The sequence below is a fragment of the Tunturibacter gelidoferens genome (assembly GCF_040358255.1).
In the GTDB taxonomy this organism is placed as follows: Bacteria; Acidobacteriota; Terriglobia; order Terriglobales; family Acidobacteriaceae; genus Edaphobacter; species Edaphobacter gelidiferens.
This window is the reverse complement of record NZ_CP132938.1, coordinates 173,015-403,700: the sequence shown is the minus strand read 5'-3', so window position 1 is coordinate 403,700 and position 230,686 is coordinate 173,015. Positions and strand designations below refer to the sequence as shown.

202 protein-coding genes, 3 tRNA genes and 6 pseudogenes (2 of these 211 cut by a window edge) are annotated in these 230,686 nt (G+C 56.4%); 129 read left to right on the top strand and 82 right to left on the bottom strand.

What is annotated here, in order from left to right:
- The 3 genes from RBB81_RS02235 to RBB81_RS02225 form a co-directional block, all read right to left on the bottom strand.
- Window positions 1–738: the 5' portion of an SDR family NAD(P)-dependent oxidoreductase gene (locus tag RBB81_RS02235; protein WP_353072563.1), read on the bottom strand. The gene continues 87 nt to the left of window position 1, outside the view; only the first 738 of its 825 coding nucleotides appear in the window; it begins with the start codon at window positions 736–738; its stop codon lies beyond the left edge, outside the window.
- A gap of 129 nt (window positions 739–867) precedes the next feature.
- Window positions 868–2,508, bottom strand: a complete 1,641-nt coding sequence (locus RBB81_RS02230; protein ID WP_353072562.1) for a hypothetical protein — start codon at window positions 2,506–2,508, stop codon at window positions 868–870.
- Window positions 2,509–2,632: 124 nt separating this feature from the next.
- Window positions 2,633–3,223 carry a TetR/AcrR family transcriptional regulator gene (locus RBB81_RS02225; protein ID WP_353072561.1) on the bottom strand — a complete coding sequence of 197 codons (591 nt, stop codon included), beginning with the start codon at window positions 3,221–3,223 and terminating at the stop codon, window positions 2,633–2,635.
- 358 nt (window positions 3,224–3,581) lie between these two features.
- On the opposite strand from RBB81_RS02225, the gene RBB81_RS02220 reads away from it, so the two are divergent.
- A complete protein-coding gene (locus tag RBB81_RS02220; RefSeq protein WP_353072560.1) occupies window positions 3,582–5,090 on the top strand; it encodes a hypothetical protein in 1,509 nt (502 codons plus the stop codon).
- A 209-nt stretch (window positions 5,091–5,299) separates the two neighbouring features.
- Here RBB81_RS02220 and RBB81_RS02215 read toward each other — a convergent pair whose 3' ends face one another.
- Window positions 5,300–5,563 carry a hypothetical protein gene (locus RBB81_RS02215; protein ID WP_353072559.1) on the bottom strand — a complete coding sequence of 88 codons (264 nt, stop codon included), beginning with the start codon at window positions 5,561–5,563 and terminating at the stop codon, window positions 5,300–5,302.
- Window positions 5,564–5,930: 367 nt separating this feature from the next.
- The gene (locus tag RBB81_RS02210; RefSeq protein ID WP_353072558.1) at window positions 5,931–6,347 is read right to left on the bottom strand and encodes a hypothetical protein; all 417 of its coding nucleotides are present in this window, start codon (window positions 6,345–6,347) and stop codon (window positions 5,931–5,933) included.
- Window positions 6,348–6,721: 374 nt separating this feature from the next.
- On the opposite strand from RBB81_RS02210, the gene RBB81_RS02205 reads away from it, so the two are divergent.
- Window positions 6,722–8,332: a winged helix-turn-helix domain-containing protein gene (locus tag RBB81_RS02205; RefSeq protein ID WP_353072557.1), complete on the top strand. Its 1,611-nt coding sequence runs from the start codon at window positions 6,722–6,724 to the stop codon at window positions 8,330–8,332.
- A 627-nt stretch (window positions 8,333–8,959) separates the two neighbouring features.
- Window positions 8,960–10,018: a hypothetical protein gene (locus tag RBB81_RS02200; RefSeq protein WP_353072556.1), complete on the top strand. Its 1,059-nt coding sequence runs from the start codon at window positions 8,960–8,962 to the stop codon at window positions 10,016–10,018.
- Window positions 10,019–10,052: 34 nt separating this feature from the next.
- Here RBB81_RS02200 and RBB81_RS02195 read toward each other — a convergent pair whose 3' ends face one another.
- The 4 genes from RBB81_RS02195 to RBB81_RS02180 form a co-directional block, all read right to left on the bottom strand.
- Window positions 10,053–11,138, bottom strand: a complete 1,086-nt coding sequence (locus RBB81_RS02195; protein ID WP_179586249.1) for a GGDEF domain-containing protein — start codon at window positions 11,136–11,138, stop codon at window positions 10,053–10,055.
- A 157-nt stretch (window positions 11,139–11,295) separates the two neighbouring features.
- Window positions 11,296–12,378: a GTP 3',8-cyclase MoaA gene (moaA, locus tag RBB81_RS02190; RefSeq protein ID WP_183791409.1), complete on the bottom strand. Its 1,083-nt coding sequence runs from the start codon at window positions 12,376–12,378 to the stop codon at window positions 11,296–11,298.
- Between the two features lie 384 nt (window positions 12,379–12,762).
- Window positions 12,763–13,047 carry a hypothetical protein gene (locus RBB81_RS02185; protein WP_179586245.1) on the bottom strand — a complete coding sequence of 95 codons (285 nt, stop codon included), beginning with the start codon at window positions 13,045–13,047 and terminating at the stop codon, window positions 12,763–12,765.
- A 173-nt stretch (window positions 13,048–13,220) separates the two neighbouring features.
- Entirely contained in the window at window positions 13,221–13,493 is a 273-nt protein-coding gene (locus tag RBB81_RS02180) for a hypothetical protein (protein ID WP_179586243.1), read from the bottom strand.
- Window positions 13,494–13,635: 142 nt separating this feature from the next.
- Between RBB81_RS02180 and RBB81_RS02175 the strand changes: the two genes are divergently transcribed.
- From RBB81_RS02175 to RBB81_RS02150, 6 genes are all read left to right on the top strand, one after another.
- A complete protein-coding gene (locus RBB81_RS02175; protein ID WP_353072555.1) occupies window positions 13,636–13,818 on the top strand; it encodes a hypothetical protein in 183 nt (60 codons plus the stop codon).
- A complete protein-coding gene (locus RBB81_RS02170) occupies window positions 13,815–14,546 on the top strand; it encodes an SIMPL domain-containing protein (protein WP_353072554.1) in 732 nt (243 codons plus the stop codon). The genes RBB81_RS02175 and RBB81_RS02170 overlap by 4 nt, the downstream gene beginning before the upstream one ends.
- Window positions 14,547–14,598: 52 nt before the next feature.
- Window positions 14,599–15,411 (top strand): acyltransferase, encoded by an 813-nt coding sequence (locus tag RBB81_RS02165; RefSeq protein ID WP_353072553.1) that lies wholly within the window; start codon window positions 14,599–14,601, stop codon window positions 15,409–15,411.
- A 140-nt stretch (window positions 15,412–15,551) separates the two neighbouring features.
- A complete protein-coding gene (locus tag RBB81_RS02160; protein WP_353072552.1) occupies window positions 15,552–16,253 on the top strand; it encodes a site-2 protease family protein in 702 nt (233 codons plus the stop codon).
- Window positions 16,254–16,549: 296 nt separating this feature from the next.
- Window positions 16,550–17,659, top strand: a complete 1,110-nt coding sequence (gene trpS, locus RBB81_RS02155) for a tryptophan--tRNA ligase (protein WP_353072551.1) — start codon at window positions 16,550–16,552, stop codon at window positions 17,657–17,659.
- A gap of 5 nt (window positions 17,660–17,664) precedes the next feature.
- Window positions 17,665–18,735, top strand: a complete 1,071-nt coding sequence (locus tag RBB81_RS02150) for a segregation and condensation protein A (RefSeq protein WP_353072550.1) — start codon at window positions 17,665–17,667, stop codon at window positions 18,733–18,735.
- A 196-nt stretch (window positions 18,736–18,931) separates the two neighbouring features.
- Here the strand turns inward: RBB81_RS02150 and RBB81_RS02145 are convergent, their stop codons facing one another.
- A complete protein-coding gene (locus tag RBB81_RS02145; protein WP_179586228.1) occupies window positions 18,932–19,543 on the bottom strand; it encodes a PEP-CTERM sorting domain-containing protein in 612 nt (203 codons plus the stop codon).
- 382 nt (window positions 19,544–19,925) lie between these two features.
- Here RBB81_RS02145 and RBB81_RS02140 point away from each other — a divergent pair, with 382 nt between their 5' ends.
- The 6 genes from RBB81_RS02140 to msrA all read left to right on the top strand — a co-directional run bounded on the left by RBB81_RS02140 (window position 19,926) and on the right by msrA (window position 25,781).
- Entirely contained in the window at window positions 19,926–21,530 is a 1,605-nt protein-coding gene (locus RBB81_RS02140) for an inorganic phosphate transporter (RefSeq protein WP_183791419.1), read from the top strand.
- Window positions 21,531–21,723: 193 nt separating this feature from the next.
- Window positions 21,724–22,989, top strand: a complete 1,266-nt coding sequence (gene scpB / locus RBB81_RS02135; RefSeq protein WP_353072549.1) for an SMC-Scp complex subunit ScpB — start codon at window positions 21,724–21,726, stop codon at window positions 22,987–22,989.
- A complete protein-coding gene (locus RBB81_RS02130) occupies window positions 22,989–23,171 on the top strand; it encodes a hypothetical protein (RefSeq protein WP_353072548.1) in 183 nt (60 codons plus the stop codon). Before scpB ends, RBB81_RS02130 begins: the two co-directional genes overlap by 1 nt.
- Before the next feature lie 177 nt (window positions 23,172–23,348).
- On the top strand, window positions 23,349–23,954 hold the full coding sequence (locus RBB81_RS02125; protein WP_353072547.1) for a hypothetical protein: 606 nt from the start codon (window positions 23,349–23,351) through the stop codon (window positions 23,952–23,954).
- A gap of 173 nt (window positions 23,955–24,127) precedes the next feature.
- Window positions 24,128–25,081, top strand: coding sequence for a pseudouridine synthase (locus RBB81_RS02120; protein ID WP_353072546.1), 954 nt, complete (start codon window positions 24,128–24,130; stop codon window positions 25,079–25,081).
- 223 nt (window positions 25,082–25,304) lie between these two features.
- Window positions 25,305–25,781, top strand: a complete 477-nt coding sequence (gene msrA, locus RBB81_RS02115; RefSeq protein WP_179586218.1) for a peptide-methionine (S)-S-oxide reductase MsrA — start codon at window positions 25,305–25,307, stop codon at window positions 25,779–25,781.
- Between the two features lie 86 nt (window positions 25,782–25,867).
- Here the strand turns inward: msrA and RBB81_RS02110 are convergent, their stop codons facing one another.
- Together RBB81_RS02110 and RBB81_RS02105 are read right to left on the bottom strand one after the other, a co-directional pair.
- Entirely contained in the window at window positions 25,868–28,381 is a 2,514-nt protein-coding gene (locus RBB81_RS02110) for an ABC transporter permease (protein WP_353072545.1), read from the bottom strand.
- Window positions 28,382–28,684: 303 nt separating this feature from the next.
- Window positions 28,685–29,989 carry a hypothetical protein gene (locus RBB81_RS02105; RefSeq protein ID WP_353072544.1) on the bottom strand — a complete coding sequence of 435 codons (1,305 nt, stop codon included), beginning with the start codon at window positions 29,987–29,989 and terminating at the stop codon, window positions 28,685–28,687.
- Between the two features lie 226 nt (window positions 29,990–30,215).
- On the opposite strand from RBB81_RS02105, the gene RBB81_RS02100 reads away from it, so the two are divergent.
- The 8 genes from RBB81_RS02100 to RBB81_RS02065 all read left to right on the top strand — a co-directional run bounded on the left by RBB81_RS02100 (window position 30,216) and on the right by RBB81_RS02065 (window position 41,198).
- Complete coding sequence (locus RBB81_RS02100; RefSeq protein WP_183791436.1) at window positions 30,216–30,377, top strand: hypothetical protein; 162 nt, start codon at window positions 30,216–30,218, stop codon at window positions 30,375–30,377.
- A gap of 87 nt (window positions 30,378–30,464) precedes the next feature.
- Window positions 30,465–31,988, top strand: a complete 1,524-nt coding sequence (locus tag RBB81_RS02095; protein ID WP_353072543.1) for a DEAD/DEAH box helicase — start codon at window positions 30,465–30,467, stop codon at window positions 31,986–31,988.
- 106 nt (window positions 31,989–32,094) lie between these two features.
- Complete coding sequence (locus RBB81_RS02090) at window positions 32,095–32,610, top strand: VIT1/CCC1 transporter family protein (RefSeq protein WP_353072542.1); 516 nt, start codon at window positions 32,095–32,097, stop codon at window positions 32,608–32,610.
- Between the two features lie 125 nt (window positions 32,611–32,735).
- Entirely contained in the window at window positions 32,736–33,875 is a 1,140-nt protein-coding gene (locus RBB81_RS02085) for an acyltransferase family protein (protein ID WP_183791440.1), read from the top strand.
- Window positions 33,788–35,071 (top strand): acyltransferase family protein, encoded by a 1,284-nt coding sequence (locus RBB81_RS02080; RefSeq protein ID WP_353072541.1) that lies wholly within the window; start codon window positions 33,788–33,790, stop codon window positions 35,069–35,071. The genes RBB81_RS02085 and RBB81_RS02080 overlap by 88 nt, the downstream gene beginning before the upstream one ends.
- A gap of 188 nt (window positions 35,072–35,259) precedes the next feature.
- Entirely contained in the window at window positions 35,260–36,897 is a 1,638-nt protein-coding gene (locus RBB81_RS02075) for an ABC-F family ATP-binding cassette domain-containing protein (protein ID WP_353072540.1), read from the top strand.
- A 238-nt stretch (window positions 36,898–37,135) separates the two neighbouring features.
- Window positions 37,136–37,537, top strand: a complete 402-nt coding sequence (locus tag RBB81_RS02070; RefSeq protein ID WP_353072539.1) for a DUF2237 family protein — start codon at window positions 37,136–37,138, stop codon at window positions 37,535–37,537.
- Between the two features lie 274 nt (window positions 37,538–37,811).
- Entirely contained in the window at window positions 37,812–41,198 is a 3,387-nt protein-coding gene (locus RBB81_RS02065) for a TonB-dependent receptor (RefSeq protein ID WP_353072538.1), read from the top strand.
- Window positions 41,199–41,298: 100 nt separating this feature from the next.
- Here RBB81_RS02065 and RBB81_RS02060 read toward each other — a convergent pair whose 3' ends face one another.
- Together RBB81_RS02060 and RBB81_RS02055 are read right to left on the bottom strand one after the other, a co-directional pair.
- Window positions 41,299–41,622: a hypothetical protein gene (locus RBB81_RS02060; protein WP_257025749.1), complete on the bottom strand. Its 324-nt coding sequence runs from the start codon at window positions 41,620–41,622 to the stop codon at window positions 41,299–41,301.
- A 439-nt stretch (window positions 41,623–42,061) separates the two neighbouring features.
- Window positions 42,062–42,138 (bottom strand) — tRNA-Arg (locus RBB81_RS02055).
- 123 nt (window positions 42,139–42,261) lie between these two features.
- Here RBB81_RS02055 and RBB81_RS02050 point away from each other — a divergent pair.
- Complete coding sequence (locus RBB81_RS02050) at window positions 42,262–42,834, top strand: DUF2911 domain-containing protein (protein WP_179586195.1); 573 nt, start codon at window positions 42,262–42,264, stop codon at window positions 42,832–42,834.
- Window positions 42,835–42,889: 55 nt separating this feature from the next.
- Here the strand turns inward: RBB81_RS02050 and RBB81_RS02045 are convergent, their stop codons facing one another.
- The 11 genes from RBB81_RS02045 to RBB81_RS01995 form a co-directional block, all read right to left on the bottom strand.
- A complete protein-coding gene (locus RBB81_RS02045; RefSeq protein WP_179586193.1) occupies window positions 42,890–43,171 on the bottom strand; it encodes a hypothetical protein in 282 nt (93 codons plus the stop codon).
- 1 nt (window position 43,172) lies between these two features.
- Entirely contained in the window at window positions 43,173–44,717 is a 1,545-nt protein-coding gene (gcvPB, locus tag RBB81_RS02040; protein WP_353072537.1) for an aminomethyl-transferring glycine dehydrogenase subunit GcvPB, read from the bottom strand.
- Window positions 44,718–44,731: 14 nt separating this feature from the next.
- Window positions 44,732–45,067 (bottom strand): hypothetical protein, encoded by a 336-nt coding sequence (locus RBB81_RS02035; protein ID WP_218892508.1) that lies wholly within the window; start codon window positions 45,065–45,067, stop codon window positions 44,732–44,734.
- A gap of 3 nt (window positions 45,068–45,070) precedes the next feature.
- Window positions 45,071–45,415 carry a hypothetical protein gene (locus RBB81_RS02030; RefSeq protein WP_353072536.1) on the bottom strand — a complete coding sequence of 115 codons (345 nt, stop codon included), beginning with the start codon at window positions 45,413–45,415 and terminating at the stop codon, window positions 45,071–45,073.
- A gap of 2 nt (window positions 45,416–45,417) precedes the next feature.
- Window positions 45,418–46,761 (bottom strand): aminomethyl-transferring glycine dehydrogenase subunit GcvPA, encoded by a 1,344-nt coding sequence (gene gcvPA / locus RBB81_RS02025; protein ID WP_353072535.1) that lies wholly within the window; start codon window positions 46,759–46,761, stop codon window positions 45,418–45,420.
- 3 nt (window positions 46,762–46,764) lie between these two features.
- Entirely contained in the window at window positions 46,765–47,154 is a 390-nt protein-coding gene (gene gcvH / locus RBB81_RS02020; protein WP_179586185.1) for a glycine cleavage system protein GcvH, read from the bottom strand.
- Between the two features lie 49 nt (window positions 47,155–47,203).
- Window positions 47,204–48,340, bottom strand: a complete 1,137-nt coding sequence (gene gcvT / locus RBB81_RS02015; protein WP_353072534.1) for a glycine cleavage system aminomethyltransferase GcvT — start codon at window positions 48,338–48,340, stop codon at window positions 47,204–47,206.
- A 258-nt stretch (window positions 48,341–48,598) separates the two neighbouring features.
- Window positions 48,599–49,165, bottom strand: coding sequence for a hypothetical protein (locus RBB81_RS02010; RefSeq protein WP_353072533.1), 567 nt, complete (start codon window positions 49,163–49,165; stop codon window positions 48,599–48,601).
- A complete protein-coding gene (locus RBB81_RS02005) occupies window positions 49,165–49,614 on the bottom strand; it encodes a hypothetical protein (protein ID WP_353072532.1) in 450 nt (149 codons plus the stop codon). The genes RBB81_RS02010 and RBB81_RS02005 overlap by 1 nt, the downstream gene beginning before the upstream one ends.
- Window positions 49,615–49,685: 71 nt before the next feature.
- On the bottom strand, window positions 49,686–51,314 hold the full coding sequence (locus RBB81_RS02000; RefSeq protein ID WP_353072531.1) for an acyl-CoA mutase large subunit family protein: 1,629 nt from the start codon (window positions 51,312–51,314) through the stop codon (window positions 49,686–49,688).
- 71 nt (window positions 51,315–51,385) lie between these two features.
- Window positions 51,386–51,892: a hypothetical protein gene (locus RBB81_RS01995; RefSeq protein ID WP_353072530.1), complete on the bottom strand. Its 507-nt coding sequence runs from the start codon at window positions 51,890–51,892 to the stop codon at window positions 51,386–51,388.
- 461 nt (window positions 51,893–52,353) lie between these two features.
- Here RBB81_RS01995 and RBB81_RS01990 point away from each other — a divergent pair, with 461 nt between their 5' ends.
- On the top strand, window positions 52,354–52,674 hold the full coding sequence (locus RBB81_RS01990) for a hypothetical protein (RefSeq protein WP_423248047.1): 321 nt from the start codon (window positions 52,354–52,356) through the stop codon (window positions 52,672–52,674).
- A 207-nt stretch (window positions 52,675–52,881) separates the two neighbouring features.
- The gene (gene glgC / locus RBB81_RS01985) at window positions 52,882–54,168 is read left to right on the top strand and encodes a glucose-1-phosphate adenylyltransferase (protein ID WP_183791462.1); all 1,287 of its coding nucleotides are present in this window, start codon (window positions 52,882–52,884) and stop codon (window positions 54,166–54,168) included.
- A 182-nt stretch (window positions 54,169–54,350) separates the two neighbouring features.
- Here the strand turns inward: glgC and RBB81_RS01980 are convergent, their stop codons facing one another.
- Window positions 54,351–55,166, bottom strand: coding sequence for a hypothetical protein (locus RBB81_RS01980; protein ID WP_246373786.1), 816 nt, complete (start codon window positions 55,164–55,166; stop codon window positions 54,351–54,353).
- 147 nt (window positions 55,167–55,313) lie between these two features.
- Here RBB81_RS01980 and RBB81_RS01975 point away from each other — a divergent pair, with 147 nt between their 5' ends.
- Window positions 55,314–55,526, top strand: coding sequence for a Sec-independent protein translocase subunit TatA/TatB (locus RBB81_RS01975; protein ID WP_158945869.1), 213 nt, complete (start codon window positions 55,314–55,316; stop codon window positions 55,524–55,526).
- 262 nt (window positions 55,527–55,788) lie between these two features.
- The gene (locus RBB81_RS01970) at window positions 55,789–56,595 is read left to right on the top strand and encodes a polyphosphate kinase 2 family protein (RefSeq protein ID WP_353072528.1); all 807 of its coding nucleotides are present in this window, start codon (window positions 55,789–55,791) and stop codon (window positions 56,593–56,595) included.
- A 404-nt stretch (window positions 56,596–56,999) separates the two neighbouring features.
- Here the strand turns inward: RBB81_RS01970 and RBB81_RS01965 are convergent, their stop codons facing one another.
- The 3 genes from RBB81_RS01965 to RBB81_RS01955 form a co-directional block, all read right to left on the bottom strand.
- On the bottom strand, window positions 57,000–57,881 hold the full coding sequence (locus RBB81_RS01965; protein ID WP_353073884.1) for an EamA family transporter: 882 nt from the start codon (window positions 57,879–57,881) through the stop codon (window positions 57,000–57,002).
- 43 nt (window positions 57,882–57,924) lie between these two features.
- Window positions 57,925–59,235 (bottom strand): VWA domain-containing protein, encoded by a 1,311-nt coding sequence (locus RBB81_RS01960; RefSeq protein WP_353072527.1) that lies wholly within the window; start codon window positions 59,233–59,235, stop codon window positions 57,925–57,927.
- Between the two features lie 93 nt (window positions 59,236–59,328).
- Window positions 59,329–59,523: a hypothetical protein gene (locus RBB81_RS01955; protein WP_179586161.1), complete on the bottom strand. Its 195-nt coding sequence runs from the start codon at window positions 59,521–59,523 to the stop codon at window positions 59,329–59,331.
- Between the two features lie 187 nt (window positions 59,524–59,710).
- On the opposite strand from RBB81_RS01955, the gene RBB81_RS01950 reads away from it, so the two are divergent.
- Entirely contained in the window at window positions 59,711–60,748 is a 1,038-nt protein-coding gene (locus RBB81_RS01950) for a VWA domain-containing protein (RefSeq protein ID WP_179586159.1), read from the top strand.
- Window positions 60,749–60,883: 135 nt separating this feature from the next.
- Here RBB81_RS01950 and RBB81_RS01945 read toward each other — a convergent pair whose 3' ends face one another.
- On the bottom strand, window positions 60,884–61,018 hold the full coding sequence (locus RBB81_RS01945; RefSeq protein ID WP_353072526.1) for a hypothetical protein: 135 nt from the start codon (window positions 61,016–61,018) through the stop codon (window positions 60,884–60,886).
- The gene (locus tag RBB81_RS01940; protein ID WP_353072525.1) at window positions 61,015–61,587 is read right to left on the bottom strand and encodes a GNAT family N-acetyltransferase; all 573 of its coding nucleotides are present in this window, start codon (window positions 61,585–61,587) and stop codon (window positions 61,015–61,017) included. The genes RBB81_RS01945 and RBB81_RS01940 overlap by 4 nt, the downstream gene beginning before the upstream one ends.
- Before the next feature lie 481 nt (window positions 61,588–62,068).
- Between RBB81_RS01940 and RBB81_RS01935 the strand changes: the two genes are divergently transcribed.
- Window positions 62,069–63,067, top strand: a complete 999-nt coding sequence (locus tag RBB81_RS01935) for an aldo/keto reductase (RefSeq protein ID WP_353072524.1) — start codon at window positions 62,069–62,071, stop codon at window positions 63,065–63,067.
- A 96-nt stretch (window positions 63,068–63,163) separates the two neighbouring features.
- Here the strand turns inward: RBB81_RS01935 and RBB81_RS01930 are convergent, their stop codons facing one another.
- A complete protein-coding gene (locus RBB81_RS01930; RefSeq protein WP_353072523.1) occupies window positions 63,164–63,439 on the bottom strand; it encodes a hypothetical protein in 276 nt (91 codons plus the stop codon).
- Between the two features lie 101 nt (window positions 63,440–63,540).
- Here RBB81_RS01930 and RBB81_RS01925 point away from each other — a divergent pair, with 101 nt between their 5' ends.
- Window positions 63,541–64,242 (top strand): HisA/HisF-related TIM barrel protein, encoded by a 702-nt coding sequence (locus tag RBB81_RS01925; protein ID WP_353072522.1) that lies wholly within the window; start codon window positions 63,541–63,543, stop codon window positions 64,240–64,242.
- A gap of 585 nt (window positions 64,243–64,827) precedes the next feature.
- On the opposite strand, the gene RBB81_RS01920 is transcribed toward RBB81_RS01925, so the two are convergent.
- Window positions 64,828–65,598, bottom strand: coding sequence for an AAA family ATPase (locus RBB81_RS01920; protein WP_179586146.1), 771 nt, complete (start codon window positions 65,596–65,598; stop codon window positions 64,828–64,830).
- A gap of 151 nt (window positions 65,599–65,749) precedes the next feature.
- Here RBB81_RS01920 and RBB81_RS01915 point away from each other — a divergent pair, with 151 nt between their 5' ends.
- On the top strand, window positions 65,750–66,541 hold the full coding sequence (locus tag RBB81_RS01915; RefSeq protein ID WP_179586144.1) for a hypothetical protein: 792 nt from the start codon (window positions 65,750–65,752) through the stop codon (window positions 66,539–66,541).
- Between the two features lie 254 nt (window positions 66,542–66,795).
- Here the strand turns inward: RBB81_RS01915 and RBB81_RS01910 are convergent, their stop codons facing one another.
- On the bottom strand, window positions 66,796–67,509 hold the full coding sequence (locus RBB81_RS01910; RefSeq protein WP_353072521.1) for a hypothetical protein: 714 nt from the start codon (window positions 67,507–67,509) through the stop codon (window positions 66,796–66,798).
- A 440-nt stretch (window positions 67,510–67,949) separates the two neighbouring features.
- On the opposite strand from RBB81_RS01910, the gene RBB81_RS01905 reads away from it, so the two are divergent.
- A complete protein-coding gene (locus tag RBB81_RS01905; RefSeq protein ID WP_353072520.1) occupies window positions 67,950–68,615 on the top strand; it encodes an acyloxyacyl hydrolase in 666 nt (221 codons plus the stop codon).
- A gap of 44 nt (window positions 68,616–68,659) precedes the next feature.
- Here RBB81_RS01905 and RBB81_RS01900 read toward each other — a convergent pair whose 3' ends face one another.
- Both RBB81_RS01900 and trxB read right to left on the bottom strand, forming a co-directional pair.
- Window positions 68,660–69,220, bottom strand: coding sequence for a GNAT family N-acetyltransferase (locus tag RBB81_RS01900; protein WP_353072519.1), 561 nt, complete (start codon window positions 69,218–69,220; stop codon window positions 68,660–68,662).
- Between the two features lie 11 nt (window positions 69,221–69,231).
- On the bottom strand, window positions 69,232–70,185 hold the full coding sequence (trxB, locus tag RBB81_RS01895; protein WP_179586136.1) for a thioredoxin-disulfide reductase: 954 nt from the start codon (window positions 70,183–70,185) through the stop codon (window positions 69,232–69,234).
- Window positions 70,186–70,269: 84 nt separating this feature from the next.
- Between trxB and RBB81_RS01890 the strand changes: the two genes are divergently transcribed.
- The 5 genes from RBB81_RS01890 to RBB81_RS01870 all read left to right on the top strand — a co-directional run bounded on the left by RBB81_RS01890 (window position 70,270) and on the right by RBB81_RS01870 (window position 75,724).
- Window positions 70,270–70,470, top strand: coding sequence for an allantoinase (locus RBB81_RS01890; RefSeq protein ID WP_179586134.1), 201 nt, complete (start codon window positions 70,270–70,272; stop codon window positions 70,468–70,470).
- Between the two features lie 90 nt (window positions 70,471–70,560).
- Window positions 70,561–71,328 (top strand): hypothetical protein, encoded by a 768-nt coding sequence (locus tag RBB81_RS01885; protein ID WP_353072518.1) that lies wholly within the window; start codon window positions 70,561–70,563, stop codon window positions 71,326–71,328.
- Window positions 71,315–72,985 carry a hypothetical protein gene (locus RBB81_RS01880; protein ID WP_353072517.1) on the top strand — a complete coding sequence of 557 codons (1,671 nt, stop codon included), beginning with the start codon at window positions 71,315–71,317 and terminating at the stop codon, window positions 72,983–72,985. The genes RBB81_RS01885 and RBB81_RS01880 overlap by 14 nt, the downstream gene beginning before the upstream one ends.
- A gap of 11 nt (window positions 72,986–72,996) precedes the next feature.
- Entirely contained in the window at window positions 72,997–74,190 is a 1,194-nt protein-coding gene (locus RBB81_RS01875; protein WP_353072516.1) for an IPT/TIG domain-containing protein, read from the top strand.
- 151 nt (window positions 74,191–74,341) lie between these two features.
- Window positions 74,342–75,724: an NAD(P)/FAD-dependent oxidoreductase gene (locus RBB81_RS01870; RefSeq protein ID WP_179586128.1), complete on the top strand. Its 1,383-nt coding sequence runs from the start codon at window positions 74,342–74,344 to the stop codon at window positions 75,722–75,724.
- Window positions 75,725–75,822: 98 nt separating this feature from the next.
- On the opposite strand, the gene RBB81_RS01865 is transcribed toward RBB81_RS01870, so the two are convergent.
- Entirely contained in the window at window positions 75,823–76,692 is an 870-nt protein-coding gene (locus tag RBB81_RS01865) for an aldo/keto reductase (RefSeq protein WP_353072515.1), read from the bottom strand.
- Between the two features lie 3 nt (window positions 76,693–76,695).
- Window positions 76,696–77,571 carry an MBL fold metallo-hydrolase gene (locus tag RBB81_RS01860; RefSeq protein WP_353072514.1) on the bottom strand — a complete coding sequence of 292 codons (876 nt, stop codon included), beginning with the start codon at window positions 77,569–77,571 and terminating at the stop codon, window positions 76,696–76,698.
- Window positions 77,572–77,901: 330 nt separating this feature from the next.
- On the opposite strand from RBB81_RS01860, the gene RBB81_RS01855 reads away from it, so the two are divergent.
- Window positions 77,902–78,840 carry a YihY/virulence factor BrkB family protein gene (locus RBB81_RS01855; protein ID WP_353072513.1) on the top strand — a complete coding sequence of 313 codons (939 nt, stop codon included), beginning with the start codon at window positions 77,902–77,904 and terminating at the stop codon, window positions 78,838–78,840.
- Between the two features lie 2 nt (window positions 78,841–78,842).
- Here RBB81_RS01855 and RBB81_RS01850 read toward each other — a convergent pair whose 3' ends face one another.
- Window positions 78,843–80,726: a M61 family metallopeptidase gene (locus tag RBB81_RS01850; RefSeq protein ID WP_353072512.1), complete on the bottom strand. Its 1,884-nt coding sequence runs from the start codon at window positions 80,724–80,726 to the stop codon at window positions 78,843–78,845.
- 125 nt (window positions 80,727–80,851) lie between these two features.
- On the opposite strand from RBB81_RS01850, the gene RBB81_RS01845 reads away from it, so the two are divergent.
- The 3 genes from RBB81_RS01845 to RBB81_RS01835 all read left to right on the top strand — a co-directional run bounded on the left by RBB81_RS01845 (window position 80,852) and on the right by RBB81_RS01835 (window position 85,131).
- Window positions 80,852–82,903, top strand: coding sequence for a M13 family metallopeptidase (locus RBB81_RS01845; protein WP_353072511.1), 2,052 nt, complete (start codon window positions 80,852–80,854; stop codon window positions 82,901–82,903).
- A 94-nt stretch (window positions 82,904–82,997) separates the two neighbouring features.
- Window positions 82,998–84,446, top strand: a complete 1,449-nt coding sequence (locus RBB81_RS01840) for a sodium:solute symporter family protein (protein ID WP_353072510.1) — start codon at window positions 82,998–83,000, stop codon at window positions 84,444–84,446.
- Between the two features lie 328 nt (window positions 84,447–84,774).
- Window positions 84,775–85,131: a hypothetical protein gene (locus RBB81_RS01835; protein ID WP_179586116.1), complete on the top strand. Its 357-nt coding sequence runs from the start codon at window positions 84,775–84,777 to the stop codon at window positions 85,129–85,131.
- 185 nt (window positions 85,132–85,316) lie between these two features.
- Here RBB81_RS01835 and RBB81_RS01830 read toward each other — a convergent pair whose 3' ends face one another.
- Both RBB81_RS01830 and RBB81_RS01825 read right to left on the bottom strand, forming a co-directional pair.
- Window positions 85,317–85,853: an NAD(P)-dependent oxidoreductase gene (locus tag RBB81_RS01830; protein WP_353072509.1), complete on the bottom strand. Its 537-nt coding sequence runs from the start codon at window positions 85,851–85,853 to the stop codon at window positions 85,317–85,319.
- A 21-nt stretch (window positions 85,854–85,874) separates the two neighbouring features.
- Entirely contained in the window at window positions 85,875–86,258 is a 384-nt protein-coding gene (locus tag RBB81_RS01825) for a hypothetical protein (protein WP_353072508.1), read from the bottom strand.
- Window positions 86,259–86,525: 267 nt separating this feature from the next.
- Here RBB81_RS01825 and RBB81_RS01820 point away from each other — a divergent pair.
- The 17 genes and pseudogenes from RBB81_RS01820 to RBB81_RS01740 all read left to right on the top strand — a co-directional run.
- Window positions 86,526–87,086: pseudogene (locus tag RBB81_RS01820) on the top strand (carboxypeptidase-like regulatory domain-containing protein); the annotation flags it as partial.
- A 394-nt stretch (window positions 87,087–87,480) separates the two neighbouring features.
- Window positions 87,481–88,128 (top strand): hypothetical protein, encoded by a 648-nt coding sequence (locus tag RBB81_RS01815; protein WP_353073979.1) that lies wholly within the window; start codon window positions 87,481–87,483, stop codon window positions 88,126–88,128.
- Window positions 88,129–88,377: 249 nt separating this feature from the next.
- Entirely contained in the window at window positions 88,378–89,979 is a 1,602-nt protein-coding gene (locus RBB81_RS01810) for a TonB-dependent receptor (protein ID WP_353072507.1), read from the top strand.
- 24 nt (window positions 89,980–90,003) lie between these two features.
- Window positions 90,004–90,441 carry a metallophosphoesterase gene (locus tag RBB81_RS01805; RefSeq protein WP_353072506.1) on the top strand — a complete coding sequence of 146 codons (438 nt, stop codon included), beginning with the start codon at window positions 90,004–90,006 and terminating at the stop codon, window positions 90,439–90,441.
- Entirely contained in the window at window positions 90,438–90,944 is a 507-nt protein-coding gene (locus RBB81_RS01800) for a metallophosphoesterase family protein (RefSeq protein ID WP_353072505.1), read from the top strand. The genes RBB81_RS01805 and RBB81_RS01800 overlap by 4 nt, the downstream gene beginning before the upstream one ends.
- Before the next feature lie 59 nt (window positions 90,945–91,003).
- A complete protein-coding gene (locus RBB81_RS01795; RefSeq protein WP_353072504.1) occupies window positions 91,004–91,168 on the top strand; it encodes a hypothetical protein in 165 nt (54 codons plus the stop codon).
- Window positions 91,165–92,148: a phosphatidylinositol-specific phospholipase C1-like protein gene (locus tag RBB81_RS01790; protein WP_353072503.1), complete on the top strand. Its 984-nt coding sequence runs from the start codon at window positions 91,165–91,167 to the stop codon at window positions 92,146–92,148. Before RBB81_RS01795 ends, RBB81_RS01790 begins: the two co-directional genes overlap by 4 nt.
- Before the next feature lie 260 nt (window positions 92,149–92,408).
- Window positions 92,409–92,984 carry an elongation factor P gene (efp, locus tag RBB81_RS01785; protein ID WP_353072502.1) on the top strand — a complete coding sequence of 192 codons (576 nt, stop codon included), beginning with the start codon at window positions 92,409–92,411 and terminating at the stop codon, window positions 92,982–92,984.
- 92 nt (window positions 92,985–93,076) lie between these two features.
- Entirely contained in the window at window positions 93,077–94,144 is a 1,068-nt protein-coding gene (locus RBB81_RS01780) for a hydrogenase expression protein HypE (protein ID WP_353072501.1), read from the top strand.
- 31 nt (window positions 94,145–94,175) lie between these two features.
- Entirely contained in the window at window positions 94,176–95,768 is a 1,593-nt protein-coding gene (locus RBB81_RS01775) for a PAS domain-containing sensor histidine kinase (protein WP_353072500.1), read from the top strand.
- A gap of 3 nt (window positions 95,769–95,771) precedes the next feature.
- Window positions 95,772–96,461, top strand: a complete 690-nt coding sequence (locus tag RBB81_RS01770; RefSeq protein WP_353072499.1) for a response regulator transcription factor — start codon at window positions 95,772–95,774, stop codon at window positions 96,459–96,461.
- A 339-nt stretch (window positions 96,462–96,800) separates the two neighbouring features.
- Entirely contained in the window at window positions 96,801–97,865 is a 1,065-nt protein-coding gene (locus RBB81_RS01765; protein ID WP_183791507.1) for a hydrogenase expression protein HypE, read from the top strand.
- A 21-nt stretch (window positions 97,866–97,886) separates the two neighbouring features.
- Complete coding sequence (locus tag RBB81_RS01760; RefSeq protein ID WP_353072498.1) at window positions 97,887–99,683, top strand: nickel-dependent hydrogenase large subunit; 1,797 nt, start codon at window positions 97,887–97,889, stop codon at window positions 99,681–99,683.
- Between the two features lie 37 nt (window positions 99,684–99,720).
- Window positions 99,721–100,311, top strand: a complete 591-nt coding sequence (locus RBB81_RS01755) for a NifU family protein (protein WP_353072497.1) — start codon at window positions 99,721–99,723, stop codon at window positions 100,309–100,311.
- A gap of 34 nt (window positions 100,312–100,345) precedes the next feature.
- Window positions 100,346–101,017 (top strand): DUF5947 family protein, encoded by a 672-nt coding sequence (locus tag RBB81_RS01750; RefSeq protein WP_353072496.1) that lies wholly within the window; start codon window positions 100,346–100,348, stop codon window positions 101,015–101,017.
- Window positions 101,010–101,660, top strand: coding sequence for a DUF6084 family protein (locus RBB81_RS01745; RefSeq protein WP_353072495.1), 651 nt, complete (start codon window positions 101,010–101,012; stop codon window positions 101,658–101,660). The genes RBB81_RS01750 and RBB81_RS01745 overlap by 8 nt, the downstream gene beginning before the upstream one ends.
- Entirely contained in the window at window positions 101,657–102,712 is a 1,056-nt protein-coding gene (locus RBB81_RS01740; protein WP_353072494.1) for a hypothetical protein, read from the top strand. Before RBB81_RS01745 ends, RBB81_RS01740 begins: the two co-directional genes overlap by 4 nt.
- Here RBB81_RS01740 and RBB81_RS01735 read toward each other — a convergent pair.
- Window positions 102,664–102,966 carry a hypothetical protein gene (locus RBB81_RS01735; RefSeq protein ID WP_353072493.1) on the bottom strand — a complete coding sequence of 101 codons (303 nt, stop codon included), beginning with the start codon at window positions 102,964–102,966 and terminating at the stop codon, window positions 102,664–102,666. The genes RBB81_RS01740 and RBB81_RS01735 overlap by 49 nt on opposite strands.
- On the opposite strand from RBB81_RS01735, the gene RBB81_RS01730 reads away from it, so the two are divergent.
- The 13 genes from RBB81_RS01730 to RBB81_RS01675 all read left to right on the top strand — a co-directional run bounded on the left by RBB81_RS01730 (window position 102,946) and on the right by RBB81_RS01675 (window position 112,996).
- The gene (locus RBB81_RS01730) at window positions 102,946–103,530 is read left to right on the top strand and encodes a hydrogenase maturation protease (protein WP_353072492.1); all 585 of its coding nucleotides are present in this window, start codon (window positions 102,946–102,948) and stop codon (window positions 103,528–103,530) included. The two genes, RBB81_RS01735 and RBB81_RS01730, sit on opposite strands and share 21 nt — an antisense overlap.
- A 37-nt stretch (window positions 103,531–103,567) precedes the next feature.
- Window positions 103,568–103,783, top strand: coding sequence for a DUF6893 family small protein (locus RBB81_RS01725; RefSeq protein WP_183791514.1), 216 nt, complete (start codon window positions 103,568–103,570; stop codon window positions 103,781–103,783).
- Between the two features lie 50 nt (window positions 103,784–103,833).
- A complete protein-coding gene (locus tag RBB81_RS01720; RefSeq protein ID WP_353072491.1) occupies window positions 103,834–104,406 on the top strand; it encodes a YceI family protein in 573 nt (190 codons plus the stop codon).
- A 52-nt stretch (window positions 104,407–104,458) separates the two neighbouring features.
- Entirely contained in the window at window positions 104,459–104,779 is a 321-nt protein-coding gene (locus tag RBB81_RS01715; RefSeq protein WP_179586086.1) for a HypC/HybG/HupF family hydrogenase formation chaperone, read from the top strand.
- An 11-nt stretch (window positions 104,780–104,790) separates the two neighbouring features.
- On the top strand, window positions 104,791–105,918 hold the full coding sequence (hypD, locus tag RBB81_RS01710; RefSeq protein WP_179586084.1) for a hydrogenase formation protein HypD: 1,128 nt from the start codon (window positions 104,791–104,793) through the stop codon (window positions 105,916–105,918).
- Window positions 105,852–106,973, top strand: coding sequence for a hydrogenase expression/formation protein HypE (gene hypE / locus RBB81_RS01705; protein ID WP_353072490.1), 1,122 nt, complete (start codon window positions 105,852–105,854; stop codon window positions 106,971–106,973). The genes hypD and hypE overlap by 67 nt, the downstream gene beginning before the upstream one ends.
- 8 nt (window positions 106,974–106,981) lie before the next feature.
- Complete coding sequence (locus RBB81_RS01700; RefSeq protein ID WP_353072489.1) at window positions 106,982–108,166, top strand: SIS domain-containing protein; 1,185 nt, start codon at window positions 106,982–106,984, stop codon at window positions 108,164–108,166.
- Complete coding sequence (locus RBB81_RS01695; RefSeq protein ID WP_353072488.1) at window positions 108,153–108,389, top strand: Uxx-star family glutaredoxin-like (seleno)protein; 237 nt, start codon at window positions 108,153–108,155, stop codon at window positions 108,387–108,389. Before RBB81_RS01700 ends, RBB81_RS01695 begins: the two co-directional genes overlap by 14 nt.
- Before the next feature lie 2 nt (window positions 108,390–108,391).
- A complete protein-coding gene (hypF, locus tag RBB81_RS01690) occupies window positions 108,392–110,689 on the top strand; it encodes a carbamoyltransferase HypF (RefSeq protein ID WP_353072487.1) in 2,298 nt (765 codons plus the stop codon).
- The gene (locus tag RBB81_RS01685) at window positions 110,682–111,026 is read left to right on the top strand and encodes a hydrogenase maturation nickel metallochaperone HypA (protein WP_353072486.1); all 345 of its coding nucleotides are present in this window, start codon (window positions 110,682–110,684) and stop codon (window positions 111,024–111,026) included. Before hypF ends, RBB81_RS01685 begins: the two co-directional genes overlap by 8 nt.
- On the top strand, window positions 111,023–111,706 hold the full coding sequence (gene hypB, locus RBB81_RS01680) for a hydrogenase nickel incorporation protein HypB (protein WP_353072485.1): 684 nt from the start codon (window positions 111,023–111,025) through the stop codon (window positions 111,704–111,706). Before RBB81_RS01685 ends, hypB begins: the two co-directional genes overlap by 4 nt.
- 69 nt (window positions 111,707–111,775) lie before the next feature.
- Window positions 111,776–111,877, top strand: coding sequence for a DUF6893 family small protein (locus RBB81_RS23445; RefSeq protein ID WP_373563967.1), 102 nt, complete (start codon window positions 111,776–111,778; stop codon window positions 111,875–111,877).
- A gap of 201 nt (window positions 111,878–112,078) precedes the next feature.
- Window positions 112,079–112,996 (top strand): acyl-CoA desaturase, encoded by a 918-nt coding sequence (locus RBB81_RS01675; protein WP_353072484.1) that lies wholly within the window; start codon window positions 112,079–112,081, stop codon window positions 112,994–112,996.
- 103 nt (window positions 112,997–113,099) lie between these two features.
- On the opposite strand, the gene RBB81_RS01670 is transcribed toward RBB81_RS01675, so the two are convergent.
- The 4 genes from RBB81_RS01670 to RBB81_RS01655 form a co-directional block, all read right to left on the bottom strand.
- A complete protein-coding gene (locus RBB81_RS01670) occupies window positions 113,100–113,432 on the bottom strand; it encodes a hypothetical protein (RefSeq protein WP_179586068.1) in 333 nt (110 codons plus the stop codon).
- A gap of 28 nt (window positions 113,433–113,460) precedes the next feature.
- Complete coding sequence (locus RBB81_RS01665) at window positions 113,461–116,115, bottom strand: protein kinase domain-containing protein (protein WP_353072483.1); 2,655 nt, start codon at window positions 116,113–116,115, stop codon at window positions 113,461–113,463.
- A 158-nt stretch (window positions 116,116–116,273) separates the two neighbouring features.
- Window positions 116,274–119,636, bottom strand: a complete 3,363-nt coding sequence (locus RBB81_RS01660) for a TonB-dependent receptor (protein ID WP_353072482.1) — start codon at window positions 119,634–119,636, stop codon at window positions 116,274–116,276.
- An 80-nt stretch (window positions 119,637–119,716) separates the two neighbouring features.
- Window positions 119,717–120,946, bottom strand: a complete 1,230-nt coding sequence (locus RBB81_RS01655; RefSeq protein WP_353072481.1) for an alginate lyase family protein — start codon at window positions 120,944–120,946, stop codon at window positions 119,717–119,719.
- Between the two features lie 186 nt (window positions 120,947–121,132).
- Here RBB81_RS01655 and RBB81_RS01650 point away from each other — a divergent pair, with 186 nt between their 5' ends.
- The gene (locus tag RBB81_RS01650; protein ID WP_353072480.1) at window positions 121,133–122,368 is read left to right on the top strand and encodes a hypothetical protein; all 1,236 of its coding nucleotides are present in this window, start codon (window positions 121,133–121,135) and stop codon (window positions 122,366–122,368) included.
- Between the two features lie 113 nt (window positions 122,369–122,481).
- Here RBB81_RS01650 and RBB81_RS01645 read toward each other — a convergent pair whose 3' ends face one another.
- The 4 genes from RBB81_RS01645 to RBB81_RS01630 all read right to left on the bottom strand — a co-directional run bounded on the left by RBB81_RS01645 (window position 122,482) and on the right by RBB81_RS01630 (window position 128,088).
- On the bottom strand, window positions 122,482–123,402 hold the full coding sequence (locus tag RBB81_RS01645) for a DUF4105 domain-containing protein (RefSeq protein ID WP_353072479.1): 921 nt from the start codon (window positions 123,400–123,402) through the stop codon (window positions 122,482–122,484).
- Window positions 123,403–124,064: 662 nt separating this feature from the next.
- Window positions 124,065–125,471: a sigma-54-dependent transcriptional regulator gene (locus RBB81_RS01640; RefSeq protein ID WP_353072478.1), complete on the bottom strand. Its 1,407-nt coding sequence runs from the start codon at window positions 125,469–125,471 to the stop codon at window positions 124,065–124,067.
- Window positions 125,464–127,119 (bottom strand): sensor histidine kinase, encoded by a 1,656-nt coding sequence (locus RBB81_RS01635; RefSeq protein WP_353072477.1) that lies wholly within the window; start codon window positions 127,117–127,119, stop codon window positions 125,464–125,466. Before RBB81_RS01635 ends, RBB81_RS01640 begins: the two co-directional genes overlap by 8 nt.
- Window positions 127,120–127,788: 669 nt before the next feature.
- Window positions 127,789–128,088 carry a hypothetical protein gene (locus RBB81_RS01630; RefSeq protein ID WP_353072476.1) on the bottom strand — a complete coding sequence of 100 codons (300 nt, stop codon included), beginning with the start codon at window positions 128,086–128,088 and terminating at the stop codon, window positions 127,789–127,791.
- Window positions 128,089–128,238: 150 nt separating this feature from the next.
- Between RBB81_RS01630 and RBB81_RS01625 the strand changes: the two genes are divergently transcribed.
- The 6 genes from RBB81_RS01625 to RBB81_RS01600 are packed head-to-tail and all read left to right on the top strand — an operon-like array spanning window position 128,239 to window position 133,310.
- Window positions 128,239–128,814 (top strand): hypothetical protein, encoded by a 576-nt coding sequence (locus RBB81_RS01625; RefSeq protein ID WP_353072475.1) that lies wholly within the window; start codon window positions 128,239–128,241, stop codon window positions 128,812–128,814.
- Window positions 128,815–128,834: 20 nt separating this feature from the next.
- Window positions 128,835–130,118, top strand: coding sequence for an MFS transporter (locus tag RBB81_RS01620; protein ID WP_353072474.1), 1,284 nt, complete (start codon window positions 128,835–128,837; stop codon window positions 130,116–130,118).
- Window positions 130,115–131,257: a metallophosphoesterase family protein gene (locus RBB81_RS01615; RefSeq protein WP_353072473.1), complete on the top strand. Its 1,143-nt coding sequence runs from the start codon at window positions 130,115–130,117 to the stop codon at window positions 131,255–131,257. The genes RBB81_RS01620 and RBB81_RS01615 overlap by 4 nt, the downstream gene beginning before the upstream one ends.
- Window positions 131,257–132,522: an arsenic transporter gene (locus RBB81_RS01610; RefSeq protein WP_353072472.1), complete on the top strand. Its 1,266-nt coding sequence runs from the start codon at window positions 131,257–131,259 to the stop codon at window positions 132,520–132,522. The genes RBB81_RS01615 and RBB81_RS01610 overlap by 1 nt, the downstream gene beginning before the upstream one ends.
- Before the next feature lie 19 nt (window positions 132,523–132,541).
- Complete coding sequence (locus RBB81_RS01605) at window positions 132,542–132,988, top strand: DMT family transporter (protein ID WP_179586045.1); 447 nt, start codon at window positions 132,542–132,544, stop codon at window positions 132,986–132,988.
- Window positions 132,989–133,046: 58 nt separating this feature from the next.
- Window positions 133,047–133,310 carry a hypothetical protein gene (locus tag RBB81_RS01600; RefSeq protein WP_353072471.1) on the top strand — a complete coding sequence of 88 codons (264 nt, stop codon included), beginning with the start codon at window positions 133,047–133,049 and terminating at the stop codon, window positions 133,308–133,310.
- Between the two features lie 5 nt (window positions 133,311–133,315).
- On the opposite strand, the gene RBB81_RS01595 is transcribed toward RBB81_RS01600, so the two are convergent.
- Window positions 133,316–133,391, bottom strand: a tRNA-Ala gene (locus RBB81_RS01595).
- A gap of 209 nt (window positions 133,392–133,600) precedes the next feature.
- On the opposite strand from RBB81_RS01595, the gene RBB81_RS01590 reads away from it, so the two are divergent.
- From RBB81_RS01590 to lepB, 6 genes are all read left to right on the top strand, one after another.
- A complete protein-coding gene (locus RBB81_RS01590) occupies window positions 133,601–134,305 on the top strand; it encodes an RNA polymerase sigma factor (protein WP_179586011.1) in 705 nt (234 codons plus the stop codon).
- Window positions 134,302–134,985: a zf-HC2 domain-containing protein gene (locus RBB81_RS01585; protein WP_183791627.1), complete on the top strand. Its 684-nt coding sequence runs from the start codon at window positions 134,302–134,304 to the stop codon at window positions 134,983–134,985. Before RBB81_RS01590 ends, RBB81_RS01585 begins: the two co-directional genes overlap by 4 nt.
- A gap of 44 nt (window positions 134,986–135,029) precedes the next feature.
- Complete coding sequence (locus tag RBB81_RS01580; protein ID WP_179586007.1) at window positions 135,030–135,389, top strand: nuclear transport factor 2 family protein; 360 nt, start codon at window positions 135,030–135,032, stop codon at window positions 135,387–135,389.
- Between the two features lie 76 nt (window positions 135,390–135,465).
- Window positions 135,466–137,268 (top strand): tetratricopeptide repeat protein, encoded by a 1,803-nt coding sequence (locus tag RBB81_RS01575; protein WP_353072470.1) that lies wholly within the window; start codon window positions 135,466–135,468, stop codon window positions 137,266–137,268.
- A gap of 309 nt (window positions 137,269–137,577) precedes the next feature.
- Window positions 137,578–138,408, top strand: coding sequence for a ribonuclease III (rnc, locus tag RBB81_RS01570; RefSeq protein ID WP_353072469.1), 831 nt, complete (start codon window positions 137,578–137,580; stop codon window positions 138,406–138,408).
- Complete coding sequence (gene lepB / locus RBB81_RS01565) at window positions 138,405–139,274, top strand: signal peptidase I (protein ID WP_353072468.1); 870 nt, start codon at window positions 138,405–138,407, stop codon at window positions 139,272–139,274. The genes rnc and lepB overlap by 4 nt, the downstream gene beginning before the upstream one ends.
- A gap of 4 nt (window positions 139,275–139,278) precedes the next feature.
- On the opposite strand, the gene RBB81_RS01560 is transcribed toward lepB, so the two are convergent.
- Window positions 139,279–140,721: a trypsin-like peptidase domain-containing protein gene (locus tag RBB81_RS01560; RefSeq protein WP_353072467.1), complete on the bottom strand. Its 1,443-nt coding sequence runs from the start codon at window positions 140,719–140,721 to the stop codon at window positions 139,279–139,281.
- Window positions 140,722–141,063: 342 nt separating this feature from the next.
- Between RBB81_RS01560 and RBB81_RS01555 the strand changes: the two genes are divergently transcribed.
- Complete coding sequence (locus RBB81_RS01555; RefSeq protein WP_353072466.1) at window positions 141,064–141,741, top strand: GNAT family N-acetyltransferase; 678 nt, start codon at window positions 141,064–141,066, stop codon at window positions 141,739–141,741.
- Window positions 141,742–141,822: 81 nt separating this feature from the next.
- Here RBB81_RS01555 and RBB81_RS01550 read toward each other — a convergent pair whose 3' ends face one another.
- Together RBB81_RS01550 and RBB81_RS01545 are read right to left on the bottom strand one after the other, a co-directional pair.
- Window positions 141,823–142,410 carry a ferritin-like domain-containing protein gene (locus RBB81_RS01550; protein ID WP_179585997.1) on the bottom strand — a complete coding sequence of 196 codons (588 nt, stop codon included), beginning with the start codon at window positions 142,408–142,410 and terminating at the stop codon, window positions 141,823–141,825.
- A gap of 163 nt (window positions 142,411–142,573) precedes the next feature.
- Window positions 142,574–142,870, bottom strand: coding sequence for a hypothetical protein (locus tag RBB81_RS01545; RefSeq protein ID WP_257025741.1), 297 nt, complete (start codon window positions 142,868–142,870; stop codon window positions 142,574–142,576).
- A gap of 1,202 nt (window positions 142,871–144,072) precedes the next feature.
- Between RBB81_RS01545 and RBB81_RS01540 the strand changes: the two genes are divergently transcribed.
- The 8 genes from RBB81_RS01540 to RBB81_RS01505 all read left to right on the top strand — a co-directional run bounded on the left by RBB81_RS01540 (window position 144,073) and on the right by RBB81_RS01505 (window position 153,647).
- Window positions 144,073–144,699, top strand: a complete 627-nt coding sequence (locus tag RBB81_RS01540) for a hypothetical protein (RefSeq protein ID WP_353072465.1) — start codon at window positions 144,073–144,075, stop codon at window positions 144,697–144,699.
- A 198-nt stretch (window positions 144,700–144,897) separates the two neighbouring features.
- Window positions 144,898–146,916 (top strand): glycosyltransferase 87 family protein, encoded by a 2,019-nt coding sequence (locus RBB81_RS01535; RefSeq protein WP_179585991.1) that lies wholly within the window; start codon window positions 144,898–144,900, stop codon window positions 146,914–146,916.
- A 339-nt stretch (window positions 146,917–147,255) separates the two neighbouring features.
- Complete coding sequence (locus RBB81_RS01530; RefSeq protein WP_353072464.1) at window positions 147,256–148,212, top strand: phytanoyl-CoA dioxygenase family protein; 957 nt, start codon at window positions 147,256–147,258, stop codon at window positions 148,210–148,212.
- A 63-nt stretch (window positions 148,213–148,275) separates the two neighbouring features.
- On the top strand, window positions 148,276–150,162 hold the full coding sequence (locus RBB81_RS01525) for an ABC transporter ATP-binding protein (protein WP_353072463.1): 1,887 nt from the start codon (window positions 148,276–148,278) through the stop codon (window positions 150,160–150,162).
- A 228-nt stretch (window positions 150,163–150,390) separates the two neighbouring features.
- The gene (locus RBB81_RS01520; RefSeq protein ID WP_353072462.1) at window positions 150,391–151,368 is read left to right on the top strand and encodes a hypothetical protein; all 978 of its coding nucleotides are present in this window, start codon (window positions 150,391–150,393) and stop codon (window positions 151,366–151,368) included.
- On the top strand, window positions 151,365–151,664 hold the full coding sequence (locus tag RBB81_RS01515) for a c-type cytochrome (RefSeq protein ID WP_353072461.1): 300 nt from the start codon (window positions 151,365–151,367) through the stop codon (window positions 151,662–151,664). The genes RBB81_RS01520 and RBB81_RS01515 overlap by 4 nt, the downstream gene beginning before the upstream one ends.
- Before the next feature lie 35 nt (window positions 151,665–151,699).
- Window positions 151,700–152,917 (top strand): putative sugar O-methyltransferase, encoded by a 1,218-nt coding sequence (locus RBB81_RS01510; protein ID WP_179585985.1) that lies wholly within the window; start codon window positions 151,700–151,702, stop codon window positions 152,915–152,917.
- Window positions 152,918–153,005: 88 nt separating this feature from the next.
- Window positions 153,006–153,647 carry a DUF2306 domain-containing protein gene (locus tag RBB81_RS01505; RefSeq protein ID WP_179585983.1) on the top strand — a complete coding sequence of 214 codons (642 nt, stop codon included), beginning with the start codon at window positions 153,006–153,008 and terminating at the stop codon, window positions 153,645–153,647.
- 115 nt (window positions 153,648–153,762) lie between these two features.
- On the opposite strand, the gene RBB81_RS01500 is transcribed toward RBB81_RS01505, so the two are convergent.
- The gene (locus RBB81_RS01500) at window positions 153,763–155,229 is read right to left on the bottom strand and encodes a hypothetical protein (RefSeq protein ID WP_179585981.1); all 1,467 of its coding nucleotides are present in this window, start codon (window positions 155,227–155,229) and stop codon (window positions 153,763–153,765) included.
- Window positions 155,230–155,597: 368 nt separating this feature from the next.
- Between RBB81_RS01500 and RBB81_RS01495 the strand changes: the two genes are divergently transcribed.
- Window positions 155,598–155,687: transfer RNA gene (locus RBB81_RS01495), tRNA-Ser, on the top strand.
- A gap of 229 nt (window positions 155,688–155,916) precedes the next feature.
- On the opposite strand, the gene RBB81_RS01490 is transcribed toward RBB81_RS01495, so the two are convergent.
- Window positions 155,917–156,588, bottom strand: coding sequence for an HAD family hydrolase (locus tag RBB81_RS01490; protein ID WP_353072460.1), 672 nt, complete (start codon window positions 156,586–156,588; stop codon window positions 155,917–155,919).
- Window positions 156,589–156,983: 395 nt separating this feature from the next.
- On the opposite strand from RBB81_RS01490, the gene RBB81_RS01485 reads away from it, so the two are divergent.
- Together RBB81_RS01485 and RBB81_RS01480 are read left to right on the top strand one after the other, a co-directional pair.
- A complete protein-coding gene (locus RBB81_RS01485; protein WP_353072459.1) occupies window positions 156,984–157,658 on the top strand; it encodes a hypothetical protein in 675 nt (224 codons plus the stop codon).
- Between the two features lie 137 nt (window positions 157,659–157,795).
- On the top strand, window positions 157,796–159,355 hold the full coding sequence (locus tag RBB81_RS01480; protein ID WP_353072458.1) for a hypothetical protein: 1,560 nt from the start codon (window positions 157,796–157,798) through the stop codon (window positions 159,353–159,355).
- A 210-nt stretch (window positions 159,356–159,565) separates the two neighbouring features.
- Here RBB81_RS01480 and RBB81_RS01475 read toward each other — a convergent pair.
- Window positions 159,566–160,056 (bottom strand): annotated as a pseudogene (locus RBB81_RS01475) (SIS domain-containing protein); the annotation flags it as partial.
- A 271-nt stretch (window positions 160,057–160,327) separates the two neighbouring features.
- Between RBB81_RS01475 and RBB81_RS01470 the strand changes: the two are divergent.
- From RBB81_RS01470 to RBB81_RS01440, 7 genes and pseudogenes are all read left to right on the top strand, one after another.
- Complete coding sequence (locus RBB81_RS01470) at window positions 160,328–161,101, top strand: ATPase domain-containing protein (protein WP_353072457.1); 774 nt, start codon at window positions 160,328–160,330, stop codon at window positions 161,099–161,101.
- Window positions 161,098–161,352: pseudogene (locus RBB81_RS01465) on the top strand (hypothetical protein); the annotation flags it as partial. The gene RBB81_RS01470 and the pseudogene RBB81_RS01465, both read left to right, overlap by 4 nt.
- Before the next feature lie 77 nt (window positions 161,353–161,429).
- The gene (locus RBB81_RS01460; protein ID WP_353073978.1) at window positions 161,430–162,587 is read left to right on the top strand and encodes a DNA polymerase Y family protein; all 1,158 of its coding nucleotides are present in this window, start codon (window positions 161,430–161,432) and stop codon (window positions 162,585–162,587) included.
- A pseudogene (locus tag RBB81_RS01455) lies at window positions 162,493–164,214 on the top strand (PHP domain-containing protein); the annotation flags it as partial. The gene RBB81_RS01460 and the pseudogene RBB81_RS01455, both read left to right, overlap by 95 nt.
- Window positions 164,197–164,799, top strand: coding sequence for a hypothetical protein (locus RBB81_RS01450; RefSeq protein ID WP_423248061.1), 603 nt, complete (start codon window positions 164,197–164,199; stop codon window positions 164,797–164,799). The pseudogene RBB81_RS01455 and the gene RBB81_RS01450, both read left to right, overlap by 18 nt.
- A 134-nt stretch (window positions 164,800–164,933) precedes the next feature.
- Entirely contained in the window at window positions 164,934–166,451 is a 1,518-nt protein-coding gene (locus RBB81_RS01445; protein WP_353072456.1) for a tetratricopeptide repeat protein, read from the top strand.
- Window positions 166,438–166,863: a hypothetical protein gene (locus RBB81_RS01440; RefSeq protein WP_353072455.1), complete on the top strand. Its 426-nt coding sequence runs from the start codon at window positions 166,438–166,440 to the stop codon at window positions 166,861–166,863. Before RBB81_RS01445 ends, RBB81_RS01440 begins: the two co-directional genes overlap by 14 nt.
- Before the next feature lie 313 nt (window positions 166,864–167,176).
- On the opposite strand, the gene RBB81_RS01435 is transcribed toward RBB81_RS01440, so the two are convergent.
- The gene (locus tag RBB81_RS01435) at window positions 167,177–167,638 is read right to left on the bottom strand and encodes a DUF2127 domain-containing protein (protein WP_353072454.1); all 462 of its coding nucleotides are present in this window, start codon (window positions 167,636–167,638) and stop codon (window positions 167,177–167,179) included.
- Window positions 167,639–168,444: 806 nt separating this feature from the next.
- Here RBB81_RS01435 and RBB81_RS01430 point away from each other — a divergent pair.
- Entirely contained in the window at window positions 168,445–169,281 is an 837-nt protein-coding gene (locus RBB81_RS01430) for a hypothetical protein (protein ID WP_353072453.1), read from the top strand.
- A gap of 227 nt (window positions 169,282–169,508) precedes the next feature.
- Here the strand turns inward: RBB81_RS01430 and RBB81_RS01425 are convergent, their stop codons facing one another.
- The 4 genes from RBB81_RS01425 to RBB81_RS01410 all read right to left on the bottom strand — a co-directional run bounded on the left by RBB81_RS01425 (window position 169,509) and on the right by RBB81_RS01410 (window position 172,303).
- Window positions 169,509–170,009, bottom strand: a complete 501-nt coding sequence (locus tag RBB81_RS01425) for a lipocalin-like domain-containing protein (protein ID WP_353072452.1) — start codon at window positions 170,007–170,009, stop codon at window positions 169,509–169,511.
- Window positions 170,010–170,077: 68 nt separating this feature from the next.
- Window positions 170,078–170,980: a LysR substrate-binding domain-containing protein gene (locus tag RBB81_RS01420; RefSeq protein WP_353072451.1), complete on the bottom strand. Its 903-nt coding sequence runs from the start codon at window positions 170,978–170,980 to the stop codon at window positions 170,078–170,080.
- Window positions 170,981–171,258: 278 nt separating this feature from the next.
- Window positions 171,259–171,948: a glucoamylase family protein gene (locus RBB81_RS01415; protein ID WP_353072450.1), complete on the bottom strand. Its 690-nt coding sequence runs from the start codon at window positions 171,946–171,948 to the stop codon at window positions 171,259–171,261.
- Window positions 171,872–172,303, bottom strand: coding sequence for a hypothetical protein (locus RBB81_RS01410; RefSeq protein ID WP_353072449.1), 432 nt, complete (start codon window positions 172,301–172,303; stop codon window positions 171,872–171,874). Before RBB81_RS01410 ends, RBB81_RS01415 begins: the two co-directional genes overlap by 77 nt.
- Window positions 172,304–172,936: 633 nt before the next feature.
- On the opposite strand from RBB81_RS01410, the gene RBB81_RS01405 reads away from it, so the two are divergent.
- Window positions 172,937–173,725: a class I SAM-dependent methyltransferase gene (locus RBB81_RS01405; protein ID WP_353072448.1), complete on the top strand. Its 789-nt coding sequence runs from the start codon at window positions 172,937–172,939 to the stop codon at window positions 173,723–173,725.
- Window positions 173,726–174,003: 278 nt separating this feature from the next.
- Here the strand turns inward: RBB81_RS01405 and RBB81_RS01400 are convergent, their stop codons facing one another.
- The 3 genes from RBB81_RS01400 to RBB81_RS01390 form a co-directional block, all read right to left on the bottom strand.
- Window positions 174,004–175,674 (bottom strand): amidohydrolase, encoded by a 1,671-nt coding sequence (locus tag RBB81_RS01400; RefSeq protein WP_353072447.1) that lies wholly within the window; start codon window positions 175,672–175,674, stop codon window positions 174,004–174,006.
- A 530-nt stretch (window positions 175,675–176,204) separates the two neighbouring features.
- Window positions 176,205–177,431: a lactate 2-monooxygenase gene (locus RBB81_RS01395; protein ID WP_353072446.1), complete on the bottom strand. Its 1,227-nt coding sequence runs from the start codon at window positions 177,429–177,431 to the stop codon at window positions 176,205–176,207.
- A 2,695-nt stretch (window positions 177,432–180,126) separates the two neighbouring features.
- Window positions 180,127–180,615, bottom strand: coding sequence for a hypothetical protein (locus RBB81_RS01390; RefSeq protein ID WP_353072445.1), 489 nt, complete (start codon window positions 180,613–180,615; stop codon window positions 180,127–180,129).
- A gap of 439 nt (window positions 180,616–181,054) precedes the next feature.
- Between RBB81_RS01390 and RBB81_RS01385 the strand changes: the two genes are divergently transcribed.
- Both RBB81_RS01385 and RBB81_RS01380 read left to right on the top strand, forming a co-directional pair.
- Window positions 181,055–181,249: a hypothetical protein gene (locus RBB81_RS01385; RefSeq protein WP_353072444.1), complete on the top strand. Its 195-nt coding sequence runs from the start codon at window positions 181,055–181,057 to the stop codon at window positions 181,247–181,249.
- A 51-nt stretch (window positions 181,250–181,300) separates the two neighbouring features.
- A pseudogene (locus tag RBB81_RS01380) lies at window positions 181,301–181,705 on the top strand (IS3 family transposase); the annotation flags it as partial.
- 166 nt (window positions 181,706–181,871) lie between these two features.
- Here the strand turns inward: RBB81_RS01380 and RBB81_RS01375 are convergent.
- Window positions 181,872–183,131, bottom strand: a complete 1,260-nt coding sequence (locus RBB81_RS01375) for an IS110 family transposase (RefSeq protein WP_353072443.1) — start codon at window positions 183,129–183,131, stop codon at window positions 181,872–181,874.
- A 143-nt stretch (window positions 183,132–183,274) separates the two neighbouring features.
- Here RBB81_RS01375 and RBB81_RS01370 point away from each other — a divergent pair.
- A pseudogene (locus RBB81_RS01370) lies at window positions 183,275–183,685 on the top strand (integrase core domain-containing protein); the annotation flags it as partial.
- Here RBB81_RS01370 and RBB81_RS01365 read toward each other — a convergent pair.
- Window positions 183,645–183,992 (bottom strand): hypothetical protein, encoded by a 348-nt coding sequence (locus RBB81_RS01365; RefSeq protein ID WP_353072442.1) that lies wholly within the window; start codon window positions 183,990–183,992, stop codon window positions 183,645–183,647. The pseudogene RBB81_RS01370 and the gene RBB81_RS01365 sit on opposite strands and share 41 nt — an antisense overlap.
- A 385-nt stretch (window positions 183,993–184,377) precedes the next feature.
- On the opposite strand from RBB81_RS01365, the gene RBB81_RS01360 reads away from it, so the two are divergent.
- From RBB81_RS01360 to RBB81_RS01345, 4 genes are read left to right on the top strand one after another with little or no spacing between them, the layout of a single operon-like run.
- Window positions 184,378–185,829, top strand: coding sequence for a TolC family protein (locus RBB81_RS01360; RefSeq protein ID WP_179585971.1), 1,452 nt, complete (start codon window positions 184,378–184,380; stop codon window positions 185,827–185,829).
- Window positions 185,826–186,146, top strand: coding sequence for a YtcA family lipoprotein (locus RBB81_RS01355; protein ID WP_179585969.1), 321 nt, complete (start codon window positions 185,826–185,828; stop codon window positions 186,144–186,146). Before RBB81_RS01360 ends, RBB81_RS01355 begins: the two co-directional genes overlap by 4 nt.
- 11 nt (window positions 186,147–186,157) lie before the next feature.
- Window positions 186,158–187,384: a biotin/lipoyl-binding protein gene (locus RBB81_RS01350; protein WP_179585967.1), complete on the top strand. Its 1,227-nt coding sequence runs from the start codon at window positions 186,158–186,160 to the stop codon at window positions 187,382–187,384.
- A 58-nt stretch (window positions 187,385–187,442) separates the two neighbouring features.
- Complete coding sequence (locus RBB81_RS01345) at window positions 187,443–189,455, top strand: FUSC family protein (RefSeq protein ID WP_353072441.1); 2,013 nt, start codon at window positions 187,443–187,445, stop codon at window positions 189,453–189,455.
- 81 nt (window positions 189,456–189,536) lie between these two features.
- Here the strand turns inward: RBB81_RS01345 and RBB81_RS01340 are convergent, their stop codons facing one another.
- Together RBB81_RS01340 and RBB81_RS01335 are read right to left on the bottom strand one after the other, a co-directional pair.
- A complete protein-coding gene (locus tag RBB81_RS01340; protein ID WP_179585963.1) occupies window positions 189,537–189,770 on the bottom strand; it encodes a hypothetical protein in 234 nt (77 codons plus the stop codon).
- Between the two features lie 203 nt (window positions 189,771–189,973).
- Complete coding sequence (locus tag RBB81_RS01335) at window positions 189,974–190,231, bottom strand: hypothetical protein (RefSeq protein WP_353072440.1); 258 nt, start codon at window positions 190,229–190,231, stop codon at window positions 189,974–189,976.
- A 254-nt stretch (window positions 190,232–190,485) separates the two neighbouring features.
- Between RBB81_RS01335 and RBB81_RS01330 the strand changes: the two genes are divergently transcribed.
- The 4 genes from RBB81_RS01330 (at window position 190,486) to RBB81_RS01315 (ending at window position 194,479) form a co-directional block, all read left to right on the top strand.
- Window positions 190,486–190,920 carry a hypothetical protein gene (locus tag RBB81_RS01330; protein ID WP_353072439.1) on the top strand — a complete coding sequence of 145 codons (435 nt, stop codon included), beginning with the start codon at window positions 190,486–190,488 and terminating at the stop codon, window positions 190,918–190,920.
- Window positions 190,921–192,420: 1,500 nt separating this feature from the next.
- Window positions 192,421–192,588 carry a hypothetical protein gene (locus RBB81_RS01325; RefSeq protein ID WP_353072438.1) on the top strand — a complete coding sequence of 56 codons (168 nt, stop codon included), beginning with the start codon at window positions 192,421–192,423 and terminating at the stop codon, window positions 192,586–192,588.
- Between the two features lie 896 nt (window positions 192,589–193,484).
- The gene (locus RBB81_RS01320; protein WP_353072437.1) at window positions 193,485–194,144 is read left to right on the top strand and encodes a hypothetical protein; all 660 of its coding nucleotides are present in this window, start codon (window positions 193,485–193,487) and stop codon (window positions 194,142–194,144) included.
- Between the two features lie 11 nt (window positions 194,145–194,155).
- Complete coding sequence (locus RBB81_RS01315; RefSeq protein WP_353073977.1) at window positions 194,156–194,479, top strand: hypothetical protein; 324 nt, start codon at window positions 194,156–194,158, stop codon at window positions 194,477–194,479.
- A 208-nt stretch (window positions 194,480–194,687) separates the two neighbouring features.
- Here the strand turns inward: RBB81_RS01315 and RBB81_RS01305 are convergent, their stop codons facing one another.
- Window positions 194,688–195,320 (bottom strand): IS110 family transposase, encoded by a 633-nt coding sequence (locus RBB81_RS01305; RefSeq protein WP_353073882.1) that lies wholly within the window; start codon window positions 195,318–195,320, stop codon window positions 194,688–194,690.
- 374 nt (window positions 195,321–195,694) lie between these two features.
- Here RBB81_RS01305 and RBB81_RS01300 point away from each other — a divergent pair, with 374 nt between their 5' ends.
- The 4 genes from RBB81_RS01300 (at window position 195,695) to RBB81_RS01285 (ending at window position 200,451) form a co-directional block, all read left to right on the top strand.
- Window positions 195,695–197,377 carry a patatin-like phospholipase family protein gene (locus RBB81_RS01300; RefSeq protein WP_353072436.1) on the top strand — a complete coding sequence of 561 codons (1,683 nt, stop codon included), beginning with the start codon at window positions 195,695–195,697 and terminating at the stop codon, window positions 197,375–197,377.
- Window positions 197,378–197,620: 243 nt separating this feature from the next.
- Window positions 197,621–198,013, top strand: coding sequence for a hypothetical protein (locus RBB81_RS01295; RefSeq protein WP_353072435.1), 393 nt, complete (start codon window positions 197,621–197,623; stop codon window positions 198,011–198,013).
- A 2-nt stretch (window positions 198,014–198,015) separates the two neighbouring features.
- A complete protein-coding gene (locus RBB81_RS01290) occupies window positions 198,016–198,897 on the top strand; it encodes a glycoside hydrolase family 18 protein (protein WP_353072434.1) in 882 nt (293 codons plus the stop codon).
- A gap of 888 nt (window positions 198,898–199,785) precedes the next feature.
- Window positions 199,786–200,451, top strand: a complete 666-nt coding sequence (locus RBB81_RS01285; protein WP_353072433.1) for a hypothetical protein — start codon at window positions 199,786–199,788, stop codon at window positions 200,449–200,451.
- A 208-nt stretch (window positions 200,452–200,659) separates the two neighbouring features.
- Here the strand turns inward: RBB81_RS01285 and RBB81_RS01280 are convergent, their stop codons facing one another.
- Window positions 200,660–201,043: a DUF3738 domain-containing protein gene (locus RBB81_RS01280; RefSeq protein ID WP_423248046.1), complete on the bottom strand. Its 384-nt coding sequence runs from the start codon at window positions 201,041–201,043 to the stop codon at window positions 200,660–200,662.
- A gap of 90 nt (window positions 201,044–201,133) precedes the next feature.
- On the opposite strand from RBB81_RS01280, the gene RBB81_RS01275 reads away from it, so the two are divergent.
- Both RBB81_RS01275 and RBB81_RS01270 read left to right on the top strand, forming a co-directional pair.
- Window positions 201,134–201,541 (top strand): hypothetical protein, encoded by a 408-nt coding sequence (locus RBB81_RS01275; protein ID WP_353072432.1) that lies wholly within the window; start codon window positions 201,134–201,136, stop codon window positions 201,539–201,541.
- Between the two features lie 569 nt (window positions 201,542–202,110).
- Window positions 202,111–205,521, top strand: a complete 3,411-nt coding sequence (locus RBB81_RS01270) for a hypothetical protein (RefSeq protein WP_353072431.1) — start codon at window positions 202,111–202,113, stop codon at window positions 205,519–205,521.
- A 423-nt stretch (window positions 205,522–205,944) separates the two neighbouring features.
- On the opposite strand, the gene RBB81_RS01265 is transcribed toward RBB81_RS01270, so the two are convergent.
- Both RBB81_RS01265 and RBB81_RS01260 read right to left on the bottom strand, forming a co-directional pair.
- Window positions 205,945–206,508 carry a hypothetical protein gene (locus tag RBB81_RS01265; RefSeq protein WP_179585944.1) on the bottom strand — a complete coding sequence of 188 codons (564 nt, stop codon included), beginning with the start codon at window positions 206,506–206,508 and terminating at the stop codon, window positions 205,945–205,947.
- Window positions 206,509–206,909: 401 nt separating this feature from the next.
- The gene (locus RBB81_RS01260; RefSeq protein WP_423248060.1) at window positions 206,910–208,889 is read right to left on the bottom strand and encodes an ArnT family glycosyltransferase; all 1,980 of its coding nucleotides are present in this window, start codon (window positions 208,887–208,889) and stop codon (window positions 206,910–206,912) included.
- 1,048 nt (window positions 208,890–209,937) lie between these two features.
- Between RBB81_RS01260 and RBB81_RS01255 the strand changes: the two genes are divergently transcribed.
- Window positions 209,938–210,459 carry a GNAT family N-acetyltransferase gene (locus RBB81_RS01255; protein WP_353072429.1) on the top strand — a complete coding sequence of 174 codons (522 nt, stop codon included), beginning with the start codon at window positions 209,938–209,940 and terminating at the stop codon, window positions 210,457–210,459.
- Here the strand turns inward: RBB81_RS01255 and RBB81_RS01250 are convergent.
- The 3 genes from RBB81_RS01250 to RBB81_RS01240 form a co-directional block, all read right to left on the bottom strand.
- Entirely contained in the window at window positions 210,456–210,650 is a 195-nt protein-coding gene (locus RBB81_RS01250; protein WP_353072428.1) for a DUF4826 family protein, read from the bottom strand. The genes RBB81_RS01255 and RBB81_RS01250 overlap by 4 nt on opposite strands.
- Window positions 210,631–210,963 (bottom strand): ParB/Srx family N-terminal domain-containing protein, encoded by a 333-nt coding sequence (locus tag RBB81_RS01245; protein WP_353072427.1) that lies wholly within the window; start codon window positions 210,961–210,963, stop codon window positions 210,631–210,633. Before RBB81_RS01245 ends, RBB81_RS01250 begins: the two co-directional genes overlap by 20 nt.
- 469 nt (window positions 210,964–211,432) lie before the next feature.
- Complete coding sequence (locus RBB81_RS01240) at window positions 211,433–214,909, bottom strand: Ig-like domain repeat protein (protein WP_353072426.1); 3,477 nt, start codon at window positions 214,907–214,909, stop codon at window positions 211,433–211,435.
- Between the two features lie 526 nt (window positions 214,910–215,435).
- Here RBB81_RS01240 and RBB81_RS01235 point away from each other — a divergent pair.
- Window positions 215,436–216,488, top strand: coding sequence for an AraC family transcriptional regulator (locus RBB81_RS01235; protein WP_353072425.1), 1,053 nt, complete (start codon window positions 215,436–215,438; stop codon window positions 216,486–216,488).
- Between the two features lie 327 nt (window positions 216,489–216,815).
- Here the strand turns inward: RBB81_RS01235 and RBB81_RS01230 are convergent, their stop codons facing one another.
- The 3 genes from RBB81_RS01230 to RBB81_RS01220 form a co-directional block, all read right to left on the bottom strand.
- On the bottom strand, window positions 216,816–217,055 hold the full coding sequence (locus RBB81_RS01230; protein ID WP_353072424.1) for a hypothetical protein: 240 nt from the start codon (window positions 217,053–217,055) through the stop codon (window positions 216,816–216,818).
- Window positions 217,056–217,069: 14 nt separating this feature from the next.
- A complete protein-coding gene (locus tag RBB81_RS01225; RefSeq protein WP_353072423.1) occupies window positions 217,070–217,696 on the bottom strand; it encodes a hypothetical protein in 627 nt (208 codons plus the stop codon).
- A 1,734-nt stretch (window positions 217,697–219,430) separates the two neighbouring features.
- A complete protein-coding gene (locus tag RBB81_RS01220; RefSeq protein WP_353072422.1) occupies window positions 219,431–220,405 on the bottom strand; it encodes a VWA domain-containing protein in 975 nt (324 codons plus the stop codon).
- A gap of 415 nt (window positions 220,406–220,820) precedes the next feature.
- Here RBB81_RS01220 and RBB81_RS01215 point away from each other — a divergent pair, with 415 nt between their 5' ends.
- Together RBB81_RS01215 and RBB81_RS01210 are read left to right on the top strand one after the other, a co-directional pair.
- Entirely contained in the window at window positions 220,821–222,329 is a 1,509-nt protein-coding gene (locus tag RBB81_RS01215; RefSeq protein ID WP_353072421.1) for a hypothetical protein, read from the top strand.
- Between the two features lie 669 nt (window positions 222,330–222,998).
- Window positions 222,999–223,184, top strand: coding sequence for a hypothetical protein (locus RBB81_RS01210; RefSeq protein WP_353072420.1), 186 nt, complete (start codon window positions 222,999–223,001; stop codon window positions 223,182–223,184).
- On the opposite strand, the gene RBB81_RS01205 is transcribed toward RBB81_RS01210, so the two are convergent.
- Entirely contained in the window at window positions 223,181–223,540 is a 360-nt protein-coding gene (locus RBB81_RS01205) for a hypothetical protein (RefSeq protein WP_353072419.1), read from the bottom strand. The genes RBB81_RS01210 and RBB81_RS01205 overlap by 4 nt on opposite strands.
- Window positions 223,541–223,590: 50 nt before the next feature.
- Window positions 223,591–223,779 carry a ParB N-terminal domain-containing protein gene (locus RBB81_RS01200; protein WP_257025734.1) on the bottom strand — a complete coding sequence of 63 codons (189 nt, stop codon included), beginning with the start codon at window positions 223,777–223,779 and terminating at the stop codon, window positions 223,591–223,593.
- Between the two features lie 785 nt (window positions 223,780–224,564).
- On the opposite strand from RBB81_RS01200, the gene RBB81_RS01195 reads away from it, so the two are divergent.
- Together RBB81_RS01195 and RBB81_RS01190 are read left to right on the top strand one after the other, a co-directional pair.
- Window positions 224,565–228,101: a TonB-dependent receptor gene (locus RBB81_RS01195; protein WP_353072418.1), complete on the top strand. Its 3,537-nt coding sequence runs from the start codon at window positions 224,565–224,567 to the stop codon at window positions 228,099–228,101.
- A gap of 300 nt (window positions 228,102–228,401) precedes the next feature.
- On the top strand, window positions 228,402–228,833 hold the full coding sequence (locus RBB81_RS01190) for a hypothetical protein (protein WP_353072417.1): 432 nt from the start codon (window positions 228,402–228,404) through the stop codon (window positions 228,831–228,833).
- Here RBB81_RS01190 and RBB81_RS01185 read toward each other — a convergent pair.
- Window positions 228,830–230,686 carry the 3' portion of a tetratricopeptide repeat protein gene (locus RBB81_RS01185; RefSeq protein ID WP_353072416.1) on the bottom strand. Its footprint extends 51 nt past the window's final position, so the window shows 1,857 of its 1,908 coding nt (coding positions 52–1,908); its start codon lies off the right edge, out of view — the gene reads right to left on this strand; it ends in the stop codon at window positions 228,830–228,832. The genes RBB81_RS01190 and RBB81_RS01185 overlap by 4 nt on opposite strands.

The following is a 230,686-nucleotide window of genomic DNA, read 5'->3' as shown; positions in this document are numbered from 1 at the left end:
ATCCGCAACATCAGGCAGTGCCGGAATCGTAACCAGCTCGCCGCTATCAAACGCAGCCAGAGAAGCGTCCACCATCTCCTCCGAGCTCATCACGATCTCTGACGGCAGATTCTGATGCCCGCCAATCCCCGCGCGGTCCCAGAACTCCGACGCCGTAGCACCCGGCAGCACTGCCTGCACCTGAATACCTTTGCCTCCCACCTCTTTATGCAGCGACTGCGTAAGATTCAGCACATAAGCCTTCGTCCCGCTGTACACGCCATTCAGTAGCTCCGGAGCCACCGCCACAACCGAAGAGATGTTGATGATCGCGCCCTTGCCTCTCGCCAGAAACCCTGGCACCACCGCATAGGTCAGCCGAGTCAACGCCGTCACGTTCAACTCAATCATGTTCTCCAGCTCATCGATCTTCGAGTCCACCAGCGAAGTCGTCCCGCCAAATCCCGCATTGTTCACCAACGTCGTAATCGATTGATCCGAGCGTAGCCGCTCCTCGACTTTGCGCAAATCCGCCTTATTCGTAAGGTCTGCCGCGAGAACATCAACCGAACGGCGAGTCGCCGAAGTCAGCGAAGCCGCCAACTCCTTCAGCTTCTCGCCATTGCGAGCCACCAGGATCAGGTCATAGCCGCGGCGCGCCAGCCGATCCGCATAAACTGCACCGATTCCCGTTGATGCGCCGGTGATAAGAGCCTTGCCAAGAGTAGTGCCTTTAGAAGAAGTAGCTGAGGTAGTCATAAAGTCTCCGTCCCTGCGAAAGTGTGAACCAGAAACTGATTCGCTTACTTAGAGTAGACCGGTTGGTTAGTAGATTCAAAAAAAGACTCCCTCCTGCAAAGAAAGTCTTTCTTTCTCGTCCTAACTCTCCTAATCCTGTCCGGACACGCCACTGCGCGCTTCGACCAGCTCCCGACGTCCAGGTAGGTCGGCACGCTCGGCAACCTTGAGCAGCTCGTTGAAGTACCTCTTCGCCCCCTGTTGATCGCCGCTGCTCTTCGCCGCCTCAGCCGCCCCATACAGGGACCAGAAGCGATTCGGCTCCCTCTTGAGTGTCGATTCAAACTCCACAAGCGCTTCAACGGGTCGCTTCGACTCCAGCAGCAGCTCTGCCAGCAGCTCGCGTGCCGGAGCGAGTGGCCCTGGCGTAACCACACTCTTTTCGGTCGCGTCCTCCATCTCGGCAGCTCTGCGCATTCCGGCCAATGCGTCCTCGGATTGTCCCTGCGAAGACGCCAGCCATGCAACAACTTCCAATCGCTGAATCTCCACCTGATTCGCCCAGAAGCTCTCTTTCATCGTGTTCAGCCGGTCGCGACACTGCGCCAGAGCATCGATTGCAGCACGTGCAGCCGCAGTGTCCTTCAAATGCGCAGCCCCCAGGCCTCGGGCAAAGTAGGTCATGGCCTCGGTGTAAGGAAGCGGACTTGGCAGCGGCTGGAGCTTTGCAGCGTTCACCCAGTCCCGCCGTTCCAGATCGTATCGAGCAGGGATCGCCGCCCTCGCAAAGTAGGCCGCCGTTGCCCCGCCCGCTCCACCAATCTGCATCTTCGGATCGAAGCGCGAAAAAATCTGATCAGCCGACTCCACCACACGCCTCGATGCATTGTCCTGGGCCGTCTGCAGATAGGCGTACTCCAGATAATCGCTCGCATGCAACTCGTCCGCCGGCTGTCCTGCGTTGCGTGCAGCAGCCGCAGAGGCAACATTAGCGTCAATCGAAGCCTGCCAGTCTCCCACTCGCGTAAACGTATGCGAGGGCATATGCAGCGCGTGAGGAGTTGAAGGCGCAATCTCGCTATAGTGCTGCGCCGCTCCAGCCGCCCGTGCAGCCAGCGGTGGAACGTCATACGTGTGGATGATGTAGTGCGCCAGCCCAGGATGATCGGGATACTGAACGTACAGGCGATCCAGTATCTCGCCGGCCTTCAGTTGCCGGGCATAAGTCTTATCAGTCGGATCCGCGGCGGAGGATACAGCCAGCGCATAGAAGATGGCCGCCTCAATGTCCTCAGGATTAGCAGCGCTGACAGCAGCCATCGCGCTCTCATACGCCAGTTTGCGAGAGCGCTGATCGACAGTCGCTGTGTCGGTATAGAGACGCGCCACAGCCTCAAGATAGGCACGCTCACGTTCCGTCTTAGGATGCAATCCTCGCCCCTGTTCGACCGCCTTCAGACCCGCATCAAGCTGAGCCTGCGACTTGAGGCCCGTAGCGAAGGGATTGCCCCAGTCGCTCAATGCGATACCCCAGTAAGCCATCGAACACGACGGATCGCTACCAAGAATCGCATGGAACGCTTCAATCGCACTCGCAAACTGAAACGAATGCATCAGCGCCACCGCCCGATTGAACTGCGGCTGCACTGCGCTGCTGCATGACGTGCTGAAGATCACCGTCCCCAACTTCTCGGAGGTGCCGTAATGGCCTACCTGCGCGAAGTCCACCGCCGACAGCATGGCAAGAGCCACAATAAACAAGGTGAAGCGAGTTTGCATCCCAGTTCGCATCGTAGTCACTATCGCCGAAACATAGTCAGCGCGCGATCGACTCGATCATAGCCCACACTTACCGCGGAACGTTACCGTGGGCAGCCCAGGGCATCTTCCTCACCAGACTCAAGCGCAGGTCAGCCTACTTCTTCAGCAACACATCAAACGCAAAGTGAAGAAAGTTCTCAAGCGGCCTGTCGCTCTTCTCCGCCTTCATTCGTATCAACGACCCCTCATAGCTGTTCAACAGAAACCCCGCCAAAGCGTCCGGATCCGTAGCCTTCGCCAGATCTCCCCGCTCCGCCGCCTCACGCAGCACATCGGCAACGCTCTTCTGCCAGACCGCAAAGACCCCCTTCAGTTCTGACCGCAACCGCGGGCTGTGGTCCGCAACCTCGAGGCTGAGATTCCCCACCAGGCATCCACTGATCTCTCCGCGTTGTCCAAACACCGAGATCAGCTCTTCAAAGTACCGCCGCAGCCGCTTCAACGGAGCAACCTTGCGATCTCCAAGTACCCGCTCCCATCGCTCCGCCTCGCCCTTTGCGTAAAGGTGAAACACCTCCACGGCAAACTCCTCCTTGCTCGGAAAGTAGTGGTAGAACGAGCCCTTGGGAACCTTCGCCAGATCAAGAACCTCCTTCACCCCGGTCGCGGTATAGCCGGTCGAGCGAAGTCGCTCCAGCCCCACCGCAAGCAGATGATCGCGAGTTGAGGGCGGTGCAGTGCCCATAGCTAATCAATAATAGACTGGTCGTCTAGCAGAGTCAACGAATGTTCGCAATATCAATTCCCGTTTACTAACCTGATCCATAGACACTGTCTAGACTGTCTTTTTTTCATCCGTTTTTAGACGAATTGCCGTGCTGACCACTAGGGAAGGCGATCTCCTCAGCGTCAATCACACGTCAGACGAGTTCAGCGCTACAGCTTGGCTCGGCCCATCGTTCGGGGCCTCGCGAATTAATTTCTAACTAAGTGTTCCGCAGAATTGACGGTCGGTATCTACGGTGCTATACCAATTACCGACCTTGGGCCACCGGCTTCTTAATTCACAGAGCGGGGTGTTTGCCATGTCCGTAGTACGCAGAATGCTTCTCGTTAACGCGGCGCTGAGCTTGTTGATCTTCTCGTCAGCTTCATCAGCTCAGTCGTTCAAGCCCATCGGCGGCCTGGACTGTAATGGCCATAGCAAAATTCAAAAACCACTCAGACCACAGGATACTTGCACTGACTTTCACGATGAATACGGCAAACGGGGCTACGACAACGGTTATTACATCGGGCATGACGAGCCGAGTGTCGGTTTCATCTCCACGGTTCCTCACTCCGGTAACAATGTGCAATGGGAGTTCACGTTGCCGCGTGAACGCCCCGTGCCGGCTACTCAGTCCTTCGAGAACTTCATCACGTTCTGGCTCTCCATGGCGCTCTGCGATCCTAATTCAGGTTTTGTGCGCGGGCCTTGCATCCCGGATAGCGACAAGAACAATCCCACCTCTGCTGGGTCTGCATTCCTCGAGATGCAGTTCTATCCCCCCGGCAATCCCCCCTTTATCACCCAGATCAGTTGTGACCTGACCCACTGGTGTGCGTCGCTGCACATCAACAGCCTCGAAACGATGGATAACGGAGATCTCAATCCCAATTGCACTGAGACTACGAACTTTGCGTTCATCCAGACCGATGGAATTCCTATCGGGCCGCCCGGTCCCAACACTATGACCAACGCGAGCTACATTCCAAACAGTCGCACCTTGCTGATGAACCAGGGCGACCGGCTGCGGGTCACCATCCTGGACGTACCCGGAGATGTCCTGGGAGGCGTGATGACGATGATCCAGGATCTCACCACGGGTCAGTCCGGGTTCATGGTAGCCAGCGCCCACAACGGCTACCAGACCACGAATCCGAACACCTGCGTCGGGACCAACTTCAGCTTCCACCCTGAGTTCGACACTGCGAAGTTTGGCAACTTTACTTCCTGGGCCGCACTGCAAGCCAATGTCAATTTTTCCATGGAACTCGGTCACTTCACCCCCGGCGCCCATGGCGACAACGATTCCGACGACGCGCCGTGCTTTCCAGGACCCACGGTCGCTGGCTGCTTAAACTTCGCCACAGGAGGGGACATCGATTTTGACGGTAGCTCCTACCTGTTCGACTGGCCAGATGGCACGCGCAACAACGCCACTTCGGTTGCAATCCAGTCTGTCAAAGGTGGCGGCATCGGCCCACTCAGTCCGTCTGACGATACTGGCAAATACGACCAGCCCTTTCCAATCATTCAGATCGAGACCGATGTCGCAGCCTCAGAAAGCACCTGCAAACCGAACGGAGTCGGCTGCGTCGTCCCGCCAGTGGGCGCACAGTTCTATCCCTTCTACGCGATAACAAAGAACGGAGGCAACGACGACCGCTACGATGACCGAGAAAACTGCACCTTGGTCTTCGGGAACTTCACAAACCCGGACTTCAATACTTTTGGCGGCGATGCGCAGTATGGCACCTCCAACTTGTATTGGTTCTTCGGTCAGAACACCAGTGGCCCGCGAACCAATCCATGCATCCCGCATCCGAAGGGCCAGGACGAACGATGAACGACGAACGCTGATTCCTTTGCTTAGTGAATCCTCTCAGCATGGAGCTCCATTCGAGACGTTTCGTGCGAATCGGACGGGGCTCCAATTGACAAGGCTTTGCGTTGCTGAGCGCCTCTCCGCTCTCGGAGCGATCTTCCAGGCAGGGCTCGTCCGCTCCGAGCTTCTCAACGTGTTCTATGGGCCTTCGCTTGGCGGGACGGCCTACATCAGATAACTGCGCGAAGGGCAACCGTCATGCCTGCACGTGCGGTCTTGAGAGCATCAGCGACCGTCTCACCGGCGGCGATCGTGTGTGCGAGTGCCGATCTCCTTCGTTTTCCCGGATGCTCGAAAGCGACGGTCTCTATCCCACCACCGAAGAGTGTGTGGCTCGCTTCCAGCCCATCGAGTGCGGCGTTCAACTCCGCGACAACGGCCTCGGCCTCATCGGCAACGACGATCACTTCCACACTGATTTTCTTGTATAGCATCGGAATACCTCTGCCTCCAATCTTATGCCTCCCGGTTCCAGGCAGACCGCAAGCGATTAGCTGCAGGACGACTTCCGGATTGCCGACTACACACCCGGAACCCAGAAGAAGCAACCAATATCGGGCTTCAATGCGTGCTAGGTCTCCTGATATCGCCAATTGAGTTTCGGAATGGGCGCTTCGGTGAAGACTGGCCGACTTTCATGAATGCGCAGAATGTCGATAGCAATCAGGTAGCGGATGTCCGGACCGGTCTCATTCTCGTGTCCCGGAAGAACGAGGCACCACTCGGCTCACCTCCGACGCGCTAGAGGAGCCTGCCTGAGTCCGACAGGCTCCTGGTGATCGCAGAGGAGTTTTGTATCCCTCATCGCTCATGCGGCAGTTCAGGGAAGAGCTTTTTTGCGTTAGCAGTTAGCACCGCCGGCACGGTGGCGCCACTAGCGAGTACAAGCGACGTAACAATCGCACGACCCTCTCGCGCCTTGTCCACATAGACAATGGAGAAGGTGGCGGTGCGGACCAGGGTTCCCGATGCGTAGACGCCGACGGTGAGTGTGCCGGTGCAGTCAGCGTTCACTGTGCCGGTCCCCTTGAGCGTGACGTTTGCTAGGTTACCGTCCGAGCTGCTCGTCGCCGTTCCCGACAGATCTCCCTTGGCGTCGAGGGTGTATCTCGCGACGGCGGCAAAGGGAACCGCGCCTGTTGCAGGGATGACCGTCCCCGTTTCGGTGTATGCCCACTCTCCTGCTACATCGGCTTTTGAGCAAGTCGTGTCACGCAAAGAGTCTCCCCCAACATTTGCCTCAGTTTGCGCTTGCACAAGTTGAGTGGATCCCATCCATAGCATGCCCGCTGCGGCCATTATGGCTACGATGTTGCGAATACGATTCGATCCAGTCATTGAGTCCCTCATTGATCTCTCCTTTAGTCAGCCGGCAACGCCGAAAACCCGTCGGTCTTCAGTCGCGTCCCCAGCAATCTGTAGGAAACTCTAGCCTTTCCACGGAGCCGGTTCCATGCATGGCGGGTCATTGGAAGGTCAAAAGAAAGTCAATCGTTAAGTGCTTTAGCCGGAGTAATTTCCTCGCGCTTCGTCCGGGGGACTAGACTGATGCGATGCCGACACAGCCGGACCGAGGAGGAAGGGCGCGAACTGTGAACGATACCTCCCATCCCTCTCAGCGAGTCCGCTTTGGAATCTTCGAAGTTGACCTTCGAACGGGAGAGCTGTGGAAGTCGGGGCGAAAGCTGAAACTGACGGGTCAGCCATTTTCCGTTTTGGCCATTCTGCTGGAGCGGCCGGGCGAAGTGATCAGCCGAGAGGAGTTGCAACGGCGGCTTTGGCCGGACACGTTCGTCGATGTCGACCACAACCTGAACACTGCGATCAACAAGATCCGCGAGACACTGGCCGATTCCGCGGAGAGGCCGCGTTTTGTTGAAACGCTATCCCGCCGTGGGTACCGATTCATCGCTGTTGTAGGAAGCGCTGACTTGGAGACGAAGACACAATCTGCTGATGCCAGTGTGCACTCCAGGAGCCGGATGAAGAACACTTCGCGCTCTCGGCCCGACGATGGCTTCTGGATTGCTGTGCTGCCATTGAAACTGAGCGACGCCGATGCTGACCTCGCTGATCGTGCCACCGCGCTGATCGAGGAGATCGTTACCGGGCTATCTCGTTTTTCCTATCTTCGCGTCATTTCGGTCAGCTCCACTTTGCAATACGCCGGCAAGTCGGTCGATGTGCGAGCGGCTGGCAGGGAGCTTGGAGCACGCTACGTCATCGAAGGCAGCCTTCGTCACGCAGGCGCGAGAGTGCGCGTCGCAGCGCAGTTGATCGATTGCAATTCAGGAGTTCATCTCTGGGCCGAAACGTATGATCGGCCCTTTTCCTCACAGACTGCGTATGATTTATTTGATGACGTCGTTCCGCAGATTGTGTCGACCATCGCAGATACGCATGGCGTTCTGACGCGCAGCATGAGTGAGGCACTCCGTACCATGGATCCGTCCAGGCTGAGCCCGTACGAAGCGGTGCTTCGCAGCTTCGCACATTTTCAGCGCGTCAGTGCCAAGGAACATGGTCCAGCGAGAGCGGCACTGGAACGCGCGGTCCAACAAGCGCCGAACTATCCTGATGCCTGGGCGATGTTGTCGCTCCTCTACAAGGAAGAGTTCACGCATAGATTCAATCTTCTTGCGGATCCCCTCGGCAGGGCTCTCGCGGCCGCGCAGCGTGCGGTGGAAGGAGCGCCTTCGAATCATCTCGCTTATCATGCGCTGGCGTCCGTCGAGTTCTTTCGCAAGGAGCTGGATTCCTTCCGAATTGCGACGGCGCGGGCTGTTGCTCTCAATCCGATGGATGGATTCACGCTTGCATACCTCGGGTTTTTAATTGCTTACGCGGGCGATTGGGAGCGTGGCGGCGACTTGTCAGCAAAGGCCCGAAGCTTGAACCCTCACCATCCTGGTTGGTATTGGTTTGTACCGTGCTTCGAAGCATATCGCAAAGGCGAATACAAAACGTCACTGGATTTTGCCCACAAGGTAAATATGCCTGGCTTCTGGCGCACTCAACTCGCTATCGCTGCGAGCTCCGGGCAACTCGGCCGAAAGGCGGCAGCGAACGAGGCCCTGCAGACTCTTCTGATTCAGAGGCCCGACATTGCCAAATTTCCCCGCGAGGAGTTAGCGATCTGGTGGCAACCGGATATGGTCGAACACCTGATCGTCGGCCTCCGCAAAGCTGGCCTTGAGGTATAGGGGGCGACATCGGGTCACATTGCGACAGTTTTAAAACAGAAACAATCGAGGCGGCATAACGGTCAACAAGTAACTATCCAGCGACCTGGAAAGGAATGCTGATGATCGTGTGCCGCAGTTAGCGACAATTCGCCGATGCGCCTACCGAGCAGCACCGTCGGAGAAGCGTCCAAGATGTTGTGTTGTGGGCGGTTAACGGGCAAACAGGAAATTAATCCACTACTTAATTTCACTCAGACCAGAAACCACCTGTGCTAGAATCTCGCGAGATCGTCAGGTCGCATCGACGGCCTCGAGCGCCGAAAAACCTGTCAAGCCCCTGACTGCATAAAACCCGCTCCAGACGGGCCGATTCGTGTGGCGTATACACCCATCCCGCCCGCTATAATGGATCTAGACGGTCCGCCTCGGGTCTTGCCGAGGCTTCTTTGCGTAAGGCAGCCATAACTCTTTGATTTTGAATATTTTGCGAGTAAGTCCTTTGGGTGGAATATTTTACAGCCACTACCCTCCCGCAAGTTAGACAAAATAATAGACTTCGCCGCAAGATACCCCCACCCCCCGGGGGGAGGGGGATGGCCCCACTCCGACAAACTCGAGCCTGCGTCTAAACTGTGGAATCACAAGATGGATCATCCCCGCCGCACCACAAAATTCGCCGCAATTCTCCTCGCCGCCACCATCAGCGCGCCACAATCTCTCCACGCTTTGCAGCAACACACCACCGCGCTCGAGCCGGATAACTCGGCGCCACATCGCACCCGCCTCATCCTCAAGGATGGCAGCTACCAGATCATCATGAGCTACCGCATCGTCGGCAGCGTGGTCCACTACGTCAGCGCCGAGCGCGGCGGAGCCGAAGAGGAGATCCCTCTCAACCTCGTAGACCTCGATGCCACCAAGCGCTGGGACCGCCAGCACTCTCAGCCCACCGCAACCGCCGACAACCCCCAGCCACCCGCCATCGACCCCGAACTCCTCAAAGAAGAGGCCGACCGCGCCGCCCTCACTCCGGAGGTCGCCAAGGATCTCCGCCTCCCGGAAGAGGACAGCACCCTCGCCCTCGACACCTACCGCGGCACCCCGGAGCTGGTCCCCCTCGCCCAGACCGACAGCGACCTCAATCGAAACACCGGACACAACCTCCTCAAGGCTGCCGTCAACCCCCTCTCAGCCTCCCACCAGATCGTCGAGCTCAAAGGCGAGACCTCGCCCATCCAGCTCCATGTCAAAGACCCCGTCCTCTACCTCCGCATCGGCGACGAGAGCGTAGGCTCGACAGCCGGTACGCCCCTGACCGTCGACACCCACGGAGCCACCAGCCACGCCGCGAACGACCCCGCCGGTGGCTCCCCCACGAGCCGTTACGTCATCGTCCGCGCCGACGTCCGCAAGGGGGCCCGGGTCATCGCAAGCTTCCGCATCGGCCTCCTCGGCGGGGTACAGCACCAAGAAGACGTAGTCGAAACCGCCACAGAGCTGCTACCCGGAGGACACTGGCTAAAAATCACCCCGAAGGAACCGCTCGACTTCGGTGAATTTGCCCTCATGGAAGTCCTCTCAGACAAAGCCGTCAACCTGGGAGTCTGGGACTTCGGCGTGCACCCGGTCTCCCCCGAAAACCGCGACGTCCTAAAGCCCGAGCCCCGTCGGGGTGTCACGCTCGAACACCGCGGCCCCGGCTAGCCCCCGCAGAAAAAGAATATTAGTCAGGAATTGCCTAGTTGCGGGGAATGGAGTCGCGCTCGAGAAACATTCCCGAAACTTCCCGCCGTGAGCCGCTGACGGATCTGGCTGTCTCTGCGCGTCCGATCATACCCTTGCCTGCTACCGCAACATTGTCGCGCGTCACCTTGGCCTCATACATCATCGTGTCAGCAGCCCGCAGAATCGTCTGAACCGTATTTCCGTCCTCAGGATAGGTTGCCAGCCCAAAGCTTCCCGAGAGACTGAGCGAAAGCCCTGCTCCCTCCAGAAAGCGCGCCGACCGCAGATCTTCGCACAGTGCCATCGTGGTCCCGCTCGCCGCTGCCTTCCCCATCCCCGGCAGCAACGCGACAAACTCGTCCCCGCCATAGCGAAAAGCCGCATTGTTCGGACCAAGGCTGCGTCTCATCAACCCGCCAATCTCCGCCAGGAGCCGGCTTCCAATCAGATGGCCATGGGTATCATTTACCGACTTGAAGTGATCCAGATCGACAAACATCAGACTAAATACCTGCCCCCGAGCCACCTCTTCTTCGAGCATGGTGTACAGGTGCCTAGCATTGAAAAGTCCCGTCACGTCATCCGTGATGGTCAGCTCCTGAATCAAAGTCATGGACCGCGCGTTCTGAATCGCGATCGCAGCGTAATCGCACAGAATTCTTAGAAACGAGATCGAGTGCTCCGACAGCAAATCCAGCTTGCTGTTCAGCAGTTGAATTACGCCCAGTGTCTTATCCCCGGAGCGAACCGGCACGCAGGCGATCGACTGGATCTTCAGGTCAGGATGCTTATTGGCAAACGCTGACCAATGCGGATCAAGCGCCACATCAGGCACCACCAGAGGATTTCCCGTCGACGCCACCCAACCTGCAACTCCCTCGCCCAGCGGTACCCGCAATCCCTTCAAACTTTCGGCATTCTCTCCCACCGCGATCGCGTAATACAGTTCGCCCGACTTATCGTCCACCATCAACAGCGACCAGCGCTCAGGTCCGAAGAACTGGGCCATCTTATTCATGATGGCCCCCAGAATCTCTTCCAGTTCAAGGCTCGAAGTCAGCGCGCGCGCAACGTCATGGAACACTCGAAGGTGATCCATTTGACGACTTTCGATCACTTCAAACTGCCGCCTGTCCTTCAATCGCTGTCCCCGTACCGTATGTGCATTTTTTTGCACATATTACATATCAGCCTCTCATAGCTCCCGCAATAATTCAACAAAAGTTCGCGACAGAAACGCACAAAGACAGCGCTACTCACCCGCCGATATGAACCATACTGCGCGATGGCTTTTCAAAACCTGGTTCACCAATGTGATGACGTGCTTCCTTCCGCATCACGATCCTGCGGATATACGCTGCCAGCTCCTCATCTGTTCCGCCTCGCAGCATCTCGCCATATAAGTCGTGGTCGCTCTGCGAAAACAGACAAGTCCTAATCTTTCCGTCTGACGTCAACCTCACTCGGCTGCACTGCCCGCAGAAGGGGCGCGACACTGGTGCAATAATCCCTATCTCTCCCAAGCCATCGTCAAAGGTGAACCGCTTCGCCGTCTCGCTAGCCGCATGCGGAGCCAATTCCACCAGAGGACGGAACGCATTCAACCGCTCCACAATCTCGTCCATCGAAACGACGGACTCCCTCTTCCAGCTTCGATCTTCCTCAAGGGGCATCCACTCGATGAATCGGACGATGACTCCTTCTTGCCGCGAGAACTCCGCAAACTGTTCAATCTGTCCATCGTTGAACCCGCGCAGCAGCACGCAATTCACCTTGACCGGTCCCAGTCCCACGGCCTGCGCCTTACGAATCCCAGACAACACCTTTTCATAGCTCCGCGGAACCCGCGTAATCGCGCTAAATGTCTCTGCATCCACAGCATCCATGCTGACAGTTACGCGATTCAGCCCCGCATCCTTCAGAGGCTGAGCCAGTCCCTCCAGCAAATGCCCGTTCGTCGTCAGGGCGATATCCAACGGATCGCCGAGTTCGCCGGCAAAGCTCCCATCGGGGAAAAATGCCGTCCGCATGTCAGCCAGTTGGCGAACCATCTCCACCAGGCCCGACTGCAGCAGGGGTTCTCCCCCGGTCAGCCTTACCTTTTCCACTCCAAGTGAGACAAAGACACGAACCATTCTCAGGTAATCTTCAATCGAGAGTTCGGTGAACTGGGCTCCTTCGTTGCCCGTGCGGCAGTAGACGCACTTGTAGTTGCAGCGATCAGTTACCGAGACGCGCAAGTCTGTAATAGACCTGGCAAACTTATCTCGCAGCCTACCCGGAGCCTGAAAAGCCTGCTCCTCCAACTCCAGAATCGCGGTATTTCCATCGCCAATCATCAAGAGACGTACCTGGATGCCAACTACTTCATTTCGCTACAAACTTTAGATGCAATGGGTCAGAAAGCGAATCAGTATCATCGGAAACTCAGCAGTATCATTTGTTGACCCAGACGATTGCGCTTGAGCCACGCGCAACAGCGCACTAGTTTTGTAATTCATATTTTTGTCGTAGCACGTGTGGATCTTCCCGGAATGCGGCTTCTGCCGCTGCACAGCTCTGCAACCGGGGACACATCTGAATAGAAAAGGCAATCGCAGCTGGTGTCCCGCGTTGGCCAATTCTAACGCGCAGAATATCAGCATCTCGGTCGTTACAACAGCATTTGTGATGCTTAACTCTTAAATCGCGCAGAAAACACGAGAGTTGTGCACTTTGACGTTTTAGTAGCTGAGAAACTCGTTGCTGCCACGTTTCAAGCGAACTCCCACAATGCCGAAGACCAGCGCAGCGGCGAAGGTGATCGCATTCCAGTAAACGACGGGATGCGCCCAACCCGGCGACAAGGTCAGGTCTTGTCCGCTCCACAAGGTCAGCAGGGTAGCCACAATCAGGCTCTGCAAGCAGAGCACTAGAAAAAGCTGGCCACGACGGCGGCGTTTATCCAGCCGTTCTACGTCATCCGGCGTCAAATTGCGTTCTTCGATTGGAAGCAGTGTATTCGCCATCGCGTTCTTGGTCTCCCGGGTCTTTCCTGTTCAAATTCCAGCTCGAGCCAAGCAGGGCTCCTGGAGCGTGAGTCTAAGTTTGTATTAAATCACAGCCTGCGCGGATCATCCCAGCCCACGAAAAAAGTCTTTGCCGGTAGCCCAAATCAGTACTCAGGAGCCGCAGTGATCGGCTAAATGAAAGCCACCGACTGAATCCCCACGACGTCGAACCGCTTGCGGCACCGGACGTTCTTGCAGCCCATCGGGTCATCGCGGCGGACCATGTAGCTCTGAGCTTTCGCAAAACGCGCCCGGTCGCGATCATCGGCACCTCTCGGAAGCTGCGCTTTCTTCCTTCGCACCACCCACTCGATCTGGTACTCCCCCTGCTGTCCGCAGTGGGGACACGTCATCACATGGGTCCGCTGCTCTGCCCGCTCATCAAAAAAGTCCCGCTCTTCCATCCAACACCTCATCCGGTCTTCGATCCCAAACTGCGGTTCGATTCCCCTCTGCAATCCTGCCTGAGAAGCCCCCTTACAAGCAAGAGTCATGCATAATCACGCAGGGGCCATGAGCCCGGACCGACCCAGGGAAGGAAAACCGATGAGCAAGCCCAAAAAGCAGGTCTTCTCCAAAGTCAAGGCGGTAAAGGCCAACGCCCGAGAGCGTGTAGGCACTCCACCCTCTGAGCGTGTCCTGCCCGACCCCAAGCAAAAGCTGGCTGCCAGTCCCAAACACAAACCTACCCTGGCCGACCTACTCAACTCCTCAGGAGAAGATCAATGAGCATCCTCCGCCGCGCCTCCATCGCCCTGTCCGCAGCCTTCCTGGTCACAACAGCCTCAGCCCAGACCATCCAGGTCAACAAGGAGAATCGCACCATTGCGATCACAGCCACGGACAAGGTCATCGTTTTCGCCGACGTCGCCACCCTCCACATCGGCTTCATCGCCTACGGTCCCGACAGCGACTCTGCCTACGCCGCCGGCTCCCGCACCTCCAACGCCATCGTCAAAGCTTTAACCTCCGCCGGCGTTCCCAACGACTCCATCGAGAGCGAAAACCAAAACGTCTCCCCGGTGCAGGAGTACCAAATCGACAAGCTCACGCCAGCAGAGAAGGCCCAGCGCAAGTTCCAGGTCACGCAAAGCTGGACCGTTCGGACAAACGCCAACGAAGCCGCTAAAGTGCTTGATCTCGCCGTCAAAGCCGGAGCCAATCAATCCGGACAGATCGACTGGAGCCTCAAGGACGAGAACGCTCCCCAGTCCGAAGCCGCAGCCAAGGCACTCCAGCGCGCCCGCGTCGTAGCCGGTGAGATGGCTAAAGGCCTCAACGCCAGCCTTGGCGCTCTCCTTTACGCCAGCAACGAAACCCAGGCGGAGCCACCGCGTCCGCTCATGCGCGCCATGGCCGCTCCTGCCATGGCAAAGGCCGACGTGGCCCCTCTCGCCATCAACCCACGCCAGATCGAAAAAACCGCAACCGTCTATGCCGTCTTCGCCATAGAATAGGCGAACCAAAGATTCGCCAGTCCTCCACCGGACGAAAGACAGCGAGGGAACCATGCCAATCCACACGTACCGCGAACTCAAACCCACTCCCGAAGCTGAAGCCCTCTACCGTCGCTGGTTAGCCAAACTCAACGACGAGTTCACCCGGCAGCAGTCGCCGGACCGCCGCTCCGAGGTCGTCCGTGACGAGCTCTACCAGATCTACTTCGGCCGACCCCACGGCGGACACATCAAAGCCGTCCTCAATAGCGAACTCGCCATGTACTGCCTCTCCGAGAGCTTCGACCCCCGCAACATCACACTCGAACCCGAGTACTACGGCGACGTCGATGCCGAGCAATACGCCATCCGCAAGCCGCTCATCTGGTTCTGGCAGATGTTCGACCGCTCCCCTCTCGGCCTGAACCACTGGCTGGGATTCCGCTTCCGCTGCATGCTTGGCCGCCACATCTTCCGCCATCTCGGCAAGCACGTCAAAATCTTCCACAACGTCGAGTTCACCTACGGCTACAACCTCACCATCGAAGACTCCTGCACCATCCACAAGAACGTTCTGCTCGACGACCGCGGCGAGATCATCCTGCACGAGGGAACCAGCGTCTCCGACTACGCCAACGTCTACTCGCACACCCACGACATCAACAACCAATCGAACATCACCAACAAGGTGACCGAGCTCGGCCCCCGCGCCCGCATCACGTACCACGCCACCGTACTCGCCGGAGCCAACATCGGCGAAGACGCCATGCTCGGTGCGATGGCACTCGCCACCAAACCCGTCCCCCAGGAGACCGTCTCAGTCGGCATCCCGGCGAAGGCAAAGATCCGCAAGCAGGCCACTCAACTGGCCGCCGAAACGCTCTAGACGCACCGGCCGCCCACAGATTTGCCGCCTACAGAGCGCTTTCAGTCCTCTATTGCTGTCTTTTGCGAGAGAGGACTGCTTCAACGCAGTACTCCATCTTTACGGTCTTCTCACGCGATCTTCAGTAAACTTGAGCCTGTATGAATCAGGAAGTTGTCCTCATCGTCTTTCAGGTCGTCGTTCTGGTCCTGGCCTTCAGCATCCACGAGTCCGCCCACGCCTGGACCGCATGGCGTCTCGGCGACCCCACTGCCAAGATGCTCGGACGCGTCACCCTCAACCCTCTCAAGCATCTCGACCCGTTCGGCTCGGTCCTGATGCCGTTGCTGGCTCTGGTCTATCATTGGCCCCTCATAGGCTGGGCGAAGCCGACCCCCGTTACCGCCCGCAACTTCAAGAACTACAGGCGCGACGACATCCTCGTAACTCTCGCGGGCCCTGCCAGCAACCTGCTTTCAGCCACTGTCGCGCTCATCTTGCTCGTTCTCATCAAACACGTTGTCCCCGGCGGTGTTCTTGCGATCGGCACTGCGATGGCGCTCGCCTCACATATCCCCGGCATCGCCACCGACAATCTGCCAGCGCTCTTTCCCATCGCGCTCTTTCTCTACTTCGTCATCCTGATCAACCTTTTGCTCTTCGTCTTCAACTTGATTCCCATCCCACCGCTCGATGGCAGCCACGTTCTGCGGCACTTCCTTCCCTACAAAGTCCTCCAGGTCTACGACCGCATCGGCATGTTCGGCCTAATGATCCTCTTTCTGGTGGGCGGAAGCTTCATCTTCAGCGTCTTCTTCACACCGCTGCTGAACACCTTCAACCACATTCTTTTCACTTTGTAGAGCGGATCTCTGGGAAAAATATGGGGCCGCTACAAGGAGGGGTTTCTTTGGTTTCCGGGCATTTTTGTAGGGTGTTTTGGAAAAAGCCGATGGTTGAGCGTGGTTTTTTGCTGGTGTAATCGTGGTGGGATGCGTGGTAAACGTGGTGCTTTGACGGCTGTTTCCCGAATCTGAAAAATACGCCACGAATCTCAACTATTTTTCGCTGCCTGCTCTTTTGCGGAACAAGGTTGCCCCTGCCAGAGGGCGCTCCGCCATTGTCGGCCCGAATCATTTACCCTTAGCTCTTGATCGCAATGACTAAAAATACCAACGACTCCCTGACGTCTTCACGTCCCCGCGTCCTGAGCGGCATGCGACCCACCGGCCGTCTTCACCTCGGCAACTACATGGGCGCGCTCTACAACTGGGTCCAGCTCCAGCGGCAGTACGATTGCTACTTCTTCATCGCAGACCTCCACGCCCTCACCACCGACTACGCGGACCCCACAGCCCTCCGCCAGAGCATCCGGGACGTAGCCCTGGATTTTCTGGCCGCCGGTCTCGATCCCGAGGTCTGCACCGTCTTTATCCAGTCGCACGTTCCCCAGCACGCCGAGCTGTTCACCCTCTTCAGCATGTTCACGCCGCTACCCTGGCTCGAGCGCGTCCCCACCTACAAGGACCAACAGGAGCAGCTCCGCGAGAAGGACCTGAACACCTATGGCTTCCTCGGCTACCCCCTCCTGCAGGCCGCCGACATCCTCCTCTACCAACCTGACTACGTCCCCGTCGGACAGGATCAAGTTGCGCACGTCGAGCTGACCCGCGAGGTCGCTCGCCGCTTCAACGCCCTCTACTGCTCGCAGCCAACGCCCGCCATCGAGAAGGCCCGCGAAGACCACTCCGACAAGGAGATTCTCACCGCAGAGCTCTCCGCTAATGCCGTCGTAACCGGCATCCTGCCCGAGCCCAAGGTTCTCCTCACTCCGTCCCCCAAACTCCCCGGTCTTGACGGCCGCAAGATGTCCAAGAGCTACGGCAACACCCTGATGCTCTCTGAGCCTGAGGCGGACCTTCGCGCCAAGCTGAAGACCATGGTCACCGACCCGGCGCGCATCCGCCGTACCGACCCCGGCAATCCAGACATCTGCCCCGTCTTCGATCTGCACAAAGTCTTCTCCACTGAGGAGACCCAGCAGAAGGTTCGCGAAGGCTGCACCACTGCAGGCATCGGCTGCATCGAGTGCAAAGGCTGGGTCGCCGATGCGATCGTCCGCGAGATCGCTCCGATCCAGGAGCGCCGCCGCGCCCTCGAAGCTGACCCCGGCCAGGTCGACGCCATCCTATGGGACGGCTCTGCTCGCGCCCGCCACCGCGCCATCCAGACGCTCCAGCACGTCCGCCAGGCCATCGGCCTCGAATAACAACCATGCCAGACGAAACCCTACCTCCCCAAACCGCCGCCGAAGAGGCAAAGCCCGAAGAGCAGACCGTCGCCCCGTCGGCTGAAGTAGTCTCCGAAGACTCACGCTCAGAAGCTGCGGCCGATTCGGCGATAACCGTCGCCTCGCCTGAGGTGATCGATCCAGCGGCTTCCGAGGTCGGCGAGCCCTTCGCGCTTCAGCATCCGCCTGTCCCGCCCCCACCACCCGATCCGAAGCGTATCGCCAAAGATAAGGACAGGGAGAAGGAAGAAGCGTCGCAGTCGCCCTTCTCCGTCACGGTAGGGCAGGTCTACGACGGCCCGCTCGATCTTCTCCTCGACCTGATTCGCAAGCAGAACATCGACATCTACGACATTCCCATCGCCCGGATCACCAGCCAGTTCCTCGAGTACACGCATCACCTCAAGCAGGTCGACGTAGACGCGGCAGGCGAGTTCATCTACATGGCCTCGCTGCTGATCCACATCAAATCGAAGACGCTGCTTCCCCGCGATCCTTCGGACGTTCTCAGCGGCGACCCCGAAGACCCACGCCGCGAGCTGGTCGAGCGTCTCCTCGAGCACGAACGCTTCAAAGCCGCTGCGCAGATGCTCTTACAGAAACAGCAGATTGAAGAGGCCACCTGGACCAACTCCGGCCTGAGAAACTTCCGCCGCGACATCGGCGAAGCGGGCGCCCCCACGCTCGATGAGGACCGCGAGATTGCCGCCGACACCGTCGACCTGGTTCGCGTCTTTCAAGACATCCTCATCCGTCTTCGCGAACGCCCCATCCTCAACGTCGACGAGGAATCCGTCACCGTCGCCCAGATGATCGACTACGTCAAACGCCGTCTGTTGATGGAAGACAAGCCTGTCAGTCTGAAGCGCCTGCTCCACAACACGCACACCGAACGTGCGCTCATCTGCATGTTCCTGGCGATGTTGGAACTGGTGCGTCTGCAGGCGGTGTTACTTCACCAGCCGGACCCTCAGGGCGACATTCTCATCAAGAAGACTGAGAACTTCGACCAGGTCTTTACCGATCAGGCTCAGGCCCGCGACGACTGGCGTTAACGCTATCCGTCCTGCCGGACGGGCGCCCTGCGCGGGCGGCGGTCACTTCGTGACGTGTGTACCGGTCCTGGTGGAACGAACGCCGCAGGTCCTCCCGTTGGTCGGAAAGAAAGATGGCTCACGACCAACGGGAGCGCCAACCGAAGGGGTATACAAGTCACGAAGTGACCACCGCCCGCGCAGGGCGCACTCCCACCTAACGATTCGCTCTGCGGCGAACAGCGGCGGTGAACCATAGCAGACCTGTCCCCACCAGCAACAGGCTGCCCGGCTCGGGAATCGGCGATATGGAAGTATCGACAGCTTCGAAGATCTGTTCACTCTGCCCATCGGTCCAGGCGAAGTCACCGACCGAGTTGAGAAAGACCTGGTCGGCCGAACCGCCGTGAAGGAACTGGAAGTTATCTCCCGACCCGATGTAAGTCCCGTTCATGTCGCCATTAGGGTTGTACAAGGTTCCCAATCCAACGAGGCCGTGATTGCAGACCTTTTTTGAAGCGTTGAAGCCCACCGGGGTGGAACTGCACGGAGTCCCGTCGTCATAAACAAGGTCCGGAGGCGTGGCGCTAGGGGCTCCCGCCACGCCGTCGACATAGGTCACGTAACAGGTAAAGCTCCCAAGACCGCACGAGTTGTCCTGGAAGACCACCACAGCACCGGCGGTGTCCAGGCCATAGATACCCCGGCCATTGTCATCGCCCAGATCGAAGATCGTGTAGGAGTCGGCAGCTGCCGGTTTTGGACACACAAAAAGGGTGACTGCGAGGAGAGCGGCCGAGGCGCTGAGCCAGTGTGCAGGACGTTTCATGGGAATGACCCTCGAAAAGTTGAATTATAGTACTGATTTTTGACTGCGGTGACGAACGATAGTTGTAGCTCCGCGGAATCCTAAAAGGCGGTCTACCGCCGTTTCGAGGGAATGGTGCTAATCGCAGCGCTTCCGTTACAAGCCCCGGCAGTTAGGGCCCGCCGTCCGGGAAGGACTAGTTGCCAATCGACCAAAAGTCCCGGCACTGCAAACTCTTGCAAACAGTGAGCCATTACCCATCCCTCGACCGCTCGCCCCAACAGGGGTCTTAACGTTGAACGGGTCAAAAGAACTTATGTTTCACGTCTCTGTAACACTGCATTCGCAAACCGAGCCTATCGTCAGCCTCACGCACTCATCTTGAATCCTAGGCGAAACCATTATGGCCACTCCTGTAATCCAACCCACCGGCTCATTACTTGACCAGAAGATGGGAAAATCGTCGCCAGGAAAGATCGGCGCCATTATCTTTGGCGTCCTTCTGATCGGCGGTCTAGGCTACATTGCCAACCGTCTCTACTCCGATCTTCTACCTGTCCATGAAGGCTCAGCCTTCCCGTATATCCTGCTGGGTCTGGCGTTGTTCATCGCGCTCGGCTTTGAGTTCGTTAACGGCTTCCACGACACAGCCAATGCGGTCGCGACCGTCATCTACACCCACGCGCTCGAACCGCACGTAGCGGTGGTCTGGTCCGGCCTCTGGAACTTCATCGGCGTGCTGACCAGTTCGGGTGCCGTTGCCTTCGCCATCATCTCGTTGTTGCCCGTCGAGCTGATCCTGAAGGTGAGCAAAGGCTCCGGTTTTGCGATGGTCTTCGCGCTTCTGATCGCGGCCATCCTCTGGAACCTCGCCACCTGGTGGAAGGGTCTTCCAGCATCGAGCTCTCACACCATGATCGGTTCGATCATCGGCGTCGGTGTTGCGAACCAGTTGATGCACGGCACCAGCGGCGTCAGCGGCGTCGACTGGGAGCAGGTCACCAAAGTCTTCAAGGCGCTGCTCATCTCGCCCTTGGTTGGCTTCGGCTGCGCGGCTCTGGTCTTCCTCTTGTTGAAGGCTGTTCTGAAGGATCCACGTCTCTACGAAGCGCCCAAGGGTGCCGAGCCACCGCCGTTTTATATCCGCGCTCTGCTGGTGCTCACCTGCACCGGCGTCAGCTTTGCCCACGGCTCGAACGATGGCCAGAAGGGCATGGGTCTCATCATGCTGATCCTCGTCGGCACGGTGCCTACGGCTTACGCCCTCAACCACACCGTGGGCGTCAACCAGGTTCAGACCTTCGCAGCCGTATCCCAACAGGTGATCGGAGCAATCGGCAACTACGTTGATCCCAACACGACAGTCGCCGACAGTGCTCCCGAACTCGAATCCTTCGTCAGCACCCATAAGTTCAGCCCGCACACCATGCTTGCCTTGCAGGAGATGGTGGGCGACATCCGCAATGAAGCCACCCAGTACAAGTCTCTCGGTGCCGTGCCTTCAGGTATGCAGTCCAACGTTCGCAACCAGATGTATCTCACCAGCGAGACGCTCCGCCTGATGCCGAAGTACGGTCCCAAGGTCAGCGACGGCGACCAGAAGATCTTCAAGAACTACAAGGGGATGTTGGACAACTCGACGAAGTTCATTCCGCCGTGGGTCAAGGTCGCTGTCGCCCTCGCGCTTGGTCTCGGAACGATGATCGGCTGGAAGCGCATCGTGGTTACGGTCGGCGAAAAGATCGGCAAGACCCATCTGACCTACGCGCAGGGACTGTCGGCCGAACTCGTTGCCATGTTGACCATTCTTGCTGCAGACCAATATGGTCTGCCGGTAAGCACAACGCATGTACTCTCCTCAGGTGTGGCTGGCACCATGGCTGCAAATAAGAGTGGCCTGCAGGTGTCCACGCTGCGGGATATCGCCCTGGCATGGGTCTTCACTCTCCCGGTTGCGGCGCTGTTGTCAGGCTGCCTCTTCTGGGTCTTCAATCTGGTGGCGAAATAACTCTTCACGTAGCGCAACAGAAGAGAGGGCCCGCAAAGCAGCGGGCCTTCTCTTTTGATGACCGCTCGAACCCCGCTCGCGGCCACTTCGATACGCCTCCAACTCCGCCCACTCGGTCTTTTACAACGACTTATCCGCATCGTAGGGAGGATCACCCTGGCGTTGGTATGCTTAGAAGTACTCCAACGAGACTATGAGCCTTAAAGCAAAGATCGAAGCCGTCATCTACGCCTCAGAAGAACCAGTAACGCTGGCCCAGCTCGCCGGCCTCCTCGGCCACGAAGCCCAGGCCGAGCTCGACCACCTCGACTCCGCTCAGCACTCTCTAGCGCTCGACGCTGTTGGAGCCGACTCCTCTCTGACGTCGCGCGCCATTGACGAAGACGATCTCAACAGCGAGGTGCTCGCTGGTCCTGCTTCGGACGAATCCGGGTCTCAGGTCGAAGAGCAGACGCAGGAAGCGCTCGAGGCACGTCATGCCGAAGCGCTCGAGCATCATCTCCACGAAGCCGCCGTGCAGGAAGCTGCCCACGCCCGTGCGCTGCGCGAACACGCAGCAGCAGATGCCGCTGCCATGAGCTCGTCGGATGACCTTGAAGTTCCAGTCGAGTCCGACGGGCATGAGGTCCCACAGACATTCGAGGCATCGGCCGCAACAGAGCAGGGAAGCGAGCCCTCCGCCGAACCCGCGCCCGCTGACAAGGACGACAAGAAGCTAGCCCGCGATGCCAGAGAAAAAGAGCGCCGTCTCCGCGAATACTTCCGCACCATCCTCGATGAGCTCATCGCCGACTACGTTACCTCCGACCGTGGACTCGAGATTCGCGAGGTCGCCGGCGGCTACCGCCTCGCCACCAAGCCCGAGTACCACGACGCCGTCCGCGGCTTCGTCAAATCCCTCAAGCCGCCGCTGAAGCTCTCGCTCCAGGCCCTTGAGACCCTCGCCGTCGTCGCCTACAAACAGCCCGTGACCGCTCCCGAGGTCTCCGAGATCCGCGGCGTCGACTCCGGCGGCGTTCTCGGCTCTCTAATGACCCGCAAGCTCGTCGCCACCGCGGGTCGCAAACAGGTCATCGGCCGACCCATCCTCTACAAAACCACCAGGGACTTCCTCCTCCGCTTCGGCCTGAAAGACATTAACGAGCTTCCCAGCATCGAAGAGTTTGAGAAGATGGCCGGCGAGCTGTCCGAGCAGGAGGAGATCCCCATGGAGCATCACGCACCCGAATCCGCAAGCGACCTCGAACGAGAGAAGAACCAGACCGAACCCCAGGCCGACGGCGACAGCAACGAAGGCGAGAGCACCGGCGAGACTGTAGCCGATGAAGCCATCGTCGACGCGCGACTCTCCGGCCTGCCCCCCAACTACGACACCGACCAGGTCGTCGACGGCGAAGACTCTCCCGCCCTCGACGCTGAGATCCAAAGCGAGCAAGGGCACGACTCTGAGGAGGGTTAATGACCCATTCCAGCCTCGACCCTGACCCCGATCCGCTCGACTCTCCCGACAGTCCGGAAGACCACGAGCCAGACACCGTGGCCACCCCGGAGGGCGACGCCGAGGATCTGCCCGACGCGCCCCTCAAACCGGCCCCAAGGGGCATGCAGCGAACCCGCTTCATCGACACCAACAAGATCTAGCGGACGCAAGATCTAGCGGACGAAGAAAAGCCCAGCCTGACGCGCTGAAACGCGAACACCTCTGGTACGCTGTTGCTGTTATTGGGGGCAGCAGCTTCACGCAATACGATCGTTACGGCATCACCTTTCGTCTCCCGTAGTCTGCTACGTCGCTCGCCTCCGGCCCGCAGGTACTTCATGATTGCCTCGATGACCGCAACACCCACGCAACCCAATCCCGAACTCTATTCGCACGTCAAAGTCGTCATCTCGATCATCGTAGGCCTGGGTATTACAACCCTGCTCAAAGGCTTCGCGCAGTTTGTCCAGCATCCCAAGCGCGCCAAAGCATCCCTCCTTCATCTCGGCTGGGCCGCATCGCTTCTGCTTTGGATCATTCACTTCTGGTGGTGGGAGTTTCGTCTTGCCATGGTGCAGCAGTGGACCTTCGCGATCTACTTCTTTGTCATCCTCTACGCGATCCTCTTCTACTTCCTCAGCACCCTGCTTTTTCCATCCGACCTCGCGGACTACACCGGCTACGAAGACTACTTCCTCTCCCGGCGCAGGTGGTTCTTCGGCTTTCTCGCTGCCACCTTCCTCGCTGACATCATCGACACCAGCCTCAAAGGCGCAGCCTATCTCCACTCCTTCGGCCTCGAGTATCCGATTCGAATCGCCGCCTATCTCGTCGTCTGTGTCATCGCGATGATCACCAAAAATCGGCGAACGCAGCTAACGCTTCTTACCCTGTCCGTCCTCTATCAGATCTCCTACATCGTCCGCCTCTATGCCACAGAGTAGGGCAGAGACGATCACATCTTCGCGGTCAAGCCCGCGGCCTCCGACGCGGCCAGTCGCAGCAGCCCTGAAGCCCAGAGCCCATCGGCGCGCGGCCTCGTATGTTCCGCGCGATACAATCAAACCAGCAGCACAGACCGCGATGAGCAGCCCCGCAGTCAGAAAGACGGAAACACATGACGAAGTCCACCTCCGCCCCAAAACCCGACGCCAACGAAGAACCCAAAGGCGACCGCCTCCAGAAGATCCTTGCGCAGGCAGGTATCGCCAGCCGCCGCAAAGCCGAGGAGATCATCCTCGAAGGTCGCGTGCAGGTCAACGGCGTTATCGTCAACACCCTCGGCACCCGCCACGACGCACTCAAAGATCACATCCGCGTAGACGGCAAGCTCCTTCACGGCCCCGAGCAGCAACGCTACTACATGCTCAACAAGCCGCGCGGCTACGTCACCACGCTCGACGATCCCGAGAAGCGACCCACCGTCATGCAACTTATGGCGAAACAAAAGTCCGGCCCACATGGCGACAACGTTCGCCTCTACCCCGTAGGCCGCCTCGACTATCTCAGCGAAGGCCTCATCCTGATGACCAACGATGGCAACCTCGCCAACGCGCTCTCGAAGGCCGCAGCTGGAGTGGAAAAAACCTACCTCGTCAAGATCAGCGGAACCCCGCCTGCCTCAGGTCTCGACCAGATCCGCCGCGGCATCATGATCGACCGTGGTCGTCTCGACGAGGTCCGCAGCGGCCGTCGCGACCGCATCATCACCTCCCCCGCCAAAGTCGAACTCGTTCGTGGCGGCGACAACCCCTGGTACGAGCTCACCCTCATCGAAGGCCGCAATCGCCAGATCAGAAAGATGTTCGAAGAGATCGGCCACCACGTCGAAAAGATCCGCCGCATCGGTTACGGTGCACTTCGTCTCGACGTCCCGCCAGGCGAGTTCCGAGAGCTTACTCTCGGCGAAGTGACGGCACTCGACCGCGCAGCGAAGGGCAAAAAAGTCGTCCCCAAAAAGAAGACGCCCGAGTTCGCGCAGCTTAAATCTCCTGCAAAGAAAAGGTTCTCGAAGCCCCGCCGGCAACCCACCGGCACCAAGTCAGCAAGTCGTCCACGCCGTCCAAATTAGTCTGTTGTCCATCCGACATTCACTCCTTCGTAACCACATTCAGAGAACGTTTGTCTAACGAAGTACCTGCTTGGTACCCCTGTTTTTCTACGACCTTTGATCGCTTGACACACCTCTCTCGACACGCTCAGAATACTCGCGCTATTAACCTTTCGGGTGATGACAATCGCAACCCGAAAGCATCCAATCAAGAGCAGCAAGGATGTAGTCAAGGAGCAGCAGAGTGGCAATTGAAAAAGCAACATTTGGAGCAGGATGTTTTTGGGGAGTAGAGACCCGTTTTGGCGAAATCACAGGTGTTATCGACACAGCCGTAGGATACGAAGGCGGCAGCCTCGAACACCCAACCTATAAAGAAGTCTGTAGCGACCGCACCGGCCATGCGGAGGTCGTCCAAGTTACCTTCGATCCATCTCGCGTCTCCTACGAATCATTGTTGGACGCCTTCTTCGCTCTCCACGATCCCACCCAGGTCAATCGCCAGGGTCCGGACTGGGGCACACAGTATCGCAGCGTCATCTTCACCCATAGCAACGAGCAGTTCGCTCAGGCCCGCGCGAAGATCGCCGAGCTCAGCGCCGCAGGCTCTTACCGTAAACCCATCGCAACCCAGGTCGTTCCTTCCACCACTTTTTGGAAGGCCGAAGAGTATCACCAGAGGTATCTTGAAAAGCGTGGCATGGTGAGCTGCCACATCTAAACCTCATCCAACTTAAATCAAAAACGGCGTCAACGATTCCATGTTTTCGTTGCCGCCGTTTTCTATCTCTGGCCAGCCAGAGAAACCTACTCCGCACGCAGCGCTATCGTTGGGTCAACCGAAGACGCACGTCGCGCAGGCACAATCGCCGCAAGGACAGCGACCACGGCGATCAACAAAATCACACCGGCCAGAGTAAGCGGATCTGCCGACGAAACTCCAAACAGCTGACTCCGCAAAAGTCTGCCCAGCAATACCGAACAGGGTATCGCCACCATCACTCCAATTCCGGCCAGCCGCAACACATCCACTAACACCAGTCGGGACACCCCGAGCCGCGAAGACCCCAGCGCTATGCGTATCCCAATCTCCCGCGTACGCTGCGCCATCGAGTATGCCAGCACCCCGTACAGCCCAACCGCCGCGAGCATCGTCGCCAGCAGGCCAAACGAGATCGCCAACAGCTCGATCATCCGTTCATTCCCCAGCGTCGTATCAATCTGCTCCTCCATCGTGCGCAGCTCATCCACTGCGAGGCCTGGATCAATCTGTTTCATCGCCTGCCGAACCATCGCGAAGCTTTGTTCCGTAGGCGTAGCAGTCCGAACATAGATATAGAGCTGTTCCGCGAACTTTGACTGTTTCAGCGGAGAGTACAGTGTCGGCAAGGCCGCGTCGCGAAGATTAGCGTGCTTCGCGTCTCGCGTAACCCCGACGATCGTCATGTATTCTCCCTTTTTGCTGTCGCCACCCACAACGCGCTTCCCCACTGCAGCAGCAGGGTTGGTGAAGTAGTGCTTCGCGAAGCTCTCGTTCACAATCCCAACCATCGGATGCGTCGCATCATCGTCCTCGCTGAAGCTGCGTCCGGCCAGCACCGGCTCCTGCATCGTGTGAAAGAAGTTTGCGCTCACGTAAGGGATCTCAATCGGGAAGTCCTGATCCGGAGGAGCGGTGTAACCCTCTATCGTCACGTCTCCGGTATGCCCTGTTTCTGCTAGCTCCGCATCGTTGGTAGCGCCCACAGCCTGCACTCCAGGCAGCGCCGTCATGCTCTCCAGAATCTGTTGGTGCAACGCCGGGACCTTCTCCTTCGCATACCCGGACAGCAGAGGGTTGATGTGAAACGTAATCAGGTGCGATGTATTGATCCCCGTGTCGACGTGCCGCAGGTTCTGCATCGTGCGGACAAACAACCCGGAGCCCACCAGCAGCAACACGCTCAGCCCCACCTGCAGTGAAACAATCAGACCTCGAAAACTCAGCGTCCTCCCCGACGCCGTCGTCGTCTGCTGCTTCAGCGAGTTCACGATATCGGGCCTCAACAACTGCACCGCAGGCGCGAGGCTGAACAGAATACTGACAGCCACAGCGATCGCGAAGTTGAAGATCAGCAGCCGGCCATCCAGCGTTGTAGAAAACGCAGTCGGTCCATCCGTGCTTAGCCGCTGCACCAGCACACGCAGGCACAGAGGCGCGATCAGCAACCCAGCCACGCCTCCAGCAATACCAATCAGGACGCCTTCCAGTAAGAGTTGCTGCACAACACGCCGCGCATTCGCGCCCAGCGCGTAACGCAGCGAGAACTCCCGCACTCGTGCTGCCGAACGCACCAGCAGCAAGCTCGCCACATTCACCGCAGCGATCAGCAGCACAAGAAACGCCATCCCCATCACCGCGTACAACGGCTTTGCGAGCGACTCCCGGCTATACGACAACCCTCGCGCGCCGGGGGCAACCAGCAGCTGGCTCCGGGTCAGATACTCATCGACAAACCGCTGCGACTTCGTCCCAAGCGCCTTCAACTCCTCCGCGCGCAGCGCATGCCACAACGGCGCCAGTGCGACCTGCGCGTGCTGCGCCGTATCTCCCGGCTTCAAACGCCCAACGATATTCATCCATCGGTCCGTGTGGTCCTGCAGTCTCTTGCCCTTGCCCGGAATCACCACATCCAGCATCGACATCGGCACGAACACATCTGGAACCTGCCCCCAAACAGCGCTCTGAAATCCGGGAGCCGCTACACCAGTAATCTCAAACGGCGCTCCGTTGATTGAAATCGTCTCTCCGACGGCGTGCACGTCCGATCCCATGTGTGTCTGCCAGTAGTGGTAGCTCAGCACCGCAACTGGATTGCCTCCGGGCACCGTATCGTCGCTCGCCGTCAGCAACCGCCCTTGCGCCGCCTTCACCCCAAGTACGCTGAAGTAGTTCCCGCTGACAACCTCGCCATCCACCAGCTCCGAGACCTTGTTTCGCGTGACCCCTACTCCAGTCGGCGCGGTTGCAATCAGCCCATCGAACACGGATGTTCCCTTGTCGCGCAGATCACTGTACATCGGATACGAAAACGATTGCTCCACCCCCGCGCCATGATCGCTCGAGTGACCTGCCCACGCCTTGCCTGTGCCGCTCAAAACCACCAGCTGCTCCGGCGCACGCACCGGCAGCGAGCGCAGCAACGCCTGGTCCAGCAACGAGAAGATAGCTGTGTTCGCACCCACGCCCAGCGCGAGTGTCAGCACAGCAGTCACCATAAACCCCGGCGACCGGCGGATCTGGCGAAGCGAAAAACGAAGGTCTTGCGATAGTGAGCTCATCTCTGCCTTTTCCCCGAGAACGGGTGAGGTTCTGCGTGCAGAGAGGGATTGCAGTTTAACTGCCAATCTCATGCACGCCCAAACCCTTGCAAATAAAAGAGCGTCTGACTCCGCCCCGCTCCAAAGCTGTTCATCCGCGGAGACCCCTGTTCATTTGCGGACGAGCTTCATGGAAGCAAAAGGGACTCTAGTACCTTGGCGGGCCAGTTGAAATCCGGGGTAATCAGGTTGCCTATAACGCCGTTTTTTGAGAAGTTCGAAGCTGCTTTCCTTCCATCTGCACTGATTGGCATAGGCAGGGTTCTATTTCGGGAGAATTACGTTTACCGCGATGTCAGACTCGGTCTTTATGCGGATCGATTGGCCCTCCTTCGTTGGAGGTTCGAAGAGCCAAGTCATCATTTCGTCGTGGATTTTCTGCGTAAGCGCATCGCTCGGGGATTTTTCGACGTTGGCCATCTCGACCGTTCCGTCGGTGCCAACCTGAAGAACGACGTGGACAGTGATTCGGCCCTGTACCTTGTCGTCGATGAAGACCGGCTCCAGCGAACATGACACGCAGCGCAATCCACCTGTCGGGAGTTTCGTTCCCAGACGAGGCATTGTTTGTTCGTGGGGCAGAGGAACGCCGGGGGATGCCTCAATGTCGGATGCCTTGCCTATTGAAGCGCAGGCTACGTTCTGGTTTAGCGTGCAGATGTTTTCGCCAACAACGGCCCACTTCGCCGTCAGCGCACCCTTGGGAATCGCCGAGTAGGTCGTCGGTTGATGGAAAAAATTGACGAGCAACGTGCCCGACGCCAGACAACCCTGAGAGTTGCAGATAACGCAATACTCCCAGTGGCAGGGATGAATCTCAGTGGTTGTATGCGTCCAATGCATACCATCCTCGGAGTAGGTCGCCATCGGGACGCCATTTCCACCACCGGGTTTGTCTTTTCCTATAACCTCATGGCCGGTAGCCCAATATTTGCCGTCAACGCGCAGAAGATCTTTAATTCCAGTGCTTTGCGGATCGTAGAAACTCCAAGTCTTCCCGCCGTCGATTGTCGCAAGGAATCCGGCCTCAGCATACGGCCCTTCCGAGAGAAGGGCGGTCATCTTATCGGGTGAGAGCGCCACGAGAAAGGGAGTGAATGGAAAGCGCTGTAACGTATCGGCAGGCTGCGCAATCTGGTGTAGTGAATCGCTCCCGTCGAGATAAAAAAGAGACGGCGCGGTGCGCAACAACCCGTGGGTTGGATCAGCGAACGAAGCGAGCAGGATGGTGTCGGCACCAAAGTGCCGTGTCTCCCAAGAATCACCTCCGTCGTTCGTGAAGAGTACCGTCCCTCCTGTTCCGTAGGCGTATCCAAACTTTGCAGAAAAGAACTCGATGCCGAAGAGCATTGCACCGGCACCCGATGCGTGGTGATGGAGAGTCCAGCTCTTCCCGTCAGATGAGGATGCGATGGATTCGTTGGGGCCGCAGACCCACAACGCGTTCTTGTTCGAGACAATTCCAAGAGGGCGAAAGCCCGGGTTGTTTGTCTGCCATTCTGTTGCTTGGGCCTGGGACGCCAGACAAATCGAGAGACAAAGCGTAAGCACGGCTCTACGGATGTGCATGGCTGGCAATTCTATACGAGGAGAGACAAGAGTCCATTCCGAAAATGACGACAAGTTTCTCCGGTGGCGCCCGCAAAGTCTTCTTTTCTGCAACCTCATTCATTCACTCCAAAACTGATCCGTTACGGCCCAGCACAGCCTCAATCGTCAATCGCACTGCCACTGTGGTATGCTTATTTTGTACTCTGACTAGAAAGAGTGCGGGCACCGCAGGCAAAGACTCTTCATGGACTTCGGAGTTTGGCCAGAGACTGCGATTCGCCTCATCCCACCGCATACCTTCCGCACTTTGGAAGTCGCGCTGGTTGCTCTGGCTGGAAGACCCGTCAACGGACGGGTCTCGCCGTGCAGCAGCAGCGCTTCGATTCCCGACAGCAATGCTGACTAATTGAAATCCATGATGCCGCGCTGGCATCCCTGCACTCCTATGCCGTTTTACAACGCCCTCTATCCGGGCCACCAGACAGGAAAAACTTTGAATTCCGCAACTCTAGAACAGAACGAACAGATCGCTCCAAACCAGCAGCACTCCACCCCCGAAGCCAACGCAGCCGTCGCGAATCCCGCAGGCCTCCCTCTCGTTGAGGACGTTCGCTTCACAGACTTCAACATCTCGGACTCCCTCAAGAACCGCCTCACCAGCGCCGGCTTCACCATGCCGACCCCGGTTCAGGCCAAGGCCATTCCGCCCGCGCTCGAAGGCAACGACATCCTCGCCACCGCCTCCACCGGCACCGGCAAGACCCTCAGCTTTCTCATCCCGATGATCCAGCGCATGGACGCGAACTCCGTCCCCAGCACCAAGGGCAAGCGCGGTCCCATCCGTGCGCTCATCCTGCTGCCGACGCGCGAGCTCGCCATGCAGGTCCTCGAGGCCTACTGGAAGCTCGTTCCTGGCTCGAAGAACGACGCAGTGCTCGTCTGCGGCGGCCTCTCTGAGAACAACCAGCTCGATCAGCTCGACCGTGGTCCCCGTCTCGTCGTCGCCACTCCTGGCCGCCTCGAAGACTTCCTTCGCCGCCGTGAGATCAACATCAACGCCGTTGAGATGCTTGTCCTCGACGAAGTCGATCGCATGCTCGACATGGGCTTCCTTCCCGCCATCCGCCGCATCGTCGGCGCGCTGCCAAAGACTCGCCAGACCATGTGCTACTCCGCGACCCTCGACGCGAACATCCGCGAGATCGTTCGCGACTACGTCAACAAGCCAGTCCGCATCGAGATCGGCCAGACCTCCAAGCCGTCCGACCGTGTCGAGCTTCGCGTCTACACCGTCATGCAGGACCAGAAGCTCGGCCTGCTCGACCAGATGCTGAAGCAGGAAGAGGGAACCTTCCTCGTCTTCTCCCGCACCAAGCACGGCGCCGACCGCATCTCGAAGAAACTCGAGAAGCTGGGCCACGACGCGGACGTGATCCACGGCGACCGCAGCCAGTCGCAGCGCACCGCTGCTCTGAAGGGCTTTGCCAACGGCCGTCACCGCGTCCTCGTCGCCACCGACGTTGCCGCCCGTGGTATCGACGTGCAGGATATCGCCCATGTCGTCAACTACGACCTGCCCAATGCGTCTGACGACTTCGTTCACCGCATCGGCCGCACTGGCCGCGCCGGCAAGAAGGGCGTAGCCACAACGTTCGTTATGCCCCAGGAGCGTCACGACGCCCGCAAGCTCGAGCGCGAACTGAAGATAAAGTTCGAGTGGCGCGAAGCCGATAAGAACCTTGAGAAGGAGGTCCGCAACGCACCCCTCGACACAACAGCTCAGGGTCAGGACCTCATGCAGCTTGAAACCCGCTCCTGGAAGGGCAACGATCCTGTCACACCGATGACGACGCCCAACGCCAACTACGGCGGCAACAAGAGTGGATTCCGCAGCCGCAACGGCGGTGGAGGTTTCTCTGGTGGACGCAGCTCCGGCGGCCGTGGCCCCGGCGGTCGTCCCAGCAGCAACAGCCGCCCCGGCAGCAGCCGCTCCGGCCCAGCCCGCCGCGGTCAGTAACTCCCGGCACTCAGACAAAGACGCTCCGCTCTGCCAGCCAACCAGCCGCAGAGCGGAGCGTTCGTCTTTCCATCGCGGTATCCTGAAGCTCCACCGGATCAAACCAATGTCAGAGAATATTCCCAACCTCACCGAGTTCAGCGAAATCGTCGGCAACGACAAAAACTTTGTCCTGCGCATCGTCCAGCCAGGTCTAGCCGGTCTCATGGACGGCTCCGTCTCCACCCTCGCACCTATCTTCGCCACCGCCTTCGCCACTCACAACTCCCGCACCGTCTTCCTCATCGGCGCGGCATCGGCGGTCGGCGCGGGCATCTCCATGGCCTTCTCCGAGGGTCTCTCCGACGACGGCAAACTCACCGGCCGCGGCAACCCCATCTTCCGCGGCCTCGTCACTGGCCTTATGACCTTCATCGGCGGGTTCCTCCACACGCTCCCGTTTCTCATCGGCAACGTCCACACCGCACTCACCTGGGCCTACGCCGTCGTCGGTGTCGAACTGGTCGTTATCGCGCTCATCCGCCATCGTTACTTCAAGACCAGCTTCGCGCTCTCCTGCCTTCAGGTCATCGTAGGCGGTGGCCTGGTCTTCGCCGCCGGCGTTCTCATCGGCCAGTCCTGAACCACCGCCTTCACTAGGGACCGCCTCGAACTCTTGGTATCCTCAGATAGCAAAGCTGCACGCCGTTCCACGGAACTCCTTCTCCCGCCTCTCGAATCGGCTCCGCCCAACAGTTCGGGGATGTAATGAAACTTCGCCGCATCACGACGCACGGAAACTGGATTCCCGAAATTGACGGCCTCCGCTTCGTCGCCATCGCCGCCACCTTGTTCGTACATATCCTGGCCGAAATGGTGAACCGCAGCGGTCAAACCTTCTCCGCGTTCGCCCAGAGAAATGTTCCTGAACTTGTCGATCGCGGCGGTCGCGGCGTGCTTCTCTTCTTTGCTATCAGTGGCTTCATCCTCGCGCAGCCTTTTCTCCGCCAGCACCTCCTCCACGGCCAGCCCGTCTCCATCAAGGCCTTCTTCAAACGCCGCCTGACCCGGCTTGAGCCGCCCTACATCCTCTGCCTTGTCCTCTACGCCCTCGTCCTCGCCATCTACGAGCATCACCTCTTCCCGCTTCTCCTGCCCCTGATGGCTCACATCTTCTATCTGCACAACTTCACCAGCCTGCCCCCTATCAACTTCGTTACCTGGAGCCTCGAGGTAGAGGTGCAGTTCTACATCCTCGCCCCCGTCCTCGGACTTCTCTACGCAATCTCTTCCACCATCGTCCGTCGCAGCGCCATCGTCTCGCTTATCGCTGCGAGCACAGCCTTCCAATACCTCACCCACGGCACCGCCTCGTGGAATCTTCCCGGCCAGCTCCAGTTCTTCCTCGTCGGCTTTCTTCTGGCCGACCTCCGCGCCACCCGCACTGAATCCACTACCAGCCGCTGGTGGGACCTCGTCAGTGTGGTCGTCTGGGTCGCTATCTTCGCGCTGCCCACCTCCTACACCTCTCTCTGCCTTCCTCTGCTGATCCTTCTCGCCTACCTCGCCACCTTCAACGGCCCCGTCAGCCGCCAGATCTTCCGCACCCCATGGATCGCTCTCACCGGCGGCATGTGCTACTCCTTCTACCTCATGCATATGATGGTCATCTCCATCGCATTCCGGCTCACCCGCAGGCTTCTCATCCCATCGAGCCTCCCTCTCAGCTTTCTCATTCAGTCCATTCTTCTTGGCACCTGCATCTATCTCTTCTGTACGGCCTACTTCATCCTCATCGAGCGGCCCTGCATGGACCCTAAATGGCCCCACAAGCTCGCCTCAAAGCTCTCCAATCTAAGTCGTCCGCGCAGGGCCGTCGTCGTCGAAACCAGCGTCGAAAACCGCTAGTTGTCGGTCGCAATTCTCCAAAGCCGGCTGCAGCCAGCCGCTTCGCTATTGACGCAGACACTGAACTGCACTGTCGACGCCCTCCCTTCATGCAGTTCGCATCCCGTTACAATCCATTTATGTCCAGGCCGAGCAGGCTCCAACTTGACTTTATCGATGGACTTCGCGCTATCGCGGCCTTGTACATCCTCTTTCATCACGCTCTGCAGTCCACGGGATATTTTCCGCCGGCGCTCCATTTCATGGGACGTGGGCACGATGTGGTCGCGATCTTTATCACGATTTCAGGGTTTTGCCTCGCACTTCCCCTTGCTCAACGGGGGAACTGGAACCTCGAGGCCACTCGCTTCTACCGGAAACGAATGCGGCGCATCCTGCCGCCATACTTTGCGGCGATCGGTGTCGCTCTACTGGTAGCCGCGTTCTATAGCTACAAAAGCCATCCTCAAGACTATCTGGGCAATCCCTTGAGTTGGTCGATGATCGTATCGCATTTGTTGTTAGTGCAGAATTGGATTCCATCTCAGCTAACGACACTTGACGGACCCCTCTGGACGATCGCGGTGGAGTGCCAGATTTATGTACTCTTTCCGTTGTTAGTGTTGTTGTGGCGCTACGGAGGGAGATGGCTGACACTCGCAGTGGGTTTTGTCGTGGCTCACGGAGTTTTTTACGCGACCCACTACGGTGGCAACTCAAACTTTCTCTTCCTCTTTGTAGTCGGAATGTTGGGTGCAGAGCTCGCTTTCTCTCATCAACTCAGGAGATGGCTTGGACCCGCCACCCTGCTGACCGTGGTCGCTTATCTCTTGTTTATTCAAAGACCCGGCAGCTCCTTTGTCATAGCAGATATCCTGGTGGCCCTCAGCGCTGCGTTTCTCATGGCATATCTCACTCAGCACCGCGATCACTGGGGGAACAAGGTCCTGGGAGCAAAGCCGCTGGCCTGGATCGGCACCTTTTCGTACAGCCTGTATCTCGTGCACTCATTCCCCGAGGTGATCGTAGAAAGATGGATTCTCGCCTCGAAGGGCGGCATCTTCGCTGATTCCAATAGAAATGCAGCGATCCTAATGATTTTTGTTGTGTCTCCATTGGCTATTGCGGCAAGCTACGGATTTCATCTCGTCTTCGAGCGCCCGTTCCTGACCCAGAAGCGCAAGGAGACGGAACAGAGGCTGGCCGCTAGAGTATGAACCTTGAGCTGGCCGCCGCCTTCCTCGCTCAATAGCTGCTCAACGCGCGCACCCGAAAGCGACGTCTTTGCGGTTTCAACGGTAGAGGAATATTCGCCGCAGGGTGTGTCGAACTTCGCGTTTCTCGGCGTATTCACAATGTCTGCGCGGCAAACAGCGCAAAGAAACTGTAAAATGAAAGTAATACCATGATCTCAGTATCCAACGTCACTATGCGCTATGGCTCGAAGCTCCTCTTCGAGGATGTTTCAGTCACCTTCACCACCGGCCGACGCTACGGCCTCACCGGACCCAACGGCGCTGGCAAATCCACCTTCATGAAGTGCCTCACCGGCGAGATCGACCCGCAAAAGGGCACAGTCGTACGCCCAAAGAAGTTGGGCGTACTGAAACAAGATCAGTATGAATTCGACGCCTACCGCGTGGTCGACACCGTCATCATGGGCAACAAGGGCCTCTGGGCCGCTCTTGAAGAGCGCGAGATCATCTACGCCAAGCCCGAGATGACCGACGAAGACGGCTCCCGCCTCGGCGAACTCGAAGGCATCGTCGGCGACGAAGACGGCTACGAAGCCGAGTCCAACGCCGCCGTCCTCCTCCAGGGTCTCGACATCCCCGATGAGCTTCACGAGCGCAAGATGTCCGAGCTGCAGGGCGGCCAGAAGGTTCGCGTTCTTCTCGCCCAGGCCCTGTTCGGCAACCCACAGGCGCTCCTCCTCGACGAGCCCACTAACTACCTTGACCTCGAGTCCATCCACTGGCTCCAGGACTTCCTCACCCGTTATAACGGCACCGTCATCACGATCTCGCACGACCGCCACTTCCTCAACAACGTCTGCACCCACATCGCCGACATCGACTACGAGACCATCATCACCTACAACGGCGGCTACGACGACATGGTCCTCCAGAAGACCAGCATCCGCACCCGCATCGAGAGCCAGAACGAACAGCGCGAAAAGAAGATCGCCCAGCTCAATGACTTCATCGCCCGCTTCTCTGCCGGCACCCGCTCCAGCCAGGTGAACTCCCGCAAAAAAGAAGTAGAGCGCCTCGCAACATCAGAGCTGGCCCGCTCCAACATCGCGCGCCCGTTCATCAGCTTCAAAATGGAGCGCCCCTCCGGGAAAAACGTCCTCGAGTTCGAGCAGGTCAACAAGTCCTACGAGCAGAAGGACGGCAAGACAGAGCATGTCATCAAGAACTTCACCGCCTCCGTCACACGCGGCGACAAGGTCATCCTGATGGGCCGCAATGGGCAAGGCAAAACCACACTCCTCAAAGCCCTCCTAGCGAACGGCCCCGGTATTGAAGAGTCCGACGTCTCCATCGACTCCGGCACCGTCAAGTGGGGACACGAGGTCTCCATCGGCTACTTCGCACAGGATCACAAAGGCTCGATCCAACTCGGCATGACCGCCTCCGACTGGCTTCACCAGTTCGACCCCCAGGCCACCAAGGAAGACATCCGCGGCATCCTCGGCCAGATGCTCTTCAAGGGCGAAGAGGGACTCAAGAAGACCGACGCACTCTCCGGAGGAGAAGCCGCACGTCTGCTCTTCTGCAAAATCATGCTGCAGAAGCCGAACGTCCTCGTGCTCGACGAACCCACCAATCACCTTGATCTCGAAGCGATCAACGCGCTCAATCAGGCGATCCAGAAGTACGAAGGCACGGTCTTCCTCGTCACGCACGACCAGGATCTGATCGAAGAGGCCGGCACCCGCATCTGGCACTTCGAAGGCGGCCCCACCGACTTCCATATCACCGATCACAAGGGACCGTACGAGGAGTACCAGCAACAGCTCGCCATCGCTGCAAAATGACGTCCTGCCGGACGGGCCCGCTACGCGCGGGGCGGTCACTTCGTGACGTGTGTACCGGTCCCGGCAGGATGGACCTCGATGGTTCTCCCGTTGGTCGAAATCAATCTATTCCCCGACCAACGGGAGGACTACGCGAAGCTTTAAAAAGACGTGCGAACGCCCGCCCCGCGCGCAGCGGGCCCGTCCGGCAGGACGTATTCTTTCCAAAAGTGGGATACTAGACCCGTACAGGAGTCTCATGCCCACCGTAGAACCCATCAGAAACCGCGGCAAAAACGTCCTCGGCCAGCCCCTCGACATCTGCGGCTGCGAGCCCATGACCGGCTTCTACCGCACCGGCTGCTGCGAGACCGGCCCCGACGACCACGGCGTCCACACCATCTGCTGCGTCGTCGACGCGCCCTTCCTCGAAGCCTCCAAGGCTCTCGGCAATGACCTCAGCACCCCCATGCCGCAATTTGGCTTTGAAGGCCTCAAACCCGGCGACCGCTGGTGCGTCTGTGCCGCTCGCTGGCTCCAGGTCCAGCAAGCCGGAGCAGCCTGCCCCATCATCCTCGAAGCCACCCACGAGAACACCCTCAAAATCGTCCCCTTCGAGCTCTTAATCCAGTACGCGGTCATCCCCAGCCAACTCCACTAGCCACTTTTCTTCTCACACAAAAACACCACGGAATATCTCAACTTCCTCGTAAAGAGGCGGCTGGCGAGGGCGTTTTGTCGCCTGATGCCAATTCCGACGCTCAAAAGGTCACTTGACAGTCCCCACCCCAAAGCCTGAGTGTTTAAGTACTACAACAAAGTCATTTTAGGTTGCACGCGAACGTCTCCGGAAGACACGAAACCCGGATTCCAATAGCCGCTAACCCTTCACACACCGTTCCTTTTTTAATCGGTGTTTTCAGGAGCCAGTACATATGAAACGTCCCTCCGTCTCTAACGGTTTGCTCGCGTGTGTCGCAGCAGCCCTCCTCGCGTCCCTTAGCTATCCAGTCGTCGCTCAGACAGCCGCAGTTGGCAACATCGCCGGCACGGTCACCGACACCTCTGGAGCTGCCATCCCCGGCGCCGCTGTCGTCGTCACCAACGTCGACACTGGTGTCTCCCGCTCCATCACCACCGGCTCCGATGGCTCCTACAGCGCCACCTTCCTCCAGCCCGGCCACTACGAAGTCGTCCTCGGAGGCGGCGGCTTCGGCAAGATCGACCGCAAGAATCTCACCGTCACCGTTGGCCAGGTCCTCACCGTCGACGCCGCTCTGCCTACCGCCTCCGTCTCCACAGAGGTTCAGGTCTCGACTGAATCCCCAATCATCGACACCGACAAAAACCAGATCTCGCAGACCATCGACCAGCACCTCATCTCCAACTTGCCCGTCAACGGCCGCCGTTGGGATAACTTCGTGCTCGCTACCCCCAACGTTGCCCCCGACGGCAACACCGGCCTCATCAGCTATCGCGGCGTCTCCGGCCTCTACAACACCAACCTGGTCGACGGCGCCAACAACCAGCAGGCCTTCTTCTCCGAGGCACGCGGCCGCTCCATAGGTGCCCCCTACGTCTATCCGCTCGAGTCCATTCAGGAGTTCCAATCCAGCGTCAGCGGCTACTCGGCTGAGCTCGGCCAGGCTGCGGGCGGCATCGTCAACGCGATCACGAAATCAGGAACCAACCAGTTTCACGGCGACGTCTTCGAGTACTACCGCACTCCCGGCTGGAACGCCCTTGACCCCCTCAACAAGTACAACGGGAACCTCACCCACAATCCGTTCCTCCTCAATCAGCCCGTAAAGACACAGAACCAGTTCGGAGTCTCGATCGGCGGACCCATCCTCAAGGACAAGCTCTTCTTCCACTTCACCTACGATGGCTACCGCAAGGTCAACCCCATCACCTATCTCTCCACCTACAACTCCGCGACCACCAGTGTAGCTAACCTTACTCATCTCTGCGACGGCGGCACCACCTACGTCTCGGACGCAGGAAACATCTACCCCACCACCATCACCGGCGTTAGCCCGGCCCAGTGTTCGCAGGCGGTAGACTTCATCCAGACCAAGCTGCTCGGCTCCTTCGCGCGCAATACCAAGCAGGACATCTACTTCCCGCGTCTCGACTACCAGCTCAGCTCGAAGACCCACCTCTCGGCCAGTTTCCTCTTCGAAAACTTCAAGCAGCCCAACGGCTACAACACCTCCACCACCGTCAACAACGGCTCGGTCACGCAGAACGGCGGAGTCAACTTCCACCAGCGCTACGTCGTGGCTAACGCCGAGACCCAACTCACCTCCAACTCGGCCAACGTGGTCCACTTCCAGTGGTCGCGCGACCTTGAGACCGCCAGCACCAACTCCGGCGGCCCGGCTCTCAGCATCGGTAGCTCCACGGTTGGCGTCGCGGCCTATGGCGAGACCTCCGCCCTTCCCCGCGGAGCATTCCCTGACGAGCACCGCATTCAGATCACCGACATCTACTCCACCATCTTCGGCAAGCACTCCGTCAAGCTCGGCGTAGACGTCAATCTCATCCACGAGCAGATCGCCAACCTCTTCGGCGGCGACGGCAGCTTCTCCTACTCCACCGGCACCGTCGAAGCCGAATTCGCCAACTGGATCCAGGACGTCTATCAGGTCAACGGTGGCCGTCACTATAGCTCCTTCTCTCAGACCACCGACCCCATCACCGGCATCGGCGCAGACGACTTCTGGAACAAGAACCTCGATATCTTCGCCGAAGACGACTGGAAGGTCACACCCAAACTCCTCCTCTCGCTTGGTGCGCGATACGACGTCCAACTCGTCCCCCAGCCCGACCGTCCCAACACGACCAGCACTCCGGCCTTCAACGCCACCTCGGTCATCAACACTGACTACCACATGGTCGCGCCCCGCATCGGCTTCGCCTGGAGCCCGCACGAGGGAACCGTCGTCCGCGGCGGATACGGGCTCTTCTTCGGCCTGACCTCCAACTCCACCTGGTACACCCTGCGCCGCGAAAACGGCGTCTACCAGCAGCAGTTCAGCACTCGCACCTACAGCCCCAGCGGTACATACAGCGCAATCACCGGCGCTCCCGCCGGCGGCCCCAACCGTAAATTCAACGGAAACTCCGGCGCAGTTTACGATAGCTTCGCACCGCAGGGCGGCATACCAGCCTTCACGCCTCCCGGACCAGCTCCCATCAACCAGGTCACCGGAGCCCCAACGCCCGCCTTCAACCCAGGCCTCCCAGCGTCCACCCTAAACATCCGTGGCGCCGCACCCAACTTCCTCAACCCCTTCACCCACTCCTATGACCTGGCAGTCGAGCAACAGCTTCCGCTCCACTCCACCCTCTCCATCGGCTACGTCGGAACCCGCGGCATGCGTCTTCCCATCTTCGTCGACACCAACGTGGACCCCGTCAACGGCGTCATCTCGAACCGCCCCTACTACTCCTCCAGTGCATCCGGCATCACCCCTATCATCGTTCCCATCTACACCAAGCGTCTCTCCACTGCCACCGGCTCCATCCTCACCGGCCAATCGGACGTCAACAGCTGGTATCACTCCATGGCGGTCTCCGTTCGCAAGCCCCTCAGCTACGGCGTCGAGGTCCTCGCCAACTACACCTGGGCCAAGACCATGGACGGAGGACAGTCCGGCGCACCTAACGGTACCTTCAACGGCACCGACGCTCCTCTGATCCCCTTCGCCGAAGGTCACCGTCAGGGTCGCGGCGCAGAATATGCCCGCTCCGACATCGATCAACGCGGCCGCTTCGTCGGCTCCATCGTCGCTACGTCGAAGCTCCCCATCGCCAACCGCTACGCCGCCTACGCCGCCAACGGCTGGCAGCTCTCCGGAAGCTACACCGCACAGACTGGATTCCCCGTCACCGGCTTCATCAACGGGACCATCTCCTCCGCGCTCGGTGGGGGCGACGGCGGTGTTACCGGCGCAGTCCTCACCTCCGGCACCGGAACCCGTGTTCCCGATCAGATCGCTCGCCGCAACGCCTTCACCGGCCCCGGCGTTCACAACTTCGACTCCCGCGTCTCCCGCAGCTTCCCGGTCCACGAAGGCATGGCAATCGAAGTCGCAGCAGAGGCCTTCAACCTCCTCAACCACCGCAACATCCTCTCGGTCAACAACTCACTGGTCAACTACACGGCAGCCTCCACCGCTGCTTCACCAACCAGCTGCAACTTCCCAGGATCGTCAGGCTGCTTCGCTCCCAACCCATCCTTCGGAACCCCCACCAGCACCTCCAACATCCTCTACGGACCCCGCCAGATCCAGCTGCTAGGCAAGTTCGTCTTCTAACCAACTCAAACGTAACCAGCAACAGGCAAAAGGCGGCGGCCCCGGTGTAATCGGAGCCGCCGCCTTCCCCTTTTAACTAGCGAAAAATCGCTTGAAACAACTAGTGAACAGTCCGATTGCCCGGCGAGACTTCCTGAATCATCCAGAAGAGAAAAGCGGTGGACAATCCAAAGAGCAACCATCCATTGAGCGCCTCAATCGGTCCCAGCAGTCGCCAGCGATCTTCCAGAAACAGATTCTGATGTCCGTATGTTGTCATCGCGCCGAACGAATAGAGCATCGCAGCCTTCGGATCTGGGAGAGCACCAATGACGTAGTAGGCGACAGCCCAGATGCTGGTCTCTATCCCGTGCATAAGAGTTAAGACGAGAGTTGTAGCACCCATCACCACGGCAAATGCGGGCGTTCGGTGGCGGCGCTTCATAATATTCTGTGAAATCCGCAGCGACCTTTGGCTTATGAGCCCGAGGCCCAGCACATGAATAATCACTGTTATTACGATCAAAGGACAGCCCCATAACCAGTCTGCGCGCCAGGGCGCAGGAGATTCCATGAGAAAGCCGGAAGCTACGTGCGCCATGCTCATTCGGACCCTTCCTAAGTGGCTATCGGGGCAAGTTACCGCAGATGCCGTTGCTCTCTTCTTTGCCACGCACGCTTCTTCGAGCGAAATGGAATCGGCGCAACTGCATGCATTCCGTTCGCGACGAAGTAAGAAACAAAATAGTTAGAAAAGTTCGCCTGGGATATTGGTAAAACTCTCAGTCCCTGACGTTTCTGGTAGAGGGAGACTAGAGACACAAATCTCCTTCGTCCCGCAAAGTCAGCTTTGGGGGAACTGGCCATCTATATCGATGTGGGTGTGGTGCGCCCGAGAAGATTCGAACTTCTGACCTACAGCTTCGGAGGCTGCCGCTCTATCCAGCTGAGCTACGGGCGCATACCTCTAGCCTAGCACGATCGCCCCTGGTTGACAGCCCGAGCCCACCCAGTGGAGCATCAACTCCAGCACCGAAAAGCCTTCCTAACCGCAGCCCAGCGCATCACGAAAGAGAGACCAAGAATGCACCTCCGCTCCCTCGCCCTAGCCGCCTGTTGCACTCTCCTCACCACCGCAACCACGCTCCAGATCAACGCGCAGAGCGGAGGCGTAAAGATGGACAGCGCTCAACCGTCGGCAAAGCCCCTCGCCAGCCCCGCCGCCACCGCCGAGGTCAGCCTCAACGGCAAGCAGGTCACCATCAAATACAATTCGCCCCGCCTCAAAGGCCGCACCATCGGCACCACCATCGTCCCCTACGGCCAGGTCTGGCGCACCGGAGCCAACCCCGCCACCACCCTCATCACCGCCACCAACCTGAAGATCGGCACACTCGATGTCCCCGCCGGCACCTACACCGTCTACACCCTGCCCAACGCCAGCCAGTGGCTGCTCATCGTCAACAAGCAGACCGGCCAATGGGGCACCGAGTACTCCGAAGCGCAGGACCTCGGCCGCACGCCCATGACCAGCCAGACCCTCCCCGCCTCGCAGGAAAACATGTCCATCTCCTTCGAACACACCAACGGCGCCACCACCGAGCTCCACGTCAAATGGGCCACCACCGACGAATATGTAACCGTCAAAGCTCAGTAAGCGAACTCAGCGATTCAAGACCGACGGAATAAGTCGAAGCGGCGAGTAGAGATCCCTACTTCGCCGCCTCCTTCTCCAGTTCGAGCCGATCCAGCCTCAACCGTTCCATCACCGAGGCCACCAGCTCCTTCGCTCCGTTCAGATTCATCAACACTGCCTGCAGATCCAGCGCCGGAATCGCAGGATTTCGCGTACTCGCGCAATAAACCCCATGCTGCCCAATCAGGATCAGCGCATCGGTCAGCACATCCAGCGTCACCGCCAGCCGCCCACGCGCCTCTCCCATCATGAACTCGTACTTCTCAAGCTCGTCCTGCCGATCGTAGAAGACGGACACGCTACCACTCCTTCGCGGCCGTATCGACCAGCACAGGCTCCGCAGCCACAGGGGCCTTCCAGCGCAGAATCGGCTTCCTCGCCGCCGTCGTCTCATCCAGTCGCTGCAGCCGCGTCGTATGCGGCGCCGTCTGCACCAGCTCAGGATTCTCCTCCGCCTCACGCGCAATCTGTTTCAGTGCATCGATCAGCAGATCAAGCTCCTCGCGACTCTCGCTTTCGGTCGGCTCAATCATCATCGCGCCGTTGACCACCAACGGGAACGAAACCGTATACGCATGGAAGCCGTAGTCGATCAGGCGCTTGCCCATATCGCCTGTCTTCACGCCGTTCTTCGCCTGAATCTTGTCCGAGAACACAACCTCATGCAGCGACCGCGTCTTGTACGGCAACTCGAACGTGCCCTCAAGCTTCGCGCGAATGTAGTTCGCATTCAACACCGCATCTTCGGTCGTCTGCCGCAGCCCATCCGGCCCATTGGCCAGAATGTAAGCGAGCGCCCGCACAAACATTCCGAAGTTGCCATAGAACATCCGAACGCGCCCCACACTCTGCGGCCGGTTGTACTCCAGCCCCAGCGTCCCATCTGCCTTCGTCACCACCACAGGGGTAGGCAGAAACGGCTCCAGAATCTTCTTGCAAGCCACCGGCCCCGACCCCGGACCACCGCCACCATGCGGCGTAGAAAACGTCTTATGCAGATTCAAATGCATCACGTCTACGCCGAAATCACCCGGTCGCGTCTTGCCCACCAGCGCATTCATATTCGCGCCGTCCATGTAAAGCAGCGCGCCCTTCGCATGCAGAATGTCCGCAATCTTATGAATGTCGCTCTCGAACACACCAATCGTTGAAGGATTCGTCAGCATCAGCGCGGCAGTATCTTCATCGACCATCCGCTCCAGCTCAGCCACATCCACCATGCCCTGAGCATTCGACTTCAGGTTGGCAACCTCATACCCGCAGACCGCCGCCGTCGCCGGGTTGGTCCCATGCGCCGAATCCGGAATCAGGATCTTCTTCCGCGGATTGCCCTTCGACTCGTGATAAGCCCGCACCAGCAGAATCCCCGTAAACTCCCCATGCGCGCCCGCCGCCGGCTGCAGTGTAATCGCATCCATGCCTGTGATTTCGATCAGTGCATCGGACAGCGTCTTCATAATCCCCAGGCACCCCTGCGACAGCGACTCCGGCTGATAAGGATGCGCCTCCGCAATCCCCTCCAGTCGCGCCACCGCCTCATTCACACGCGGGTTGTACTTCATCGTGCAGCTTCCCAGCGGATACATCCCCAGATCAATCGCATAGTTCCACGTCGAAAGCCGCGTGAAGTGCCGAATGATCTCGATCTCGCTCAGCTCCGGCATCACGCCCAAGTCGGTACGCACTGCGTCGCCCAGCAGCGCAATCGAATCCACCGCAGGCACATCCAGCTCCGCCAGCCTATAAGCCTTCTTCCCAGGCGAAGACTTCTCAAACATCAAATCTTCGTTCTGATTCGTGTGCGTCGTAGCCTTCTTCGGCGTCCCTACGAACTTTTCAGACATAATCGCTCAGCTTTCTATGTGTGCGTCTGTTGCTTCAGCTCTGGTTTCTTTCGAATCTCAGTCCAGTACTCTTCGCGAACGTCCTCATCAATTTCAGTCGCAATATTCGTAGCGTACAGTGAATCTCCGCCCCTCTTCTTCGGTCCCGAGATCCAATAGGGTTCGGAGGTTGCAACATCGAAGTAGTTCGCCTTGAAACCATTTCCTTTCAAGCTTCGAAAGGCTTTACCTGCGTAATAGACTGTGTCGCCCGTTTTTGAGAAAGTGACACGTCCGATTCTTCCCGGCCCGGTCAATCCATCGCCTTTGTACTCGATGTACATGATCTTGGGCTTGATCGAATGAGCCATCGCCTAGAACTCCTGCGCATCCGCTGCGCCTCCGGTCTCCGAGTAGCTCCCCGACTCCGGTCCATCCAAATCTTCTTCCCGCAAAGAAAGCCCAAATACCGTGCCATTCTCAAACTCAATCGTCAGCGCATTGCCCTCTTCAAGCGATGCCTCCACGACCTTGTCATTAATCTGCGCGCACAAAGCATTCCGATACTCCGGCTCTCCATAAGCCACCGAAAACTCCGGAAACAAAACGTGCGGCCATGCATGCAACGTCAGCAGAGGAGCCTCAAACCGAAGCTGCAGAAAATCTTCAACGAACTCAACCGCCTTCAACTCCTCGCCAACAATCGCCGACACATCCATGGCTAAGCCTTCTTGCCTGCAAGCGCGGCAGCCGCAGCATCCATCTGCTTCCGCGTCGTCAGCTCTGTCGCGCACCACAGACTCGCATTCGACCCAAGCTCCGGATACCACTTCGCCAGCGGCAATCCCCCGATGATCTTCTCGCCAAGCAGAGCAGCGTTCGTCGCCTCAGCACTCTTAGGCAGCTCCAGCACAAATTCATGAAACCGCGGCGCCCCATCAAACAAAACCTTCGCGCCAACAGAAGCACCAAGCACACCCTGCAAATAAGCCGCCTTCGCCAAATTCTGCTCGGCCAACTCCTTCATCCCCTGCTTGCCATACACGCTCAGGAAGATCGTCGTCATCATCGCAACCAGCGCCTGATTCGTGCAGATGTTCGAAGTCGCCTTCTCCCGCCGAATATGCTGCTCGCGCGTCGACAGCGTCAGCACAAAACCGCGCTTGCCGTCTATATCCTTCGTCTCGCCGATCAGTCGTCCCGGCATCTGCCGCAGAAACTTCTCCTTGCAAGCAATCACGCCGCAGTAAGGCCCGCCGTATCCAACCGCCACGCCATACGACTGCGCCTCCAGCGAAACAATATCCGCCTCAGCCGGCGGCCTTACAATTCCCAGCGACACCGCCTCCGCAATCGAAACAATCAGCAGAGCGCCCTTCGCATGAGCAACCTCTGCAATCGCCGCAACATCTTCAATCGTCCCGAAGAAGTTCGGCGACTGAATCAACACGCAAGCCGTATCCTTCGTAATCGCTGCATCGAGCGCCGCAAGATCCGCGCGCCCATTCGCCGAGTATCCAACCTCAACGGTCGGAATCTCCTGGTGCTGCGCATACGTAGCAATCACCTCGCGGTACTCCGGATGCACCGTCCGCGCAATCACCGCGCCATCGCGGCCGGTCACGCGCACCGCCATCATGATCGCCTCTGCCGCGCCGGTCGAACCGTCATACATCGACGCGTTCGCAATCTCCATTCCCGTCAGCTCGCAGATCATCGTCTGGAACTCGAACATCGCCTGCAGCGTGCCCTGCGAGATCTCCGGCTGATACGGCGTATAGCTCGTCAAAAACTCACCGCGCTGCACCAGCGAGTCGATGATCACCGGCCGATAGTGCCGATAAACTCCCGCGCCCAGAAAGCTCGAATAACCAACCGCATTCTTCTCGGCAAACTCGCGAAAGCGATCGAGAATCTCCGACTCCCCATGCTGCCGTGGAATCTTCAGATCACGCTTCAGTTGAAACTCCGCTGGAATCGTAGAAAACAGATCGTCGATCGACGCCACGCCAATCTCGGCAAGCATCTCCTCGCGATCCACGGGGGACTTCGGCAAATAGCGCATCTTTTAGTGTCCGGTCTCTTCGCTGGTAAATTTCTCGTAGTCCGCCGCGGTCAAAAGTCCATCGACCTGCTTCGCATCCGCAAGCTCAACCTTCAACAGCCAGGTCGTATTCGCATCCGTGTTGATCTTCTCCGGAGCGTCTTTCAACTCTTCGTTGATCGCCGTCACCTTGCCCGACACCGGCGCAAAAAGATCCGACACAGCCTTCACCGACTCCACCGACCCGAAGCTCTTTGCAGCCTCAACCGTATCGCCCACCTTCGGCAGATCGACAAACACAATGTCGCCGAGCGAGTTCTGCGCGTAGTCCGTGATGCCGACGGTTCCAATGTTGCCGTCGACCTTGATCCACTCGTGTTCCTTCGTATAGCGGTAATCCGCAGGATAAGCCATTCGTCGTTCTCCAGAAAAAGTGTGTGTAACTCAATTGTAGATGCTGCGGCTATGCGGATTTCTTCGCCCGTTTATAGAAGGGAAGCGGAACAACCTTCGCCTTCACCATCTGGCCGCGAATCTCCACGGCAACCTCGGTATCAAGCGCGGTGTATTCCACAGGCACATAGGCCATGGCAATATTCTTTTTCAAAAACGGCGACGGCGAACCGCTGGTAATCTTGCCAAGCCGCATTCCTTCAACCGAAAACACGGTATATCCATCCCGCCCAATCCCGCGCTCGATCATCTCCAGCCCAACGAGCTTGCGGCCCGGCCCACCCGCCGCCTCTATCGCCAGCAACGCGGCGCGCCCAACAAACTCCGGCTTGTCGAGCTTCGCATACCGCCCCAGCCCCGCCTCAAACACATTGATCGTGTCCGAGATCTCATGCCCATACAGCGCCATTCCAGCCTCGAGCCGCAGCGTATTCCGCGCCCCAAGCCCACATGCCAGAATCCCGAACTCAGCGCCCGCCTCCAGCACCTCGCCCCACACCCGCGCGCTCGTCGGCTCATCCGATGGAATATAAATCTCAAATCCATCCTCGCCGGTATATCCCGTGCGAGCGATCATCACGTTGTGCAGCCCGCACACCTGCCCCCACGTGAACCAATAGTTCTTGATCGTGCTCAAATCCGTCGAGGTCAGCTTCTGCAGCGTCTGCGCGGCTCTCGGCCCCTGGATCGCAAGCTGCGTGTAATAGTCGCTGAAGTCGTTCACATGCACGCCCGGCATATGCCCTATCGTCTGCCGCACCCACTGCACATCCTTCTCCCGCGTCCCTGCATTAATCACAATCAAGTAATCATTCTCCGAAAGCTTGTGCACGATCACGTCATCAACAAAAGTCCCATTCGGGTACAGCATCGCCGAGTAGTGCGCCTGCCCAACCGCCAGCCTCGAAGCGTCGTTCATGCAAAGATGCTGCACCGCTGCCAGCGATCCCGGCCCACGCAGTTGAATATCCCCCATGTGCGACACATCGAACACGCCCACCGCCGTCCGCACCGCCATGTGTTCCGCAATCAATCCGCAGCAATCCACCGGCATATCCCATCCGCCGAAGTCGACCATCTTGGACTTAGCTGCCCGGTGCACCGCGTTCAGTGCTGTCTTGCGAAGTGGTGTCATTGTCTCTGCCATGGGCTACTTCCTTCTATCTCTCTCGTGAATGCTGACCACTAAAACGATAGCATCCGGCACCCGCATTCAACCACCCGTCCAGATTCGCGCTTTCACCCAATCAATGCATCCCGTTCCCCAAAAACTTCGTCAACTTCCCCTGAATCAAGCACAAGGCTCGCGCCGCTTCATCGAAGCATCGCTGGAGATGCAGACGCAAAGAGTGGTGGGATGTCTCACACTCTTTCGAAGCCTCCGTGCGCAGCAGCACGCTCCGGACTACTCTCTCGCAGACTGCGCCCGCACTGTCTCCACCCGCTGTTTCAAAGCCTCAAAACCAGTGTCCGTCACCTTACCCGAGGTCTGCCACCGCACGCCGCCCTGTCCATCAACAACGAGAACGTAGGCATCCTCTGCACTGGAGTATCGCGCAATCGTTCGCCACTCTGCCTCATGGGAAAAAACCGGCAAAAAATGCGGCTGTTCTGCTTCCGGCACGCCGGACTTGATCGACTTCACGACCATACCGCGAATTAGCTGCGGCACGGACTCTAGCACCGGCATCTGGAAGTACATTACGTCGTGCGAGTCGCGATAGCTCTGGGCTAGCCGCTGTCCCCAACCTTTGCAGACACCGCCTGAGCTCTTCGAAAAGCCGAGCACCAGCACGCCGACCCCACCTTTCAATTGCTGCGGCAGAGACACCGGTCGCCCGGCAAATGTAGTCCCTTGGAAACTCGGAATCCTCACCGTTGCAACCTGACCCGCAGGCGACGGCACGAACCATCCGGCTAGCAGAATCCCCAGTGTCAGCCTCCACACCGCTCCTCCAAACGTAGTCCGCATCAGCCCAGCACCTTCACCGTCCAGAACAGAAAAACCAGGGCATAGCCATTGATCAAGGCGGTCCGTAACCAATGGGTCCTCAAAATCTTTGCCAGGTATGGACTCTCCGGTCCGCATTCATCCCTTGCCAGCCGGCCCTGCCACCGTCCCCAGAACGCAGCCGTCAGAAGGATCGAAAGCGACTGAAACACCAGCGCCGCCCACCCACACCACCCCGGCGAACCGACCGGGTGGTACCAGAGCAGCGCGATGTTGCCCAGAAGGGCTAATCCCACCGGAGCAAATATCCAGTACGGAATCTTACGAAAGTGGACCATTTGCACATCGTGGAACTGTGCACGCCCGATCAGCCTCCACGTTCGGAAGATGTCGATCTCGTGGGCCCAGATCGTTCCAACGTTGTAGAACGCAAGGGCAAGATTCAACAGAAGGAATACGCTCGCGCTCATAATCCAATCCTCCAACCGATTCTAAAAACGAAGGCGGCCACATTCCACCCACCAGCCTTCTTGCCCTCGCTTCAGACCACAACACTCTCCCGATACTCTCCAAACACCCGCCGCAGTGCATCCGCCACCTCGCCCACGGTCGCCATCGCCTCTACCGCTTCCACAATCCTCGGCATCAGGTTCTCCCCGCTCCGGGCCGCATCTTCCACGCATGCCAGCGTCGCAGCATGAACCCCCGCATCCCGTCGTGCCCTTAGCGCACGAATACGCTCCACCTGCCGCCCCTCCAGCGCTTCATCAATCCGCTGAATTGGCACCGCAACTTCCTGCTCACTTGCAAACTCATTCACCCCAACAACAATCGCTTCCTTCGCATCCACGGCCTGCTGATACTCATAAGCCGCATTTTGTATCTCCCGCTGCACATATCCCCGCTCAATCGCCCGAAGCATCCCGTACTTGCCGCCCAGATCAAAACGAGCGATCGTAGCAAGATACTCCTCAGCACGCCGCTCAATCTCATTCGTCAGCGACTCCACATAGAACGATCCCGCCAGCGGATCAACCGTCTGTGCAACCCCACTCTCATGCGCCAGAATCTGCTGCGTCCGTAGAGCAATCCTCGCCGCATTCTCCGTCGGCAAAGACAGCGCCTCATCGAACCCATTCGTATGCAGACTCTGCGTTCCGCCCAACACCGCCGCCAGCGCCTGCAGCGTCGTTCTCACCACATTGTTCTCCGGCTGCTGCGCCGTCAGCGTAGACCCCGCCGTCTGTGTATGAAACCGCAGCATCCAGCTCCGCTCCTTCTTCGCGCCAAAGTGCTCCCGCATAATCTGCGCCCACATTCTCCGGGCCGCGCGAAACTTCGCCACCTCTTCCAGCAGGTTGTTATGCGAGTTGAAGAAGAAACTCAGTCGCGGAGCAAACGCATCCACATCCAACCCCGCATCGATGGCAGCCTGCACATACGTCATGCCATCGGCCAGCGTAAACGCCACCTCCTGAACCGCCGTACAACCAGCCTCGCGCATGTGGTAACCCGAGATCGAGATCGTATTCCACTCCGGCACCTCCTCCGCCGCCCACGCGAAGATGTCCGTCACCAGCCGCATCGCATGCGTCACCGGATAGATATACGTCCCGCGCGCAATGTACTCCTTCAAAATATCGTTCTGAATCGTCCCACTCAGCTCTTTGATCTTCGCCCCCGTCCGTTTCGCCACGGCGACATACAGCGCCAGCAGGATCGAAGCTGTCGCATTGATCGTCATCGACGTCGAGATCGTATCCAGCGCAATTCCATCGAACAACCGCTGCATATCCTCGAGCGAATCAATCGCCACCCCGACCTTCCCCACCTCACCCAGCGCCAGCGGCGAGTCCGAGTCATACCCAATCTGCGTCGGCAGATCGAAAGCCACACTCAAGCCCCCTCTGCTCTTTGCTCCAGCCCCATGCGCCAGCAGAAATTTGTACCTCTTATTCGACTCCTCCGCATCGCCCATCCCCGCATACTGCCGCATCGTCCATAGCCGCCCGCGATACATCGTCGGCTGAATCCCCCGCGTAAACGGATACTCCCCCGGCTCGCCCACCATCGCCGCAGCATTGAAGCCTTCAAGATCCTCAGCCCGATAGACCAGCTCCACCGGAATCCCGGAGCTCGTCTCCGGCTGCTTCAAGTCCGCCTGCTTCAAATTGTTTTTCCCGTCGTCAGACATGCCGAACAAGTGTACCCGTCCGCACACCTCCCCAGCGACGGCGAACGTTAGCTCCGCTTGCCCCTGCGACTCGCCTTCACAAAACTGCTGAAGCAAAAATATCCAAACACCACTGCCATCGCCACCGCCAGCAGCAAATGCATATGCGCGTCATGATTCCCCGCTGCCTCGTGCCACTCCCCACGCATCTTCCACGCATTGCTCACCGCAAACACCGCGAAGATCCCGAAGAAAACCCCGGTAAACTCCAGCCAAAGCTGATTCGAAGCCTTCACAAACGGGCCCCAGATGGCCTCGCCAAATCGCCTCCCGCCGCGCTTCAAGCCCCGTCCCGTCTCGACCGCCTGAGCCGTCGTCCGCGCGGCCTTCTCCCCCAGCCGGGCACCCGACGCCTCGGCCTTGCTCCGGTCGCCACTCCCCCCACCAACCTGGGCGCCCGCCGTCTTCGCCGCCGTGGGGTTAGGCGCCTTCGCCGCATCCACCGCCGTCGCCAGCGTCTTAGCCGCCAGCCGAGCCCCGATTCCAAGCGTACGACCGAACCGAACCGAATCCATACCTGAGTGTAGCCGTTCCTCACGCCTCAACGAAACCATTCCCATCCCGACCGCGCCACGGTTTTCATCAACATTTACCTTCGCCCGGCGCATCGTTTCTCCGAAGATCGGAATCAGACACAAATAGGGGGCAACACGATGAAGAGTACTCTTTGGATGATTGGCGGATTCTGTGCCGCAGCTGCTGGTTTTCTGGTCCTCGGATGCCGCCGCACCCCAACCGTAGAGCTTCTCTGCCACAGATTAGAAGACACTTGGGCCGACCATCACACTGTTGTTGAAACCACTTAGCTTCCTATACCACCTCCGTGCAAGAAATGCCGTTGCAGCGGAAACCGCCATGGGCGTATTCTTTAATCAGTGGTAGCGATTCAGACATACCCGCAATGCCGTTCCCGCCGGTCACCTTCGCTGGGAATACCCGATGCGTGGAGTAGTTCGAACGATAGGGCAGCCTGGAGGTGGCATTGAATCAGAAGGTCAAAAACCTGATACAGAAACTTGGCGAAGCAATCCACGAGTCCGTCTCGGAGTCGGAGGATATAGCAGGCGTCGTCAAAAACATCCGCGAACAGGGTTTTGATGTCCTCCTCATGCTTGAGGCCACCATCGGTCTCAACGAGGTTGAGGCAGAAGCCGATGAGGCCACCGATGCTGCCGACGAAGGCATCGAGGGGCCATTCACCTCAAACGACGTAACCTTTCTGAAGTCCTTGCGCATTAGTCTCACTGAAGACGAACCAACAGACACCACCGACTCTACCGGCATCACCGAAGTCTGACCACCGAAGTCGACGCAGTCCCTGATGCGACGAGGTCCAGGCTCGCATAAGTCGAGCTTCCTCGCCTCCGCTGCGCCCTCCACATTCCAAAGTCAATCTCTCCATGGTAGACTCGCGTTTCCCTGTAACACGTGGGTCGCTTTGTGCATCTGACTGACGTGCTACGAAGCTCAGCCGCCTAACGCAGAAGTCGGAGTCCGGAAGATTATGAGAGATACCCTTGGTGTTCTACTCGCTGGTGGTGCTGGCGAACGGCTCTTCCCCCTCACCCGCGATCGCGCAAAGCCCGCCGTCCCCTTCGCCGGCCAGTACCGCATCATCGACATCACCCTCTCCAATTGCATCAACTCCGACCTCCGCCACGTCTACATCCTCACCCAGTACAAGGCCCTCTCCCTAAACCGCCACATCCGCGAGGGCTGGGGTACCGTCGTCGCCAACGAGCTCGGCGAGTTCATCGAAATCCTGCCCCCCATGCAGCGCGTCTCCAAGTCCTGGTACCAGGGCACCGCCGACGCCGTCTACCAGAACATCTACTCCATCGGCTCCGAAGAGCCCAAATACGTCCTCATCCTCTCCGGCGACCACATCTACAAGATGAACTACGCCCTCATGATGCAGCAGCACGCCGACTCAGGAGCCGACGTCACCATCGCGACCCTGCCCATCAAGCCGGAAGAGGTCTCTTCCTTCGGCGTCGTCGAAGTCGCCCGCAACGGCGAGGTCACCGGCTTCGAGGAGAAGCCAAAGGAGACCAAGCTCCGCTCGCCCTTCAACCCCGACATGGTTGACGCCTCCATGGGCATCTACCTCTTCAACACCGATGTCCTCCTCCCCGAGCTCATCAAGGACGCCGAAGACCCCAACTCCAAACACGACTTCGGCCACAACATCCTGCCCAACATCCTCGGCCGCGTCAAAATGCAAGCCTACAACTTCGTCGACGAGAACAAGCAGAAGGCCCTCTACTGGCGCGATGTCGGCACCCTCGAGGCCTACTACGAAGCCAACATGGATGTCGCCGGCGTCACTCCCACCTTCAACCTCTACGACAAGTCCTGGCCCATGCGCACCCGCCCCTACCAGTACCCGCCCGCAAAGTTCGTCTTCGGCGAGCCCGGCCGCACCGGCATGGCTATCAACTCCATCGTCGCCGCCGGCTCCATCGTCTCCGGAGCTGTCGTCCGCAACTCCGTCGTCTCGCAGGACGTCCGCGTCAACTCCTACGCCGACGTCGACTCCAGCATCGTCTTCTCTCACGTCAACATCGGCCGTCACTGCCGCATCCGCCACGCCATCATCGATCGCGACGTTCACATCCCCGACGGCACCGTCATCGGCTACGACCCCAACGAGGACAAGAAGAACTACTTCGTCTCCCAAAGCGGCCTCACCGTCGTCACCCGCGACTACTCTGTCTACGAAAATCCAGTTTCCCCGGAGTTCCTCAACCGCGACACACCCGGCAAACCCGTAAACGTAGGGCAGGAATAAAGAGCAGCCATCTCTCCCCGACCAACGGGAGGACCAGGCATTCCATCCACCGAGACAAGGTATACAAGTCACGAAGTGACCGCCCCACGCGCAGTGGGCCCGTCCGGAAGGACCATCAGTGCGCAAAAAAAAGCCGCCATTCAGGCGGCTCTCTATTTGCTCGTTCAAGCTTCAGATATCCGTTACCGTTGTTTCCCCATCCGATAAACCACACCACCAGAGATCGCAAAGAACTCCCGCGTCTCAGTCCCGAAGTGCTCCAGAATCAAATCCGGCGAAAGCCGAATCGCCCAGTTCTTCGAGCGGTTGATATCGATGCTTCCGCCGAGCGCCGCGATCGGCTTGGTCCGGTTCGTATAGAGTCCGGTAATCTGCGAAAACGTCGGCTGCCCCGGCTGCCCTGGCCTCAGGTCATCGTCAAAGGTCCCATGCGCCACGCCGCCATAAGCGTGATAGTTGATCGCGACATACTGATTCTTCGGTCCACGATACTGCGCACCCAGCAGACCCATATTCATGTAAACCAGCGGGCGGCTCAGGTTGTACGGCAGCCCCTGCGCCTGGCCAAAGACCGGCGTCGTTCCCGCCTCGCCCCGGTATTCTGCGCCGACTCCAACGTGGTTGGTGAACCAGTGATCCCCCGGCAGCCAGTAGGTCGCCAGAAACTCGCCTCCGCCCATGTTCATCCGCTGCGGCAGCGACTGACCGGCCTGGAAGTTCATGAAGTTTATTCCGACATAGAACTCATACTTATTGTCGTAGGTCACCGGCGCCGCCAGGGCGATCTTCGTATTTGAGATCGGTACCGTGTTCTGCGTCGCTTGCGGCGTGGCCGAGGACGAAGTAGCCTGCGCCCGGCTCCATGTCGCGCCCGTCATCAGTAAACCCGTTGCCAACACTCCAAAGAATGCGCGTTGTCCCGTTCTCCGCGCCCCGGTCAACTTCCATGCACCACTCGTCTTCAATCGCAACATCCGTCTCCGCGTCTCTTCCAGCATCTGCTACTGCATTTCCTTCAGTTACCAAGATATAACGTTCAGCCAACATCTGCTTTGTCCCTTGCCGCGTATCTATCGACAGCGCGCACCTGTGCGACAATAGTGGGTGGCAGTCGGCGCACGCGCCAGGCTGCAGGGAGAAACAGTATGGGCGAACTATTTACACCAACACATCTCATCGTCATCGCCGTAGTCGTCCTTGTCCTCTTCGGCGGCAAAAAACTGCCTGAGCTCGGCAAAGGCCTGGGCGAAGGCCTCCGCGGCTTCAAGGACGGGATGAAGGGTGTCACCGACGAGGTCAACAAGCCGACCGAAACTACGCACGCGGTCACCCCTAAGCCCGAAGAGTCCGTCAAGTAATTCGACTTCCTCCCCGCGATCCAACCCCTCTTGATAGATGCCGATCACTGTGTCCTGCCGGACGGGCCCGCTGCGCGCGGGGCGGTCACTTCGTGACTTGTATACCGCTTCGCGTGGTGCTCCCGTTGGTCGCAAGCTGGATTCCGTGCCGACCAACGGGAGGCCCAATGCATCCTAACCACCAGGACCGGTAAACACGTCACGAAGTGACCGCCCCGCGCGCAGCGGGCCCGTCCGGCAGGACAAAACGAGGCTCACTCGCATGAAGATCAAATCCCCCTATCTCATCAAGCCGAACGCGCACGTCCGGCTCGCAAAAAAGTCAACCTCAGGTACCGGCAACTACAAATCCGAAGAAGCCGCCGCAGCCGTCCTGGTCAAGCACCGCACCCAGCTCGCAGACCTGCAGGATGTCTTCTACGCCAGCCAGAACAAGGCCCTGCTCATCGTCCTCCAGGGCATGGACACCGCCGGCAAAGACGGCACCATCAGCCACATCTTCTCTGGCATCAACCCCCAGGGCTGCGACGTCGCCTCCTTCAAAGTCCCCACCCCGCTCGAATCCCGCCACGACTTCCTCTGGCGAGCCCACGCCCAGGTCCCACCCCGCGGCATGATCAACATCTTCAATCGCTCTCACTACGAAGACGTCCTCTCCCCCCGCGTCCACAAGATCATCATTGACAAGGTCATGCGCCGACGCCTGGACGACATCAACGAGTTTGAGAGCATGCTCGCCGACAACGACGTCCTCATCTTGAAGTTCTACCTCCACATCTCCCGCGACGAACAGACCCGCCGCCTCCAGTCCCGCATCGACGACAAACAAAAACACTGGAAGCTCTCCGAGGCCGACCTTCACGAGCGCAAATTCTGGCCTCAATACATCGACGCCTACGACCGCATCCTCTCCACCACCAGCCCCAAACACGCCCCTTGGTTCGTCATCCCCGCCGACCACAAGTGGTACCGCAACATCGCCATCTCCACCATCCTCGTAGAAGCCCTGCAAAGCCTGAAACTCAAATTCCCAAACCCCACGGTAGACGCCTCAGCCATTAAGCTCTAGCCGCTATACCGCGCTCTCACCAGCAGCTGTTGTCGTTGTTCTCGCAGCTGCTCTTGCCGTTGTTGTTGCCTGTTCTTTTGGTTGTCATCCCCGCAGGGGATCTGCCGTTGCTGTTGTCGCTGCCGTTGCACTTGCCGTGGCCGTTGCACTTGCCGTTGTTGTACTTGCCGTTGTTCTTGCCGTGGCCGTTGCACTTGTCGTCGCCGTTGCACTTGTCGTCGCCATTGCACTTGCCGTTGTTCCTGCCGTTGCTGTTGCCCTTGCCTTGTGATAGAGCAGGGCTTCATCCCTGCGTCAAAAACCCGCCGTAGAGCGGCTTCCTCTCTGCCGAAGGCTGGAGCGAAGCCCAAAGGGCAAAGCGACAAAAACATTGCCGTTGTTTGTTCTCCTCTACAACTCCACCACTAGAGCGTAACCATCACCACCGCCGCCGCCGCCACGGCCATCCCCAGCCCTTGCCTCCGAGTAGGCCGCTCCCGCAGCATCCACGCTGCCAGCAGAATCGTCGAGGCCGGGTATAGCGAAGCCAGCACCGCCGCCACATCCAATCTTCCGGCCCTCGTCGCAGCCAGAAACAGCAGATTCCCCGAAGTATCCAGCAGCGCAGTTGAGAGCGCCCACAGCATCACCCTTCCGGTCACCACCACCTTCGCCCCACCCCTCTTGCTTGTGACAGACCTTGCCAGCAACATCAGCATACAAACCGAAAGGCTCCCCATCCTCGCCGTCGCGAGCGGCCAGATCACGCCAGTCGTTCCAGCTAGTTTCAAAGCAACGAAATAAACTCCAAAGCCGACACCGCCGGCGATTGCCAGCCAGAAAGTTCCGGTATCTGCAGGCTCAGCCTCGGCATTATCCCCCGCCGCGATCAGCCAGATCGCCATTCCCGCCACTAGAAATCCCGATATGTGCAGCAATCCCGGCGACCCCTCCATCGCCGCTGACACAGCTGCGGGTATCGCCGCTGCGAGCAACCCACTCAGCGCCGCCGAAGCCCCCATCGCCCCGCGCGACAGTGCGATGTAAAAGGCCGTCAGCGACGTGCCACCTGCAACTCCCGCCGTAAGTCCCCAAACTAGCGGCGCACCATGCGGAAACTGATCTCCCCGCAGAAGTGCCACGGTCAGCAGCACACTGAAGCTCATGGCATGGCTCAGCAGAATCACTCGCAGCGCGGCGACCATCGACCCGCCGGAATGTTTCACTCCCATGCCGCCCGAAAAGTCCCCACCACCCCACAGCACTGCGGCAGCCAGCGCCAGCAGCGCATTTCCATGCACCAGCATCTCCATCGGATTCCGATCAGGCCGCGCCGCCGGCCACGCGCTCTTACTTGACCGACACAATCCCTGGCGGCCGCGTGTCGCCCGCCGTCGGGTAGTAGCCCTTCTTCGCAATCACGGTCAGGTTCGGTCTCAGCACCTTAACCTCAAGCGTCCGGTACTTCCCATCGATAAACGGCTCATGCGTGTAGTAGCCGACCGTATACTGCGTCCGCACCTCTTCCGCAATCTTCGCAAAGCTCGTCTCGATTCCCTTCTGCCGGAACTCGCCATCGAAGTTCCCGCCCGTAGCATTCGCATACGCAGGCAGAATGTTATCCCGCATCTGCAGCGGCAGGTGAATCCGATCCAGGAACCCAATCACCGGCAGCGACGAATCCCCCACCAGCGTCCCATACACCGCAATCTTGTTCGTGTTCAGATACTTCACCACCTGCGAAAACTTCGCCGTGCTTCCATACTCGCGCCCGTCGCTGATCACATAAATAATCCGCCGCCGACCAGTCTTGGTCTTCGACAACGCCGTCGCCGCCGCCAGAATCGCATCGTTCAGCGTATGCACATCCCGCGGAACATTCTGAATCCCAAGGATGCTCGTTCCATGCGTAGCATTCGTGTTCGGGTCAGTGTGGCTATCCTGCCCACCGTTGATATTAATGTTCTGCCCCAGCGGCCCCGCGGTATCGTAGTAGATCGGCTCACGCCCCGTCACCTTCGACCGCTCCAGTACCGCCTGCAAACGCGCACTCTGCGCCCCGGTAAAGTCCGTCTGCATCTTCGGCCCGTTGTTATACGTAAACACCGAGACCTCGTCATACGGCGTAAACGCGCCCTGCAACGCAGCCAGCGAATTGTTCACCTTCGCCATGTTGTCGTACGTCATGCTCTGGTCGATCACCAGCGCCACCGACAACGGAAACGGATCGACCGTAAACAGATCCAGCTTCTGCCGCAGGTTATTCTCATACACGCGCACATCCCGCCACGTCAGTCCCGGCACCAGCCGCTGCTTATTGTCCTTCACCGTAAACGGCACTTCTACAAAGTTCGTCTGCACCCGCAGCGTAAACGCCTCAGGCCCCTGCCCACCCGTAGGAATCTCAGGCGGCGGCCCTTCATCCTGCTTTTGCGCCGCGCTCTCCGGCAGCCTGCTCGGCACCCCGCCATCCTGAGCAGGAGCCGAGTTGTCTCCAGCCGACTCCGGCGTAGTTCCCGCCCCCGGCGTCACCGGCCCAACCGGCAGAGCCTGCGGATTCGGAGCATCAGGAATCGTCTGTGGTTTTGGCCCATCGGGGATCGGCTGCTGCTGTGGTGCATCCTGCTGCGCCTGCGTCAGTGCCGGCTGTCCAGCCATCATGCACGCCAAAGCCCCTGCCAATATACTGTTCCTAACCACGCGAAAATCCCCCATACTCTCCAGCCGGGCCTTCACAACCCAAAGCTTCACGAACTACAAGACTATCAGCGCAACATCCCCGCCGCCATCCCCATCCCGCAGGAATCCAGCCGCCCCGCCATGCCCTTGGACGCCCAGCGGCCTCACAAAGTTACGCCCCAACGCCTTCTCCGCTCCTAATTCCCCACAACGACACAGTCCATCCACCACCACGCAGCCCATCCACCACCACCCTGAAAGAAGCGTCATCTCGACCGAAGTGGTTCACAGTCTCATCGTGAACCACGCAGTGGAGAGACCCCCGCATTTGCTTTTGTAGTTGCTCGTTCTTAGCCGTTGCCTGTCCAAAAATCAGTAAATCAGTGCCTCCGCGCCCATCTGCGTCAAGCCGCACATTTTCCTAAGACTCACCCCCAACTTCGTCGTCTAATAAGGTATGCGCTCCCCCTGCCTCGCCGCCGTCGCCCTCGCTCTCAGTCTCACCCCCGCCCTCCACGCGCAGGAGGCACCCTCCCCCGGCGGCCCACCCCCCGCCAGCGACGCCGCCGCCCAGCCCGTCGACATCGGCGACACCCAGACCCTCAAGGTTCAGGTCAACCTCGTCAACGTCTACTTCTCCGTCCGCGACAAGAGCGGCTTCATCACCAACCTCCACAAAGACGACTGCAGCATCCTCGAAGACAAAGCTCCGCAAAAAACCAAGAACTTCACCCAGGAAAAAAATCTCCCCCTCACCATCGGCATCCTCCTCGACACCAGCGGCAGCCAACGCAACGTCCTCCCCCTGGAACAGCAGTCCGGCGCCGAGTTCCTCAAAGACGTCCTCACCCCCAAAGACGAAGCCTTCCTCATCTCCTTCGACATTAACGTCAACCTCCTCGCCGACTACACCAACAGCCCCCGCGAGATAAAACGCTCCATCGACTCAGCCGAGATCAACACCGGTGCAGGCACCGGCTCGGTCACCGGCAACGGCACCGCCCGCGGCACCCTCCTCTTCGACGCCGTCTACCTCGCCGCCCACGACAAGCTCCGTCAGGAGGCCGGCCGCAAGATCCTCGTCCTGCTCACCGACGGAGGCGACCAGGGCTCCCAGGAAACCCTCAAGACTGCCACCGAAGCCGCCCAAAAGGCCAACGCCATCGTCTACGTCATCCTCCTCTCCGACCGAGGCTTCTACGGCGGAGGCTTCGGCATCAACCTCGCCGACACCGGCGAACGCGACATGCAGAAGCTGGCCACCGACACCGGCGGGCGCGTCATCAACGTAGGCAACAACGGCAAGAAGCTTCAGGAAGCCTTCGACCAGATCCAGGACGAACTCCGCACCCAGTACCTCGCCAGCTTCACTCCAACCAACGCCAAAATCGACGGTACCTTCCGCACCCTCAACATCACCTGCCAACCCGGCCAGAAGATCCAGGCCCGAAAAGGCTACTACGCCCTCGCCGACGCCCAAGGCAAAGACGACTAACTCAAGGTCGCACCCCGAGCGAGTTATCCAACCCATCCACGTCATCCTGAGCGAAGTGGCTCACGGTTTGTGAGCCACGCAGTCGAAGGATCCCCGTATTTCGTCTTTGCCTTGTTGTTGCCTGTTCTTTTGTTGTCATCCCCGAAGGGGATCTGCGGTTGCGGTTGCCGCTGTCGTTGCCGTCGTCGCAGCCCTTGCCGTTGCCATCGTCGCAGCCGTTGCCGTTGCCATCGTCGCAGCCGTTGCCGTTGCCTGTCCTTTTGTTGTCATCCCGCAGGGATCTGCTGTTCCGCTCGCAGCAACGGCCGAAGAGGCAGCCGATAACGCACCGTTCCCGCCTCTTCTCCATCTCCATCAAAGACCATCCCACACTTCTCCATCACCCGGATCGAAGCCGGTATCGAAGGAAACGTGTGTGCGATCACACTCTCAATCCGCTCGTCTTCTCTCAGATACTCAATCAGAGCCCTGGCCCCCTCGGTGGCAAACCCTCGGCCTTCAAACTGCGGCAGCATTCCATATCCAATCTCACACTCCGACGGACGATCCGCCTTGGTAAACGCGCCCAGCGAACCGATCAAAGTGCGAAACCCAGCCGGACAAACCAGGCCGACATACCGCTGCCAGCCAAGCTGATCCGGATGCTCCTTAAGCTGAGTCAGCATGAAATCGTAGACATGCGGCTCCCAGTTCTCATGGGGCCAGTTCGTCGGGACAACACATCGAATAAGTTCGCCAAGACGGCCTTCACCGGCCTGTTCCGCCCTCAGCATCTCGGGCGTAATGGAAATGAGCGATAGACGAGACGTAGCGATATCGTCAACAAATCGAAGCAACATGGGGGAATCTCCTGAACAGTGTGAGAAAAGCAGGTAGGCACAATCCGGCTCAACCACTCCGGAGTCACGACCGCTGCACGCACATCCGATTCAGGCAATCATAGGCAGGCCAGAATTCTAGCACCCATACGCTGCTCAATCTCAGACCCTCCCGGCCATAATCCTGTCAAGCCCCAAAACCATGCAACTCTCTCATTCGCAAGCACATCCACGTGGCGCATGAGTTATCCCCAACCGGCTATACTTAATCAGAAACTCGAGAAAGAGGGTAAAGCTCTCTCGCTCTTGCGCTTTGGCATCCGGCTAGGACCGTAAACCCAATGGTGTGACGAATTTGCACGTAACCCGTTTGAAATGAAATATTTGCAGCGATAACTTAGGCCTAAGTATCTGATAATAAGTGATTTACACGCTGGTAATTGGGGGGGGGTAACCCTCTCGGGATTGGCAGAATTAAACAGGACAAACCGAAGGAGACGGCATGGAATACGTGAATCTAGGTAAGACTGGCCTGAAGGTCTCGCGCTTCACCCTCGGTTGCATGTCCTACGGCGTCCCTCCCGCTGGCCCCCTTCGCCCCGGTAGCCACGCCTGGGCCCTCAACGAGGCCGACAGCCAGCCCTTCTTCAAACAAGCCCTCGACCTCGGCATCAACTTCTTCGACACCGCCAACATCTACACCGTAGGCTCCAGCGAAGAACTCCTCGGCCGCTTCCTCAAGGCCAACACCAGACGCGAGAACACCGTCATCGCCACCAAGCTCTTCTACGCCTTGCATGACGACCCCAACGCCAAGGGCCTCGGGCGCAAACAGATCTTCTTCGAACTCGACCAGAGCCTCAAGCGTCTCGGCACCGACTACGTCGACCTCTACCAGATCCACCGCTGGGACTATGAGACCCCCATCGAAGAGACCATGGAAGCCCTCCACGAGGTCGTCAAATCCGGCAAGGTCCGCTACATCGGAGCCTCCTCCATGTACTCCTGGCAGTTCGCCAAGGCCCTCTACGTCGCCGACCTCCACGGCTGGACCCGCTTCGTCTCCATGCAGAACCACTACAACCTCCTCTACCGCGAAGAGGAGCGCGAGATGATGGGACTCTGCCAGGCCGAAGGCATCGGCGTCATCCCCTGGAGCCCGCTCGCCCGAGGCCGCCTCGCCCGCGCCTGGAATGCCGAGACCACAAAACGCAACGACACCGACCAGTTCGCCAAAGCCATCTACACCCCAACCGAAGATGCCGACAGAAAGGTAATCGACCGCCTCGGAGAGCTGTCAGACAAGCGAGGCATTTCCCGCGCCACACTGGCCCTCGCCTGGATGCTCAGCAAACCCTACATCACCTCGCCCATCGTAGGAGCCACCAAACCCAACCACCTCACCGACGCCGCAGCCGCCCTCTCCGTCAAGCTCACACCGGAAGAGATAACGTCCCTGGAAGAACCCTACATCCCCCACCCCGTCGTAGGCTTCAGCTAAGGCCGCAGCGGTCTCTGCAGTTGTGGTTGCTCTTGCAGTTTGAGTTTCAGTTGCAGTTCAGTTGCAGTGTCGTTGTTGTCGCTTGCCCTTTTGTTGTCATTCCGCAGCGAAGCGGAGGAATCTGCGGTTGCTGTTGTCGTTGCTGTTGCTATTGTCGTTGTCGTTGTCGTTGTCGTTGCTGTTGTCGTTGTCGTTGTCGTTGCTGTTGTCGTTGTCGTTGTCGTTGCTGTTGTCGTTGCTGTTGTCGTTGCTGTTGCTGTTGTCGTTGCTGTTGCTGTTGTCGTTGCCGTTGCGGTTGCGTTGCTGTTGCCTGCCCCTTGTTGTCATTCCGCAGCGAAGCGGAGGAATCTGCTGTTCCTCCACCAACCCCATACCGTGTCATCCTGAGCGAAGCCTCTCACAGCCTCATCGTGAGAGGCGCAGTCGAAGGACCTGCATTTTGCTCGGAGCAGGAACCGAAAAGAAAGAAGAAAATGTTAATACCCTCAATCGACCTGATGGGCGGCCGTATCGTCCAGTTAGTCCAAGGCGAAAAGCTCAAGCTGGCCTTCGACGACTTCGAGTACTGGATCGAACGGTTCGCGAAGTACCCTCTAGTCCAGTTGATCGACCTCGACGCCGCCATGCGTCTAGGCAACAACCGCGCCCTCATCGAGATGATCGCGAAGCGTCTCCCCTGCCAGGTAGGCGGCGGCTTGAAAACCGCCGAAGACGGCAAACTCCTCCTCGAGGCGGGAGCCAAGCGAGTCATCTACGGCTCCAGCCTCTTCCGCCCGGCGGAGCCCGACCACATCCGCCGCCACAAGCTCATCTATCTCGAGTTCGCCGAAGGCCTCAAGTCCTCACTCGGCGAAGAGGCACTCGTCTTCAGTGTCGACACCAAGGCCGGAAGAGTCGCCATCAAAGGCTGGAAAGACTCCGTCGACCTCACCCCCGAAGAGGCCATCACCTGGCTCGAAGACTACTGCGCCGCCTTCCTCTACACCCACGTAGACACTGAAGGCACGATGCAGGGCTTCCCCCTCGACGTAGCCGCGATCCTCAGAGCCTGCACCGCCAAACAATTAATCGTAGCCGGAGGCATCAAAGAGCGCAGCGAAGTAGACGCACTAGACGCAATGGGAGTCGACGCCGTAGCAGGAATGGCCGTCTACTCCGGCGCCATGGAAGCATAGCAATCATCACCCGACCAACGGGAGGACCCACGCACTTCGCCCTACCAGGACCGGTCACAAGTCACGACTTGAAGATAGCTGCTTCCGCCCCCAATTTCTGCAAGTTCCTCATAAGCGAGATAAAGCCTTACCGTGGAGGTGATTTACCGTTTGGCCCCTGCACAAACTCGACATCAGAGACAAACACAGGATTCTCATTCCAGTCATTCACTACTCTTCTATTGGCGACATTGAGGTGGAAGATCAATATGGGGAGACCCATAGAGGAAGTACATGAAGAGCTGATTTTCTTCCATTTTTCCTGAAATTCGAACGGGGGCCTCCATATCAAAGATCCAGGAAGCGCGTCCTTCGAGGTAATGTTCGAGGAGGAGGATCTTGGAGGAGAGACGGGAGCGCTGGAGACGCTCCCTTTTTACCGAGAAGACGTCTTGAAGATCGTGGAACTCTTTGAGGAGTTCGTGGAATCGTGATTGACTTGACCACACCACTAGCTTATCCACGTTTTGTGGACTTGACATGGAGTTTTGCTGGTTTTTTGGTGGTGTGATGCGGCTGGAATTTTCGCCTCGGGAGGAGCGAGGACTATCGCTTGTCGGGTTCCTCGAACAGGGAAGGGGTCTCATGGAAGAGCTCCTGCAGGAAGCTTTCTCGGTCGCTGGTGAAGCGGCGGACGATTTGAAGCGGCGCGGTGTCTTCGTAGGAGATCTCGTGGAGGTGGCCGTCGTCGAAGGAGAAGATCTGCGCGCCGGGGTAGCCGAGCAGGACAGGAGAGTGGGTGGAGATGAGGAACTGGGCGTCCTTGTAGCGGCGGAGGGTGTCGTGGATGAGGATGAGGAAGGAGAGCTGGCGCTGCGGGGAGAGGGCGGCTTCGGGTTCGTCGAGGAGGAAGAGGCCGTTGCGGGTGAACTTGTGCTCGAGGAGGGTGAAGAAGGTTTCGCCGTGAGAGCGAGTGTGGAGGCTTTGTCCACCATACGATTGGAGGATCTGGCCTGATCCTCCGTCTAGTTCGTCCAGGGTTGAGGCAGTGTTGAAGAAGCTTTCGGCGCGGAGGAAGAAGCCTGCTCCGGTGCGCTTGTCGAAGGAGAGGCGCAGGGCTCGCACGAGAACGTCGGTGGAGTGGTTGTGTTCTGTCGTGTCATTGCGGATGTTGCGGTTGCCGCCTTCGGGGCCGAAGCCGTAGTGTGCGGCGATGGCTTCGAGGAGAGTCGATTTGCCGGTTCCGTTCTCTCCGGCGAAGAAGGCGATGCGGGAGTGGATCGATATCTCGGGCAGGGAGGCGATGGTGGGGACGGAGAAGGGGTAGGCGGTCCAGTCTTCCACTCGTTCGCGCAGGAGGGTGATCTTTTTCAGCATGGGATTGGTTCGGAACTCGACTCCTTCAGCATACCGGCGGGCGCGAGATCGTAGAGTTGTTTTCGCCCAAAGGCGCAACGACAGAACTCCATCCTGGGAATGCCGATTCTGATAAACTCCTCGCCCCGAAGTTTGGAGATGGAGGTTTGCGATGAAAAAGCTCTTGTTTGTTTTAGGACTCGCGGCCCTGTTAACACCTATGCTGGCGGCGCAGAGCGCCTTCGACGGCACCTGGAAGATCGACATGAACACGGCCGATTTCCCCAAGAAGCCGGATGTGTTCCTGCTGCAGAATGGCACGTACGAGTGCAAGACCTGTACTCCGCCGTATTCGATCAAAGCGGACGGTACAGACCAGCCCGTCACCGGGCATCCCTACTATGACAGCGTCGCCATTAAAGTGGTGAGTGACCACGAGATCGAAGAGACGGACAAGAAAGGCGGCAAGGTTGTCACCACTTCGACCGCGACCGTGTCGCCAGACGGCAACACCATGAGGTTCACCTTCAGTGACAGCAGCAACACCAACGGCGGTCCTCCGGTGACCGGCAAAGGCGAAGCGACACTGGTGGTAAAAGACCCGGCGGGATCGAATGCAATCTCCGGTTCGTGGCGAACCACCAAGATAGAAGGCCTGTCGGACAATGCTACGGTGTGGACTTACAAAGTAAGCGGTGACGAGATCACGATGACGACTTTGACCGGCCAGACTTACACCGCCAAGCTGAATGGCGCGGACGTGCCGATGAAGGGCGATCCGGGCGTAACCAGCGTGTCGGTGAAGATGTTGGGAAAGGACACGCTGGAAGAGACGGACAAGCGCGACGGCAAGGTGATTGGCGTCTTCAAGATGACGGTTGCAAACGATGGCAAGACCGCCAAGGCCATCTTCGACGACAAGCTGCAGAACAGGACGACCACCTCGGATGCGACGAAGCAGTAGGCTCGCGGTTTCTTGCGATGCACCGCCTGTCTTCAGGGGTTTTTGCGTTGATGTTGATGTAGAGCATAGCAGTCGCAGAGTCAAAGACGATATCAGGGATCTCTCCACTGCGTCGCGCGATAAGACTCGAGCGACTTCGGTCGAGATGACGAATAACAAGGCTAGCGATAATACAAATTCCCCTCGACATCCACAGGGGAACCGCTTTAGCGATAGGTTCGAGTTAGTCGTCTTCGTATCGACGGCGGCGATTCTTAGTCTGCGACCATCAGCTCTCCCGGAACGATGGGGCGAGTGCGTGGGAGCGCACCCCGATAGGCGGCGAGGCCCATGAGGAGGAGGGCACAGGCGAAGATGGCGAGCTTCGCGAGGCTTGCGGTGCGGGTCTCGGGGAGAGTCTTCCAAAATGCGAGGAGGAGTGCCTGCGAGATCGTGACGGCCCAGACGGAGCCGTAGAAGTAGCGGCGCTCTGTGCCTTCGCCTTTGGTCGAGAGCCTCACGCGTGGCAGTACGCCCACCGCTCCCAGCAGCAGGATCGTTCCGCATAGCGGGAAGTAGGCGTAGCGGTAGATCTGCTGCATGTACCAGTGGCCGGTCGCTGCGGCGATCAGAAGTCCGCTCAGGTTCAGGAGTGCAAAGCTGAGTACCGCGTTCCACGCGAAGGTATAGCAGACGCGGCGGTAGAGGGGATTTGGCTTGTCCTCGTCGAAGCGAAGGATGTAGGGCTGAGGCTCGGAGCCTGGCAGGCGTCCGAGTAGAGCGGCGATGCCGGTGCCGATCAGAACTGCAATTAACCATGCCAGGTTGCCCCGTCCGAAGCCGTGGGCGAAGAGGGAGAAGGTCAGCGGGCCGGGGGCGAGAAAGAACACCCAGATCCATATGGGCCAGTGGGCAAGGCGGTAGAGAGCGGTGTTGCGTTCCCTTATCTTTCGTCTCTGAGCATATTCGACCTTGCCGCTGTATTGCATAGGCGTGAGTCTCGCAGAGGTGCCGAGGGCACGTCAACGGGGAGAGTCATAGCGCTGGGCCGGTCTGCTTTCGGCGGATTTGTGGCGTGCCGGGGGACGTTTTCGATAGGGTTCGTGAGGAGTATGTCCACGAATGGAGGGTTTCAAGTGGGAGGGCAGAACAAGAGGGGTTACTGAGGACGGATGAAAAAAATTCTTTGTTGCACGGACTTGAACTTATAATTGCTGCTCGTTCGTATCATTCTGCGCTTTTCGGGCCCGATCTAATTGACTAATGGGGGGACCTATTGGCGAGCAGACGAGGTTGTGGGTCCGTATTTGTCCTGTGGGCGAGCGAGCGCAGCCTGGCCGGAAACCTACGCCTCTCTTGTCTCTCCGTGCTGGCTGCTGTTTGTCTCCTTGGGTCGCGACCGGCATGTTCCCAAGAGGCGGAGATCCCAGTGTTGACCAATGCTCCGCTGGCGACGAAGATCACCGCTATTACTGACACCGCGCTGGCGAAAGACATCGTAGTGGCCACGAAGACGCCCCGTGGCAAGCCGCCGGTGGAGAGTGAGATCTCGATTTCGGGAATGTTTCCGGATGGCGATTACAGGCTGTTTAGTGCCACGGTTCGCTGCAATGCGTGGACGGTGGGTGTGGAATACGACCGTCATAGCTGGGGTCACTTTATGGGGTCGCGGATGGACTACGTGGTGGAGGTTCTGCCATTTGTTCTTTTGAGTCAGCCTGCGGTCTCAGATTTCTGGGGAAATGCAAAGAGCCCGAATCAGGAGTTGGTGCATGGGTTGTCGATCTCTCCGTTTGGTTTTCGCTGGCTATGGCGAAACGACAAGGCGGTGAGGCCGTACATCGTTGGCAAACTGGGGACTGCGGTGTTCACGAAGAAGGCGTTTTCGCCGAACGCGAGCTATGCGAATTTCAATGTTCAGGCTGACTTCGGGGTTTTGATCAAGATGACGGAACGGGTCGATTTGCGCGTGGACCCGTTCGTGTTTTTTCATGTGTCGAATGGCTATCTGGCGGCGAGCAATCCTGGAATGGATGAACTGGCGACGAAGATCGGGGTGAGCTACCGTCTTGGAAAAAAGAATGAGGTGAGGTGACGGCGACGCTGTTCCAGGGGGTTGGCCGGTGGGATTGGTCAGGTTCAGCGTTGGGTTTTGGGATGCGTCTCGCGCCACATTTCGAGGGTCAACTCCCATTGCTCCGATGGCAGGCGGCCTGACACGTAATCATCATCGGTCTGGGCGATGCAGCGCATTCCCTGACGGAGGGAGATGGCTCGTGAGGCTGCGTTGTCTCGCGCTTTCTTTATTCGGAGGATGGGCTGTTGCAGATCTTTAAACCAGAAGCGGGTGACCTCTGCTGCGGCTTCGGTCATCAGGCCGAGGCCTTGCCACTCGCGTGCGATCCAGAAGCCGCGATTGTTGTCGCCGTCGCGCACGAGGCAGATGGAGCCGATGACTTTCTGGCGGGGATCATCTTTGAGTCGCAGCATCCAGTGCCACTCTTCACCGCGTTCGATGGCGGGGAGCGCGGTGTCGCGGTAAAAGGTGTGGACTCCGTCGTTGGGAAAGGGCCACGGGACCTTGGCGTTGAGCTGCCGGACGATCTCCCAATGGGGGAAGATTTTCTGGACCTCCGGGGCGTCGGAGAGCTGCAGAGGCTTTATGAGTAGACGGGGTGTCTGGAGGATCGGCGTCGGCACGCTCGTCCTCCTTACCTGCCGTGTTCTTCGAGGTACTTTTCGACCTCGAGGGCGGCCATGCAGCCAGATCCGGCTGCGGTGATGGCCTGGCGGTAGCGGCGGTCCTGGATGTCTCCGCAGGCGAAGACGCCGGGGATGATTTCGCCATTGAGGGTGGTGAAGACGTTGTTGCGGGTGAGGATGTAACCCTCGGAGTCGAGGTCGATCATGCCCCGGAAGGCTTCGGCGTTGGGGATGTGGCCGATGGCGAGGAACATGAAGGCGACGGGCAGGACGTATGCTTCGCCGGAGACCTTGTTTTTGACGCGGAGACCCTTGACATCCTTTTCTTCAACGCCGAGAACCTCTTCGACGACGGTGCTGGATAGGAAGCGGATGTTGGGGTGAGCCATGGCGCGATCGAGCATGATCTTGGAGGCGCGAAACTTTTCGCTGCGGTTGATGATGGTGACCTTGGAGGCGAAGCGGGTGAGGAAGAGAGCCTCTTCCATGGCGGTGTCGCCGCCACCGATGACCGCGATCTCCTTGCCTGAGGCGAAGAAGCCGTCGCAGGTGGCGCAGGAGGTGACGCCGTGGCCGATGAGGGCCTGTTCGGAGGGGAGGTTCAACCAGCGTGCGCTGGCTCCGGAGGCGATGATGAGGGTGCGGGTGTGGATGGTCTCCTTGCCGAGGTTGAGGGCGAAGGGACGCTTGGTGAGATCGATGGAGCTGAGGTGGGCCAGACGCAGCTCGGCTCCGAAGCGGATGGACTGCTTCTTCATGTTCTCGATGAGGTCGGGGCCCTGGACGCCCTCGGGCCAGCCGGGGAAGTTTTCAACGAGCGTGGTGATGGAGAGCTGGCCGCCGGGCTCGTGGCCTTCGAGGACGAGGGGCTTGAGGTTAGCGCGCGCTGTGTAAATGGCAGCGGTGAGTCCGGCGCACCCGGAACCGAGGATGACAGTGTCGTGCGTGATGTTTTCGGGCATATAAGCTCCACTAGTGTAAATGCGCTGCGGACGAAAAAGATGCAAACCGGCGCTTTAGGTGCGTTTGGTGAAACAATTGAGGTTATGGCAAACCTGACCTTGGTGTATGGAATGAGGCTGTTACCTGCGGATGAGATCGCATCGGTGGGCGAGGCGCCCGTAACGCTGAAGAACGGTAACGAGGCGCATGTGACGCTGCATGTGCTTGAAGGCAGCCGGGAGGAGATTGAGGCTCAGCTGCGAATGAGTATTGACGCGTTCTTCGACTTCTACCCGGAGATCTAACTACCGGAGTTGGCGCAGTGTCCGAAAACAGGACAACCGTTCGTAACGTGACTCTCCTGACGAAGAACAGGGAGAGGACGGAGGGACGGGATGGCCTGCATGGCTGGAATGGCCTGGATATTGCGAGTTTTCGCTGGGTTGCGCGCCGTTGTCGTGGTCTCGCTGCTGCTGACGACTGCGATAGCGTGGGGTCAGGCGACTTCAACTGCAGGGTCGCAGACGGTCACGGATGTCCTGCACGAGATGTCGAATCGTGCGGATGTCATCTTCATGGGTCAGGTGCTGGCGGTGCGTCTTCCCGGCGGTACCGGGCCGGCTTCGGGGATCGTCGAGGTCGATTTTCGTGTCGATCAGGCGATTCGGGGTTGCAGAGCCAGCGAACCGTATGTTTTGCGAGAGTGGGGTGGGCTTTGGGCAGGGAATAGCCAACGGTATCGCGTGGGGCAGCGGCTGCTTATGCTCCTGCGTGCTCCGAGCGCTGCAGGTCTGAGTTCGCCTGTTGGCGGACTTGATGGAGCGATTCCGATTCGCCAGAGCACAAGTGTGGCTGCGGTGGCGGATCGTGCGACAACGGCGCCGTCGTTGCCGTTTGTCGATCTTCGCTGGCTGGGTGCGAGACTGCCGCGGACCATCTCTTATCGCAGTGAGCCGGTGCGGCCAGCGAGTACATTCCCCCAGTCGGGGGTGGCTCAGCAACAGGTCGTTACAGCGGGTTCAGCTGTCAGCGATGTGTCGATGATCACGCCGCTCGGGTATCGGAGTTCGGCGGATGCGTCGACCCCCGCGCAGCAAGCGTCGGTGGATGTGGTGCTGGGGTTGTTGAGCTCGTGGCAGAAGGCGCAGCATGTTACGCCCTGACGCCTGCTCACGAACAAAGGTGCGACTGCAAACCCTCTGCAAGCTAATGATCTGGTGGTTTGCAAGCGCCGCGACCGTTTGGGCCGGGGGCCCGCGCTGGGTAACGGGGCCGCCGTACTTTACGACCTCGGGGGTTCCGGTGGTCTGGTACACGAATCAGCCGCTTTATTTTACGGACCCGGGCAATTTGAGTTCGACGGTGAACCACGCGGCTGCGGATGCTCTTGTGGCGGCTGCTGCGGCGGTGTGGAATGTTCCAACCGCGAGCCTGGTGCTGTCGCAGGGCGGCGCGTTGGATGAGCATGTCAGCGAAGCCAATACTTTTCTTGGAGTGAATGGGCTGATCTTTCCGGCCGATGTGCAGAGCAGCAACTACCTCGCCAAGCAGATTGCAGTGATCTACGACAGCGATGGGTCGGTCACCGATCTTCTGCTGGGCAATGGAGCGAGCGACCCTTCGGGATGTCTGCAGAATGGCGTGACCGAGAGCGTCGATTCGATTGTTCCGGCTGGTTTCATTCAGCATGCGATTCTCGTCCTCAACGGCCGGTGCACTGGGCCTTCTCCTCAGCAGCAGATGCAGTTGCAGTATCAGCTGATGAGGGCGTTTGGCCGCGTGCTTGGTCTGGGGTGGTCGCAGACGAACGACAACGTGTTTACGGATAGCCCGCAACCTACTTTCAACCAAGTCATGCACTGGCCGGTGATGCATCCGATCGATATTATCTGCGGCCCTTATAGCTACCAGTGCCTGCCGCAGCCGTTTACGTTGCGGCCGGATGACCTGTCGGCGCTGGCGCAACTCTACTTTATTGCGCAAGGGCAGTCGGGTCTGGGGAAGACGGACAGCCTGTTGAATGCGAATCTGGTGCAAGGACATCTGAACTTTGCCACTGGAGAAGGGATGCAGGGGGTTAATGTCGTTGTGCGCCGTTGGCCGCAGTACACTTTGCCGGCGCAGATTGAAGACTGGTATACCACTTCTTCTGTATCGGGCTCTCTGTTTCGCCGATCGAACGGTAACCCTGTGACAGGTTCCGACGCGTCGTTCGAAGGAAGCGAGGGGAGTCAAAGTGGCTTTTACGAGGGTTATTACATTGTTGAGCGGGTGCCGATGCTTCCTGGCGATTGGCAGATTTTGATCATGGAGACCGAGGCTATCAATCCTTTGTATACGGGGGAATTTGCCGTCGGACCATATGTTGCCAATACTGTTGAGCCCTCCGGGTTGGACCCTGTGCTTCCGGAAGGAATTCTGGGCAGCTATACGCAGGCGTATCTGGACTTCTTACCAACGAACTCGGCGAACTCCTGCGATTCTGGCGCGGACGGAACGGAGGCTGCTCCGGTGGCTGTGGCGTCGCAGGGATTGTGGTCGGGTTTGCTTTGCGGGTATGGACACTCCGCCTGGTCTTCGCTCTCGGTCAAAGCGAACCGATCGCTTACGTTTGAGGTGACGGCGGAGGATGAGCAGGGATTCTCGACAACCGCAAAGGCGATGCCGGTGATTGGAGTGTGGCATACGACCGATGCTCTGGGCTCTCTGCCAGGGGTTGCCGGCGCGGGAGAAGCTTTTAATGGCGCGGCTAACGGCATGACCATGCTGACGACCGCCTTTACGCAACCAAATCAGTTACGAATCGCGCGGATTCGCTGAGCCCTGCTACTGTGAGCGCTGCCGGGGGCACGATCACGATCAATGGAATGGGCTTTCGCACGGGAAATGCTGTGACGGTCAACGGTGTTTCCGCAACGGTTTCGAGCTGGACCGCGAACACGATTGTGGCTAAGGCGCCATCGATTCACGCTCTCGGCTCAAGCACTGCGCTGGTGGCTGATGTAGCGGTGACAGATCTTTCTACAGGTGGGACGACGGTGATGACCCAGTCGCTAAGCTACGCTGCGCCGATGCCTTCGCTCAGGCTGGTGAGTGCGCCATCGGGTCTGGTGCAGCTTGCGCAACCTGCGTCGACGCCATTTGCCGTTAAGGTGCTGAACGGCGATGGAGCGACTCCGGTTGTGGGCGAGGCTGTCACCTTTACCGCTAGTACCGGCATGGTTCAGTTCTCCGCTTGCGGAGCAGCAAGTTGCACCATCAACACGGACGCGAACGGCGTGGCATCGACGCTGGTGACTCCTTTGAGTGCGGGCCCGATTACGCTGAAGGCGGCCGGAGTCGATGGCATGGCCGTTGCTTCTTTCACTGCGGCGGTGCGTGTCCAGACCGTGACGGCGGTACAGGCGATGGAATACATTGTCGCGGGTGCGACCGTTGCGTGGACTCCAGAGGTCAGCGTGAACGATAACTTTGCCTCTACTGCAGGGGTGCCGGTTGGCTGGCAACCGACGTCGGGACAGGTCGCGGTGACGCCGGCGAGCTCTGCTGTGAACTCGCAGGGGATCGCGCAGACCCTCGCAACGGCTGGTCCGTTGGCTGCTGGGGCTCAGGCGGCTCTGTCTGGCTGTGCCTGGATGAACGTCTGTGCTTCGTTCACTACGGTGGGCGTCGATCTCGCGGACCTGCGCGTGATTGCGGTGAGCGGAGCCAATCAAATTGTTTCTGCGAACGGTACGATCACGCCGGTTGTCCTGCAGGTTACGGATACGGCGTCTCGTCCTGTTGCCGGGGCTGTGGTTCAGATCTTCCAGACTGTGGACGCCTGGCAACCGGCGTGTCCGGATAGAGGTCGTTGTCCGATCGCGCCTGTCCTCGCTTCGTCGCAGACGTCAGCTGTCTCCGATATGAACGGTCTCTTGACGATTATCCCGCAGCAGATTTCGGCTGTGGGCGAGACGACGAATCTCGCAGCGGCTACGGGTACACAGGGCTTTATTTCGCTCACGTTACAAAAACAGCCTTGATTTTTCGTCCCGATCCTTTCGTCCTGAGATGCGCTTTTCTGTAACTCCTTCGAGAGAAGACCGTCGAACTTAGGCAGCAAAGCAACGGACAACGCCGAACGGCTCAATTCGGCATCAGATAATGGACACAGCACACCGAGGAGCCTGAACGATGGCGATATCAGCGGCAGCAGCGAGCGGACCTGCACGAAAGCGAGTTGTGATTCTGGGGGGAGGCTTTGGCGGGGTCAATGCGGTGATGGCCCTAGGTAAACTTCCGGTCGACGTAACTCTGGTAGATCGTAGAAACTATCATCTGTTTCAGCCTCTGCTGTACCAGGTCGCGCTGGCGGTGCTCTCTCCGGCCGATATTGCGCAACCTATCCGCTCGCTGGTGCGTGATCACCCTAACGTCGATGTTCTGATGGATGAGGCTATCGGCTTTGATCTGGCGCTGCAGCGCGTTCATCTGAAGACCGGCGTGCAGCTCGAGTACGACTACCTGATCATCGCCACGGGTTCGACGCACTCTTACTTTGGCAGGGACGACTGGGCCAAGCTTGCTCCCGGTCTGAAGACCGTTGAGGACGCGACCGAGATTCGCCGACGGGTACTGCTGGCCTTTGAACTGGCGGAGCGGCAGATGATGGAGGCCGGAACGCATCCGGCGTTGAACTTCGTCATTATCGGCGGGGGGCCGACGGGGGTGGAACTTGCGGGCGCGATCAGCGACATTGCGCGGCTTTACATGGCACGGGATTTTCGTCATATCGATCCTTCGATGGCGCAGGTTCTCATTCTTGAGGGCGGGCCTAATATTCTGGCCGCCTATCCTGAAGATCTGCAACGGAAGGCGCTGGAACAACTCGCCGAACTTAAGGTGAAGGTGCGCACGGGCGCTCATGTCAGCGATGTGCAGCCCGGCTACGTGATGGTTGGCGAAGAACGCATCGACGCGGTCGTTACGCTGTGGGCGGCGGGTGTGCAGGCTTCGCCGCTTGGCAAGCTGCTTGGCGTGGAAACCGATAAGCGCGGTGCGGTGTTTGTCGATGGATATCTGAACCCACCGGGGCATCCGGAGATCTTTATCTGCGGCGATCTGGCTCACGTCGAACAGGACGGGAAACAGCTGCCAGGTGTGGCGCAGCCTGCGATGCAGATGGGCCGTTATGCCGCGAAACGTATCGGGAGACTGGTTGCCGCAGGACTGGGCAGCGATGGGAGCGGCAAGGACGAACAGTTTCGGTACTTTGATAAAGGAGACATGGCTACGATCGGGCGCAAGGCGGCGGTGGCCAACATCGAGTGGCCGTTCAAGGCCCATTGGAGCGGCTTTCCGGCCTGGATGACGTGGCTGCTCGTTCACATCTTTTTTCTCATCGGCTTTCGGAATCGGCTTGGTGTCTTCAGGCAGTGGGCGTGGACGTACCTGACCTTCAGCGATGGCGCGCGGCTGATTACCGGCTCGCAGGAGCTGCCGGGTTGGAATTCACAGGAGGACCACGTAGGTCCTCTTACTACCAAACCTCTGGATATCAATTCGCCTAAGACTTAGCGGGGCATGAGCGAGTTCGCTACCTGGCGGAGACGATCGAACGAAATGAAAAGAGCCGCGCGCTGGCGGCTCTTTTTTGGTAAGCGAAAGGTTGTTCGTTATTTTGCAGAGTCTTCGATCTCTTTCCATTCGGCCGCAGATAACTTGACATCGGCTGCGGCTACGTTTTCTTCCAGGTGCTGTAGGGACGTAGTACCTGGAATGGGTAGCATTACCGGGGAACGGTGGAGCAGCCATGCCAGTGAGAGTTGTGAGACAGTCGCATTGTGCTTCTTGGCGACGGAGTCGAGCTTGCCACCGGGTTGAGCGAGTTTACCTGCTGCTACCGGGAACCAGGGAATAAATCCAATATTGTGCTTGGCACAGTAGTCGACGACGTCTTCGTGCTGGCGGTCGCCGATGTTGTACTGGTTTTGCACGCTTACAATCTCGACCACCTTGCGGGCCTGGTCGATCTCGTGAGGTTTCACTTCGCTCAAGCCGATGTGGCGGATCTTGCCCTGCTGTTGGAGTTTTTTCATCGCGCCGAGCGAGTCTTCGACGGGCACCTTCGGGTCGATGCGGTGCAGCTGCCAGAGGTCGATCCGCTCAACTTTCAACCTACGCAGGCTCATTTCGACTTGTTGGGTAAGGTACTCCGGGCGTCCTACCGGGAACCACTTGTTTGGTCCCTGCCTAGTTAACCCGCCTTTGGTTGCGATGACGACGCCTTTCGCGTAGGGAGACAGCGCTTCCCCGATAAGCTCTTCGCTGACGTCCGGGCCGTAGGCGTCTGCTGTGTCGATGAAGTTGATGCCGAGTTCAACGACGTGCCGCAGTACTTTTTTTGCACCTTCGATGTCTTTGGGCGCACCCCAGATTCCGTCGCCGGTGATCCGCATCGCGCCGTATCCCATGCGGTTGACCGGGAGGTCCCCGCCGATCGAGAACGTTCCGCTTGCTTTCGCATTTACAGTTGAAGTAGCCATACGTTATCGGATGCTCGTTGCCGGACAAAGGTGCATCGTCTCGCCCTCCGCGAGAATTTTTAATTTCCCTTCAATACCTAGTCTTTCAGCTTCTAATTCGAGTCTTTGAAGGGGCTCTTCCATGGGCTCCCGGCCCAGACGGAAGGTACCGTAGTGCATCGGCACCATTTGCTGTGCACCCAGATCAACGAAACCGCGTAGAGCCTCTTCCGGACTGGTGTGAACAGAGCGGTAGCTGTCTGGAAAGTAAGCACCGATCGGAAGCAGGGCCACCTCTGGCCTGAGTCTGGCCCCGATCTCGCTGAATCCATCGAAGTAAGCCGTATCGCCAGAGTGATAGACCGACTGGCCGCCGCCTTCGACAACATATCCGCCGTAGCCTCGATGAGTATCGCGAAACATCCGCGCGCCCCAGTGCTTGCAGGGGGTCATCGTTACCTTGAGGCCTTGCACTTCAATCTGCTCCCACCAAGCCAGACCGTGGATTCTGGAGAAGCCTAGCCTTTCGACGAGATCCTCGACGCCGCGGGGCACGATGACCTCAGGGGTCTGTCCAGTGAGCTTCCGCGTTGCGCGAATGACGCGCCGGAGGGAGGCCATGTCGAGATGATCCATGTGCGCATGGGTTAGAAGGACTGTGTCGATGGCGGGCAGCGCGTCGACCACGACGCCGGGACGCCGCTGCCGGCGGAGTACGATCAACCGCTTTGAAAATACTGGGTCAACGAGCAGTTTTCGTCCGTACACCTGAAGGAGAAACGACGAGTGCCCAATGAAAGTGACTCCGAGTTCGTTGGGTCTTACCAACTCAACTGGCCGAGAGGTCCCGGTCATCGGCTGTTCGTGGCTCTCGCGGACCAGCCGCCAAAGCTGCTCCATCTTTCGTACTGCAAACGGTCTGGCTCGCCATGCTCTCTGCATTCATCTCACCAATAAATAGATGCTCGATCGTGATCTTATGCACCAGAGCCCGGTGGAAAACAGTCATGTTGCGGCTACCTTAGCGCGTGGCGCGGCATCTAGCTTGGCAGAACGCTCGTTTGAACGCCCTCGGTAAGTCATCGAGCGGGCTAGAGGGAGCGCCCTATCTCATCTGTCGACCCAAAACTCGATCCGGTTAGCGGTGCACGGATTCAGCGCCGAATCTGGGATCTTGTGTCTCGTTCTCCACTTCATTCCCTATGGAATCTTGAAGGGATCCCTGTCAGTGTGGTCGCTAAGCATACATGGAGATCTCTTCTCGACGATAACCTGGTAGGCCGGGCTGCTGAACTTGGCTTCTACTTTATCTTCGCCTTGTTTCCCAGTCTGTTTACTGCGACTGCTTTGTTAGGGTTGGCAGCGCGCTCCGCGTCGCATATTTATTACTCACTGCTGGGTTATCTTTCGATCGTTATTCCGCATGACGCTATGGGTATGGTGCTGGGCACCTTCAACGAGACGACGGCTGCAGCTACAAGCGGGAAGCTTACCTTTGGGCTGGTGGCGGCAGTTTGGAGCGCCTCGGTTGGTTTCTCCGCGATTCAGGACTCGCTCAATGTCGTCTACAAGGTCAAGGAGACTCGCTCTTACTTTGCCGCGAGATTCTCCGCCATCGGAGTGACCGTTCTTCTGATGGGGCTGGTTACGCTGATGCTTGCTTCGCTCCTGGGAGCAGACTTCTTAGCTCGCCTCTCGCACCTGCACATCTACGACCACTTTCTGGCTGCGCTTGTGGCGCTTGTAGCACGCAGTTTTGGCTGGCTGTTTGCTGTCGTTTTGCTGTCTCTATTTTTCGCAGTCATCTACTACTTTGCCCCGGATGTGAAACGGAGCCAGTGGCATTGGCTTACTCCTGGCGCCGCTATCGGAATTGTCGGGTGGCTGATCACTTCGACTGGTCTCCGGCTCTATGTTCACTTCTTCAACAACTATTCGGTGACGTATGGTTCTCTGGGTGCGGTCATCATTCTTCTTACGTGGTTCTATTTGACGGGACTCATGCTGTTGCTGGGGGCTGAGATCAACAGCGAAATAGAAGCCACCGCTGCGGCGAAGCGTCTGCTCCTTCTCGAGCAAAACGACCTCGCCGCAGCGGCGGCTTCGGTTACGCAAGCGTCAACTTCCACAACAGGATCTTCCGCTGCTGCTCCTAAACCTGCAGCGTGATCCTACTTCGCCGCTGGCTTCAGAATGTCATCCAGACGATCCGGTACAGAGGAGACGCGCTCCAGCATCGGATAACGCTCGCCTTCGTGATAGTCCAGCTTGACTACCTTGTAATAGCCCGTGTTCAAGACGATTAGCTCGACAGATAGACCGGAGTCCTTCGCATCGTGTATGGCCGCCTTGAGCACATCAGGGGTGTAGGCGCGACCGTTTACGGCGACGATCTTCATTCCCGGGCCGATGCCGCCCTTGTCGGCTTCTCCGCCCTTGAGAACATCAGAGATATTGCCGGCCTTGTTCGCGTGCAGGCCGATGGAGTACCAGAAGTCGAAGGACTCACTCTGCTGGTCTTCGAGCGCGCTCCAAGCGTTGGGCTTGTCACTGTAGGTGAGCTTGTAGCCGCCGTTCTCGAGACCACCCAGCGGCGCGTGGTAGGAGTTTGAGTCGAGTCGGGTGCGCAGGAAGGTGGCCCAGTCGTTCGCGACCACGCTGTTGAGGCCAGCGACGACATCTTCGAAGGTGTAGGGAACGACCTTAGGACCGGTGTCTCCGCCGAGACCATGGAACTTCGCGACGAAATCGTCGATGGTTTTTTTGCCGTTGGTCATCTTACGGATTGTGGTGTCGACATCGAGCCAGACGAGTTCGCCCTCGTCGTAGTAGTCCACACTGAGACGCCAGTTATCCCATCCGCCGCCTGCGGCGTAGAGGATCTGCGCGGCGGTTGCGGTGTCCTGAATATCTCGCCAGGTGCGGCCGGGACGGTTGTCGTACTCGGCCGCGATGGTGGAGAGTCTCTGCTTGTATTGGTCGGGCGTCCAGATGCCGCAGCGTGCGGCGAGCACGTCGCCGAGATACTCGGTCAATCCCTCGTATACCCAGAGGAGATCGCCCTCCATGGGCTTCTGATAGTTGCTGGTTGCGAGGCCAGCGGGCCGGCGGTATTTGCCATTCCAGCTGTGAGTGAACTCGTGCGGCAGCAGCAGGCCGGCCAAGACAAACTCGCGATCGTCAGTGAAGGTGGTTGCCATCACGCGGTCATCGCTGGACTGATGATGCTCGAGGCCGAAGTGCGCGACCTCGTCGCTGAGAGTTACGAGGAAGTGATAGGAGCCGTAGTGACGCGACTTATAGAGAGCGCCGGTCTCGCGCACCAGCTTGTCGAAGTCGGCGATGTGCTCCTTCGAGAGATTGAGCTGTTCGGGGCCGTCGGCTGCCATGTCGAGGTAGTGCTTCGGCGAGATCTCGGGAGCGAGGGGGATTTCGCGGAAGTATCGGCCTGCGAGGACGGGGGAGTCGATCAGTTGCTCGAGGCTTACGGTCTTGAAGGTTGATGTCTGACCGGAGCCGCCATCTTTGTCCAACGCGGTTCCGAGATTCCATCCGCTTGGCAGCTTTACCGATGGAGTGAACATGACCTGGCTTGCGTCGGTGTCGGCAGGGTAGACCAGCAATGTGTTCCAGCTGAGGAGAGCAAGGTTTTCGCTGGTCGATCCGCCTGCGGAGAATCCTGAAAGGGCCGACGATGCGAGGAAGTCGATCTTCATCTCAAGCTGCGTGACGCCCTGAGGTATGGTGAGGTGATAGGCGAACATATCGATCTTGTCGCGCTCCCACTTTACGGGTTGACCGTTGGCGGTGATGAAAAATCCGGCCATATTTTCAATGGGGCCGGTGGGTCCGTGCTCTCCGGGAATCCATTTGGGATAGACGACGGTCATGGGCCCGGCTGTCACCGGCATGACTTCTATTGCATGAAGGATCTTTCGTGGAGCATCTGTGAGATCGACACTTAGGGTGATTGGCGCGGTCTGCGCCCCAGCCATTGAAACGCTTACGGTTGCTGCCAGAGCCGCTCCGGCACACTTTTTCCAAAAACCAGCCATTGTTCCGCCTTCCGCTTCCTTTTTTGTAACAGGGATCAGTCTAACGCCGGTGCACGGCCCCAGGGACGAATCGAACGTGCTTTGCGAGGGTTTTTACGGTTAGGATGGTGCACACAGGAGAACTCATGCTCTCGAAAGTTCCGGTCGCCCTGGCGGCCACTGCGTTATTGCTCGCCGCGATCCAAGTTCCCGCGCAAGAGGCCGCTCAGCCTCTTCAATCGATGCCTTACTCGCCATCGCTTGATCTGTCGAGCCTAGACCGCGGGGCGGACCCTTGCGTCGACTTTTATAAGTTCTCCTGCGGTGGGTGGGAGAAGAAAAATCCGATTCCTCCGGACCAATCTGGCTGGAGTGTCTACGCGAAGCTTGGCAACGAGAATGAACAGTTTCTTTGGGGCATTCTCGAGGCGGATGCCAAGGCGGCGAATCGCGACGCAGTGCAGCAGAAGGTCGGCGACTATTTTGCCGGGTGCATGAACACCTCGGCGATCGATGCGCTGGGTGTGAAACCTGCACTGTCGGGTCTGGCGCGCATCGATGCCCTGAAGACGCGGCCCGAACTCGTTAGGGCGATCAGCTCACTGCACCATGACTACGCAGGTAGTTTCCTGTTCGAATCGGGCACAGATCAGGATGCGATCGACTCGTCGCTGGAGATCGTGGCGCTTGGGGCGGGCGGACTTGGTCTGCCTGATCGTGACTATTACCTGAAGACGGATGATAAGAGTGTAAAGCTGCGTGAGCAGTATCTTGCCTACATCCAGAAGCTGCTCACGCTGGGCGGGGAGTCTGCAGAGCAGGCGAAGTTGGATGCGGATGCAACGCTTCACATTGAGACGGCGCTCGCCAAAGCTTCGCTTACGAGAGTGGACCGACGCGATCCGCATAAGACGTATCACATGATGACGATTAGTGAACTGAGCAAGATCGCGCCCGCCTTCGATTGGCCAAGTTACTTTGAGATACAGGGAGCGCCGGGTGTCGCGAAGCTGAATGTGGCGCAGCCCGAGTTCATGAAGGCAGTGCAGGCGGAGGTTTCGACCGAGTCTGTTGAGGCACTTCGCGGTTATCTGCGATTTCACTTTCTGACGGCAGCGGCGCCATACCTGGCTCACCCGCTCGAACAGGCTGACTTCGACTTTTATTCGACGACGCTACGCGGTGTGCCTGCGATGCCGCCGCGCTGGAAGACCTGCACGCGTGGAGTGGATCGTGACCTGGGTGAAGCGCTGGGACAGGAGTTCGTCAAGCGCACATTTTCTGCCGATACAAAAGCGAAGACGCAGCTGATGACGGAGCAGATCGAGGCTGCGATGAAGCAGGAGATCGAGAATCTCGACTGGATGAGCCCCGCAACCAAACAGGAGGCTCTCCGCAAGCTGCATGTGATTCGCAATAAGATTGGATACCCGAACCAGTGGCGTGACTATACGACGCTAGAGATAAAGTCAGATGACTACATTGGCAATGTTGAGCGCTCTTATCGGTTCGAAGACGCGCGACAGTGGCACAAGCTGGGTAAGCCTGTGGACTTGAATGAATGGGGAATGACGCCACCTACCGTCAATGCCTATTTCAACCCACAGATGAACGATATCAATTTTCCTGCCGGCGTGCTGCAACCACCGCTGTACGACACGAAGCTGGATGACGCGCCAAACTACGGGAACACCGGAGCAACAATCGGCCATGAGCTTACGCACGCCTTCGACGACGAGGGGCGGCAGTTCGACGACAAAGGCAATCTCCGCGACTGGTGGACGCCTGCGGACGCCAAGGGTTTCGAGGACCGTATTAACTGCATTCGTGATCAGTACGCAGAGTACATCGTTGTGGACGATATTCACATCAACTCGAAGCTGACCAGTGGCGAAGACGTTGCCGACCTGGGCGGGACGTTACTCGCTTATATCGCATGGAAGAAGCAGACTGCCGGGCAGCAGTTGGTGAGCGCGGACGGATTCACTCCGGATCAGCGTTTCTTCGTTGGGATGGCGCAATGGGCTTGTGAGAATGAGCGTCCCGAGGTGCTGCGGGTTCGCGCTATCACGGACCCCCACTCGCCAGGGTATGCGCGCATCAATGGCGTGGTTTCGAATATGCCGGAGTTTCAGAAGGCCTTTAGCTGCAAAGCAGGTCAGCCGATGGTGCACGCGCCCACCTGCAGGGTGTGGTAATACGACAGAATTTTCCCGTGGCCGACGGCTCAATCTCCAACGCGAGGTCACGGGTGCGAGGATCGGCTGCCAGACAGTACACTGACCTAACCTAATGAATCTCTACGCGATCGTTCTATCGGTTATTGTCGTCACCCTGCTCACGGTTTCGCTCACACGTCTTGGTAAGGTGAAGACAAAGGCAGACTATCTTGTGGCAGGCCGCTCGCTGCCCGCCTTCGTCCTGGTCTTCACGCTGTTGTCGAGCTGGATCGGCTCAGGGTCGCTGCTCGGCGGGGCGGAAAACGCCTATAAGCATGGCTTCGCGGCGCTTTGGCAAGGAGGTGGTGGCTGGGCGGGCCTGCTGCTGATCTACTTCATCGCCCCGCGTGCACGAAAGTTCGCACAGTTTACCATTCCCGATCTGCTCGAGGCTCGTTACAACCAGGCGGCACGCGTGCTTGGCGTCATCGCGATTCTCTTCTGCTACACGGCTGTTACGAGCTACCAGTTTGTTGGTGGCGGCGATATTCTTCACTTGATCTTCCCGGACCTGATAACCGCCGACTTCGGCAAATACATTATTGCTGCGTTCGTCATCGTTTTTACTGCGATTGCCGGCATGGCATCTGTTGCCTACATGGATGTTGCGATCGGCCTTCTTGCCACTTTTACGATGCTTATAGCGCTGCCTATTCTTGTACATCACGCCGGGGGATGGTCTGCGGTCCATTCGAGCCTTCCCGCAACTCATTTCCAGGTGCTGGGCGATCTCAGATTCATCCAGGCTCTTGAGCTTTTTCTTCCGACTTGTCTTTTGCTGCTTGGAAATCAGTCGATGTATCAAAAGTTTTTCTCTGCCAAGTCGGAGAAGGATGCCACCCGTGCGGTTGTTGGGTGGATCGTCGGTACCGTCATCCTGGAGACTGTCATCGTCGCCCTTGCCGTCACTGGGTCTAGCTTCTTTCCTGGCGGAGAGGTACACGCACGCCCCCGCGAGATTCTCGCTTACCTTGGGTTGCATGGTTTCTCAGGGTCCGCACCGCTTCGTCTGCTGGGCGCGCTGCTGATGGGAGCCATCTTCGCGAAGATCATCTCCACAGCGAATAACTGGCTCTTCTCGCCGTCGACTAACCTCGTCAACGACATCTATCTTCGCTATATCAACCCGCAGGCTTCGAACACGAAGACTCTCGCCGTCTCTCGTCTGATGGTGGTCCTGCTTGGTCTATGGGCGCTCTACCAGTCGCTCCATATAGAGTCGGTGCTGAAGAAGTCGCTTTACGCCTATACGATTTATGGCGCTGCTCTGACGCCGGTCATCCTTGCAACCTTCTACTGGAGACGCGCGACTGCAGCGGGTGCCGTGGCCAGTATTGCGGTGGGCACGTTCGTTACGGTCTTCTGGGATACCGGCTTTGTCCACTCTCATCTGCCGGCGGTCATCAGCGAACGCGACGCTATTCTTCCAGCACTGCTTGTCTCTCTGCTGTGTCTGATCGCTGTCAGCCTATTGACCAGCCCACCGACGGAGAAGCAACTCCAACCATTCTCCGAAGCCTGACAGCAATTCTTTTTGCGGCCTGATGACGATATTGTTCGATACTTACGACATCGCTCCCCAGCTAGGGCGTAATTCTCTGAACGAGGCGACGCCATCGACAAGGTCGCACAAAAGATAGATGAACTACCGACTGGCTCCCGACCTCGCGGCAATGCCCCCTTCTCAGTGGGCGGCCGCGAAGCCTTTTTTCTGCCCGGGCCGGCGCCGTACTAAAACAAAAGCGCCAGAGTGCCCTAAGCTTCTAATTCAAGGAAAAGTGAATTTTCACACTCACTTTTTTCAGTCTGCTGCATCCTATTCCAGTACACATTTTCAACAGGAGATTTTTATGGCACTTGAGACCCTAACCTTCGACTTCAACGCAACCTTCTTCCCCCTGGGTCTGAATTTCCTTGCCGCCTTTGAAAACAGCTCCCTTGATATGGTCCTGCAGGGCTCCACGGCCGATTCCTTAAGCGCCGCAAAGAAAGCACTCGAAGATGAGGATGACGAGTTTGAGGACGATGACGACGAAGAGGAAGACGACGAGGATGAGGATGGTGAGTACGAGGATGACGACGAAGAAGTCGATGACGAAGAAGATGAGGATGAGTACGAAGACGATGACGAGGAAGATGAGGATGACGACGAAGAAGACGACGATGATGACGATGTCGACGAGCTTCAGGTTGGACGGAGAGGGTAACCCTGCCGATCGGAACTCGTTCTTTGGAACCGTACAACTGCTGGCCTGCCTACCTCAGACGCGCGTTAGGCCAGCGCCTCCCCTCATCCTTAAAACGGTGGTCTAAACGAAAACGGTGGTCTAAGCGGTCGGGAGCGAGGGCTAGTAACCTGCCTTGGTTACGATGTTTTTCAACTCTTCGCCAGTCAAAAAACGCCTCTCCTGTCTGCTCCGAAGCGGAATGCGCGGTGGATGAACTCAGGGGTCGAGCTACCCACGTGCGGCGTAATCATGCAGTTGGGCGCCGACCATAGAGCGTGGGCTGCCGGTAGCGGCTCTGGGTCCGTCACATCCAGAACCGCCCTGATTCGATGCTGTTCGAGCGCCTCAATTAAAGCCTCCGTTACAACTACGGGGCCTCGCGCCGCGTTGACGAGAAGGCCTCCATGCTTCATCAGACTAATCTCTGCTGCTCCAACCAATCCACGCGTCTCCGGAGTTAGAGGCACGATGAGAACGACGATGTCGGCCTGCGGCAGGAGGCGATGCAGATCGGTCACGGCGACGATCTCCGGCTCTTTGCGGGGGTTACGCGCCAGCCGCAGAATCTTCGCGCCGAAGGGTTTTAGACGGGTTTCGATCGCCGCACCGATCGACCCATAGCCGACGATCAGCACGGTCTTTCCTGCCAGATCCTCTCCCAGAATCTGGTACTGTCCGACCTGAACGCCGGCTTCGTTCAAAAAATCGTCCGATACGGAAGCTTAACCTTTCCATTCCTGACGTAGCTGCAGATCGCGATAGCGTGGAACTCTCTTCAAGGACGTGAGGATTGCGGTGAGGACCCACTCGGAGGCCGAGATGTCGTGGATGCCGCGCCCGTCGCAGAGTACTATCTCCTTCGGCAGCCAAGGCCTAATCCAGTCAACGCCCGCCATCATCGATTGCACCACCTTGACGCCGCGCAAACGGGCGAAGGTCTCCCGGGCATCTTTGCGTGCGAAGACCAGGATCCAGAAGTCAACTTCGAGAATCGCCGATGGTCTGCGGGGAATTCGGACGATTTCTGCTTCGCGAGGAAAATCTACCAGCAACTGCGGAGCAAGGTTCTCGTCGACACCGACACGCACCATTGCATGAGTGTGCATGAAATCTGGTCCGGAAACAAAGCGAGGACCGAGGAAATTCACGATTCTGTAGCGTTGGTGATATCTGATATACGCAAATCGCGCACTATAGTGGTTCATGTGCTCAGAGGGAGCAGTACACCCTCACTGAGTTATCACCCGTATCTCTTATTAAAACTTCTGGAGTGTCTGTGAAACGCTTTTTGCTGTTTGTTGTCGCGGTTTGTTTTTTCCCAATAGGATCTGTCTCGCTGCCCGCAGTTTGAGACCGCCTCCGTCCTTGGGTATGTGCGCGATTCCTCAGGGGCGACCCTCTCCGGCGCAACCGTTTCCCTCGTCAACCAGGAGACCAAGGCTCAGGTGACCGCGCAAACCAATGATCAGGGCGCTTATCAGTTTACGGATGTAAAGATTGGCCAGTATCTGGTGACTGCGCAGGCGAGTGGGTTTGATGTCAGCACGACACAGATATTTACCGTTACCGTCAACGCTCGACAGCGCGTCGATGTAGCTTTGAAGATCGGATCTAATAGCGAGACGGTGACCGTCGACTCCGCTGCGGCGTTGCTTGAAACAGACAGCAGCGAACGTGGGCAGGTTATTGGAACGCGCGAGGTTGAAAATCTTCCGCTGAATGGTCGCGCCTACGCTGATCTCGCCGCGCTGGTCCCGGGTGTGCGTCGGAATATCCTCGAGAATTCGACTGACAGCAGCCGCGACGCGAGTTTCAATGTTAACGGTCAGCGCAGCGAATTCAATAACTTCCTGCTTGATGGTTTGGACAACAACGCATACGGCACCTCAAACCAGGGATTTTCTAATCAGGCTATCCCTCCATCACCAGATGCCATCAACGAGTTCCGCGTCGAGACTGATAACTATAGCGCCGAGTACGGCCGGTCTGCCGGAGCCGTGATCAACGTCAGTATACGTAGCGGCTCAAATCAGTTCCACGGCAAGGCCTACGACTACATCCGTAACACCGTCTTCAACGCTATCGGGCCGTTTACTCCTCCGACCAATCCGTTGACGGGCAAAGCGCAAAAGCCAATTCTGATACGTAACCAGTTCGGTGGCACGTTCGGGGGGCCAATCTGGAGGGATCACACATTCTTCTTTGCAGACTACGAGGGAACGCGACAGGTCGTCCATGCATTCAATGTGGCCACTATCCCGACAGCGAACCAACTCGGAACCAGCCCGCTCGCGATTGCGAACGGCGGCTACACCTTTCTTAGCAGCCGTGAAGAACGCAAACGGATCCTTTGGCGGAGCCGAGAGCGGTACTCCGGTGCCGCTGCTCAACCCGCTTACAGGTCAGAAGTACACCAACGGTGTCATTCCGTTCAACGATCCCTCGGTTTCGTCTTTTGCAAAAGGCGTGCTGGCTGCGCTTCCTGCGCCGAATGTTCCCGGCAGTCCTTTCGCCAACAACTATGCCTCGCTGCCGTCAGACACCATCAACGACGACAAGGGGGACATTCGCGTCGATCAGACTTTCAGCCAGCACACCACTGCGTTTGTCCGCTATAGCCAGCATCAGGGCAAGATCGTTTCGCCACCCAACATTCAAGGGCCTGCCGGCGGTAATAGTAATGGCACAGTCAATATTTTCAACCAGCAGATCGCCGGCGGCGTGACTCACATCTTCAATCAAAACTCGATCCTGGATGCGCGCTTCGCCTTTACCCGAACGGATGGCGGCAAGAGCCCTTATGGTGCGAATCTACCTAATCTGATGGACGGCATTCCGGGGCTTCCGACAGATCCGCAGGTGGTTCGCAGCTTGAATGTGCAGAGCGTCAACACGTTCTCTCAGTTTGGAAACCAGGGAAGCAACCCTCAGTTTCAGAATCCCTATATCTACAATCCGAAGGTGAACTACACGTAGATCGGTGGACACAGTACCTATAAAGTTGGCTACGAGTACCAGTCGATCTTTACCACGATCGATGACTTCAACCCTGTCTTCGGTCAGGATACCTACAATGGTGGTTTCAGCTACACCGGCGCCTCGACGGCAACGCTCAGTGCGGCGGATACTGGCACCAAAGAGGCTGCTGCACTGGCTGACTTTATCTTCGGCGCACGCAGTGCCTACCAGCTCAACAACTTTGTTATCGTCCACCTGAATCAGAGGATGCATTACTTTTATCTGCAGGACGACATAAGACTCAGCTCTCGCCTGACCGTCGATGCTGGTTTACGTTACGAGTTGGTGACGCCGCAGTGGGAGTCACAGAATCTGCTGGCTAACTTCGATCCGACCACGGATTCCCTTATCCAGGCTTCGTCCGGTTCCCTCTACAACCGCGCGTTGGTGAATACGCCGAAGCTGGATTTCGCTCCTCGCCTGGGTCTTGCCTACTCCGTCGATCAGAAGACTGTTATACGGGCTGGATACGGTATCAACTTTGCGCAGTTCAATCGCGAAGGCGGCGAGAATCTGCTTGTCTACAACCTGCCTAACATCGTCAACACTAATGTGAATCAGATCCCCTCGTTTGCGAATCCGGGCATTGTCGGCACAGCTAAGACGGAGTCCGTCTGTACGGCGGCACAGTTGGGAGCCGCTTTCGATCCTGCCAATCCGACGCCTTGTTTCAGAACCACGATGCAAGGCTATCCCACGGACTTTACCAGTCCGTCGATTGTTACTGCGGCCAGCAACGCCAGTACGCAAGCTCGCTATATCCCCAAGAACCTGCCTACGGGTTACGTTCAGAGCTATCACCTGACGGTACAGCGTCAGCTTGGTCCTTCCACCACCTTCGAGGTCTCCTACGTCGGAGAGCATGGCGTGAAGCTTCAGGTTCTCGCAGACTACAACCAGGCGAATGCGAATCCCGTTACGGCAACCTGCAATGGGAACCTCGTGACCTCTGGCTGCGTCAATCTGCTGAACCAGAACCAGGGGCGCCCGCTGAAGACATTCACTACGATCGAAGAGACGCTTCCCGCCGGCTTCCTCGGCTATAACGCGCTGCAGACAAAACTGGAGCATCGCGCCGGACACGGTCTGTATCTGCTCAACTCGTTTACTTACTCGCGGGCGCAGGACAACGCCAGCGGCCACCTGGATACTCCGAACGGTGATAACTCGCGCATCAATCTCACCAACCCACTTGGGGAACGTGGACCGTCGGCCTACAATCAACCGCTGAACGAGATTCTCACCCTTGTCTATGATCTGCCCTACGGCAAGGGCCGCATGTTCGGAGGCAGCGCACCGCTGCTTCTGCAGGAGGCATTGGGCGGCTGGCAGATCACGGCTATCAACAGCGCCAGCAGCGGCCAGGCAGTCAATGTAACTTATTCACCCGATTCTAACCAGTCCGTCAGCACCATTCTTAATCAACGCCCGAATCAGATCAGCAGTGCGGCCGTGCTGCCCAAGTCGAAGCGAGTGCGTGTGAACAGTAACCAGGGCATCACAGCGCTCAATCTGAACGCCTTCAGTCTGCCGGACCAGAACCACCCCTACGGCAACGCCGGCCGAAACTCCATCCGGTTCGATCCCTTCTATCAACTCGACCTTGGTCTGCATAAGAGCTTCGCTCTCTATCCCGAAGGCACGTCGTTTGACTTTAGCGTCGAGGCATTCAATATCCTCAACCAGACGAACCTTGGCTTTCCGGGAAGCAGTACTTTTAGTCCCACCTCCACCAGCTTCGGTGTCGTCACCGCTGCTACTACCGGTCCGGCCCGCATCCTGCAGTTTGCCGGGAAGATCATTTTCTAAGCAGAACTCAGAGGATCTTTCGTCATGGATAGAAGAAGATTCGTCTCCCTCGCCGGTGCTTCGCTCGGTAGCCTGCTCACTCAGAGGCTATGGGCGGAGCAGGTCCGGATGGCTGTCTCGCTCGACAAGTTCTACTTCGCGCTTGTCGCCGATACGCATATCATCGACGACTATTACGTCAAAGGTAGCGAGAACGGAGCGGAGGACAACGAGAGCATTCTGCTGACGACACCTCGACTCACTTCGGCTCGCGATCTCATTAACTCCTTGAACCCGGCCATTGAGCAGGTTTTCCTGATCGGCGACTACTTTCACAACTATCCTTCGACGGATTATGACTTTTACTTCAAGAACAACACGCGGCTTGACAATGCGAAGACGATCACGGACGGGTTCAAGATGCCGGTGCATCTTGGCTTCGGAAACCACGATTACGACGTGCGGAGAGTTTCGCGGAGATGAGCCATCGTCTCTTCGAAGCCAAGTTCAACACGAAGCCGTACTCTGTGCTGGACTACAAAGGTTACAAATTTGTCCACCTGAATAACTTCCTTGGCGGCACGCAGGATCACACATCTTCAGAGTTCAACCCGGGGATCGGCTTGCTCGGCGAAGAACAGCTTCACTGGTTTGAAGCCCAGCTGCAGCAGCACAAGCCTACCTTCGTTTTTGTCCACTACCCGCTGATTCAAAATAAGGCCACAGAGTTCGCTGATTATGGGCTGCAGCCGCTACTGGTGAAGTACCAAGAGACGATTCAGCTAGTCGTCTCCGGCCACAGGCACAAGTGGATCGACTATGGCCGCATCTATGGCCCGCAGCACTACGTCATGGCCGCCACACGTTATGATCCCAATGCGTACATGCTCATGGAAGTCGACACGAAACGGGCCACCTGGCGCTTCTTGAATGAAAGCCTCGTCGACTGGTCTACGCACTCTAGCAAGTCCTACCGCGCTATCTAGCGGGAAGACGCTTCGATTGCGATAACTTGAAAAGCTCCACGGAAATCAAAGGATACAGATTGCGCTCTCTCTCCTTACGCGTCTTTTCGGCAATGGTTCTGTCCGCATCTCTGGGCAGCAGTAGTTATTTCAACGCGCAGACTGCGGCGGCCGATGGTGCTCTCAAACTCAACCAGATCCAGGTCATCGGCACGCACAACAGCTATCACGCGGGATTGCGTTGAGCGAGTCGAAACTTTGGCAGGCGAAGTACGCCGATGCGTACAAGGGACTCGACTATCAGCATCAGCCGCTGCAGCAGCAGTTTGATAGCGGTGTTCGACAGATTGAACTGGACGTTTATGCCGATACCGAAGGTGGGCGTTATGCTCATCCGTCTGGTCCCCTGACGGTCGCGGCCGCCAACCTCCCGCCTGACCCCGACTTCGATCCTAACGGGGTGATGTTGAAGTCGGGGTTTAAGGTTATGCACGTTCGAGACGTGGACTATCGCAGCACTTGTCAGCCATTTATTGCATGCCTCGAGCAGGTTCGCCAGTGGTCGCAGGCTCATCCGAAACACATTCCAATCTTCATCCTCGTTGAGACCAAACAGGGCTCTCCGGGGAAGCTCAAGCTTACTGAACCCGAACCATTTACCTCTGCCACTTTTGACGCACTCGATGCCGAGATCCGTTCCGTCTTTCCGGCCAGCGAACTGATCACTCCTGATGATGTGCGCGGCCACTACGATACGCTCAACGAAGCGGTTCTCGCGGGAAATTGGCCAAGCCTCGACAGCGCACGCGGCAAAGTTATCTTTCTGATGGACCAGCGTGCCGTAGGCCCTGTCTACGTTGCCGGTCATCCTGCTCTGCGTGGCCGCGTTCTCTTCACTAATTCCGAACCTGGCGAGCCCGATGCCGCGTTTATCGAGCGCAACGACGGTCCTGAAGCGGATATCGCATCGCTCGTTCGCAAGGGATATCTCATCCGCGCTCGCACCGACTCGGACACGAAGCAGGCTCGTGCCAACGACACTACGATACGCGACGCTATGATTGCAAGCGGAGCTCAACTGCTGAGCACCGACTATCCTGTCAACGAACCCGCTCGCTGGCCAGGGAATTATGTTGTCACGCTTCCTGGAAAGGCGGTCGCGCGATGCAATCCGATCAGTGCTCCGACCTGCAACAGTGGTTTGCAAGGGGACTCAGCTAATTAGCTCCGTTAGCCTGTTTGCCGAGCGATCTGTTGCGTTACGGTTTGATGGTAGGGCGTGAGAAACGATCCCGTTAAGTCAGTCCCATGGAGCCGGTAGTTCGTGGCTCGGTCGCGACGTTTTGCATGCCTCGAAGGATTGTAGCGTTGGCCAAACGAAACTAATGCTGTGCCTCCCTGCTATCCTATGGTCATTCGCAGTTTAGGCAATGAAAGAGCTAGGCCGCTGCAAAATCTGTACGTTAGTTTGTATTCGGGGAAATTATGGCTGCATTGATCGACGCCATCGATGTGAAACGCAAGATGTTCTTTGAGTTTGAAAACGTTCCGTTCTGCTGCCTGGAGGCGGAGATTTCTACTCCGACGGCTCGGGGCGGCCAGACGCTGGTCCGTTTGAGAATGCGTAACATGCTTACGCGCGCAGTCTTCGACAAGACGTTCAAGGCCAGCGACAAGTTCAAGGAGCCGGATCTGCAGACGGTTGGGGCATCCTATCTCTACAGCGACGGAGATGGCTCGTACTTTCTGGACCAGGAGAGCTTCGAAACTCTCTCCCTCAGCGATGAGATTGTAGGGGATGCACTGGACCTGCTGGTCGAGGGTGTTCTGATTCAGATCGACAAATATAACGGCAATCCAATCGGGCTGCAGCTGCCAGTTCAGGTGGAACTGTCTGTTGCGTACACCGAACCGGGCGTTCGCGGCGACACTTCGAGTGGCAGCGTGACCAAGCCAGCCAAACTGGAGACGGGTGTGGAGATTCGCGTACCGTTGTTCATCAAAGAAGGCGAAAAGATCAAGGTGAACACAGAGACGCGGGAGTTCGCCGGGCGGGCCTGATTCGTCGGAGCGCTGTTTGCGGAGTCCCGGGTCTCTCGAAGAGATTGATAGACGCCTGACTTGCCTAAGTTCTCTTTCGAGCACAAGATGTTATGGAACGTCTTGCCGGAACGCAATCCCAAGGGGGATTCGTGGAGAGCTGGGATCAGCATTCACCGCCGATCAAAGAAATCAATGTGCTTTGGATTGCTGCGGGGTTAGGTTGCGACGGAGACACAATCGCGATGACGGCCGCAACGCAGCCCAGCATTGAGGATGTTGTCCTAGGGGGAATTCCCTGGATCCCAAAGGTGAACTTCCATAACCCTTTTCTATCTATTGAAGTTGGCGAAGACTTTCTGCGCTGTTTCCATCTGGCTGCGGCGGGCAAGCTGGAACCCTTCATCCTTGTTGTTGAGGGCTCCATCCCGAATGAGAACAATAAACCGGAGGGATACTGGGCGTCGCTGGGCACAGATGCGACGACCGGGCAGCCAATTACAACGTGCGAGTGGATCGACCGGCTGGCCCCCCATGCCTGGGCGGTGATTGCCGTTGGAACCTGCGCGACGTACGGCGGAATTCACGCGATGGCGGGCAATCCAACCGGGTGCATGGGGCTTCCTGACTATCTCGGATGGCGGTGGAGATCCAAGGCTGCAGTCCCGATCGTTTGTGTTCCGGGCTGTCCTGTCCAGCCGGACAACTTTATGGAGACTCTGCTGTATCTGCTTTACATGGCTACCGGACATGCACCTATAATTCCCCTCGATGAGCAGTTGCGCCCCACCTGGCTCTTCGGAAGCACAGTGCATGAGGGTTGCGATCGTGGCGGTTACTATGAGCAGGCGCAATTTGCAGAGCAGTATGGATCGCCGTTATGCATCGTAAAACTCGGGTGCTGGGGACCGGTGGTCCAGTGCAATGTCGGCAAGCGTGGATGGATGGGCGGGATTGGCGGATGCCCGAACGTAGGCGGCATTTGTATTGGGTGCACGATGCCAGGATTTCCGGATAAATTTATGCCATTTATGGACCAACCACCCGGATCGCTTCTCTCGTCAGCAGCTGTTCAGACCTATGGACGAGCGATTCATGCACTACGCAAATTCACTCAGGCATCGCTCAATAAAGTGCCAAGCTGGCGGCAGCAAAGTATTTCCCCGGGCCAACAACGCTGACTAGGAAGCGCCAAGCCGAACGGAGCGAAGAATGGCTTCACTTGCTAAGGCCGAATGGAAAGACCGTGAGGTTGGCGTTGAAAACAGCGCGCTGCTGCCAGACCTGAACGAGGCGGAGGCGGTTCTGCTCGAGTTAGCAAGTCTGTTCGGGGGTAGAATACAGTCTTCACCCTCCGAGAGTGAGCAGCCAACTGGGGACCCATCCACGCAGACCCCTGACGCTCACACTTCGAGCCTCGAAGCCAAATACCGCGCGCTACTTGAACAAATTCCTGCCGTGGTTTTCATGGTCTATCTGGATCGCGGCATCAGCGAGGCATACGTCAGCCCTCAGATCGAGGAGGCACTCGGGTTCTCGCGAGAGGAGTGGCTGGAAGACCCTATTCGCTGGTATGAGCACATTCATCCGGACGACAAGCAGCGCTGGAGCCTGGAGGCCGCGGGCATGTTTCTCTCCGGCAAACCGCTGCGGTCGTCCTATCGGGTCATCGCACGCGACGGACATGTGATCTGGTTTCACTGCGATGCGAAGATGATGCGTCGGCCCGACGGCCAGCCCTGGTTCATACACGGTGTTGCCTTTGATATCTCTGACCTGAAGCACACAGAGGAGGCGCTCCACCAGGAGCGCAACGTCGTCTCCGCCATTCTCGACACTGTCGGCGCGCTGGTCGTTGTTCTCGATCCGGATGGACGCATCACGCGATTCAACCGAGCCTGTGAGCTGACGACCGGGTATTCGCTGGAGGAGGTCAGGGGCAAACGCATCTGGGATTTTTTTCTCGTGCCTGAAGAAGTGGAACGCTTCAAGTCGATCTTTTCGCAACTGAGCGCGGATCTGCTGCCGGAGGACTACCAAAGCTATTGGGTTACTCGGCATGGGACGAAGAGACTCATCGCCTGGTCAAGCACCATGTTGCCGGGTAACAACGGAACACCCAACTACATCATCGCAACCGGCATCGACATTACCGAGCGCGAGCAGTTGGAGAAAGCTCTCCTGAACATCAGCTCAAGAGAACAACGACGCATCGGTCAGGACCTGCATGACGGTCTGGGGCAACATCTGACGGGCATCGCCTTTATGGCGAAGGTTCATGAGGCTAAGTTGGCGGAGAAACGCCTGGCCGAGGCCAACGATGCAGCCAAGATCGTCCGATTGGTGAATGAGGCGATTTACAAGACGCGAGAGTTGGCCCGAGGTCTACTACCCGTTGTCTCCGATACCCATGGGCTGATGTCAGCGTTGCTGCTCTGGGCTGCGGAGGTAGAGGATATCTTCGGAATATCCTGTCGTTTCGAGTGCGAACCTGCCGTTTTGATCTATGACGACGCGATGGCCACCCACCTCTACCATATCGCTCAGGAGTCAGTGAACAATGCTCTGAAGCATGGCCGCGCACGTAAAATCCTTATTCGTCTGTCAGCTGAGAATGACCGCGGTACATTGTCGATTCGTGACGATGGAGCCGGCATCGAAGAACGTCGCGAAAACAGTCAAGGCATGGGACTTCACATCATGAACTATCGAGCGGCCATGATCGGCGGAACGCTAGAGGTTGCGCCCGAGCCACTCCATGGAACGACCGTGACCTGTATCTTCCCCCTGAAACCCGGTACGTAGACTATGGCTTCGACAAACATTCCGGGGCAGTCTTATGCGGGCAAGAGAACCGTCTTCGTAGTCGACGACCATCCACTTTTGCGTCAGGGACTGGCTCTATTGATTAACCAGCAGCGAGATCTTGAAGTCTGCGGCGAGGCCGAAGAGGCGCAGGCTGCGATGCAGGCGATCTCTCAGAAGAAACCAGACATCATGATCGTGGACATCTCTCTCAATGGTCCGGACGGGCTGGATCTGCTCAAAAACATTCGAGCCTCCCATCCAGATCTGCCTATATTAGTTCTCTCCATGCATGATGAGGCCATCTATGCGGAGCGTGCCCTGCGCGCTCGTGCGAACGGCTACATCATGAAGCAGGAGGCTACGGAGAAGGTGCTGATTGCCGTGCGCCGCATACTTGGCGGCGAGGTGTATCTGAGCGATCGCATGGCCAACAAGATGCTTCAACAGTATATTGGCGGCTCTCCGGCGGCGCTCCACTCTCGAATCTCCACGCTCTCTGATCGCGAGTTGGAGGTGTTCTGCCTGATCGGCGAGGGCCGCGGCACGCGTGAGATTGCCGAGGAGTTGCACCTCAGCATCAAGACGGTCGAGACCTATCAGGCACACATCAAAGAAAAGCTTCGCCTGCACAGCGGGCGTGAGCTGATCCAGCATGCAATTCAGTGGAAGATCGACGAGAAGACAGGTTGACTTCCTGTGAGCTGCCCAATTAGTTCCGTTGGGCTAGACGGCGCGACGTTTCGTTCAGTCATTTCTTCTCAATCTGAATCCAATGCGATTCGCATGGCAAAACGTTCTTGCAGATTCGCATCAGGTAATCCCCTAGCCCCCGCTAAGTAAGAAGTATGAGAAAGAAATAGGGTCAGTCCCGCTTGCGGGTTCTGCATGACAACCTCTCTACTGGCTACGCTTCGCCGATTGTCGGGGAGTTTCCCTTCAGGCGATTTGCACCTCAGGTTTCGCGTCTCAACGCGCGGCCTGCAATCTTCAGGCAAGACCAGCCCGTATCCGAAGAGGAGAACCCAGGTTATGGCTCAAGAAACAGTCCCTTACGGCCGAGTCACTCAAAAGAAACCTGCTGTGGCTGAGCTGCATATTCTGTGGATCACCGCTGGTCTTGGGTGTGACGGAGACACAGTGTCCATCACCGCAGCTACGCAGCCTAGTGTCGAGGATGTTGTTCTGGGCGCGATTCCCGGCCTGCCCAAAGTCCACCTGCACAATCCAGTTCTCGCCTACGAAAATGGCGATGACTTTATGAAGTACTTCTACATGGCGGAGCAGGGAAAGCTCGAGCCGTTCGTGTTGGTTATAGAAGGGTCTATCCCCAACGAAAAGATCAAGAAGGAGGGGTACTGGGCAGCTTTGGGCACCAATCCGAACACCGGACAGCCGATCACGACCAATGAGTGGATCGATCGACTGACGCCTAAGGCACTAGCTGTCGTGGCCTGCGGCACCTGCGCGACCTATGGCGGAATCCACGCTATGGAGGGCAATCCCACCGGCTGTATGGGACTGGCCGATTATCTGGGGTGGGACTGGAAGTCCAAAGCTGGTCTTCCGATCGTGAATGTTCCTGGTTGCCCGGTGCAGCCTGACAATTTTATGGAGACACTTCTATATCTCCTTTATCAGGTGGCCGGTCTGGCGCCGATGATTCCTCTCGACGATCAACTGCGGCCAACCTGGCTCTTCGGCAAGACAGTACACGAGGGTTGCGACCGAGCGGGGTACTACGAGCAAGGTGACTTCGCCACTTCTTATGGCTCGCCGAAGTGCATTGTGAAGTTGGGATGCTGGGGTCCTGTTGTGAATTGCAACGTACCCAAGCGTGGCTGGATGGCCGGGATCGGTGGTTGCCCGAATGTGGGCGGCATCTGCATTGGCTGCACCATGCCGGGCTTCCCGGACAAGTTCATGCCGTTTATGGACGAGCCGCCCGGAGGCAAGCTGTCGAGCGGCGCGATCGGCGTCTATGGTAAGGCGATTCGGGCTTTGCGCAAGATGACCAACGACACGGTGAATAAAGAGCCGAAGTGGCGTCATCCTCGCGCCGAACTAACCACTGGCTACCACCCCAATTCCTACTAACGAAGCCAAGGAGAGATTACGATGGGCACGATTACCGCTGTACGTACAGAGGCAGAGGCCGACAAAAGCCAATTGGTAGAGATGAATTGGGATCCAATCACCCGGATCGTCGGCAGTCTCGGCATCTTTACCAAGATTGATTTTGGCAAGCGCAAGGTGGCGGAGTGTCACAGTACCTCTTCCATATTTCGCGGCTATAGCATCTTCATGAAGGGCAAAGATCCGCGCGACGCTCACTTCATCACCAGCCGTATCTGCGGTATCTGTGGCGACAATCATGCTACGTGCGCGACGTATGCACAGAACATGGCCTTTGGTGTGCGGCCGCCTGCCATCGCAGAGTGGATCGTGAACCTCGGCGAGGCTGCCGAGTATATGTTCGACCACAATATCTTCCAGGACAATCTCGTCGGCGTGGACTTCTGCGAGAAGATGGTGAAAGAGACCAATCCGGGCGTCTGGGAAAAAGCGACGAAGACCGCCGCGCCGCACGCGGAGCTGCATGGCTTCCGCACCATCGCCGACATCATGACGGCCCTCAATCCGTTTACGGGATCATTCTATCGCGAGACTCTCCAGGTGAGTCGTTACACGCGTGAGATGTTCTGTCTGATGGAAGGCCGTCACGTTCATCCCTCCACTCTGTATCCTGGCGGCGTGGGTACGGTGCCTACTGTGCAACTGTTTACGGACTATATCGTCCGGCTGATGAAGTATGTGGAATTCATGAAGAAGGTTGTGCCACTCCATGACGATCTCTTCGACTTCTTCTACGAAGCTCTCCCCGGTTACGAGGAGGTGGGCCGCAGGCGGATTCTTCTCGGATGTTGGGGCTCGTTCAATAACCCAGATGTCTGCGACTACACCTATCAGAAGATGACAGACTGGGGCCGCGGCATGTTCGTCACGCCGGGCGTTGTGGTTGACGGCAAACTAGTGACGACGGATCTGGTGGATATTAACCTGAACATCCGCATTCTGCTTGGCAGTTCCTACTATGATGACTGGCAGAACTCCGAGACCTTCGTCCGGAAAGATCCCCTCGGAAATCCAGTCGATCAGCGTCACCCCTGGAACCAGAGCACGCTACCCAGGCCTCAGAAGCGCGACTTCAAAGACAAGTACACCTGGGTGATGTCGCCGCGTTGGTATGACGCGAGGACGAAAGACTATCTTGCACTTGATACGGGCGGCGGCCCGATCGCGCGTTTCTGGGCGACCGCGCTGGCCGGCATCGTGGATATTGGCTACGTGAAGGCAACTGGACATAGCGTCAAGATCTATCTGCCCAAGACCGTCTCGCTTCCAGAGGTAGAGCTCGAGTGGAAGATTCCCAAGTGGAGTAATGCCATTGAACGAGATCGGGCTCGAACTTACTTCCAGGCTTACGCTGCGGCAGCTGCACTACATTTCGCCGAGCAGGCGTTGGCGGAGTTGCATGCCGGCCGCACGAAGACGTGGAACGACTTCAAGGTGCCCGAGGAGGCCATCGGTTGCGGCTTCCACGAAGCGGTGCGCGGAGTCTTGTCGCACCATGTTGTGATCCGCAATCACAAGATCGCCAACTACCACCCCTATCCGCCGACTCCGTGGAACGCCAATCCCCGCGACATGTACGGAACGCCGGGGCCCTACGAGGATGCGGTGCAAAATACACCTATCTTCGAGGAAAACGGGCCGGATAAATTCAAGGGAATCGATATCATGCGCGCCGTGCGCAGCTTCGATCCATGTCTGCCCTGCGGCGTACACATGTACCTCGGAAATGGAAAGGTGCTGGAGACCTCTCACTCGCCGATGTTCGGTTTCCAGCCGTAGTTCGTACTCATGACCGATTGAAGGTTGAAGGAGGCGTGTGGCTAACGACGGTGAGTTTCAGGAACAGGTCCGGCACTTGGGCAAGTTGGTCACACAATTTGACGAGCTGCCGGATAGTGCCGCAAAGGTTGCGGGCAGGGAGTTAGTGCAACTTCTTATGGAAGTGCATGGTAGAGGCCTGGAACGGGCGATGGAGATCGTCTTCGATGCTGGAAATTTTGCTCCGGGGATCGTTGACAAGATGGGGCAAGATCCAATCGTCGGTAACTTATTGTTGCTTTACTCTCTGCATCCGGACGAGTTCAAAATTCGCGTACAAAAAGCGATAGAGCGTATGCGTCCTCGTCTACGCAAACTTTCCTGCACGGTCGAGCTTGAGGACTTACAGGAAGGTGCCGTTCGTGTTCGTCTATCGACTTCCGGTCATAGCTGCGGATCATCTACGAACGATCTGCGGTCGATTGTGGAAGACGGGATGTACGAGTTTGCGCCGGACGTGACATCGATAGAAGTTCTTGGGCTGGAAGAGCCAACGCCTGTGGGCTTTGTCACACTGGAAAGCTTATTGGGTCAGCGACTCGCAGGGGTAGGCACCGGCAATTCCCTGGAAAGAGATGGTGTCGATTGAGAGCGCCTTCGACCCATGACGAAAAGAGTTCGCTATGAATGAAGAGACCCTGCCACCATTCGAACAGGCCTTCGGAGCACTTCGTCAGTTCACGCGCACACGAAGCTCCGAATCGCGTCCGCTGGAGCAGTGCGAGTTATGCAGCGCCGGACTTGCGCAGGACCACCCGCATTTGGTGGAACTGATTTCACGGCAGATACTCTGTGCCTGCGATGCATGCGCGATGCTCTTCGACGGAATGGAGAAGTCAAAGTATAAGCGTGTCCCCCGACGTGCTCAGTATCTGACCGACTTCGAAATGACCGACGGGCAGTGGGAGAGTCTGCTCATTCCGATCAATATGGCGTTCTTCTTTCGTTCGAGCATTGAGGGCCGAGTCGTCGCGCTCTATCCAAGTCCGGCGGGCGCGGTCGAATCGCTGCTGCCGCTCGAGGCATGGAATGAGATCGCAGATGGGAATCGTGCGTTAAGTCGCCTCCTGCCCGATGTCGAGACCCTGCTGGTCAACCGGGTAGGCCATGCTCATGGGCTTACTCGGGCCGAGTACTATATCGCACCGATCGACGAATGTTACAAATTGGTGGGGTTGATCCGTACCAACTGGAGAGGACTCTCCGGAGGGGCCGATGTCTGGACAGAGATAGGCCGCTTCTTCTCCGATCTCCGATCGAAGGCAGATGTAGTTAGCGGAGAAGCCAATGCCTGACCTGAGCTTTCAGATCGAGGGAGCGAGCGTTGTTCCATTTGCAGCTGCGCCGACACTCGCTTTCAAACTTAAGATCATGAACGCCGCGGCTAACGAGTCGATCCACACCATCGCTCTGCGTTGTCAGATTCAGATTGAAGTCACCCGTCGACGCTATCCTCCAGAGGAGCAAGAGCGCATGCTTGACCTCTTCGGAACGCCCGACAGGTGGAGCCAAACGCTGCGCAACCTGCTTTGGACCAACCTCAATATGGTCATTCCTGCTTTCGCGGGCACAACTACGGTAGCCGATCTTCACGTCCCCTGCACCTTCGACTTTAATGTCGCTGCCACCAAATATTTTGAAGGGCTCACGGATGGTGATATTCCTCTCAATATCTTTTTTAGCGGGACAGTCTTCTATGCGCCGCCGGATAGCGGACTGCAGGTAGCGCCTATCTCCTGGGAGCAGGAGGCGAGATTCAAACTCCCGGTAAAGGTCTGGCGCGAGATGATGGACTCCTACTATCCCAATCATGTCTGGCTGAGTTTGCGTCGGGATGTCTTTGATCGGCTCTATCGCTACAAGATGCAGCACGGTATTCCCAGCTGGGAGCAGACGCTTGAAGAAGTTCTCCCCATGGAAGTGGCGGTGAAATCGTGAATCTGGATCGGGTGGAAAAGATCGCTGAGGCTGTGCTCTACGAGGGATACATGCTGTATCCGTATCGGCCGTCTTCGGTCAAAAATCAGCGACGTTGGAACTTCGGAGTGCTTTGCCCTCAGGCTTACAGCGAACTGCAGCAGGGATCTGATGCCTGGACGATGCAGACCGAGTGCCTGCTCAAGGCAACTCCATCCACAATGCTCAGCGTGAAGCTACGTTTCTTGCAAATAGTGCAGCGCTCAATCGGGAAGCTTCGCGCGTCAGGAAAGGAGGAGCCTGAGGGCGTTGAACCGGAGTTCGATATAGTCGATCGTCTCGAAGTAGATAGCCGTGTATTTCAACCATGGCAGGAGGCCGTTGAACGAGAACACACCTCTGCCGCGCTCGATCCTGCGTCGCTCTCGTCGCTTGCTCCTCGATATCTGGCGTTCCCTGCGGGGAAAATTTTTGAGTATCTGCATGATGAGCAGGGAAGGGCCGTCGGAGTGATTGTGCGCGAGTGGGAGAATCTAACTGCATCGATACAGTTCGGTTCAACACAGAGCTCAGACGGAGTCTTCAGGGTAACGGTCCGCGTCCGCAATGTCTCCCCCTTTGAATCTCTGGCAACTACGGACCGTGAAGACGCACTCGCGTTCTCGCTGGTGTCTGCCCATACTATTCTGGGCATCGATCAGGGAGAGTTCATCTCCTTGCTCGATCCTCCGGCGGAGTTCAAAGATGTTGCCGCCCTGTGCAACAACGTCGGGACATGGCCAGTGCTGGTTGGAGATCATGCGGAGACGATGCTCTCGTCGCCAATCATCCTCTATGACTATCCGCAGATCGCTCCGGAGAGCGCGGGTAATCTCTTTGACGCAACCGAGATCGACGAGATCCTCTCCCTGCGAATCCTTACACTGACGGACGATGAGAAGCGCGAGATGAGGCAATCCGACGACCGTGCACGAGAGATTCTGGAACGCACTGAGACGATGCCGGAAGAGCAGTTCATGAAACTTCATGGTGTGTTGCGCGGGTTGACTCCGCTCAAGGAGGAGGTGCGATGAATCAATGGGAGTGGAGCCTTCTCGAAGATAAGGAGCAGGTCGACCATGTGGTAATTGGAGGAGCTGAGGTAAGGACAGGCCATCGCGTTCGTCTGAATCCCCATGAGGGTGGGGACATACTTGACCTTGCGCTGCGCGGCCAGATCGCGACTGTCGAGAGCATTGAACAGGACTACGAAGGCCAGCAGCACATCTGTGTGGTTCTCGAGGACGATCCCGGCCGCGACCTGGGGATGCTGCGTCAGCCGGGGCATCGCTTCTTTTTCAAAGTGACCGAGGTTGAACCGCTCCCGGAAGAAGAACAGTGTGAGAAAAAAAATGTTTCGCAACCCCGTATTCTGATCGCCGGCATCGGCAACATCTTCCTTGGAGATGACGGCTTTGGAGTGGAGGTTGTACGTCGCCTCTCGGGCTGCGCTCTGCCCGAAGAGGTACGCGTCATTGATTTCGGTATCCGTGGCCTTGACCTTGTTTACGCCCTACAGGACCGTTATGAGACCACCATTCTTATCGACGCCTATCCTCACGGACAAGCGCCGGGGACAGTCTCCGTCGTCGAACTGGACCCAAACGAAGCTGCCGAACCGTCGGGCAACTTCGTTGAGCCGCATAGCATGCATCCGATGAACGTCCTGCGCATGGCGAGCGCAATGCATAGACCTCTAAAACGAATTCTATTGGTTGGCTGCGAACCGGCCACGCTGGGCGGGGACGAAGGGCATATGGGGCTTAGTCAACCTGTTGAGGTTGCTGTGGAGCGAGCGGTGAAGACGACCGAGACGTTGATAAAAAAAATCCTGGAAAGCGACCCCGTGTGAGGGCTGCCTGAAGAAACTGCGGCAAAGGAGAGTCGATATGTCGATGGAACTGGAAGGATCAACGACCAACGGAGTAGGCAACGATAAGGAAACTCTTTACATGCTGGGAGGTGTGGCCCTGGTGGTGTTTGGAGCTGGATTGATTCTTTCCAATCCGTCCATTCGCCGTTATATGTCCCAAATAGGAATCGGCAATCTCGCCCAGGTGGCGATGCCTGATGTTCAACGCTATCTAAAGATGCGGGCCATGTAGACAGACCCGGCGCGGCAGCAGGATGGAGCCTGCAGCATGTGACAAATTCAATGGAAACGACAAAAACCACGCTTGTTCATTACGTCGTCGATGCAAGGGCGAGTCGATTAACGGTGCATGCCTTTGCCACTGGACTGTTGTCAGCAGTGGGACACAATCCGACTATCGGCGTTCGCAACTTCAGCGGCGACGTGAACTTCAGTCCGGAAGCGATCCAGGGCAGCGAATTCAAAATGAGCATCCAGGCGAATTCGCTGAGCGTTCAGGACGACATCGCCGATAAAGATCGCCGTGAGATCGAAAGGCTGATGAACGAGCAAGTGTTGGAGACGGCAAAGTATCCCGAAATCGTTTACGAAGCACCTATGCTCTCAATCACCAGGATGGGAGAGTCTTTGTACACTACCGTTCTAGACGGCAGCCTGGCGCTCCACGGCGTCACACGTAGGCAGCCGGTTACTGCTCGTGTCGCTGTCTTCGGGACGATGCTGCGAGCCTCGGGTGATTTCATCCTGAAGCAGACCGACTACGAGATCAAACCGATCTCCGTGGCGGGAGGAGCGATCAAACTCAAGGATGAATTGAAGTTCTCCTTCGAGATGGTAGCGCGGGAAGAGGAGTGACAACTATGAGCTTCGTGTTAGAGAATCGTGCGTCCGGGAAGGGAGTCAGTCAATGTGCCTAGCCATACCAGGCAAGATTATCGAACTGGTTGCCGGTCCTAATCTTGTAGGCGTCGTGGAAGTAACTGGAGTGCGGCGCAAGGTCCAGTTGGGCCTTCTCGAAGATGACATGCCGAAGATCGGCGACTGGGTGTTGATCCATGTCGGATTTGCTATGTCCAAGATTAGCGAGCAAGATGCCGCAGAGCAGATGCGCCTTCTCACAGCTCTGGGCGAAGTCGAACAAGTCATGGAAGAAGTGCGGGGGTATGGTCTCGAAGACCGCGCCGACCGCGCCGGTCCGATCCCACTGAACGGGACGCGTTACTCCTAGGGAGATTGAGCATGCAATATGTGGACGAATTTCGTGACCCTGAACTGATCACCAAAGCCTCCGAAGAGATTCGCCGTCTCGCCGATCCCAGGAGGCATTACCGCATCATGGAAGTATGTGGTGGCCACACGCATGCCATCTATCGCTTCGGGCTCAAGGATATCCTGCCTTCCAATATCGACCTCATCCACGGCCCCGGCTGTCCGGTCTGCGTCTTGCCCATGGGAAGGATCGATGATGGATTGGCTATCGCCAAAGACCCAAACACCATCTTCGCGGCCTTCGGCGACATGATGCGAGTACCAGGAGCACACGGCAGCCCACTGGAGCACAAGGCTCGCGGAACCGATGTGCGGATTGTATATTCCCCCGCGGACGCGTTAGAACTGGCCAGAAAATTTCCAGAGAAGGAAGTCATCTTCTTCGCGATCGGATTTGAGACGACGGCTCCTTCCACTGCGCTCACGCTGATGAGCGCCAAGGCAGAGGGTATCCATAATTTTTCTGTCTTCTGTAATCACGTCACCATCGTGCCTGCAATCCGCGCCATTCTCGATTCTCCGGATATGCGTCTCGATGGGTTCATCGGACCAGGGCATGTCTCAACGGTGATCGGTTGCAGACCTTATGAATGGATAGCCAGGAATGAAGGCAAACCCGTAGTTACTTCCGGCTTTGAGCCACTGGATCTGCTGCAATCCATCATCATGCTTTTGAGGCAGCTACAAGCGGGCGAGGCCAAAGTCGAAAATCAATACAAGCGTGTGGTGCCATGGGAGGGTAATCGCGCAGCTCTCAAGGCAATGGCCGAAGTCTTCGAGCTGCGGCCTTACTTTGAATGGCGCGGACTTGGATTCATTTCCCAGTCAGCATTGCGGATTCGTGAAAAGTATGTCGCCTGGGACGCCGAGCAACGCTACTCTGTTCCGGAGACACGAGTGACGGACCCGAAGTCGGCGCAATGCGGAGAAGTTCTAAAAGGCGTTTTGAAACCAGCGCAGTGTAAGTTGTTCGGGAAGGAGTGCACTCCCGAACATCCAATCGGTGCGCTTATGGTTTCGTCAGAGGGCTCATGCGCAGCATATTACAACTACGAGTACCGCAAATCGCTGGTGACGAGGATCAGCTCCGTGGCCTGAAGATTGAAACTACGGCTGCGAGTTCGCCATCTGTGGTTCGATTTCGCGATCCTCAGATTGAAATGGCGCACGGAGCCGGTGGGAAGGCTAGCCGAAGACTGGTCGAGGGCCTGTTTGCGCCGCTTCTGTATCCCGCCTCTCGAAAGCCGCTAAGCGATGCCGCGCATCTCGAGGTGGGGGGTGCGCGAATCGCCTTCACGACCGACAGCTTTGTTGTCAAGCCTTTACATTTTCCCGGTGGCTCAATCGGCGAACTAGCCGTCAACGGTACTATGAACGATCTCGCAGTCTCCGGGGCCAAAGGCATTGCCATGACCGTGACCTTCGTTCTCGAAGAAGGCCTTCCTACGGCGGACCTCGAAGCCGAAGTCCGCGCGATGTCTGGAGCTCTTAAACGGGCGGGAGTCGTGATGGCTGGTGGAGATACTAAGGTGGTCGAACGCGGCAAAGCCGACGGGATGTATATCACGACCGCGGGGATCGGTACCCCGCTGCCTGGCGTCAAAGTCGATGCCCGTTCGGTGCGTCCAGGCGACAAGATCCTCTTATCCGGTCCGATTGGCGATCACGGAATCACCATTCTTCTGGCGCGCGGTGAGCTCGACTTCGAAGCAGATTTGTACTCCGACACGCGGTCCGTTCTGCCGTTGGTCGAAGCGCTGGCGGCAGAATGCGGCCCTGGAATTCACTGGATGCGCGATCCGACGCGCGGAGGCGTAGCTACCGCTCTCAATGAACTGGCGCGCGATAGTGGCCTGGGAATTGAATTGCTCGAGGAAGAGATCCCCATGCATGATGCGGTTCGTGGCGCCTGCGAGCTCCTCGGATTGGATCCTCTCCACATCGCGAACGAAGGCCAGTTTCTTGCTGTAGTTTCTCCGGAGTATGCTGCCATCGCGTTGAACTCGTTGCAGCAGACGGCGGGTGGTGAAGAAGCCCGGATTGTTGGGCAGGTTCGAGTCGAGCCAGCCAACGCAGTTCTGGTCATCACTCGCTACGGAGGCAGTCGGATCGTAGACATGCTGGTCGGCGATCCTCTGCCGCGGATCTGTTAGGACCTCGTATGCAAACTGCCGTCAATCTCGCAGCACACATTAAAGAACGGTTGCTCCTGCGCAACGAGATTCTGGAAAGCTTCTTTTCTCAGGAGGCTCGCGCACTGGCAGTCGCCTGTCGTGAGATGTCGGAACGCTTTCTAAGAGGCGGCCGTTTGCTGGCATTTGGACGCGGACCGTACTCGACCGATGCCCAACACGTCTCCGTGGAGTTCGTTCATCCTGTGATCGTTGGCAAACGCGCGCTCCCTGCGCTCGATCTCTCAGCACTCCTGCGCCCATGGCTTGATGCCATTCTTCGCCCGGAAGATATTGTGATGGGCTTCGGCCCACCCGAAGGAGATCCTGAGGTGTGGGAGGCTTTAGAATCGGCGGAGGCGCAAGGGGCAATGACCTTCGCTTTGCCCGGCCCATGCGGATCCTACGCACTCAAGGCAGCGACTCAAGACCCATTTATCCACCAGGAACTGGTCGAAGTCTTTTATCACACCCTGTGGGAGACAGTTCACGTCTTTTTGGAACACCGGGAACTGGGCCAAGATATAGGTCAAACAGAGTTTCTCTATCCTTTCCTGGGTCAGAAGAAGCAGGAGACTGAGGGCATAGTCAACGATGTCGCTGCTTCCATCCAAATGAAAGTTCACGACGACACCCTGTTGCGGACTCGCCTCGCGACAGAACAATCCGAACAGATCGGTGCTACGGCTCTTGCAGTACGAGAGCGCCTGTTGCGTGGCGGAAAGTTGATTCTCTTTGGTAACGGCGGCTCAGCGACGGACGCCAACGATTGGGCGATGGACTGTGTGCTTCCTCCAATCGGATACCATACCGTCCCTGCGATATCTCTCTCTATGGAGCCAGCCACCATAACCGCGCTGGCTAACGATGTGGGGGTCGAGGTGATCTTTTTGCGCCAACTCCTCGCACACGCGAAACCGCCGGACGTCGCGATCGGAATCTCCACCAGCGGCGGCTCTCGCAATATCGTGATGGCCCTGGAAGAAGCGCGCAAGCGTGATCTGCTGACGGTTGCTCTTCTGGGCAACGACGGCGGAGAGATCTATCGCCGAGGATTGGTTGACTATCCAATCATTGTTCGCAGCGACTATATTCCGCGCATTCAAGAGGTGCAGGCGTCCGCATATCACGTGCTTCGGGAGGCATTGGAGGTGTTGAGCCATGGCCAATCTTGAGCTCTATGGGAGTGCTCGATGCCCATACACGCAGGAGTTACGTGAGTGGCTGGAATGGACGAGGCGAGACTTCACGGAGTACGACGTGGAAGCCGATTCCGACGCACGCGCGCGCATGCATGCCCTCGACAGCAGCGTACGCACGGTTCCGGTGCTGGTGGAGGACGGCAAAGTAATTCAGGTTGGTTGGCAAGGCAGGGGTTGCATCGTGGAGTCAGAATAAACATGGCAAGCGCCTGCTCAATTCGTGTACGCGGCGTGGTGCAGGGAGTTGGTTTTCGCCCTTTTGTGTACCGTCTGGCATATGCCAACACACTGGCCGGGTGGGTGCTCAATGGCGACCAGGGAGTGGAGATTCATCTCGAAGGCGCCGAGCGGGACATGGAAACGTTCGTTCAAGAGATGCGAAGCAAGCATCCGTCCGCTTCCACCATCTCCGAAATTGAAGTCGAACCCGCACACTACGAGGGGCTGAACGAGTTCACTATTCGAGAGAGTCATCGCGCCGGCCGCCCTGTTGTTCATGTCTCACCCGATCTCCCTGTCTGCGAGGACTGTTTGAAGGAATGCTTCGACTCATCGGATCGGCGTTATAGATATCCCTACATCAACTGCACGAACTGCGGACCTCGCTACAGCGTCATCCTCGCCTTACCTTACGATCGAGCCAGCACCACCATGATGGCGTGGCCGATGGATGCATATTGCGACTCCGAGTACCACGATCCTGCGAATCGCAGGTTTCACGCACAACCTGTAGCTTGTTCCAACTGCGGGCCGAATGTAACGCTCCGCCAGAACGGACTCGACCTCGCTAGTGGTTGGGATGCGGTCCGAAGAACAGCGGAACTTCTCTGTGAAGGTAGAATCGTCGCGATCAAAGGGCTTGGCGGATATCATCTAGCCTGCGATGCACGCAACCCCATAGCAACCGCTGCCCTGCGAGCCAGGAAGTATCGTAAGGAAAAACCCTTTGCCCTCATGGTCAAAGATATCGGGGCAGCAAGCCGGTTAGTTTTTCTTACCTCCGATGCCGAGGAGTTGCTCACTTCCTCAGCTCGTCCGATTGTGCTGGCACAGGCTCGGCTCGAACTTGAAGGCGTTTCGCCTGACAATCATGACCTCGGTTTGATGTTGCCTTACACGCCACTTCAGCACCTTCTCTTCGCCGCGGGTGGACCGGAAGCGCTTGTAATGACCAGCGCCAACCGATCGAACGAGCCAATTGCCTATGAGGATGCGGACGCGCTGAGGCGGCTCTCCGGAATCGCGGATGCGTTTTTAATCGGCGAACGTCCAATCGCGCGTAGAGTAGACGATTCAATAGCCCGTGTCGGAGCATTCGGTCCGGTGGTGTTTCGCCGGTCTCGAGGTTACGCGCCCAACGCAGTCGCAAGACTGCCAATCAAGCGCCCGGTGTTGGCCCTGGGATCGGACCTAAAGAACACGATTACGCTGGTAGTCGACGGTCACGCTTTTGTGAGCCACCACATTGGCGATCTCTCGCATTATCAAGGGTTCCAGGCTTTTGCAAAGACCATTGAAGATTTCATCTCGATGTATGACATCGACACTGGCGACCTGCTTGTAGTGCACGATTGTCATCCTCAATATGCTTCGACAAATCATGCCGCTACACTCCTGGCTCAGGAGACGCGGGCGATACAGCATCATCGCGCTCACCTGGCTTCTGTCCTTGCAGAACGTGGCGAGTGGGAGAAGAGCATTTTAGGCGTGAGCTTCGACGGGACCGGCTTCGGCGATGATGGCAGCATCTGGGGCGGCGAAATCTTTATAGGAAGTCTTGAACGAGGTTTCGAGCGCGTTGCCCACTTGCGCGCAGCGACTCTCCCCGGAGGTGATGGCGCCGCGCAGTGTCCAGTACAGGCCGCATCCGGTTTTCTGGTTCAGATCGATGGTTTGCCCGACTTGACCCAGCCGCCTTTCCACTTTACCTCACACTATCAGGACGCCGTGCAATTGATACACCACAACGTGCGCACCTTTTCGACGACCTCCGCCGGCAGGCTATTTGATGCAGCTGCCGCGTTATTGGGTTTTGTGAGAGAGAGCACGTTTGAAGGTCAGGCTGCGATTTGGCTGGAGCAACTGGCACGCGACTCTGCGAGTGTGGAAGCCTATCCTTTTCCCATCACTAACGGGGAGCTCGATTTCCGCCCGCTGCTCGAAGCAATGATTCGTGATCGGCTGCGCGGACGCGGAGTGTCTGATATCGCGCGCTGTTTTCAACGTGGAGTCGCTGCGGGAACCACCGAGCTTATTCTTCAACTCTGCAGTAGCCGCGCGATTGATACGGTTGTACTCTCGGGAGGCGTTTTTCAGAATGAACTGCTACTTGAAGACTTGAAATCGCTCCTCCTGCCCCACCGTCTCGATATCTGGACGAACCACGCAGTGCCTCCTAACGATGGCGGGATCAGCCTTGGGCAGGCAGCGCTTGCTGCATTCGGCAACTTCAACGATGTGAAGCATTCCGTTCGCGAAGGAGTCGTTCATGCATGAGCTTTCGATTGCGATGAGCATCGTGGATATGGCACAGGAGGAAGCGGAGCGGCGCAACGTGCACATAGAAGCGGTCCATTTGGAGCTTGGGGCTCTCTCGGGTGTGGTGAAGGAGGCGCTTCTATTCTCTTTTGAGATAGCTTGCGACGGTACCCCGCTCCAAGGTTCACGTCTGGTAGTGAAAGATGTGCCCATAGAGGTTTACTGTCCGGCATGCAACATGCCAAAGACCCTGGCATCCATGCAGTGGTTTTGTTGCCCTGACTGCGGTACCCCGGCGTCTGAAGTGATCCATGGAAAAGAACTCGTCATCACCGCACTGGAGCTTAAACAATGAGCCCTGAACCGCGCCTGTTAGAAGTTCGCAAAAACGTTCTCAAACAAAATGATGTGATCGCACGGGCTCTGCGGGACCGGTTTCGCGCGCAGGGAACCTATGTGATTAGCCTCGTCTCGAGTCCTGGAGCCGGTAAAACTACCTTTCTCGAAAAGACTCTTACCGTGCTCAGGCCGCATTATCGCGTAGCTGCACTGGTAGGCGACCTGGCGACGGAGAACGACGCGCTGCGGCTCGCACGCAGTGGCGCGCCAGTGCGGCAGATTACCACCGGAACGCTCTGTCACCTTGAAGCGGCAATGGTGGAGAACTCCTTGAAAGATTGGAAGTTAGGCCAGCTGGATCTGCTCTTCATCGAAAACGTGGGCAATCTGGTCTGCCCCGCGTCTTATGATTTAGGGGAAGATCTGAGGCTCGTGTTACTTTCCGTGACGGAAGGCGAAGATAAGCCGCTCAAATACCCGACTATCTTCAACGGCGCCGACGCAGCAGTCATCACCAAGATCGACCTTGCAGCGGCGGTCGAATTCGATGAACTGACTGCCAACGCGAACATCCAGGCGGTGCGGCCAGGAATGCTCGTATTCAAAGTATCGGCAAAGACCAACGAGGGAATGGATGGTTTCTTGCAGTTTCTTGCGCAAACACATACTCGAAGTTCACAAAATACTCCTGTGTAGACGTCGGCATGCTGAAATGCATCGAAACAGGAGTAGAAAGCAGGCAACAAGCTGGACGAGGTGACTCACATGATGAAACTTATAGCTGCCGCAGCAGGAATCGGCGCAATCGTAGTGATGATTTTGATAGCTCCCGACGTATCCCGTTATCTCAGAATCCGGTCCATGTGAGATTCCTGAGCAATAGCTGCCGAACGTTGCCGGTCCTAGAGCTGTCACTCGTGGATTGGTTATAAGACCGGCCGCTTCGGAGGCGGCATCGCTGTCAAAAGCTGAAATACCTGCTACTTCAACTATTACCGAACTCTTACCTGCGCCCTCTAGCCATGCCTCGCGCCCGGCGTTAGCCTCGACACTAGAGGCAGGCACGCCATGGCGACTCTTGTTACACAACCGCAAAAAACCGGCAGTCCCGACATAGTTGAAGTGGTGCAGGCTAAGTCGGCAGAGTTTAACTGGATTTTCTTCGTCGTTATTGCGGCATTCCATGTGGGCGCTATAGCGGCCCTGTTTACCTTTTCTTGGTCTTCTGTTGTCGTATTTCTTGTGATGTGGCTCCTCGGTCAGAACGTAGGCATTGCCATCAGCTATCACCGCCAACTGACTCATCGCAGCTTCACCACGCCCAAGTGGCTGGAGTATGCCATGGCGATCTGTGGGACGATGTCGCTGCAGGGCAGTCCCACCTACTGGGTCGCGGTGCATCGTATGCACCACCAGTACACCGACAAACCTGGCGATCCGCACTCTCCCCGCGATGGCAAATGGTGGTCGCATATAGGCTGGATCCTGCGCGGCTCTCTTCACAGTGAGACCACCATGCTCGCTCACTATGCGCCGGATCTGCATCGCGATCGCTTCTACCGCTGGTTGGCTGTGTGGCACTGGCTTCCGATCAGCCTGACCGGAGTTGCTTTACTCGGTGGAGGCACCGCTTTCGGCGGATGGAGGTTGGGGCTCTCGTGGTTACTCTGGGGGACATTTCTTCGTATCACCATTGGCTTCCACGTAACCTGGCTGGTCAACTCGGCGACCCACTTGTGGGGTTCGCGCCGTTTCAAAACCCGTGACGACTCAACCAACAACTGGTGGGTCGCGCTTTTGACCGGCGGAGAGGGCTGGCACAACAATCACCATGCACATCCTGTGTCTGCCAGCCATGGCATGGCCTGGTGGGAACTGGATTTCAACTACTGGGGTATCAAATTACTAGCGTTGTTCGGTCTGGCAAAGAACGTCAAAGTGGCGCATCTCCCGGAGGCACCTGGTACGCGAATAAACCCTCTCTAAGTCTCAAACGCAAAATCGCCTAACGGACAGTGCTCAGGGTGTTCGTAAGCACCGTGCCGTAGGCGACAGACATTTAGAGATGATCACGGCTCGAATTAAGCAACTATCTCTCCGGTTGTCCCGTGTCGACATGGATCGTCCCTGGCGAGGAAGTCAAGCCACCTTGTTTTTCGTTATCGGGTGTCCAGTTAAACGTGTAGATTTTACCGGCAGCGTAGGGATTAGGTTCGGTCCCCTCCGGATAAGTAGCCGTGTTTGGCCATGTTTCATTCAGCGTCAATGACTTGTTGTGGGGCAGGTGTGGGCAGAAATACTTCGAATACGTGCTGGTGAAGACCCCTGAGACTTCAGCGACAAACTGCAGAGTGTCCGTAGCTTCCATGTTGATTTCGATTGGATCGGCAGAATCGGTGAGAGGAACAACAACAATCGACAAGATAATTCTCCTTTTGTTGAGGTGACGTTTATTGAGTTAGTGATGGTTTGCCGACATGAAATCCGGGGTCTCGCAGAAGATCCCGCATGTCCGGATCGTTTTCGAGTTGGCTCAAAGGAAAACCTTTGTGCAATGCCATCTCGAGATAACCCAGCGCCTGTTTGCGATCACCGCACATCTCGTAAGCCCCCGCGACGTTGACTAGGATGCTTGGGTCATCAGGGGAGAGCGCTATCGCCGTCTGCGCATGCTCCAGCGCACTCCCCGGCACTCCATCCTTCGCCTGCATCACAGCCAGCAGTGAGTGCGCCTGCGCATCTTGTGGTTTCAGTCGGATATTCTGCTCGAGCAGCGGCACGATTCGCTCTCGCACCATCTTTGCTTTTGAACTTTCTCCAAGCCGCTCATACGCGATCAGCAGGTTATTCCAAACCATGTAATCGTTCTCATTCAATCGCAGGGCTTTCTCGTTGACCTCCGCAGACTCCCGATACCTCCGCTGAGCAAGATAAAGGCTGGCAAGATTTGCATATGCCGGATAAGTTGGCCCCAGTTCGATTGATCTCTTCAGAGCCTGCTCGGCGGTCGGAAGCACCGCGCTGTCTCCTGAATCCACATAAGTCGCGCCCAGATTGAGATACACCTCCGCATTGTCCGGAGTCATATCAATCGCTCTTCGCAGCGCAGTGATCGCTTCAGGATATTTGCCCTGGCGGTCATAGAAGTTACCGATGAGGTTATAGCTCTCCCAATCATCGGGCTTCAGCGCGACTGCCTTTTTGTAAGCAGCCTCTGCGTCGGCGACACGGCCAGAACGCTCATACGCGCGTGCCAGCCCCCTCATCGCCATTGCGTTTCGCGGATCGAGTTGAAGAGCATGTTGAAACTCCTGCAGCGCGAGCTCGCGCTTCCCGCTAACGTCATGAATTCGCCCAAGAGTCACATAGGCCGCGGGCAAACTACTGTCGAGCTGAATTGCCTTCTCAAGGTTTCCCTGGGCTTCGTCGAGCCAGTGCTGATTCCGATCAAGTTGATACTTAAGTCGATATGCCTCTCCGAGCTGACCGTAGCCGAGCGCGAACTTCGGATCGGTCTCGATCGCCGCGTTCAATACTTCGATTGCCTGATCCAGATTTCCCGCTTTGTCGTAACGCTGCATATAGCCCAACGCAGTCAGGTAATTCTGATATGCCGCAGGCACAACGGATCCGCCGGTATTGTGCAACATCTCGGCGGACACAGGTAGATCCATCAGATGCGCGAGCCGCGATACCGCTTCGTCTTGCAGCGCAGAGAGGTCTCCAGCCTGATCCACAACATCGACAGACCCAATCAGGCGAAGATTCTTTGTATTGATAAGGTTGAGATTGAGATTCACAGCGGTTCCATCGCGCCGGATGCTTCCGCTGATTACCAGATTTGCGCCAAGCGTTTTGAGCGCGGCCGCGGGGTCAGTCACTTTGAGACGGCGGATCTCGCTCGCCGGAATTACCCATAGCGCCTTGTTGCCAACATCGAGATCGGAAAGCTTCCCCGATAGCGTATCCACCAGGCCCTCGCTCAGAGCTTGATTCTCCGGGTTATTCCCAATGTTAGTAAAAGGAAGAACTGCGATATGCTCTTCACCCACTCTTATGCGGGAACCAAGTTGTTCGCGGACCCGAGGAAAGAGAAACAAACAGGCCAGTAGAACAAGCCCACAGAGGCCGAGGCCCAGTGGCAGCCATCGGTTTCGAGGCTTCTGTGCCCTGGACCAGGTAGAGACGGAAGCTTGCTCGACATACCTGCGGATGTCGTTTGACCGACTCGTAGTCTTCCTGCCAATCGCTTCTCTTCGATTGGTTGAATCGTTCGAAAGCTCTGCTTGTGCGGCTTGCAGATCCGCCAGCATCTCTGAGCAATGCTGATAGCGCTTCTCGGCGTCCTTCGAAAGGGAGCGATAGATGATTCCCTGCAGCGCGATGGGCAAACCGTCAAGCGACTGCGGCGGCTCGTTGAGAATCGCAACCAGAATCGCCGGAATGGTTCCGCGCTCGAAGGGATTACGTCCCGCCAGCATCTCCGCCAACACTACTCCAAGAGACCATATATCTGTTCGCTGGTCGGTTCGCTGGCCCAACGCCTGTTCGGGCGATACGTACTTTATCGATCCCACGATGCCGCTGGCAGTTGCGGTCTCTGCGTTGATCAGACGAGCCAATCCAAAGTCGACGATCTTAACAGACCTTGTGTTCGTCAGCATTACGTTTGACGGCTTGATGTCCCGATGCACGATATGGTGTGAGTGGGCTTCGCATAGGCCGAGCGCGACCTGAATAGCGACATCGACGGCTTCCAGCGTGCTCAGCGGACCTTTGGCAATCCTTTGAGCCAGAGAAAGACCGTCATAGAAGCCCATGACGATAAACGCGTGGCCATCCGTCGTCTCTTCGATCCCGTGGATGACGCCGATGTTCGGGTGATCCACGGACGAAGCCATTCGTGCTTCAAGGACAAAGTACTCTCTCTCACGAACGTCAGCATTCAGCAGGGTGGGTAAAAATTTGAGCGCAACCGTTCTCTCGAGCTTGGCGTCCCAGGCACGATAAACAATACCCATTCCACCGGCGCCGGCGATGCCCAGGATCTCGTAGTTATTCCCAACCAGTTCTCCCACCGGGAGAGCGTTAGTAACCTCTGCCATTGAAATTCGCTCACGTCCAGAAATAGGAGGCAGTTCTTCAGGCTCGAAACCCTCCTAGGGTATCATTCCGAATCATGTGAGCCGCAATTGGGCCGGTCCTTGACAGTCGTTTTACAAACGCGGATAGCGGTGGATCATGGTCTTACTGTACGAAGCCATCAAAAGTAAATCTTTGCGGCAAGCTCGATCTGACGTGAGCCATTGAGGGTTGAGCTGACCTGACCGGCTGAAGACGAATCGATATTGGTCGTTGGAGCGGCAAAGGTAGTGTGATTGAAGAGGTTGAAGAACGACCCACGAAACTCTAGAGATCGCGTCTCACTGAAGTGGAAGGACTTGAGCAGGGAGAGATCGAATTGAACCAGCCCATCGGCGCGCAACAGATTGATCCCGCCGTTGCCGTAGGAATACAGCGCAGGAACGGCATATGCGTCTGCCCCGGCGGGTGCGAGCGTCTTACACGCTGAGTTTTTCGAGTCGAAGTACCAGCAGTTATGGTTTCTCAGCAAGAGTGGTTTGCCAATCACATTCGGTCTTTGGCTGCCAACACCGGTATTAGCCTGATCGCCACTGATTGTCGGCGTGTAGGGAAGTCCCGATTGTAGCGTCGCGATTCCTGAAAGATTCCAGTTTCCGACGATGCCATTGACCCATTCAGGAAGACTGGTGAGAAACTCTCGTCCACGTCCGAAGGGAAGATCGTACAAATAGCTGGCGACGAAGTTATGCGTCAGGTCGTAGTTGCATACTCCGTAATATCGAATCAGCGGGGTGTCCTCTCGCACGACCGAGGTATAGGTACCGTCCGTCAGGCACTTGCTGTAGGTATAGGAGACGAGCAAAGTCGCACCTGCGAAGGCACGCGTCTCCAGCTTGGTTTGTAGAGCGTTGTAGCCTCCATTTCCCGCAAAGCGTGAGTTGTTGATGGTGCCCCACTGTGCAAGCGGACGGCGAGGCTGCACCGCTCCCGCGCCTGGATTCGGGTCGTTGATCTGAAATGCCTGTTGCATATGAGTTGTCTTATTGCCGACATAGGCCACATCCAGAGAGATTCGCTGACCAAATTGATGCTGCATCGCAAGATTCCACTCCTGGATATAGGTGTTCTGCACGTGCAGCGCCATGCTGGTGATGCTCGGAGTGGAGCAGGAGTCTGCTACAAAACCGAACGCGCATTTGGAGCCGGGGTTTGGATTCGGAGCCACTATTGACTGGCCTTGATAGAAGTCGGCGAGCGTGAAGGTCGGCTTCGGCGTCGTATTGTTTTGTGTTTGCGACGCAATGAACGGGACTGTGTTTTGTGTATTGTTGATTGCGTTGTCGTCTGGGAAGAGATAGAAGACGCCATACGCGCCCCGAATTACGGTTGTACCCCGTCCAGGACTATAGGCAAAGCCCAATCGAGGTCCGACATCGTGATAGTCGGTCTTGCGTACAGATTGCGGCAACCCAAGGTCGTCTGTGTATTCGAACCGGTCGGAGAACAGCGAAAACAGCTGCGGAGTCGCGGGCTGCGCGTTCATGGAGACGTTCGAGGGAAGCACGAGCTTGCCGGTGCTCGTGTCGAAGCCGGAGGTTTGGCCATTCACCGCGTTGTAGTAAGGGTTGATCTCCCATCGAAACCCGGCATTTATGGTGAAGTTCGGCCTCGCGTGATAGTCGTCCTGAAAGTACATGGCCTGGAAACTTCCGGCACTCCCCCACAAGTTCCTAAAGGTGCTGCGGCTGGCACTCAGAGGATCTCCCAGCAGAAAGTCGGCAAAGTTGTCGCCGGAGTACGCCCCGTTAAAGTTGAAGGTTCCCACCGAGTTATTGCCCGCGACAAAGGTGTTGGTGTTGTGGAATAGCTCATATCCAAAACGAATGTCGTGCTTTCCACTGGCGTAGCTCACGCGGTCGACATACTGCCACGAGCGAATCTTGTTCTGCTTCGGATAACTATTGTTGGCCTGCCCGTTGAAGTTAGAGTAGTTGGCGATCGTAACGCTCGGAAAGCCCAGAGTCGATGGGGGCGCAAGTCCGTCCAGGCCTATGATTCCGGCCTCGTCATTGATGTTTTGCCCCTGCAGTGAACTCGTAAAGAGGAAGTAGCTGCGATAGTAGGAGACCTGAAGTTCATTAATCCACTTCGGGCTGAAGACATGGGTCTCCCGGAAGAGAGCATCCTGCCCGCGGCTGCGCAGAGGAAAGCCGCCCATTGCTGGAAAGGCGTTTGGATCCGTCTCGTGATCATCAGAGATGGAGTAGCGGCCTGTCAGACGATCGGCCGCGGTAAGTTGATGGTCCACACGGATGTCGCCTTGATCGAGCTGTTGCTTCAGCTTATTGGTGACAATAGCGCGGCTTGTATTGCCCGAGACAAAGTTCGCATGAGGCATATACTGCAGCAGAAACTGCGCCTGTGGAGAGATGAGCGAAGCTGGAATCTTATTGAGCACCCCGCCGTCCGAGACCTGTTGGCCAGTCGCAGGGTTGATGATCTTTGTCGTGATAGCTCTGAAGTCTCCACCCCGTTCCGCATCACTGGGAACGACGCTGTTGAAGTTCTGAGCCTGGGTAAACAGCGTGCTCTGCATGTCGACAAAGAAGAACGTCTTGTCCTTCCAGATCGGGCCGCCGACCGCGAGCCCAAACTGATTGCGGTGCAGCGGCTCATCGCGTGCGTGGCTTCCTGTCGCCGGAATAAAGAAGTAGTTCTTCGCATCCAGAGAGTTGTTGCGCAGAAACTCATACAAGGTGCCATGAAACTGATTCGTTCCGCTCTTCAGTGTGGCGTTGATGATGGTCGGACTATGGCCGTAGTCCGCACCCATGTTGCCCGACTCCACCTTGAACTCCTGGAGCGCGTCCACATTGGGCTGAATGATCGTCCCGCCAAGTTGAAACTCGGTAATATTCGCTCCATCCAGATACCAGCCAGTCCACGAGGGAGAGAGGCCGTTCACATTGACGTTCACGGCGCTGGCCCGAATCGAAGTACCGCCGGTCGCGATGTTCTGACCGCCCTGGATGTAGCTGACGCCGGGTGTCAGCTGCGTCAACTGCCAGAAGTTCCGGCCATTCAGCGGCATATTCTGAACCGTCTGCGTATCGATCACCTGACCCACCGACGAAGACGCCTGGTTCAGCAGAGGAATCTGGTCCGCGATCACCGTGACTTTATCGTTAACGCCGCCGATATGGAGTACAGGATTGATCGTTGCATGTTGCGCCACCTGGAGCTCGATATCCGCAATCTGCGCCGGCGCAAATCCCTCATGCGACACCGTGATGGAATAATGGCCGACCTGTAGATTCGGAATAGTGAAGCTGCCACTGCCATCGGCCTTCACGTTTCGCACCTGCCCGGTTCCGATATCCCTCGCACTCACCGTAGCGTCAGGAATCACTGCGCCTGAGTCATCCTGTACTGTGCCGACGATCGTACCGGTGTTCGACTGTGCGTTGGCGGGAGTCAATGCGGCGGCACAAAGCAAAAATAAACCTAAACCTGAGAGAAGTTTTTTAGAAACGATGCGCATCACTGGTGCTCCATTCTGGATCTGGTTTTTCCTGCGATCGAGCTATTAACCCTCGGCTGTCTGCGATCGTTGTCGCTCTCCTACACCCACAGCAAAGGCTGGCGAACCGGATAGTTGCGAATGATCTCCCTGTCGGTAGGGTCCGGATCCTCGATCTTCCAAAGCGAGAGGTACTCCGGCTTTTCGCAGGCGAGTCCTGCAAACAACAGCCCCGGAGAGCGCACGGGCAACGAGTCAAAGTGCTCCACGTCCTTCCGGTAAGGCCACGTGCTCTTATCCTTCAAGTAGGGATAGAGAAACTCAGCTGCCTTGCAGAGTCCGCGCCCGTCGGAGAGCTTGAAGGTCGGCAGATCCTGTCCGACACCCTTGAGCGACTGGCAGAGACTGGCCATCACGTCGAAGTTAAAGATGGAGTAGCTATAAGGCTTGGTTCGTGCCAGCTCCTTGGGAAAGGAGCCATCGGCTCCCAGCTGATTCGGCAGAAGGATATCCGTGTACTGCCGACGTACCTGGCTGCGCGTCTCTCCATCTCCGATCAGCCGCGCGAACTCCGCCGCCTGCAATGCCCAGCACATCGCGTGATTGTTCAAGGCGTCCCGCTCTTTCTGCCCCTTGTCGCTGGTCTTCATCCATTGGAGATAGTCGCGGAACCAGCCCATGAGAGCCGTCATCTCTTCCTTTCGAAGGAACTTGGCCGCAATCAGACCCGCCGCGCGGGCGACCTCGACCAGATGAAGCGTGTCGATGATTCCATAGGAGCGACCGGTGGAGACACCATGGACCCCCTGCGAGAACTCCAGGTTCGGATTCATCCGCGTCTCAGGAGAGATAAACCATGCCCGCAGATGGTTGCAGGCGCTCTCCCCGTAGCGGCGCTCTCCCGTCAACAGCCATGCTGAGGTCAGCGCCGGCATCTGGATCGAAAGCGCAATCATCGCCTTCCTGTGTTCGTTAAAGTTGTCGGGATTACTTTGGCCGTCCCGGTTGATGTATGGACCGGTTGGATCTTTGGGGTTCGGCCAGAAATAGTCCGCTTGCGAGAAAAAGTCGTGAACCCCTCCCGGACTGCGATCGGAGCGGAACGAGGTGATCGTCACTGGCTTCCGTGTCAGATAAAGTGCTCCCGCCTTTAAGATTCGCTCGCGATCGGTCTGGGCGACGAGCCGATAGGCATCACTCTTCGTTGGACCAGCTGGTAGTCCGCGTAACAGCCCTCCTGACGACATAGCGGTGATGGTGATAGCTTTGCAAAACCGGCGTCGGTCGATTCTTGACGGGGAAATCGTTGAGGGGGAAATCGTCTTTCGCACTTCGTCTCCTGGTGGTAGAGCTGGCAGGGCCACACTCCTCGTCTGAAAGCATCGTTGGCAAGTGACTAACCGTTTGTTACATCGGCGACTCGCTTTAAGTCATAGAAAAGGCTATAGTTCGTACTTGGGACAAACTTTGCAAATAGCGTATCGTCCCATCATTCCTGTATGATCCTCGCGTCCAAGATGATTGCTGTCGAGCCAAGTCGGACCAAGTGGACTCCGCTCACGGAAGAAGATCGCAACGCCGTTCTGGCGGAGCTGGAGACTGTCCTCTCCAGTTCACACTTCTGCAATAGCAAGCGCTACCCCGCTTTCCTTCGTTATGTTGTTCAGCAGACCCTCAACGGGAACGGCGATCAGATTAAGGAACGCACCCTCGGGATAGAGGTCTTCGGCAGGACGCCGGACTACGATACCAACGCTGACACCGTGGTTCGCTACACGGCGGGGGAGGTCCGGAAGCGACTCTCTCTATACTATCACGAGGCGGCCGACTCCCCGATTCACATCTATCTCTCCGCAAGATCCTATCGGCCTGAGTTCCTGCGTTTTCCCGAAGAAGCACCAAGCGCGCTGCTTCAACCAACAGCGTTGTTAGATAAGCAGGATGCTCTCTTCGAACTTCCGATGGCCAGTTTGCCAAGCATCGATCCTGCCTTGGGCGGGCGTACTCGAAAGATCCTTCGGCCACTGCTCGCAGTCGTTTTGATTGCTCTCTCCTTCGTTGTTGCACGAAGCCTATGGAACCGAAGCTCCTCAGAGGGAATTAACCGTTTCTGGTCGCCGATCTTACAGGCAAAGGGCCCCACACTCATCTGTCCCGGCGGAGTAGTGTTTTCTCCAAGCAGTGACGTTCATACCAAAGTCGCGGACCAGACGGTTCTAAATCCTTTCTTATCGTTCGAGAATGGTTTGGCGATGGGCCGTGTAGCTGCCCTTTTGAACGCGAAAGAGAATGACTACCGCGTGCAGTCGTCTGCATCGACAACGCTCGCCCAGATCCGGGAGAGCCCGGTGGTTCTAATAGGCGCTTACAACAATGAGTGGACGCAACGTCTGCTTCTTCCCTTGCGCTTCCACTTCAACGGTGAACCGAACGAACAAATAGTAGATGCGCTACAGCCGTCAAAATATTGGGCTCGAGACAAGTCCAAGCCTTATTCTGATAGTCCTGACTATGCACTTGTGGTCCGCTTCCGCAATCCGTCAACTGACAGTTTTGTGGTAGTTGCAGCGGGCTTGCAACGATACGGGACAGATGCGGCCTCTCAATTCATCGTCTCGCCGCGGCTGCTCGACATTCTCAATCGACGCGTTGGCTCTGATTGGGCCAACAAGAACATTGAAGTAGTGCTAAAAGTCGATGTCGTGCAGGGTAGAGTGGGTGCGCCGATAGTCCAAGACGTCTATCTCTGGTGAACAGAACGTACGAAGGATGGATACCCGGTAATTCCTCTCGTTCAAGCGTCGCCATTCTCACCCACCCCAGTGCCGGTCCCTCAGAGATGGGCGTTTGGATGAAACTCGGCCGGCTAAAATCCGACGCGACCTGCACGGATTAGCGCAGAGAAATCGGGAGATTGTCCTACGGTTCGCGCAAAAGGGTTGATGTGTTCCCGCTGTTTCAGCTCCACGAAGGGAAGACCGTCCGTGACCAACCGTCCGCGCTCGTAGAGCAGTTCATCCAAAGTCCCATTCAGGAGTAACTTGTAGCTCCAGGCCTTAGGTTTGGGAAGGTCTTCACTCAGCTTGCTGTCGAGCGTGGTGGTGCAATTTTTTGTCACCGCGTTGTACCACTCCGGATGCTCACGTAGATGATTGAGATAAGTCACGTAAGTAAGGAAGAACTTCCGTACAACATCAGGCGGTGCGTTGGTCCGGTACATGTAAACTTCCTCGTCCTTCCGGTAGTTCGTGCGCAGCCTGATTACATCGCGTTCATCTGCAGCTATAAAGATCAATTCGTATTGGCGGAAGAACCCCAGGATCGCCGAGTAAGTTTGCCCGGGCTTATAGCGGGCCTCGATTGAAAAAGCGAGATGTTGGTTATCGCCGAAATCAAAGCTCACAATCGGATGGCCGATCCAGCGAACGCCCCAGTTAACGAAGAAGAAGTCAGCCGCGCGAAGATCGGAGAGATTGTAGGTCCGGTCGCTCCAGCAATCGGAATATTCGGTCTCCGAGTGATAGTCGCAGTTGCGGACGTTATGCACTGTAATTCTGTCTCCCGCGGTCTCGGCCCACGCCGTCCGTGCCACATCTGGCCGCCAATTTCCATCATCGGACGGCTTGAGGCTCAGCCACCATCCAAGGACGACACAAAAACAAAGTAGGCAACACAAGGCACGGTGCCGCCCGGCCTTGGCGACAAGAAAAATCAAGGCAACAAGATAGATCGCTGCGAATACAACACGAAGCGAGAGAATCCGACAATCCACATAGATCGCGGCCACCGCCCAGAGATTCAGCAGAAGAAGTACGAACCCGATGAACGTAGCTGCAAGCACCCGACACAGTTTTAGAAGGAAGCTTGATCCTGACCGAGGTGAAGCCGGAATCTGATAGGTTTGGGTGCCAGTCATTAGTCCGCCTCTTTCGTACCTTGACCTCTCCGCAGCCAGAGATCACCATAGCTAAAACGTCTTTCATCTCAGGAAGCCGAGGGGCGTGGTTAGGCTGCTCGTAACAGCGTGAGTTTTCCGCCGGATGGAAGCGAATCGATTCTAGTGTATTCGGCACGAAGATGCGGTGTCGGGACCGTCTACACCCGCATAAGTGCTAGTTTGCGGGATTATGGGCGTTTTCAGCGGTAAGGGTCCTCAATCCGGCCAGCGACTTCGACCCTACGTCGCTGCCAGGAACGGATAAGCTGCCCCACGACTTGAACCGCAGTCGTTTTGATGGAAGCCCCTAAGCTTTTAGTGTTTCAGGACAGGCCGCTATAGCTGACTTGCTGGAGTCAGCCGTGCAGCAAGGCCATTCCTCGAGGTTTTCGAGAAGCCTGTACATCCCACCGAGTTGCTGGGCAGAGCGGGCCGCTACTTTACTGAGCGCGTGGAAAGCCCAATTCAGAAGACAATTAAGATCGCGGGGGCTTCGGGCGCCGCATCAGTGATCACTTGATGCCGAGACCTGCAAGTTTTTCGTAGAGCAAACGCCGATGGATTCCGAGCCGCCGAGCGGCGTCCGACTTGTTGCCCTGAGATGCCATCAGCGCCTGCTCTATGAGATGGCGTTCCCAACTTGCGACCGCCTCATGGAATAGCATTCCCATCGCTGTCTGAATGTCGAAAACGGCAGGTGAAGAACTCTTCTCCTTCGTCAACTCCGCTTGGATCTGTTCGGCTGTGATGGCGCGTCCCCCAGCCTTGACGGCAGCACGTTCGATCAGATGCTCCAATTCCCGCACGTTGCCCGGAAAGGAGTAATTGTGCAGGGCCATTGTCGCGTCGGCAGCAAGTCCGGTTGAAGCGATTTGATTGCGTTGGGCATAGCGCGCGAGGAAATACTCTGCCAACGGGAGTATGTCGGACTGACGTTCGCGAAGCGGAGGGAGCCGAACAGTGAAGGCATTGAGACGATAGAAGAGGTCGGCACGAAAGGTCTTCTGTTCAACATCATCTTCCAATGGGCGGTTCGTGGCCGCAATCACCCGGACATCGGTATCGATGGAAACCGTTCCGCCGACCCGCTCGAATGTGTGTTCCTGCAAGACACGCAGGAGCTTGGGCTGAAGCGACAGCGGTAGTTCTCCGATCTCGTCCAAAAAGATCGTGCCTCCGTCTGCGGCTTCAAACTTCCCGCGTTTCTGGGCGATTGCTCCGGTGAACGCCCCGCGTTCGTGTCCGAAAAGTTCAGACTCCAGCAGCTCGGGAGGCAATGCTGCACAGTTGAGGATGATGAAGGTGCGACGGCTTCTCGCGCTGTTCTGATGGATCGCGCGGGCAACAACCTCCTTCCCCGTTCCCGATTCCCCCAGCAGCAAAACTCCCACGTCGGTAGCGGCGACCCTTCCGATGTTCTTAAAGACCTCAATCCAAGCCGGCGAGTTGCCGATTAGCTGAGGCTTCAACCCTTCTTCGGATGTGGTCATGTCTTCAACAAAACGGTCTCTGAACCGCTGCTGTCGTAATACTTCGACCTCGCGCTGCAGTTCCATGTGCCGGATTGCGCGAGCTACCGTGGCGAGAGCCAAGTCGATATCGAGTGGCTTCGTGATGAAGTCGTAGGCCCCCAGTTGCATTGCCTGTATCGCATTCGGCCCCGTACCGTGGGCCGTGAGAATGATGACAGGCATGGTCGTAAGTAAACCCTCGGATCGGAGGCTTTTGAGAAATTGCTCCCCGCCTCCGCCGGGCATCTTCCAATCGCAAAGCGTAAGCTCGGGAGTCGTGGTTTGAAGCAAGGTGATCGCTTCTTCAGCATTCGTTGCGACAAGGGTCTGGTATCCCGCATCTGACAGCAGTTCCCGGAGCGTCTCTCGGAAGTTATGATCGTCGTCCACGATGAGCACTTCAGACATCTTGTCCTGCCTCTTCATCCGCCTGTCTTAGCGTATCGCGATCCTCTCTATCCAAGGGAAGCCGGAGCGAAGCGACGGCTCCTCCTCCCTCGTGATTGGCAAGAAGCAATTCGCCTCCGTGAGCCTGAACAATCTCAAACGAGATGGAAAGACCGAGTCCCGTTCCGGTGTCTTTAGTCGTGTAGAACGGGTCCATCGCATGACGCAAGGCTGCCGGGGTAAATCCGCGCCCGTCGTCCATGATGTCGATGCGGGCGAAGTCAGCTTCGAGCGCAGTGCTGATCGTTACGCTTCCAGCTTGTGAGTTGGAATGCGACGCTGAATGCACAGCGTTCTCCATGAGGTTGTCGAGCACCTGGAGCAGCCGGCCTCGGTCTGCCGTGACGACGCAGTGGGATGCCGCCTTGCAGTCAATCTGAATACCTTTGGCCGTTTCTTTGTCTGCCCACGTCGAGGCCGTAACTGCGCATAAGTCATCCAGCGAGACGGGCTGAAGTTGAAGCTGAATCGGCCTGGCGAAGTAGAGCAGACGGCTAATGATCGTGTCGAGGCGGTCGATCTCTTCGAGGATCACTGCGCTACTCCGCCTAGCAGCTTCTGCATCAGTGGAGCGCTGCCACATCTGCGTTCTCATTCTGATCGTGCCTAGCGGATTCCGTAGCTCGTGCGCTATCCCAGCAGCAAATTGTCCCAACGCAGAGAGTCGTTCATTGTGCCGAACCTGGGACTCCAGTGTCCGCTCGTTCTCGATCTTTTCCTGCAAGGCGAGCGCCAGCGAATCGATACCGTGAAGGACGCGGTCGAATTCTTCTAACGGTGGCCGTCCCGTCATTTGCTGCGTGGCTGCGGGTAAACCGCCTTCCAATGAACCCAATCGTTGAAGAACGATGTTGACTCCGCTGCGAATCTCCGTCGTAACGAACACGGCAAGCAACGCGGTCATCAGTGCCGCGATACCAAACCCAACACTTCCAAACAGGAGTTCGCGACTCTGTCCGCCCTCGATTCCAGGGAGACGCTCCATGAGCCAAGCAGCGCCAGTAACTTCATCCGCTCCCCCGGCAACCTCATTTGCTCGGGACGGCTCGTGGATCGGAGCCGCTACAAAAAGGATGGCGTCATGTGGCCCCTCAAAGCGAAATGTCTTAATAGCATTTGCAGCGACTGCTTCACGCGCGAGATTCTCGATAGTGGGCCGCTCTCGCTCGGGCATACCCTTCTCCGCCCCCGGTCCCTCATGGGTTGGGAAGGCGTATCCAATCAACGCATCGGCTCTGGCAGCGTAGAAGCCGCCCTCTACCCCGTCCTCGTGTTGCAGCGTTTCTGCCGTGAGCCCTTTGAGAAGATCAGGTTTGGGATGGGGTGGCCCGTCGCGTTCAGGGTGTGGTGCCGGAGCAGGGGGAGGCGGCGGGGGTGGCCCCGGCTCGATCGCTCGCAGAGAATTATCCGCCGTCCGATGGTCGGCGTAGTTCCGCGCGAGATTGGCAGCCAGGCTGACAAGATGATGCTCGGTCAGTGAGAGCGTTTCCGCATGGCGATTGCGAAGAAACGTAAACAGGCTGATGGCAGCGGCTGCGAGGAATAAGAACGTCAGAACGACGAGCAAAAGGATGCGTGAGCGAAGGCTTCTCCAAAAGATCTTCGGCATTCGGCTCCTCTCTCGTCATGCTCTTTAGAACTTTTATCAAGCACCTGTCGTTATGGTGTGCAACTTAGCTGCCATCGGTAATCGTGCCTGATTTTGGCCGTTGTTATGGAGATCAGATGCTAAGAGCCTCAGCCATCGCGAACGATCTGTACGCAATCCGCACAGCAGGTGAGCGAATTGCGGTCGGGCCAAGACGCCCCGGAGACCTCCAATCCGCGAAATGTGTAGCGATTGAAGGACTTCGGCGGTTCCGAGGAATGGCACGCAGGTTGCCTTACTAAGGACAGAGGTATTGCCGATGTACATTCCATCTTCCCTACGAATCACCACTCTCGGGCTTGCACTTAGCTCTGTGGCGTTTGCGCAGAGCCCGGCTCCCGCACCACCAGCACCTCCCGCAGTCGCACCGAATGGGGCTCTTGCTGCTTCGCCAACTCCACAACTCCCCGTTGTCACCCAATCCTCTCGTGTCCGAGCTTTCAACGCGGGCCCGGGCGGAGAGGTACGGAGCCTGTATCTCCAGAATGGCAGCATGGTTGATTTGGCGCCCGCCCTCGGGGCACAAGTTGGCCCAGCAGTCCGTAAGGGCGAAAAGATAACCGTGACCGGCACGAAATCGGAGATAAATGGACAGTCTTTGGTCGAAGCGGCGAGCGTTCGGTTGAACGATCAGACGTTCTCTGCGAACGCGGCCTCCATTCCTCCTGGCAGTGCCGCACTTGCTGAAGGTGCCGTCCCACCGCCGCCGGGTGCGCCCCAAGCACCGCCGCCTTCACCGCGGCGCAGAAACAAAGCTGCCGCACCCGCACCCTGCGGCGTATCGGCTGACGCACCTCCGCCACCGCCCAATTTCGGTGGGCCTCCTCCGCCTCCTCCGGACGGAATGGCCCCGCCCCCGCCCCCGCCTGACGGAATGGCGCCGCCCCCGCCACCTCCCCAAAACTGAGAATGCGTGACTTCTAAGTGCAAAGTTGTCCCTTGCCGGATGTTCGGGCCATAGCGGCCCGTTATTCGGCGGGGGCAAGCACTGCTTCTCGATCAATCAACCTTGTCTGTTAAGTGGGGACCGACCTATACCCGCATCGAACCCTTTACCAAGAGAAAGAAAGGACTACGTTTATGCCACCCCCGAAGAAGGCTGCGAAGAAAACTGCAAAGAAGGCCGCCAAGAAAACTGCTGGTCATCACCACGATAAGTATCACCAGGCGAACGACCTCCGGCGTGCTTATGAGCACATGGGGCGGGTCGCGGTTCTCCGGCAGTCCTCGAAGTCGTCTACGACGGACGCCGTTGCCGAACTTACCACGCTGGCTCAGCGAGCGATAAAGGATGGACATAGCAAAGACGCTGCCGACCTTCTCCGGGCGTCAGAACATCTCACCTTCGCAGTTCTTGCCGGCGAGGTCTCTGGTGTCGTCCGCATCTCTGCCGAACTTAAACAGTCCATCACGGAACACTTCGATGAACTGAGGCAAAGGGCGGATGAACACTGGGAAGAAGAAGAGGAGCACTCCAACATCTTAGCTGGGATCTATCAAAGCTCTCGCAACAGCGCCGCCAAGGCGTTCAAGACTCGCGCTTATCACCAGGCCCTTGAGTTTGCGCGCGCCGCGGAAGCTCTCGCTCATGTGAAGCAGCATGGTCCCCTCAAGCTTGAGAGAGGCCACAAGAACCTGCAACTCAAAAGCGCTTAGTTCCTCGAAAGTCGTCACCAATGGTCAACGCTACGGAAATCGATCCCGGCAAGAAACGAAGTATTCACGCCCTCGAGGCGACAAACTTCTTTCTCGCCGATGTGCAAACCGGTCTCGGGCCGTTTCTCGCAGCGTACCTCGCGGGAGCCGGTTGGGAGCCGGGACGCGTCGGAATGGCGTTGACCATTGGCGGCATCATCACAGTTGCCCTACAGGCTCCGGCTGGTGCCATCGTCGATCAACTCAGGTCGAAGAGATTGATTCTCGTCCTCGCTTCAGCCGTGCTTGCTGTAGGGGCTGTATTGCTCAGTATTACGGCTGCACCTTGGGCCGTGTACACGTCCCAACTCCTGATTGGAGGTGCAGGGCCATTCTTGGGACCAACACTTGCTGCGGTCACGATGGGAATGATCGGCGTCACCTTCTTTGACCGTCAGTTTGGAAAGAACCAGTCCTTCAACTCGGCCGGTAACGTGGCTTGTGCGCTCCTGATTGCTGGGATGAGTCACTTGTTCGGAAACCGAGCCATCTTCATCACCGCTGCGGTACTCACCATCCCTACGGTTCTCGCCATCCGTGCGATCAAGAGTAAAGACATCGACTATAACCTTTCACGCGGTGGAGCGAGCCAGGTGGACGGCAAAGAAGTCCCCGCAAGAGCTTCCGTGATGAAAACCCTGTTGGGAGACCGCGTTCTGCTGGTCTTTCTAGGTTGTGCCTTTCTCTTCCACTTTGCCAACGCAGCCATGCTACCGCAGCTCGGCGAGATGCTCTCGCATGGGGCGAAGGCTACTGCGGCTCCGTTCATGTCCGCCTGCATCATCGTGACGCAAGTTGTCATCATGTGCTTCGCTTCGGCTATTGGACGATTCGCCAACCTGCATGGGCGGAAGCCGTTGCTCATGGTCGGCTTTGGAGTTCTTCCAATTCGCGCGCTCCTCTACACCCTGACCCACAACGCGGGAAGCCTGATCGCGATTCAAATACTGGATGGCGTTGCGAATGCGATCTTTGTCGTCGTTTCGATCCTCGTAGTTGCGGACAGAACTCGGGGCACCGGGCGGTTCAACCTGGTGCAAGGCAGTCTGGCAACTGCCGTCGGGCTAGGCGCAGCTCTCAGTAACACCTTCGGCGGAGAGCTGATCCAACATTTCAGCTATCGCATCTCGTTCGTGTCTCTAGGGGCCATCGCCGCACTTGCATTCGTCCTGTTATGGACCGCGATTCCCGAAACTCTTCCGAGCGCGAACGAACCGGATAAAGACGTTTCTTCTCCAGCCACTCCCCAGGAGCTTCCAACATGAACAGTCTCGCATCGAAACGTCCATTTCAACCCCAATCACCAGACGCTGCTGGTGTGATTAGCTGGGTTCACTTTGGCGATCTCCACATGACCAAGGCCGGTGAACAGAACCACCTCGATTTGGCCGGAATCGTGAATGAGGTCAATCAAGCATTCGCCGATTCTGTTAGCTTCGTCTTCCTGCCTGGAGACATAGCCGACGACGGTAGCTGCTCCGCCTACGCGGTGGTGCGCGGAGAGCTCGACCGCCTCAATGTACCGTGGTGCTCCATCATTGGTGACCACGACGTTCATGAGAACAGCTTCGCAAACTTTCGGGAGGCGATGTCGGAACAAACCCACTATGCCTTCACAGTGGGATGCACGCGGTTCTTGGCCATGAATGCCTTTGACGTGCCCGAGCCTCCTTCCTTTACCGTGTTCAAAGAGCAACTGAGGTGGTCAGAGCAGGAGTTGCAACAAGCGACGAAGAAAGGCCAGGCCAAAGTTCTTCTGCTGCACTGCTACCCGAGCGACCTTAAGGTCGGCGGAGAAGAAGTAAGTCGTCTCGTTCGTGAGTACGACGTACGTTTGATTGACATGGGACACACGCACTACAACGAGATCGCGAACGATGGCTGGACACTCTACTCTGCCACCCGTTCCACCGGACAGATTGAAGAGGGGCCAGTCGGCTACTCCGTCACCAACATCGACGGCGATGTTGTGAGTTGGCGATTTATCGAACTGGGAAAATTGCCCGTCGCGGTGATTACCTCACCGAGAGATGAGCGGCTTCTGACAAAGTCCAGCGAGATACCGCAAGGAACTTTGAAGATTCGAGCGAAGTTCTGGGGCGACATGGAGGCCGTGGAAGCGACCGCTCATCTGGACGGGCAGACACTCCTCATGAAACGTGTCAGTGACAGTCACGTTTGGGAGGCTGACGTTCCCAGTCCCCGTGAGGGAACCCATCCTTTGAAGGTGTCCTTCCAAGATGCGCATGGGAAGGTCACCACTGACGAGATTCGTCTCGCGGTCGGACAGCGCACGAAATGGAGGTCCGAGCAGCGCGATCAGGAAAACGCACTTGAGGCATGGCCGGAACATGGACTGCTAGGGACCCAACTCGGACCGAATAAGAATGGAAAGAAGTGGTGATGATCGCGCACATACTGCTCCCCTCCATCGTTGGTTTGTCTATTCTCCTCATGCTCATTCGACCTCGCGGCATCCCTGAGGTCTGGTGGATTGGGGGAGGGGCCTTGCTGCTCGTCGCACTCCGCCTCGTGCCACTTGCGCTGGCCGGCAAAGCTGTTGCCGAGGGCAGCGACGTTTACCTCTTCCTGATCGGAATGATGCTCCTCTCAGAGTTAGCGCGGGAGCAGGGTGTCTTCGACTGGGTAGCTTCAGTAGCCGTTCGAAGCGCGAAGGGATCATGTTCACGACTGTTCGCCCTGGTATACGGTGTGGGAACGCTCGTCACCATCTTCATGTCGAATGACGCTACAGCCGTTGTGCTGACTCCGGCGATCCTCACGGCAGTTCGCAAGTCGAAGGTGGAGCCACTCCCTTACCTCTTCGTTTGTGCCTTGATCGCGAATGCCGCCTCCTTCGTCCTCCCAATCTCCAACCCGGCCAATCTCGTCGTGTTCCATAAGGGTATGCCGCCTCTGGGTCAATGGCTGACGTCGTTCGCAGTCCCCTCCGTCCTTTCGATCGTCGCAACGTTTCTCGTCATGCGCTTCCTCTTCCGCGATGAGCTTTGCAAGTCGATTGACGCAGAGGTCGAAGACACTCCTTTGAATAGAAACGGCAAGTTGGTCCTGGGAGGCCTGGTCGTCATGATCGCCGTCTTGCTCGCCGCGTCTGCGATGAAAAAGGATCTCGGACTTCCGACATGCCTCGCAGCTCTCGTCATCACGGCCGTCGTTTCGATCAAGGCTAAGCAGAACCCTTGGAAGCTCGGAAAGGAGATTAGTTGGAGCACTCTCCTACTCGTCGCGGGCCTCTTCATCATGGTCGATGCCGTCGAGAGCCAGGGCGCACTTCAGCTGACGCAGTCGTGGTTAGCCTGGGCACAGCGCCTGGCGCCTGCCTCGGGGGCGCTAGTGGTCGGCTTCGTTGTCGGTGTTGGCAACAACGTCATCAACAATCTTCCCTTGGGGCTCATCGCTGGCGGAACTATACAGGCCGCTCACATAAAGGGACTCATCGCTAATGCTGTACTCATCGGCGTCGACCTGGGGCCGAACCTCTCCGTGACGGGATCGCTTGCAACCATTCTTTGGCTGCTGGCCCTCCGGAAGGAAAATCTGGACGTAAGTTTCTGGAAGTTTCTACGAGTTGGAGCGATTGCCATGCCGGTCGCGTTATTAGCTGCCCTTGGCGGCGCAATCGCCATGAACGCCTTCACCGGAAAGTGATAACCAAAAGGAGACGGAAATGAACGCCGGATGGATAATCCCCTTCATCATCATCGGAGGCGCGCTGCAGAGCTGTGGCGCTGCCATGAACGGTCAACTGAATAAGTACGTCGTCAACCCATGGCTTGCGTCCGCAGTCTCGTTCGCACTTATCACCTTGTTCTTCCTGGGCGCATCGCTCATCATGCCGCATCCGCTGCCAACCCGTGAACAGTTGGCTCAAATGCCGTGGTGGGCGGTTGTAGGAGGGCTTGTCGGCGCGGTCCAGGTGTATGCCGGACTGACTCTCGTCAACAAGGTTGGCGCGGGTCCGTTTGTCGGGTTTACCGTGACTGCCGCCTTGGTCACGTCCTTACTGGTTGACCACTTCGGGTGGTTCCGCATGCAGCCCCACGCCTTGAACCCTGGGCGGATCATCGGCGGTCTCCTTCTCGTTGGCGGGATAGGCCTCATTGCGAAATTCTGACCCTCGCGGAGAAAAGCTTCTACTTTGCGATCGCTTAGAGGCCAAGGAAGTGCAGGGCGTGATGCGGCATTCGCGCACCGCGACGACTACCGATGTCTACATGCAGGAGATTCCCGAGAGCGTGCAGGCAACTGTCAACTCCATCAATAAGGAGTTGCGGATGTTGTCTACAAAAAATGGCCGGAAAGTCGCGAAGCCACTCCCCGATGCTGTTCTCGTCGGAGGGAAGCCGCTCAAGCGTGGCGCTGCGTCAGTGAAGGTGTTTGGAAATTTGACACCAAATGACACCAAGCGGCAAAGGACGAAGGCCGTAAGTTGTTGATTTATTGGTGGACCTGATCGGGATCGAACCGATGACCTCTTCCATGCCATGGAAGCGCGCTCCCAGCTGCGCCACAGGCCCACTCTCAGGAAGGACTCTTTCTATTCTGGCTGACAGCTCAATATTAGTCAACGTCGGCGGGAACTTATCTATCCTGCACCGGTGTCTAAGTCTAATAGAGTGAGCGAGCACTCGGCCGCCGGCGGCGCAGTTTCTAATACCTTCTGGAGCGTCGCGCTCTCGAAAGTTGCATAGCGATTCATCACGTCGTAATGTAAAGGACACCCGATATGCAGGCGGGCACGATAGTGGGCAATCTAGCCAGTGCGATAGGCATTACCACCGAAGACGTTGCTCTCATCGCTGACCTCAAGGCCGGCTCCGAGGAGGCGTTCGCTGTGCTGATCGCGCAGTACCATCAGCCGCTCTACTCTCTCATCGCACGCAGCCTCAACGATCCAGCCGACGCCGCAGACATCACGCAGGAAGTCTTCATCAAGGTATTTCGCAGCATCCGCGGCTTCCACGGCGATGCCAGTCTGCGAACCTGGCTCTATCGCATCGCGCTTCACGAGGCCTCTAATCAGAGGCGCTGGTGGTCACGCCACAAAAAGCAGGAGATTACAATCGACTCCTCCTTTGAGGCCGATCCCGATGCCGAAAACAGTCATCTTAGCCTCGCCTCTACGCTTGCCGATCAGTCCGATTCTCCCTTCGACCACGTCGCCCAAGCCGAAGTTCGCGAGCGCGTCGAAGCTGCCCTTCGCCAAATTCCAGAGGCTTTTCGCACTGTAGTGATCCTGCGAGAGATCGAAGGTTTCGCTTACGAAGAGATCGCCGAGATCCTCAACGCCAACCTTGGCACCGTGAAGTCGCGACTCACCCGCGGCCGCGCCGCCCTTCGCACCATCTTGAACGCCGACGGCGCCGTCGCTGCAACCAATTCTGCGTCTTCCATAGACTCTCAGACATCCAACGTCGAGGTGGCCCAATGACCTCCCCAACCTGTCTGAAGTGCCAGTCTTCTTTCTCGGCTTATCTCGACGGTGATATCAGTGGACGCCAGATGCATAAGATCGCGTCGCATCTGGAGAGCTGTGCCGAATGCGAGCGCGAGTTTACCGCGTGGCGTGCTACTCAGCAGGTCCTCGCAAGCGTAGGACCAGCGAAGGCCCCCGCAGATCTGGCGCTTCGGCTTCGGCTGGCCATCTCGCATGAGCACTCCAGGCGCAAATCGAGTTGGATCGATACAGTTAGCCTCAAGTGGGACAACGCCGTCCGTCCGATGCTTCTGCAGGTCTCTGCAGGTTTCGCAGGCACCGTCGCACTCGTCGGCGGCATCGCGCTTCTTCTCGGACTTTTCGCTGCGCCGGAGCCCGTCATGGCAAACGACGAACCCCTCGGCGCGATGACCTCTCCTCACTATCTCTACTCTTCAGTCAATCCGCACGCCATCGTCACCGATCACGACGGCGTCATCATTGTTGAGGCCAGCGTGAACTCAGAAGGTAAAGTCTACGACTACCGCATCGTCTCCGGACCTGAGAGTCCGGCGACCCAGAGCCAGGTGGTAGATCAGCTTTTGACCAGTGTCTTCCAGCCCGCCAGCGTCTTCGGCGCACCGGTGCGCGGACGCGTCGTGCTGACCTTCTCGGGCATCTCCGTCCGCGGCTAGAAAGTCCATTTCGCCACACACAGGTTGACCCAAGAGTTGAGTCCATGCAAACTGATCGCGAACTGCTCGCCTCTGCCTACGAACACTTCAATATCCGCGAGATAGACTCCGTACTTAACCTCATGCACCCCGACGTGGACTGGCCCAATGCGTTGGAGGGTGGTCGTGTCCGCGGCCATAGCGCTGTGCGCGACTATTGGACCCGTCAGTGGGCCATGCTCGACCCTCATGTCGAACCCACGGGCTTTGCCTTGAACCCAGACGGCCGCACCATCGTTCAAGTTCATCAAGTAGTGCGCGATCTGACTGGCAAGGTTCTCTCAGATCGAATCGTGGAACACGTCTATCTTGTGCAGGATGGCCTTATTCGCAGTATGGAGATTCGCGAAACTCCGCTCTCCTGAACCGATGAATACCGTGGACAGGTTGCCTCGCATACCTTCGCTCCCATAAACTTCACGGGAGCGTCGAATCTATATCGTGTCCCTTCCAGCAAAACCGTCTTCCTTTCGTCATCCCGCGTTCCTCCTCGTCTGCCTCGCGTCTTCCTTGCTCCTGACCCCTCTCAGCGTCAGGGCGCAATCGAGTTCTTCCAGCAGCAGTTCAGAGAGCCCTCCCGATGCGACCATCTCGAAAGAGGCGCCCGCCAAATCTGCGCCCCGCATCGCTCAACCGGAAGCTGGTGGCTCTGCCATTACTCTCGAAACCAGTGAGCCTCTCTTCGATCTCGCTGTTGCGCTAAACGTCTGCGGATATGACGACGGCCTCGCCAACTCCGCCCCGGTGCGCCTCAAGATTCGCGATGACATTAACGCGCAAATTGCCCCCTCCGCCGACACCCGCACCAGCAGAGACGCGCTCTGCGCCTACGTCCGTGAGCACACCCTCGTTGATGCCAGCCTCAACCTTGCCCAATACATCTCGCTGGCTCTCTACCTGTCGCCTCCGCCCAGCCTCTCCCCCATCGTCGGCGAGACGGAATTGCCGCCCGACTCCACCCAGGTCGTCAACATCCTTCCTCTGCTAAGAACATTCGCTGAGAGTGTAAATCTCCACGCCATCTGGATTGAACATCGCGCTGAGTATGAAGACCTCCTCAAGCGTGTCCACGACCCACTCACACGCACCATTCTCAGCACCAACATCTACCTCCATCTCCCGGTCAGCAGCTACGATGGACGCCGCTTCCTCGTTCTGCTCGAGCCCATGCTGTCTCCCTCCGTCACCAACGCACGCATCTACTCGAACGACTACATCGTCGTAACCTCGCCGGCGGCCGAACCTCTCGGCGCAGTCCACATGGACGACATCCGCCATAGCTATCTCCACTACGAGATCGAGCCTCTGGTCTACTCTCGCGCCTCCGCGATGGAACGCCTCCAGCCTCTGCTCAAAGCTGTTCAGGATGCGCCGCTCGACTACACCTACAAAACTGAGATCGTGCCTCTCATCACGGAGTGCCTCATCAAAGCCGTCGAAGACAGGACGATGGACGTAGGGATCCCCAAACCAGCCAAGCCGACTGCCGTAAAGCAGCGCGCCGAGATCGAGCAGTACAACGCCGACCTGAGCGCCTACGAGCGTGAAGCCGAAGCCACCCGCCGCAAGGCAGTCGATCTCGCCATGCGACAGGGCTGGGTGCTCACCGAATACTTCTACAATCAGGTCGGCCAGATGGAGAAAGAATCCGTCAGCCTCAAAGAGTATATGGGCGAGATGGTCTACGGCATGGACGTCGACCGCGAGCGCCATCATGCCCAGCAGATCGCCTTCCTGCCCTCCGGCAGCCGCGACGTCCTCCGTCGCGCCCCGCAGCAACTTACCGGTCTGCAACTTGCCGAAGAGAAGATCTTCAAGGGTGATCTCGCCGGCGCGTCCGACATCGCCAACAAAGTTCTCGCCGACCCCAAAGGCGACCACGCCCAGGCCCACTACGTCCTCGCTCGCGTCAACCTCATGCAGCGCCAGCCAGGAGCCGCCTTCGCCGACTTTCAGGAGGTGCTCGACTCCTCGAAGGATCCACGCACCCTCGCCTGGTCGCACATCTACTTAGGCCGCCTCTATGACGTAAAGGACGATCGCAGGAAGGCCGTCGCCGAGTACCAGGCCGCTCTCACCGTCCGCGACGCCCAGCCCGACACCAAGGCAGCCGCTGAAAAGGGAATCAAGGAGCCCTTCGTTGCACCAAAAGTCGCCCATCAACAGGAAGAAGATGACGACGCCCCACTGGACCCCAGCGGAAAAGCCGAGAAAGACGCCTACCGTCCCCCGCCGCCCCACTAGGCATTGCCCCGCTTTTGCCGCTGTTTTGCTTTTGCTTGATTTTTGCTTTTGCCTGTCCTTTGCTTTTGCTTGTCCTTTTGCTTTTGCTTGTCATCCCGCAGGGATCTGCTTCTGTCTTTGTTTTGCTCGTCGCTGCCCATGGCCCGGACAGAGCCCTTGGCAGCATCGAAACTTCACCCTGAACAGGTGTCCCTTTCGCCGCCGCAGGAGTAAGCTTTCCCGGCAAATCCGCTTCTTTCCGCTACCATCGAGCGTCCACCCCTTAGCACTAAGCCGTCTCCGTCCGGTAAAGTAGAGCAGAGAAGTTCTATGACGACGCGCCACAGAAAGCCCGGACGATCGCAGTCGAACGACGCCCCCACGGCTCTGTTCGAACACATCTTCCAGCGTCCCGATCTCCTCATCTGGGCCCTCACCCACCGTTCGCTCGCCTACGAGACCAACCCCGAAACCCTTCCCGATCCAGCCGCAGACAACGAGCAGCTCGAGTTCGTCGGCGACGCAGTCCTTGGTCTCGCCGTAGCAGAGGCTCTCTTCCGCCGTTTCCCCGCCTCCCGCGAGGGCGAACTCACCCGCCTCCGCGCCTCTCTCGTCAGCCGCCGCCACCTCGGCGAGGTAGCCGCTCGCATCGACCTCGGCTCGCTCCTCCGTCTCGGTCGCGGCGAAGAACAGAGTGGCGGCCGCAAAAAGCCCGCGCTCCTGGCCAACGCCCTCGAAGCCGTCATCGCAGCCCTCTACCTCGACGGTGGCCTCGACGCCGCACGCGCCTTCATCGAAAAGCACATCATCGAGCCCGCTCTCCCCGACCTTCACCTCGCCCTCGCAGGCAGCAAAACCTTCAGCGGCGCCATCGGCGACCACAAATCCGCCCTCCAGGAGCACCTCCAGGCTACCGGAGCCGGCCAGCCTCACTACGTCCTCACCGACCAGAGCGGACCCGACCACCAAAAGCGCTTCCGCGTCGAAGTCCGCATCGATGACAAATCCGGCGGCTCCCGCGCCCTCGCTGAATCCGAAGGCTCCACCAAAAAACAGGCCCAGCAAGCCGCGGCCCGCCTCGCATTCGAGCGCCTCGTCGCCGAAGCCCGCATGGTGGCCGAGACCTCCTCCCTCGACGTAACCGCGGAGGTGGTCGAATGACCCAACCCGCCGCCGTCTCCACCAATCCTGCCGCCCAAAGTCCCTCCCCATCCAACATCCCACCGACGCGTCCGCCGGCCCCGCACTCATCCCCAGCGCAGCGACGCCACCACGCGCATCACGACAGACCCAGCGTCTTCACCGCACTCCAATCCCTTCTGCACCTCATCGTCATCGCCATCTTCATCATCACCTTCTGCGTGCAGCCCTTCCGCATCCCCTCCGAATCCATGGAGTCCACGCTTCTCGTCGGCGACTTCCTCCTCGTCGACAAGCAGGCCGCAGCCCCCGACGGTGCCGGTACCATTCTTCCCGCAGCCGCCATTCACCGTGGCGATATCATCGTCTTCCACGACCCCGTCGACGCCACCCTCCACCTCATCAAGCGTGTCATCGGCCTCCCCGGCGACCACCTCCGCCTTCGCCAGGGCCGCGTCTACATCAACGGCCGCGCGCTCACCGAACCCTACGCCGTCTACCGCCCCAGCCCACCCGACAGCTTCCGCGACAACTTCCCCCGCCTCCAGAGCGCCGACCCCGAGATCGACTCCCACTGGTGGATCCGCATGCGCTCCCTCATCGAGAACAACGAGCTCATCATTCCGACGGGCAACTACTTCGTCCTCGGCGACAACCGCAACGACAGCGAAGACAGCCGCTACTGGGGCTTCGTCCCTCGCGAAGCCATCGTCGGCAAACCCCTCGTCATCTACTTTTCGCTGCAACCCCAGGTCTCCGACGACGCCGACTCAAGCGGCAGCATAGCCCAGTCCGCCACCGCTAATCCCAGCCGCCGACGCGTCAGCAAAATCGACTCCGTAGTCGACTTCGCCCGCTGGGGCCGCACCTTCAAAATCGTCCGCTAGCCTGCTACTCAACTTCAAAAGCCACATACTGCAAAACCGACTGGCGTTCTACCTCCAACGCTACTGAATCACCTGGTTTGAAGTTCGCAAGCTGCTGCCGCAACTCGTCGGAGGTATTGAGCGGTCTCCCATTGATCGCCCGAACTACGTCTCCCACCTCCAGATTCGCAAGAGTAGACGGCTCTCCCGTCAGAACGCCGGCCACCACGACTCCCCGCTTGGAGCGCAACCCAGGCAACGCAGCGGCGATAAAATCATTGAGATCGACCACAAAGACTCCTAGAGCCGGAATCAGATCCTTCTTCGGATTTGTGAGATCCGACAAGCTATCCACGATAGGAAGCGAATCGACAGCATTCACAGAAAGTTTGACCGGTTTGCCACCGCGCAGGATCTCCATGTGGAGTGGCGCTCCGCGCTTATGCACATACAAATAGGCCGTGTACTTCGGAAAAGAGTCAATCGGAACGCCATCTATCGTCTGCACAATGTCCCCCGGGCGCAACCCCGCCGCTGCGGCCGGGCCAGTCGTATCGACATCAGAGAAGATCACACCATGATCCTGAGTTAACTTCAGGCCCCCGGCAAGATCTGGAGTAATCGCCTGTGCATGCGCTCCGATGGAAACGGAAGGCACAAATCCGTGGGCTTTCAATTCGTTATAAACGAAACGAACGACAGGTTCAGGAACGGCAAATCCCAGACCTTCGCTTCCGCCTCCAGTGCTATAGATAAAGGTGTTGATTCCAATCAAATTGCCGTCGCGATCGATCAGTGGGCCGCCGCTATTGCCCGGATTGATGGGTGCATCGGTCTGCACATAAACCATGGGGCGATCCAACTCAGGCTGTCTGCCCACTGCGCTGATGATCCCCTTCGTGATCGTGTGGTCCAGCCCCTGCGGCGATCCAATCGCAATGACTGTCTGGCCCAGACGAACATGAAACTGCTCCGGCAGTGCAATCGCAGGAAGGTCGTGGGCCTCGATCTTGATGACTGCCAGATCAGCATATCGATTCGTGCCGATTAACTTCGCTTCGTACACACGCTGCGGATTCGCCAGTTGAGTGTGCCACGTCACTAACTCCACCGTCGTCGGCGCAACGATCACACGAATGCGAAGTGCACCAGCGACTACATGATTGTTGGTGACAATATACCCGTCCGGATCGACGATAACCCCTGACCCGATAACACGCTGTCGTTGCAGAGCCGCCGGGTCCTGGTCGTCGTCGCTGCTCTCCGGTTTTCCGAAGCCGGTAACCTCTATCTGCACAACGGAGTGCATCGCGCGTTCCGCAACCTCATCGATCGCCTGGTCGTACTCCCGCAAAATCGCCGATCCGTCGGCGGAGTTGCCGGTCGTCTCTGGGCTCTTCTGACCAAGTACGGACAACGATGCGGAGATGCATAAAAGTGCAGAGAGAAAAGGGATCGCGAGTTTCATTCGAGGCTCCTACGAGCAAGCAGGCTTCTAAACAATCTAAGCTTCTGCTCCCTAACCGCAAAGCTGAAGATTGAGCCTGGCATCGGTTCTCGGTTAGGATTTGAAAGTGGTAAAGGAGGATGTTGAGATGAGTTCGTCAGCTGAGTCTTGGGTGGATCGTTGGTGGCCGCTGCTGGTCATTCTTTTTGGGGTGATCTTCGTCGCGGTTCTGGTGACGTTTCACCCGGCGAACTAAAAGGGGCGCGGCGCAAGCCGTGCCCTTTTTTCGCTACACGCTGGAGCGCAACAGGATCTACGGGTCTCCACTGCTATCCTGATCTGGTGTCGGAACTCAACCTGAATTTGGAAAACTGGAAGTCGGCACGCCCGCCTCAAACCATCACCTTGGATGGTCAATGGTCCCGACTCGAACCACTCACTGCAGCACAACACGGACACTCGATCTGGTTGGCTGTAAACGGCCACGATTCCGTATGGACGTGGCTCAGCGACGGTCCTTACGCGCGCGAAGAGGACTGCCTTCAGGCTCTGCGTGCCAAAGAGAACGACAACGCTTCCCGGTTCTTCGCTATCCTCCCAAAACAACCTTCGGGGACAACCGGTACTGCCGCCGGATACGCCAGCCTGATGCGGATCGACCCACCCAACGGCGTCATCGAAGTCGGCAACATAATGTTCTCTCCCCAGTTGCAGCGAACGCGTGCCGCCACCGAAGGAATTTATCTCATGTCGCGATATGTCTTCGAGGAACTGGGCTTTCGACGCTACGAGTGGAAGTGCAATGCGCTTAATCTGCCTTCGCGGCGAGCAGCCGAGCGGTTCGGCTTCACCTTCGAGGGTATCTTTCGCCAACACATGGTAATCAAAGGACGCAGCCGCGACTCAGCTTGGTACTCCATGCTCGATAGCGAATGGCCTGACCGCAAGCTTACTTTTGAGCGCTGGCTCGATCCCGCCAACTTCGACACAGAGGGGAACCAGATCCAATCGTTGACCTCCTTGGCGAACACCAGCAAATAATTCAAGCGAGCTCGAATCTCCTTGCCGAAAAAAGGAAAGAGCCCCGCAAGGCGAGGCTCTTAAGAAGTCCAACGGACCAGTCTAGGAAGCGCGCTTCTTCAAACCTCCAGCTGCCTCTTTTTCATCTTCGCGGCTCTTCTGTGCCGAATACTTCTCCTTGGCAGACTTGGGCTTCTTCTTATGCTCCGGCTCTTCAGAGCTCTGCCTCAGAATCGGCTGTGCCGCCTCGGTAATCTTTGCCGCCGCCGCCAGCTCCTCGTTCAGATTCTCCGTCAACAAGTCGATCACATCCTGCATCCCCAGCGTCTTGGCCATCGCAATCGTCGCCTGGTAACCCGCGATCTCATAGTGCTCCGTCCGCAGCGCTGCGCCGATCAAACCGCAATCGAAGGAGGCTCCTGCCTCGTCCTTCTCCAGCGCATCCTTGCCTTCTTCAACGATGCCTTCCATTCCATTGCAGTGCTCTCCGGTCGGCTTCTCTTCCAGATGCCCGAAGACCTCCTTCAAACGCTCAACCTGACCCTTGGTCTCTTCCAGATGCGCAGTAAAGAGTTCCTTGAGCTTTGCATTCTTCGCACCCTTGGCAAGCTTGGGAAGCGCCTTCACCAACTGATTCTCCGCGCTGTACATATCGCGCAACTCATCCAGCAAAACATCCTTAAGCGGCATAAACCCTCTCCTGTATCGGTCTATAGATCTGCGATTCCCGGCCATCTTGCCTCTTGTGAATCAACTAATGAGAGACACGCCACCCAAAGTAAGTTGGCCGATGACAGCTTTAAATGTCGAAGGGGCCGCGGAAACATCGCAGCCCCTTCAAAATCCGATCTAACTACTTCTTGCCGGACGATGCCGCCGACTTCGCGTGCGCATCGGTAGATTTACCATGCGCCGCCGTCGACGACTCATGAGCCTTCTTGGAGTGTTCATGCGCCTCGTCAACGTTGCCCATGTCGTGCTTGTTGGCTGCGTTGATGTGGTGACCTGCTGCCTCGGTGTGATGCTTTGCAGCATCCATATGTGCCTGTTTCGCCATTGTGTCCACTACCTTTTCTAAGAGCTTCAGCTCTTGACCCAGTACGATGACACCCCTTCGAACGGAGTTATCCGCGTCGGCTACCGGGCTCAAACACTTCTCCTGAAATTATTCATCGCTTCAAAATGTCAGCCTCTATCATTCGGCTCCTCGGCAAATCGGCATCCACTCAATGCTTCCGTAGTGGCCTCGCCTCATCGCGGCAAGGAGATTTAGGCCCGTCTGACGATTCAAAGACAGAACCCAAGGCCCGGCCCAAACGCGAGCTGAAAATAATTCAAGAAATCTTCGCCAGACTTGGCGTATGAGTTATATCCAATTCGCTACAATTAAAAGAGAGATCGGATCAAGGGCTGCCTGCGGCGAAAAGCTGCGGCAGCCCTTCGCACTTAACGTCCACAACGCACCACCAACTCACCACGAAAGCACCACAAAAAACCATGCCCACGCGTACCAGGAATAGCGTCCTCTTACGATCTACCATCGCCTCAACTAGGCTAACTCCAACAAAATAAGTATTTTAGCCGCAACCCACATGAATGCAATATCTTAGCGATACACCCTCCCGCTAAACCGTTGCATCCATTCCACTTCCGTCCAAAATATCCCCCGGGGGGGAGGGGGTACTACCGAACCGCCGTCCACCACCCCGATGTACCAAAAAAGACAGCATTGGCTTCCGGAAAAACGGCGTGCTCCGACCTCTTACAGTCTCATGACAGAGATAAGACTAGTCACTGACACATCGATAGCGGCACGACGATAGTCTTTCACTGTTTCCCGCCTTTTTTGTAGCGGGCTTGGAATTCAGCGGTGTCGTCCATGGGAACCATCATATGTCGATCGTGAGTGAAGTTCGCACAGTGATCAAGAGGATGGCCTTCGGGTATACCTTACTCCCCCAGGAGTTCACTCTCGGACTCGCAGAACCGCAGTCAGAGGTTACCGTGTGGCTGCATGGAGCAGGAGAACCCCGCGATGTAACTCACCGGCACTCCATGGTATGTGCGTCTCCACTAACTATCTGCATCGGATTTGACGAAGGACAAATAACAAATGAGAAAGACTTGGCTAACCTATCGCTGAAATTCTGCGAGCGAGACGGTCGTAAGCGAGTCTTGGGAGAGATCGGACTTAAGCCTCAGATCATCGCTGCTGCGGTGGCCAAATTGAGGTTTGTCTTGTTCGAACCCCGAAGTTCAAAAAACTTTTGTCTGCCGAAAACGCGTCTCTGCGCTCACTATTTGCTTCACGCCTATCGCCAGTGGAGGAGCGATAACACCAGAGGGATCAAGATGTCGTTTCTCGAGAGACGCGCAGGTATGGTGATCTTTATCTGCCCTCGTCCCATAATGCTGGTAAGTGTGGGCAGCCGAGAAGACGGCAATATCTTTCCCATGAACATACTTGGCAATCTCGGTAACGGCTATCTGGGGTTTGCTTTAAGAGGCGAAAGATTGGCGGCCGGCCTCGTAGAACGTGCAGGCCGTATCGCGTTGAGCAGCCTCCCGTTGTCGGAGGGGGCCCTGGCATACCAACTTGCAAATCACCACACCAAGAAATCAATCGACTGGAGCCAACTCCCCTTCGCAACAATGACGTCGACGACATTCAATATTCCGGTCCCTGAATTCGCTCAAAGAGTCAGGGAGTTGGAGATTGAGTCGGTTCGCGCGATCGGAAGTCATAAGTTTTTTATCGCGCGAATCATTCGAGAGGATAAATTTATCGACGGCTTGGAATTCTGCTCTATTCATGGGTTCTATCAGGCTTGGCGGCTCAGGAAACTCAAAGGGGGAGACGAGGAGCTAGAGATTTCGTTGGCAGGAGATGTGTTCAACAAGCGAGGCCGTCACCGTTCAGAAGCTTTTAGGGATGTTCCGATCAAGATGATTCCATTGAACGATAAGCTCAATCGATGAGTGTGAAGCGCAAGCCGCCAGGCTATTGCAAGAACCATTGGAGGTGGTCACAAACTCCGAACGACTCGATCTTTTGCTAAAACAGACGGAGAACACCGATTGGAAGATCCAGTAGCCTCCAGAGTTGATCATCTCCACTCCCCACTCCGATGGTCTCGTATTGGGGGATGGATATTGTTAGCGTTGCTGGCGACGCAGATGGCTCTGCGCACTTTACCGAAAGCGTGGCATACGCTGAACACTGACTTTCCCAACTACTACTTGACCGCTAGTCTCGTACACGAAGGATACGATACATCGCGAGTCTACGAGTGGCTATGGTTTCAACGTCAGAAAGATCATCGTGAAATCGATCAACGGCTGGTCGGTATGGTTCCGATAACACCATTCTCGACCCTCCTCATCTATCCGCTCACTTCATTGCCCATCCTGACTGCGAAGCGCTGTTGGCTCATCTTTAACCTCGGCCTTCTGGTCGCGACTCTATCGATTCTGAGACGTATGACGCGGCATCCTTGGCAGCATCTTTCTCTCGTGGCTGTCTTAAGCTTCCCACTGCGTGTGAATTTATTATTTGGGCAATACTATGTTTTGCTGCTGTTCTTATTAACTCTGGCGTGTTGGCTTTATATCTGCCAGAAGCCATTTTTAGCCGGAATTGTGGTGGGACTTGCGACAGGTCTGAAGGTCTTTCCCGCCTTCTATTTGCTTTATTTTCTTAGGAAGAGGGATCTCAAAGCGTTTGCGGGTGGAGTGTTGGGCTCTTTGGGCAGTGGAGTCGCGTCAATATATGCCTTTGGTTGTGAGCTACATCGCGTTTATCTTTTCCAAGTACTACCCTCAGCACTCCGTGGCGAAGGCCTGGATCCATACAACCTGCAGGCAGCGTCTCTCTCTTCCCTCCTTCACAAGCTTTTTATTTATGAGCCCCAGCTAAATCAACATCCCGCAATTAATGCTCCTTGGTTGTTTGCAGGCTTGCATCCACTATTGCAGATGATGCTGATGGCGCCAGCCTTGCTCCTTGCTGCGCCCAACGAAACCTGTCCGCGTCGTGTCCATCTCGAGTGGGCGGCGATCTTACTAGCCAGCCTTGCGATTTCAACGTCACCGGCATCCTATCTCTTCACTCTCCTAATCTTGCCCGCATGTTTGATATGGGGAGTGCTCCGGGAGGAGAAGAAAAACTGGTGGCTCGCTATTCTCTTGCCTCTTTATGCTGTAGCGGGATTCGTGGGTGGAACAAATAACGGGGCAGCAGGATGGATTGCGGTACTGACTGTGCCAAGACTGTATGCAATGGTTCTCCTCTGCGCGTTTGCCTATGCGGTTCTGGTCAGCCAAGAGTCAAGCAAAAGTACGAAGCGTGACCGTCTTGCCTGGGCGCTTGCGCTCGCCGCAATCCTGACCTTGAGTATCGTATTCAATCTTCGTCACCAGCGCGGACTCTATGCCGATTATCAACAACGAATTCCTATTCCAAAAGGAGTTTTTATGGCGGTTCATCCAACGGCAGAAGAAGATGGGCTTCTGTTTGTGGGGATGCAACACGATGGTTACCGTTCCGCAGTTGAACGTTTCGGGGCCATCCACTTCAGCAAAGGGCACGATGACGAACTCGGAATAGCCGCCGCGAACGGTATCCAATGGGTCGAACAAACTGGGCACGAATCCAAAATCATCTCCGCATCAGGCGGGAGCACAAGCATCCAGCAGGCCGAGTCTCCAGTAGCATCTTTTGATGGCCGGTGGCTGGCGTTTCTCCGCGAGGAACACGGTCGAACGCGCATTTGGATACGCGCTCTGGGTCAATCGGTGGCCAGAGACAGTCCGCTTACCCCGCCGGAATTCAATGTGCTCGAAATGTCGTTCTTGCCCGGAGGCGAGATTGTATTTTCAGCCACGTCGGGAGGTGGTCACCCGGGACTATTTGTGTCAGATCGAGTCGGAAGCGTACGATCTCTCGGCATGGGCGAGGTCAGATATCCTTCTATCTCACCAAACGGGCGGTGGCTCGCTTATAGCGAATTGCAAGGTGGAAACTGGAACTTATGGCTGCGCGATTTGAGCAACGGCCAAACTCACAGACTTACCGATGCCGCGTGCAACAACACTGAACCTGCTTGGGCCGCGGACTCGCAAGCTTTGATCTATGCCAGCGATTGCGGACGAGCTCTTTGGTTTTCGGCTCTTTGCAGACGGCGCATCATCTACTGAACGATTTGCTGATGTTATTCCGTCGATTGGCAGTCCATTCCTTGAAACTAACCCTAATTCACGTCTGCAGAAACAATCAAATGACAAACCGGTGACAACAACAAAATACTAAGCAAGTAGTATTTTTGTTGTCTTTGTTTTTTGTGCGCAAATGCAAGGAGTGCAAACTCGGAGATAGAACTATCTGAGCCAATCTCGCCGCATCATCTCTTCATTTATTAGCATACCCTTGAGTCGTGTTGACCTGCTTTCGATATCGGCTCGACTGTAGATCGTGTGCTAGAGCTTTGACTAAAGGCAATCTTGCGAAACTCATTTATTCAGCAGGAGTCGGGAACAGTGGATGACCTCGTGAAGCCGTTTCGTGAAATCTATGCTCCTGATCTACAGTCGCGCTCTTTGAAGAAGGAAATAGCCTCACAAGGTTATTTGCTAGTTAGGGGATTGCTGCCCTTCGAGGACGTGAATCAACTGCTGAATGAGATTCTGCTGATTGTTGGTGTCGCTGGCTGGCTTATGCCTGGTTATGGTTTCGTGGAGCGCGTAGCTGACAACGGCGCCATATGTGGTGAGTCTGACTCATCGTTCAATCTTGTCTATCAACAAGTCTTTGGCTTGGAATCTTTCCACGCTCTCGCACATCATCCGGCCCTCCGGGAGGTGATGAAACTGCTTATTGGTTCACGACTCCTGATACACCCGAAGCCGATCGGCCGGTTAATCTTTCCTAACTGTGAACGTCTCGTGATTCAGGCACATCAGGACCATCAGTCCATCGCGGGCGATCCGGAAAGCTTTACGGCCTGGATTCCACTCCACAACTGTCCACTAGAACTAGGGCCGTTGCGGATTCTCGAAGGGTCTCATCGTTTTGGGCTTCAGAAGGTTGACCCCGAAACAGGCATTATTCCAAACGGGACAGCGCGCGGAGGCGATTGGGTCAGCGGACAAATCAATGCAGGAGATGTCCTAATTTTTCACAGTCTAACGGTCCACGCAGCCGCTCCGAACGTCTCTAAACAACTCCGTATCTCATTGGATTGCAGATTTCAGGATTACGAACGAGCGGTTGATCCCGCGAATCTGGTATTCGCGGGATCCTCAAATAGATCCTGGGAAGCTACGTACGCTAATTGGCGCTCAGATGATTTGAAGTATTTCTGGAAGCATATGTCCCTGAAGTTAAAGCCTTCCAAAGACGAACTGATTCAGCTTGCCCAAACGGCCGCTTCTCCAAAGATGCAATCGAGATATGCCAGAATCCTGAGCCAGCTTGAGTCACAAATGCCTGGGTGATCACATTGACAATTTCGAACTAAGAATCCTATCTGCACTCAACTCCAACCCCGGCATCTATCCATGGCTTCTTCTCTCGACTCCTCCAGCTTCGGTGACGATGTAAGGTCTGTTGATCATACTTCGCGGGACATCTACGCTAAAAAAGAAGAGCGCCTCTCATCGGGTCGAGGGTCAAAGTTTGTCAGAATGATCCCCGAGATTTGGAGACTCGTCGAGCCGTTTCGGTGGGTTCTTGCGAGCAGTTTTTTGCTAATGATTGTGAACCGAGTCTGCAGCTTAGCTGTTCCCATTTCTTCTCGTTACCTTGTCAATAACGTAATGTACAAGCAGCAGTTCGAAAGGCTGCCCCTGATCGTAGGTGCTGTAGCCTTTGCTGCCTTCATCCAGGGCATCACCACTTACACCCTTTCGAAGCAGCTTTCCACTGCGGGCCAGCGTCTTGTCGCAGATCTGCGCATTCGGGTCCAACAGCATATCAGCCGTTTGCCCATCTCTTTCTTCGATATTAATCGTACTGGAGTCCTGGTCACTCGCATCATGTCCGATGTGGAAGGAGTTCAGAATCTCGTTGGGGCAGGGCTCATAGACTTTGTCGGTGGCATTCTCACAGGGATTATCGCGCTCGTCATTCTCATTCGCATTAGCATTCTCATGACGATCCTCACGTTCTGCATTTTGATCGTTTTCGCATGGTTTCTCAAAAAGGCATTTGGGGTTACGCGACCGATCTTCCGCGAACGCTCCCGTATCAGCGCCGAGGTCACCGGTCGCCTCAGCGAATCCATCAGCGGTGTGCGCGTCGTCAAGGGATACCACGCGGAAGCCGCCGAAGGGCAGGTCTTTGCTCAAGGCGCCGGGCGTCTTCTCCAAAATGCCACCAGTTCGATAACTGCTCGGTCGTTTATGTCGCTCTGTTCCACGATTGCGATCGGAATCGTGGTCTCGCTAGTTATGTACCTCGGAGCAAGAGGAACGATGACGCACCATCTCGATGTTGGAGGCTATGTGGAATTCACAATGCTACTGGCCTTCCTAGTTGCACCGATTGCCCTGTTGGTCAGCGTCGGAACTCAGCTCACCGAAACGTTTGCGGGTCTTGATCGCACCTTCGAGATTCTCGATGAACCCGAGGAAGATGACGAAGTAGCCCGTACGGAGGCAATAGATTCAATCATGGGGGACGTAGCGTTCAAGGACGTCACTTTCTCCTATGTTCCCAACACCCCCGTTCTGCACGGGATCAGTTTTGAGTCGATGCCGGGCACGGTCACTGCGCTCGTCGGGTCTTCGGGCTCGGGTAAGTCGACTATCATCTCACTTATCTGCGGCTTTCATAGTGCATTCGACGGTCAGGTGCTGATCGACGGCGTTGACCTTTGCACCATCCGTCTGTCGAGCTTTCGTCAACAACTCGGCGTCGTATTGCAGGAGACGTTCCTCTTCGATGGAACCATCCAGGAAAACGTTCTGTTCAGCCGTCCAAACGCTACCGAAGAGCAACTGATGGAAGCATGCCGCATCGCGCGAGTCGATGAGTTTGCCGAGCGATTTGCGGAGCGGTATCAGACAGTCGTGGGAGAACGCGGAGTCAGGCTGTCAGGCGGACAGCGTCAGCGGATCTCTATAGCTCGTGCCGTCCTGGCTGATCCGCGCATCCTCATCCTTGATGAAGCTACCAGTTCGCTGGACTCCGAATCTGAAGCGCTGATCCAGAGCGGACTCGACTTTCTAATGCAGGGCCGCACCACCTTCGTGATCGCGCACCGGCTGTCGACGATTCGACGTGCCGATCAAATCCTGGTGGTTGAGCAGGGGAGGATCGTCGAACGAGGAACTCACGAGTCCCTGTATCAGCGCGGGGCTCGCTATTATGAGCTTTACACGCGTCAGCACGGCCTTGAAGCTAATTTATTCCTCGCACCCGGCGAAGGCGACAGGATCATCTAACATCACGCTTGTCTCCATGCCACTGCGGCAGAGTAATTCCTTGCGTAATCTGGTTTTAAGATGTGACGATCTGACAAATTAATGACAGACTCCAGACCACCGAATGACACACCCGTTGGAGCCTCGCGATAGCGTTAAAGCAGCATGTGTACTTTATTTAGTTTGAGAGATCGCGCACTTCTCCGACGAGTCGGCAACGTGCTGTTTTTCGTCTGGATGCTGTGCTACTTGCCAGTTCTCGCTGCTCAGGACACTCCTCTCCTCTCGGGAGGGTTAGGCTTACTTACAAACACTAATGGCGGTACTACGTCTTACCAGACAATCGCGGTCCCAGTGCTGGAGGCTCCGATCGGTCAACATCTGCTGGTTGAATCGCGTGCCAATGTTCTCGAGACTTTTTCCCCGAAAGGGAACGGCCAAGGGTATAGCCATTCGGGGTTTCTAGGATTGTCGTATCTTCAGGCTGACTACATCGCCACGCCGCACCTCACAGTGGTAGGCGGCTACTTCCTTACACCGTTTGGCACCTACAACGAGCGGCTTTCACCGATCTGGATCAGTAACCTGCAGGATGCTCCTTTGATATACGGTATCGGCACCATGGGAAGTGGTAGTGGAACGGGCGGCATGTTAAGAGGTAACGCGCACTCGACGGAAACGGTCTCAATCAGTTACGCAGCTTACTTTTCGGCAGGCAGCACGAATAAACAATTTCAGTCGTTGCGTTCAACGGGCGGACAGATATATGCGTACTTCCCTAAGGTAAGGCTCGAGATCGGAACATCCTATGGGAGGACGCTGGAGGGTACCGAATCAAACTCCTTTGGAGTGCATCTCTGGTGGGAGTTGGCAGGGATTCCTCTGAAGATCCGCTCTGAGTATGCACATGGGGCTCACTCGCAAGGATATTGGATAGAGACGGACTACCGGTTGTCTCAGATTCATGGCGCTGACAGCTTGATCGGGCGACTGGAACCGATATTCCGGCTGCAGCAGACCTTTCGAAAGAGTCCGGATGCTTCGGACTTTCTGCCAAGCGCCGATACGCAGAGAAGCGATTTTGGACTCGATTACTATCTGCCGCACGAGGTGAGGGTCAACACAAGCTACTCGCGTCAGTTCTCCTCGACCGGAAACGTCAATGTCTGGGAGACTGGCGTTGTCTATCGTTTCTTATTTCCGGCCTGGAAAGGCAAGCTGCGATGAACATTTTTATACGAATTTCCTTCTGTGTTCTCTTGTTATCTGCGGTGCAGACGTTCTCGCAGGCGGAAAGTACTAACGCACCCGCCGAGGCTCAGCAACAAACAAAGGGCAACGCGGTGCATGGCGCAAAGCAACGAGACGGACAGCAGGTGTTTGAGCAAAACTGTTCGCGTTGCCACAACGCTCCACAAGGCTTTTCGCCTCGGATTTCTGGGACAGTTACAAAACACATGCGCGTGCGCGCGGGACTGAGTAGTGATGATGAAAAGGCTATCTTGCGTTTTCTGAACCCGTAACCTAAAACTCTGCAAGCGCTTGAATGAAAGGATATATGCTAAAGCTCAAACACCTGCGCCATCCTTTTCAGACGGCGACTGCTGCGAAGAGTCTACTCGGGGCACGCCTAAGCATGTGGAGGTTCGCAAATCACGGCGCCCATCGTTTTAAGGACGATGATCGCTACGATCTCCAAAATGTGACGGAGGGGTTCAAATCCCGCATCGATGATTCAAGCGATGATGATGCGTTGCTGGAAAGAATATGCACGGCATACATCAGAGCCGTAAAGCAGCAGAAGTTTGCGCCAAGCGCATACCAGGCTACGGAATGGTGGAAGCAGGTACGACACAGAAATCTGGGACCTGTAATCCAGGCGCTGCTCACCAACGACACTAGCACGCTCCGAGGAATGTACCAGAATTTTTTCCGTAATCCTTGTTCAGCGGGTTTGCTAGGAGCACCTTTTGGTATGTCGAAGGCATATTTCGGCGGGAATATCAAAGATGTCTATAGGAAATTTTATCTAAGTCACGTTCTATACCGATTTGACTATTGGAATGCGCAGACAGATGGCCGCTTCACATTGCATCACCTGGCAGGTCCAGGTATAGGAAATCCATTTGGCGTGCTAATCCACGGGACACACATAAATGTAGGTGCGGAGTATGCACATTACTGTGCGCATAGGATCGACAGCATGCTAGCCCCAGAGTCTGGCACCATTGCCGAAATAGGAGGTGGGTTTGGTGGGATGGCTTACTATCTGCTGCGCGACCGGGCGAACCTAACTTACGTTGATTTCGATGTTCCGGAGAGCATTGCGTTAATCTCGTACTACCTGATCAAAGCTTTTCCAAAGTTGAAGTTTCTGCTTTATGGCGAGGACAAGCTGACAAAGAAAGCGATCACTCAGGCGGACGCGGTGCTATTGCCCATGTTCGACTTAGAAAACATGCCAGCAGAAAGTGTTGACATTACTTTTAGCTCCCATGCAATGTCGGACATATCGCCAGGCGCGATGGATGAGTATCTGAAACATATCGATCGGATGACAAAAAATTGTTTCTTTTATATAGGCAAGCAACAAACGAGCGAGTCTATATCTGGCATTCTCGGTCGAAAAAAGGATTCGTTCAAGTTGTCAGATACTCGAACGTCCGGATGGCACAGTCATAAGGTATCGGGTGCCGGAGTAGGGGGCGCTTCGGGCATGGCAGCGTCAACGATGTTGGAGCAGAGTTACACACGAATTGCTAAACCTACTCGCTAAGACGGTGTTCGAGTCACCTGATGCGAACCATGAGCTTAAAACCTTTGGCTGACTACTTATTCACAAAAGAGTTATCCCCGTGAATTTGATGACAACAGAAACATCAACGCCTACCCCACCTGCGTTGCGCCGAAAGCTCAAAGCTCTTCTCTGGGTTGCGATGGGTGGGATGACAATATCGGTCCTTCTTTACAGCGAGGTACCGCTTCTGCGTCAGGTAAAGGAGCGGGCTTATCTAGGCTCGATCCCCTTCCTGATCATCCCACACGTTTTAGCGGGAATCACCGCGTTGCTAGTTGGTCCGCTTCAGTTTTCGAGCCGGGTACGGCGGGGTAACCCAAAATTTCATCGAGCCCTCGGCCGAGTCTACGTCTGCTCGGTCTTTATCGCGGCTCCGCTTGCCGTTATCCTATCCCACCACCGCCACGATTCCCGCGCGATCCACTTCGTTGTTGCGAATATCGTCCAGGCAGGAACCTGGGTCATCGCGACGGGGGCTGCTTTTCTGACGGCTCGCAACCGGCACTTTCACCAGCATCGCGATTGGATGGTCCGTTCCTATGCTGTAACCTTCACCTTTGTTGGTACCCGTGTCTTACAGCCTCTCCCAGCATGGAATCGTCACAGCGAAGCGGGATTTGCTATCGAGATAATCATGATCACCTTCATGGCCATCCTGATTCCGGATCTGGCCTTTCATTGGAGCGCCTTCACACGGCGCCGATCGTGAATCGGGTGTTTTCCTCGTGCTAGTTGTGAGAGCGCAGCTTCAGCCCAGCAATGCGTCCCCTTCGGCGTATTGCGGTCGGTGCCAAAAGAGAGCACGCTCGCTCTCGTAGCAGCAATTACCGGGCAGCGCGCAGCCCGTGCTCCTGCTCGAGACCAATCGACTCCGGCGGACCAACGCCATTGTGTCGGGCAAGCGCCTCCGCGATGCCGGAGTAGCGCGGTGAATCCCTCAGCAAAAACCAGCACTCGCGATCGCCCTCACCGTAACGCCAACCTTTCCGCAGCCGATAGAACTCCGAGCCGTATGAGACCAGCCACAATTCATACCGCGATGGGTCCGCGCCAATTACCAGGTTCCGAGTCAGATTTGGCCACGTCCTACTTCCGTACTGCATCTGCCATCCGGGTTGGATCAGGCATCTCTCCGGCTGATCGGGATGGACAACGATCACATCCGCATGCAGACGCTCCACATCCGTAGGTTGTATAAAGCGATGGGCGAACTCCGGAGTGTTCAAACCCCACGGATCGTATGTCGTCCACCCGGAATAATAGGGCAGAAAGCCAGTCTCCGTTGTGATCATGGTGGCGTGTTCCTGCATCGCACTCAGTTCCTGCGCAATGTCCTTCGCCTCGTTGAATTGCATATCTCGAAAGGTACGAAGCTCGCGATAGAACGGCATCGCAATCAAAAGGAGCCAAGCCCCGAAGCTGATACGCAACACAGCCCTACGCGACGAGAGTGGCGTCTGCTTCCAGTTGACCGCCAGCAGAACAGCCGCAGCTAGCGGCAGATAATAGAAGAAGCGGTCGCCGATATTCTGATCGAGACGCATCATCCAGTAGAACGCCGTAGGCGCCGCGATCAAACTCACAAACAGAAACCGCGGTTGCAATCCGCGAAGCAAAACCATTGGTATCAGCACCGCTGCGTCGAACAGCAAATACTTGAAACTCTCCTGCAGCGAATGAGCGACCACCAGCCCTAGCACGCGCCGAGCATCCGACTTGACCAGGAACGGCAGCGGAAAAAGTTCACCGAAGTAATGCACTCTCCAGGTGAAATACACCAGCCCCGGCAACAGAAAAAATGCCGCCACCCTCCCCAGCGTACCCCTCCTGTCCTCCGAAGAGACCATCGCATAAGTCAGCAGAGGCAGCACAAACACCACACCATCGGGCCTGAAGAGACAGAGCCCAAGCGCGGTAAGCGAGGCCCGGACCACACGTTTTTCGATCACAAGCAGAGTTACCGTCGCAAGCAGCAGTGCATCCGGAAGAACTGCGAACCCTGATGCCGCGGCAAAGATCTGCGGAAACAGCGCAGCCGATCCCGCGATAGCGAGCAAACGAAGCGTTGAGATGTGAACCCGCGCAAGCCGCAGCAACGCAAACGCCAGCCCCAACAGCGATCCCACATTGACCATCGCTGAGAACCAGGACGGATCGAGGCCAACACGCATCGCCCCGGCCACCAGCGCCATCCACGCAAAATCCGTCGCGCCCTCTACGCGGGGTCCGCCTGCAAAAAAAATAATAGCCCCATGCACTACGAGGTTTCTGCTGTAGGCAAATAAGATCATTGCATCTTCTGCGGGAAGAAAATACTTTGGCACAATCGCCAGAAGACTCAACCCAATTGCGCCATAAATCCCCAGTAGCCACACAAGCGCGCGCTCCGACAATACAGACCTGGCCTCTGACTCTTTATGCGACGAGCCATCATGAGTCAAGGACGAGGACGATTCCGGTTCATGATCGTAGATTGGGTTCGGCAAGTGTCGGCTGTCACTTTCTTGTACTACGCTATGCTTCATGCATTGTCCGCGGCTATCAACGAGTATAGATTCCATAGATCGCAGATGAATCCGCCCTTTGGTTACAACGTGTTGGGGCGGAGGCGGCCAACGTTTTTTGCGCAATAGGCAGCAGCGTACTAAACTTCAGACAGGGAAGAGTGGCCGAGTGGTTGATGGCTCCAGTCTTGAAAACTGGCGTACCTGAAAGGGTATCGGGGGTTCGAATCCCTCCTCTTCCGCCATTTTGTCTGCCCGTTCTCGGAGTAACGCATAACTGTGGCAGAGACTCGCAAAAATCCCCACAAAATGAGCTTTTCTTTCGCCGAGCCCTCTCTCCAGAGAGGCTGACGCTTTTCGTCATATTGCCTTCGAGGGAAAATTCTCCAAACTTGTCGGCTTGAGAGAATATTGGGAAGCTTCCGAGACTGCGTGAATGGGCACCCAAGGTTTGGGGTTTGTCTTATGTATGGGCTACCGGCCATAGTGGATGAGGGCGCTTTGGTCGAAGCGTTCGAGGAGTTCGGCTACGTCCTGGTAGACCTCGATGCAACCGGCGTCGAGGAGTTCCTGGCGGGACCAGCCGCCGGTGGTGACACCGATGGTGCGGATGCCTGCTTTGCCGGCGGACTCGGCGTCGTAGGGGGTGTCGCCGAGGGCGAGGACGCTGGTGGGTTTGGCGTGGAGCTTGTGGAGGGTGGCGGAGAAGATGTCGGGGTGGGGCTTGGAGCGTTCGGCGTCGTCGGCTGAGGTGGTCTCGTCGACGAGGTCGGAGATGTTGGCGATCTTCATGTAGGTGTCGAGGTCGGCTTTGGCAGAGGAGGAGGCGAGGGCGGTGCGGATTCCGGCCTGTTTGAAGCGGAGGAAGAGGTCGCGGACGTGGGGGAAGGGTGTGACCTGGTGGAAGTAGTCCTGATGGAAGAGGAAGCTGCGGTAGGTTTTGAGGGGCTCCTCGACCATGGGGCGTTTCCACCAGGGGACGAAGACGGGGATGAGCTGGTCGCCGCCTTTGCCGATCTGTTTGCGGAGGGTTTCGATGTCGAGGGGGATGTCGATGACGGTGAAGGCGTCTCTCCATGCGGCGGCGTGGAGCCAGTTGCTTTCGACGAGGGTTCCGTCGATGTCGGATAGGACGGCTTCTACCATGTGGACCCACCTTTAGGAGTACAGAGGTGGTTAGATGCGCTGGCGAAGATCATTTACTGATTTTCCGGGTCGGCAGAATCTGCAGAGTATTGCTATCTAGATGAGTAACAAAATGCCACTCTTTGGTAACTCATTAGTCGAAAGACAGAAATATGAGTATTTTTTACCCAATTACGCATTTCGACCTCTTGACTAGCGCTGAGAGAAGATGCACCGTGGAGCATAGATCTTTGTTTATTCTTCGCCCCAATGAATAAGGCACGAGTCGCCCACGCCCTTGGAAAGCCGGCGACTCATGCCTCCGCTGACCGTTATGGTCTGCCTACTGCATCTTTGAGCAGACTCATGCCGGTTGTCAATCGTCTTGGTCGATTACCGAAAGGAGTTTGCGAATTATGGTTTGTTCATTGAATTGCTTCTTAGATTTCGTTGAGGCTGATTCGTCTAAAACGCGCGATTTGATCGTGCTGCGATACAAGAGAGCAAAGAGTGGCGAGGCAAAAGGGAGATCCACTTACTACACACCAGCACTGCAAGTGATAAAGAGAACCCTTTGTCCGGATGGTACGGCGGAACAAAAGGTCGCCGCGATCGCCGCAGTGTGTAGCAGCAGACCTACTTGGACCGATCAGGCGAACGACTCACGTAAAGAAAGCAACGTTCGGGTCTTCAGGGCTTTTCATTCAAAATTTGGAAGCAAAGAAATTAAGATATTTCCTGCCCCCAGAATGCAATTCCAAGTGTCGAAGGATGTCGCAGTTAATATTCAACCAGATCTCTTTTTCGAGTCGGAGAAGCATGTCACCATGCTGAAACTTGGACTGTGTAAAAAACCGAGATCGGAATCCGCCGTGCGTCTAATTCTTCAAGCCCTCAGCAAAGCCTCTAAGAGAAAGGGGCTAAAACTCCCCATCAAAAATTTCCAATTTTTGGATACGGTGAGCGGAAACAGTTTTGTTGAGCATGACGAAAAGATCGATCTTGAAGAGCATTTAGCAGCTGTAGCAAACGATTTGAATGAAAGTGGAACAGTCACTGACGCTAATGTGGGTGCCCCACTCATGCGGTGAGACTGCATGAATGGGGCACCCAAGATTGTGGTTGGTTTGTGTATTGGCGACCCGCCCAAACTCCCGTGAACTAGACAAGATTGTCTCCGGTGAGGTGTAGTATTGCTGCTATCCACAAATAGGGAAACGGAGAGAACATGGCAGAGCAATCTTCTCCAGATGAGCAGAAGCGTGACAATTCAACCGTGCTTTGGGAGACCATCCAAACATTTTCTGACGAAGCTCAAACCGCCGCAAAAAAGAAGGCAACCGAGCTTCAGTTCTCATTTAATAGAGGCACGATACCTTTTGAAGAGACGTTAATTAATCTGAGCAGGAACCGTGATCTTCTGATCGCCGCGATCGAAGACTCTGCACTCCCGCAGCTTCCCCTCAAAATTCAAAATCAATTGATCTCTGATGCGAAGAAAATTTCTTCACAGCTGAATCAGCTTACGAATGGTATCGACTCCATCGTAACGCTCGAATCTGCGGTAGATGATCTAACTGCAACAATTTGGCATTCGAACCTGCAAAACATGTCGGGCGAAATTCTGGGGTTTCATAAAAAACAGAATCAACTGAAGACGCTTGAGACGACTTTGCGAGATCTGACCCAGAGAGCGACAAATCTTCAAGCAAAAGAGGAAAGCGCGAATCGCGTCATAGAGCAAATCGACGATGGGTTCAAGAAGACTAATTCCTTCATTGAGGAAATAAACAAAAGTGCCACCGAAATAAGCCAGCGAACTGCGGCAGTTAAAGATGCCGAACAGAGGGTAAACGCCAGTCTCGCTCTTGTTCAGGAAGAAGAGAAGAGTATTGCACAGTCTGTAGCCTCTTCCCGGACTTCTTCGGCGGAATTGGACTCGCAAAAAATAAAGGCCGAATCGATACTAGTCGACTTAGAAAAGTCGAAGGCGGACTCGGGAATCCTCGTCAAGAGCTTGTCAGAGTTTCGACAGCTGACAGAAACTCAAATTGGAGACTTGCAAACGCTTCAGCAAGCTGAATACAAGGCGCTAGATCAAAAGTCTCAAACTGAAATAGCTAGACTCCAAGCGGCGGCTACAGATGCCACAACTAATCTAACGACGATAGTGGGTTCCACGCTAAAAGCTTCTGTCGAACAATTCGGAATAGAGAGTACGGCACTTATTCTGAAGCTAGATACGGCTGAAGCGGCAAGAGAGCTTAAGGCTACAACAAGTCTAAAAAAAACAAGTGAAGATTTTATAGCCGAAGCTACCGAAATTAAAGATGAGTTTCGCAAAAGCTTCGAAGCGGCGACCGCAAAATCCAATTTACTCTTAGGTGAAAACGAGCTAAAGACCAAAGAGCGATTTGACGAGCTCATTAAGCTAGAGGATGTCATTCGTGAAAAAATCCGTCTTGCGACAAATTTCCAGTTATTTCATGCATTTCAAACTAGACAAATGGCCATTGCTGAAGGTAAGAATTTGTGGCGAAATGCCTTGTTTGGTTTCGTAATTTTCTCGTTTGTCCTTGCCGTAGCATTCATTATTTATTTGTTTGTAGCGCATCCGACTTATGATGCTGCTTTTTATCTGAAGCTTTCAATATCGTTTCCGCTTGTCTATGCGATTCACTTTTGCAGCACTGAATATTCGAAAGAGCGAAAGCTCGAAGAAGAGTACGCATTCAAGGGAAATATTCGATCTCATTGGAGCCTTACAGAGAACTTGTTGAGAAGATGATCGACAAAGGTGATCCCGCTGAAGCTGCAAAATATTCAGACTTGTAATTGCTTCAATTGACAAAGTCTTCACATCACCTACTCAACAAATATTTGGGACCAAGGAGACCAAGGCAGCCGCCGATGAGGTTGCCGATGCGTCAAAAGGTCTCACCAAAATACTAGGTTCAGTCAATGACTTGATACAGTCCCTAGCGAAGTTCAAGTAACGTTATTCCACCGTAACGCTCTTTGCTAAGTTTCTTGGTTGGTCTACGTCGCAGCCTCGGCGGACGGCTATGTGGTAGGCGAGGAGTTGGAGGGGGACTACTTCGAGGATGGGTAGGAGTAGTTCGGGGGCCTGGGGGATGTAGATGGTCTGCTCGACGAGCTGGCTGATCTCGGTGTCGCCTTCGATGGCGATGGCGATGACGCGGCCAGAGCGGGCGGTGACCTCTTGTATGTTGCTGAGGGTTTTTTCGTACTTGAGGACGCTGGAGGGATCGTTGGGGTCCTTGGTGGCGATGCAGACTACGGGGAGGGATTCGTCGATGAGGGCGTTGGGGCCGTGCTTCATCTCGCCGGCGGGGTAGCCTCGGCGTGGATGTAGGAGATCTCCTTGAGCTTGAGTGCGCCTTCGAGGGCGATGGGGTAGTGGATGCCGCGGCCGAGGAAGAGGAAGTCGTCGGAGGTGTGGAAGAGGCGGGCGAGCTCTTCGCACTGGGCGGAGAGGGGCTGGCGTGGTGATGTCATTTTGCGAGTCGCTATTCCTCCCACCCAAGAGGAAGAGCTTTTGGTGAAAGCGGCTACACTGAGCAAGGGCGAACGGAAGAGCGTCGGAGAAGTGCTGCTAATCGGAAACGCGAAAGGCAGGAGAACGATCACATTTATTTTCTCCTTATGTTCCTTGTACTTACAACGAAATGCACAACTTATAGAGCAAATACAGGCTGGCGCGACGAGGCGGCTTGGGCGAATATAAGGCGAACATCCTATGGCCGCCGCCCATGCAATCCGTCTTCAGATCGAAACCAAGCTGGCTCAGCGGGTGCCCGCTGCGCTGACGCTCAAGATCAAACATGCTCCGGAGATGTTCGCCACCGGTATCACTGCAGTAGATGAGATCCTGGGCGGCGGTATTCCGCGAGGCTGCATCACTGAGGTCAGCGGAGCAGCCTCGACGGGGAAGACTTCCTTTGCTCTGTCGACGATCGCTTCCATCACGCAACTCGGCAACGCCTGTGCGTGGGTGGATGTGAGTGATGCGCTCTCCCCGGAAGCTGCCGCTGCGGCGGGCGTGGAGCTGAGGCGTTTGCTCTGGCTCCGTATGTCTGCCGAGCGTGGAAAGAAAGTGGTAGACAAGCCCTGGTCGCGGCTGGAGCAAGCCTTGAAAGCGACTGATCTGCTACTGCAAACGGGAGGCTTTGGGGCCATCGTGCTGGATATGAGCGATGTGATGGCTCAACACGCGAGACGCATTCCGTTAGCGACCTGGTATCGCTTCCGGCTGGCCGTAGAGCAGGCACGCACCTCGTTGATCTTTCTCACGCAGTCGCCTTGCGCCAGTAGCTGCGCGTCGTTGGCGCTCCGTTGCGAGCCAGGGGATGCGGTGCCATTCAGCAGCAATGGCGAAACGCCGCTGTTTGAACGGCAACAGTACCAACTAGTACGTGAGCGCAACCGCAATGAAGCCACCCCTTTTATGCAGCGGAAGCCTGTGCAACGGGTGAGTTGGCCGGCAGAGACACTTTGGTCAAGGGTGCGATGATGTATGCCGTTCTCCATCCACCTAACTTCTTCGCGCAGGTTGCGGCGCATCAGCGCACAGAGCTGCGCAGGAGACCGTTTGTAGTGCTCGATGGAGAGCCGCCAACCGATATGGTTTTCGCGGCCAACCATGCAGCGCGTTCTCAGGGTGTCGAGATCGGCATGACCCGGCTACAGGCCGAAACATTTTCGGAAGTCACCGTACTCCGTCGTGTTATCGAACATGAGCATACGGCCCATACCACCCTTCACCATGTCGCGTACATGTTCTCGCCCCGTATCGAGTCGGTGCAGAGCGGCCCGGCACGTATGCACTGGACATTCACGGCATGGATCTCCTGTACGGGGATGCCGAACAACTCGCAAACAAATTGCGACAGAGCGTCATGGCGGCGGGATTTCTTGTCAATATCGCCGTTGCTGAAAATTTCCATGCTGCTGTGTCTCTTGCATGTGGCAGACTCGGTGTCTCGGTTGTGCCACCCGGCGGCGAGGCACACGCCCTTGGTCGACTGCCTATCACTGCGCTGCAACTAACTCCAGAGACTGAAGGGACCTTTGCGGTCTGGGGCATCCGCACGTGTTCAGAACTAGCGGCGCTATCTGAGACAGACCTGATTGCGCGTTTCGGACAAACTGGAAAGAAGTTTCATGCTCTTGCTTGCGGCACATGGCCGCACCTGCTGTTCCCCATGGAACCGAGCTTCGACGCCAGCCTGATCGAACGTATGGAGTTGGACTTTCCGGTAGAGGAGCTGGAGCGTCTGCTCTTCCTGCTCTCTCGCATGACGACAACACTGCTGGAGCGGGTTCGTAGTAAAGCGCGGTCTATCGCTGCACTCCGCATCGTACTTCATCTCGATGCCAAGTCACAGCATGAGCGAACTGTGCGTCCAGCTTTACCGTTGCAGGATACGCCGACATTGCTCAAGCTCATTCAACTCGATTTGGAGACGCATCCTCCAAGTGCGGCGATTGTGGGATTGGAGTTGCATGCACAGTCTGCCACGCCATATCGAGCGCAGAATGGCCTCTTTCTCCCGCAAGCGCCGGAGCCGGGACGGCTTGAAGTGATGCTCGCACGAATGCGGAAACTGCTGGGCGACAAACGTGTCGGCTCGCCTGAGTTGACTGACGATCATCGACCGAACGCTTTTCGCATGGTGCCTTTTGAGCCGCTGCCACCACAACGGAACGAGAGACTATTGTCCTCGATACCTATCGCTCTGCGCGTCTTCCGTCCACCACAAATGGTCGGCGTTACACTCACGAACCATACACCCATGCGGATCTTTTGGGCCGGAACGGGATATGTTGTCCGGCAGGCGGCCGGTCCAGTCAGGGTAAGCGGACAGTGGTGGTCTGAGACGCACTGGTGCCGCGAAGAGTGGGATGTCCGACTGGAGAACGGAAGTGTGGAACGGCTTTGCCGCATCGCCTACGATCCGCGTTCTCGCTGCTGGTATGTGCAGGGGACATATGACTGACTATGTGGAGTTGCACGCCAGGTCGGCTTTTAGCTTTCTTGAAGGCTCTTCTATGCCAGAGTCTCTGATCCAGCAGGCGACGCGTCTGGAAATGCCTGCGATGGCGCTGCTCGATCGCAACGGATTATATGGCGCTGCGCGATTTCACACGGAGGGACAACGATGCGGCGTACAGGCACACATAGGAGCGGAGATCGCAGTAAGCGATCTAGGCCAAAGCCTCCAGCCAGCTCTCTATCTGCCGCATCAACATCTACCCGAGCCCGTCCGCTTACCGCTCTTGGTCGAGTCACGCATTGGATACCGGAACCTCTCCCGACTAGTTACGAATTTTAAATTACGAGAGAAGACGAAGGCTGAAGGAGCTGCGGTCATCGCCGACGTGGAAGAGTACCCCAATGGTCTGGTTTGTCTGACGGGTGGCAGTGAAGGCCCGCTAGCTGCGGCATTGGCACAGGGAGGCTATGACGCTGCACACAAGACGGTGGAGAAGTTGGTACGGCTCTTTGGTGCCCAAAGTGTCTATGTCGAGTTGCAACGGCACTTTGACCGCGAGGAAGAACATCGCAACCGTGCTGCAATTCGTATTGCACGTTCGCTGAATTTACCCCTGCTGGCGACGGGAGGAGTGAGCTACGCTACTCCGTATGAGCGTGAAGTGCTTGATATCTTTACTTGCATCCGCCATCGCAAGACGCTCGATACAGCGGGTCGGCTCCTGGGCCAAAATGCAGAACGACATCTGCACAGGGCGACCGAGATGCGCAAACTCTTCTATGACTATCCAGAGGCCATCGCCAATACCTGTGAGCTGTCGGGCCGCCTGCAATTTCAGCTAACCGGGCGTGGATACGAGTTTCCGGCATATCCAGTGCCGGACAGCGATACGATGGATTCGTTTCTTCGTAAGCGCGTGGATGAGGGTATACGCCGACGTTACCTTCCCAAAAACGATTCAGCTCTTTATGAGAAGGCAAAGCAGCAAGCGGAGCGGGAATTGCGGTTGGTTGAAAAGTTGGGGTTGGCAGGCTACTTCCTGATCGTGTGGGACATTGTTCGCTTTTGCAAGGACAACGGCATTCTCATTCAGGGGCGTGGCTCTGCCGCGAATAGTGTGATCTGCTACGCGCTCGGCATTACCATCGTTGATTCAGTTGGCCTCGACCTGCTCTTTGAGCGATTCCTTTCGGAAGAACGTGGTGAGTGGCCTGATATTGACCTTGATCTGCCCAGCAAGACAGATCGTGAGCGCGCTATTCAATATGTGTACCAGCGTTACGGTGAGCTAGGTGCCGCGATGACGGCGAATGTCATCACCTTCCGAAACCGATCCTCTTCGCGAGAAGTTGGTAAAGTTTTCGGCTTCGATCAAAGGACAGTGTCTGAACTCGCTGGCTTGATGAGTGTGTAGGAGTGGAAGGCTCCAAGCGACACTCTGGAGAACAGTTTTAAAGCAGCGGGCCTCGATATGAAGCACCAACGCATCGCGCACTTTCTTCGAAAGTCCGGCGAAGTGCTGAATTTGCCTCGCAATCTCGGCCAGCACTCTGGTGGTATGGTCATCTGCCAGGGCCATTTGGACTCCGTCGTGCCCATCGAACGCGCTTCCATGCCAGGCCGAACAGTGGTGCAGTGGGATAAAGACGACTGCTCCGATATGGGCATCATCAAGGTTGATCTTCTGGGTCTTGGGATGCTTGCGGTGCTCAAGGATGCTGCCTATTTCGTTCCGCAGTATTATGGCGAACAACTCGACTACGCTCAGCTACCACAGGACGATGCCGTATACGCGACTATCGAGCAGGCCGATACCGTGGGTCTGTTTCAGATCGAAAGCCGCGCCCAAATGTCTGCTCTACCGCGTACGAAGCCGAAGTGCTTCGCCGACCTGTCGATGCAAGTTGCTATCATCCGCCCTGGGCCTGTGACAGGAAAGTTCGTTAATCCTTATATCGCACGGAGACTTGGACGAGAGCCCATAGCCTATCTCCATTCGTCTTTTAAGCCATTTCTGGAACGGACACTTGGTGTGCCGTTGTTCCAGGAACAGGTGATGAAGATTGGCATGGTCGCAGCAAATCTCACGGGTGGAGAAGCCGAGGAGTTACGTAAGGCGATGGGCGGCAAACGATCGGAATCGATCATCGCCGGACTAAAAACCCGACTGCACGAAGGTATGACCGCTAACGGATTTGACGCTTTTGCATATTAGAATCCTCTTTTCGCGGGAACCGTATCTCTCGGCGATCCGCCAAGATATTGAGGTTTTAGAGGGTGGGCCAGGAAGTTACGTGACGTAAGTCACGCGTTACATTATTTTGTTTGAACGACTTGCGGCTACCTTTCATGCGTACAGAGCTAACGCAAATCGATCCAAACCTGGTTACGGAACAGGTCGAACGCATTCTCAAGTCAAAGGTCTTCGAGGCTGCAACCCGCAGCCAGGCCTTTCTTCGGTATGTTGTCGAGAAGTCGTTGGCGAATTCGCCGCCCAAAGAGTACGCCATTGCAGTCGATGTCTTTGAGCGAGGGACCGAGTATGACCCGACGGTTGATTCAACGGTCAGAGTAGAAGCAGGTCGTTTGCGCAGTCGTCTTCGCGAATACTATGCAGGGGAGGGCCAAGGCGACCCCCTCCACATCGAGATGCCCAAGGGGAGCTATGCAGCCGTCTTTACGGTGCGCGATACAGAGAAGGGACTACACCGACAGCTCCAACCGGGCCTAGCGGATCCGCAAGCGGCGAAAGGCGCAGCCGAAACGGAAGCTGAGGCAAAGGCCGCGATTGCCCCGACGGCGGAAGCTGGAAGTGGACACCTCAAAATGCGGGTGGGGATGCTGGCGTGCTTGCTGACGCTAGTAGTTGTTGTTGCCAGCTGGCTTCTCCAAAAGCGTGTCAGAGAGGTTAGACCGATCCGGTCCATCGCCGTCCTTCCGCTGCAAAACCTGTCGGGCGACCCGAAGCAGGAGTATTTTGCCGACGGGATGACCGACGAACTGATCACAGAGCTGGCGCGGATTCCGAATTTGCGTGTGGTCTCGCGAATTTCAGTGATGCGAGACAAGGGAAGCGGAAAATCGTTGCGGCAGATTGCTCAAGAGCTTGGTGTCGACGCGATCATTGAAGGCTCGGTGGTTCGCGCGGACGACCGCGTTCGGATCACAACGCAACTTATCGACGCACGGGATGATAAACACCTGTGGGCGCAGAGCTTCGAGGGGCACCTGAGCGACGTTCTGTCACTGCAAGATGATGTCGCCCGCGAGATCGCATATCAGACGAAGACTGCCCTGACTTCGTCGGTCCAGAGTCAGCTAGCGAGCCCGAAGCATATCAATCCCGAAGCTCATGATGCTTATCTACGCGGGCGGTTCTTCGTCGAAAGGCGGGACGGTAAGACAGCGGCATCTTATTTTCGCAAGGCCATTTCGCTCAATCCGGAATATGCCGCAGCACATGCAGGACTTGCGGAAGCACTTATCACGATGCACGAGGCAGGCGGAGCTCCAGTGAACGAGGTGATGCCGGATGCAATCGCCGCCGCGAAACGAGCAATCGAGTTGGATCCGAACGATGGGGAAGGCTACACGGCGTTAGGGACGATCGACACAGTCTTCCTGTGGGACTGGGACGCGGCAGAACGGAACCTTCGCCGCGGGATCGAGCTCAGCTCAAACAGCGCTCTTGCCGAGATCCGCTATGCAATTTATTTGACTGTGCGAGCTCGCAGTGAGGAGGCCATTGCCCATATGCGAAAGGCGGTAGAGTTGGCTGTCATTTTTCGCGAATCGGTACCTAGGGAACACGCTCTATTTCGGCCGGCACTACGACGAAGCGCTCGCGGCGCTAGTGCACGCCAGTGAAATTGCGCCGGACGGGGCAGCAGCGGTTCAAGGTTGGGTATCCAACATCTATGAAGTTGAGGGCAAGTACGATCAGTCGGTCGCTGCCGATCTGAAGGGGATCGAGGTGTATGCTACTCCGCAGCAGGTCCATCTTCTGCGCTCGGGGTACGAGAAGAGCGGCTGGAAGGGTTATCGCGAGGCCCACCTCCAGTATTCACTCTCACAGATCGACCATCAATGCGCTTCGTATGACATTGCAGAAGACTATCGGGCGCTTGGCAGGGTAGATGAGGCGTTCGATTGGTTCGACCGTGCATTCGACGAGCGCTGCATCTTCATGATGGCCTTGAACGCAGATCCGAGACACGACGGAATCCGCAGCGATCCCCGCTTCCACGAGCTTTTGCGTCGGACGAATCTAGTTCACTAATCCCTGGCATGAATCTCTGTCCATGGAACGCGAGCCTCGCCGTCCGGCGCGATGGGCGACAGCTTTTTCGTGTTCAATCCAAGCTGACTAATTGGATTGTCCTTGCGCAAATCTCAAAACAACAGTTTCTAAGCAGGTGCTCCACATTCCACCTGAACAAATCATCGGCTTTCGGACAGGTGCCCGCGACTCAACTGTTGCCAACAGGGCGATGCACTCATCGAGTCGACATAAGCCGACTTCGAACCCTACTCTTCCGAAACGCGCTTCTCTGCATCAACGGCGCCGGATCGAACGTCCTCATCATCCTTCATTATGCTCGACTGTCCCTGCGAATCCGCACGATGAGATAGGCAACGATTGCAATATTGAGGAGAAGCACGATGACCTTTGCGACCGTGGGATGCCGGTGGATCTCAAAGATCTCCAACGGAATCAGGGAGCCGGTAATGATAGCGGTGAACCACTCGGCCCAGCGTTTCGCGAGCCACAGACCAACCCCTTCGGTTAGAAATAGCGCGGCGTAGACGAAGCTGCCGATACCCACGTCCCTGAAATCCCTGGGAGGAAGGTTCGCTATCTTGGCGAGGAAATGATCCAGGTAGCGGGCTCCCGGGTTGAAGCTGAATTTTCCAGCGAATCGAGTGATTGTGTCAGCAGCGTTATTCGTGTGAATCAAGCGTAGCGCGCCAATGCCCACCACTATAAGAGTTAGCGCCTTTACTAGCTTGAAGACGGCGATCAGGCGGAGGAGCCCACTGTCTTGTCTTTTCATGAGGGCGTGTTTACCTTCTGCACGAATGTTCTTACGCAGCGGCTATGCCAGACGTCTCTCGATGGTAATCGAATCGGTCACTACAAGCCGACTTATGAGGACTACCTTGCTTTATTGCGTTCATTGGCGATTTGCCGGAGCGAATGCGCAAGAGCCGGTTCGTCAGGTTCTGCTGCACTTTGCTTTTCAGCTTTTCAGCTTCTCGGCAAGCGCATAGGCTTTTCCTATGCTAATCTTCTGCATCACCGCATGGTAGGAGCCATTTGCGCGCATTCGACCCAAAGAACCCAGAGAGTTTCCTGCAGCGAGACGACGCTCCTTACGCCTTGGGTGCGTTCTCTCCGCGGACATTTGTTCACCAGCTCTTACAGGTCTTTATGTCTACCTCTACCAAAGGTAAGAAGGCCAAAGGCGATACCGAGAAACTGGTATTCACCAGCGAACAGGACTTCTGGAACAACCTGAATTTGCTAGCGGACGTATCGCTGGAAACCTTCCGCATAAGCGACTGGTTTCCGAGAACTCCCGGGCTCTATTGGAAGCAGGAAGCCGCCCACGCGCGACTTCACATCGAGGGAAACAAATCAGATCGCAATGATGCCCTCGGTTCTTACTACAAGCCTGCGTTCAAGTCTGAATTGATCGAATCGGGCGGCATAGGCTCCATACGCTTACGCCCAAGACAAATTGACGATGAATTTTGTTGGTACGGGACTGCATACACTGGTCGCTTTTGCCACATGGGCGTCCCCCTCGTAATCCCCGAGAGGCTTTTGCGGAAAACAGGTTTGACCTGGGGAGAATGCGTGACCCTCACGGGCCGTGTACGCTTTCTCCAGAACGTCGGGCTGGAAGAGATAGGCAATCAACAGAGAGGCACGCGACCCCTCATCTTGTTTGTAGAAAAGATCGAGGGTGGTGCAAAGAAGAAGCCTGAGCCCTTCTTTGTCAGCCCGGTGGTCATGTTCAAGCGCGAGAAGGAATGGATCGACTACGGATACCCGCCGCAGCACCAGTACACCTTTGTAAACTGCGAGCCCACGGAAGCTCAGCTGTCAGACGCTGCAGGATGGATGGAACGTTACGCGGCCCAGTTCGAAGGTGAGTTGGTTACGAACTTCGACGAGCAGAGTCCTCTGCTGGCAGATGCTCCGCTCAGCTACCAGCGCCTTATGACAAAGACGTACGACAAGCCGATCATTCAGAATTTGCTGGGTAAGGTAGTAGTCAAAAGCCTGAAGCACCTAGAAGTTAGGGAGATGATCATGACCCAGAACAACGTAAAGGTCGGCGGAAACGCCATCATCAACATCGACTCGGAACTGAAGAACGTCACGCAGACAATCAATGCATCAACCGGTCTGAAAAGTATGCAAAAGTCGAAGTTAGACGACTTGGTTCAGCAGCTCAAGGCCGAGCTCAAGCCGATTGAAGCCTCGCACTCTGAAGAGGTGCAAGCAATCACTGCGTCTGTCCAGAAGGCAGTCAATGCAGCTTCGAAGCCGGAGGCCGAGCGCAAGAAACCTTTCATAGATCTTTCGGCTGATGGGCTGTTGCGCACGGCAAAGCTGGTTGCGGACGTAGCTCCTGCCGCTGTCCACGCCGCCGGACAGCTCGCAACCTACATTCAGGGCCTCGTTTAGACCGGAATGAAGCTCTTATAAAGCTATAGATCTGGAGCAACGCAATTACTCGTTGCAGCATTCAGTCAGTAGCCGCCAACCCCCAGGTGATGTAGGTAACGATAAACGCTGTTCTTGTCAGTGACCGATAGCTGACGAGAAGCCGACTTGTCATTACCAATTAGACAAACCTGGAGACGTTTAGCCAAGCAGCCACATCAACTTTACGTGGCGCCTTTCTACGTCTTCTACTGAACAGCGATACGGCGGAGGACGGTGATCGGGATAGAACCGTCGGGGCGGGCGGGGACTTTCCAGCTGAGAATGTCGCCCTTAAGTTCATAGGCGCGCACTTGAGTGGTGTCGTCATAGTTCGGAAAAGTTGAGCGATCAATCTTCATGGTGACTTTGCTGGATGCCGGGTCGACGCTATAGGTGCCGAACGAGCAGCTGGCGCTCAGAGACGCATCTTTGTACTCCTCGGGTGTGCCCTTGGCCCGGTCATTGCTGGCGAACTTCACGCGCACATCCCGGAAGACTTCAACCATGAAGTGGCCGTCGGCAGTAAAGATGGCCAAGCCGTGCGGCTGAGTTCCATAATCGGCGACTCGGGTGCCGTCCGGGAGGAGTTTGTCCGCAGCGATGAGCTTCCATGTGCCGACAAACGAGTTCGCGGCAGGCGTCTGGGCATGCACGGAGGAGATAGCGAATATCACGGTAGCAATGAGCGAAAGGACGCGAGCGATCATGAGTGCACCGTACCATCCGCATGAACGCTGCACAATTTGATTGTTCTTACCGAAGGATTAAGTGGCGCTTACGCTTTCCGCAATACGTGGGAGCGTTGCGGGTGCGTGAGTTCGGCCAGAGCGCCTCGTGTGGCCGCGCCAAGCAAAGAATGGAAAGCATCAAGAGCAGAGTTAGCGGCGTTCGGGCGACGGTGCAGTGCCACGGGAAGAGTTGGAAGGGTAGGCAGGCGATGCAGCGACCTATTCGCCACTAGATGAGCTGGCAGTTGCATAGCGGTGCGCGCGGTAATGCCAAGCCCTCCTTGAAGCGCGGCCCATAGGCCGTCCAGGCTTGGGCTGGTGGCCGCGATACGATGCGGGATTCCGGCGGTTTCGAGCTGCTGTACCGCGGCCTTGCGGAAGGCGCATTGAGGGCCAAGTACAGCAAGTGGGAGAGAACCATCTTGTATGCGGAAAGCTCGGCTCGCGATCCAGAGCACAGGCAGTTCGCCCAGCAGCAGAGCGTCCTTCCGATCCGCGAATCCAATTGTCAGCGCGAGATCAAGCTGACTCTTGTCAAGGGCTTCGATGATAGCGCCGTTACCCTCAATACGCAGCTCTATTTGAGTTCGTGGATAAAGGGCTGCGAACTGCCGCAAAGCATCAGGCAGCAGCGCCGCGAAATCCTGCGGAGCACCAATGCGAACGGTGCCGGCTAGCGTCGCGCCCTGCATGGTTTGCAACAGGTCATCGTTCAGGGCAAGCATGCGCCGAGCGTATCCGAGGGCGGTCTGTCCGGCTTCTGTCAGCTTCAGAACCCGGCCCTGCTTGCGAAAGAGCGGTGTTCCTAGTTCCTCTTGCAGGCGCTTCATCTGCAGACTGATCGCGGCTGGTGTCCGCCCCAGACGGTCTGCCGCCTGCGCGAAGCCGCCTAGATCATGGGCCGTGATGAGTGTCCGTAGAATGTCGAGATCGAGGTTACGCAGAAGCATCCCTAACGTGAGGGTACACGAGCTCACAGGCCTACGAAAGTAAGAGAGCCACGATGTCGATCCTGAGAAACGCTAGGTCCGATTTTCTGGACCGGGAGGCCGGCCATGTGATTGCGGTACACTGGCCGACCTCCTGGTACTAATCCCTATGGATGAATGCATTGGCGATTTATCAACAGTTGACCCGCTGTGAGAACTGACGCCCTACGCTGAAACATCACTTCCACGGCAGCGCACGCTTGTCTTCATATGTTCCGTTCGAGTCGCAGTGGTTGATCTTATGTCCCATTCAACCAATCGCCGGTAAAGCCTGCTCGCTTCAAACCGCGCACCAGATTGGGCACTTTGCGGGTGGCGTTCCAGATGATCCCTGTTTTGTAATTCGCGATCATGCCTAGAATCGGCCCCTGATTGTCACTGAGATAATCATTGTCAACCCAGCCTAAGCGCCCATCAACGCTGCCTGACCTAAGGCTGACATGGGTATCACGGAAGCTAGGGTTGAACGAATCGAAAAAACCGTACTTGCCATAAAGCCGCCCACCTTGGAAATTGCGTAAGGCCCAGGCCGCAGGGATGCAAATCTCGGGTGCAAAGGGAATCGAGGCTACCGCGGCGGTGGGGGCAAGGGTGCCATGGTCTTCCTCGTCGGGCATGCCCTTCGGCCCATAGGCCGCATAGCCATAAAACTGCGTCGGCTTGCCTTTGAAATTTATGACTAGATCACCTGGTCCATCGGAGGCGCTGAGGCCCCAGATGTCCTTTGAATAACAATCCCAACCCATGGGGTTGGCAATGGCATAGTTACGCTGCGCATACGTGGCGCGGCGGGAATTCTCGAAATAGTCAAACCCGGCCGCGCGCGTGGTCGCATCATAGATGCCGCGATAGTCAACCCACACGGCCCCATATTGATGCGCGAAGTGCGGCGCAAAGGAGAGGTAGCAAGAGCGTGAACGACGCAGCAAAGAAACGAGTCTCTGCCAGGATTTTTCCCGCGTCGTTCGAATAAAGAAAATCGTGCCCGTGTAAGAAATCGGCGGATTGGCCCGTCTTGTATGATGCGCAGGGCGCGCCGGGATTTTTCGGCCGGTCGAAAACTAGTGGGAGGGTGTCGACGAGCTTCGCGAAGGGTGGATGCTCGGGATTGACGCCGAAATCGCCGCATTGCCAGTAGCGATAACCCGCGAAGATGTGGTCCGCCTCATCGATCGTTTGTGATTGCCGGCGCGCGAAAAATCCTAACTCGGCCACGAGAACAAGCAGGAGGAAAGCCACCGAGACCACCTCGAAATACCTCTTCGATACAATACGTGATCGCATGTCCTACACCGCGCGGGGACGAACTTGCATGGCGAAAGCTCAAAGGTGAACTAACACGCCGAAGATATACCGACGAGATCAAAACGAACAACATTTTTGACTACTCTGCTGCGCTCGACCGTAGGAAGGCTGCAGCTTGCCTTAGCGTACATGATTTCCGTTTCGTGAGGTGTCCCCTAGTGGCGCCCACAGAAACCCGAGGACCGCCGGTAAGTGAACCATCAAGGCGATGGTCGCGATTCGGTAAAAGGGAACGTCGGCTTGGGCCAGCAAAAAAGGCAGAGGCGTGAACTTTGAAGCCCACAGAGATTCCAAGCGGCAGAATCAAGAGGCTGAACATCCAGGGTGCCGGCGATCGAACGGAGTACCGCATGGTTGCAAACTTTATCAGGTTTGACGGGCCGAGAATAGAATCAGGCCCTGGCGTCTGGTCGCTGCCGGTTGCGAGCGGATTACGGGCAAAACGGAAGTTATCCCGATTAGGGAAGAGTAGCTGACCAACCGGGGAGTTAGCCCGTTTTGGAGACGTCTTTCTGTTGGATCTGTATGACCGGCCCACGATGGACTAGATTAGTGTTCCAAGGGTTTGGCTCAAAGCATAAGCCCGTGATCCTCGTGTGGGGAGTGCGCGTTATGACTGAATGGAACGCGTCAGAGTACGCGCGACTGTCTGCATTGCAGGCGGGGATGGCCGAAGAGGTCCTGTCCCTGCTCGACCTGAGCGGTGCGGAACAGATTCTGGACGTCGGATGCGGGAACGGGAAGACCACAACTGAGATCGCCGTACGCGTTCCCAAAGGGAATGTCGTTGGGGTAGATGCCTCCGCCGAGATGATCAACTTCGCAATGGCTCACCGTGACGCCACACTACACTCCAATCTTCAGTTCGTCGTTGCGGACGCCCGGCATCTACCATTCGAGGAGGAGTTTGATCTCGTCGTCTCGTTCAACGCACTTCACTGGATCCCGGAGCAGGGTCAAGCGCTCCAATCCATATGCTCTGCCCTCAAACCTGATGGTCGGGCTAAGCTGCGCCTGGTGCCAAAAGGCGAGCGAATGAGTCTGGAAGACGTGATCGAAGACACGCGCCTATCACCACGTTGGGCTGGCTATTTCAAGTCCTTCCATGATCCATATCTCCACCTCACACCCGAGCAGTATGGCATTCTTGCCGAACGAAACGGATTTCGTGTTCTTCGCACACATACTGAAGCCAAAGCCTGGGATTTTCAATCACGTTCTGCCTTCCTCGCGTTCGGCTCCGTCACTTTCATCGAGTGGACGCAGCGCCTGCCGGAGGGCAAACGTCTCGACTTTGTTAAAGACGTGCTCGATCGTTACCAGCGCGTAGCTGCCGATTCTCCGGGAGAGGAAAATCTCTTCCGGTTCTATCAGATGGATATCACCCTGTTACGGAAATAGCGCCATCGTATGGGACAGCACGGCTTTTCTGAGCTCGCATATCGGGTGATAAGACGCATGTTTCCTGCTAGTAATCAGGCCTCCGTTGCTGAATTCAGCGGGTTAGCAAGTTCATCGGCAATTTATCAACAACTGAGCTTGCGCCGGATTACTTCCGAATAGCCGACCATCCGGAAGTTGCGCTCAATTCAGTGTGTGACCACCCCGCAGCGGCGGTATCTATCCGCAAAGCGCGCTAGCGCTGGGAACGTTTGCTTAGATATACGCCACTCGCCCGCTCAGCGCTGGTAGATCACCTTGCCGTCGAAGATGGTCATGTCGACCCTGGTCTTCTCGATCGCCTCTGGCGGGATTGTAAAGATGTCGTCGGAGAGCACTACCAGGTCTGCCAGCTTGCCGGGTTCGATGGATCCTTTGACCGTCTCCTGGTGTTCGGCAAATGCGGATCCCATGGTGTAGGCGTGCACTGCCTGCGCAACGGTGATGCGCTGCTCGGGAATCCAACCGTTTGGGTTCTTACCGTCGAAGGTGCGGCGAGTGGTGGCGGCATAGATGCCCATCACGGGATCCAATGGCGCGACCGGCCAGTCGGAACCGAAGGCGAGTGTTGCACCGGCATCCAGCAGGGATTTCCATGCATAGCTCGACTTGATACGCTGCGGGCCAAGGATGGTTTCAGCCCACCGTCCGTCGTCGATTGCGTGGTAGGGCTGCATGGAAACGATCACGCCAAGCTTTGCGAAGCGCGCGTAGTCCTCCGGATGAAGGTGCTGCGCGTGCTCGATGCGGGGGCGGCGATCGGCAGGGCCATTGTCTTTTTCCAGGCGGCCGTAGAGATCGAGTATGGTGCGGTTGGCGCGATCGCCGATGGCGTGGATCGTAAGCTGGAGTCCGGCCTTGTCGGCCTGGCGCATCGATTCGTAGAAATGCTCGACGTCGAGAAGATCGGGGCTGGCGAGGCCGCTCTTCGCCGGATTGTTCGTGAACGGCTCATCCATCCAGGCAGTTTCAGAACCAAGGGCGCCATCGGCGAAGGCTTTCAGATTGCCAATGCGGAGATAAGGACTGCCAAAAGGCGCGACGATGCCGGCGTCGGCCAGAGTCTTCCAATCGCGGACGGGAAAAGCCTCGTAGATGCGGACAGTCAACTTGCCAGCGCGCTCGATCTTCTGGAACTCGCGAAAATTGTCCGGCTGGCCGCGGTCTTCGGAGCTGTCGGCCATGTTCTGCACGCTGGTTACGCCGTGAGCTGCTGCTTCCATGGCCTGGGACTCCTCTTTGGGAGACAGCGGAGGCATGATGCGCTGGACGAGAGCGATGGCAGCGTCTTTGAGAATGCCGGTCGGGTTGCCGTCCTTGTCGCGCTCGATTTCTCCGCCCGGCACGTCCTTCGTGTTTCGGTCGATGCCGGCGAGCTTCATGGCCTGTGCATTCATGAGGGCCATGTGTCCGTCGAGCCGCCACAAGAATGCAGGATGATCGCCGGAGACATCGTCAATCAACTGGTGGTCGGGCAGAACGGGCGGATTCCAGCGTTGATGATCCCAAAGGCCATTGCGAAGCCACGCACCTTTGGGCAGGGTTCCCGCGAATTGAGCGATGCGCTCCTTGAACTCGGCCTGGCTGTTGGCTGCGCCAAGATGCACGGTGATCAGCGAACCGCCGCCGATGAGGAAATGCACGTGGGAGTCGTTGAAGCCGGGCAGGAGAAGGCGGCCGCCGAGATCGATGATGCGGGTGTCGGGGCCGACGAGTTTTCTAATCGCTGCGTTATTGCCGACCGCGAGGATCCTGGAACCATCGAGCGCCACTGCCTGGGCGGTGGGCTGCGCCGGATTTTCGGTCCATAGCTTGGCGTTGACGAGGATCAGGCTCGCCTCCGTAGCCGACGCGCTGCAGCAGCAGGCGCCGAGCACAACAATGAGCGAGCATAGCCAGGAAAGCTTCATTGCAACTCCCTTCAAACTGAGGCACGATTGTCCGCGATCACGGGAGAATCGCGGGAAGACAGGGAACGTTTCAGGTTTGTACAACTCTATCAGTGAGCGGGCATTGTGGAGTTCCGCGCGGGTCGGTTCTAGTATCCCTCGGTCGCTCCCGAGTAACGGGCAAATAGGAAGTAATCCCAAGGTGAGAGTTGCCGACCAACCGTCCAGAACCCGAGTAGCGGCACCAGTCCGCACCCGTCTGAAAGCTCCCTTGGCAAGGCCGGGGTGGGATGAAGGGTCCGGTTCCAGCCACGTGCGTTGTGATTACAAGATCCTGCGGCGTTTCTAGGTACCAATGTCCCTGTGGGCGAACCTAAATCGCCCGAGCTCTCTACTAAGCTGCCGATCTCGACGTGAGAGATATGAACGGCGCCTCGCGTCTGAAGGGATCAGGTATGAATGAGGGGTGGGCTCACAAGTTTTATGCTGTAGCAGTGGACAGAGCGAGTCTTCATGCAGGCTTGGGGATGGCGGTGACCGTTTCCAAATAGTTATAGGCGGACAACGCCCGCCTGCCGTAGAGCGGTGAGAGTGGGGAAGCCGTCGATGGCCATCAGCAGGTCGGCTTCGGCCAGAAAACTCCTCAGAACATGAGTCACTCCCTCGGTTCCAGCAAGAGCCAGACCATAGACGTACGGACGTCCAATTCCGACAGCAGCTGCCCCCATTGCTAAAGCCTTGACGACATCGCTGCCGGATCGAACCCCAGAGTCGAACAGAACCGGGGTCCTGCCACAAGCCTCTACGATGCCGGGGAGCATATCGATCGCGGGGACGCCACCGTTGGCCTGGCGTCCTCCGTGATTCGAACAGTAGATTCCTTCGATCCCAGCGTCGATGGCGCGTCTGGCGTCATCGGGATGACAGATGCCCTTGAGGATGAGAGGCAGTTTGGTGAGAGAACGCAGCCATGGAAGATGTTTCCATGTAAGGGGGTTGCCAATGTTTTGAGTCCACTGCATGACCGCGGCGGAGAGATCCTCTTCGGGAGGCTTCGCGAGTGAGCCGCGAAAGCAGGGATCCGTAAAGTAGTTCTGAAGTGCGGCCCCGCGCAGCTGCGGGAAGTTCGCGGCGTTGAGGTCTCGTGGTCGCCATCCGAGAAGCCACGTGTCGAGTGTGACGACGATTGCTTTGAAACCTGCGGACTCGGCGCGATGGATAAGGCTCTCGGTGAGGGCATCGTCCTTCGGGGTGTAGAGCTGGAAAAATCCAGGAGTGTCGCCGAGGCTTGCAGCGACCGCCTCAAGCGTGTCGTTGGACAGCGTTGACGCAATCATTGGTACGCCGGTTGCGGCTGACGCACGTGCGACGGCGAGGTCGCCGTGGCCATCCGGCGTACAGATACCAAGGACACCTATCGGGCTGAGAAAAATGGGAGTGGGTAGCTTGAGGCCAAAGAGGTCGAGGGTCAGGTCGCGCGTGGAGCAGTCCACCAACATGCGAGGAACAAGCCCCCAATGATGAAACGCCTCCGCATTTTGACTTTGCGTGAACTCATCGCCGCAGCCCCCCTGAACGTAAGACAGAACAGAAGGAGGCATGGCTGCCTGTGCCCTCTGCTCCAGAAGCTTGAAGTCGGCGGGAAGGCTGGGAAGCACGCCGCGAAGGCCTTTGAAGTAGATCTCAGTTTGATAGTCGCCGAAGTGGGGCATTCTCACCGTGCTCTTTCTATAGCGAATACAGGTTCGTAGACCTGAAAGCGACATTCGAGCTTTCATACTGCTGTCTCTCGTAACGGGCCACTGTTGTCAGCTTAATTCGATTCATGAGTCACCTGAGTAACTTTTGCAGCGAGAAGGCTCATTCTCGACAACAAATCAACGATGCACCTTTCGAGCGTGAGACTAGTAACGATATGGTCAGCATAGCGGAAGTGATCCCCGGTTCGGCCCTCCAACTACCTAGTTCCTTCCGGTTGACGGGCAAACCGGAAGTTAGCTCGCTTGGCGATTTCAGGCAAGGCACTCATCGAGCGAGCCGAGTAACCTTCGAAAGAGTGGATGATGCTGGTGAATTTACGGAGTCTAGCCAATACGTCGGCTTTATGGATTCCGAAGCTCTGATATTGGCCTCAATTTCCCCAGATAGACGATTACGATTCCCTGATAGTTGAAATTAAATTCCCTGTTCAGTCGGGTCCTAATCTAGAGGAAGCGCGAGAAATCACCTGAATTCATGAGAATTGACGGATAATGCCAGGGTATTCTCTGCAATGTCCATGAAAAATCCCTGTATTAATCCCTGATAGCAGGGAATCGGGCCGGGAGAGCGGTTCGCTCAGGACTGCCTCCACCGCCATTTATTTTGTAATGTCTCGAAGTAGCGACTTGCTGCGGTAGAAGACTCGTAAAATCCCCATAAAATACCTTTTCTTTCGCCTGAGCGCAATCTCCAGAGATGCTGACACGGATCGTTATCTCGCCGGAGTGGACAAATTCCTCCAAATAGGAGGGCTGGAGAGATTTCTGACGGGCTGCGGTTGGTTCGGTCATGAGCCGTAACTCGTGGGCCGCTGTTATTGCCGTGAAAGAGGGTATGAGTGGTTGGTTCAGGCTTTGCCTCAACTTGCAAAATCGTGCTAAACATCAATATCCGCGAAGAGAATCGTGGGACGCTGCCTTGCAGTGTTTGCACTGATTTTCACCCGTTTGGATATCAATTAGTCACCACAGAGTCACTGGATCGCACGTAATGCGGCTACAAACACGCGCTTCGGACGCGAGTTCCTCGCAGTCATATATGGGGTTCTGGACGCCTCAACAGAATCTACGTCCCGAGTTGGGCTTCGGGCCGCGTTTAGATACTGAACCATAGGGAGGTAACGCTCCGGATAGAACAGTCCGTAGCGACTTCGTAAACAGTGAACTCAAGCCACCTCCAAAATCCCTCGACGCGTTTCGCTATCGGTCAGCAAAGAGCCGCGCAGTTTCCTGTTTATTGGTTGTTCACTATCCGATACAAGACGATTGAAACCGGGATTGCGCAGCAGAGCATAATCAAAACTGAGGCAATCTCACCTTTCAGGTGCGCCCCGGCCGATGCCAACGTTGAAATTTTCACCATTCTTTGGTCAGTACGATCATAACCAGGAAATGCGACAGGTACAGCGAATAGGACGCATCTCCAAGCAGGAGCGCCCAGCGTGGCCAGAGCCCGCCAAAACGATCCTCCAGCATGACAAAGGCCAAAGCCAGCAGAGCAGCCGGAACTCCCCATTGCAGGATGCGTATGGATGGTCCAGCGGTCTGTGGAGAGAAAAAAACAACATCGGAGCGAGGATTAAGAGCAGCGCGGCAGTTTTCACGTTCAAGCGAACCCCTTGAATGACGAGTTGTCCTATCAACAGACCCGCAAGGAATTCCAGCAGCAAGGGATCAGTCAGTACCAGGATCGCAGGCCAATGCGCCCCGCGGAATGTGCCCGCCACCACCAGTATCGACATTGCAGGGGTCAGGAAGTAGGCCACACGAATGCGAAACGCAAGCGCTATCGCTAACAGGAAATAAAAGAACATCTCAAATGACAGCGTCCATCCAACGTTTAGTACAGACCTTGCCAACCGGGAACCGTCAACGAGACAACGGACGACCAGATCACAGTGAAACGCGACGGCAAAAGCGACAGACTCATTTTTGTCCCTCAAACTTTGAGCAGTTCGACCTCGGCTTACGCCGTCACGTCACACAGCTCCCATGGTTTGACCGCTGGCCGCGTCTTGGTCAAAATCGACATCGAATTCAGCAGCTGCCTCGTCAACGAACGCCTCGCGTCTGTCGCCATTTCTCAAGCGTCTCACTCCGCCAAGATTTGGACCAACAACACTGAGACGCTCCTAAGACCAAGCGCGGAGATTCAGTTTGTTGATCTAGTCGCACGATGATCTGAATCCAAACCATTTATATGCTTAGAATGTATGTGAGCGAGGACTACTAAACCAATATCATAGGAAAAGATAACGGTTGTTGCTTATGTGACTTTTGCAAGTTAACCCGACTTCTTGCGGAGAGGTGTGCGGAGGGCGCGTCCGGCATGGCGGCACCGTGTCTCGCGTTTAGCCGAACCTGGACGAACTTGTTCAGACCACGTCGAGCTCGATGAATCGCGGCGACTTGTAGGGCTGCTGTTTGCGCAGCACCCAATAGCGTAAAACCTACAGATCCGCCAGTCGGAAGCGTTATGCCAGTCAAAAATCAATAATGGCCGGGTGACGAGCCACCCTACTTCCGACGCGAAGCAGCGTGCTCTTCATTTGGAGAAGAACGGTTCCTCTACTCGGACGATGGAAGCGCTGCACCTTTCGAGAGAAGCGGGGGGGCAGACATCTCAGCCGATGCCGTGTGGCTGCTCCAAGCAGAGGCCAGTACGAATCAACTGTGGTCTGGGCTTTCAACAGAGCTGGCAGCACTTCCAAGGTCAGCATGTCAGTGACTCGTTCGTCTTTAGCGACTGCCATCTCTCTTCTAGGAACAGCGCAGCTTGCTCAAGCGACTCATGGCTAGACCCTACAAGATCGACAAGATAGCGGTTGAACAGGGTTCCAAAAACAATGTGAGGACCATCGTGGATGTCAACCATCAGTTCCTCATACGGCGGTTTCTGCAGGTCGGGAAACCGATGAAACAGTTCTTCGTTCAGTGAACTATAGACTAAGTTTTTCATTTGTCTTACCGTCCAAAGAGTTCTTGAGGTCGAAGATGAGGCGATAGCGATATTTAGGTCATGGGCACCAACGATCTTACCCTCATCGATAAGAGTATTTAGGCGATTGATCGTATCACCAGCCTTAATCCAGTGACCTCCATTGATAAACTCACCCGTCGTCGCTTCATTTCGCACTGCACCGGCGGTTCCTCCAGGAATCTCATCTGTGTCTTGATAGATGATTGCGAATGATAGCTCCAAGTGACGTCATTATTTGACCTTCAATAAAGCGATTGCATCTGATGCCGGCCGACGGTTTCAACACACGGTCACCTGTACTACCAACCAGTCCGTCGCATTTCGAGCAAATAATCAATTTGGATACAACTCACATAAGATGACCGGCACAGCAAACGCTCATCTTATCGCTGAACTGCTCGTTGGAGACAGAAGCCGCCGAACCTTTACCACCACAGTTGCTCATTCTGCTCAAGCGTCATCGCTCGAGCAAGCGATGGAATTCCGCGCCTGAATGATGTCAGATCCTACCTTTCGCGCGGGTTCCGGATTCTTCCCCCCATCAAAGATTTCCGGGAACATTTCTTCGTTTGCATAAACGCCGGATGACCTGTACGTTTTTTGCGCCCATCTCCCAACTCACAGTGCGCCCGCACCCAACTTCAGAAAGGACATCAAAGCTATGCAATCAGACCTGAATCTGCAAAACGACTCCACCGAATTTGAAGAAGACATTGTGGATCTTGACGAGGACGACTCCGAGATCTCCGGCGACTGCAACGAATCGCAACCCTGCCGCGGCGACGAAGCCTGGCTTCCTCAGGACCTCGATGACAACTTATTGCTGGCCGAACTCATAGAGCAATCGCGGCCATGACCATCAGGAAGCGAAAACCTTTCGCCTGATCGGTTTCGCTTCCTGGAGTACATCATCACGTTGGCCAGTCAGTATGGCCGTTATGGATACCGCCGGATCACGGCGTTGCTCAAGCGGACAGGCTGGCAGGTTGGCAAGGACCGGGTAGAGCGGATCTGGCGTCGTGAGGGGCTGAAGGTTCCAAAGAGACAGAAGCCAAGAGGGCGGTTGTAGCTCAACGACGGGTCGTGCGTGCGGCTGCGTCCGCAGCACACCAACCATGTCTGGAGCTACGACTTCGTGAGTGCTAAGACGCATGACGGGAGGACGGTGCGGATGTTGAACCTGATCGATGAGCATACCAGGGAGAGTCTGCTCGTGCGTCCCGAACGGCGATGGAGCAGCGCCAAAGTGATCGAGGCGCTGGCTGATGTGATGGTGATCAAGGGCGTTCCAGAACATATCCGTTCCGACAACGTACTAACACAGGAAGGAAAAGCTGGAGAGAAGAGAAGGTTCCCTAGCATCCCGTATGGGATGTTCTTGATGACGACTGTACCTCCAAGTGGCTTCCACGAGCAAGGGCTGAGCGTTCGACGATAGCGACACGAGATCTGCCGACGGTGCGCAGTCTCCACTGTACTCAAAATGAAATCTCAACCAAGTGGAAGGCCGGATCATTATCTACGAGGTCCTCGGTTCCGGTCTTGATGATCCCATGGGCCAAGCGAGCCATCTTGGCAGCTACGGCGACATACGCCATGCGCTTGCGGTCGGCACTCAGGGGATCACGCCGGAGATATCGTTCGAACTTGTCTCGGAAGCTGTTCTCACTCAGACGCACGGACACGGTGGCGGCCATCCAAAAGGCGCAGCGTAGGCGGGCGTTACCGTACTTCGACAGCTTGGTGGTTCCCCGGAACTGGCCCGACTGCTGGGTCGAGAGATCGAGGCCACAGAACTTGAGGAACTGACGATGGTGATTGAAGCGACGCAGGTCACCGGCTTCGGCAAGGATCGTGAGCGCCAGGATGGGACCGATGCCCGGCATCCGCTGGAGACGTCGGAAATCGGCGTTGTCCTTGAGATGACACGCAGCTCGTTGTTCCAGCTGATCACGTAACTGGCAGAGTCGGATCATCTCACCGAGCACCACTCGGAACATGGCAACTGCTTCTGAGTCCATCTCAACCGGGATACCGATCGAGGACTGAGCAGTACGGTAGATGTCTTCGAGCAGCCGCTGTTTACTGACCTTGCGTCCGACAATCGTCCACGCTTGCTGGACAAAGTCTTCCATCGAGAGGCGTGCAATCAGAGCAGGCGTGGGGAAGACCTGAAGGAAGACTAAGAGCCACTCAGAACGTGAGGCATGATAGTACCGCTCGATCTTCGGAAAGTAGAGCGGCAGGTAATGGGTCAAGAGCCGATGCTGCGTCCGTGTCTTCTCCAGCGAGATCTGAGCATAGGTCAGCGACAGCTCCTGAAAGTCATGGATCTGGTTCGTGAGCGGGTCATGGTAGTGCTGAGTCACGCCAGTCTTGAGCAGATGAAGCAGGACTTGGGCGTCCTTCGGATCATTCTTGTCCCAGGAGTTATGCATCGCTTCACGGGTACGGGCCACGGCTAAGGAAGCGATCAACTCCAGATGGAATCCTTCGCTCTTCAGGAAGTGGGCAAGTGGCCGATGGTAGTTGCCGGTGGCCTCGAAGACGACCCGCACGGGATGCTTCAGGCCATGGAGGTAATCGGCAAAGAGCCCGAACTCGGCCGCAGTGTTGGGCAGAATCAGGCGCTTGCGGTTCTTCCATCCCGGCGCTTCAATCAAGACATCGTGACGCAGCTTGGCGATATCAATGGCTACCAGAACCGCTGGCGTTTGAGTAGGCTGGACAAGGGACATGGCTGGTTCTCTCCTAAGTGAAAGTAGGCATACGTTCAGCTTACGAGCCAGCCATGGCCCAGGAAGTCGGGTCGCTACGCTCCCTCAACCCGACTTCCTGCCTTCCTCAGACTCTTCCTTCCAAGTGCTTCGTGTGGTGCTACGGCCCTGAGTTCGTCGCCAAAGACCTTCGCAAATGGCTGGCTGATACCGGTGCAAAGACGCTCTACATCGAACCCGGAAGTCCCTGGGAGAACGGTTACCGCGAGAGCTTCAACTCGAAGCTCAGAGATGAGTTCCTGAACGGAGAAATCTTCTACTCGCTGAAGGAGGTGCAGGTTCTGGCCGAACGCTGGCGGGTTCACTACAACACGATCAGGCCGCACTCGTCGCTGGGTTATCGCTCACCAGCGCAGAAGCCTGGGCGATTGAAACCAATCTCACGGGGCGTAAAGAGCCGGGAATCGCTACGCGCTTCCCAGCTCTTCACGCCCCGTCCGGCAGCCATCCAGGTACATCAAAAGCTGCGCTACACTAACAATCCAACTGGTACACAAGATCGGTCAGGCCAATGACGCTGGCCGACCTTGATGGTGGATTGCGCTCCGCGACAGGTGGCTTCCATCTCGCCGTCGAGGAGGGTGAAGGTCTCTTCGAAGTCGTGGCGATGTCGAGGGGGCCGCCGCCTGGAGGGATGTGCATGTCGATAAGGCAGAAGCGACCTGCAGTGTCTTTTCCTGAGAGGAGGATGGTGTAGGTGTCTCCTACTAAGCCGATGTGGGACCGATTGTTGTCGTCGGCACTGGCGAGGATGAGGCTGCGGGCTAAATCGTCGGGCGAAAGGGGATTATTCTGGGAGGCTTCGTCGGTCGTGATGGGCATGTTCGTCTCCTCTGAAGGTTATGATGCGGATTCGGATGGGGAGTTGGAGGGAATCGTACCACGGCCGCAGAAAACTCATGATTAGAACTCCCACCGAAATCCCGGGCCTTGGTTTTCGATAAAAAGGGGTTCCGACTAGGGTAGATTAGAGGCTAGAAATCAGCCATGCTTAAAGCATCCTCCTTACTAGAAGGGGCTTGCGCGCGTTTCATGATGATGGTTAATTTGTTGTCGGACCAATCCTTAATACATTCTCGGGTAGAACACGTCGTCCAGGGCCGGTCACCACTTAGCGTATCGATTCCCAGTCCAGATTACTTGCACTAAGATAAGCTGGCTCGACACGTCTTCAATCAATCTGCGTTCAGTGTGAAGAGTATCGGAGATGAAATTACAAGGATTACTCCTGTCGAATCGTGGAATGTTGGGCATTGCCTTCGTCTGCATGTTTCTGCCAGTGATTGCGCATCCGCAACATGCGCCGCAGGTTCCTGACCGTCCATGGGACAGCAACTGGGCAGAGAGCGGTGTGCATGCGGAGCCAGGTAACGAGCTGAAGCTTGATCCGACCCACACTTATGTACTCGCGGAGCTGATTGATCTCGCCGAGCTGAATAATCCTGAGACGCGTGAAGCCTGGGCATTCGCCAAAGGTCGCGCAGCTCGATTGGGGATCTCCCGCTCTGACCTATACCCGACGCTGGTGGCGAGCGCTTTGGGAGTGGCGTCGAAGGATGGCATTTTGATCAATGATCGCTTTGTGCTGCAAACGCTCGGAGAGTATGACCTTGCTATCAGCCTCTCTTATACGCTTCTCGACTTTGGCGAGCGCCGCGGTCACATCGACGAGGACCGTGCACAGCTTCTGGCGGCTAACTTCGCATTCAACCAGGTTCACCTGAAGATTGTGAGCAGGGTACTTGCAGCTTTTTTCCGGCTTCAGCAGACTCAAGGCGAAGTCGCTGCAGCGGAGGCTAATCTAACTTCGGCGCGTACTGTGCGCGAAGCCGCCGAGCAACGACTTGATCTTGGCGTGGCCACCGTTCCTGATCTGCTTGAGGCACGCAGCACGGAGGCGCGCGCTGTCTATAACCTCGAGTCGGCACGAGGCGCGCGCCAGATTGCTTCGGGCGATCTTGCAACCGTACTCACGGCCTCTCCAGCGAGTGACTACAAAGTTCAGAGCCTCGATAGCCTCCCAATTCCGAATGAGTTGAATGAAACTGCTGAACAAGCGATTAATAAAGCACTCTCGCAACGCCCCGATCTGCTTGCCCAGATGGAGCGGGTTCGCGCAGCCAGCGGAGCGATCACGAGCGCTCGTTCCGAGTGGTACCCGCGATTGACGTTTCAGGGTGACGAGGATTTTCTGAGGGCATATGGCGAACAAACTCCATTTCCTGGTGTGTATGCTGGCGCAAATACCTATCATGCGGAACTTTCGCTGAACTGGACGGTGTTCGATGGCGGGCGCCGGAGGAACGATGTCGAGGAGGCACATGCTTCGCAGAAGCAAGCGCAATCGGCGGTTGATCGAATGCGCGATGAGGTGAGTGATGAAGTGTGGAGGGCATATTCCAATGTCAACACCGCGTTTCGTCAACGCGACGCTGCGACCATGCTGTTGACCGCTTCGACGGATTCTTATGAAGCCGCGTTGCAGAGTTACCGCCTTGGCGTACGCAACCTGGTTGACCTGCTGGCTGCAGAACGCGATCTGGCTGATGCCCGTTCGGCTGACATAACGGCCCGGGTGAGTGTGCTTAATTCGCTGGCGGAGCTGGCGTACAGCACGGGAGATCTTCTTAAAACCACAGCCAGGAGACCTTCTCCATGAACAACCACTTTCATTGCTCTCCTGTGTCGTCTCTCGGAATCAAAGATTCTCGAGTGCTACGTCGTCCTCGATTCTGGGCGACGTTCCTGCCGCTTGCCGGGTTGTGTGGTTGCCGACGGGCCCCATCGCTCGGCATCTATGGCTCCTATTTTCCTGGGTGGCTGATCTGCCTTGTCCTTGGTATCGCACTCACTGTAGCGATCCATCTCGTGCTGAGGCGACTGGGCTATGAAGCTCGCCTGAATCCGCTTGGCCTTGTGTACATCGCGCTTTCGATTACGCTCACGTGTCTGTTGTGGCTGGTTCTCTTTTATTAGGAGGTGTTTCTATGGCCGACTCCATCGATCCTCGACCAGACGCAGACCCGGTTGGGAGAATCATCTCGATCACTATCATTGCAAGCGCTGTTGTTTGCCTCATTCTGGTGATCGTGCTGACAGCGATGCACCCACGAACGGATGACGCCACGGTGTTCGCAAATTTCATTGGGATTGCTCCGGTTGTAGAGGGGCCAGTAGTGCACCTGGCTGTGCAGGACAATCAGTATGTACACAAGGGCGATCTGCTTTATGAGATCGACGATCTGCCTTATCGCTACGCTCTGAAGCAGGCACTGTCGGAGCAGGCCGCGCTTGAGGGGAATATTCGCGATCAGACGCGCCAGATCGCTGGTCAAAGGAGCGCCGTCGTTGCGCAGAGAGCGGCGCAGAATGCTTCAGAGGCTGCGATGCATCGGGCTACGGCATTGATTGATGAGGCGACAGCCGACGTGGGACATGCGGAGGCCGCCGTAAAACAGGCTCAGGCTGAGTACGACTATGCCGAGAGCAATCTGAAACGCGTCGAGCCATTGCTGACGCGAAAGTTTGTGACTGCGGACCAGGTGGATCAACTGCGCTCGAATACGAAGGCCAGAGCTGAACAGCTTCGGCAGGCGCAGGCGCAGTTAGTGCTCAAGCAGGCGTCGCTGAAAGCTGCTCTTGAAGGACAGACTCAGTCTGTCGCCGAGGTTGGTCAGAATGAAGCGCAGGTGGAGCAGCGCGGTCGCGAGGTGAGAATACTTGATCCTCTTACGACACAACGCGAAGGGCGACAGGCAGCGGTAGAGCATGCTTACTACAACCTGAACCATTGCCGGGTGTATGCACCCTTCGATGCGCGCGTGACGAATCTGACGATTGCGGAGGGCGCGTATGCGCATGTTGGGGAACAACTGTTCACGCTGATCGATGCGCGAATCTGGTGGACGGTCGCGAACTTTCGCGAGGACCAGATTGGCCATATACATCCTGGCGATCACGCAAGGGTGTTCATTATGCAGGTGCCGAATGCGGAGTTTGACGGAGTCGTCGACAGTGTTGGCTACGGAGTTATACCTGACCCTGACGTTATTGGTGTCATAAAGCCCGGATTGCCGGCAACCGATCGCACACTCAACTGGGTGCACCTGGCGTCACGGTATCCGGTTCGGGTCCGCATTCTGAATGCGCCTGCGGAAGTGCTGCGAGTGGGCGCTACGAGCCTTGTAGCGATACAGGGAGGCAATCATCGCTAGCACCGCTACCATCGCGGCACAGGGGCGGCGGTCGTATTGGATAGCGCTGTGGCAGATCGTGCGGAATGAACTCGAGCCGTATCCGGGCCGTCTCGACAAAACGGTTCAATACACAGTTGCGACCGTGATTGCAGCCATCGTAGTACTGACCTTTCGATTGCCGAGCGCTGTGCTTGGGGTCTACTATCCGCTCCTGCTGATGGAGGACACGCCTGCTTCGAGCTTTCGCGTAGCTAAAAAATGCGGCCTGTTTCTTTTTTTTGCCGCAATCTGGGTTTTGTGCGGTGCGGTCTTTTTTCTTGGATCTCCTATGATGCACTTTCTTTGGGTGGTCTGTACGCTATTTCTCGCTTGCTGGTTGATTGAAGCGGGGGAGGATCATGCGGCGGCGACCAGTTTCGGGATTTACGTGGCCACAGGCATCAGTGTTCTTGATGCGCCGATCTCTCCAGATGTTCGCTTTGAGAACATCCTTTACATTTTGCTGAGCCTGGTCATGGGGATTGCGATCTTCCTGGCCGTTCAATATGTCATGGCTGGCGACGAGAAACAAAATGGCCTGGAGCGAGGTATCGGTACAAGGCTTCTAATTTTGCGTAACTGTCTGGAGTTGATTTCGGAAGGGCGTACACCGGGGCGATTGCTTCGGCGGCAGTTGCGGAAGTATTTCATGATCGGGACAGGGCGAATACGAAAGACATTGCTTGGGCTGGACTACACGCGACGAGTTCGCGATGAACAGTCGTCAGCCGTTGGTCTGATCGGCAATATGATTGAGTTTACTTACAGTCTGGTAGAGACGCCCGGTCAACCTGTGCCCAATCAGCAGGCGCGACTGCGTGGGGTAGTGAATGCGATTGATCAGGTGCGAGCGGATTATGCTGCGAGGCGAGCGCCGGAACCTATTCCGTTGCCTGCTCCGCAGCCGGGTGAACTGCGTCGCTCGCCGGTGTACCGGCTCGAATACTCGATTGCTATTCTTACCCAGGTTTACTCCAGCTATTTGATTGCTGACCGGGTTCCTGAAGAGCACCCGAAACCGAAGGGCCTGATTCGACCTGGATCAGTTACGAATCCTGCAACTCTGCGATTCGCAATGCGGGCGTCTTTGGCCGCTATTTTTTGCTACCTGTTTTATTGGGCTGTTGATTGGCCAGGTTTGTCCGTCGCTCTAACCACGTGCATCGTGACGGGGCTCTCGAGTGCAGGGGCGTCACGTCAGAAGCAGATGCTTCGCTTTTTTGGAGGGGCTATTGGTGGGGTGTTTGCCTTCGTTGCGCAGATATTCATTTTGCCGCGTGTTCAATCGGTTGGCGGATTCAGCTTGACGCTGGCCGGAGCGATCTTCTGCTCGGCGTGGGTCTTCTTAGCTTCGCCGCGTATCGCGTATGCCGGCCGTCAGATGGCGCTTGCTTATGAGGCTGTCCATCTAACCGATCCGTACTATAACGTCGGGCTCACTCAGGTGCGGGATCGCGTCTTTGGAGTTTTTCTCGGGCTGGTTGCAATGTGGCTGATCTTTGACCGGCTGTGGTCGCGTCCTGCGGCACCCACGATGACGCAATTGTTTGATGAAACGCTTGATTGCATCGCGGAGCTTCCTGAGCGGGGGAGTGTTGAAGCGGTTCCTGCGCTCACGCGATTGCGAGAGACGATTGATGGTAACTTCGACAAGATCCGAGATCTGGCTGATGCTGTGTTGCTCGAATTCAGACGGGATAGGGCACACGACCTGATATCACGCTATCGCGTTCGTTCCTGGATGCCGCTGATACGGAGCATCTTCATGCTGCGGTTGGCTATCATGCGGCGCTGCTGGGTTGACGAAGCGGGTGTAGATGATCCGCGAGTTGCAGAAGCGATCGCCACTTCGACGAGTGTGCTCCAGGAGATTCGCGGGATGGCTACCGTTGATATTTCGAAGAGGCCTGATCCACCTTTGGCAGCGCGCGTGGTGCCGATTCCTAAAACAACAGCGAACGAACCGGCGGTTGTGAGGATTGCTGCTTCTCTCGCAACGGTGAGCGCCTACCTTCGCGAAGACGTATTGCTTGATTTACGCGGAACTTGAAGGTGTTCGAACCTGGCTCTCCGTGGTGTTACGAAGGGGCGTAGTGCGTGAGGGCGCTTTGGTCGAAACGTTTTCAACTGCTTACTTTGCTGGTTTCATATGCAGAAGATCGAGACACGTGATGCTGAAGACGAGGACCTGGCCTGAGGTGCGGAGCTGTACTCCGAATTGCTTCTCGTACCGAACGTCGAAGGCCAGGCGATGCTTGATGTCGGTGTACTTCCACTCGGCGCCTGCGCCGAAGCCGCGGTCGAGTTGGCCGGCAATCAGAGGGTTGATTCCACTGCCGGAGTCAGCCGTTCCTGGACGCAACACCGAGCGGACGCTCGACCTGTTTTCAAAAAAGTGACTTTGCCCTCATGAAACCGTAACGGCTTCTGCGAGACAGCGCGGCCCAACTTCTTGGCAGTCCAGTGAGGATCGTTGTGCTTCCTCCATCGGCGCCTGGACATTGCCATGAGAATGCCCCGGCAATGACGAAGCCTTTCGTAGACAGCCAGTTTGCCAGCCAGAGCCAGTCACTCCAAAGCTAAGCCCTGCATTCGCCGCGCCGCCGCCGTCTTGCCGTGCGTCACCTGGAGCCTTCCGCAGTGCCCATTCGACCAACCGATAGACTCCCAGCGAAGATGGGAGTTCTCTTCCGGTCGCATCCCAGTGTCTATCAGCACCGTTGCAATATCGGCCATGAGTTCCCCTGCCGCTCCCAGATACCTCGCTTCCTCTTCCGGTAAGACAACCCGATCACGATGATGCTCCCATTGGCGGGAGCCAAACATAGAGTTTCCTCCGCCCTTACATACAACTCTCAAACTGATCTACTACCCAAAAGTGAGGAGAATGTCATCGTGGACCCTATGCTCACGAGGGAAGGAGATGATTGGAGTCTCATACCACCGTTGCCCAATCCTATAGTCCCCTGCACTTTGGATAATTTCCCGCGCCGAAGGTCAATCCGACGCTTGGGTTGGTTTTATGTGAGAATAGCGGCATTACGACATGGGCCCCTCAAATTGCGTTGTTCGGAGGTGTTATGAAAGTTGTCCATAAATTCTCTCGTGCCGGCGCTTTTCTACTGGGGATCGCAATAATGGCTTCCATACCAAGTCATGTGGTTGAAAAGCCAGCTATGGCACAGATCATCTCTAACGATTACAGATTTTGTTCTGTTACTGTTCCGTTGAGGAAAAACGATCCCATACTGAACGGTTATGCGGCTGCTCCTCCACATCATTATTATTCGGAACTCTATCAAGGCCCCGATAGAGGCAAAGAGTTTCAGGCTTGGGTGCGCAAAAACTATCAGCAAGAATGGATATACAACGCCTATTCGGGCGGCTATGGCGATACGGTCCAGTGCCTTGTTGCTGCGCGACCCCAGCTTTTTGCTGACAACATGAAAAAGGTACAGACAGATCCGAAGCAAAATCCGTATTACACTTTCACAAACTGGCCAGCAGTTCAGTAAATTGTGAATATGACACTTGCAAGCACGAACTCGATTCATTCCAAATCGAGCCGCTTGTTTGCAGCCTTTGTCTTGCTGGCCGCACAACTTTCTTGTTTTTGTCAGCCACCCCAAGTCCACTATGGCCCGTGGATGCCTATGAAGGATAACGAATCTAACGGCATACAAATCGCGTTTAAGCACTATCCCGATGGGATGATGTATTACAAGCTCAAAAATACATACTCTTACGTCGCCAAAGTGGATTGTCAGTTTCGTTTTACAGACAAGAAAGGCAAACCGCGACCGAGTCGGGCTGCACCGCCACTTTAGCTCCCGGGCAAGAAAAGACCAGCGGCGGATGGTGGGATGCCAACGTAGCCTCAGTTGATCCGTCATCCTTGGCAGCAAAGGTACGAATCCCCGATGTACCTGGCGCCGCCCGGGGACCATCTGGTCTAATCTACTCGAACTGTGATCCCTCACCGGACGACCTTGAACAGAGCTGTAACCAAAAAAAGGCACAATGCAACGCCAATATCTATTCGTGGTGCGAAGAGGAGTTCGGTAAAGAGGGTACACAAAAGAACGCGGACAATCGCCCAAAGTATGACAGGTGCGTCACCTCTCATCTCGCTGAATGCGTCAGCTCACAGGCACAATGCGTGACGCACATCCGACGTTGCGGTAACGGACAAACCTGCGACGTTCGAACCAACAGATGCTCTGTATCCGCTAAGTGATCGCATCGATCCTCCGAGTGCTCGTCTGCCCATTTTTGCGCCCGATGGCTGCGTTCGTCGGAAATTTGTCGCACGGCGCGACGGGAATCAAGAGATTCCTTGATCTGTGAGGCTGTTGACTGAATAGCCTACACCTATAAATCAAGACAAATTCAAAACAGGGGAGAGGACTGTCCCACCGCTGTCATTGAAGTGTTCTCCACCATGTTTCGGAAGAACCAATGGATAACATGCATTTTTGTTACTTCACGAGGGCGTAATCAAAATCGGCTTTTGGACACAAACCTGGACTACGTCGTCTCGAAGGGTTAGGAGCACAGTTTGTTTCTGCCCATCAATCGAAACTTGGTTCGCAAGTGCTGCGATCTGTGCGTCGAGTTTTTCCGATTTGCTCCTGTGAAGCGAAATCGTTGTTCATCTCACAATTTCACCGCGCTTCCTGATTTTGTACTACATCAGCCCGCCTAGGAGACAAGCCGCCTTCATTACGCGGCTCTTAGACAATGGGTAGCATTCAAACAGCACACCTGCTCATGACGGTCCAGCGGTCCCCGTTTGTCGGCGAAGGTAGATAAATTCAGGTGCAACATCTAATTTGATTGACGGTAGAACCCAGCTGGCGTATGAAAGGTAGTAAAACTTGGCAGTAATTCGGCGGAGTCCGACCTTATGTAAAGACCACTTTTCACCCGTCTTGTCTTGGTTTTGTAACGGACCTTATATCTTGAGGGCCCTTAATTCCACGCAGTACAATCAGCTTCGTTCGGAGGATCTGGGCATGGATAAACTTTGGATTAAGGTTGCTGCAATTTTGGTCTTTATTAGTTTCACCGCCAATGGTCAAGAGGCACAACGTGGCGGCGTGACGGTCTCAGCGTATGTCGCAAACACAGGTGAATTGACGACTCTCCACGTGACTGTTGCGAATGATAATGATGTTCAGTGAAAAACGTCGCTTTTGTCGTGCAATACACCTGCGGCACTGAATCGGGAACGATCTCTCCCGGCCATAGAGGTGATCCCGTGTCTTTCGTTCCTCCCGGAAAGACTGTAGACAATGAGGTCAACGCATGTACCAGTACATTTGAGGTCAAAAGTGTCAGGATCATCTCATTCGACAAATAGGTCAAAGTAATACGCTTGTGACTAGCTCGATCAGCCGTTTTGTCGTCGAGGAATGACGACACGATATCAGTCGGTACGCCTGCGCGAGCGGCTCCCAAATGGCAGTTCTCGCGCCCAGGGGTCTTTACCAATTCCGATCAGTAATGCGAAGGATGGGCCGAGATTTGCCAAAGCCTTTCACGATGAAGTGCTCGCGTGTGCGGGAACTGATGTAAACGCGAATCTGTATTGAGGTATGTGCGGATAAGGAGACTGGATCCATGCCACATAGCAGCGCGCGTTATTGCCCAATCATGTTTCTGCTGATCATGTTTCACTGTACGTTCTGTTGGGCGCAGACTGCTCACCACTCCTCGACAGGCACTCAAGGACGAGTGTGGTGATAAACAAGCTTGTCGGAAACTGGAACGGCAACTACATCTTCAGCAAGAATTCGTCTGCGACGTATCAAGCCGGGTTGTCACTGAAAGAAGGTAATGGAGAGCTCCGAGGAAGGATAATCGCTCTAGCCCCCAATGGCGACTCACTGGTTCGATCTCCGCGCCAAATATTTGGCTGCGGCAAGAAACCGAAGACGGAGAATTAGATTGCTGGGAAACGACACGAGGGATACCATCGCGGCCAAAGAACCGCCAACCGACGCATCGAGCCATATCGAGAACGGCAAAGTGCAGTGCATGGCCTGAAGGTCTCAGTTACACCAAAATTAAGGAAGATATGGCTACTGGACCTGTACTAACTCCGCCTACCGACAAGCAGCGCTCCATCAGGGGGCCACTCCGCTATCAAATTAGTACTTCCTCGCCTCAGCTGGAAGCGGGAACGAAGTTTTCAATTTATACACGGATCACCAACCCCTATGACGTCCCGGTGAAAATTACCTCAGTGACCACTTTGCTGCCGGTCGAATTCATTGATGTGGCTGTTCTCGAAAGGAGCTATAGGAACCGGAGAATCGCCCGAACTATTAACACCGTCAAGGGCCATCAGAAAAAGTTGTTCAAATTTGTTGACCTGTTACCCGGTTCCTCAAAAGAGAACACATCGCCGCGGATGAGCAACCAAGCTCTAAGTTCGACACCTGAAACCGAGGCGGATGTTATCTCCGATTCTGATGTTTACAGCATCGTGCAATTGCTTGATTCTACCGACAAGGATAACTACGACGTCGCCAAGCAGGATGTATTGCAACGACTACATAGGGCCCTTGCAGAGAATAAACAGGTCAGTCCATTGGAAACGGAGTTACAGCCGGGGAACTCAATCATTCAAGTTTTCACATTGAAAACGAATCGATCGATCTTTTCCCGCCTAATATCTACCAGTCCAGCGTACGGATCGAATATGAGATTGATTCGAGCAAGAACATCGACGTAGCCGATTATCAATTGAACATCCGTGCACCTTTGAAAGCGATTCTCTTTGGCGCTCTAATTGGATCCTTCTTCGGCTTCCTCCTAAAGGACTTGACTGGTGAGCGGACTCTGATCACGTTGGTCAATACCACACGCACGCCGGGATCAATCGCTTCCTATTTGTTGTCTCTCGCCACTGCGATGATGATCGCAGGAATTACGGTCGTAGCCTTTGCTCGGAAAAAGGATGCACAACCGATTCTCTCGGTGGAAGATTTTTGGGGAGGGGTTTTCGTCGGATTCTTGGCAGGCTACACAGGCAAATCCTTCCTAGATAAAACGGTCGTGCCACATTGAGGCCTTGACCATCCAGAGTCTTTCGGACGCCGAATATGAACGACTGACGCAGACATTGGATTTGGCGCAGATCGTTAAGTCGCGTGGGTCGCCACCTGCTGATGAACCGCTGCTTGACGGAGTGGAACCGCTCGACCTCGCCGACTTCGAGCACCCAGGTCAGCGCCGTGACGTGGCCGATGGCAGGGATCGTCATCAACCGCTCGACTCACGTTGCGAGCAGTGGGTCGGCTTCGAGCGAACGCAGCAGAGCTCGTTCCGTCTTCTGGGTGCGCTCGATCATCTCGCGCGTGAGCTTCAGCAGTGGCCACAGCGAGGGGTCGATCTCCGGGTTCGCGGGTAGAACCTGGTGGAAATATCCTTGCTGATGCAGCTTCTCCTTGTTGTAGCTGACGCCGGACTCCATCAGCAGCTGCGCGATCTTGTTCTTCAACTGGACGTTCTGCCGGACCAGCAGCTTCCGGTAGCGCAGCGTGCGCCGGCGCTGCCGGATCTCCATCGGTGCCATGTAGCACTCCGGCAGGAAGTCACAACGCATGCAGTCGGCTATCCTGCCTGCATCGATGCGATCGTTCTTCTTCTTCGCCACGGCAATGGCACGCAGCATCAGGGGATGAGCCACCTTCACCGCTGCCGCGTGCGGTCGAAGGTAGTCGTAGATCCAGCCCGTAAACATGGTCGCTTCCATCGCCACCGTCCAGGGCTTCGCGAGCGTCCCAACCCACTCCCGCAGGCCGTGCCGCGTCGCCGGAATCTTGCCCTCCGATTGCACCTTGCCACTGATGTCCTTCACGCAATAACTGATCGTCTTCTTGTGGATGTCCAACCCGATGAAGTTCATACTGGTCACGAGGAGCCTCCTTGGATGTCTCTGAATCAGCCGATTCTTCTGAGTTCAGCCCTTGTACACCAAGTGCTCCTCAGCCCGACAACTTATCCATACAAACAAGTGACCCTCTCGTTCAACTGTTGCTAACAGGCCGATGCACCCATCCATATTGTTAGTTTCCCATCTCAGCGAAAGGAGATGAGTAATGAAGAACGCTCTTTGCATTTACTACAGTTCCTGGCCGGGGCTTCGTTGAAGACGCATACCCCGGGACCTGACGGGGACTTCTGATTGTTACAGACTATCTCGCCCTAAGGAATATACCCATTTAGGTATATGGTTCCGGGTGCTGGAAGATGCTCTAATTCTCCTCTACGAGGAGATACATGCCGAAACGGCTGGCTATTACGATTGCGGGTGCGGTGTCGCTGGGAAGTTATGAGGCGGGGGTGCTGTATGAGGTGCTGGACGCGATTCATCAGCATAACGACGCCGACGGCGTGACGGATGACGAGAAAATCCTGATCGATGTGATGACGGGTGCTTCGGCCGGCGCGATGACGGCAGCGATTGTGGCGCAGAAGATGCTGTACTCGGCTCAGGAGTTTCGTGGCCCCTACGACAACCCTTTGTACAACGTGTGGGTGAAACGTATCAACCTGGACGGGTTGCTGGAGACGGTGAACGAAGAGACGGGTGAGGTGGAGCCGCCGCTGCGATCGATTTTTTCGTCGAACATGGTGGAGAAAATTGCAGAGGATACGCTACTGGGACGCTACGCGACGGGGGACTGGCCTGCTCCCATAACGCATTTGGCCGCGGCGCGTTCGATCTCTCTCGGGATGACTCTGACTAACCTGAACGGCGTGGACTACGGCTATGACATGCAGCCTTGCGGGAAGTTTATTTACACGCGGCACGAGGACCAGATAACGCGTGTGGTGAGTGTGGAGGGGAGCGATAAGCCGGAGGTGTGGCGTGAGCTGGCGGATGCGTCGGTGGCGAGCGGGGCTTATCCGCTGGCGTTTAGGGCGAAGGAGATGGACCGCAGGCGGGCGGAGTATGCCAAAAGCAGTCTTGAGCCGTGGACGGATGACCCGTCGAGATTTACTTACACAGACGGCGGAGTGTTACAGAACGAGCCACTGGGTATGGCGAAGAACCTGGTGGATGACATCGACAAGCACTGGTACAACGACAGCAGGTTCTACTTGTTTGTGTCGCCGCATGGGAGAACTTCGAGCGCGGACTCGAGCTTTTGCGAGGTGACTGCAGACTACTTCCAGATCATGAAGCGGTGGGCGAAGGTGCTGCTTAGCCAGTCGGAGTTTCAGGACTGGATTACTGCGGTAGAGATGAATGAACAGATTGCGCTAATGGACGCTCGGGCTAGTGAACTGGCAGAGAAGCTACGTTCAGGCGAGATCAAGAGCGGAAGCCTGAAGCGGACTGCGGATGGTTTGCTGAAGGTGTTGTTTACGCAGCCTACACGCACGGGGACGAGGCAGGTTGCGAAGATTGGAAAAGAGAGTCTGGCTGAGGCCAGGCGGCGGATTGAACACCAGTACAAGGAGGAGATTGCGAGTCTGGGGGTAGGAAGCTACCGCGCCGATGCGTTTCGCGATACGGTGCTGGCGTTTGAGACGGCGGCGAATCTTGGACAGTGCGACTATATGCGGATCTATGGAATCGCGGTGTCGGAGGAGTTGCTGGCGGGTGCAGATCTAACGGGCTTTCTGGGGTTCTTCGACGAACGGTATCGTGTGCATGACTATGACCGCGGACGGATGGTGGCGCGGATGGTATTGACCGATCCGGTGATGAGTGAGGCAGGAGAGCTGGGACCGATACGATATACGCCGAAGCATACGAATCCTATCGACAGCACTCTGAATGGTCTGCAGCTGGGGCAGTTGTCGATCGAGGAGCAACAGGCGTTTCGCGAAGGGGTGAAAAAGCGGGTGGGCGAGATGGTTCGATACCTGATTGGATTCTGGTCTTATCCGGCCGACGTAGTGGTGATCGATCCGCTGATGAATGCGATTCTGAATCATTTGTTTCGGGAGTAACGCGGAGTATTTGAGAAGGTTGGCTTGGCGGCGTGGGAGGAGGTTAACCGGCAACTCACGCTCGGCACGCTACGACTACCTCCCTGAAGCCGACTTCACGGTACTAATCCGGCCTCGATGAGTGACTCGGCGTTTATCACTCGTCGAGAACCGCCATGCGGCACATATGGTTATCTGTTGCCTAAGCGGTTGTATAGTTGTATATTCCTCTCGCCAGCTTGCATCCCCTCCTCGAGGTAGTCTATGTCCACTCGTGTCTCTGTCGGTCCTCCCGGCCGCGCCCTCACCTTCTTCGTCGTCAGCCTGCTCATTCCGTTTTTTCTTGCGCGCCCTGTTCTCGCCAATGAGCTGGGCCACGACAAAAAATCCAAAGTGGTCGGCGGCTACTTTGAAGAATGGAGCATTTATTTCGCCGGCTACAACATTGCGAATCTACAGGCCAATGGCGTCGCAGATAAGCTCACGCATTTGACCTACGCCTTCGGCAACGCCACGCCGACCGGCTGCGCCATAGCGGACAGCTGGGCCGACTATCAGGATCCGTATCTTCCAAGCGTTAGCGGCGCGCCATACGCAGGCCCGCTGTACGGGAATTTCCCGCGCTGCAACAGCTCAAACAACTGCATCCAAATCTGAAAGTGGAGATCTCGCTCTCTGGGGCCGCCGGTTTTTCGGCCGCTGCGAGTACCGCTCAAGGCCGCCAGGCCTTTGTCTCCAGCTGTATCGATCTGTTCGTCAAGGGTAATCTCGCGCCCGGAGTTTCTGCAGCGGGAGTCTTCGATGGCATCGATATTGATTGGGAATTTCCCACCGCCACTGACACGTTAAACGCAACATTGCTGCTCAAGGAATTTCGCAAGCAACTGGACTCCCTGGGGAAGGCCAACAACAAGCATTATCTGCTGACGATGTTCGGACCCGCTGGCCAGCAGAATTTCTCCAACCTACAGCTAGCCGAAGTCGGGCGCCAGCTAGATTTCTTCAACCTGCAGGGTTACGACTACCACGGCACCTGGGAGACTTCTACCAATCACGCTTCTCCCCTCTTCGACGACAAGCAGGATCCCGATGCCTCCGAGAATTTCTACATCGAATACACGGTTCGCTCGTATCTTGAGGCCGGCGTCCCCGGAGAAAAGCTCGTCCTCGGCATTCCCACGTATGCTCGCGGTTGGACTGGCGTTCCTAAAACTAACGATGGCCTGTATCAAACCGCAACCGGTCCAGCTTCGTTTCCTTCGAGCGACTATCTGCAAACGCCCGGCCTGATCACCTATCTCACGGTGACCGGCCTGACCGGCTACACGACTCACTTCGATGAGCGCCGACTCGCCGTGTCGCTCTACGATCCCAACACGCAAACCTTCTGGTCCTACGATGACCCAGTCACGGTCTGGGTCAAAACGGTTTACGTCCGCGCGCGCGTTCCTGGGGGCCTCGGCGGCGCATTCATCTGGGCTCTCAAGGACGACGACGCCAACGGCACCATCACGAAAACTACTGCCGCCGGCCTCAGGTGATCTCGCGCCGGTTCAGGATTTCGGCCGAGTGAGAATCCCAGTAATCGTTTGCGACTCACACAACTGGTGAGAACAGGCCGAGTCACTCATCAAGCTATTCAGGTCGGTCTATGTCGGCAAGTTACCGAATAACCAGCTTCTCGTACAGTTGCCTCCCGTGAAGCCAGTCTCCCGTATCGCTGAAGAATTCCATCTGTATCCAATAGCTCTGAGTCCAGTACAGAATATCGTTGTAAATTGAGCTCGAAATCGGCCTTCCAGTACGAAATAGCCAGTTTGATGTCATGAGCGGCGGCATACTTCTGGATTGCCTCTAGCTGTCGCGGAAATCCGTCACCTTCCACCTGTCCCTGGCTGCTGACTCTGAGATAACCAAAGGCCTTCGCCATACTCTGAGCATGACTTGGAGCTCTCGGACTGCCAACACAATTCCAGAGAATAGCGTAAGTAATTCATTCTAAATGGTAAAATTGCAATTTGAAATCACACTTTCATCTGGAGTTCGGGAAAGCTCAAAGCAATGTCTCGTTCGAGCGACTCTCGTGCTTTCAGGACCAAGGTTCACGTCATGCAGGAAAAAAAGCTTCCGATTTTTGGCTTTATTTTGTTCTCGTTGCTCTGCTCAGGTTGTCATACCACGAAGGATCACCCGATCACTGAACAAGTGGAATCACAGTACATCCGGCGTTCGAATGCCGATACTGTCATTGTTTTTGTCCACGGAATCTTCGGGGATGCCAAATCGACCTGGACTAATTCAGACAGCCAAGCATACTGGCCAAAGTTAGTCGCGACTGATCCTGCCTCAATAACGCAGATGTTTACGTCTATGCGTATCGGGCTTCGTATCTTGACGCTACTAGCACCATTGACGAGCTCGTCGAGCAGATGAACATAAACCTCGTTGCAGATGAGATATTCACAAAGCACAAGCAGGTCATTTTCTTGTGCCACAGTATGGGTGGTCTTCTCACTCGAAAACTGCTCACACGTTATCAACCGCTGGCGACACAAGTTCCCCTTATCTATTTCTTCTCGACTCCGACCACAGGTTCTGACCTCACAAGATTGGCAATGGCTCTTAGCCCAAATCCTCAACTGAGTGACATGTTACCGAGCGATGCAGACCGATATGTAGACATTTTGCAGAGGGATTGGCGGGCGGCGAAGTTTCGGATAATCAGCCGCTGCGCCTATGAAGAGAAAGACACGTACGGCGTGAAGATTGTCGACTCTGCAAGCGCCAGCACGTTGTGCGAAGGCTCAGTTATGCCAATCGAGAAAGATCATATTCAGATTGTCAAGCCAGCTACTATTCATGATCCCTCCTATCTCGCGTTTGAGACAGCATTCGTTGATTTAGGGAAGGAAAGAGCTGCATCCACGTCTGAACCTGGATCAAACAATTTGGACCGAGTAGAGAGAACCGTCGTTGCGTTGACAACTCGTCCCGTGACCGTTAAGTGCGGGCAATCGGTGGATACCACCATCGCCTTAGCTCCTCCAAAATCGGGTTTTCGGCAACTTCAGAATACTGGACGTAGTTGCTCATAACCCCGTTATTTCGGGAGCTTCATGAAGAATCGACAGCAGAATATGGAAGATGGCCGACTAACCCGGCCGAGGCTGAGGCAGACCGGGTACGCGAAGCGGGATCAGCAAAGAGCGTGGGGCGAGGAATAGCGTTTCGAGTTACGCGTGAAGGCAGTTGTCAGTTGAAGGTCATTAGTTGCTCGCGCGGGATTGCCGCGTCAGTAACTTTCTACTGAGGAGTGAAGACGAGCATCTCGACGCGGCGCTGGGCGGGCGTGACGACGAGGTTTAGCTGAGTGCGGAGGCGTTCGGTGAAGTTGTTTTGCTGGCCTTCGTCAGCTCTGACCTGAAAATCGAACTTACCGTCAAGATGGGTTTCGTTGATTAGCGGTTGATCAAGGCCCTGTTCAAGCATGTGGCAGAAGTCGTCGACCGTGCCGTTGATGAGGTCGATGCTACGCACAGCGTTGATTCCGGCCGGCCAGAGCATGCCGTGGTTCTCATCGATGTTGCCCGCCGATCCCCACGCAACACCCCCTACGCTCTCGGGGGCGTTTGGATCGGGATGTGCCGGGGGCTTGCCGTTGGGCGCGGTTATCAGATAGACGTCCACCAGGCGGCCTTCGCGGGTCGCGGAGAGATGGAAGTAGTCCTGAATGCCCTAACATCTCCAGCCGATAGATCAATCAGACAAGGAAATTTGATGCAAGACGAACAAATTCTGTTGGAACGTGCCAGACTGCAAGCCGCGAAGGCGCTTGTTTCATTCATTGACGAGGACCGAGACGTCCTAACTCCGAACGGTTGTCCCTACAAAGACAAAAGGAATGGGCGACGAGTTGGACTGAAAGAGAAAGTAGCGAAAAGGTTCCTTGCTACCTTTTACACCCTTATCCCGTCTGCCGCCCGCTCCACGCGGAAAGACGACGGCGATTCTGAGATCCTGCGCGTACAGGTGGACCTCTTAGGAAAAGCGCTTGCCAAGGTCGTTGTTGAACTCGAAATTATCAAAGGCGACATGCCCCTGTCGGGTCCACAAGCTCTCCTTTTTGCTGATGATGCGCTCCAACTCATTAGGGAATTGAAGGTACGTGAGAGCGCGCCGTTCTGAGTGCGGCGCATCGTTTGACTGTCTGACAAGACATACAACATCGAGGAACGGCGAAATAGAAAGCGAAGTTTTTTCCGACCCTCTTGTGAATAGATTCTTGGAAATAGGTGATCCTGAGGGCAGGCTTTACATTGCCTCAAGACTCGAGGCCGTCATTTTGGAGCGATAAGCCGGAAGCTCGTGGTACGGTAGTAACGGTTCACCAATTGGGAAAAAGCATTCTTGGTGCTGGCACTGTGGCAGAATCTTCCTGTGCATGCAGGGAAATGCACGTGGAGATCCGATTCCGGCTGCAGAGGCAGCGCTTATATATCGTGAGGTTTCGTCTTCCGATGTTCCCATCTCTCCGTAGTCTCTCCTGTGTGGACGTCTTTCTTCTGGCTCGGTTCCCGTATCCACAATACTTGCGTCGCATTCTGTTGGCGGCTCCGGCTCTGCTTGAGACTGTGGGTTCTCTGGAGAGTTTGATGTCTCCTTGATTCTGAAGCAGCGTTTCGCCACATGTAACTAGACCAGTGCGGTCCCCCTATTCACGTCCTTTGTATAAATTGCTTTTTCTGGGAGTCTCCGTGATCAATTTCGCCGCGTTCGTACGTTTTTACTTTGTGTTTGGACATCTTCGTAAGGTGGGTGTGGAGGCCGCACGTTGCATCGTTCTGGCGGTCCTAGTGGGGGTGGTGTGCTCAGTCTCATATGCACAGACCGCCCATTTCAGTGGGTCCCAGATCACTATGCCATTCACCGGTCTAACCAATCCACGGCAAGCCGCAGTGGATGCGAGCGGCACTCTATATATTGCAGATTCAGGTAACAATCGGGTGTTGAAGGAGACACTGCTGGGTGGTAGCTACACGCAAACCACGATAGGCACTGGTCTGAATTCGCCCTTGGGAGTTGCGGTAGATTCCAACGGGAACGTCTATATTGCCGATTCGAACAACGGTAGGTTATTGAAAGAAACGTTGTCTGGTAACAGCTATTCGCAGAGTACGATCAGCAGCAATGTGGGTATAGCCTGGAGCGTCGCCGTGGATGTGAGCGGGAATGTCTTTGTCGCCGATCCGCAGGGCAGTCGGGTACTGATGGAGTCGCCTTCAGGAAGCAGCTACGTCGAAAGCACGATAGGCAGCAATCTCTCTCTTCCCGATGCCGTGGCGGTGGACGGAAGTGGCAATGTCTATATTGCCGATCGAGGTAACAACCAGGTCTTCAAAGAGACGCTCTCGAATGGCAGCTACACCCAAAGCACGATCGCCAGCGGTCTGAACTATCCCAGCAGTGTCGCGGTGGACGGAAACGGCAACGTCTATATTGCTGTCTACGGGACTCCTGGAGATCGGGAGGCCAGTCAAGTATTGATGGAGACGCCTTCAGGTGCCAGCTACACCCAAAGCTTGGTCGGGAGCAGTGCTTATATTTTTGTGGTTCCGATTTATGTTGCGGTGGACGGGAGCGGTAATGTCTTTATCTCGACTTACAACAGCTTACTAAAAGTGACGCCGTCAGCCGGAGACTTCGGCATGATCAACGTTGGCAGTTCAAACTCACCGGTCTCATTGATCTTTACCTTCGATACCACTGGCACTATTGGCAAGCCAGCAGTGGTGACCCAGGGCGCGGCGGGCCTGGACTTCACAGATACAGCCACAGGAACCTGCACTACATTTGGGACAAGCTTCACGTACACCGACGGCGAAAGCTGCCTAGTGAATGTTACTTTTACGCCGAAGTCGATCGGGACCCGGTACGGCGCGGCGGTGCTACAGTCCAGTTCGGGGGATGTGATTGCCACTGGTTACGTTCATGGCACAGGCTCGGGTCCGCAGGCGAACTTCTTGCCAGGTACGCAGAACACTTTGCCCTTTAGCAACGTGGTTAGCCCCTACGCCATCGCAGAGGACGCCGCTGGCAGTCTTTACATTGCGGAGGCCGTCAGTGCCTATAGTCCCCAGAACGCGGTCGTGAAGGAGACCTGGACAGGGAGCGGCTATACGCAAAGTACGGTAGCCACCGGTCTGGCTTACCCGGTTGGCGTGGCGGTGGATGGGGCCGGCAATGTATATATTGCAGATCAAGATGCCACGGAGGTGTTGAAGGAAACGCCGTTAAGTCGAGGGGGCTATACGCAAAGCGCTGCTTTCACCGGCCTGGGCAATGTGGAGTCGGTGGCTGTTGACGAGAGCGGTAACGTCTATATCGGAAGTCTTGCTTACGGGGTGTTGAAAGAAACATTAACCGCCGGCGGCTATAGCCAAAGCACTATTGCTAGAGCCGTTTATGCTTTTGGGCTTGCGGTAGATGGTAATGGCAATATCTACGCTAGCCGGAACGGAGATTCGCCGTTATACAAGGAGACCCCGTCCGACGGCAGCTACACCCAGAGCACGATTTCGAGCACTTCCGGCCTTGGGGTCGCTGTTGACGGCAGCGGCAACGTCTATACAGGGGAACCCTTCGCTATTTATAAGTACACGTTGTCGGGAGGCGTTTACACCCAAAGCACGATTGCCACTGTGAATGGCGTCGCAGGTATTGCGGTCGATGGGAGCGGTAATGTCTTTGCCTCGAGCCCTCAAGCTAATAGTGTCGTAAAACTAGATTTCGCCGATCCATCGAGTCTGAGCTTTGCGACGACTGCGGGCTCGACGAGCGATGCCCAGACGGTGACGGTTGAGAACATCGGCAATACTCCGCTGAGCTTCCCGGTTCCAGCTTCAGGGAACAATCCGAGTATCTCGACGAACTTCACTCTGAACAGTACGGGGGCAACAGCATGCCCGCTTGTTGGGGCCAGTTCCTCGGCGGCAGGAACGCTGGCAGCGGGTGCCTCCTGTCAGCTGCTCGTCAGCTTTGCACCGGCAATCGGGGGCAACATCGATGGAGCGCTGGTCCTGACGGATACCAACCTTAACGCATTGGCACCCGGCTACACTACGCAGAGTATCGCGTTGAGCGGAACTGCACTTGACCCGCCAACGCTGGGCTTCGCCGCGATCGCATCGCAGACCTATGGCAATGCTCCATTCACCGTCAGCGCAACCTCGGCTTCGAGTGGAGCAGTTACCTATACAGTAGCCAGCGGCCCCGCAACCATCTCCGGTTCGATAGTCACGCTGACAGGAGTAGGCACCGTGATACTGAACGCCAGCCAGGTTGCCAGCGGCAACTATGGTGCGGCGACGGCGACCAGCAGTTTCACCGTGATGCCAGTTGTGCCAACGCTGAGCTTCGCCGCGATCGCATCGCAAACCTATGGCAATGCACCATTCACTGTCAGTGCAACCTCGGCTTCGAGTGGAGCAGTCACCTATGCGGTAGCCAGCGGCCCCGCAACCATCTCTGGTTTGACAGTCACGCTGACAGGAGCAGGCACCGTGGTACTCAATGCCAGCCAAGCCGCCAGCGGCGGCTATGCTCCAGCCACAGCGACCACGAGCTTTACAATAGCCGCACAGACCTTCACACTTGCGCCCGGTTCCAGTCCTGGTTCTGGCAGTGCCACAACCACTCCGGGGGGAGCAGCAAGCTACACCCTCATGCTAACCCCGGGTTCTGGAACCACCTTCCCAGATCCAGTAGCCTTCAGCGTAACCGGTCTGCCCACTGGAGCAACTGCGACCTTCTCGCCGGCCACACTTCCGGCAGGGAGTGGGGCGACCTCGGTTACATTGGCTGTTCAGACCAGCAATAGCCAAACGGCTCGTGATGAGAAGTCCCCCTCCACACGGCCCTTCGCGCCGGTGGCGTTTGGATTGTTATTGCTGCCGTTGGTAGGGATGCGCAAGCGGCTTCGGCAGATACCGCGCCAATCGGCGATGCTGGCCTTCGCGGCTCTGTCATTCGCGGCGATTAGCTTGAGCGGTTGCAGCAGCAATGGTTCATCTAGCCAGCTTGCCAAGAGCTACACAATTGTAGTAACTGCAAAGGATGCGACCACCGGTACAAAGACCTCGACCAACCTGACACTTACAGTGCAGTAAACACAGTTGTGGTGTGGATTCTTATGATCGAAATGGGCTGGATGCCGGCTTAGAGCACAGCGGACATCCAGTCCCCGATCCGCGCAACCTCATCAAACGTAATCTCCTCGTTGCACCGACGCTATTCCGTTGTGCCTGCAAAGTCTGGGTTTTCGGCAACTTCAGCTAGCCGTTTGACTTTCGCAGCCAAACGCCACCCGTGACACAACCGCATAAAAACACTACCGCCGATGAGATGACAACGCAAACAGGATATTTCGAGGTCCAATGAACATCCGCGTATATCGATTCGAGGAGGACCAAAAGAAGTCCGCCGCAAACAAGCACAAATGCGGGTGAGAGTATGAGCACTATCCCGATTACACGACTGGCGAAGTAGATCGAGGCGTCATGGCCGCTGAATGGGACGACGATGAGTGTCAATCACCGAATTTCAATTGCGATCGGCGTAGCAGTAATCCGACCTTTGGCCACTAATGCTTTGTCATCAGGCAAGTTCACGGACCAGCCGATCAACTCTTCAGGACTCAGGTATTCCGCATAGAGACAGTACTGGCCAGGAGCGATCGCCTTCGTTGGAAGATCGATTTTCCAGGTGCGAATCTCTTCAGGCTTGAGCTTGACGTATCTAATCTTCGGAGCCCCACCTGTATAGGCGCATCCTGGCAAATTCGGATTGGCAGCTCTGCCTTGAAGGGTTAGTACCTCAGTCGCAAAGCCATGACTGCACGTTTGTTGGAAAGCCCCAAAGAAGTCTGGCAGATAGACACCCTCTTGGCCAGCTCGGACGGTCAGGGTGACATGAATTGGGATGCCTTTTTTGTAGGCGGAGAGGGTCGCAACACTCTCTAATTTCACGAGAGCAGGGCTGACTTGCGGAGTACCGAACACCGTGCATTTGCTTCCGGATTGCGCGATTGTCAGTCGAGGAGATAACACGGTGATCGCTATCCAGGCAGCAGCCAGAGGAGGTGCAATCTTCTGCAATCGATGATGAGTTGTTCGCATCGGCTCTTACGAGGCCTCATGTCTATAGACACCTTACTCCGTCCTCTTGTTCCTCTACGAGGCTCCTGCGAACCGCTATCCTCCCCCGCAAAGCTCTCCCGCAGCAACCGGTCATCTTACTTGAGGGCTCAAAATCACGTGGCGAGAAGCCGGCATCTCGGGCACCCACGACAACTCAGGTTGTCGAGGGGATGCCTGCAAAGTCAGGTTTGCGGCAAGTTCAAAATCGTAGTTTCCGAAAACCTCGTTTTGCGGAAATCTCACAAGGCCGCGATTGCGGCATCTAGCAGATTTTGCAGCGGCTGAATCACATGGCGGGCGGGCTTTGGAAGAGATCTAGGAAGGTTCTTCCGAGCCGACTCGGTAAAATCATCTCGCGGCTAACGGGAAGCGTGGCCAGTGGCAGCGAGGCCTGCACGAATCTCGGCTCTCTGAAGGAAATACCATTCTGGTTGGGAAGCCTCGATTGTCTCGGCTTTCTGGTATTCCTGATGGGCCTGATCATTCAGACCGAGTCCAGCCAACGCATTTGCAAGCGCTAAATGTGCAAAAGAGCTAGTGGGCATCTCATGCGCTGCGGCTCTAGCTGGTTCGAGTGCTTGAGAAAACTGTTTCTCGCCGTTCAGCCTCATCGCTTCAGCGAGTTGGTTGATGGCTATCACTCTGCTCATATCGAAGGTCCCGGTGTAAACCATGTCTGCGCCGCCAATGACTGCGCGGGGCTTTGCTTTCTGGAACACCTCGTATGGGTTGAGATCAGGACGCTCCCATTCGATGCCTGACCAGCTGAGACCACTGATAATGAAGGTTCCGGACTGGACCCTAGACAATTGGGCTTCGCCCTTATCTCCATTCAGCTCGAAAAGATTGGCGATGATGCGCTTACAACCGATACCTGAATGGTCCGGCCTTGCGAAGCCGTCGTAGGCAAACGAGCAATCGGAGACTCGATTGTCTTTCAACCATGTCGCGACCTGCGGGAGGGCCTGCCCCCAATCGTTGTTTGAGTCCGTGAGGAGCTTGTGGCTGTTTGAAACCCCTCCAAAGATTTCGTTGCCATAAGCGAGCTCGTTTGGAAATGCAGCAAGCGATGAAGCGACGTGCGCCACCATCGAGATTGCGATAGCTGAACGCACGAAACGCCCGTTTGTTCGCCAAAGGTGGACGACCGCCACACCTATCAGGCAACAAGCTGGCGCGATCACAGGGAGGATGTGGCGATATCCAATATTCAGTGTGCTGACCATGCCCGCAAGTAGCCACACTAAGCTGGGAACCAGAAAGTAGAAGGGCCGTATGTCGAAGCTGTGTTTTCTGAACGCAAGTAGAGAAAGGAGAGCGAGGCCGATCATTCCAAGCGTGGTTTTGATCAGGATGACGCACGGGAAGTAGTGGGGAACGCCGTGGGGATACAAATGCCCGAACAGAAATGCGGATTGGCCAGGATCGGAAATGCTGAGGACATCAACGAAGCCGTAGAGATATGCCTCTGGGAGTAGATGGTGATGCGCAAGAAATGGGATCGTCTTGAGGATGACGCTGTGGTTTTCCTTAGCTCGCGTATCCGCCATGAAGTCGTTTAGTGACATAGCCATCTGAGCCCCATCTGGTCTGGCCGCATAGCGAAAGTGATAAGTTGCCCAAAGAACCCCGAAGCCTAAGAAAAGAATGAAAAGAACGGCCGCCGCTTCCTTCAATACCTTGCTTGTTCGCGACTGCTCACCGCGGTTCCAATCAAACGCGAGCTCCGCGAAGGCCAAGAGCAGAAGTGTCGGGACGATCAGAACTCCTGAATGTTTCACGGAGAGAGCGAAGCCACAGCAGAACCCGGCCAGCAGAAGCATCAGAAGAGTGCGCCGCCGGTGAAACAGGAAAAATGACGCCACCGCGAGAAGGCTCGTAGCTGAAAGCGCCATGTCCGTGGTGACGAGTGAGCCGTGTGCTACAAGGGTCGGCTCGAAAGCGATGAGAGAGAGGCTTACCAGAGCGCTGAGATCACCGAACATTCTTCGGGTGAAGAAGAAGGCTGTTAGTGCCAGAAGCAGTGCAAATGTCGCCATCCCGCGACGCGCGAGCGGAATCACTCGATCGATCTTCGCTCCCGCGCTCGGACCAGTGGCGCTGTAAAGCCACTCCGCCGAATCTGCATACCCTGACCCCTTAGCCGTGGAGACTACCGGACAAGGCCCACTCGGAGCCGGGATCTTCGCGATTTGAAGCACCAATCCGGCAACCATCTTCGCAAACGGAGGATGCTCTGGATTCACTCCAAAATCGGCGCATTGCCAATAGCGATATCCTGCATAGGTGTGAAAGCCTTCATCATTGGTAATGACTTCTCGGTTGGTGACCGCGAGCATTTGCCAAAGGAAGGCACCCGTAAGGACCGCCGCGAGCAGCCGGATAAGAGCCGGAAGAGTCGTTATTCTTGTCATTGCGGGGGGTTCCTGTTCGGATGGTAAATGGTACGCCATCCTCCAATGAGAGGCCATCTCGAACGAGGATTGCGGATAACGAAACAGCATTCAGAGATGAGCACTTCGACTGTGGCGCTGTACCTTCCCGTTCCTACTTGGTTAGGAGACCGATGCGCTAATCGAGCTTGGACAAAGGATTAGTACCAAAAAACGCGCTTCGCTGAAGCAATGAGAACCCGGCCTGAACACGCGGTCTGTGCTGCCTGCAAAGTCCGGTTTGCGGCGAGTTCAAGGTCGAAGTTTCTCATAATCCCGTTTTTCGCCAGCCCAAGTTAGACTGCCTGAATGACTCCCGATGATCCAATCGATTCTTCTGCCTTCGCCGCCTTCTCTGCTCCGCTGATCGGTTTGCCGGTAAGTCGCATATGGCAGGCGTATGGCTCAGCCATCTTCCTTGAATTCGGAGCTGTACAGCCAAGGCTTAGGCGTGACGGATCGCCGGGAAACCCACGCGGTGAGTGGACGTTGATGATCGAGTGGAGTTGGCGCGTTGAAGGTAAGCGAAAGGTTTGGTGTGGCACTTTCAGTGACGGAGAGCGATGGCCAAGAGCATTCTAGCGACTTGAGGGGGCAAGTGTCGCCTCAGTGAAGCTTTATGGAAGGCTCCCAGAGATTGATCTGGGTTTGTCCAATGGCCTCCACGTCCTCTCGATGATGACAGCAGAAGGAGACCCGGCTTGGAAGCTCAGCAAACAAGCAGAGGGTAGCTCAACTTGCATTCACGTTGTTTCTGGAAGGCTCCGAATTGAGGATTGATTGCCTCCCGCAACGTCGGGTTTGCGGCAACTTCAGACCGGCTGGCCGTCCTGAGGGGGGTTGAAGTTTACGAAATCAGCGTTTTGCAGGTGGATGGATCGCTATGCTGGAGGGAATCGGTATTCTGTCGACGCATTGCCTGCGACCATAAAGAAGAATGTCTGGAAGAGCGAACATGATGCAGGTTTTGATCCGATCCGCCAGATTGCAACTAAGCCAGTTCAAAATGGCTGATGCCGGAGAGGTATTCGAATGCATCACCCCTGCGACCGCTCGCTTCATGCGCTGGGATCCCCCGAAATCGCTCAACGAGTACAAAGCACACCGGGAAGCCAGATTACAGGCGAACGATCAATCGGTTTTGTCCTTTGTTATAAGACGCAGTGACACGATGGAATGTCTAGGCATTGCCGGACTGGATGAGGCGGATCAACCAACCCCAGAGCTTGGCATCTGGCTAAAAGAAGCAGCTTATGGTCACGGCTACGGAACAGAAGCCATCAGAGCTGTTGCTGAATGGGCGACGAAAACTCTCGCGAAGGAGAGCTTCCTTTACCCCGTAGCAGTACAAAATGTCGCCAGCAGGCGTATCGCCGAAAAACTTAACGGTGAAATTGTAGGAACACGCAGAAATCAAAAGTATGAATCTGTCGTATATGAAATCTGCCCTCTTACCCGACCCTGGTCGGGCGGTTAAGAAGACTGTTGCGTCTGGCCGCTTGCTTGGCGCTTTCTCAGAGCTTCGTGACAACCAACATGGCCAGGAGCTAGCAGACTTTCGACAGCCCAAATCGAGACGTAAGGAACAAGATGCCAAGCTGGCCAAGAACCGACCTTACCGTGATCTAGACCTTCTTTGGCGAGATATTCAGTAACAGTTCCGCTCATCCCAGGAGGAGTTCTCAGTCAAGCGGTTGTCGGCGATCAGAAAAGCTGTGCGTTGCGACTTGGTGAGGTGACTCAATCGAATGGCCGGCACGGTTTCCCGTCCGAGTCTGCGTGCGGGCAGGAGTCGGCCATGGCCCGCTATCACCATCTGCTGATCATCGATCAGGAGCGGGACGTTGAATCCAAACGACTCGATGCTCTGAGCGATCTGGCGAACTTGTTTATCGCTATGAACCCTGGGGTTTCGTGGGTCAGGTTTAGGGGATGTAGTACGGAGATAAGTAACCTCCAATTGCGCTATCGACGATTGCATTTTTTCCACCTCTGCTCCTGAAGAAAAGTAGCATAGGCGTAAAAATTGGACCCCGCTTTTCGGCGCCCAATTCTTGAAAATCAGCTAACTCAAATTGGCGCCCGACCGATCTTCCGATTCGATGTTCATGAGATTTCCTTGTTTGGCGCGGCTTTGAGCAGATTGAGGCAGCCCAGCGATTTATGAGCGGCCCGGGCGCCGGGTTCAGTTGAACACTCATTGTCCGGCTTGGAGGCGGAGATGGTTGATCTGATGAATCGTGGAGATCCGGGTTCCAAGCAAGATCAGACCGACCCTGCCTCAGCTGAGCCAGATACTAATGATGAAGGCGATGGCCATGCTGACCACACACCCCGGGCCGAGTGCGGCGGATAGCTCAATGAGTAGCCTCGTCGAAGCTTAACAAAAGGTCAAGGCGCCACATCATCGTGACGCCTTGCCAATGAAGTCGAATTGTTCTTTTCTATTTCTATTTCTTGATGGTTAGATCAAGTGTGGATTGTTTCGGAGTGGTTCCAGCCACACTAGTCGCTGTAATGATGACTGGGACGGCTTTATTGATAACCTCCGCGGATTTGCCAGCTTTCAAGGTCAGGGATACCGTGGCAGGATTGATGCCATCGAGGGTGACAGTCGATTTGGTGAACTTGCAGGTGACATCTTTGGGCAAATTCGAACAGGCTAGTTGAACAGGATTCGTGAAGCCACCTTGTGGGATGAGATCGAGAGTAACGCTTTCGGAGCTGCCCTGCTTGAGTTTGATTGATGAAGGTAAGACTTGGAGGATATAGTCCGCGACCGCCACCAAAATTGGGGATGACACAGAAGGTGTGAGAACGGCATCGCCTGAATAGCTTGCTGTCAAGCTGTTGTTGCCAGCAGGGAGCTTGCGGGTAACAAGGACCACAGTTCCACTCTTGGGAACCTTAGCCGATCCAATGGCGGTTGTGCCGTTGTAGAAGGTGACCGTTCCAGTAGCGGCGTGCAACGAAACGTTTGAGCCGATCGCGGCGGTCAGGGTGACGGGTTGCCCACCGAATGAGGTTATAACGTCAGTGCTGAAGTTCACACTGGAAGGATCTATGGCTGTGAATGGTACGTAGTAGGTCGACGATGTGCCTTTGACGTTACTGTCGCCGGTGTAGTCCAACCTCAGGGTTCGCGTGCCTGGAGTAGTCACTGTGACGTTGGTTGTCCAGTAACCGTCATACCGCGTGCTGTCAACTTTGCTTTTGCCTAAAACAACGGGCTTTCCGCTGGTGATATCAGAGACAGTAATTACTCCTCCATAGGGTGCGAAGCCGCCGTTGGTAAATCCGATCTGTGCGACTAGCTGGATGGGAACATTTGCGACGGTGTCTCCGACAGGAAAGAAATCCAAGATGGCTCCCTGTGCCTGGCTAACCGTATAGGTATAACTTCCCTGACTGGCTCCGAAGCTTGGATCGCCGGGGTAGGATGCCACAAGTTGGTGAGAGCCCGCGCCTAGCATCTGCGATGGCAGAACATAAGGGATAGTACTCGACTGGCTGGTTGGAAGGCCAGCTTTCGTGATGGTCTTCTCGCCATAGTTCAACGTCATCGTACTGGGGGCGAAGACTCCCGTTGCGTAGTTGTAGACTCCGCCGGTAGTGATGGGTGTCCCGTCCGCCGTCATGGTCATCTGACCGGAAGGAAAGCCGTAGCCCGAATTTCCTGCCACGATGATCCCGACTGGCCAGGACAGACCGTATCCCACCGAGATGGGACCAGTTGTGAAGGTACCTCCCCCAACCGATCCGACAAACGTTTGGCTCTTCTCGGCGGAGATGCTTACAGGGACCGAGTTAGAAGTACTTGGTCCGTATTTGCCGTCGCCACTATAGCGAGCACTCACGTTATAGCTGCCGCCGGGGACGACGGAGGTCAAAATGTTAGCTTCGCTGGAGCCTACCTGCGGTAGGAGTTCGCCCGAGCCTACTGCCACGGTTGCAGCTGTTGATGAAGCAGCTGAAAGAGCTACGGCGCCGGTGGGAGCAGAACATGTTCCGTTAGCAGAGCAGGCGACGGTGGCCTGAAAGCTGATCGGCATACCGTGTACTACGGCAGCTTTTTGTCCGGCGCCAAGTGCAAGGGTTAGAGCGGTTCCAGCTCCGCTGGATGCAACGGACTTCCAATGGTTGACCAGGGCATTGACATCCATCGAGCCAAGTCCGGTTGCCAGGTCGTAGCCGGAAGTTGCATCGTATCCGACGGTGTACTGGCCGTTGGGATCGGGTACTTTATTGTTGCCTTTGGTCGTGTCGTGGAAGATCCCAGAGACCTTGGCAAGTCGGTAGAAGACGTAGTTGGCCATCCCTTGCGGCTGACCGCCCATCTTCTGATTCACCAGCGCCATGACGCCAGCAGCGGCTGGGCTCGAGGCAGAGGTGCCACCAAAGGTGAAGAAGTAGTCGCCGTAACCACAGTTGCCATTCAGGCATACAAGATACCCATCGTGAAGTGAAGCAGTGAGGGAGATGTCGGGCAGGTCGCGTGCTCCGTCATCGGGAACACCTACCCCGGTCTGCCAGTTGGGTTTCGCGTAAAGACTGCTTACGCCACCACTACCTGCGTAGAGCAAAACACTATTTGGATCGTTACTGCTTTCATTCCATGCCATCTCTGGAATGTAACTGAGCGCAGACTCACCGGTGGTTGGATCGTTAGTCGCGCTCCAGTACTTGCTGTGGCTATTTGTATCCTCAAACTGGGTACCACCAACGGCGACGTTGTAGGGTGTTGATGCAATTCCGTTAACAGCAAGGATGCCGGAAGAATAAACTCCGCCCGCAGGTGCGTCACAGCCTGCACCGCCGTTGTCTCCAGCAGATACAAATGAGGTAATTCCCTGTGCAGCTGCCTGCTGCCAGAGTGAAAAGTAGAAGGCATTTTCGACCGGGCCTAAGTCAGTCTCGCATGATCCATAGCTGGTGCTCATGACCGGAGCTAGATTATTGTCGACAATGTACTCTGCAGAGACATCTACTCCATCAGCGAAGTTGCTTTGAGAGATGACAAAATCAATCTTTGCCATCGGAGCTACTGCGCCCGACCAGGTGACATCGAGCGTTGCCTCGTCGACATCAGTCGTTATCCCGGGATCGTCTCCGTTGATAATGACCTGAGGATCATTCGCGGGAAGCCCGAGAAGGTTGCGGAAATCACGTATGTCTTGAATGGTTATATTGCTGCGACCGACAATGGCGATCGTCTGGCCCGTACCGTTAATTCCAGCATTGTAGAGAGGCTGCACGTTATATATCTTCGCGAAGTCGGCGGGGGCGATTCCATGCGAACTGTCGTCAAAGGTAAATTGGCCGCCAACCTTTTTGAAGTGTACCTTCGTTCCGCTCAATACAGCGGGAGAAGATGGATTACTGTGCAGCCGAACGACACCCCTGACGACGTTGCGTAGGGCTGCAGGAAGTTGAATATCGCTGGAGTTCGAAATGAACGTTTTATTTTTGTAGGAATACGAGTGCATCTGCGTCGAGAACGCGTTCTCGACCTGTGCGACATTACCGCTGAACACGATGAAGCGGCGGCTTTGTGAGATATGGTGAACGTTCAAACCCTGACTCTGAAGCCACTGACTGACTTGAGAAGAATCGGTATCGGCGACTCCGAACTGTTGGCCAAATTCGGCCGGGCTCAGCCACTTGTGGAATAAGGGAGAAGACGCGTCATGCTGAGAGGCGATAAGATCGGCCGCGGCCTGATCCTGCGCTGCCGTAGGCGCCAGCAGAAGTACCATCCGACCGAGACTTTGGCTGGAGGAGAGGCGTCCGATGTCTTGGCTCACCGAGATGAGTCGGTCAGGACTGCTGCCTTTGACTGCGACGCGCTCCGCGTTCTGAATTGAGTCGGTGATTCGTGATTGAGCTTTTGCTGCTTGACCGAAAACCAGGCATATCGCAAGACACATAACCTTGGCGACGTTTCTACAACGGTTGTTTCTGTGCATGAGTTTCTCCGTATGAGTGTTTCTGGTCCTTCTGTGGACCTGCTATAACCAAACCTGCTGCTTGAAGCAGGACCGTGTTGGTGCGAACCGCAGGGCATCACGACGCGTTGGTCCCAGGCTTGGCTGGTTCCAGTTCTTACCGATGTTGTGACCATGCGAAGCGGTGACTCTGCTCGTTGACCTTAGCCCCACCTCCGAAGAGGCGCGGCACAACGGTTCCGCGGGCGGTGCAGTCGTATCTATCAATTCAGTTTGCTGTCCTGACCAACCCTCAACACATGGCACAATCGCACCCTTGCGCCATTGCCCGCACCGAACACGCCAAGGGTGTCAGGCTCTTTGGGGCATGTTTCACAAGGTTAGCGGGCTAGTTATGAGTTCGAATCGACTATAGTCTGACTCGCGTAGAAGCACTTGACTATAATGGACAAAATTTCTAAATATTTGTTGGGACCAGACGGCTCCGTTCGGAAGAAGAGCTAACGAGATGCCTCAACCGCATTTACCCGAGAACCTCCAAAGAGTGGGTTTTCTCTCTTGCCTGCCTGAGCTTCTTAGGCGCTTCGACGTAGACCCGTTAGAAGTGTTGGCCGCTGCTGGTCTGAGTGCGTCCGCGCTAGAGAATCCGGATGGAACGATTCCTTACCGAGCAATGGGACTGCTCTCTCAGTTGTCCTGCGAGAAGACTCGGTGTTCACATTTTGGGCTAGAAATCGGTCGCCAGATCCGGACCGAAACTCTTGGACTTCTCGGCGAACTGATGCGAAATTCGCCGACGCTCCGCGTTGCATTGCAGGATTTTGCGATCAATCAGCATCGAAACGCTCACGGAGGTGTCACATATCTGCTGGAAGATAAGATGCACGCGTTCTTCGGGTACGCTGTTTACCAGCCAAACGTACCCGGTCAGTATCTAATCTGCGACGGCGCTGCCATGGGGGCATTCACCATCTTTAGCGAGCTTGCCGGTACAGGCCAGGCGTCCGCTCTGGAGGTTCTATTAGCCCGATCAGAGCCCAGAGATGTATCTCACTATCGGCATTCGTTTGGGGTCAAGCTTGCCTTCAACGCCGATCAAACCGCTGTAGTTTTTCCGCGAAGAATGCTTGATCAGCCGATTGCGGGTGCCGACGTTCGGCGTCGGATCGTCATCGAGAAGCGAATTCAGACCCTATGGCACGCTGGCGATATCGATCTAGTCACCCAGCTTCGGCGCGAACTGCGGGTTGCGCTCATAAGGGGTAACTTCTCTGCTACTACGATTGCGGAACAGCTAGGTATGAGCCGTCGCACGCTCGACCGTCGGCTAAATGCTTCAGGGGTGAATTTTCAGGAGGTGTTGGACGAGACGCGGTGCGAGTATGCTCAGCAATTGCTTGAGTGCACCCGGATGACAATCGCTAATATCGCCACCATAGTTGGCTACGCCGACCCGAGCATACTCACGCGTGGGTTTGTGCGATGGGCGGGGGTAACTCCGAGCCAGTGGAGAGCGAAGCTAGGAAGGGAAGCGGACACTTGCGCCGGCTTCGCCTTTTAGAGACATAATGTGAATCGCTTTGCACCGAGGGAACAACGCCACCTGGAGACTGGATTTAACCCAGATAGTCAAAATTCAATTCCCTGATCCCTATGATTTAATTCCCTGTTTCGTTTGAGCCTCGATCAGAATAGAACACAGAAAACCCCAAGTTCCCAGATGGGGATTGGGGTCGAAGTTGCCGACAACCCCGTTTTTCGGGAACTTCGGCTCGCGCCTAAATTGGGACTCGGCCCCTGGCGTTCGGTTGGTTAGTAAACGCAAGCGCGTTTCTCATTACCGACAGGGCGTATCAGATCCTAGTGTCCGACTGATGTGCCACTCTCTTCACAGCATTGGTGGCCATAGCTTGGGTTTGGAAGGAGCGACGTTTACCAGTAGACGAGGATGCGGGTGTCTTTCCTCGTAGAGCTTGCGTTCGGGAAGCTCAGGGGATATGACCCATATGCTGCGGCGAGTCCAGTTGCGACGGCTGTCTACCTCGTAATCGTAGTAGGCGGCGTAGAGGAGCTTGCCGTCGCCGTCGCGCCACTCGGCGCTCTTGAGGTCGTGTGATTTGGGTTCCACGAACTGCTCACGAATCACCGCCCGCTCGCGATTTCCGTTGGCGAAGCAATGGGTTTCTCTCGTTCCGTTCTTGTCCTCGTCGTCTCCCGGCAATCTCCATATTGGTTACCCTCGTCTGAGCGTTCCCAGAAAGAGGCCATCTTGTCGTCTGTCCGCGTCCAGGCGAGCTTCAGCATGCCAGCATCATCGAAAGTGTTGAAGCTTTCTGTGTGCTTCTCCGGGTCGATGAGTTGTTGCCACTTCAGCTGACCGTTCCTGCCCCAAGCGGAATCCTCGGTAAGAACCCCTTCCTCGGTGTAGGTACTGTGAGAATGTTCAGTTTGTTGACCACTGCCTGCGAATGAAGCCGTTTCGCTGATGTACCCAAACGGATCGTAGCGAATTGTTCGCGAGGAAGTGACCTTGCCCCGCTCGTAGTAGGTCTGTTCCGTCAGGCCGAACGGGCCAAGGACGTCGTGTACCTTGAGGGCACCGCTTGAGGCGTCGAGTATGCGGCGGTCGAAGACGTGGCCTTGCGCGTCACGACTGAGGAGAATGTTGTTGCCCTGGAACCCGTCGGCAGATCGTTGGCCCGATCTGACTCTTGCACCATCGGGGTCGTAGTAGCATTCCTGACAGCCGATCGGCCAGATAAGGGCCATCCCGTCTGGCTGGCGCCACCCAATGTTATGACGGACGGTTGTTGAAAGAACCGATTTCAGCGGCCCATTGAACCCATCGCTTCGCGCATCAGTTCGCGCTATATCCTGTCCAGAGCTAGCTCCTATTAGTAAGAGGGATGCTGCCGCCGGGATCCACTTCAAAGCACGCATGAGAGCCTCTCCGCGTCAGTGCCTATTGTACGTCGCAGGCCAGCGCAAGGAGTCTTCACCGATGTTAGTACTGGGAAGTCACCTCTGCGGCAAGTTCAAGGTCGAAGTTTCTCATAATGCCGTTTCCGGGAACGCGGTTAGCTTATTACCACTGTGAAATTCGTTCCTATCCTTGAGGGCATATCCTACTGACGCACAACGTTGTACAAAGGGTGATCCCGTGGAACTGATGCCGGCATCGAGAACCATTCGCTTTCTTTTTCTGGCTTCCCTCCTATGGGGGCCGATCCTTTTCATGGTGCTTGCCTGCTCCTTAGGCGGTGCCCAGACTTCGATTCTTCCGGGCGTGAAGGAGAGACACTGTTCCGAGATTAGAGGTAACGCTGACAATACAACCCTCGTCTGCTTGGTATGGGATCGCCGACCCGAGTACTTCTCTGAACCACGCCAGATACAGATCTATCGGAAAGGCGAGCAGCCGCAAACCATTGAGACGGGAGAGCCGATCCAGGAGTGGCATTTTTGGAGAAACGGCAAACAGCTTGCCGTTCATTTCGGGGCACAGGGACCCAGCGGCAACTTCGTCCTGTATGACACGGCATCGGGAAAACAGGTCGAAAGGATCTCTGGCATCTCAGAGCCGAGTGGACTGCCTCAGTGGGCGAAGAGCCAATCGCAACTGCGGGACGAATCCGTCCCGGAGGGTCCTACGTACAAACAGGAACGGACCGATTGGATTGCAAAGGTTCTAGACAGACTCAACAGTATTCATCCAGGGATGACGAGAAAAGATCTTGATCGTGTCCTTACCACCGAAGGTGGCCTATCGACCCGCTTGCAGAGAACTTATGTATTTCTCGACTGCCAGTACATCAAAGTGGACGTTCGATTTAAAGCCGCAGCCTGAACGCCGAACTCATTCGGAGAAAGTCCTGAAGACGTGATTGAGTCTGTTTCTAAACCATATCTGGAATTCGGACACTCAGATTAGTTCGCCATGTTGCTGCAAAGTCCTCTTTGCGGCGTCTTCAAGGTTGATGTTGCTCAAAACTCCGTTTTCAGGGACTACAGAATCCACGAGCGCGGAAGCCACCTACTCGCCGAGTCGGGACGTAGAATCCTGCACGATGAACTCGGAAGTAGCAACCCTCCGGTTGTAGATCGTTTGTTGAGGGCCCCGCCCCCAAGACAGTTGATTGTGTTTCGAGTCCGTCAATGGAGAGTGAAGTTGACGGACGAACGGCACTTTCGCGAGGGCCGTGCCAGCCTGCGATGCTGTCGCGCGGCAAACCTGCTTGATGGTGGGCCGTGAAGTCGCCCGTCTATCGGATTTGGTCAATCGCGATCGTGTGGACCAGACCGCTCCTTACCCATGACCTGCGCGCAATAATAGTAGAGAAGTACACTGGCCTGCAACCAGTGAAGGCGCTTATTGATCCGCCCGTGGACATGAAGACCTCATCTTTAGACCAAGTAAACAAGATGCCTGCCGCCGCGTATCCCACTATCCTATCAGCAGGCCATACCGATACCTCACCTGCACTCCGCTTATAGACTTATTTGTCAGTTGCTCCGCGCCGACACCAGCAACTCCGGATGATGAGCCAACCGTACCTTGATCGTATGCAACCCCGGCTCCGAAGAGGTCGGCGTAAAACTCAAGACATAGCTATTGTGAAGATGATTCGTCAAACCACCGAGATCCTGCGCCAACTCTTGCGCATTATCGAAGCTGCTCCACTCGCCCCCGGATAACGTCGCAACCTCAGCCGATGTGTTCTTGCTCATCGCACCGAGGATCAAACGCAGAGGCTCGCTTAGGTTGAAGTAAGCCTGGTAGTCTCCTTCGCCGACATGCAGCGGCTTATTCAAAGACCCCGGATCCTTGAAGGCCTGCCGCGCCGCCGTCTTCTCCGCCGAAAACGTTACGCTGTAAATCGCAGTATTCGTCTCACCCAGTTCCCGCAGAACCTCCTTCAGCGGCATCTTGCTCCCCACATCATGCTCCTGGCTCAACAACAAAATCGCATGACGATTACCCGCGGGACGCTTCCGAAGCAGATCAAGTCCGTACTCCAGGCTGTCGAAGGTAGCGGCTCCTCGATCCCCCGCCTCAGGATGATCAATCGCATCGCCCCATTCCGCGACGTTCGTTGTAAAAGGAGAGGCCGCCTCCGGCTGGCTGTCGAAGTTCACAATCGACACCTCGTTCGGAGCCTCGCCCAGCAGCTCAGCAATCATTGTGTCGAGATGTGCATAACTTGGGAACTGCCCACGCGCATCACCACCCGTCTGCATCAGCACTACTAGCGACAGCGGCCGCTTCGCCTGCTCCTCTAGCGTCACCCTTTGCTGAACCCCATTGTCCGTTAGCACAAAATCCTCCGCTCGAAGTGAGAACACCAGATCTTTGTCTGGAGTCTGCACAAGCGTCGGCACAAACACGAGCGTCGTCGTCGTATGCAGCGTCGTCTGTGCAAACGCAGCGCAACTCCAAACTCCAACGAAAGCAACGATTTTGCGGAGCTTTAACTGCATCGTGTCTAAGTTAGACGACTTAGCGATGACCTATGTTTCACCGAGGGCGCTCAGCGGAACCAGCATCATTGGTTTACGTTTCTGCTGAAATGCGCCATGACGGCAAGTTCCATCACGGTGGCGACACTCCAGAGTATGAAGCAGGCGGGAGAGATCCGCTGCTCACCCAGGAGAGCTTTTTCATTCCAATGAATTTTCTACTATTTACGGTAACAGGATTTACGAATCTCCCGAAAAGTCACGTTTTGAGCAAGTTCACCTGGCCAGAAGGTTCGGTGCGTCGAACTTGGTGAAAACCCCGACCGCCGAGAAAGTATTACAAACTCACCAGGTCGGGTAAGGCGACGCTCGAGGCTTCGCGGAGGCGCTATCCACTGCTTGCGAAGTTAATTCCTTCGGAGCAGGAGGAGCAGGTATGACGCTACGTCCTTCGGCTCTATGCGAGTTGTTGTGTCTCGCACTTCTACGTGGCGCTTCGTGGCTGGTGCCTGGGCGGCAGCGAGAGGCGTGGTGGAGAGAGTGGCGAGCGGAGCTTTGGCATGTACGCCGAGCGTATGCTGCGGAGTATGGTCTCTGGTGGATGGCGGAGCGAGAGGCTGCGGCGTTTTGCCTTGGAGCCTTTCCGGATGCGCTTTGCTTTCGAGAGCAGTTCAAACAACGACGCATACTTTTGGCTACGACGATGGGATCTGCGACGCAGTGTGTTCAGGTGCTCTTTGGCTTGATCGCGATTAGCTATGGTGTTGCGATGCTATTGCCGGATGTTCTGGCAATCCTGCACTTCTCGGCTTATCGCGATACGCGAAACCTGATGCTGCTTCGCGACGAGCACTCTTCTGACGATTCTGTGCCGACGATTACGGCCCCGCAGTACCAGGTCTGGAAGGGGCGACGACAGGAGCTGTTTAGCGGTTTTGCTTATTATCAGATCGCTCAGCAGCCGATGGTACTTGAGAACAGCGTATCTGTTACTCCCCTCGTTGGATCGATTGCTTCCACGAGTTCAAACCTCTTTAGTCTGCTCGGTTTGCGCGTGCGCTTCTCGCGAGAGGCTCCCGGCTCGCTTCCGCGATTGATCCTCAGCGAGCGGATGTGGAAGAGGCGATTTCGCGGCGATCCCCACATCTTTGGGCGCGTTGTTAAGGTTGGGTCGAACCCCGCTATGGTGAGTGGAGTGGTGAGTACAGGCGCGTGGAGGCTGCCAGGACAGGTGGATGCCTGGTTGCTGCTCCCGCAGGATATGGGCTTCTCCAAGGATCTCGGCTTTGTGGTGGCACATCTTCAAAGGTCGCATGCGGAATGGGGAGAGGGCTGGCACATGTCCGCGCCTACACCCGCGGGAACTGCGGATGACTTCTTCTGTCAGTCGCTTACTGAGAGAACCAGAGGGCCGGGAGATGTCTTTCTTTTCGCTGTGCTGCTGGCTTGCCTAGCGCTACCGGCGACAACGTCACTACCCCTTGGGGAGTACCGCGCCAGTTCGCGACGGGTTTCCTGGTTCACCAGAGTTCGCCGTTGGAGTTTTCTTGGTTGCAAACTGGCGCTGCTGCTCCCGATCGTTTACTTCGTGTCGTTGGATCTCGCTCATATACGCAGCGGGATGGATCCGGTTACGTCAGAGTACATTCAGCTGATGTCTGCGTTTTCAGTGTGTCTCTTCGGACTACGCTGGAGTCTACGTGACCAGCGGCAACGGTGTCCGGTATGCCTTGGGAAGTTGAGCAATCCCGCTCGGGTGGGCCAACCCTCCAGAAGCTTTTTGGCCTGGAATGGAACGGAGCTGATCTGCGTCAGCGGTCACGGCTTATTGCATGTTCCCGAGATGGCTACGAGCTGGTTTAGCGAGCAGAGGTGGTTGTATCTCGATGCGTCCTGGGAGGTTTTGTTTACCGAACCCGCGTTTGAGACGCCGGGCTACTTCTGACGATCGCCCAGATTTGAGAGAGCGCGGCGAAGCTCCCTGAAATTTCGGCTTTGCGGCAAGTTGATAAGAACCTGAAGAAAATGTCGGCGGAGCTGATTGACTGGACATTGAATAACCGAAATTCAGACCCGACGCCAATACCTGCAGTCAGTCGATCCACTTCACGCATTCCCGATCCAATTTCCACAATACGGGCATTATTTGCACAAAAAAATAGACGTGGCATTCGATGCTTTTCGAGCGGATCACGAGTATCTTACGAATCAACGGAGGAGAAATCTTCCAGTAGGAGAGGGTCGACAAAGTCCATCTGGAGAACCGGCGACGGGACTCGCGGAGCACTCAGGAAACTGGATGCTTATGGATGGAACGAGAAAGCTCTTACAACGAATGTGATGACAGTAATGTTTGGGGAGCGCGGGCTCCGCTCGCGGTCACCAAATAATTCTGAAGTGGCAATCAGTTGTGATCCGGATCCCGAACCGGGTCTTCGAAAATCGGAAAGCAGGGGGCGAGATCTCGAAAGAGAAAACGCCCCTTTCGCTTTCGTGTACTCGTAGTTCCCATAACCTCGCTTGTCGCGAACAGGGAGCACTCTCTAGACGCTGAGCTACCCTGTGGATGCGGCAAGGGGGAAGGACCGCTCCGGAAAGAGCCAGAGGGTGGATTGTGAACTGGATGTTGGTGGAGTGGGATGGCCTCCCGCTGTATCGGCTTGCTGTGACGGTGACGGACTGGAGGCCAGACGGGGTGCCGGGAGTTGAGATTGGGGTGGGTGGGTTCGGCTTTGCGGGAGAGGAACTACAGCCGGAGACCGAGGCAAGAGAGCCGGTGGCGCTGTGGTCATGGCCTTAGAGAAGGAAGTCGGTAAATTCGGCGGTGTTCATCTCGCCCGATGCCATACCGAACTCTCGATGACGAACTTTGCCGAGTCCGGTAACATGCCCGTAATGGCCACATTGTAGGGCGGATCGGACACGATGCTTGCCCAACTGCCATAGATCACCTGCAACGGTGATTGGAGACTCCGCGATCTCTGGTGAATGATCATCAGGATCGGCCTCGGGCACTGTGTTGAGACCATCGATAAGGAGATCGATCTCAGGAACCTCGAAACCAATCGCCACTAGATCAAAGTCGAGTTCCAGTTCGGAGAGGATCTTGAGCTGCTCGCCGAGCATCCGCTCATCCCAAGAAGAGTTATCGGTCAAGCGGTTGTCGGCAATCAGAAACGCTGTGCGTTGCCACTCGGTGAGATGACTCAGTCGAATGGCTGGCACGGTCTCCCACCCCAGCCTGCGCGCGCTTGGAGTCGGCCATGGCCCGCTATCACCATCTGCTGGTCATCGATCAGAAGCGGGACGTTGAATCCAAACGACTCGATGCTTTGAGAGATCTGGCGAACTTGTCTGTCGCTATGAACTCTGGGGTTTCGCGGGTCAGGCTTCAAGGGATGTAGTACGGAGATATGTAACTTCTAATGGCGTTATCGACGATTGCATTTTTTCACCTTTGCCCCTGAAGCAAAGTAGCATAGGCACTTAATTAAACCCTCCTTTTCGGCGCCGAGTTAGCTAACTCGCTTGTCGCCCAGTCCGATCTTTCTCTTCAGTGTTCATGAGAATCTCCTTGTTTGGCGCGGCTTTCAGCGCACTTACGCAGCACGACGATTTATGATCAGCCCGGGCGCCGGAGTTCAGTCAAACCTCATTACTTCGTGTGGAGACAGTGGTGTTTGACCTGATCCGTAGGGAGCTAGCCAGGGTCTATGGACAATCAGATTGACCTTGCCGCATCTGCGTCGAATCGCAACCGAGGCATCGCCGTCAGTTCCCGCTTAATCCGATAGCCGACCAAAAAATTGTCCCCTGAATCGGAGAGGGAATCGAAGGCGCTGTACTTGGAGCACGCCTGTTCAAAGGATTTGAGTTTGCGTAGGTCCCGGATCGAACGCCCGTTACAGTTCTCGCGGTAACCAATGCGAAACGGGCCATTCATGGTGGTCCTGTCATGATCCGTTCTAAGTAGGATTGTGCATTAGCGGGCACTTTATTTGGCCTGGCTCAATCTGTCGCGCTCTGTGTTGGCCACCAAAGGCGACGCCATAAAAGATCGCGAAGCTCGCGGCTGTGGATATACGAAAGTATTTCGAACTGGCTCTGTGATTTCAAGTGGCCCGATCCTAAGGTTGATCCCGTACGTGTTCAAACCAAAAACATATGGGAGAAGCAAACCATGAAACGCAACTTGATCAATACGATTGACCGCATAGGCCAGTGCGGACGCACAATGTTCCAGGGATGGAAAAGCGCAGTCTTTCTTTTGGCGCTCTCGATCCTCTTCACCGCAACGGCCCTCGGCCAACTGAACACCGCCGACATACTAGGCACAGTGCAAGATGTCACCGGAGCGGTCGTCCCAAACGCCACTGTGACCCTGAACAACCTGGGAACCAACGAAAAGCGCACCACTCAGTCCAACAGCTCTGGTGAATACAATTTCACGCTCCTCCCTGTCGGACACTACTCCGTTACCGTCAAAGCCGGAGGCTTCAAGGTGTCATCCACCAAAGACATCGCGGTGGAGGCAGGTGACCGCGCGCGTAACGACATCCGCCTTCAGCTTGGTTCAGAGTCAACCACCATCGAAGTCACGGCAAGCACGCCTCTTCTCCAGGCGGATAACGCAACAGTCAGCTCTACCGTGACTGCAAGGGCAGTGCAGGACCTTCCCTTGAACGGCCGCAACTTCGTTCAGCTCGTTGATCTCGTTCCGGGCGCCAACGAGGGTGCCGGTAACGGACTTAGCAGCGGTATGCGTCCAGATGATCGCCGCTCCAACGCCGCCGGCCTGTCCGTCAACGGTCAGGACGATACGCTCAACAACTGGGTAGTAGATGGAGTCGACGATAACGAACGTATTATCGGAACGATCGGAGTCAAGCCGAACGTCGAAGGCATCCAAGAGATCACGGTCCAGACCAACAACTACGCAGCGGAAGTGGGGCGCACTGCCGGCGGTGTCGTCAATGTAGTCACGCGCTCTGGGACAAACACTTTCCACGGTAGCGTGTACGAGTTCTTCCGCAACAACATTTTCGACGCCCGTAACGTGCTTCAAACCACCGGAAACCAGCCCGAACTGCGCCAGAACCAATTTGGCGGTGGCATCGGCGGACCGGTATTCAGAGATAAGATGTTTTTCTATTTTGACTATGAAGGGTTCCGGCAGGTTAGCGGTGTCACAGATACAGGCACGGTACCAACTCTCGCTGAGTACGACGACATTAACAGCCTCAACGGCGGATCGCCCCAGGCGCTGTTGTCGACCAGTAACGGCACATTGACTCCCTCGGGTGGCTATCTCACGGGCCCGAATCTAGTCAATGGCATCAATCCGCTCACCTTAGCTTATTTGAAACTTTTTCCGGCGCCGACGAACCCTGGTGCCGCGGCTGGTTCGCCAAATTTCACGATCAGCCCAAACAAAACACAAAACTACAACACCTACGACGCACGAGTCGACTACAAGTTCAACGACAGCAACCTCGTCTTTGGACGTTTTACCTATAACACCGTCAACACCTTTACCCCGCCGAACTTTGGAATCGTGAATGGCCTAGAGATCAGCGGCGGCAGATTCAACTTCGACGGTCCCGCAAGCGATGTGGCCCAGCAATATGTCCTTGGTTATACTCACATCTTCAACTCAGCCCTCCTGCTTGATCTCAGAGCGGCGTTCACTCGGATCAACAATCTTTCACTTCCCCTCAACTACGGATTGAACGCTGATCAGGCTGTTGGATTTGACGCGAGCATGACCTCCTTCAGTCCTTTCGCCAACTCCCTGACGCCGGTTTCAGTTGGCCCCTTCGGCGACATTGGCGACGGCGCCTATGTTCCTCTTCAGGACATCGACAATACTTTCCTCTACTCCGGTGTAGTGAGCTGGACCAAGGGCAACCACAGCATCAAAGCAGGTCTCGCTCTCATTCGTAGGCAGGCTCGTAACGTTCAAAGCGCCTCCGCAGTCGGTGCCTATCAATTCAATCTGCCGAGCGATAGCGCCTCTACCCAGTTACAGACCCAGAACAACCAACTCGCATCGACCTTGGTCGGAGCCTACGCAGCAGAAACCCGCAACTTCAATCTGTTTCCTCCCGACTACCGCAGCTGGGAGCCCAGTGGCTTCGTCCAGGATAGTTGGAAGGTTAGCCCGAAGTTGACGGTGCTCGCGGGCATTCGTTACGACGTCTTCACCCCATTCACCGAAGCACATAACCGCATTTCGAACTTCGATTTCCCGGAGGCTGTCGCCTTATCCCCTGCAAACATACAAAACGCATTGAAGATAGCCAATGTTAACGGTGTCAACTCACAGGTAAACATTCCGACCGACTACTCCAACGTCGCCCCGCGCCTCGGTTTTTCAGCAGAATTGACGCCGGGCACCGTCGTGCGTGGTGGCTATGGACTAAGCTACTTCCCTGGCAACTACACCTCCAACGCCGACCTGAAGAACCCTCCGTTCACCTCAATCTTCAGCCCCAACTGCCAGTCCACTATTGCGGTTCAGATTGAAGCGAGTCAGGGTGCTCTTGCAGGCCAAAACCCGGACTGCGCGACGATAGGCGCACCAGGAGTCATCAACGAGGGACTGCCAACTCCTGTTCCACCCAACATAGCCGACCTGGTCGGCATTACTGGTCTGGCGTTCGTAGCCGAAGCTCCGAAGTTCAAATCGGCGATGATCCAGCAGTTTAATCTGCAGGTTCAGCAGCAGTTCGGCGCCAACGTCTTCACTATCGGCTATGTCGGTAACATCGGCCAGCATCTGCCTGAATCAATTAACAACATCAACCAACCCGCACCATTCAACCCCTTGGCTCCTGTAGGCAGTCTGTCTAATCCTATGGGAGGAGCACATCAACTCCAAGCTCAGCTTCCCAATGTCGGTACTGTTAGCTATATCGCGAGCGAGGGTATATCGAACTACAACGGTCTGCAGACGTCTTTCCAGCGGCGCTTTACCAAAGGGCTGGCATTCGATGCGAACTACACTTGGAGCAAGGCGCTGAGCGACATCACCGGCTTCTCTCAGCAAGGTAGCAACCAGGGCTGGAGCGACGCAGATCCGACCCGCATCCGTCAGATCGAGTACGCCAATGCGGAGACCGACATTCAAAACCGTTTCGCCCTCAGTCTGAACTACGAACTGCAGTATGGGAAAGACTTCACCGGCGTCAAGAAAGCCTTTCTCTCCGGATGGCAAGCTAACACGATCGTGGTCTGGCAGAGTGGTAAGCCTTTTACCATCATCGAAACCGGCGCCGGTGCCGACAATCCTATCGAGAGCGACGGCATAGCACACGGCTTCAACAATCGTGCGACCCCGCAAAACAGTGGAGGGCAGGATCGTCCCAACCAGATCATGGACGCTCGGCTCAGTCACAAGACCAATTCGCACTTCTTCAACACGGCAGCATTTGCCCCTCAACCACTCGGCACAGTTGGTAATACTCAGCGCAACTCGCTGTTCGGACCAGACTTCCGCCATGTGGACCTGTCCATCTTTAAAACCTTTCCCATCACAGAACGTCTGGGTGTCCAGTTCCGGGCGGAGTCCTACAACATCTCAAACACGCCGAACTTCTACATGCCAAACGGCAACTCAGGCGACGCGTTTGGGAACTCGGCCTTCGGACAGATTTCGGCCACCGATCCGAATTACATTCCTCGGCAGTATCAGTTTGCACTCAAGGTGCTGTTCTAAATTTCAACCGATCCAGAAGCCGGCGGTGGCGACACACTTCTTTGCCGCCGGTCTTATATTTGAAGTGGATTTTGCATGGAGGTTATTCATCTGTAAGCCTAGGAACGTTTCGAATAGGATGTGAGTGCGAATTATCAATAGGTGGGGATAGCAAGGTGTAGCTTTGACAACCATATATGCGTCTGTTGCATTAGCGTTCGTCTGTTGCGCGACCGTTAGCTATGAACATGTCTGCGCTGCACAGACACCAACGGGAGTGCCGGTAGTGGTCGAACTCTTACCTATTCCGCAGGCGTGTTTATGGTTGTCACGGCGGCGGCCATCGAATGGCGCCGAACCGCGGCCTGGGGTGCCGCGCCGCTTACCGGCTACTACGCCGTCTTTGTCCTCCTGCTAATGAACGGCCGTTTGCTGGTCAGCGGTTACGCCGTATACGGCACCTACGAAAACATCGCCGCGAGCGCTCTGATCGTTTATGCCACCATCTCCCAGATTGGCAGAGCACTGACCGTGCGCCTCACATGGCTGGGCCGGATGGCGTTCGGCGTTTGTTCCATGATATGGGGCGGAGCTCATTTTATTTATATGAACCTCACCGCCCCGCTGGTCCCAAAATGGCTGCCGTCGGGGCAAGTTTTCTGGGGTTGTGTAACCGGAGTCTGCTTCATCGCGGCCGGCCTTGGAATCTTGACAGGAATACAGGCGCGTAATACGGTAACTGTGAAAATCTAAAACTTCATCCGCTGCAAAAGTTTGGCAAATCTCGGATCGGAACGCAGCCCGCTCAGGAAAGGGTCAACCTTCAGATATGCCATGGACGTGGAGTGGTCGGCAGAGGTTTTTTCTAGCCAATAGAGAGCCTGCCCATTATCCTTCAGTCCGGCGTATACCATCGCCACCGCAAACGCGGGCACGTATTGGTGAGCGGATTTATCCAGCAGCGAAATGAGGACCTGCCGTGCATCGCTAGTCCTGCCCGCCATTGCGTACGCATGCCCCAGGCCCGCCGTGTAGTAGACGTCACCTCCCGAGAGCTGCACGGCCTGCGTGAACTCCGTGATTGCCTTGTCGTACAGACCCCTCGTTTCATACACATTACCGAGGCGAAAGTGAGTACGCGGAAAGCTCGGGTCTATGTCGATTGCCCTGCTAAGGGTCTGGATAGCCTCTTCATACTGACCAGCCAGGCAGAAGGTCCATCCAGCGTTACTGTTCACAATCAGCGACAGAGGATCCTCCTCCACCGCCCGTCGCGCCTCCACCAGCGCCTCCGGAAAGCGCCCCATTGCCGCCAGGTTTTCGGCGTTCCACGAATGCGCCATCGCATAATTGGGGTTTACATCGAAGGCACGCTGAAACTCGTTCTGCGCTGCGGGGCCATTCCAGTCATAGTAGAAGTCAATCAATCCCAGAGTCGCATGCGCATCGGCCAGGTCTTCGTTCATCTGGAGAGCCTTGTGTGCCGCATCCCGTGCCGCCGGGAACGCCTCCTCCGGAGGAATCGCAGCGTAAAGTCCCAGCGCGGCATAGGAATCCGCCACCCCTTCATACGCCTCAGCGAAGTTCGGATCCATCCGTATCGCCTCGCGGAAATACTCCAGCCCTTTCATCATCCCTTCGTTCGTCCGCTTGTTCCAGTAGTACCTGCCCTTGACGAACGCGCTGTAAGCCTCCTGATTCTCCGTGGGCCTTTTAGTAAACCTCTTCTCTTCCTTATTGTTCAGCTGTAGACGAATGGAATGTGCGACACGCTCCGAGACCTCATCTTCCAGGCTGAAGATATTCGTAAATTCCTCATCAAACGTCTGCGCCCACAATTGCGCTCCGTCCCCCACCCTCACCATCTGGACCGTCATCCGCACGCGATTCCCCTCGCGCTGGATCCTCCCGTCAATGATCGCGTCTACCTGCTGCTCCTTGCCGGCGCTCTCTACGCTGATTGAGCTGTTCCTATACTTCTCGATTGCGCTGGTCGGCCGGACCAAAACTTTGCCAGTATTCGAGAGTCTCGTGATCAGCGCGTCGGCCGTTCCCAGGCCAAGATACTCATCGGAATTCTTGCCACCTATGGTCGCAAAAGGCAGTACAGCCAGTGATCCTATCGAACGGCCGTTTGCCGAAGCCGTATCAATATGCCTGCTAACCAGCCACCCTGCCATAGCGAGCAGCCCGGCGAGCGCAATGGCCGGGCCAGCCATCCACTTCCGCACCATCACCACCCTGGGCATAAGCGCATAATCTACTGGCGCCATCGCGACGTGCTCCTCCAGCTCTGCGTGCAGTTCACTGGATTCGAGCGGAACCTCCGGCCCTTCTAATACCTGTGCCACAAACCGGTACCCCTGCTTCGATACCGTCTCAATATAGACATGCTTCTCGCGATCGTCCCCTAGGATCTTCCTCAGATGCGAGACCGTCACCGCCAGATTACCCTCCTCGACCGACACTTTCGGCCAGAGAGCGTCCATGAGCTTTTCTTTCAACAGCAGCTGACCGTTGTTTTCTACCATCACCACCAGCAGGTCGAACGCCTTCGGAGTTACTGAGACAGGTCTTCCATGGCGAAGAAGAAGCCTCTGAACGGG

Coding starts and splice junctions, on each gene's coding strand:
- RBB81_RS02230 (WP_353072562.1), bottom strand. CDS start 2,508: ATGCGAACTGGGATGCAAACTCGCTTCACCTTGTTTATTGTGGCTCTT.
- RBB81_RS02225 (WP_353072561.1), bottom strand. CDS start 3,223: ATGGGCACTGCACCGCCCTCAACTCGCGATCATCTGCTTGCGGTGGGG.
- RBB81_RS02220 (WP_353072560.1), top strand. CDS start 3,582: ATGCTTCTCGTTAACGCGGCGCTGAGCTTGTTGATCTTCTCGTCAGCT.
- RBB81_RS02215 (WP_353072559.1), bottom strand. CDS start 5,563: ATGCTATACAAGAAAATCAGTGTGGAAGTGATCGTCGTTGCCGATGAG.
- RBB81_RS02200 (WP_353072556.1), top strand. CDS start 8,960: ATGGATCATCCCCGCCGCACCACAAAATTCGCCGCAATTCTCCTCGCC.
- RBB81_RS02195 (WP_179586249.1), bottom strand. CDS start 11,138: ATGGATCACCTTCGAGTGTTCCATGACGTTGCGCGCGCGCTGACTTCG.
- moaA (WP_183791409.1), bottom strand. CDS start 12,378: ATGATTGGCGATGGAAATACCGCGATTCTGGAGTTGGAGGAGCAGGCT.
- RBB81_RS02185 (WP_179586245.1), bottom strand. CDS start 13,047: ATGGCGAATACACTGCTTCCAATCGAAGAACGCAATTTGACGCCGGAT.
- RBB81_RS02180 (WP_179586243.1), bottom strand. CDS start 13,493: ATGGAAGAGCGGGACTTTTTTGATGAGCGGGCAGAGCAGCGGACCCAT.
- RBB81_RS02175 (WP_353072555.1), top strand. CDS start 13,636: ATGAGCAAGCCCAAAAAGCAGGTCTTCTCCAAAGTCAAGGCGGTAAAG.
- RBB81_RS02170 (WP_353072554.1), top strand. CDS start 13,815: ATGAGCATCCTCCGCCGCGCCTCCATCGCCCTGTCCGCAGCCTTCCTG.
- RBB81_RS02165 (WP_353072553.1), top strand. CDS start 14,599: ATGCCAATCCACACGTACCGCGAACTCAAACCCACTCCCGAAGCTGAA.
- RBB81_RS02160 (WP_353072552.1), top strand. CDS start 15,552: ATGAATCAGGAAGTTGTCCTCATCGTCTTTCAGGTCGTCGTTCTGGTC.
- trpS (WP_353072551.1), top strand. CDS start 16,550: ATGACTAAAAATACCAACGACTCCCTGACGTCTTCACGTCCCCGCGTC.
- RBB81_RS02150 (WP_353072550.1), top strand. CDS start 17,665: ATGCCAGACGAAACCCTACCTCCCCAAACCGCCGCCGAAGAGGCAAAG.
- RBB81_RS02145 (WP_179586228.1), bottom strand. CDS start 19,543: ATGAAACGTCCTGCACACTGGCTCAGCGCCTCGGCCGCTCTCCTCGCA.
- RBB81_RS02140 (WP_183791419.1), top strand. CDS start 19,926: ATGGCCACTCCTGTAATCCAACCCACCGGCTCATTACTTGACCAGAAG.
- scpB (WP_353072549.1), top strand. CDS start 21,724: ATGAGCCTTAAAGCAAAGATCGAAGCCGTCATCTACGCCTCAGAAGAA.
- RBB81_RS02130 (WP_353072548.1), top strand. CDS start 22,989: ATGACCCATTCCAGCCTCGACCCTGACCCCGATCCGCTCGACTCTCCC.
- RBB81_RS02125 (WP_353072547.1), top strand. CDS start 23,349: ATGATTGCCTCGATGACCGCAACACCCACGCAACCCAATCCCGAACTC.
- RBB81_RS02120 (WP_353072546.1), top strand. CDS start 24,128: ATGACGAAGTCCACCTCCGCCCCAAAACCCGACGCCAACGAAGAACCC.
- RBB81_RS02110 (WP_353072545.1), bottom strand. CDS start 28,381: ATGAGCTCACTATCGCAAGACCTTCGTTTTTCGCTTCGCCAGATCCGC.
- RBB81_RS02105 (WP_353072544.1), bottom strand. CDS start 29,989: ATGCACATCCGTAGAGCCGTGCTTACGCTTTGTCTCTCGATTTGTCTG.
- RBB81_RS02100 (WP_183791436.1), top strand. CDS start 30,216: ATGGACTTCGGAGTTTGGCCAGAGACTGCGATTCGCCTCATCCCACCG.
- RBB81_RS02090 (WP_353072542.1), top strand. CDS start 32,095: ATGTCAGAGAATATTCCCAACCTCACCGAGTTCAGCGAAATCGTCGGC.
- RBB81_RS02085 (WP_183791440.1), top strand. CDS start 32,736: ATGAAACTTCGCCGCATCACGACGCACGGAAACTGGATTCCCGAAATT.
- RBB81_RS02080 (WP_353072541.1), top strand. CDS start 33,788: ATGGCCCCACAAGCTCGCCTCAAAGCTCTCCAATCTAAGTCGTCCGCG.
- RBB81_RS02075 (WP_353072540.1), top strand. CDS start 35,260: ATGATCTCAGTATCCAACGTCACTATGCGCTATGGCTCGAAGCTCCTC.
- RBB81_RS02070 (WP_353072539.1), top strand. CDS start 37,136: ATGCCCACCGTAGAACCCATCAGAAACCGCGGCAAAAACGTCCTCGGC.
- RBB81_RS02065 (WP_353072538.1), top strand. CDS start 37,812: ATGAAACGTCCCTCCGTCTCTAACGGTTTGCTCGCGTGTGTCGCAGCA.
- RBB81_RS02060 (WP_257025749.1), bottom strand. CDS start 41,622: ATGAAGCGCCGCCACCGAACGCCCGCATTTGCCGTGGTGATGGGTGCT.
- RBB81_RS02050 (WP_179586195.1), top strand. CDS start 42,262: ATGCACCTCCGCTCCCTCGCCCTAGCCGCCTGTTGCACTCTCCTCACC.
- gcvPB (WP_353072537.1), bottom strand. CDS start 44,717: ATGTCTGAAAAGTTCGTAGGGACGCCGAAGAAGGCTACGACGCACACG.
- RBB81_RS02035 (WP_218892508.1), bottom strand. CDS start 45,067: ATGGCTCATTCGATCAAGCCCAAGATCATGTACATCGAGTACAAAGGC.
- RBB81_RS02030 (WP_353072536.1), bottom strand. CDS start 45,415: ATGGATGTGTCGGCGATTGTTGGCGAGGAGTTGAAGGCGGTTGAGTTC.
- gcvPA (WP_353072535.1), bottom strand. CDS start 46,761: ATGCGCTATTTGCCGAAGTCCCCCGTGGATCGCGAGGAGATGCTTGCC.
- gcvH (WP_179586185.1), bottom strand. CDS start 47,154: ATGGCTTATCCTGCGGATTACCGCTATACGAAGGAACACGAGTGGATC.
- gcvT (WP_353072534.1), bottom strand. CDS start 48,340: ATGGCAGAGACAATGACACCACTTCGCAAGACAGCACTGAACGCGGTG.
- RBB81_RS02010 (WP_353072533.1), bottom strand. CDS start 49,165: ATGCGGACTACGTTTGGAGGAGCGGTGTGGAGGCTGACACTGGGGATT.
- RBB81_RS02005 (WP_353072532.1), bottom strand. CDS start 49,614: ATGAGCGCGAGCGTATTCCTTCTGTTGAATCTTGCCCTTGCGTTCTAC.
- RBB81_RS01995 (WP_353072530.1), bottom strand. CDS start 51,892: ATGGATTCGGTTCGGTTCGGTCGTACGCTTGGAATCGGGGCTCGGCTG.
- glgC (WP_183791462.1), top strand. CDS start 52,882: ATGAGAGATACCCTTGGTGTTCTACTCGCTGGTGGTGCTGGCGAACGG.
- RBB81_RS01980 (WP_246373786.1), bottom strand. CDS start 55,166: ATGCTGGAAGAGACGCGGAGACGGATGTTGCGATTGAAGACGAGTGGT.
- RBB81_RS01975 (WP_158945869.1), top strand. CDS start 55,314: ATGGGCGAACTATTTACACCAACACATCTCATCGTCATCGCCGTAGTC.
- RBB81_RS01970 (WP_353072528.1), top strand. CDS start 55,789: ATGAAGATCAAATCCCCCTATCTCATCAAGCCGAACGCGCACGTCCGG.
- RBB81_RS01965 (WP_353073884.1), bottom strand. CDS start 57,881: ATGCTGGTGCATGGAAATGCGCTGCTGGCGCTGGCTGCCGCAGTGCTG.
- RBB81_RS01960 (WP_353072527.1), bottom strand. CDS start 59,235: ATGATGGCTGGACAGCCGGCACTGACGCAGGCGCAGCAGGATGCACCA.
- RBB81_RS01955 (WP_179586161.1), bottom strand. CDS start 59,523: ATGACGCTTCTTTCAGGGTGGTGGTGGATGGGCTGCGTGGTGGTGGAT.
- RBB81_RS01950 (WP_179586159.1), top strand. CDS start 59,711: ATGCGCTCCCCCTGCCTCGCCGCCGTCGCCCTCGCTCTCAGTCTCACC.
- RBB81_RS01945 (WP_353072526.1), bottom strand. CDS start 61,018: ATGACAACAAAAGGACAGGCAACGGCAACGGCTGCGACGATGGCAACG.
- RBB81_RS01940 (WP_353072525.1), bottom strand. CDS start 61,587: ATGTTGCTTCGATTTGTTGACGATATCGCTACGTCTCGTCTATCGCTC.
- RBB81_RS01935 (WP_353072524.1), top strand. CDS start 62,069: ATGGAATACGTGAATCTAGGTAAGACTGGCCTGAAGGTCTCGCGCTTC.
- RBB81_RS01930 (WP_353072523.1), bottom strand. CDS start 63,439: ATGGGGTTGGTGGAGGAACAGCAGATTCCTCCGCTTCGCTGCGGAATG.
- RBB81_RS01925 (WP_353072522.1), top strand. CDS start 63,541: ATGTTAATACCCTCAATCGACCTGATGGGCGGCCGTATCGTCCAGTTA.
- RBB81_RS01920 (WP_179586146.1), bottom strand. CDS start 65,598: ATGCTGAAAAAGATCACCCTCCTGCGCGAACGAGTGGAAGACTGGACC.
- RBB81_RS01915 (WP_179586144.1), top strand. CDS start 65,750: ATGAAAAAGCTCTTGTTTGTTTTAGGACTCGCGGCCCTGTTAACACCT.
- RBB81_RS01910 (WP_353072521.1), bottom strand. CDS start 67,509: ATGCAATACAGCGGCAAGGTCGAATATGCTCAGAGACGAAAGATAAGG.
- trxB (WP_179586136.1), bottom strand. CDS start 70,185: ATGCCCGAAAACATCACGCACGACACTGTCATCCTCGGTTCCGGGTGC.
- RBB81_RS01890 (WP_179586134.1), top strand. CDS start 70,270: ATGGCAAACCTGACCTTGGTGTATGGAATGAGGCTGTTACCTGCGGAT.
- RBB81_RS01885 (WP_353072518.1), top strand. CDS start 70,561: ATGGCCTGCATGGCTGGAATGGCCTGGATATTGCGAGTTTTCGCTGGG.
- RBB81_RS01880 (WP_353072517.1), top strand. CDS start 71,315: ATGTTACGCCCTGACGCCTGCTCACGAACAAAGGTGCGACTGCAAACC.
- RBB81_RS01870 (WP_179586128.1), top strand. CDS start 74,342: ATGGCGATATCAGCGGCAGCAGCGAGCGGACCTGCACGAAAGCGAGTT.
- RBB81_RS01865 (WP_353072515.1), bottom strand. CDS start 76,692: ATGGCTACTTCAACTGTAAATGCGAAAGCAAGCGGAACGTTCTCGATC.
- RBB81_RS01860 (WP_353072514.1), bottom strand. CDS start 77,571: ATGGAGCAGCTTTGGCGGCTGGTCCGCGAGAGCCACGAACAGCCGATG.
- RBB81_RS01850 (WP_353072512.1), bottom strand. CDS start 80,726: ATGGCTGGTTTTTGGAAAAAGTGTGCCGGAGCGGCTCTGGCAGCAACC.
- RBB81_RS01845 (WP_353072511.1), top strand. CDS start 80,852: ATGCTCTCGAAAGTTCCGGTCGCCCTGGCGGCCACTGCGTTATTGCTC.
- RBB81_RS01840 (WP_353072510.1), top strand. CDS start 82,998: ATGAATCTCTACGCGATCGTTCTATCGGTTATTGTCGTCACCCTGCTC.
- RBB81_RS01835 (WP_179586116.1), top strand. CDS start 84,775: ATGGCACTTGAGACCCTAACCTTCGACTTCAACGCAACCTTCTTCCCC.
- RBB81_RS01825 (WP_353072508.1), bottom strand. CDS start 86,258: ATGCACACTCATGCAATGGTGCGTGTCGGTGTCGACGAGAACCTTGCT.
- RBB81_RS01810 (WP_353072507.1), top strand. CDS start 88,378: ATGCATTACTTTTATCTGCAGGACGACATAAGACTCAGCTCTCGCCTG.
- RBB81_RS01805 (WP_353072506.1), top strand. CDS start 90,004: ATGGATAGAAGAAGATTCGTCTCCCTCGCCGGTGCTTCGCTCGGTAGC.
- RBB81_RS01800 (WP_353072505.1), top strand. CDS start 90,438: ATGAGCCATCGTCTCTTCGAAGCCAAGTTCAACACGAAGCCGTACTCT.
- efp (WP_353072502.1), top strand. CDS start 92,409: ATGGCTGCATTGATCGACGCCATCGATGTGAAACGCAAGATGTTCTTT.
- RBB81_RS01780 (WP_353072501.1), top strand. CDS start 93,077: ATGGAACGTCTTGCCGGAACGCAATCCCAAGGGGGATTCGTGGAGAGC.
- RBB81_RS01775 (WP_353072500.1), top strand. CDS start 94,176: ATGGCTTCACTTGCTAAGGCCGAATGGAAAGACCGTGAGGTTGGCGTT.
- RBB81_RS01770 (WP_353072499.1), top strand. CDS start 95,772: ATGGCTTCGACAAACATTCCGGGGCAGTCTTATGCGGGCAAGAGAACC.
- RBB81_RS01765 (WP_183791507.1), top strand. CDS start 96,801: ATGGCTCAAGAAACAGTCCCTTACGGCCGAGTCACTCAAAAGAAACCT.
- RBB81_RS01760 (WP_353072498.1), top strand. CDS start 97,887: ATGGGCACGATTACCGCTGTACGTACAGAGGCAGAGGCCGACAAAAGC.
- RBB81_RS01750 (WP_353072496.1), top strand. CDS start 100,346: ATGAATGAAGAGACCCTGCCACCATTCGAACAGGCCTTCGGAGCACTT.
- RBB81_RS01745 (WP_353072495.1), top strand. CDS start 101,010: ATGCCTGACCTGAGCTTTCAGATCGAGGGAGCGAGCGTTGTTCCATTT.
- RBB81_RS01730 (WP_353072492.1), top strand. CDS start 102,946: ATGCTGCGTCAGCCGGGGCATCGCTTCTTTTTCAAAGTGACCGAGGTT.
- RBB81_RS01735 (WP_353072493.1), bottom strand. CDS start 102,966: ATGCCCCGGCTGACGCAGCATCCCCAGGTCGCGGCCGGGATCGTCCTC.
- RBB81_RS01725 (WP_183791514.1), top strand. CDS start 103,568: ATGTCGATGGAACTGGAAGGATCAACGACCAACGGAGTAGGCAACGAT.
- RBB81_RS01720 (WP_353072491.1), top strand. CDS start 103,834: ATGGAAACGACAAAAACCACGCTTGTTCATTACGTCGTCGATGCAAGG.
- RBB81_RS01715 (WP_179586086.1), top strand. CDS start 104,459: ATGTGCCTAGCCATACCAGGCAAGATTATCGAACTGGTTGCCGGTCCT.
- hypD (WP_179586084.1), top strand. CDS start 104,791: ATGCAATATGTGGACGAATTTCGTGACCCTGAACTGATCACCAAAGCC.
- hypE (WP_353072490.1), top strand. CDS start 105,852: ATGCGCAGCATATTACAACTACGAGTACCGCAAATCGCTGGTGACGAG.
- RBB81_RS01700 (WP_353072489.1), top strand. CDS start 106,982: ATGCAAACTGCCGTCAATCTCGCAGCACACATTAAAGAACGGTTGCTC.
- RBB81_RS01695 (WP_353072488.1), top strand. CDS start 108,153: ATGGCCAATCTTGAGCTCTATGGGAGTGCTCGATGCCCATACACGCAG.
- hypF (WP_353072487.1), top strand. CDS start 108,392: ATGGCAAGCGCCTGCTCAATTCGTGTACGCGGCGTGGTGCAGGGAGTT.
- RBB81_RS01685 (WP_353072486.1), top strand. CDS start 110,682: ATGCATGAGCTTTCGATTGCGATGAGCATCGTGGATATGGCACAGGAG.
- hypB (WP_353072485.1), top strand. CDS start 111,023: ATGAGCCCTGAACCGCGCCTGTTAGAAGTTCGCAAAAACGTTCTCAAA.
- RBB81_RS23445 (WP_373563967.1), top strand. CDS start 111,776: ATGATGAAACTTATAGCTGCCGCAGCAGGAATCGGCGCAATCGTAGTG.
- RBB81_RS01675 (WP_353072484.1), top strand. CDS start 112,079: ATGGCGACTCTTGTTACACAACCGCAAAAAACCGGCAGTCCCGACATA.
- RBB81_RS01665 (WP_353072483.1), bottom strand. CDS start 116,115: ATGGCAGAGGTTACTAACGCTCTCCCGGTGGGAGAACTGGTTGGGAAT.
- RBB81_RS01660 (WP_353072482.1), bottom strand. CDS start 119,636: ATGCGCATCGTTTCTAAAAAACTTCTCTCAGGTTTAGGTTTATTTTTG.
- RBB81_RS01650 (WP_353072480.1), top strand. CDS start 121,133: ATGATTGCTGTCGAGCCAAGTCGGACCAAGTGGACTCCGCTCACGGAA.
- RBB81_RS01640 (WP_353072478.1), bottom strand. CDS start 125,471: ATGTCTGAAGTGCTCATCGTGGACGACGATCATAACTTCCGAGAGACG.
- RBB81_RS01635 (WP_353072477.1), bottom strand. CDS start 127,119: ATGCCGAAGATCTTTTGGAGAAGCCTTCGCTCACGCATCCTTTTGCTC.
- RBB81_RS01625 (WP_353072475.1), top strand. CDS start 128,239: ATGCCACCCCCGAAGAAGGCTGCGAAGAAAACTGCAAAGAAGGCCGCC.
- RBB81_RS01620 (WP_353072474.1), top strand. CDS start 128,835: ATGGTCAACGCTACGGAAATCGATCCCGGCAAGAAACGAAGTATTCAC.
- RBB81_RS01615 (WP_353072473.1), top strand. CDS start 130,115: ATGAACAGTCTCGCATCGAAACGTCCATTTCAACCCCAATCACCAGAC.
- RBB81_RS01610 (WP_353072472.1), top strand. CDS start 131,257: ATGATCGCGCACATACTGCTCCCCTCCATCGTTGGTTTGTCTATTCTC.
- RBB81_RS01605 (WP_179586045.1), top strand. CDS start 132,542: ATGAACGCCGGATGGATAATCCCCTTCATCATCATCGGAGGCGCGCTG.
- RBB81_RS01590 (WP_179586011.1), top strand. CDS start 133,601: ATGCAGGCGGGCACGATAGTGGGCAATCTAGCCAGTGCGATAGGCATT.
- RBB81_RS01585 (WP_183791627.1), top strand. CDS start 134,302: ATGACCTCCCCAACCTGTCTGAAGTGCCAGTCTTCTTTCTCGGCTTAT.
- RBB81_RS01580 (WP_179586007.1), top strand. CDS start 135,030: ATGCAAACTGATCGCGAACTGCTCGCCTCTGCCTACGAACACTTCAAT.
- rnc (WP_353072469.1), top strand. CDS start 137,578: ATGACGACGCGCCACAGAAAGCCCGGACGATCGCAGTCGAACGACGCC.
- lepB (WP_353072468.1), top strand. CDS start 138,405: ATGACCCAACCCGCCGCCGTCTCCACCAATCCTGCCGCCCAAAGTCCC.
- RBB81_RS01560 (WP_353072467.1), bottom strand. CDS start 140,721: ATGAAACTCGCGATCCCTTTTCTCTCTGCACTTTTATGCATCTCCGCA.
- RBB81_RS01550 (WP_179585997.1), bottom strand. CDS start 142,410: ATGCCGCTTAAGGATGTTTTGCTGGATGAGTTGCGCGATATGTACAGC.
- RBB81_RS01540 (WP_353072465.1), top strand. CDS start 144,073: ATGTCGTTTCTCGAGAGACGCGCAGGTATGGTGATCTTTATCTGCCCT.
- RBB81_RS01535 (WP_179585991.1), top strand. CDS start 144,898: ATGGCTCTGCGCACTTTACCGAAAGCGTGGCATACGCTGAACACTGAC.
- RBB81_RS01525 (WP_353072463.1), top strand. CDS start 148,276: ATGGCTTCTTCTCTCGACTCCTCCAGCTTCGGTGACGATGTAAGGTCT.
- RBB81_RS01515 (WP_353072461.1), top strand. CDS start 151,365: ATGAACATTTTTATACGAATTTCCTTCTGTGTTCTCTTGTTATCTGCG.
- RBB81_RS01510 (WP_179585985.1), top strand. CDS start 151,700: ATGCTAAAGCTCAAACACCTGCGCCATCCTTTTCAGACGGCGACTGCT.
- RBB81_RS01505 (WP_179585983.1), top strand. CDS start 153,006: ATGACAACAGAAACATCAACGCCTACCCCACCTGCGTTGCGCCGAAAG.
- RBB81_RS01500 (WP_179585981.1), bottom strand. CDS start 155,229: ATGATCTTATTTGCCTACAGCAGAAACCTCGTAGTGCATGGGGCTATT.
- RBB81_RS01490 (WP_353072460.1), bottom strand. CDS start 156,588: ATGGTAGAAGCCGTCCTATCCGACATCGACGGAACCCTCGTCGAAAGC.
- RBB81_RS01485 (WP_353072459.1), top strand. CDS start 156,984: ATGGTTTGTTCATTGAATTGCTTCTTAGATTTCGTTGAGGCTGATTCG.
- RBB81_RS01480 (WP_353072458.1), top strand. CDS start 157,796: ATGGCAGAGCAATCTTCTCCAGATGAGCAGAAGCGTGACAATTCAACC.
- RBB81_RS01470 (WP_353072457.1), top strand. CDS start 160,328: ATGGCCGCCGCCCATGCAATCCGTCTTCAGATCGAAACCAAGCTGGCT.
- RBB81_RS01460 (WP_353073978.1), top strand. CDS start 161,430: ATGGATCTCCTGTACGGGGATGCCGAACAACTCGCAAACAAATTGCGA.
- RBB81_RS01450 (WP_423248061.1), top strand. CDS start 164,197: ATGCCAGGCCGAACAGTGGTGCAGTGGGATAAAGACGACTGCTCCGAT.
- RBB81_RS01445 (WP_353072456.1), top strand. CDS start 164,934: ATGCGTACAGAGCTAACGCAAATCGATCCAAACCTGGTTACGGAACAG.
- RBB81_RS01435 (WP_353072454.1), bottom strand. CDS start 167,638: ATGAAAAGACAAGACAGTGGGCTCCTCCGCCTGATCGCCGTCTTCAAG.
- RBB81_RS01425 (WP_353072452.1), bottom strand. CDS start 170,009: ATGATCGCTCGCGTCCTTTCGCTCATTGCTACCGTGATATTCGCTATC.
- RBB81_RS01420 (WP_353072451.1), bottom strand. CDS start 170,980: ATGCTTCTGCGTAACCTCGATCTCGACATTCTACGGACACTCATCACG.
- RBB81_RS01410 (WP_353072449.1), bottom strand. CDS start 172,303: ATGCGATCACGTATTGTATCGAAGAGGTATTTCGAGGTGGTCTCGGTG.
- RBB81_RS01405 (WP_353072448.1), top strand. CDS start 172,937: ATGACTGAATGGAACGCGTCAGAGTACGCGCGACTGTCTGCATTGCAG.
- RBB81_RS01400 (WP_353072447.1), bottom strand. CDS start 175,674: ATGAAGCTTTCCTGGCTATGCTCGCTCATTGTTGTGCTCGGCGCCTGC.
- RBB81_RS01395 (WP_353072446.1), bottom strand. CDS start 177,431: ATGAAAGCTCGAATGTCGCTTTCAGGTCTACGAACCTGTATTCGCTAT.
- RBB81_RS01385 (WP_353072444.1), top strand. CDS start 181,055: ATGCAATCAGACCTGAATCTGCAAAACGACTCCACCGAATTTGAAGAA.
- RBB81_RS01375 (WP_353072443.1), bottom strand. CDS start 183,131: ATGTCCCTTGTCCAGCCTACTCAAACGCCAGCGGTTCTGGTAGCCATT.
- RBB81_RS01365 (WP_353072442.1), bottom strand. CDS start 183,992: ATGCCCATCACGACCGACGAAGCCTCCCAGAATAATCCCCTTTCGCCC.
- RBB81_RS01360 (WP_179585971.1), top strand. CDS start 184,378: ATGAAATTACAAGGATTACTCCTGTCGAATCGTGGAATGTTGGGCATT.
- RBB81_RS01355 (WP_179585969.1), top strand. CDS start 185,826: ATGAACAACCACTTTCATTGCTCTCCTGTGTCGTCTCTCGGAATCAAA.
- RBB81_RS01350 (WP_179585967.1), top strand. CDS start 186,158: ATGGCCGACTCCATCGATCCTCGACCAGACGCAGACCCGGTTGGGAGA.
- RBB81_RS01335 (WP_353072440.1), bottom strand. CDS start 190,231: ATGTTTGGCTCCCGCCAATGGGAGCATCATCGTGATCGGGTTGTCTTA.
- RBB81_RS01330 (WP_353072439.1), top strand. CDS start 190,486: ATGAAAGTTGTCCATAAATTCTCTCGTGCCGGCGCTTTTCTACTGGGG.
- RBB81_RS01325 (WP_353072438.1), top strand. CDS start 192,421: ATGGATAAACTTTGGATTAAGGTTGCTGCAATTTTGGTCTTTATTAGT.
- RBB81_RS01320 (WP_353072437.1), top strand. CDS start 193,485: ATGGCTACTGGACCTGTACTAACTCCGCCTACCGACAAGCAGCGCTCC.
- RBB81_RS01305 (WP_353073882.1), bottom strand. CDS start 195,320: ATGAACTTCATCGGGTTGGACATCCACAAGAAGACGATCAGTTATTGC.
- RBB81_RS01300 (WP_353072436.1), top strand. CDS start 195,695: ATGCCGAAACGGCTGGCTATTACGATTGCGGGTGCGGTGTCGCTGGGA.
- RBB81_RS01295 (WP_353072435.1), top strand. CDS start 197,621: ATGTCCACTCGTGTCTCTGTCGGTCCTCCCGGCCGCGCCCTCACCTTC.
- RBB81_RS01285 (WP_353072433.1), top strand. CDS start 199,786: ATGAACATAAACCTCGTTGCAGATGAGATATTCACAAAGCACAAGCAG.
- RBB81_RS01275 (WP_353072432.1), top strand. CDS start 201,134: ATGCAAGACGAACAAATTCTGTTGGAACGTGCCAGACTGCAAGCCGCG.
- RBB81_RS01260 (WP_423248060.1), bottom strand. CDS start 208,889: ATGCTCGCGGTCACCAACCGAGAAGTCATTACCAATGATGAAGGCTTT.
- RBB81_RS01255 (WP_353072429.1), top strand. CDS start 209,938: ATGATGCAGGTTTTGATCCGATCCGCCAGATTGCAACTAAGCCAGTTC.
- RBB81_RS01250 (WP_353072428.1), bottom strand. CDS start 210,650: ATGAGCGGAACTGTTACTGAATATCTCGCCAAAGAAGGTCTAGATCAC.
- RBB81_RS01245 (WP_353072427.1), bottom strand. CDS start 210,963: ATGCAATCGTCGATAGCGCAATTGGAGGTTACTTATCTCCGTACTACA.
- RBB81_RS01240 (WP_353072426.1), bottom strand. CDS start 214,909: ATGTGTCTTGCGATATGCCTGGTTTTCGGTCAAGCAGCAAAAGCTCAA.
- RBB81_RS01235 (WP_353072425.1), top strand. CDS start 215,436: ATGCCTCAACCGCATTTACCCGAGAACCTCCAAAGAGTGGGTTTTCTC.
- RBB81_RS01225 (WP_353072423.1), bottom strand. CDS start 217,696: ATGGCCCTTATCTGGCCGATCGGCTGTCAGGAATGCTACTACGACCCC.
- RBB81_RS01220 (WP_353072422.1), bottom strand. CDS start 220,405: ATGCAGTTAAAGCTCCGCAAAATCGTTGCTTTCGTTGGAGTTTGGAGT.
- RBB81_RS01215 (WP_353072421.1), top strand. CDS start 220,821: ATGACGCTACGTCCTTCGGCTCTATGCGAGTTGTTGTGTCTCGCACTT.
- RBB81_RS01195 (WP_353072418.1), top strand. CDS start 224,565: ATGAAACGCAACTTGATCAATACGATTGACCGCATAGGCCAGTGCGGA.
- RBB81_RS01190 (WP_353072417.1), top strand. CDS start 228,402: ATGGTTGTCACGGCGGCGGCCATCGAATGGCGCCGAACCGCGGCCTGG.